At 72.1% G+C, this 178,042-nt stretch carries 169 protein-coding genes, 2 tRNA genes, 1 other RNA gene and 1 pseudogene; 60 read left to right on the forward strand and 113 right to left on the reverse strand.

What is annotated here, in order from left to right:
- Nucleotides 1-63: 63 nt before the first annotated feature.
- From ABD285_RS00645 to ABD285_RS00670, 6 genes are read right to left on the reverse strand one after another with little or no spacing between them, the layout of a single operon-like run.
- Nucleotides 64-546 (reverse strand): nucleotidyltransferase domain-containing protein, encoded by a 483-nt coding sequence (locus tag ABD285_RS00645; protein ID WP_284253340.1) that lies wholly within the window; start codon nucleotides 544-546, stop codon nucleotides 64-66.
- Nucleotides 543-1,145, reverse strand: a complete 603-nt coding sequence (recR, locus tag ABD285_RS00650) for a recombination mediator RecR (RefSeq protein ID WP_284253341.1) — start codon at nucleotides 1,143-1,145, stop codon at nucleotides 543-545. The genes ABD285_RS00645 and recR overlap by 4 nt, the downstream gene beginning before the upstream one ends.
- Entirely contained in the window at nucleotides 1,145-3,292 is a 2,148-nt protein-coding gene (locus ABD285_RS00655) for a DNA polymerase III subunit gamma and tau (protein ID WP_344199430.1), read from the reverse strand. The genes recR and ABD285_RS00655 overlap by 1 nt, the downstream gene beginning before the upstream one ends.
- Before the next feature lie 9 nt (nucleotides 3,293-3,301).
- A complete protein-coding gene (locus ABD285_RS00660) occupies nucleotides 3,302-4,369 on the reverse strand; it encodes an HTTM domain-containing protein (protein ID WP_284253342.1) in 1,068 nt (355 codons plus the stop codon).
- On the reverse strand, nucleotides 4,359-5,129 hold the full coding sequence (locus ABD285_RS00665; RefSeq protein WP_284253343.1) for a DUF5819 family protein: 771 nt from the start codon (nucleotides 5,127-5,129) through the stop codon (nucleotides 4,359-4,361). Before ABD285_RS00665 ends, ABD285_RS00660 begins: the two co-directional genes overlap by 11 nt.
- A complete protein-coding gene (locus ABD285_RS00670; protein ID WP_284253344.1) occupies nucleotides 5,129-6,853 on the reverse strand; it encodes a choice-of-anchor G family protein in 1,725 nt (574 codons plus the stop codon). The genes ABD285_RS00665 and ABD285_RS00670 overlap by 1 nt, the downstream gene beginning before the upstream one ends.
- A 197-nt stretch (nucleotides 6,854-7,050) precedes the next feature.
- Between ABD285_RS00670 and ffs the strand changes: the two genes are divergently transcribed.
- The 3 genes from ffs (at nucleotide 7,051) to ABD285_RS00685 (ending at nucleotide 8,048) form a co-directional block, all read left to right on the forward strand.
- Nucleotides 7,051-7,147: signal recognition particle sRNA small type (ffs, locus tag ABD285_RS00675), an RNA gene on the forward strand.
- An 18-nt stretch (nucleotides 7,148-7,165) separates the two neighbouring features.
- Nucleotides 7,166-7,250: transfer RNA gene (locus ABD285_RS00680), tRNA-Ser, on the forward strand.
- A 168-nt stretch (nucleotides 7,251-7,418) separates the two neighbouring features.
- Nucleotides 7,419-8,048 (forward strand): hypothetical protein, encoded by a 630-nt coding sequence (locus tag ABD285_RS00685; protein WP_284253345.1) that lies wholly within the window; start codon nucleotides 7,419-7,421, stop codon nucleotides 8,046-8,048.
- Nucleotides 8,049-8,052: 4 nt separating this feature from the next.
- Here ABD285_RS00685 and ABD285_RS00690 read toward each other — a convergent pair whose 3' ends face one another.
- The 12 genes from ABD285_RS00690 to ABD285_RS00745 form a co-directional block, all read right to left on the reverse strand.
- Nucleotides 8,053-9,312 carry a multidrug effflux MFS transporter gene (locus tag ABD285_RS00690; protein WP_284253346.1) on the reverse strand — a complete coding sequence of 420 codons (1,260 nt, stop codon included), beginning with the start codon at nucleotides 9,310-9,312 and terminating at the stop codon, nucleotides 8,053-8,055.
- 55 nt (nucleotides 9,313-9,367) lie between these two features.
- Complete coding sequence (locus tag ABD285_RS00695; protein ID WP_344199437.1) at nucleotides 9,368-10,636, reverse strand: saccharopine dehydrogenase family protein; 1,269 nt, start codon at nucleotides 10,634-10,636, stop codon at nucleotides 9,368-9,370.
- A gap of 10 nt (nucleotides 10,637-10,646) precedes the next feature.
- Entirely contained in the window at nucleotides 10,647-11,621 is a 975-nt protein-coding gene (locus ABD285_RS00700; RefSeq protein ID WP_284253347.1) for a 3-hydroxyacyl-CoA dehydrogenase family protein, read from the reverse strand.
- Nucleotides 11,622-11,644: 23 nt separating this feature from the next.
- Nucleotides 11,645-12,592 (reverse strand): sugar phosphate isomerase/epimerase family protein, encoded by a 948-nt coding sequence (locus tag ABD285_RS00705; protein WP_284253348.1) that lies wholly within the window; start codon nucleotides 12,590-12,592, stop codon nucleotides 11,645-11,647.
- A gap of 120 nt (nucleotides 12,593-12,712) precedes the next feature.
- Nucleotides 12,713-14,230, reverse strand: a complete 1,518-nt coding sequence (gene arfA / locus ABD285_RS00710) for an arabinosylfuranosidase ArfA (RefSeq protein WP_284253349.1) — start codon at nucleotides 14,228-14,230, stop codon at nucleotides 12,713-12,715.
- Nucleotides 14,231-14,285: 55 nt separating this feature from the next.
- The gene (locus tag ABD285_RS00715) at nucleotides 14,286-15,212 is read right to left on the reverse strand and encodes a carbohydrate ABC transporter permease (RefSeq protein WP_344199442.1); all 927 of its coding nucleotides are present in this window, start codon (nucleotides 15,210-15,212) and stop codon (nucleotides 14,286-14,288) included.
- Nucleotides 15,209-16,114, reverse strand: coding sequence for a carbohydrate ABC transporter permease (locus tag ABD285_RS00720; RefSeq protein WP_284253351.1), 906 nt, complete (start codon nucleotides 16,112-16,114; stop codon nucleotides 15,209-15,211). Before ABD285_RS00720 ends, ABD285_RS00715 begins: the two co-directional genes overlap by 4 nt.
- Nucleotides 16,115-16,241: 127 nt before the next feature.
- Nucleotides 16,242-17,597, reverse strand: coding sequence for an ABC transporter substrate-binding protein (locus ABD285_RS00725; protein WP_284253353.1), 1,356 nt, complete (start codon nucleotides 17,595-17,597; stop codon nucleotides 16,242-16,244).
- Nucleotides 17,598-17,819: 222 nt separating this feature from the next.
- On the reverse strand, nucleotides 17,820-18,833 hold the full coding sequence (locus tag ABD285_RS00730) for a LacI family DNA-binding transcriptional regulator (protein ID WP_284253354.1): 1,014 nt from the start codon (nucleotides 18,831-18,833) through the stop codon (nucleotides 17,820-17,822).
- A 35-nt stretch (nucleotides 18,834-18,868) separates the two neighbouring features.
- Nucleotides 18,869-20,287, reverse strand: coding sequence for a GH1 family beta-glucosidase (locus tag ABD285_RS00735; RefSeq protein WP_344199445.1), 1,419 nt, complete (start codon nucleotides 20,285-20,287; stop codon nucleotides 18,869-18,871).
- Nucleotides 20,284-21,447 (reverse strand): ROK family protein, encoded by a 1,164-nt coding sequence (locus ABD285_RS00740; RefSeq protein WP_344199447.1) that lies wholly within the window; start codon nucleotides 21,445-21,447, stop codon nucleotides 20,284-20,286. Before ABD285_RS00740 ends, ABD285_RS00735 begins: the two co-directional genes overlap by 4 nt.
- Nucleotides 21,447-22,478 (reverse strand): LacI family DNA-binding transcriptional regulator, encoded by a 1,032-nt coding sequence (locus tag ABD285_RS00745; protein WP_344199449.1) that lies wholly within the window; start codon nucleotides 22,476-22,478, stop codon nucleotides 21,447-21,449. Before ABD285_RS00745 ends, ABD285_RS00740 begins: the two co-directional genes overlap by 1 nt.
- Nucleotides 22,479-22,588: 110 nt before the next feature.
- Between ABD285_RS00745 and xylA the strand changes: the two genes are divergently transcribed.
- Both xylA and xylB read left to right on the forward strand, forming a co-directional pair.
- Nucleotides 22,589-23,779, forward strand: coding sequence for a xylose isomerase (xylA, locus tag ABD285_RS00750; RefSeq protein ID WP_284253356.1), 1,191 nt, complete (start codon nucleotides 22,589-22,591; stop codon nucleotides 23,777-23,779).
- Nucleotides 23,780-23,870: 91 nt separating this feature from the next.
- Complete coding sequence (xylB, locus tag ABD285_RS00755; protein WP_344199451.1) at nucleotides 23,871-25,286, forward strand: xylulokinase; 1,416 nt, start codon at nucleotides 23,871-23,873, stop codon at nucleotides 25,284-25,286.
- Between the two features lie 22 nt (nucleotides 25,287-25,308).
- Here xylB and ABD285_RS00760 read toward each other — a convergent pair whose 3' ends face one another.
- From ABD285_RS00760 to ABD285_RS00780, 5 genes are read right to left on the reverse strand one after another with little or no spacing between them, the layout of a single operon-like run.
- Nucleotides 25,309-26,325, reverse strand: coding sequence for a LacI family DNA-binding transcriptional regulator (locus ABD285_RS00760; RefSeq protein WP_284253357.1), 1,017 nt, complete (start codon nucleotides 26,323-26,325; stop codon nucleotides 25,309-25,311).
- 53 nt (nucleotides 26,326-26,378) lie between these two features.
- On the reverse strand, nucleotides 26,379-27,659 hold the full coding sequence (locus tag ABD285_RS00765; RefSeq protein ID WP_344199454.1) for an APC family permease: 1,281 nt from the start codon (nucleotides 27,657-27,659) through the stop codon (nucleotides 26,379-26,381).
- A gap of 31 nt (nucleotides 27,660-27,690) precedes the next feature.
- Nucleotides 27,691-28,866 carry a cystathionine gamma-synthase gene (locus ABD285_RS00770; protein ID WP_284253359.1) on the reverse strand — a complete coding sequence of 392 codons (1,176 nt, stop codon included), beginning with the start codon at nucleotides 28,864-28,866 and terminating at the stop codon, nucleotides 27,691-27,693.
- Between the two features lie 31 nt (nucleotides 28,867-28,897).
- Nucleotides 28,898-30,259, reverse strand: a complete 1,362-nt coding sequence (locus tag ABD285_RS00775) for a cystathionine beta-synthase (RefSeq protein WP_284253360.1) — start codon at nucleotides 30,257-30,259, stop codon at nucleotides 28,898-28,900.
- Nucleotides 30,260-30,299: 40 nt separating this feature from the next.
- Nucleotides 30,300-32,195 (reverse strand): ABC transporter ATP-binding protein, encoded by a 1,896-nt coding sequence (locus ABD285_RS00780; RefSeq protein ID WP_284255615.1) that lies wholly within the window; start codon nucleotides 32,193-32,195, stop codon nucleotides 30,300-30,302.
- 154 nt (nucleotides 32,196-32,349) lie between these two features.
- On the opposite strand from ABD285_RS00780, the gene ABD285_RS00785 reads away from it, so the two are divergent.
- Nucleotides 32,350-33,981, forward strand: a complete 1,632-nt coding sequence (locus tag ABD285_RS00785) for a helix-turn-helix transcriptional regulator (protein ID WP_284253361.1) — start codon at nucleotides 32,350-32,352, stop codon at nucleotides 33,979-33,981.
- Between the two features lie 382 nt (nucleotides 33,982-34,363).
- Here ABD285_RS00785 and rplL read toward each other — a convergent pair whose 3' ends face one another.
- From rplL to ABD285_RS00815, 6 genes are all read right to left on the reverse strand, one after another.
- Nucleotides 34,364-34,756 carry a 50S ribosomal protein L7/L12 gene (gene rplL / locus ABD285_RS00790; protein WP_284253362.1) on the reverse strand — a complete coding sequence of 131 codons (393 nt, stop codon included), beginning with the start codon at nucleotides 34,754-34,756 and terminating at the stop codon, nucleotides 34,364-34,366.
- 38 nt (nucleotides 34,757-34,794) lie between these two features.
- Nucleotides 34,795-35,310: a 50S ribosomal protein L10 gene (gene rplJ / locus ABD285_RS00795; RefSeq protein WP_344199458.1), complete on the reverse strand. Its 516-nt coding sequence runs from the start codon at nucleotides 35,308-35,310 to the stop codon at nucleotides 34,795-34,797.
- A 213-nt stretch (nucleotides 35,311-35,523) separates the two neighbouring features.
- On the reverse strand, nucleotides 35,524-36,558 hold the full coding sequence (locus ABD285_RS00800) for a hypothetical protein (RefSeq protein WP_344199460.1): 1,035 nt from the start codon (nucleotides 36,556-36,558) through the stop codon (nucleotides 35,524-35,526).
- A 44-nt stretch (nucleotides 36,559-36,602) separates the two neighbouring features.
- Nucleotides 36,603-38,063, reverse strand: coding sequence for a sensor histidine kinase (locus tag ABD285_RS00805; RefSeq protein ID WP_344199462.1), 1,461 nt, complete (start codon nucleotides 38,061-38,063; stop codon nucleotides 36,603-36,605).
- A gap of 55 nt (nucleotides 38,064-38,118) precedes the next feature.
- A complete protein-coding gene (locus ABD285_RS00810; RefSeq protein WP_284253366.1) occupies nucleotides 38,119-38,982 on the reverse strand; it encodes an NAD-dependent epimerase/dehydratase family protein in 864 nt (287 codons plus the stop codon).
- A gap of 50 nt (nucleotides 38,983-39,032) precedes the next feature.
- Nucleotides 39,033-39,773 (reverse strand): response regulator transcription factor, encoded by a 741-nt coding sequence (locus ABD285_RS00815; protein ID WP_344199464.1) that lies wholly within the window; start codon nucleotides 39,771-39,773, stop codon nucleotides 39,033-39,035.
- A gap of 104 nt (nucleotides 39,774-39,877) precedes the next feature.
- Here ABD285_RS00815 and ABD285_RS00820 point away from each other — a divergent pair, with 104 nt between their 5' ends.
- Complete coding sequence (locus tag ABD285_RS00820) at nucleotides 39,878-40,492, forward strand: YqaJ viral recombinase family protein (protein WP_284253367.1); 615 nt, start codon at nucleotides 39,878-39,880, stop codon at nucleotides 40,490-40,492.
- Nucleotides 40,493-40,582: 90 nt separating this feature from the next.
- On the opposite strand, the pseudogene ABD285_RS00825 reads toward ABD285_RS00820, so the two are convergent.
- From ABD285_RS00825 to ABD285_RS00870, 10 genes and pseudogenes are all read right to left on the reverse strand, one after another.
- Nucleotides 40,583-41,128, reverse strand: a pseudogene (locus tag ABD285_RS00825) (DUF998 domain-containing protein); the annotation flags it as partial.
- Nucleotides 41,125-41,814: a Pr6Pr family membrane protein gene (locus tag ABD285_RS00830; RefSeq protein ID WP_284253368.1), complete on the reverse strand. Its 690-nt coding sequence runs from the start codon at nucleotides 41,812-41,814 to the stop codon at nucleotides 41,125-41,127. The pseudogene ABD285_RS00825 and the gene ABD285_RS00830, both read right to left, overlap by 4 nt.
- A 35-nt stretch (nucleotides 41,815-41,849) precedes the next feature.
- A complete protein-coding gene (locus ABD285_RS00835) occupies nucleotides 41,850-42,386 on the reverse strand; it encodes a GNAT family N-acetyltransferase (RefSeq protein ID WP_344199469.1) in 537 nt (178 codons plus the stop codon).
- 211 nt (nucleotides 42,387-42,597) lie between these two features.
- Entirely contained in the window at nucleotides 42,598-43,287 is a 690-nt protein-coding gene (gene rplA, locus ABD285_RS00840; RefSeq protein ID WP_284253369.1) for a 50S ribosomal protein L1, read from the reverse strand.
- Between the two features lie 2 nt (nucleotides 43,288-43,289).
- Complete coding sequence (gene rplK, locus ABD285_RS00845; RefSeq protein WP_284255617.1) at nucleotides 43,290-43,721, reverse strand: 50S ribosomal protein L11; 432 nt, start codon at nucleotides 43,719-43,721, stop codon at nucleotides 43,290-43,292.
- A gap of 146 nt (nucleotides 43,722-43,867) precedes the next feature.
- Nucleotides 43,868-44,671 (reverse strand): ABC transporter permease, encoded by an 804-nt coding sequence (locus ABD285_RS00850; RefSeq protein WP_344199475.1) that lies wholly within the window; start codon nucleotides 44,669-44,671, stop codon nucleotides 43,868-43,870.
- A complete protein-coding gene (locus ABD285_RS00855; RefSeq protein WP_344199478.1) occupies nucleotides 44,668-45,678 on the reverse strand; it encodes an ATP-binding cassette domain-containing protein in 1,011 nt (336 codons plus the stop codon). The genes ABD285_RS00850 and ABD285_RS00855 overlap by 4 nt, the downstream gene beginning before the upstream one ends.
- 156 nt (nucleotides 45,679-45,834) lie before the next feature.
- On the reverse strand, nucleotides 45,835-46,797 hold the full coding sequence (locus ABD285_RS00860) for a permease prefix domain 1-containing protein (protein WP_344199481.1): 963 nt from the start codon (nucleotides 46,795-46,797) through the stop codon (nucleotides 45,835-45,837).
- Entirely contained in the window at nucleotides 46,794-47,183 is a 390-nt protein-coding gene (locus tag ABD285_RS00865) for a PadR family transcriptional regulator (protein ID WP_284253373.1), read from the reverse strand. The genes ABD285_RS00860 and ABD285_RS00865 overlap by 4 nt, the downstream gene beginning before the upstream one ends.
- 86 nt (nucleotides 47,184-47,269) lie before the next feature.
- Nucleotides 47,270-48,244: an NADP-dependent oxidoreductase gene (locus tag ABD285_RS00870; RefSeq protein ID WP_284253374.1), complete on the reverse strand. Its 975-nt coding sequence runs from the start codon at nucleotides 48,242-48,244 to the stop codon at nucleotides 47,270-47,272.
- An 82-nt stretch (nucleotides 48,245-48,326) separates the two neighbouring features.
- Here ABD285_RS00870 and ABD285_RS00875 point away from each other — a divergent pair, with 82 nt between their 5' ends.
- Nucleotides 48,327-48,878: a TetR/AcrR family transcriptional regulator gene (locus ABD285_RS00875; protein WP_284253375.1), complete on the forward strand. Its 552-nt coding sequence runs from the start codon at nucleotides 48,327-48,329 to the stop codon at nucleotides 48,876-48,878.
- 3 nt (nucleotides 48,879-48,881) lie between these two features.
- On the opposite strand, the gene nusG is transcribed toward ABD285_RS00875, so the two are convergent.
- The 3 genes from nusG to ABD285_RS00890 all read right to left on the reverse strand — a co-directional run bounded on the left by nusG (nucleotide 48,882) and on the right by ABD285_RS00890 (nucleotide 50,281).
- Entirely contained in the window at nucleotides 48,882-49,841 is a 960-nt protein-coding gene (gene nusG / locus ABD285_RS00880) for a transcription termination/antitermination protein NusG (protein ID WP_284253376.1), read from the reverse strand.
- A gap of 28 nt (nucleotides 49,842-49,869) precedes the next feature.
- Complete coding sequence (gene secE / locus ABD285_RS00885) at nucleotides 49,870-50,154, reverse strand: preprotein translocase subunit SecE (protein ID WP_284253377.1); 285 nt, start codon at nucleotides 50,152-50,154, stop codon at nucleotides 49,870-49,872.
- Nucleotides 50,155-50,208: 54 nt separating this feature from the next.
- A tRNA-Trp gene (locus tag ABD285_RS00890) sits at nucleotides 50,209-50,281 on the reverse strand.
- 326 nt (nucleotides 50,282-50,607) lie between these two features.
- Here ABD285_RS00890 and ABD285_RS00895 point away from each other — a divergent pair.
- A complete protein-coding gene (locus ABD285_RS00895; RefSeq protein ID WP_344199488.1) occupies nucleotides 50,608-52,617 on the forward strand; it encodes a choice-of-anchor G family protein in 2,010 nt (669 codons plus the stop codon).
- A 93-nt stretch (nucleotides 52,618-52,710) separates the two neighbouring features.
- Here the strand turns inward: ABD285_RS00895 and ABD285_RS00900 are convergent, their stop codons facing one another.
- The 7 genes from ABD285_RS00900 to ABD285_RS00930 are packed head-to-tail and all read right to left on the reverse strand — an operon-like array spanning nucleotide 52,711 to nucleotide 58,070.
- Nucleotides 52,711-53,607 carry a ribokinase gene (locus tag ABD285_RS00900; RefSeq protein WP_344199491.1) on the reverse strand — a complete coding sequence of 299 codons (897 nt, stop codon included), beginning with the start codon at nucleotides 53,605-53,607 and terminating at the stop codon, nucleotides 52,711-52,713.
- 21 nt (nucleotides 53,608-53,628) lie between these two features.
- Nucleotides 53,629-54,438, reverse strand: a complete 810-nt coding sequence (locus ABD285_RS00905; RefSeq protein ID WP_284253382.1) for an ABC transporter permease — start codon at nucleotides 54,436-54,438, stop codon at nucleotides 53,629-53,631.
- Nucleotides 54,438-55,406 (reverse strand): ATP-binding cassette domain-containing protein, encoded by a 969-nt coding sequence (locus ABD285_RS00910; RefSeq protein ID WP_344199495.1) that lies wholly within the window; start codon nucleotides 55,404-55,406, stop codon nucleotides 54,438-54,440. The genes ABD285_RS00905 and ABD285_RS00910 overlap by 1 nt, the downstream gene beginning before the upstream one ends.
- 54 nt (nucleotides 55,407-55,460) lie before the next feature.
- Nucleotides 55,461-56,132 carry a PadR family transcriptional regulator gene (locus ABD285_RS00915; RefSeq protein ID WP_284253383.1) on the reverse strand — a complete coding sequence of 224 codons (672 nt, stop codon included), beginning with the start codon at nucleotides 56,130-56,132 and terminating at the stop codon, nucleotides 55,461-55,463.
- Between the two features lie 17 nt (nucleotides 56,133-56,149).
- Nucleotides 56,150-57,229: a UDP-N-acetylmuramate dehydrogenase gene (locus ABD285_RS00920; protein ID WP_344199498.1), complete on the reverse strand. Its 1,080-nt coding sequence runs from the start codon at nucleotides 57,227-57,229 to the stop codon at nucleotides 56,150-56,152.
- Nucleotides 57,226-57,633, reverse strand: coding sequence for a MaoC/PaaZ C-terminal domain-containing protein (locus ABD285_RS00925; protein ID WP_284253384.1), 408 nt, complete (start codon nucleotides 57,631-57,633; stop codon nucleotides 57,226-57,228). Before ABD285_RS00925 ends, ABD285_RS00920 begins: the two co-directional genes overlap by 4 nt.
- Nucleotides 57,630-58,070, reverse strand: a complete 441-nt coding sequence (locus ABD285_RS00930; RefSeq protein WP_284255620.1) for an FAS1-like dehydratase domain-containing protein — start codon at nucleotides 58,068-58,070, stop codon at nucleotides 57,630-57,632. The genes ABD285_RS00925 and ABD285_RS00930 overlap by 4 nt, the downstream gene beginning before the upstream one ends.
- Nucleotides 58,071-58,466: 396 nt before the next feature.
- Here ABD285_RS00930 and ABD285_RS00935 point away from each other — a divergent pair, with 396 nt between their 5' ends.
- On the forward strand, nucleotides 58,467-59,609 hold the full coding sequence (locus ABD285_RS00935; RefSeq protein ID WP_284253385.1) for a phosphotransferase: 1,143 nt from the start codon (nucleotides 58,467-58,469) through the stop codon (nucleotides 59,607-59,609).
- Between the two features lie 106 nt (nucleotides 59,610-59,715).
- Nucleotides 59,716-60,234, forward strand: coding sequence for a YbhB/YbcL family Raf kinase inhibitor-like protein (locus tag ABD285_RS00940; protein WP_284253386.1), 519 nt, complete (start codon nucleotides 59,716-59,718; stop codon nucleotides 60,232-60,234).
- On the opposite strand, the gene ABD285_RS00945 is transcribed toward ABD285_RS00940, so the two are convergent.
- From ABD285_RS00945 to ABD285_RS00965, 5 genes are read right to left on the reverse strand one after another with little or no spacing between them, the layout of a single operon-like run.
- Entirely contained in the window at nucleotides 60,235-60,837 is a 603-nt protein-coding gene (locus ABD285_RS00945; protein WP_344199505.1) for an HD domain-containing protein, read from the reverse strand.
- Between the two features lies 1 nt (nucleotide 60,838).
- Nucleotides 60,839-62,059, reverse strand: a complete 1,221-nt coding sequence (rlmN, locus tag ABD285_RS00950; protein WP_344199507.1) for a dual-specificity RNA methyltransferase RlmN — start codon at nucleotides 62,057-62,059, stop codon at nucleotides 60,839-60,841.
- On the reverse strand, nucleotides 62,056-62,766 hold the full coding sequence (locus tag ABD285_RS00955; protein ID WP_344201242.1) for an NAD-dependent epimerase/dehydratase family protein: 711 nt from the start codon (nucleotides 62,764-62,766) through the stop codon (nucleotides 62,056-62,058). Before ABD285_RS00955 ends, rlmN begins: the two co-directional genes overlap by 4 nt.
- 5 nt (nucleotides 62,767-62,771) lie before the next feature.
- A complete protein-coding gene (locus tag ABD285_RS00960; protein ID WP_344199509.1) occupies nucleotides 62,772-63,527 on the reverse strand; it encodes an SDR family oxidoreductase in 756 nt (251 codons plus the stop codon).
- Between the two features lie 8 nt (nucleotides 63,528-63,535).
- Entirely contained in the window at nucleotides 63,536-63,982 is a 447-nt protein-coding gene (locus tag ABD285_RS00965) for a hypothetical protein (protein WP_344199512.1), read from the reverse strand.
- Between the two features lie 38 nt (nucleotides 63,983-64,020).
- Between ABD285_RS00965 and sigJ the strand changes: the two genes are divergently transcribed.
- The gene (gene sigJ, locus ABD285_RS00970; protein WP_284253392.1) at nucleotides 64,021-64,938 is read left to right on the forward strand and encodes an RNA polymerase sigma factor SigJ; all 918 of its coding nucleotides are present in this window, start codon (nucleotides 64,021-64,023) and stop codon (nucleotides 64,936-64,938) included.
- Nucleotides 64,939-65,173: 235 nt separating this feature from the next.
- Here sigJ and ABD285_RS00975 read toward each other — a convergent pair whose 3' ends face one another.
- From ABD285_RS00975 to ABD285_RS01010, 8 genes are all read right to left on the reverse strand, one after another.
- A complete protein-coding gene (locus ABD285_RS00975) occupies nucleotides 65,174-66,103 on the reverse strand; it encodes a cytochrome b/b6 domain-containing protein (protein ID WP_284253393.1) in 930 nt (309 codons plus the stop codon).
- A complete protein-coding gene (locus ABD285_RS00980) occupies nucleotides 66,100-66,876 on the reverse strand; it encodes an enoyl-CoA hydratase-related protein (protein ID WP_284253394.1) in 777 nt (258 codons plus the stop codon). The genes ABD285_RS00975 and ABD285_RS00980 overlap by 4 nt, the downstream gene beginning before the upstream one ends.
- A 4-nt stretch (nucleotides 66,877-66,880) precedes the next feature.
- Nucleotides 66,881-67,969: an enoyl-CoA hydratase/isomerase family protein gene (locus tag ABD285_RS00985; RefSeq protein WP_344199516.1), complete on the reverse strand. Its 1,089-nt coding sequence runs from the start codon at nucleotides 67,967-67,969 to the stop codon at nucleotides 66,881-66,883.
- Nucleotides 67,966-69,156: a thiolase family protein gene (locus tag ABD285_RS00990; RefSeq protein WP_284253396.1), complete on the reverse strand. Its 1,191-nt coding sequence runs from the start codon at nucleotides 69,154-69,156 to the stop codon at nucleotides 67,966-67,968. The genes ABD285_RS00985 and ABD285_RS00990 overlap by 4 nt, the downstream gene beginning before the upstream one ends.
- A 64-nt stretch (nucleotides 69,157-69,220) precedes the next feature.
- Complete coding sequence (locus tag ABD285_RS00995) at nucleotides 69,221-70,237, reverse strand: TIGR03842 family LLM class F420-dependent oxidoreductase (RefSeq protein ID WP_284255622.1); 1,017 nt, start codon at nucleotides 70,235-70,237, stop codon at nucleotides 69,221-69,223.
- Between the two features lie 26 nt (nucleotides 70,238-70,263).
- Nucleotides 70,264-71,700: a dihydropyrimidinase gene (hydA, locus tag ABD285_RS01000; protein ID WP_284253397.1), complete on the reverse strand. Its 1,437-nt coding sequence runs from the start codon at nucleotides 71,698-71,700 to the stop codon at nucleotides 70,264-70,266.
- On the reverse strand, nucleotides 71,700-72,539 hold the full coding sequence (locus tag ABD285_RS01005) for a nitrilase-related carbon-nitrogen hydrolase (RefSeq protein ID WP_284253398.1): 840 nt from the start codon (nucleotides 72,537-72,539) through the stop codon (nucleotides 71,700-71,702). Before ABD285_RS01005 ends, hydA begins: the two co-directional genes overlap by 1 nt.
- A 31-nt stretch (nucleotides 72,540-72,570) precedes the next feature.
- Nucleotides 72,571-73,176, reverse strand: a complete 606-nt coding sequence (locus ABD285_RS01010; RefSeq protein ID WP_284253399.1) for a uracil-DNA glycosylase family protein — start codon at nucleotides 73,174-73,176, stop codon at nucleotides 72,571-72,573.
- Nucleotides 73,177-73,199: 23 nt separating this feature from the next.
- On the opposite strand from ABD285_RS01010, the gene ABD285_RS01015 reads away from it, so the two are divergent.
- The 5 genes from ABD285_RS01015 to ABD285_RS01035 are packed head-to-tail and all read left to right on the forward strand — an operon-like array spanning nucleotide 73,200 to nucleotide 77,583.
- Complete coding sequence (locus ABD285_RS01015) at nucleotides 73,200-73,721, forward strand: GNAT family N-acetyltransferase (protein ID WP_284253400.1); 522 nt, start codon at nucleotides 73,200-73,202, stop codon at nucleotides 73,719-73,721.
- Between the two features lie 22 nt (nucleotides 73,722-73,743).
- Nucleotides 73,744-75,468 carry a dihydroxyacetone kinase family protein gene (locus ABD285_RS01020; protein WP_284253401.1) on the forward strand — a complete coding sequence of 575 codons (1,725 nt, stop codon included), beginning with the start codon at nucleotides 73,744-73,746 and terminating at the stop codon, nucleotides 75,466-75,468.
- A complete protein-coding gene (locus ABD285_RS01025) occupies nucleotides 75,468-75,941 on the forward strand; it encodes a ribose-5-phosphate isomerase (RefSeq protein ID WP_284253402.1) in 474 nt (157 codons plus the stop codon). The genes ABD285_RS01020 and ABD285_RS01025 overlap by 1 nt, the downstream gene beginning before the upstream one ends.
- An 18-nt stretch (nucleotides 75,942-75,959) precedes the next feature.
- A complete protein-coding gene (locus tag ABD285_RS01030) occupies nucleotides 75,960-76,679 on the forward strand; it encodes a triose-phosphate isomerase family protein (RefSeq protein ID WP_344199524.1) in 720 nt (239 codons plus the stop codon).
- A gap of 7 nt (nucleotides 76,680-76,686) precedes the next feature.
- Nucleotides 76,687-77,583 carry an SMP-30/gluconolactonase/LRE family protein gene (locus tag ABD285_RS01035; protein ID WP_344199527.1) on the forward strand — a complete coding sequence of 299 codons (897 nt, stop codon included), beginning with the start codon at nucleotides 76,687-76,689 and terminating at the stop codon, nucleotides 77,581-77,583.
- Nucleotides 77,584-77,587: 4 nt separating this feature from the next.
- Here ABD285_RS01035 and ABD285_RS01040 read toward each other — a convergent pair whose 3' ends face one another.
- Nucleotides 77,588-78,433 carry a DeoR/GlpR family DNA-binding transcription regulator gene (locus ABD285_RS01040; protein WP_284253406.1) on the reverse strand — a complete coding sequence of 282 codons (846 nt, stop codon included), beginning with the start codon at nucleotides 78,431-78,433 and terminating at the stop codon, nucleotides 77,588-77,590.
- Nucleotides 78,434-78,514: 81 nt separating this feature from the next.
- Between ABD285_RS01040 and melA the strand changes: the two genes are divergently transcribed.
- Both melA and ABD285_RS01050 read left to right on the forward strand, forming a co-directional pair.
- Nucleotides 78,515-79,831 (forward strand): alpha-galactosidase, encoded by a 1,317-nt coding sequence (gene melA, locus ABD285_RS01045; RefSeq protein ID WP_284253407.1) that lies wholly within the window; start codon nucleotides 78,515-78,517, stop codon nucleotides 79,829-79,831.
- On the forward strand, nucleotides 79,828-80,673 hold the full coding sequence (locus ABD285_RS01050) for a class II fructose-bisphosphate aldolase (protein ID WP_284253408.1): 846 nt from the start codon (nucleotides 79,828-79,830) through the stop codon (nucleotides 80,671-80,673). The genes melA and ABD285_RS01050 overlap by 4 nt, the downstream gene beginning before the upstream one ends.
- A 9-nt stretch (nucleotides 80,674-80,682) precedes the next feature.
- Here ABD285_RS01050 and ABD285_RS01055 read toward each other — a convergent pair whose 3' ends face one another.
- Nucleotides 80,683-81,759 (reverse strand): amidohydrolase family protein, encoded by a 1,077-nt coding sequence (locus ABD285_RS01055; protein WP_284253409.1) that lies wholly within the window; start codon nucleotides 81,757-81,759, stop codon nucleotides 80,683-80,685.
- A gap of 129 nt (nucleotides 81,760-81,888) precedes the next feature.
- On the opposite strand from ABD285_RS01055, the gene ABD285_RS01060 reads away from it, so the two are divergent.
- Genes ABD285_RS01060 through ABD285_RS01070 form a run of 3 tightly spaced genes read left to right on the forward strand, consistent with a single transcriptional unit; the run spans nucleotide 81,889 to nucleotide 84,637 of the window.
- Nucleotides 81,889-82,767, forward strand: coding sequence for an SIS domain-containing protein (locus ABD285_RS01060; protein ID WP_284253410.1), 879 nt, complete (start codon nucleotides 81,889-81,891; stop codon nucleotides 82,765-82,767).
- Between the two features lie 5 nt (nucleotides 82,768-82,772).
- Complete coding sequence (locus tag ABD285_RS01065) at nucleotides 82,773-83,723, forward strand: carbohydrate kinase family protein (protein WP_284253411.1); 951 nt, start codon at nucleotides 82,773-82,775, stop codon at nucleotides 83,721-83,723.
- Nucleotides 83,720-84,637: a 1-phosphofructokinase family hexose kinase gene (locus tag ABD285_RS01070; RefSeq protein WP_344199536.1), complete on the forward strand. Its 918-nt coding sequence runs from the start codon at nucleotides 83,720-83,722 to the stop codon at nucleotides 84,635-84,637. The genes ABD285_RS01065 and ABD285_RS01070 overlap by 4 nt, the downstream gene beginning before the upstream one ends.
- A gap of 6 nt (nucleotides 84,638-84,643) precedes the next feature.
- Here ABD285_RS01070 and ABD285_RS01075 read toward each other — a convergent pair whose 3' ends face one another.
- Genes ABD285_RS01075 through ABD285_RS01090 form a run of 4 tightly spaced genes read right to left on the reverse strand, consistent with a single transcriptional unit; the run spans nucleotide 84,644 to nucleotide 88,854 of the window.
- The gene (locus ABD285_RS01075) at nucleotides 84,644-85,531 is read right to left on the reverse strand and encodes a carbohydrate ABC transporter permease (protein ID WP_284253414.1); all 888 of its coding nucleotides are present in this window, start codon (nucleotides 85,529-85,531) and stop codon (nucleotides 84,644-84,646) included.
- Complete coding sequence (locus ABD285_RS01080; RefSeq protein WP_344199540.1) at nucleotides 85,524-86,474, reverse strand: carbohydrate ABC transporter permease; 951 nt, start codon at nucleotides 86,472-86,474, stop codon at nucleotides 85,524-85,526. Before ABD285_RS01080 ends, ABD285_RS01075 begins: the two co-directional genes overlap by 8 nt.
- Nucleotides 86,475-86,493: 19 nt before the next feature.
- On the reverse strand, nucleotides 86,494-87,777 hold the full coding sequence (locus ABD285_RS01085; protein WP_344199543.1) for an ABC transporter substrate-binding protein: 1,284 nt from the start codon (nucleotides 87,775-87,777) through the stop codon (nucleotides 86,494-86,496).
- A gap of 9 nt (nucleotides 87,778-87,786) precedes the next feature.
- Entirely contained in the window at nucleotides 87,787-88,854 is a 1,068-nt protein-coding gene (locus ABD285_RS01090) for an amidohydrolase family protein (protein ID WP_284253415.1), read from the reverse strand.
- A 234-nt stretch (nucleotides 88,855-89,088) separates the two neighbouring features.
- Between ABD285_RS01090 and ABD285_RS01095 the strand changes: the two genes are divergently transcribed.
- The 7 genes from ABD285_RS01095 to ABD285_RS01125 all read left to right on the forward strand — a co-directional run bounded on the left by ABD285_RS01095 (nucleotide 89,089) and on the right by ABD285_RS01125 (nucleotide 97,872).
- Complete coding sequence (locus tag ABD285_RS01095; RefSeq protein ID WP_284253416.1) at nucleotides 89,089-90,417, forward strand: ABC transporter substrate-binding protein; 1,329 nt, start codon at nucleotides 89,089-89,091, stop codon at nucleotides 90,415-90,417.
- Nucleotides 90,414-91,355: a carbohydrate ABC transporter permease gene (locus tag ABD285_RS01100; RefSeq protein WP_344199547.1), complete on the forward strand. Its 942-nt coding sequence runs from the start codon at nucleotides 90,414-90,416 to the stop codon at nucleotides 91,353-91,355. The genes ABD285_RS01095 and ABD285_RS01100 overlap by 4 nt, the downstream gene beginning before the upstream one ends.
- Nucleotides 91,355-92,188, forward strand: coding sequence for a carbohydrate ABC transporter permease (locus tag ABD285_RS01105; RefSeq protein WP_284253418.1), 834 nt, complete (start codon nucleotides 91,355-91,357; stop codon nucleotides 92,186-92,188). The genes ABD285_RS01100 and ABD285_RS01105 overlap by 1 nt, the downstream gene beginning before the upstream one ends.
- Before the next feature lie 426 nt (nucleotides 92,189-92,614).
- The gene (locus ABD285_RS01110) at nucleotides 92,615-95,563 is read left to right on the forward strand and encodes an alpha-mannosidase (protein ID WP_344199552.1); all 2,949 of its coding nucleotides are present in this window, start codon (nucleotides 92,615-92,617) and stop codon (nucleotides 95,561-95,563) included.
- On the forward strand, nucleotides 95,560-96,909 hold the full coding sequence (locus tag ABD285_RS01115) for an MFS transporter (RefSeq protein WP_344199555.1): 1,350 nt from the start codon (nucleotides 95,560-95,562) through the stop codon (nucleotides 96,907-96,909). The genes ABD285_RS01110 and ABD285_RS01115 overlap by 4 nt, the downstream gene beginning before the upstream one ends.
- A gap of 138 nt (nucleotides 96,910-97,047) precedes the next feature.
- Nucleotides 97,048-97,194 (forward strand): hypothetical protein, encoded by a 147-nt coding sequence (locus ABD285_RS01120; protein ID WP_284253421.1) that lies wholly within the window; start codon nucleotides 97,048-97,050, stop codon nucleotides 97,192-97,194.
- A gap of 36 nt (nucleotides 97,195-97,230) precedes the next feature.
- Nucleotides 97,231-97,872, forward strand: a complete 642-nt coding sequence (locus ABD285_RS01125) for a GAF and ANTAR domain-containing protein (RefSeq protein ID WP_284253422.1) — start codon at nucleotides 97,231-97,233, stop codon at nucleotides 97,870-97,872.
- On the opposite strand, the gene ABD285_RS01130 is transcribed toward ABD285_RS01125, so the two are convergent.
- The 5 genes from ABD285_RS01130 to ABD285_RS01150 form a co-directional block, all read right to left on the reverse strand.
- A complete protein-coding gene (locus ABD285_RS01130) occupies nucleotides 97,852-98,181 on the reverse strand; it encodes a DUF7882 family protein (RefSeq protein ID WP_284255626.1) in 330 nt (109 codons plus the stop codon). The two genes, ABD285_RS01125 and ABD285_RS01130, sit on opposite strands and share 21 nt — an antisense overlap.
- Before the next feature lie 88 nt (nucleotides 98,182-98,269).
- Nucleotides 98,270-99,619, reverse strand: a complete 1,350-nt coding sequence (locus ABD285_RS01135) for a diguanylate cyclase (RefSeq protein ID WP_344199560.1) — start codon at nucleotides 99,617-99,619, stop codon at nucleotides 98,270-98,272.
- Nucleotides 99,620-99,753: 134 nt separating this feature from the next.
- Nucleotides 99,754-100,650 carry an SDR family oxidoreductase gene (locus tag ABD285_RS01140; protein WP_344199563.1) on the reverse strand — a complete coding sequence of 299 codons (897 nt, stop codon included), beginning with the start codon at nucleotides 100,648-100,650 and terminating at the stop codon, nucleotides 99,754-99,756.
- A gap of 52 nt (nucleotides 100,651-100,702) precedes the next feature.
- Complete coding sequence (locus tag ABD285_RS01145; RefSeq protein ID WP_344199566.1) at nucleotides 100,703-101,503, reverse strand: SDR family oxidoreductase; 801 nt, start codon at nucleotides 101,501-101,503, stop codon at nucleotides 100,703-100,705.
- Between the two features lie 71 nt (nucleotides 101,504-101,574).
- Nucleotides 101,575-102,171, reverse strand: coding sequence for a hypothetical protein (locus ABD285_RS01150; RefSeq protein ID WP_284253423.1), 597 nt, complete (start codon nucleotides 102,169-102,171; stop codon nucleotides 101,575-101,577).
- Between the two features lie 135 nt (nucleotides 102,172-102,306).
- Here ABD285_RS01150 and ABD285_RS01155 point away from each other — a divergent pair, with 135 nt between their 5' ends.
- Nucleotides 102,307-102,513 carry a hypothetical protein gene (locus ABD285_RS01155; RefSeq protein ID WP_344199568.1) on the forward strand — a complete coding sequence of 69 codons (207 nt, stop codon included), beginning with the start codon at nucleotides 102,307-102,309 and terminating at the stop codon, nucleotides 102,511-102,513.
- A gap of 71 nt (nucleotides 102,514-102,584) precedes the next feature.
- On the forward strand, nucleotides 102,585-104,348 hold the full coding sequence (locus ABD285_RS01160) for an ABC transporter ATP-binding protein (RefSeq protein WP_425564954.1): 1,764 nt from the start codon (nucleotides 102,585-102,587) through the stop codon (nucleotides 104,346-104,348).
- On the opposite strand, the gene ABD285_RS01165 is transcribed toward ABD285_RS01160, so the two are convergent.
- Nucleotides 104,326-105,114, reverse strand: coding sequence for a DeoR/GlpR family DNA-binding transcription regulator (locus ABD285_RS01165; protein ID WP_284253424.1), 789 nt, complete (start codon nucleotides 105,112-105,114; stop codon nucleotides 104,326-104,328). The genes ABD285_RS01160 and ABD285_RS01165 overlap by 23 nt on opposite strands.
- A gap of 86 nt (nucleotides 105,115-105,200) precedes the next feature.
- Here ABD285_RS01165 and ABD285_RS01170 point away from each other — a divergent pair, with 86 nt between their 5' ends.
- The 8 genes from ABD285_RS01170 to ABD285_RS01205 all read left to right on the forward strand — a co-directional run bounded on the left by ABD285_RS01170 (nucleotide 105,201) and on the right by ABD285_RS01205 (nucleotide 116,981).
- Nucleotides 105,201-106,616, forward strand: coding sequence for an FGGY family carbohydrate kinase (locus tag ABD285_RS01170; RefSeq protein WP_344199574.1), 1,416 nt, complete (start codon nucleotides 105,201-105,203; stop codon nucleotides 106,614-106,616).
- Nucleotides 106,613-107,518 (forward strand): hypothetical protein, encoded by a 906-nt coding sequence (locus ABD285_RS01175; RefSeq protein ID WP_284253428.1) that lies wholly within the window; start codon nucleotides 106,613-106,615, stop codon nucleotides 107,516-107,518. The genes ABD285_RS01170 and ABD285_RS01175 overlap by 4 nt, the downstream gene beginning before the upstream one ends.
- Nucleotides 107,515-109,005 (forward strand): sucrose phosphorylase, encoded by a 1,491-nt coding sequence (gene gtfA, locus ABD285_RS01180; protein WP_284253429.1) that lies wholly within the window; start codon nucleotides 107,515-107,517, stop codon nucleotides 109,003-109,005. The genes ABD285_RS01175 and gtfA overlap by 4 nt, the downstream gene beginning before the upstream one ends.
- Complete coding sequence (locus ABD285_RS01185) at nucleotides 109,002-110,849, forward strand: alpha-amylase family protein (protein WP_344199578.1); 1,848 nt, start codon at nucleotides 109,002-109,004, stop codon at nucleotides 110,847-110,849. Before gtfA ends, ABD285_RS01185 begins: the two co-directional genes overlap by 4 nt.
- Nucleotides 110,846-112,699 carry an MBL fold metallo-hydrolase gene (locus tag ABD285_RS01190; RefSeq protein WP_344199581.1) on the forward strand — a complete coding sequence of 618 codons (1,854 nt, stop codon included), beginning with the start codon at nucleotides 110,846-110,848 and terminating at the stop codon, nucleotides 112,697-112,699. Before ABD285_RS01185 ends, ABD285_RS01190 begins: the two co-directional genes overlap by 4 nt.
- Before the next feature lie 82 nt (nucleotides 112,700-112,781).
- Nucleotides 112,782-113,765 carry an ROK family protein gene (locus tag ABD285_RS01195; protein ID WP_344199584.1) on the forward strand — a complete coding sequence of 328 codons (984 nt, stop codon included), beginning with the start codon at nucleotides 112,782-112,784 and terminating at the stop codon, nucleotides 113,763-113,765.
- Complete coding sequence (locus tag ABD285_RS01200) at nucleotides 113,758-114,363, forward strand: D-sedoheptulose-7-phosphate isomerase (RefSeq protein ID WP_344199587.1); 606 nt, start codon at nucleotides 113,758-113,760, stop codon at nucleotides 114,361-114,363. Before ABD285_RS01195 ends, ABD285_RS01200 begins: the two co-directional genes overlap by 8 nt.
- Nucleotides 114,360-116,981 carry an alpha-mannosidase gene (locus ABD285_RS01205; protein WP_284253436.1) on the forward strand — a complete coding sequence of 874 codons (2,622 nt, stop codon included), beginning with the start codon at nucleotides 114,360-114,362 and terminating at the stop codon, nucleotides 116,979-116,981. Before ABD285_RS01200 ends, ABD285_RS01205 begins: the two co-directional genes overlap by 4 nt.
- Before the next feature lie 78 nt (nucleotides 116,982-117,059).
- Here ABD285_RS01205 and ABD285_RS01210 read toward each other — a convergent pair whose 3' ends face one another.
- The 4 genes from ABD285_RS01210 to ABD285_RS01225 form a co-directional block, all read right to left on the reverse strand.
- Entirely contained in the window at nucleotides 117,060-119,354 is a 2,295-nt protein-coding gene (locus tag ABD285_RS01210) for a glycoside hydrolase family 38 N-terminal domain-containing protein (protein WP_344199590.1), read from the reverse strand.
- Between the two features lie 57 nt (nucleotides 119,355-119,411).
- Entirely contained in the window at nucleotides 119,412-120,785 is a 1,374-nt protein-coding gene (locus tag ABD285_RS01215) for an extracellular solute-binding protein (RefSeq protein WP_344199593.1), read from the reverse strand.
- A gap of 249 nt (nucleotides 120,786-121,034) precedes the next feature.
- Nucleotides 121,035-121,970 carry a carbohydrate ABC transporter permease gene (locus tag ABD285_RS01220; RefSeq protein WP_284253441.1) on the reverse strand — a complete coding sequence of 312 codons (936 nt, stop codon included), beginning with the start codon at nucleotides 121,968-121,970 and terminating at the stop codon, nucleotides 121,035-121,037.
- Nucleotides 121,970-122,941, reverse strand: a complete 972-nt coding sequence (locus tag ABD285_RS01225; RefSeq protein WP_284253442.1) for a carbohydrate ABC transporter permease — start codon at nucleotides 122,939-122,941, stop codon at nucleotides 121,970-121,972. Before ABD285_RS01225 ends, ABD285_RS01220 begins: the two co-directional genes overlap by 1 nt.
- A gap of 192 nt (nucleotides 122,942-123,133) precedes the next feature.
- Here ABD285_RS01225 and ABD285_RS01230 point away from each other — a divergent pair, with 192 nt between their 5' ends.
- Genes ABD285_RS01230 through ABD285_RS01245 form a run of 4 tightly spaced genes read left to right on the forward strand, consistent with a single transcriptional unit; the run spans nucleotide 123,134 to nucleotide 127,793 of the window.
- Nucleotides 123,134-124,168: a LacI family DNA-binding transcriptional regulator gene (locus ABD285_RS01230; protein ID WP_344199598.1), complete on the forward strand. Its 1,035-nt coding sequence runs from the start codon at nucleotides 123,134-123,136 to the stop codon at nucleotides 124,166-124,168.
- Between the two features lie 16 nt (nucleotides 124,169-124,184).
- Nucleotides 124,185-125,186, forward strand: coding sequence for a Gfo/Idh/MocA family protein (locus ABD285_RS01235; protein ID WP_344199601.1), 1,002 nt, complete (start codon nucleotides 124,185-124,187; stop codon nucleotides 125,184-125,186).
- Nucleotides 125,187-125,211: 25 nt separating this feature from the next.
- Complete coding sequence (locus tag ABD285_RS01240) at nucleotides 125,212-126,240, forward strand: Gfo/Idh/MocA family protein (RefSeq protein ID WP_344199604.1); 1,029 nt, start codon at nucleotides 125,212-125,214, stop codon at nucleotides 126,238-126,240.
- Nucleotides 126,241-126,251: 11 nt separating this feature from the next.
- The gene (locus tag ABD285_RS01245) at nucleotides 126,252-127,793 is read left to right on the forward strand and encodes an FAD-dependent oxidoreductase (RefSeq protein ID WP_284253446.1); all 1,542 of its coding nucleotides are present in this window, start codon (nucleotides 126,252-126,254) and stop codon (nucleotides 127,791-127,793) included.
- 22 nt (nucleotides 127,794-127,815) lie between these two features.
- On the opposite strand, the gene ABD285_RS01250 is transcribed toward ABD285_RS01245, so the two are convergent.
- Complete coding sequence (locus ABD285_RS01250) at nucleotides 127,816-129,048, reverse strand: MFS transporter (RefSeq protein WP_344199609.1); 1,233 nt, start codon at nucleotides 129,046-129,048, stop codon at nucleotides 127,816-127,818.
- Between the two features lie 133 nt (nucleotides 129,049-129,181).
- Here ABD285_RS01250 and ABD285_RS01255 point away from each other — a divergent pair, with 133 nt between their 5' ends.
- The 3 genes from ABD285_RS01255 (at nucleotide 129,182) to ABD285_RS01265 (ending at nucleotide 131,089) form a co-directional block, all read left to right on the forward strand.
- On the forward strand, nucleotides 129,182-129,322 hold the full coding sequence (locus tag ABD285_RS01255; RefSeq protein WP_284253449.1) for a hypothetical protein: 141 nt from the start codon (nucleotides 129,182-129,184) through the stop codon (nucleotides 129,320-129,322).
- Nucleotides 129,319-129,576, forward strand: coding sequence for a hypothetical protein (locus ABD285_RS01260; RefSeq protein ID WP_284253450.1), 258 nt, complete (start codon nucleotides 129,319-129,321; stop codon nucleotides 129,574-129,576). Before ABD285_RS01255 ends, ABD285_RS01260 begins: the two co-directional genes overlap by 4 nt.
- A 127-nt stretch (nucleotides 129,577-129,703) precedes the next feature.
- A complete protein-coding gene (locus tag ABD285_RS01265) occupies nucleotides 129,704-131,089 on the forward strand; it encodes an HNH endonuclease signature motif containing protein (RefSeq protein WP_344199613.1) in 1,386 nt (461 codons plus the stop codon).
- 341 nt (nucleotides 131,090-131,430) lie between these two features.
- Here the strand turns inward: ABD285_RS01265 and ABD285_RS01270 are convergent, their stop codons facing one another.
- Complete coding sequence (locus ABD285_RS01270; RefSeq protein WP_284253453.1) at nucleotides 131,431-132,507, reverse strand: enolase C-terminal domain-like protein; 1,077 nt, start codon at nucleotides 132,505-132,507, stop codon at nucleotides 131,431-131,433.
- Between the two features lie 4 nt (nucleotides 132,508-132,511).
- Nucleotides 132,512-134,272: a thiamine pyrophosphate-dependent enzyme gene (locus tag ABD285_RS01275; protein WP_344199615.1), complete on the reverse strand. Its 1,761-nt coding sequence runs from the start codon at nucleotides 134,270-134,272 to the stop codon at nucleotides 132,512-132,514.
- A 124-nt stretch (nucleotides 134,273-134,396) separates the two neighbouring features.
- Between ABD285_RS01275 and ABD285_RS01280 the strand changes: the two genes are divergently transcribed.
- From ABD285_RS01280 to ABD285_RS01290, 3 genes are read left to right on the forward strand one after another with little or no spacing between them, the layout of a single operon-like run.
- Complete coding sequence (locus ABD285_RS01280; RefSeq protein ID WP_284253455.1) at nucleotides 134,397-134,855, forward strand: hypothetical protein; 459 nt, start codon at nucleotides 134,397-134,399, stop codon at nucleotides 134,853-134,855.
- Nucleotides 134,852-135,484, forward strand: a complete 633-nt coding sequence (locus tag ABD285_RS01285) for a gluconate 2-dehydrogenase subunit 3 family protein (protein ID WP_284253456.1) — start codon at nucleotides 134,852-134,854, stop codon at nucleotides 135,482-135,484. Before ABD285_RS01280 ends, ABD285_RS01285 begins: the two co-directional genes overlap by 4 nt.
- A complete protein-coding gene (locus ABD285_RS01290; protein WP_344199619.1) occupies nucleotides 135,481-137,118 on the forward strand; it encodes a GMC family oxidoreductase in 1,638 nt (545 codons plus the stop codon). The genes ABD285_RS01285 and ABD285_RS01290 overlap by 4 nt, the downstream gene beginning before the upstream one ends.
- Nucleotides 137,119-137,124: 6 nt before the next feature.
- Here ABD285_RS01290 and ABD285_RS01295 read toward each other — a convergent pair whose 3' ends face one another.
- Nucleotides 137,125-137,871: an alpha/beta fold hydrolase gene (locus tag ABD285_RS01295; RefSeq protein ID WP_284253459.1), complete on the reverse strand. Its 747-nt coding sequence runs from the start codon at nucleotides 137,869-137,871 to the stop codon at nucleotides 137,125-137,127.
- A 154-nt stretch (nucleotides 137,872-138,025) separates the two neighbouring features.
- On the opposite strand from ABD285_RS01295, the gene ABD285_RS01300 reads away from it, so the two are divergent.
- The 4 genes from ABD285_RS01300 (at nucleotide 138,026) to ABD285_RS01315 (ending at nucleotide 140,416) form a co-directional block, all read left to right on the forward strand.
- Complete coding sequence (locus tag ABD285_RS01300) at nucleotides 138,026-138,349, forward strand: DUF7882 family protein (RefSeq protein WP_344199623.1); 324 nt, start codon at nucleotides 138,026-138,028, stop codon at nucleotides 138,347-138,349.
- A complete protein-coding gene (locus tag ABD285_RS01305) occupies nucleotides 138,346-138,570 on the forward strand; it encodes a hypothetical protein (RefSeq protein ID WP_284253460.1) in 225 nt (74 codons plus the stop codon). The genes ABD285_RS01300 and ABD285_RS01305 overlap by 4 nt, the downstream gene beginning before the upstream one ends.
- A gap of 51 nt (nucleotides 138,571-138,621) precedes the next feature.
- Nucleotides 138,622-139,173 (forward strand): GNAT family N-acetyltransferase, encoded by a 552-nt coding sequence (locus ABD285_RS01310; RefSeq protein ID WP_284253462.1) that lies wholly within the window; start codon nucleotides 138,622-138,624, stop codon nucleotides 139,171-139,173.
- A gap of 67 nt (nucleotides 139,174-139,240) precedes the next feature.
- Nucleotides 139,241-140,416 carry an alcohol dehydrogenase catalytic domain-containing protein gene (locus tag ABD285_RS01315; RefSeq protein WP_344199626.1) on the forward strand — a complete coding sequence of 392 codons (1,176 nt, stop codon included), beginning with the start codon at nucleotides 139,241-139,243 and terminating at the stop codon, nucleotides 140,414-140,416.
- 39 nt (nucleotides 140,417-140,455) lie between these two features.
- On the opposite strand, the gene ABD285_RS01320 is transcribed toward ABD285_RS01315, so the two are convergent.
- From ABD285_RS01320 to ABD285_RS01330, 3 genes are read right to left on the reverse strand one after another with little or no spacing between them, the layout of a single operon-like run.
- Nucleotides 140,456-141,604, reverse strand: coding sequence for an acetyl-CoA C-acyltransferase (locus tag ABD285_RS01320; protein ID WP_344199629.1), 1,149 nt, complete (start codon nucleotides 141,602-141,604; stop codon nucleotides 140,456-140,458).
- Nucleotides 141,601-142,218: a 3-oxoacid CoA-transferase subunit B gene (locus ABD285_RS01325; protein WP_284255627.1), complete on the reverse strand. Its 618-nt coding sequence runs from the start codon at nucleotides 142,216-142,218 to the stop codon at nucleotides 141,601-141,603. The genes ABD285_RS01320 and ABD285_RS01325 overlap by 4 nt, the downstream gene beginning before the upstream one ends.
- 4 nt (nucleotides 142,219-142,222) lie before the next feature.
- Entirely contained in the window at nucleotides 142,223-142,927 is a 705-nt protein-coding gene (locus ABD285_RS01330; RefSeq protein WP_344199632.1) for a CoA transferase subunit A, read from the reverse strand.
- A 106-nt stretch (nucleotides 142,928-143,033) separates the two neighbouring features.
- Between ABD285_RS01330 and ABD285_RS01335 the strand changes: the two genes are divergently transcribed.
- Nucleotides 143,034-143,807 carry an IclR family transcriptional regulator gene (locus ABD285_RS01335; protein WP_284253464.1) on the forward strand — a complete coding sequence of 258 codons (774 nt, stop codon included), beginning with the start codon at nucleotides 143,034-143,036 and terminating at the stop codon, nucleotides 143,805-143,807.
- 14 nt (nucleotides 143,808-143,821) lie between these two features.
- Here ABD285_RS01335 and ABD285_RS01340 read toward each other — a convergent pair whose 3' ends face one another.
- The 6 genes from ABD285_RS01340 to ABD285_RS01365 form a co-directional block, all read right to left on the reverse strand.
- Nucleotides 143,822-144,421 (reverse strand): methyltransferase family protein, encoded by a 600-nt coding sequence (locus ABD285_RS01340; RefSeq protein WP_284253465.1) that lies wholly within the window; start codon nucleotides 144,419-144,421, stop codon nucleotides 143,822-143,824.
- A 41-nt stretch (nucleotides 144,422-144,462) separates the two neighbouring features.
- Nucleotides 144,463-144,756: a ScoMcrA-related endonuclease gene (locus ABD285_RS01345; protein WP_284253466.1), complete on the reverse strand. Its 294-nt coding sequence runs from the start codon at nucleotides 144,754-144,756 to the stop codon at nucleotides 144,463-144,465.
- A gap of 5 nt (nucleotides 144,757-144,761) precedes the next feature.
- Nucleotides 144,762-145,763, reverse strand: coding sequence for an SDR family oxidoreductase (locus ABD285_RS01350; protein WP_344199635.1), 1,002 nt, complete (start codon nucleotides 145,761-145,763; stop codon nucleotides 144,762-144,764).
- Nucleotides 145,764-145,905: 142 nt separating this feature from the next.
- Nucleotides 145,906-146,868 (reverse strand): ice-binding family protein, encoded by a 963-nt coding sequence (locus ABD285_RS01355; protein WP_284253469.1) that lies wholly within the window; start codon nucleotides 146,866-146,868, stop codon nucleotides 145,906-145,908.
- A 153-nt stretch (nucleotides 146,869-147,021) separates the two neighbouring features.
- Nucleotides 147,022-147,192, reverse strand: a complete 171-nt coding sequence (locus ABD285_RS01360; protein WP_284253470.1) for a hypothetical protein — start codon at nucleotides 147,190-147,192, stop codon at nucleotides 147,022-147,024.
- A gap of 73 nt (nucleotides 147,193-147,265) precedes the next feature.
- Nucleotides 147,266-148,783: a PucR family transcriptional regulator gene (locus ABD285_RS01365; RefSeq protein ID WP_344199640.1), complete on the reverse strand. Its 1,518-nt coding sequence runs from the start codon at nucleotides 148,781-148,783 to the stop codon at nucleotides 147,266-147,268.
- 124 nt (nucleotides 148,784-148,907) lie between these two features.
- Between ABD285_RS01365 and ABD285_RS01370 the strand changes: the two genes are divergently transcribed.
- Both ABD285_RS01370 and ABD285_RS01375 read left to right on the forward strand, forming a co-directional pair.
- The gene (locus ABD285_RS01370; protein ID WP_425564955.1) at nucleotides 148,908-150,215 is read left to right on the forward strand and encodes an aspartate aminotransferase family protein; all 1,308 of its coding nucleotides are present in this window, start codon (nucleotides 148,908-148,910) and stop codon (nucleotides 150,213-150,215) included.
- Nucleotides 150,216-150,232: 17 nt separating this feature from the next.
- The gene (locus ABD285_RS01375) at nucleotides 150,233-151,750 is read left to right on the forward strand and encodes a CoA-acylating methylmalonate-semialdehyde dehydrogenase (protein WP_344199643.1); all 1,518 of its coding nucleotides are present in this window, start codon (nucleotides 150,233-150,235) and stop codon (nucleotides 151,748-151,750) included.
- A 15-nt stretch (nucleotides 151,751-151,765) separates the two neighbouring features.
- On the opposite strand, the gene ABD285_RS01380 is transcribed toward ABD285_RS01375, so the two are convergent.
- From ABD285_RS01380 to qcrB, 5 genes are all read right to left on the reverse strand, one after another.
- Complete coding sequence (locus tag ABD285_RS01380; protein ID WP_344199646.1) at nucleotides 151,766-153,520, reverse strand: gamma-glutamyltransferase family protein; 1,755 nt, start codon at nucleotides 153,518-153,520, stop codon at nucleotides 151,766-151,768.
- Nucleotides 153,517-154,290, reverse strand: coding sequence for a COG4705 family protein (locus ABD285_RS01385; RefSeq protein ID WP_284253474.1), 774 nt, complete (start codon nucleotides 154,288-154,290; stop codon nucleotides 153,517-153,519). The genes ABD285_RS01380 and ABD285_RS01385 overlap by 4 nt, the downstream gene beginning before the upstream one ends.
- Nucleotides 154,291-154,367: 77 nt before the next feature.
- A complete protein-coding gene (locus ABD285_RS01390; RefSeq protein ID WP_284253475.1) occupies nucleotides 154,368-154,952 on the reverse strand; it encodes an anthranilate synthase component II in 585 nt (194 codons plus the stop codon).
- A complete protein-coding gene (locus ABD285_RS01395) occupies nucleotides 154,949-156,439 on the reverse strand; it encodes an anthranilate synthase component I family protein (RefSeq protein WP_284253476.1) in 1,491 nt (496 codons plus the stop codon). Before ABD285_RS01395 ends, ABD285_RS01390 begins: the two co-directional genes overlap by 4 nt.
- A gap of 81 nt (nucleotides 156,440-156,520) precedes the next feature.
- Nucleotides 156,521-158,125: a cytochrome bc1 complex cytochrome b subunit gene (qcrB, locus tag ABD285_RS01400; RefSeq protein WP_284253477.1), complete on the reverse strand. Its 1,605-nt coding sequence runs from the start codon at nucleotides 158,123-158,125 to the stop codon at nucleotides 156,521-156,523.
- A gap of 100 nt (nucleotides 158,126-158,225) precedes the next feature.
- On the opposite strand from qcrB, the gene ABD285_RS01405 reads away from it, so the two are divergent.
- Entirely contained in the window at nucleotides 158,226-158,468 is a 243-nt protein-coding gene (locus ABD285_RS01405) for a hypothetical protein (protein WP_284253478.1), read from the forward strand.
- A gap of 112 nt (nucleotides 158,469-158,580) precedes the next feature.
- Here ABD285_RS01405 and ABD285_RS01410 read toward each other — a convergent pair whose 3' ends face one another.
- The 5 genes from ABD285_RS01410 to ABD285_RS01430 form a co-directional block, all read right to left on the reverse strand.
- Entirely contained in the window at nucleotides 158,581-158,706 is a 126-nt protein-coding gene (locus tag ABD285_RS01410) for a hypothetical protein (RefSeq protein ID WP_284253479.1), read from the reverse strand.
- Between the two features lie 195 nt (nucleotides 158,707-158,901).
- Complete coding sequence (locus ABD285_RS01415; protein WP_284253480.1) at nucleotides 158,902-159,675, reverse strand: ABC transporter permease; 774 nt, start codon at nucleotides 159,673-159,675, stop codon at nucleotides 158,902-158,904.
- A complete protein-coding gene (locus ABD285_RS01420; RefSeq protein WP_284253481.1) occupies nucleotides 159,672-160,445 on the reverse strand; it encodes an ABC transporter ATP-binding protein in 774 nt (257 codons plus the stop codon). Before ABD285_RS01420 ends, ABD285_RS01415 begins: the two co-directional genes overlap by 4 nt.
- Nucleotides 160,442-160,810, reverse strand: coding sequence for a DUF1048 domain-containing protein (locus ABD285_RS01425; protein WP_284253482.1), 369 nt, complete (start codon nucleotides 160,808-160,810; stop codon nucleotides 160,442-160,444). The genes ABD285_RS01420 and ABD285_RS01425 overlap by 4 nt, the downstream gene beginning before the upstream one ends.
- A gap of 2 nt (nucleotides 160,811-160,812) precedes the next feature.
- Nucleotides 160,813-161,154 carry a PadR family transcriptional regulator gene (locus ABD285_RS01430; protein WP_284253483.1) on the reverse strand — a complete coding sequence of 114 codons (342 nt, stop codon included), beginning with the start codon at nucleotides 161,152-161,154 and terminating at the stop codon, nucleotides 160,813-160,815.
- A gap of 188 nt (nucleotides 161,155-161,342) precedes the next feature.
- Between ABD285_RS01430 and ABD285_RS01435 the strand changes: the two genes are divergently transcribed.
- Entirely contained in the window at nucleotides 161,343-161,663 is a 321-nt protein-coding gene (locus ABD285_RS01435) for a hypothetical protein (protein WP_284253484.1), read from the forward strand.
- A 37-nt stretch (nucleotides 161,664-161,700) separates the two neighbouring features.
- Here the strand turns inward: ABD285_RS01435 and ABD285_RS01440 are convergent, their stop codons facing one another.
- The 5 genes from ABD285_RS01440 to ABD285_RS01460 all read right to left on the reverse strand — a co-directional run bounded on the left by ABD285_RS01440 (nucleotide 161,701) and on the right by ABD285_RS01460 (nucleotide 170,039).
- Nucleotides 161,701-162,036 carry a DUF7882 family protein gene (locus ABD285_RS01440; protein ID WP_284253486.1) on the reverse strand — a complete coding sequence of 112 codons (336 nt, stop codon included), beginning with the start codon at nucleotides 162,034-162,036 and terminating at the stop codon, nucleotides 161,701-161,703.
- A gap of 99 nt (nucleotides 162,037-162,135) precedes the next feature.
- Nucleotides 162,136-162,501 (reverse strand): YciI family protein, encoded by a 366-nt coding sequence (locus ABD285_RS01445; RefSeq protein ID WP_284253487.1) that lies wholly within the window; start codon nucleotides 162,499-162,501, stop codon nucleotides 162,136-162,138.
- 42 nt (nucleotides 162,502-162,543) lie between these two features.
- Nucleotides 162,544-162,948 carry a hypothetical protein gene (locus tag ABD285_RS01450; protein ID WP_284253488.1) on the reverse strand — a complete coding sequence of 135 codons (405 nt, stop codon included), beginning with the start codon at nucleotides 162,946-162,948 and terminating at the stop codon, nucleotides 162,544-162,546.
- 13 nt (nucleotides 162,949-162,961) lie between these two features.
- Nucleotides 162,962-167,353 (reverse strand): beta strand repeat-containing protein, encoded by a 4,392-nt coding sequence (locus ABD285_RS01455; protein WP_344199661.1) that lies wholly within the window; start codon nucleotides 167,351-167,353, stop codon nucleotides 162,962-162,964.
- Nucleotides 167,354-167,462: 109 nt separating this feature from the next.
- Nucleotides 167,463-170,039 carry a winged helix-turn-helix domain-containing protein gene (locus tag ABD285_RS01460; protein ID WP_344199664.1) on the reverse strand — a complete coding sequence of 859 codons (2,577 nt, stop codon included), beginning with the start codon at nucleotides 170,037-170,039 and terminating at the stop codon, nucleotides 167,463-167,465.
- Nucleotides 170,040-170,178: 139 nt separating this feature from the next.
- Between ABD285_RS01460 and ABD285_RS01465 the strand changes: the two genes are divergently transcribed.
- On the forward strand, nucleotides 170,179-171,414 hold the full coding sequence (locus ABD285_RS01465; RefSeq protein WP_344199667.1) for an MFS transporter: 1,236 nt from the start codon (nucleotides 170,179-170,181) through the stop codon (nucleotides 171,412-171,414).
- 34 nt (nucleotides 171,415-171,448) lie between these two features.
- Here ABD285_RS01465 and ABD285_RS01470 read toward each other — a convergent pair whose 3' ends face one another.
- The 3 genes from ABD285_RS01470 to pdhA are packed head-to-tail and all read right to left on the reverse strand — an operon-like array spanning nucleotide 171,449 to nucleotide 174,962.
- Nucleotides 171,449-172,798: a dihydrolipoamide acetyltransferase family protein gene (locus ABD285_RS01470; protein WP_344199670.1), complete on the reverse strand. Its 1,350-nt coding sequence runs from the start codon at nucleotides 172,796-172,798 to the stop codon at nucleotides 171,449-171,451.
- The gene (locus ABD285_RS01475; RefSeq protein WP_284253495.1) at nucleotides 172,795-173,814 is read right to left on the reverse strand and encodes an alpha-ketoacid dehydrogenase subunit beta; all 1,020 of its coding nucleotides are present in this window, start codon (nucleotides 173,812-173,814) and stop codon (nucleotides 172,795-172,797) included. Before ABD285_RS01475 ends, ABD285_RS01470 begins: the two co-directional genes overlap by 4 nt.
- The gene (gene pdhA / locus ABD285_RS01480; RefSeq protein ID WP_284253496.1) at nucleotides 173,811-174,962 is read right to left on the reverse strand and encodes a pyruvate dehydrogenase (acetyl-transferring) E1 component subunit alpha; all 1,152 of its coding nucleotides are present in this window, start codon (nucleotides 174,960-174,962) and stop codon (nucleotides 173,811-173,813) included. Before pdhA ends, ABD285_RS01475 begins: the two co-directional genes overlap by 4 nt.
- Before the next feature lie 138 nt (nucleotides 174,963-175,100).
- On the opposite strand from pdhA, the gene ABD285_RS01485 reads away from it, so the two are divergent.
- Nucleotides 175,101-175,559 carry an Lrp/AsnC family transcriptional regulator gene (locus tag ABD285_RS01485; protein WP_284253498.1) on the forward strand — a complete coding sequence of 153 codons (459 nt, stop codon included), beginning with the start codon at nucleotides 175,101-175,103 and terminating at the stop codon, nucleotides 175,557-175,559.
- Here ABD285_RS01485 and ABD285_RS01490 read toward each other — a convergent pair.
- From ABD285_RS01490 to ABD285_RS01505, 4 genes are all read right to left on the reverse strand, one after another.
- Nucleotides 175,546-176,316 carry an enoyl-CoA hydratase/isomerase family protein gene (locus ABD285_RS01490; protein WP_344199677.1) on the reverse strand — a complete coding sequence of 257 codons (771 nt, stop codon included), beginning with the start codon at nucleotides 176,314-176,316 and terminating at the stop codon, nucleotides 175,546-175,548. The two genes, ABD285_RS01485 and ABD285_RS01490, sit on opposite strands and share 14 nt — an antisense overlap.
- Nucleotides 176,317-176,327: 11 nt before the next feature.
- A complete protein-coding gene (paaE, locus tag ABD285_RS01495; protein WP_284253499.1) occupies nucleotides 176,328-177,452 on the reverse strand; it encodes a 1,2-phenylacetyl-CoA epoxidase subunit PaaE in 1,125 nt (374 codons plus the stop codon).
- A gap of 2 nt (nucleotides 177,453-177,454) precedes the next feature.
- Nucleotides 177,455-177,952, reverse strand: a complete 498-nt coding sequence (gene paaD / locus ABD285_RS01500) for a 1,2-phenylacetyl-CoA epoxidase subunit PaaD (protein WP_284255629.1) — start codon at nucleotides 177,950-177,952, stop codon at nucleotides 177,455-177,457.
- A gap of 5 nt (nucleotides 177,953-177,957) precedes the next feature.
- Nucleotides 177,958-178,042 (reverse strand): hypothetical protein (locus ABD285_RS01505; protein ID WP_344201247.1); only part of this gene is annotated, 85 nt, incomplete at its 5' end.

Raw genomic sequence — 178,042 nt, forward strand, 5'->3', positions numbered from 1 at the left:
ACTCAGCCCTCAACGGCCAACCCCCGATCAGCCGACTGACACCAAAGTGCTGACCCGGTACATCTAGAGCTCCCGCTGCTCCGGCAGGAGGTCGAGCCCGAACGCCTCCGCGACCGCACGGACGTCGGCGAGGTCGTCGGCGTCGAGCGGATACCCGGAATGGAACGGGATCACCCACTCGGCCGCGATGCAGTCGACCTCGACGCCGCCGATGCGGCCGCGCCCGGTCAGGCTGGCGCGCGGATAGGCGATGCCGATCAACGCCTCCGGCTCATCGCCGGCGAACTCGTACAGGTGCACGTCGACGGCTCCGTCGGGCGACGCGAAGACGGGATTGTGCTCCGGGTGACCCGGTTGCGCACGGTAGCCCAGCGCCACCAGGGCCGACTCCATCCGCTCCTCGCTCGCGATCGGGACCGCGAGGTCGAGGTCGCCGTGCTGCCGCGTCTGGCGGCCGAGGAGCGCGTCGACGCCCCAGCCGCCGTCGACGTGCACGCCGAGCCCGTCGAGGGCGGCGAGCACCCGCAGCACCTCGGCCTCGGTCACGCCTCGACGACGCGACGGCCCTCGAAGGCGCGCCCGAGCGTCACCTCGTCCGCATACTCGAGGTCTCCGCCGACCGGGAGGCCGGACGCGAGGCGCGTGACCGTCAGCCCCGGCTGCACGAGCAGACGCGACAGGTAGGTCGCGGTCGCCTCGCCCTCGAGGTTGGGGTCGGTCGCGATGATGACCTCGTCGACGCTGCCGTCGGCCAGCCGCTTCATCAGCTGCGCGAACCGGAGGTCGTTCGGGCCGATCCCGTCGATCGGGCTGAGCGCGCCGCCGAGCACGTGATAGAGCCCGCGGAACTCGCGCGTACGCTCGATGGCGGCCACGTCCTTCGCCTCCTCCACGACGCAGATGACGTTCTGCGCGCGTCGCGGGTCGCGGCAGATCGAGCAGGTCTCCTGCTCGGCGACGTTGCCGCAGATCGCGCAGAAGTGCACCTTGTCGCGCACCTCCATGAGGATCTGCGCGAGCCGCGTCGTGTCGAAGCTCTCGGTCTGCAGGATGTGGAACGCGATGCGCTGCGCCGACTTGGGTCCGATGCCGGGCAGGCGGCCGAGCTCGTCGATCAGCTCCTGGACGATGCCCTCGTACGCCACTAGCGGTCTTCCTCGGCGACCGGCGGCACGTCGTCGGGCGCGACGTCGAACGTGACCGGCGCGTCGCGCGGTGCGAGCTGCTGCTCCTCGATGAACTCCGCCTTGAGGAGCTCACGGACCACGGCCTCGCCGTAGCGGTTGCCGGACGTGGCCGGGCGGGATCCGGTGCGGCGCGCGCCCGCGTCGGCGGCAGCGGGCTCGGCGGAACGGGATGCCGTCGTCGACGCCGGGGCGGGACGCGGTGCGGCGGAGGGACCCGCCGGGGGCGCGGCCGCCGGCTCGTCGTCGTAGGACGCCGGGATCGACACGACCGCCCAGCCGTCGGCGTCGATCTGAGCCTTCGGGGGCGCGGACGCCTCGGGCTCCTGCACCTCCGGCTCCTGCACCTCAGGCTCCCGCACGTCCGTCTCCGAAGCGGCCTCCCGCGGCGTCGCGGTCTCGGGGGCGTCGGCCTCCCGGGCGTCGCCTTCCGGGACGTCGGGCGCCGTCGGCTCGGCAGCACGTGCCGAAGCCGCGTCGGCACCGTCCTCGACCCGCGGGAGGAACTTCACCCGGAGGCCGAGCACGTCGGCGATCGCGGAGCGCAAGTGCTCGCTGACGCTCTCGGTCGCGCCGGGGCGCGGTCGGAATCCCGCGACGTCGTTCTGACTGCGGAAGCCGAGCGTCAGGACGTCGTCGTCGAGCGCGCGCGGCGTCGCGGTGTAGACGACGAGCCAGGAACCGCGGCTCGCCCTCTGCACCACCTCGAGGATCTCGGGCCAGGCGTCGCGGAGCTGCTGCAGGGTCACCGGCGGCGGCTCCGCTTCGGAGACGACGCCCCGGGGCGCCTGCGCCGTGGAACCGGAGTCGGCGACCGCCTCCACGGGATCGCCATCGGGACGAGGGCTCTCGGCGGGATTCCGGGACGCGTCCGGCCGCGCCGGGCGCTCCTCGACCCGCGGTCGCTCACCTCCCGGCCGCTCGGCGCGCGGCTGCTCCGCGCCCTCGATGCCCACGCGGCGCTCGAGACGCTCCAGACGGGCGAGTGCGCCACGGTCCGTGTCATCGGCGGCCGGGACGAGCAGCCGCGCGATCATGAGCTCCAGATGCAGTCGCGGCGAGGTGGCGCCCGTCATCTCGGTCAGGGCCGTATTGGCGACGTCGGCGGCGCGCGACAACTCGGCGCCGCCGAACGCGGTGGCCTGCACGCCCATCCGGTCGATCTCGTCCTGCGGTACGCCGCGCAGCACCGCCCCCGCACCGTCGCGGGTCGCCGCCACGACGATGAGGTCGCGCAGGCGCTCGAGCAGGTCCTCGACGAACCGACGCGGATCCTGGCCCGTCTGGATGACGCGGTCGATCGCGCCGAACGCGGCGGGGGCGTCGGCGGCGCCGATGGCGTCGACCACCTCGTCGAGCAGCGCGGCGTGCGTGTAGCCGAGCAACCCGACGGCGCGCTCGTACTCGACGGTGCTGCCCTCGGAGCCGGCGATGAGCTGGTCGAGCAGCGAGAGCGTGTCGCGCACCGACCCTCCCCCGGCGCGCACCACGAGCGGGAGCACGCCGGGCTGCACCTCGACGCTCTCCGACTCGCAGAGCCGCTGCAGGTATTCGAGCATCTGGGCCGGCGGCACGAGCCGGAACGGGTAGTGGTGCGTGCGCGAGCGGATGGTGCCGATGACCTTCTCGGGCTCGGTCGTCGCGAAGATGAACTTCACGTGCTCCGGCGGTTCTTCGACGATCTTCAGCAGTGCATTGAAGCCCTGCGGCGTCACCATGTGCGCCTCGTCGAGGATGAAGATCTTGTACCGGTCGCGCGCGGGCGCGAACACCGCCCTTTCGCGGAGGTCGCGGGCGTCGTCGACGCCGTTGTGCGACGCCGCGTCGATCTCCACGACATCCAGCGACCCGCCGCCGTCGCGCCCGAGCTCGACACACGAGGCGCAGACGCCGCACGGGGTGTCGGTCGGCCCCTGGGCGCAGTTGAGGCAGCGCGCGAGGATGCGTGCCGACGTCGTCTTGCCGCAGCCGCGCGGACCGGAGAACAGATAGGCGTGATTGACCCGGTCGGTGCGCAGCGCGGTGCGCAGCGGCTCGGTCACCTGGCTCTGCCCGATCAGCTCCGCGAACGTCTCCGGTCGGTAGCGACGGTAGAGGGCGGTGACCACCCCCTCAGGCTAGTCGGGCGCGCCGACGGCGGCCGGGCGGGATCCCACGGGCAGCCGGCTCCGCAGACGCGCGAGATACGGACGCACGAGCCCGATGAACCAGCGCCAGGTCTCGTCGCGCACGAACAGGAAGTCGACGGCGATCATCGCGAGCGAGAAGGGCCACAGCCCGAGGAACAGGCCGATGCCCAGATGGACGCCGGTGACACCGATGAGCGCGACGATCCTCGTCGGGCGCCAGACCAGGAACACCGGGAACAGCAGCTGCAGGCCCATGGTGGCGTAGGTGAGGAGGTGGACCGGCACATCCCAGGCGGTCACGAGCTGGCTGAGCCACGGGTACGGGCGGAACACGTCGAGCACCAACGAGTAGTAGGTCGCGGTGCCGTTCTTCCACTCCAATCCCTGGAACTTCAGGAGCGCCGAGGTCGCGTACACGAGGAGGATCTGCCACAGACACAGCACCAGCGCCGTGTTGTGCAGCAGATTGCCGGCCCACGCCGGCGCCCAGGACGACGCGACCGCGGCCCTGCGCGGCCGCCGGCGCCTCAGCCAGGAGTCCAGCGACCAGTGCTGCGTCATGTCGGCGAACAGGGCGAACAGGAGGGTCACCCGCATGATCGTGTCGCCGCCGTTCGTCAGCAGGGTGCTGTTGACCTCGAGGCCGATCCAGAACAGCAGGAGGAAGGGTGCGACCCAGCGCGTCCTCCACCCGATGACGAAGAGCACGGCCAGCGCCGCCAGCAGGTAGTAGGCCACATCGAACACGACGACGTTGCTCTTGATGAAGATCGCCTCGAAGAACCACGGATACCCGCGGTTGTCGGCGACCGGGTCGATGAAGCGGGACCCCACGCCCCACAGGTACTGGCGATCGGCCCAGGAGCCGGCGAGAACGATGAGCACGATGACGCCGTAGGTGATGCGGAACATCGCCCAGCTGTACGACGCATGCTTGCTGCCCAGCACCCACGACAGCGTCGTGTCGAGTGTGCGGCCGATGAAACCCCGGGGCTCGCGCTCCGACGGTGTCGCCTCATCCCCGGCCGGCTGGTCGGTGTCCACCTCAGTGCTCATGGCGGCCTCCCGATCGCGCGACGAAGTCGCGGAAGGCGGCGAGCGAGTCGGCGTCGAGCTTCTGGTCGGCCTCCCGCCAGCCGAAGGCCCGCGTCTCCGCCGGGAACTGCCGGGCCGAGGAGGCGCGGTGCGCGAAATCGTTGGGCCGGTGGTAGACGATGCGCCAGCGCACGCGCTCCGCCTTCCGGCCGAAGTACGCGGTCGCGAGCAGGGTCGAGTACTGCACCATCACGTCGTCGTATTGCAGAAGGGATCGCACCGCAGCCGGGTTGTGCCCCAGCGAGTTCAGCTGCGCCGTGAGCTGCGGGTCCGTCCGCTCCGTGTACTGGTCGTCGCCGACGCGGCGGATGAAGGTGTTCAGCACCACCTCCTGCTGATCGCGATCGAGGGCGAGGAAGCGCGTGTTGTAGGCCCGGATGAGGTTCCAGGACTGCTTGACCGCCCGTGACGGCGACGGCTGACCGGCCACATCCGCCAGCTCGAGCTTCGTGGCCGAGAACCACCCGCTCTTCACGAGCCGGCCGGACCCGTCACGCCATTGCGCAGCGATCTCGAGCTCGATGTTGGTCTTCAGGATGTTCGGCGCGAAGACGTTCCAGCTCTGCGTGAAGTAGGGGCTGGCGGTCGACCGCAGCCCGGTGGTAACCCGCTTGAACGGGTCAGCCCCCGGATCGGAGAAGGACAGGCTCGTTGCGACGTAGACGCCGACGAGCACAACCGCGGCGCCCGCCGCGAAGCGGGCGCCGCGAGTGTGTGTCATCAGTGCTGCGAGGCCTTCCGGCGGGCCAGCACGGCGACGCCGGCACCAGCGAGAAGCATCAGCAGCGCCAGGCCGCCGAGCCACGTCACGTCGTCCGACCCGGTGACGGCGAGGCTGCCATCGGGGTCACCCGCCGTGTCGGCAGCGGTGTCCGCCGCCGTGTCGGCTGCCGTGTCGGCTGCGGTGTCCGCGTCCGTCGCGTCCGCGTCGACGTCGGTGTCACTCGGGGCATCCGCGTCGGTGTCAGCAGCGTCCGCGTCGGCGGCGGTCGCGTCGGTATCGGCATCCGCCGCCGCCGCGTCGGTGCCCAGCACCGAAGCGGAGGCCAGGTTGATCGTGCCGAGGGCCGTGCCCGGAAGCAGACCGATCGAGAGCGCGCGCACCGTGAACGAGCCCGCACCCAGATCGCCGACGGCCGGCTGGACGTTGACGGTCAGGCCGACGACCTCGTTCACCGCGGCGACGACCGGGCCCAACAGCCCATTGAGCGAACTCAGGATGGGACCGGTCGCCGTGTTGACCGTGCCGGAGAGCGTCCCCAGGAGGGTGTCGCCCGCCGTGCCGAGAGCGCTGGTCAGCAGACCCACGACCGTGTCGAGCAAGGGGTTCCCGGTCGTCACCGTCGGGTCGGCAACGGTTCCGCCGACCGTGAGGCCACCGCTGATGACGCCGCCGAGGAGAGTGGCGGTCAGGTTGCCGGAGATCGGGAGCGAGGCACTCGTGAGGTTCGTCACGAACTGCTGGACCACCGCCTGCGCGGCGGCGACGATGCCCGCGGTGATCTGCGGGGTGTAGTCGGCCAGGTTCGTGTTCGCCGGCAGGTTGTTGATGTCGATCCCCTGCGACTGCAGCAGCGCCTCGAGGTCCACGGCGATGGTGCCGTTGGCGAGGTCGATCGTCACGCCGTTGGTCGGGACCGTGGTGACCAGGTCGCTGACCGTGGGAAGCGTGACCGACACGGAGCCCGAGAGACTCGCCAGCCCCAGGGCGTCGAGATCCAGGCTGTTGTTCAGAGCGGTGTTGATCGTGGTCTGGAGATCCGAGAGGACCCCGTCGAGCTGATCCGACAGCGCACCCACGGCCGGCGACCCGAGCGAGAACCCGAGGTCACTGATCAGGTAGTGGCTGTCCGGCACTCCGCCGCCGACCTGCGATGCGGTCGCCGCGAGGTGTCCGGTGTTCAGCGAGAGGTCGCTGAGCACGTCGCTCGCCCCGTTGACCTGACCGATCAGGCCGTCGAGCGAGAGCGTCGCGTCGGCGAAGTCGGAGTCGGTGTTCGGGTCGATGGCAATGGCACCCTCGTCCGTCACGGCACCCGAGCCGGCCGTCGCCGTGCCGTCGTCCTGAGCGGTCGCCCGCTGCGCCACGGCGCCGAGCGTCAGGATCCCGTTGTCGCCGCCCAGGTTGCCGAGGTCGGTGCCGCCCAGCTGAAGTGGGACGTTGATGCTGTTCAGCAGCGTCGCCGAGATCGGCTGGTTCGCGTCCGGGTGGACGCCGTTCGGGTTATCCGCGCTCGCCGGCGTGATCTCGACGATGTTGGCCAGATCGGTGCCCGCGACCGTGCCGCTGAGGAACTGGCCGAGGCCTTGCGACACGGAAGGCGTGGCTGCGTTGGCGGCCAGGCCGCTCGCCCCCGCGATTCCGAGCGCCACGACGCCGACTCCGGCGAGCGCGGCTCGCCACTTCTTGCGCTCGGGCTTGCCGAGCAGGACTGAATTCGTCACCGATTTCCCCCAAGTGATTCGGATACACACGTGTCGCGCACCCCCCAGACACGGCGCCAGACAATTCCTCACGCTAGGTGATACGTCGCCGAGAGTCCAGATGTTTTAAAGTATTCTTCAATAGTTAACTAAACTAACGATCGCTCGCATCCGATCGCACCATCAACCGAACACCGCGCCGGGTGGGCTAACCTTGAGCCGGCTCCCCGCGTGGCGCCATCCAGGCCAACTCCCCCAGGGCGGAGACGCAGCAAGGGTAACCGGGCTCTGGCGGGTGCGCGGGGGGTCCTCTCTTCCGGGGGAGACCAACCAGGAGGATTCGCCTAGTGGCCTATGGCGCACGCTTGGAAAGCGTGTTGGGTGCAAGCCCTCGGGGGTTCGAATCCCCCATCCTCCGCTCACGTCACCACGTGTCGGGTGCTCGCACAGCGCCCGCACCGGGGTTCGAATCCCCCATCCTCCGCTCACGTCACCACGTGTCGGGTGCTCGCACAGCGCCCGCACCGGGGTTCGAATCCCCCATCCTCCGCTCACGACGAAACGGGCCGATGACGTGGGGCCGTCGATGACGGAGCCCTCGGACGCCCCCGTCGTGCGGGTGCGCCCACGGACGGGGCTGCTCTGGACGGCGGTCCTGACCCTGCTTCTCGTGACCTCTCCCCTGTACGGGGCCCTCTACTGGTTCGCGATCCCGCACGGGCAGCTGCTCCCGACGCTGTCGGGGCACATCGTGATCGTGCTCGTCGGCATCGCGATCGGGATGCGGCAGCTCGCGGTGTTCGCCGAGGTCCGCGGCGGCCTGCTGCGGGGTAACGGCATCTTCAGTCCGCTGATCGAGGTCGAGGTGTCGCGCATCGCCTCCGTCGACCTGGTGGCCACCTATGTCGGGCTCCGGCCGAACCCGGTGCAGCAACTGCTGGTGCGCGATGCGTCCGGCCGTCGCCTGTTCCGGATGCGCGGCAACTTCTGGCCCGCCAGCGACCTCGTGCGGCTGGCGGCCGCCCTGCCCGTGCCGACCACCGTGACGGCGGAGCCGATCGACGTGAAGGACTTCTTCCGCCGGTATCCGGGCAGCGCGTACTGGTTCGAGAACCGGCCGGCCGTCACCGCGGTCGGGATCGTGCTCGGGCTCGCCGCCGTCGCCGCGGTCGCGGCGGGCGCGATCGCGCTGGCCGGCGAGCCGTTCGCGATCTGAGCGGTCAGACCGCGCCCGGCACCTCGACCGATCCGGTGTCGTCGCTGACGACACCGTGCCGCAGCGGCCGCACCAGTATCCAGAGCGAGGCGAGGGCGACCACCGACGTCGCCGCGATGACGATCCCGGTGTTCGCGGGCGTCACCCCGATCAGTCCGACCACGGGCGAGACCGCGCCGGCCAGGCCGAAGTTCGCCGCCCCCAGCAGCGAGGCCGCCGTCCCCGCTTCGCGTCCATGCCCGGCGAGGGCGAGCACCTGCACCGTGGGGAACGTGAGTCCTGCAGAGGTGACGAGCACGAAGAACGGGATCGCGACCGCCAGAAGCGGAGGATCGCCGAGCCCGTCGAGCACGAGCGCGCCCGCCGCCAGCAGGATCAGCGGCAGGCTGACGACCAGGATGCGTGACGGTGCCACCCGCCGCATGATGCGCGACGCCGACTGCGACGCCACGACGAGCCCGACGGAGTTGATCCCGAACACGAGCCCGAACTCCTGGGCGCTCAGGTGGTATCCGTCCTGGAAGATGAACGGCGATGCCGAGAGATAGGTGAAGACACCCGAGAAGGTCATGCCGCCGATGAACGCGACCCCGATGAAGACCCGATCATGGAAGAGGGCGGCATACCGCTGACGCGTCGTCGCGTGACCCGACATGTGACGCAACTCGGCGGGCAGCGTCTCGCGCACCAGGACGATCGCGGTCAGCAGGATCACGGCGCCGTACCCGGCGAGGCACCAGAACACGCCGCGCCAGTCGAGCACGGCCAGCAGCTGCGATCCGATGACGGGCGCCAGGATCGGCGCGAGCCCGCTCACGAGCGCGAGGCGGGACAGCATCCGGATCAGCGGCTGGCCCCCGAACAGATCGCGCACCATCGCCATCGCGACGACGCCGCCGCCCGCCGCGCCGACGCCCTGCACGACGCGGAGCGCGATGAGCAGCGGCACGCTCGGGGCGAGCGCGACCGCGACGCTCGCGACGACGTGCAACGCCGTCGCGAGCAGGAGCGGCACGCGGCGCCCGACCCGGTCGCTCAGCGGGCCGACGAGCAGCTGCCCGAGGCCGAAGCCGACGGTCGTCGCCGTGAGCGTGAGCTGGATCTGACTGTCGGGCGCGTGGAATTCCGCGGCGACCCGTGGAAACGAGGGCAGGTACAGGTCGATGGTGAAGGGCCCGAGGGCGACGAGTGCTCCGAGCGCGACGACGTAGAGGATCCGTCGGCCGCGCGAGAGCGCGTCGCCCGGGTGGGAGACCGTGGTCACGTGGTCCTTGCCGAGCGGAGAGGATGGCGATGGAGCCGTGCGGCTCGCGCCTACGCTACCGCTCCTGCAGGCCCCATTTCTGGCCGTAGCCGCCGTCGCTCTCGGGCGCGGACATCAGGTCGAGGAACGGCCGCGCATCGAACGCCTCCGGGCCGAGCACACCGACGCCCGACCAGACGCCGGTCGAGAGGAGCTCGAGTGCGATGACCGGGTTGAGCGCGGTCTGCCAGACGACGCACTGGCTCTCGTACTCGCGCATCGTCCACTCGTTGTCGGCGACGTGATAGAGGTACACCTCCCGCGGCGCGCCGTCGCGTCCGGTTCCCGTCACCCACACGCCCGCGCAGGTCTTGCCCGTCATGCGGGGGCCGATGGCGGCCGGATCCGGCAGCGCGGCCGCCACGACGTCGCGGGGGGCGACCTCGACGGGCCCGTTCGCGCTGCGGACGCGCAGCGGGGCGACCGAGTCGAGGTGCAGGGTGTGCAGGGTCTTGAGCACGCCGATGAACTCGTCACCGAGCCCGTACTTGAAGGTCACGCGCTTCGCGTCGAGCCAGCGCGGCATGAGCAGCACCTCCTCGTGCTCGACGTTGACGCACTCCACCGCACCGATGCCCTCGGGGAAGTCGAAGATCTCGGGCTCCGAGAACGGTTCCGTCGTGTACCAGCCGGCCTCCTTCGTCCACACCACCGGTGGGTTCAGGCACTCCTCGATCGTGGTCCAGATCGAGAACGACGGCGCGAAGATCTCGTTGCCGGCCTCGTCGCGCACGACGAGATTCGCCCCGTCGCGCGTGCCGAGCTCGTCGATGCTCTCGAACAGGTGGTCCGCGGCGTAGCGGGCGAAGACATCCGAGAGCCCCGGCTCGACGCCCATGCCCACGAGGGCGAGGCAGCCCGCCTGCTCCCAGTCGGGCGCCTGCTCGAACTGGTCGTCGCCGAGCTTGACGCCGGTCTGCGCGTACGGGCTCTCCGGATGCGGCTCCGAGAGGCTCATCGCCATGTCGAGATAGTCGGCGCCGGCGGCGAGCGCCCCCGCGAACACCGTCGGCACGAACTTGGGCTCGACCGCGTTCATGACGTGGGTCGCCCGATGCTCCCGCGCCAGCGCGGCGACGCTCTCGGGGTCGGAGGCGTCGACCCTCGCGGCGACCAGCCGGGCCGCGGTCTCGGGGCCGTGCTTCGCCGCGATCCAGTCGATCGTGCGCTGCGAGCGGGCCGGGTCGTAGTCGCTCACGACGAGCAGCTCGAAGAAGTCGCGTCGTGCGGCGATCTTGGCGATCGCGTCGCCGACGCCGCCGGCGCCGACCAGGAGGATCCGCATGGGGGAGACGCTATCGGGCTGTGCCCTCCGCGTACACGGTCGGGGCGGGGCCCAGCTCCTCGAGCAGGCGCGACATCGCGACGTACGCACGGTTGCGGTAGGCGACGAGCTCCGCGGCGCCCCCGGCGGGCGGCTCCAGGAAGCCGGACCCGGTCTTCGAGACGCCGTAGTGTCCCGCGTCGATGACCTCCTGGAGCATGGCGGGGGTCGGGAAACGGTCCGGGTACGCGGCGCGCAGCTGCTGGAAGACCATGCCGTAGGTGTCGAGGCCGGCCATGTCGGCGATCGCGAACGGGCCGAAGAAGGGCAGCCGGAAGCCGAGGGTGCCGCGGATGATGGCATCCACGTCCTCGACCGACGCGACGCCTTCCTCGACGACGCGCGCGGCCTCGTTCAGGAGCGCGAACTGCAGCCGGTTCAGCACGAACCCGGTCTTGTCGGCGACGAGCGCCGACACCTTGCCGACCGAGTCGACGACGCCGCGCGCGAAGGCGACGGCCTCGGGCGAGGTCGTCGCGTGCGGGATGATCTCGACCGCGGGGATGAACGGCGAGGGGTTGCTGAAGTGCACCCCCAGGAAGCGCTCCGGTCCGCTCACGGCCTCCGCCATGGTGCCGATCGGGATGCTCGACGTGTTGCTGCCGATCACCGCATCCACCGGCGCGGCGGCGGAGACCCGGCGCAGCGTGTCGAGCTTGATGTCGAGCCGCTCGGGCACCGCCTCCTCGATGAAACGCACCCCCGCGACCGCGTCCTCGAGCTCGTGCGCGCTCAAGCGCTCCGCCATGACGTCCGCCGCGTCGGCGGGGAACAGGCCATCGGCCGCGAAGGCGCGGGCCTCGCCGATGAGGCGCTCCCGGTTGGATCGCGCGACCTCGAGCGTGACGTCCGAGATCCGGACCGGATGGCCGGCGAGCGCGACCACCTGGGCGATGCCGCCTCCCATGTAGCCGGAGCCGACAACGGCGTATGCCTCTTCGGGCATGTTCTTCTCCTTGAGCGATTCGATCAGAAGACGGGCTGCGCGACCCGGCTCGTTCCGGCGGCGTAGTCACCGGTCTCGGGCAGGATGCGACGGAGGTACTCGCGATTGGCGGCGCAGACGCTCAGCCCGTCGCCACCGTAGTGCTCGAGCCCGAAGCTGCCCTGGAACCCCGCGCCGATCGCCATCGCGACGACCTCGCGGTGGTTGACGATGCCGCTCTCCAGCGGCGCGGGGATCGCGAACACCGCCCCGGTGGACGGGTCCTCGTCGCGCTGGTAGCTCTTGGCCTGCCAGTAGTTGGCGTACGGGAGGGTGGCGGCGTACAGGTCGCGCCAGTGCTCCACCGGCCGGTGCAGGCGGATGAGGTTGCCGACGTCCGGGCACAGGCCGACCTCCGGCATCCCGATCTCCTCGACGAGCCGCACCGCCGACGCGGCCGTGCCGAGGTAGGTGTCCTCGTAGAGCTCGAGCGAGATCAGCAGGCCCACCTCGGCCGCGTGCCGCCCGAGTTCCTGAAGCCGGGCCACCGCGAGCGAGCGCACCTCCGGGTCGTCGGAGTCCTTCGGACCGTCGACGGTCCAGAACCACTGGGCCTTCTGCTGCGCGGCCGTCAGCGGCCGGTGCAGACCGAGGCAGACGACCTTCGCGCCGAGCCCCGCCGCTGCGTCGATCGTGCGGTGGTCGTACGCGAGGTTGGCCTCGCCGCTGTCCGGGTCGATCACGCTCTTGCGGGCGACCGGGATCACCGGCACGGTGAGCCCCTGCTCGCGCAGCACCTGCAGCAGCTCGTCGCGACGGGCCTCGGTCAGATCGCCCGGGCGTACCCAGCTGTCGATGAGGTCGACCCGGTCGAACCCCGCGCGGCGGGCCTGGCCGAGCACATCGGCCCACACCGTCGCATCGGCGTCGTGGGCGTTCGGGAACTGCAGCAGCACTGCCGAGAGGGGCCAGTCGGCGGCGTTCAGCGGCATCGTCACGTCCTTCGCACGGGTGTCCGGATTCGGGATCCACGCTACCGCGGCCCGGAGGCGCGGCCCGCCGGATGCCGGAGGGGCCTCCGCATTCGGCAGACCGCGCGGTCCGATCGCGGCCTACGCGCGACCGAGTTCGATCGCGGTCCAGGACACCGCGGGCACGGTGATCGTCAGGGTGTCGCCGTCCACCACGGCCGACCCGTTGCCGTGGGGCGCGACCCGCTCGGGCTGCTCGAGCGTGTTGCGGGCGTTGACGTCGTCGTCCGAGATCGTCTGCGCCGAGAGCACGTTCACCCCACCGAGCCCGCCGACGTCGATGCTCACGGTGGCGGAGTCGGTCTGCGATCGGTTGACCAGGAACACGGCGGTGCGCCCGGTCGCGTCGTCGTGCGTGGCGACCGCGTCGAGCTGCGGGACCTCGCCGTACAGGGCGGTCTCGTACGTCGGCGACTCGAGCTTGACCTCGAGCGCGCGCCCGCCCGCGAGCCTCGACGTGATCGCGAACGGGAAGAACGTCGTCTGACGCCAGGCCGGTCCGCCCGGCTCGGTCATGATCGGTGCGATGACGTTGACGAGCTGGGCCAGCGAGGCCGCGGTCACGCGATCGGCATGCTTGAGCAGCGAGATGAGCAGCCCGCCCACGACGACCGCGTCGGCGACCGAATAGACGTCCTCGAGGAGGCGGGGAGCCTTCGGCCAGGACTCGATGCCCTCGATCCGATCCACGTCGCGGTATCGGTCCTGGTACCAGACGTTCCACTCGTCGAACGAGATGTCGATCGTCTTCGTGCTGCGCTTGACCGCCTTGACGTGATCGGCCGTGTCGATCACCGTCTCGATGAAGCGGTCCATGTCGACGGGCGACGCGAGGAAGCTCCCGAGGTCGCCATCGCGCTCCTGGTAATAGGCATGGCACGAGATGAAGTCGACGTCGTCGTAGGCCTCCATCAGCACCTCCCGCTCCCAGGACCCGAAGGTCGGCATGTGCGCGTTCGAGGAGCCGCACACGACGAGCTCGACGCGCTCGTCCAGCTGGCGCAGGGCCTTGGAGACCTGGGAGGCGAGCTTGCCGTAGTCGGTGCCGGAGCGATGGCCGAGCTGCCACGGGCCGTCCATCTCGTTGCCGAGGCACCACATCCTGACATCGAACGGCTCGGTGCGGCCGTTCGCGATCCGACGATCGGACAGCGTCGATCCGGATGCCACGTTCGCGTATTCGAGCAGATCGAGGGCTTCCAGCGTGCCGCGGGTGCCCAGGTTCAGGGCGAGCATCAGCTCGCCGCCGACCTTGTCGAGCCACGCGCCGAACTCATGCAGTCCCACCTCGTTCGTCTCGGTGGAGTGCCAGGCGAGGTCGAGCCGCGTGGGGCGCTCCTCGCGCGGTCCCACGCTGTCCTCCCAGCGGAAGCCGGAGACGAAGTTGCCGCCGGGGTAGCGCACGGTCGAGACGCCGAGCTCGCGCACGAGGTCGATGACGTCCTGCCGGAAGCCGTCGGCATCCGCGCTCGGATGACCGGGCTCATAGAGCCCGTCGTAGACGCACCGGCCGAGGTGCTCGACGAAGGAGCCGAACAGGCGCCGGTTGATGGGACCGACCTCGAAATGGGGGTCGATGGTGAGACGGGCGGAGATCATCGCTGGCTTTCTGCTACGGACGGATGCGGGAGAGGGTCGGTCGGCTGGTGCGCGACTACTTGAGGCTGCCGATCGAGAGCCCGCCCCGCCAGTAGCGCTGGAGAGTCAGGAACGCGATCACGAGCGGGACCACCGAGATGAGCGAGCCCATCACGATGAGGCTCCAGAGGGAGTGCCCGCCGCCGTTGTTGCCCGAGGCAAGACCCTGCCAGACGCCGATCCCCACGGTGACCGGGTACAGGGTCTTGTCGCTGAGCATCACGAGCGGCAGGAAGTAGTTGTTCCACGTCGCGACCATCGACAGCAACAGGACCGTGACGATCGCGGGCCGCATGAGCGGCAGAGCCACCTGCAGGAAGGTGCGCAGCTCGCCCGCCCCGTCGACGCGGGCGGCATCGAGCAGCTCGTCGGGCACGGCGTCGCCGATGTAGACGCGCATCAGATAGACGCCGAACGGATTCAGCAGCGAGGGCAGGATGACCGCCCAGATCGTGTTGGTCAGTCCCGCGTCCGAGGCGAGGATGAACGTCGGGATCACCAGTGCCGTGAGCGGCACCATGACGGCTCCGAGGAGGAGCGAGAACATCAGGTTGCGACCGCGGAAGGCGAACTTCGCGAAGCCGTAGCCCGCGAGGATGGAGACGATCGTCGACCCGACGCCGCCGGCCACCGCGTACAGCGCGGAATTGCCGATCCAGTGCAGGTAGATGCTGCCGTCGTACGTGAAGAGGTCCTGCAGGTTCGCGAGGTAGCCGACGTTCTTGTCGAACCACATCGACCCCCCGGTGCCTCCGAACAGCCCGGCCGCGTCCTTCGAGCTGTTGACGACCATCCAGTACACCGGGATGAGGAAGTAGACGACGAGGATCCCGAGGAAGATGTGCGCCGGCACGATCCCCCGCCGGCGGCGGCCGCCGAGTCGGCGCCCGGATGCGGCGCCGCGTTCGAAGGCCCGTGTCGAGTCCAGGGCAGTGACCGTCATGAGAGGAAGCTCCCGCGCTTGCGAGTGAGGAACAGGAAGATGTACACGCAGACGAAGACGACGACGCCCAGGGCGAATGAGAGCGCCGAGGCGTAGTTGAACTGGGCGTACGAGAAGGCCGTGAAGTAGGCGTAGAGGTTCGGCGTGAAGTCCTGCGTGATGCCGCCGTTCGAGATCGTGCGCAGCACGCTCGGCTCGGTGAAGAACTGCAGGGTGCCGATGAGGGCGAAGACCAGGATCAGCAGCAGCGCGTTCGTGACGAGCGGCAGCTTGATCCGCAGGGCGATCTGGCGGGCGTTGGCACCGTCGATCCGCGCGGCCTCGTACAAGGTGGGGTCGATGCCCTGCAGCGCCGCGTAGATGATGATCATGTAGTAGCCGGCCCACTGCCACGTGACGATGTTCATGAGGCCGCCGAACACGTGCGAGGCGTCGAGCAGGAACGGTGCCTTCAGCCCGACCAGTCCGAACAGCTGCCCGAGCGGGCCGAACGTCGGGCTGTACAGGAAGCCCCACATGATGGCGCCGATGACGGCCGGGATGGCGTACGGCAGGAAGATCATCAACCGCGCGAATCGCGCGAAGCGGGTCGTGACCGCGTCGAGCACGAGCGCGATCGCGAGCGAGATGATCATCTGCACCGGGATCAGCACGAGCGAGAAGCCGACGACGAACGCGACACCGCCGAGGAACGACGGATCGGTGAACGCCTTGATGTAGTTGTCGAGCGGCGCGAACACCGTCCCGGTCGCCAGCCCCTTGGTGAACAGGCTGTTGTAGAACGCGTACAGCAGCGGGGCGACGAGGAAGACGAGGAAGACGAGGGTGAACGGCAGGATGAACATCCAGCCGGTGAGGGTGCGGCGCCGATTGGCCGCGCGCTGCGCGGGCGAGGTCGGCACCTGGGGAACTCGAGCGCGTCGCGTCGGCGCGAGCGCGGAGGCAGAGGTCATTCGGGAGGCCCTTCGAATGAGTGGATGCGGAAATCGGGTGGCCGGACCGGCCTGAACCGGCCCGGCCACCCCGGTCTCACTTGACCGTGAAGCCCTGCTGCTTGGCGTACTTGACCACGGCGTCCTGCACGGCCGCGGCGGCGCCCGCGCCGTCGATCTTGCCGCCGTTGATCGCCGTCAGCTGCTTCTGCAGCTGCGCGTAGTAGTACACCTGGAACGGGCTGTAGGTGAATCCCTTGTACCCGTTCTCGGCCGGGATGTAGACCTCGCCGTAGGCCTTCTGACCGCCGAAGAAGTCGAGCGGGTAGTCCGCGATCTCCTTCGACTTCAGCACGGTCTGGTTGAGCGGGAAGATCACGAGGTTCTTCCACCCGTTCTCGAGCGAGGCGGGATCGGCGTCCAGCCCGAGAGCGACCTCTGCGGCGAGCTTCTTGTCCTTCGCCTGGGTCGTCACGGCGAACGCCGAGCCGCCCCAGTTGACCGAGACCGGGTTGCTGGGATCCCACTGCGGCAGTGGCGCCACGGCGAACTGCCCCTTGTCGTTGCCCTTGCCGACGCCGGCGCCGGTCAGATAGCCCGGTGCCCACGCCGCGGAGACGTAGGTGGCGTACTTGCCGCCCACGACGCCCGAGATGTACTCGGCCGTGAACTGGTCAGCCGTTCCGACGAGGCCCTTCTTGACCAGGCCGGCCCAGTAGTCGAGCACCTGCTTGGATGCCGGGTCGTCGAGCTTGACGCCGACCTCCTTGGGCTTGGTCGGGTCGTACTGGAACGGATGGGCGCCCTTCTGGATCTGCAGCGCCATCATGACCGCGGGCACGTTGCCGCCGAGGTCGCCGAACAGCGGACCGCCGGCGTCCTTGACCTTCTGCGCGTCCGCGGCGTACTCGTCCCAGGTGGCCGGGGGCTTCGTGATGCCGTACTTCGCGAAGATGTCCTTGCGGTAGATGAGGCCCATCGGGCCGCCGTCGATGGGCGCCGCGTAGACCGCGTCGCCGACCGAGACGTCCTTCCAGGCGCCCGCGCTGAAGTTCTTCTTCACCTTGTTCGCGCCGTACTTGCTGATGTCGACGAGCGCGCCCTGGATGACGTAGTTGGCCAGGTGGTCGGCCTCGAGCATCACCACGTCGGGAGCGCCCTTCTTGGCCGAGACGGCGGTCTGGAACTTGTCGTACTCGTCGCCGCCCTGGCCGACGTTGTTCCAGCAGACCTGCACGTCGGTGTGGCTCTTGTTGAAGTTGTCGACGACCAGCTGCGTGTTGGGGTACCAGGCCCAGGCGGTCACCTTGGGCGCGTCCTTGTGGATGATCTTGTTGGTGCACTTCGCGTTCGCGTTCGCGTCGGCGCCGCCTCCGCCGCCTCCACTGCACGCCGCGAGCCCGGCGGCCATGACCAGAGCGGTCAGGCCGGCGATGAGAGCTCTCTTCTTCACTGTGATCGATTCCCTTCGAGGTGCGATGGACTTCGTTGTCGGACTGCACGGCCGCACGCGCGCCGGGCACCCCGTCGACGAGGGGGCGGCGCCAGGGGCACCGGATCCTCATCGACCCGTACAGCTCGACTGCCGAGCCGCTCTACAACGTTGTACGGTAAACGTTGTAGAAGCATCTTTGGACATCTCCGGCGCCCGTGTCAAGACACCGGCGACCGACCGTCAGATCGCGGGCGTCGATTCCCGATGGACGATGCGGAAGGCCGCCATGATCTCCCGCCGTTCCTGGTCGAGCCGTCCGGCGATCCGGTCGACGAGCAGCTCGATCGAGGTCTCGACGATCTCGGGCAACCCCGGATCGATCGTGGAGAGGCTCGGAATCGAGTACGCGGCGTCGTCGAGGTTGTCGAACCCGAGAACCGCGACGTCATCCGGAATGACGATGTGCGCCTCCTGCAGCGCACGCATCGCACCGAAGGCCAGGTTGTCGTTGAACGCGAAGAGCGCGTCGAAACGCGCGCCCGACGCGATCAGACGCCGCGTCACCTCGGCGCCATCGCGTCGGTGCCAGGGCAGCGCATAGCCGACCAGCTCCTCGCGGAACGGCTCCCCGGCCGCGTCCAGGGCCTCCCGGTATCCCCGCAGCCGGAGTCCGGCGGATCCGATCACCTCGCCCTCGTGGGCTCCGACGACCGCGATCCGGCGGCGGCCGAGACCGAGGAGGAACTCGGTGCCCGCTCGCGCCGCCTCCACGTTGTGCATCGTGACGTGGTCGGTCGGGCCGCCGAAGATGCGCTCCCCGAGCAGCACGAGCGGGTACGGCCGGCGCAGCAGCTCGGCGTCCTCCTGCTGCAGGCCGAGCGCGCTGAAGAGCAGGCCGTCCGTCATCTTGCGGCGGGCACCACTGAGCACGTCGAGCTCGCGCTGGCGGTCGCCGCCGGTCTGCTCGATCAAGACCGTGAGCCCGCGCTGCTCGGCGGCCGCGATCATCCGGTCGGCGAGCTCCGCGAAGTAGCTGCTGAGACTGAGCTCGGGCACGGCGAGGCCGATGAGGCCCGTGCGCCCCGAGCGCAGACTGCGCGCCGACGGGTTGGGCTGATAGGAGAGCTCGGCGATCGCCGCCTCGACCTTGGCCCGCGTCTCCGCCCGGATGTGCGGGTAGTCGTTGATGACGTTCGAGACCGTCTTGATCGAGACCCCGGCGAGCTGCGCCACATCGTGGAGCGTGGAGGCCATCGCCGCTCCTCACCGCGCGCGGGGTGCGCGTCGGCTCACTCTACAACGTTGTACTCACCCACCCGCCCCGTACGCGCGAGTTCCGAGAACCAACGTCCGCTGTCCTTCACGAGCCGGTTCTGGGTGTCGTAGTCGACGCGCACGATGCCGAAGCGCTTGGTGAATCCGAACGACCACTCGAAATTGTCCAGGAGCGACCAGACGAAGAATCCACGCAGATCCGCGCCGCGCTCCATGGCCCGATGCGCCGCGACGAAATGACGGTGCAGATAGGCGACGCGGGCGTCGTCGTGCACGGCGCCGTCCTCCACCCGATCGGGGAACGCGGCGCCGTTCTCGGTCACGGCGAGCGGGAGGCCGAACTCCTCGTGCGAGCGCACCAGCAGCTCCTCGAGGCCCGACGGGTCGATGTTCCACCCCATGGCGGTGAGCGGACCGGTCTCCGGCAGCCACTCGATCCCCTGCGTCGAGGGGAACACCGGTGAGCCGGGGGCGCCGTCGGCGAGCCGTACCCGGCTCGTCGAGTAGTAGTTGATGCCGAGCAGATCGATCGGCTGGTGGATGAGCTCGAGATCGCCCGGGCGCACGAATCCGAAGTCGCTCACCGCGCGCTGATCGGCGAGCAGGTCCTCCGGATAGCGCCCGTGCAGCATCGGGTCGAGGAAGATCCGGTTGCCGACGGCATCCACCCGGCGCACCGCCTCGTCGCCGCCCTGCCCGCCGGGCTCGCCGTCGGCGGCGCGCACGACGTGCAGGTTGAGCGTCACGGCGACCGTCGGGTCGTTGGTGGCGGCGCGGCGGATCTCGGGCACCGCGAGCCCGTGCGCGAGATTGAGGTGATGGGCCGCCGCCAGCGAGGCCGCGGGGTCGGTGCGACCCGGAGCGTGGATGCCGGCCGCATATCCGAGGAACGCCGAGCACCACGGCTCGTTGAGCGTGATCCACCCCGCGACGCGATCGCCGAGCGCCTCGACCGTGCGCGCGCTGTACTCGGCGAAGCGCGCGGCGGTGTCGCGGTTCGTCCAGCCGCCGAGGTCCTCGAGCTCCTGCGGCAGGTCCCAGTGGTAGAGCGTCGCCCACGGCTGGATGCCGCGCGCCAGCAACCCGTCGACGAGCCGCGAGTAGAACGAGAGCCCCGCCTCGTTGACCCGGCCCGACCCGCCCGGCTGCACCCGCGGCCACGCGATCGAGAAGCGATAGGCGCCGGCGCCGAGCTCCGCCATGAGGTCGAGGTCGGCCTCCCAGCGGTGATAGTGGTCGTCGGCGACGTCGCCCGTGCGACCATCCTCGATGCGGCCAGGGGCGTGGCTGAAGGTGTCCCAGATCGACGGCGTGCGCCCGTCCTCCCGGACCGCTCCCTCGATCTGGTACGACGCGGTCGCCGTGCCGAACAGGAACCCGTCCGGGAATTCGGTGCCGGGCCGGTGGTAGCGGTCGTCGCCGGGGTCGCTCACGCGCCCCACTCTACGGAGGTGGGATCGGCGAGCACGGCACCGAGGGCGTGCTCCGCAGCGCCGACCAGCAGCCGGTCATCGCCGAGCCCGGCGGCCGCGAGCCGCACCCCGCCGGCCGCGACCGGCACGGCGAGCTCCTCGACGTGCCGGCGCAGGCCGTCGGGATCCGACTCGAGCAGGGTCGCCAGATACCCCCCGAGCACGATGAGCTCCGGATCGAGCACGTTGACCGCGGTCGCCAGCGACGCGGCGAGCACCCGGCGCTGGCGGGCGAGCTCGTCGCGGATATCGGCGCGGTCGGTCGCGAGCAGGGCCGCCGCGAGCTCCGGCTCGGTGGCCGACGGCAGCCCGAGCGCGGCGAGCAGCCCGTCGCGCCCGACCTCCTCCTCGAGCACGCCCCGCGCGGAGGTGCGGTCGGCGGGATCGACGAAGCCGGCGGGGCTCTGCCCGAGTTCGCCCGCGAAGCCGCCGTGGCCGCCGAGCGGAGCGCCCCCGACGATGATGCCGCCGCCGATGCCGCTCGCGCCGCCGTTGAGATAGAGGAGGTCGTCGACGCCCCGACCGGCGCCGAAGAGGTGCTCGGCGAGCGCGCCGAGAGTCGCGTCGTTGCCGACCGCCACCGGCCGGGCGGTCGCGCGCTCGACGAGGTCGCGCAGCGGCGCGTCGGTCCAGCCCAGGTGCGGCGCCCAGCGCACGACGCCGTCGGCCTCGCTCACCAGCCCGGGGACCGCGAGGCCCACCCCCGCCACCCGGCGCCCGGGAATCCCCGCCACGACCCGTGCGGCGAGCGCCGCGGTCTCCTCCGGCGTCGGCACGTGCCCCAGCTCGTGGCGCTCGTGCGCCTCGACCCGCGCGCCGAGGCCGACGACCGCCGTGGTGATGGCATCGACCTCGGGGTTCACCGCGACCACGACGAGACGCGGGTCCGCCGCGACGACCGGCGACGGGCGGCCCACCCGGTTGGTGGCCTCCGGGGCGGCCTCCCGCACGAGGCCCCGCGCGGCGAGGTCGGAGACCAGCCCGCCGACCGTCGAGCGGTTCAGGCCGGTCTGGGCGGTGATCCACGCGCGGGGCACCGGACCCTCCCGATGCACCAGCCGGAGCACCGCGGCGAGGTTGCCCCGGCGGACGTCGTCGAGGCCGCTCGCACCGCTCGCCATCAGGTGAGCCGGCGGGTGCTGTCGCGCACGACGAGGCGCGACTCCAGGTCGACGTGGAGGTGATCCGGCTGGTCGCCGTCGCGCAGTCGGACCACGAGGCGCACCGCCTCGGCCGCCATCTCGGCGAGCGGCTGGCGCACGGTCGTGAGCGGCGGTCCGGCCCAGCGCGCGACGTTGACGTCGTCGTAGCCGACGACCGAGAGATCGTCCGGGATCCGGATGCCGCGCCGCCGCGCCGCCTCGTACACCCCGAGAGCCTGGGTGTCGCTGCTCGCGAAGATCGCCGTCGGCCGCCGCGGCAGGTCGAGCAGCTGCTCGCCGGCGCGCAGCCCCTCGTCGAAGTGGAAGCGATCCGTGCCGACGATGAAGTCCGCGCGCACGTCGAGTCCCGCCCCCTCGAGCGCGGCCCGGTATCCCGACAGCCGCGCGGTCGAGCACATCATGTCCTCCGGGCCGCCGACGATCGCGATGTCGCGGTGACCGAGGTCGACGAGGTGCCGGGTCGCGCCGTACCCGCCGGACCAGTTGGCGGTGCCGATCGACGGCACGTCCGCCGCGGGGGCCCCCGAGGGGTCGACGACGACGAACGGGATGTTGCGCGCGCGCAGCTGATGGCGGTGATCCGGCGACAGGTCGGAGAAGACCAGGATGACGCCCATCGGCCGGCGGCGCATCGCCCCCTCGATCCAGTCGGGGCTCGGCTTGTGCCGGTCGCCGCTGACCGTGATGAGCATGCTCAGGTCGAGATCGCGCGCCGTGCGCTCGACGCCCGCGATGATCTCGATCGCCCAGGCGCTGTCGATCTCGGAGAACACGACCTCGACCAGCGGCGCGACCGTGAGGGGCGTGTTGCGGCGGTTGTAGCCGTGGTCGCGCAGGAGCTCCTCGACCCGGCGCCGAGTGGCCTCCGAGACGCCGGCGCGGCCGTTCAGCACCTTGGAGACCGTCGAGATCGAGACGTCGGCGTCGTCCGCCACGCGCGAGAGGGTCGCCCGCGTCATCGCGGGACGTTCGACAGTATCGCCCGACATGGCGCAACTCTACTCAGGGGCCTGGTCACGCCCGGGGAGCGGTGATATGTTGCCGGAAACGACTTATCCACCACCTGTTTCATCCACGACGCTGTGATTCGGAGAATCCCATGGCCGACAAGCCCACCCCCGCCGACAAGTTCACCTTCGGTCTCTGGACCGTCGGATACAACGGCACCGATCCGTTCGGCGGGCCGACCCGGCCCCCGCTCGACACCGTGCACGCGGTCGAGAGGCTCGCCGAGCTCGGCGCGTACGGCCTGACCTTCCACGACGACGACCTGTTCGCCTTCGGCTCGACCGAGGACGCCCGCCGCACCGAGATCGACCGCCTCAAGGCCGCGCTGGCTGCCACGGGCCTCAAGGTGCCGATGATCACCACGAACCTGTTCTCGGCACCCGTGTTCAAGGACGGCGGATTCACCTCCAACGACCGCCAGGTGCGCCGGTACGCGCTGCGCAAGGTGCTGCGCAACCTCGACCTCGCCGCGGAGCTCGGCGCCGAGACCTTCGTCATGTGGGGCGGCCGCGAGGGCGCCGAGTACGACGCGGCCAAGGACGTGCGGTCGGCCCTCTCGCGGTACAAGGAGGCCGTCGACCTGCTGTCGGAGTACGTGCTCGACAAGAAGTACGGCATCCGGTTCGCGATCGAGCCGAAGCCCAACGAGCCCCGGGGCGACATCCTGCTGCCGACCGTCGGGCACGCGCTCGCGTTCATCAACTCGCTCGAGCACCCCGAGCTCGTCGGCCTCAACCCCGAGGTCGGGCACGAGCAGATGGCGGGCCTGAACTTCCAGGCCGGCATCGCTCAGGCGCTGTACCACGGCAAGCTCTTCCACATCGACCTGAACGGGCAGCGCTCGATCAAGTACGACCAGGACCTGGTATTCGGCCACGGCGATCTGCACAACGCGTTCGCGCTGGTCGACCTGCTCGAGAACGGCGGGGTGCTCGGCGAGCGCGCCTACGACGGGCCCCGGCACTTCGACTACAAGCCGAGCCGCACCGAGGACGAGACCGGCGTCTGGGACTCGGCCGCCGCGAACATGCGCATCTACCTCCTGCTCAAGGAGCGAGCGGCGGCGTTCCGCGCCGACCCCGAGGTGCAGGCCGCGCTCGAGGCGGCGAAGGTCGCCGAGCTCGCCAGCCCGACGCTGAACGCGGGCGAGAGCTACGACGACCTGCTCGCGGACCGATCGGCGTGGGAGGACTTCCAGCCGGACGCGTACTTCGGCGCCAAGGGCTTCGGCTTCGTGCGCCTGCAGCAGCTCGCGACCGAGCACCTGCTCGGCGCGCGCTGACTCGCGGCCGCACTCTTCCTAGCGCCCAATTGGGGGCTGCGATTCGTTCGCGGCCCCCAATTGGGCACAATCATTGAGGGACGGTGGACGCATGACGTACGTGGCGGGAGTCGACTCGTCGACGCAGAGCTGCAAGGTCGTGGTGCGGGATGCCGCGACCGGCGCGATCGTGCGCACCGGTCGCGCGACGCATCCGGAGGGCACCGAGGTCGACCCGGCCGCCTGGTGGGACGCCCTGCGGGCGGCGATCGCCGACGCGGGCGGCCTCGACGACGTCGCGGCGATCTCGATCGGCGGGCAGCAGCACGGCATGGTGGTGCTGGATGCCGAGGGCCGCGTCATCCGGAACGCCCTGCTCTGGAACGACACCCGCTCCGCCCCCGCCGCGCGCGACCTGATCGCGGAGTTCGGCGCGGCCGAGCTCGCCCGGCGCACCGGGAGCGTGCCGGTCGCGTCGTTCACGGCGACCAAGCTGCGCTGGCTGCGGGATGCCGAGCCCGAGAACGCGGCGCGGGTCGCCGCGGTCGCACTCCCCCACGACTGGCTCACCTGGCGCCTGCTCGGGTACGGACCCGAAGGCGAGGCACCGCTCGGGCCGCGCCTCGACGCGCTCGTCACCGACCGCTCCGACGCGAGCGGCACGAGCTACTGGTCGCCGTCCGGTGACTACGACCGCGAACTGCTCATCGCGGCGCTCGGCCACGATGCGATCCTGCCGCGCGTGCTCGGGCCCGCGGAGCGGGCGGGCGAGACCGTCGCGACGGATGCCGCCCCGGCCGGGCTCGTCGTCGGCCCCGGTGCGGGCGACAACGCCGGCGCCGGGCTCGGGCTCGGCGCGAAGCCCGGCGACGTCGTCGTCTCGATCGGCACGAGCGGCACGGTCTTCGCGGTGACGACCGACCCGATCGCGGACGAGACCGGCGCCGCCGCCGGCTTCGCCGACGCGAGCGGCAACTTCCTGCCGCTCATCGCGACCCTCAACGCCGCTCGCGTGCTGGACGCCGCCGCGCGGCTGCTCGGCGTCGACCACGCCGGCCTCGGCGACCTCGCGCTCGCGGCCGAGCCGGGATCCGCCGGCCTCGTGGTCCAGCCGTGGTTCGAGGGCGAGCGCACTCCCAACCTGCCCGACGCGACTGCGACGCTGTTCGGCATGACTCTCGCGTCCACCACCCGCGAGAACCTGGCGCGCGCGGCGATCGAGGGGATGCTGTGCGGCCTCGCCGACGGCCTCGATGCCGTGCGCGCCCAGGGGGTCGTCGCCGAGCGGCTGCTGCTGATCGGGGGCGCCGCGCAGAACGCGGCGGTGGCCGCGATCGCCGCGCAGGTGTTCGACGCACCGATCGAGGTGCCGGAGCCGGGCGAGTACGTCGCGCTGGGGGCGGCGGTGCAGGCGGCGTGGGCGCTCACCGGAACGCGGCCCGAGTGGGACGTGCCGATCGCGGCGCGGCCCGCACCGGACACGCGGCCGGTGATCCGCGAGCAGTACGCCGCGCGCCGGCCCGCGTAGCCGAGCGTTCGAGCTCGGCGACTCAGCCGGGCGGGGCCGTCGAGTCGCGCACCACGAGCCGAGGGCGGACCGGGTCGGCGGGTGGCGGGGGTGCCGCGCGCAGCTGCGCCAGCAGCATCCCGACCGCCCGCTGCCCTGCGACGGCGAAGTCCTGCCGGATGGTCGTCAGGGGCGGCCGATAATGGGCCGAGTCCGGCACGTCGTCGAACCCGATCACGCTCACGTCCTGCGGCACGCGCCGGCCGGACTCGTGCAGGGCGTGCAGCAGCCCGAGCGCCGTCTGGTCGTTCGAGCAGAAGACGGCCGTCACGTCGGTCGTGCCGAGGACCTCGCACGCCGCCCGGTATCCCGAGTCGGCGGTCCATTCGCAGCGGATCACCGGCCGCGGGGCGAGGCCGTGGTCGGCGAGCTCCGCCAGATATCCGCGCATGCGGGCGTCCGCCTCGACCCACCCGACGGGTCCGGCCAGGTGCAGGATGCGGGTGTGCCCCAGCTCGATCAGGTGCCGGGTCGCGATGCGGGCCCCCTCGACCTGATCGAACGAGACGCTCAGGTCGTCGTGGCGGTCCGAGGCGACCATGACGAAGGGGATCGCGAGCGGGTGCGCCGTGAGCCGGTTGAAGACGCCGGCCTGCGGGCCGACGACGACGAGGGCCTCGACGGCCTGCGCGACCAGTCGATCGACGGCGTCGCGCACGGAGACGTCGTCGCTCAGGCAGGTCGCGATGGCGACCCGGTAGCCGGCGTCGCCCGCCGCGTCCTCGATCTCGTAGACCATCTTCTGCACGCCGTACGCCGCGGCGCGGGTCGCGACGAGCACGCCGATGACCTGGGATCGGCTCGTGACGAGGGCGCGCGCGGCCTGATTGGGGCGGTACCCGAGCTCGGTGATCGCGTCGAGCACGCGCTGCCGGGTCTGCGGCCGGATGCCGGCGGAGTGGTTGAGCACCCGGGAGACGGTCTGGTACGAGACGCCCGCGCAGCGCGCGACGTCGCGGATGTTCGGCGCCCGCGCGGGACCGATCGGTTGTCTGGTCACTCCCGTTCCCGGCCTCGTCGTCGGATGTGGTCGGTGACAGTCTGGCGGACGCCTCAGCCGCCGCGGCGGTGCAACCGGATCCGACGCGCGATCGTGACCGCGGCCGCGACGAGCGCCAGCGCCGCGGGCGCCACGAGATGCCAGCCGGCGAGCACGGCCAGACCGGCGGTGAGCACGACTCCGGCGCACGCCATCCACCAGCCCGGCGTCCACCGCGGCAGCAGCCGGACCGCGGCGACCATCCCCGCGAGGTACACCGCGACGAGCGAGCTCGTCTGCACGAGGACGAGCACCTGGAGATCGATGCGCAGGAGGAAGTACGCGGCCGTGTAGCCGAGGCACACCACGGCGACCAGGGCGACGCCCCGGCGCGGCACCGCGCCCGCCTCGGCACCGCGCGCGAACCAGCGCGGCAGGTGCCCGTCGCGGCCGAGCGACGCGGCGAGGTTGGCCATCGCCGGGACGTAGGCGTTGAGAACGCCGAGCACGACGATGACCGCGATCGCGGCGACGATCGCCGGCCCCACCCCCGGCAGGGTGCGGGCGGTCAGATCCAGCAGCGGCACGGTGCTCGGCGCCGAACGCGCCGGCATCACGACGACGGTGGCCACCTGGAGCGCGAGATAGCTCACCCCGACCACGGCGACCGCGATGGCGGTGGCGAGGGGGATGACGCGGTGCGGCCGCCGGAACTCCGCAGCGAGGTGCGTCACGGCCTCCCATCCCGCGAACGCCCACACGAACAGGCTGATCACGACGCCGACGCCCGCCCACCCGTGCGGCAGGAGGGGAGTGAACGGGTGCGGGCGCGCGTGCGGGAGGGCGCTCGCGACGACGAGCACGACGACCGCGAGCAGCAGCGCGGTCAGCACGAGCTGCACCCGACCGCTGAACCGGAGACCGAAGACCGCGAGCACGATCGGCACGAGCAGGAAGGGCAGCCCGATCAGCGGAACCCACGCCGGGTCGATGCCGGTCACCGCCGTCAGATACGACCCGCCGAGCACGGCCACGACCGGCGCCCCCATGCCCGCCCCGAACAGGAACCAGTAGCCGGCCGCGCGCGCCGCGGTCGGCCCGAGGGCGAGCCGCACGAAGGTCGCGACCCCGCCGGCATCCGGATGCCGCGCCGCGAGCGCCGCGAACGCCCCGGCGAGCGGGATCGAGAGCACGAGCACGACGCCGACCCCGATGACGGAGCCCGGGCCGGCGGCCGCGGCGGCGAACCCGGGCAGCAGCAGGATGCCGGTGCCGAGCACCGCGGCGACGTACAGGGCGGACGCGGTCGGGAGCCCGAGCCGACCGGTGCCGGGATGCGCGGGGCGGTCGGTCACCCGTCCACTGTGCCGGGCGCCACCGACGCGCTCAGAGGCGGTCGAGCGCGCCGAGCACGTCGGCGAGCAGGTCGTCCTGCCCCTCGATGCCGACGGAGAGCCGGACGACGGAGTCGGGAACCTCCAGCGGGGTGCCCTTCACCGACGCGTGGGTCATCTCGGCCGGGTAGCAGACGAGCGACTCGACGCCGCCGAGCGATTCCGCGAGCTGGAACAGCGTCATCGTCTCGGCGAACCGGCGCGCGAGGGCCCCGTCGGCCAGCCGCACCGAGATCATCCCGCCGAAGTGGCGCATCTGCCGCGCCGCGAGCTCGTGGCCCGGGTGATCGGGCAGGCCCGGGTAGTAGACCTGCTCGAGCCGGGGGTGCCCGACGAGGTGCTCGGCCAGGTGCGCGGCGTTGGCCGAGTGCCGGTCCATGCGCACCGCGAGGGTCTTGATGCCGCGGACGGTGAGCCAGGCATCCATCGGCCCGGAGACCGCGCCCGCGCCGAACTGGACGAACCCGACCCGGTCGGCGATGCCCAGGCCGTCGAGCTGCGCTCCGGCCTTGACGATCACGGCGCCGCCCAGCACGTCGCTGTGACCGCCGAGGTATTTGGTGGTCGAGTGCACGACGATGTCCGCGCCGAGGGCGAGCGGCTGCTGCAGGTACGGGGTCGCGAACGTGTTGTCGACCACGACGATCGCGCCGGCCGCATGCGCGATCTCGGCCACCGCGGCGACATCTGTGATCTTCATCAGCGGATTGGACGGCGTCTCGACCCACACGACCTTCGTGGCGCCCGGGCGCAGGCCCGCCCGCACCTCGTCGAGGTCGCTCATCTCGACCGTGGACAGCTCCACGCCCCACGGCACGTGCACCCGGTCGACGAGGCGGTGCGTGCCGCCGTAGACGTCGTTGCCCATGAGCACGTGCGCACCGGGCAGCAGGATCGCGCGCAGCAGCGCGTCCTCGGCGGCGAGCCCCGACGAGAAGCTGAACGCGCGCTCGCCGCCCTCGAGCGCGGCGAGCAGGGACTGCAGCGAATCGCGCGTGGGGTTGGTGCCGCGCGTGTACTCGTAGCCGTCGCGGAATCCGCCGACGCCGTCCTGCACGTAGGTCGTCGAGAAGTAGATGGGCGGGATCACCGCGCCGGTCCTCGGGTCGAACTCCTGCCCGGCGTGGATGGCGGTGGTCGCGAAGTCGGACTGCTGCTGCTCGGGCACGGAAGGGTCTCTCTGCTGAAGGGGCGGCGGCTCAGTCGCTCAGGAACGCGAGCAGGTCGTGCCGCGTGATGACCCCGGCGGGCTTGCCCTCGCTCGTCACGAGCAGCGCGTCCGCCCGGGTGAGGGCGGCACGGGCCGCCTCCACCGAGTCGTTCATCCCGATCAAACCGAGCGCGGGGTTGACGAATTCCGCGAGCGCGTCGGTGAGCTGCGCGCGCCCGTCGAACACGGCCTCCACGAGGGAGCGCTCGTCGATGGATCCGACGACCTCGCCCATGACGACGGGCGGCTCCGCGGCCAGCACGGGCATCTGCGAGATGTTGTAGCGGCGCATCTTGTCGATCACGTGGCGCACCGTGTCGCTCGGGTGCACGTGCACGAGGCCCTCGTACTGCGCCTCCTTCGTGCCGATGACATCGGCGACCGTGCGACCCTCCTCGGGCGGCAGGAACCCGTAGGAGCGCATCCAGTGATCGTTGAAGACCTTGCCGAGGTAGCCGCGGCCGCCGTCCGGCAGCAGGATCACCATGACGTCGTCGGGCCCCAGGGCGCGGGCCGCCTTGAGTCCGGCCGACACGGCGAGTCCGCTCGAGCCGCCGACCAGCAGGCCCTCCTCGCGCGCGAGCCGGCGGGTCATGTCGAACGACTCCTGGTCGGAGCTCGCGATGATCTCGTCGACGACTCCAGGGTCGTAGGCCGCGGGCCAGAAGTCCTCGCCGACCCCCTCGACGAGATAGGGACGCCCGGTGCCGCCGGAATAGACGCTGCCCTCGGGGTCGGCCCCGATGATCCGGATCGCGGGGTTGCGCTCCTTGAGGAAGCGGCCGACCCCCGAGATCGTGCCGCCGGTGCCGACGCCGGCGACGAAGTGGGTGACGGTGCCGTCGGTGTCGCGCCAGATCTCCGGCGCAGTGGTCTCGTAGTGGCTGAGCGGCCCGTTCGGGTTGGAGTACTGGTCCGGCTTGAACGCACCGGGGATCTCGCGAACCAGCCGGTCGCTCACCGAGTAGTAGGAGTCGGGGCTGGAGGGCGCGACCGAGGTCGGGCAGACGACGATCTCGGCGCCGTAGGCGGTGAGCACGTTGCGCTTGTCCTCGCCGACCTTGTCGGGCAGCACGAAGATGCAGCGGTAGCCGCGCTGCTGCGCGACCAGCGCGAGGCCGATGCCGGTGTTGCCGGAGGTGGGCTCGACGATCGTGCCGCCGGGCCCGAGCAGACCCTTGGCCTCCGCGTCGTCGATGATGCGCGTCGCGATGCGGTCCTTGGACGAGCCGCCGGGGTTCAGGTACTCCACCTTCGCGAGCACGGTCGCCCGGATGCCCTCGGTCACCGAGTTGAGGCGCACGAGCGGCGTGTTGCCGACGAGGTCGAGCACGGTCTGGGCGTAATCCACCCGTCGAGCCTAATGACGGGGCGCTGAACGTTACGGGGGATCAGGCCCCTGCGGCGTCGCGGATCGGCACGGGGTCGGATGCGGTGAGCTGCTCCGCGAACAGGCGCGCATAGACGCCGTCGGCCGCGAGGAGCTCGCGGTGGGTGCCGCGTTCGACGATGCGGCCCCGGTCGACCACGAAGATGATGTCGGCGCCGACCACCGTCGAGAGCCGGTGGGCGATCGCGATCGTCGTGCGGCCGCGAGCCGCGGAGTCGAGCGCCGTCTGCACGATGCGCTCCGAGACCGTGTCGAGCGCGCTCGTCGCCTCGTCGAGGATCAGCACGGCCGGATCCTTGAGGAGCACGCGGGCGATCGCGACGCGCTGCTTCTCGCCGCCGGAGAGCCGGTAGCCGCGCTCGCCCACGACGGTGTCGTACCCGTCGGGGAACGAGACGATCGTGTCGTGGATGTTGGCGGCGCGCGCCGCGGCCTCCAGCTCCTCCTGGGTGGCGCCGGGCTTCGCGTACCGCAGGTTCTCGGCGATCGTCGCGTGGAACAGGTACGTCTCCTGGCTCACGATGCCCACCGACGAGATGAGCGACGCGTGCCGCAGCTCGCGCACGTCGTCGCCCGCGAACAGCACCCGGCCCTCCGACACGTCGTAGAGCCGCGGCGCCAGGTAGGACACGGTGGTCTTGCCCGCGCCGGACGGCCCGACGAACGCCGCGTACTGGCCCGGCTCGATGTGGAACGACACCCCGCGCAACGTCGCCGGACCGTCGACGGCGGCATCCGGATAGCGGAACACGACGTCCTGGAACTCGACGTTGCCCAGGCGGCCGGTCGCGACCTCACGTGCGCCCGGGGCATCCCGGATCGCCGGCACCAGGTCGAGGTACTCGAAGATGCGCGCGAACAGGGCCTGCGAGGTCTGCAGGTCCAGCGCCACCCGCAGCAGCCCCATGAGCGGGAACATGAGCCGCGCCTGGACGGTGGTGAAGGCGACGATCGTGCCCGCCGTGACCGGGACGTGCTGGAAGATCAGCCACGCCGCCACCAGGTAGATGACCGCCGGGATCACCGAGAGGAAGACGCTCACGAGCGCGAAGAACCACTGGCCGCTCATCGTCTGGCGCACCTGCAGCCGGATCTGATTGTCGTTCTCGTCGCTGTAGCGGCCGATCTCCGTCGGCTGCTGGTTGAAGCTCTTGGCGAGCAGGATGCCGGAGACGCTCAGCGTCTCCTGCGTGATCGCGGTCATCTGCGACAGCGACTCCTGGGTCTGCGTGGCGATGCGCGCGCGGATCTGCCCCACCCGGCGCTGCGCGATCACGAGGATCGGCAGCAGCACGACCGCGACGACGGTCATCTGCCAGCTGAGCACGAGCATGGCCACGAGCGCGGCGATCACCGTGACCGTATTGCCGATGACGCTCTGCACCGTGTTGCTGAGCACGCCCGCGACGCCGCCCACGTCGTTGGCGAGGCGGGACTGGATGACGCCCGTCTTCGTGCGGGTGAAGAAGCCCAGCTCCATCGCCTGCAGGTGCGAGAACAGCCGCACCCGCAAGGCGCCCATGACGCTGTTGCCGACCCGCGCCGTCAGGTAGGTCTGCCAGACGCCGAGCGCCGAGGAGGCGAGCCAGAGCAGGATCATCGCAGCGACGAGTGCGAGCAGCACCGGCACATCCGGTGCCCGGTCCCCGCCGTCGGGGAACAGCCCGAGGTCGAACGCCCGCTGCGTCAGCAGCGGCGGCGCGACGCTGAGGGCCGCCCCCACCAGCACGAGCACGACCATCGTCACGAGCCGCGCGCGGTACGGGCGGAACAGCTCCGCGATGCGCCGGAACAGGTGCGGGATCCGCGGGGCCCGGGCGTTCTCGGCCCGCTGCGACGCGGCATCCATACGCCCGAGAGCCCCGATGCGACCTCTGACGCCGCCGCCGCCTCGCATGCTCACCCGCTGAGAGTACGTCGGGCGATCATCCCCAGGCCCGGCGTTCGCCGAGGGCGTTCCCGACCCCGGCTATTAGAATCTCGAACCACCCGGGACGGACGCGCTGGGAACGGTCCGCCCCCCTGCAGCACTCGCCTGTTCAGGAGTCGTCGTGCCCCCGTTCCCAGACCCGAAGGCCATCGAGGCCGATGTGTCCGCGGAGCTCGACCGCGGCGATCCCCGGGCCGCTCTCGCGCTCCTGCGCCCCGTCGCGTTCGGGCTCGCGGCCGAGTCGGGCGGCGGCTTCCGTGCGCTCGTCGGGCGGCTGCCGGCCGAGGTCTGGGAGCACGACCCGCTCATCGCGGCCGCGCTCGGCCACAGCTACCGCTCCTCCGACGCTCCCCGCGGCGCCGCCGGGCTCGCGTACTTCGCCGCGGCCGAAGACGCGGCGGCGGCCGACCCGGCCACCCCGGCGCAGACCGTCGCCGCGGTGCTCGTGAGCCACGCCGGCGGACTGCGTGCCGCCGGTCGCCTCGGTCAGGCCCGGGCGAAGCTCCAGCAGGCGCAGGCGATCATCGACGCCGGCCTCGACGGCCCCGTGCCGGGCGCCATGGAGATCCGGGTGCGGCACGCGCTCGAGAGCGGCGTGCTCGACCTGCACGGCGGCCGGTACGCGAGCGCGCGCGGGCACCTGCTGACCGCGCACGGGCTCGCGACCTATCTCGGGCGCGCCGAATCCGTGGAGTGCGTCGGTGCCCTCGCGCTCCTCGACTTCGTGCTCGGCGACATCGTCGCCGCCGAACGCTCCGCGCGCGAGAGCCGGGAGCTCGCCGCGGGCTCGACACTCGGGCGCAGCGGCTACGCGGTGCCCGCGATGGCGACCCTGCTGCTCGTCGACCTCGACCGCGGACTCGACGGCGCCGCCGAGGACGAGGCCGCGCTGGCGGAGGCGGCCGCGCACACCGAGTGGGAGCCGTACGCGGCGCTCGTCGCCGGCACCCGGCAGGCGATGCTCGGCCGTGCCGCCGAGGCGCTCGCCCTCCTCGCCGACGCGCGCCGCGGGTTCCTCGAGTGGGAGGTCGCCGGCTTCGGGCGCGACGTCGCGGAGCTCGTGCGGGCGTCCCAGCTCGCGAGGGTCGGCCGCGGCGACGAGGCCTGGGAGATCCTGTCGCGCCTGCGTCCGGGCGAACTGCACGTCATGTGCCCGGGAGTGCACCTCGCGTCGCACCTGCTCGCCGGGGGCGATCTGCACGGAGCGGGCCGCGCGCTCGCGGCCTGCGAGGCGCTCGGCGAGGCGCACGCCGTGCGCGGACTGCTGGAGGCCCGGCTGCTCCGCGGCGCGGTGGCCGCCGGACTCGGCGACCACGCGACGGCCGACCTCAACGTCGATCTCGCATTCATCGGGATGGCGCGCACCGGCTCGCGGGCGCCGCTGCGGATGGTGCCCGCCGGCGTTCTCGTCTCCCTCGCCGAGCGGGCGCTCCAGCGCGAGCACTCGGAGGAGGTGCACCGGCTCATCGAGCAGACGCGCCGGGCGACGGACGGGGCGCCGTCGGCGATCGAGCCGCTCAGCGTCCGGGAGCGGCTCGTCCTCGCCGAGGCGCAACGCGGCGCGACCGTCTCCGCGATCGCCGCGGCCATGTACATCTCGCCGAACACCGTCAAGACCCACCTGCGGCGGGTGTACCGCAAGCTCGGCGTCACGACCCGGGAGGAGGCCATCCGGCGCGCACGCACCCTCGGCCTTCACGAGATCACCCGCGATTCACCCGTCCCCCGAAATGACGACACGCGGGGTACATGATTAGATTCCTCTCGTTGCATCCGTGAGGCCGTCCCTGATCCCGGCCCTCGAGTACGACACCGGGCGGGATCACACGGCTGGTTACCGCGGATCCCGCCCAGCTCTGTGCTTTTTGGCGCGCCGCCGCTTCTGCGGCGCGCGTCGCTCCGCGACCTCGGTGAGCGCGGTCGCCGAGGTCGCTATGGTGCGGACCGCGGGGCGGGCGCCGGGTCGAGGGGGTCGAGTAGCGCGGGACGCGCGTATCAAGACCCCTCGACGGCCGGATTCGCGGGGCGAGTAGCGCGGAACGCGCGTATCGAGACCTCCCCGCGCCGGACTGCCCCGACATGCGGAAGGCGCCGGCTCCCCGGAGGGAGTCGGCGCCTTCATGGTGCGGGTCGCGCTACTTGAGCGTGACGGTCGCGCCGGCCTCCTCGAGGACGGCCTTCGCCTTGTCCGCGGTCTCCTTGTTGGCGCCCTCGAGCACCGTCGACGGCGCGCCGTCGACGAGCGCCTTCGCCTCGCCGAGGCCGAGGCTCGTGAGGGTGCGCACCTCCTTGATGACCTGGATCTTCTTGTCGCCGGCGCTCTCGATGACGACGTCGAAGGAGTCCTTCTCCTCGACCTCCTCCGCGGCGCCACCGGCGCCACCGGCGGCCGGGGCCGCGGCGACCGCGACCGGGGCGGCGGCGGTGACCTCGAAGGTCTCCTCGAACTTCTTGACGAAGTCGCTGAGCTCGATGAGCGAGAGCTCCTTGAACGCGTCGAGCAGCTCGTCGGTGCTGAGCTTGGCCATGTCTGTCTCCTAGTTTCTCTGTGTCTACGCCGCGGCGATCAGGCCGCGGACTCCTGCTTGGCCCGCAGCGCGTCGACCGTGCGAACGGCCTGCGCGAGGGGGGCATTGAACATGTACGCGGCCTGGAACAGCGAGGCCTTCATCGCGCCGGCCAGCTTGGCCAGCAGCACCTCGCGGCTCTCCAGGTCGGCGAGCTTCTCCACCTCGGACGCGGTGAGCGGGGCGCCGTCGAAATAGCCGCCCTTCACCACGAGGAGGGGGTTCGCCTTGGCGAAGTCACGCAGCGCCTTCGCGACCGTGACGGTGTCACCGTGCACGAACGCGATGGCCGACGGGCCGGCGAGCTGGTCGTCGAAGACGGAGATGCCCGCCTCGTTGGCCGCGCGCTTGGTCAGCGTGTTCTTCACCACGGCGTAGCTCGCGTCCTCACGGAGAGTGCCGCGCAGCTCCTTGAGCTGCGCCACCGTGAGTCCGCGGTACTCGGTGAGCACGACCGCGTTCGAGTCGCGGAACTTGCCCGCGAGCTCGGCGACGGTGGCTTCCTTGGTCGCCATGGGACTCCTCTATCGTTGCTTGCGCCGACCGGAGTCCAACAAAAAAGCCCCGGCGCGCACGCGCACGAGGCTGATTCCCGAATGGGATGTCACTTCACGCACCTGCGCGGGCTCTCCTGAGAGACTTCGTCCGTCTCGCCCGTACGGGCACGACGGAGACCAGCGGTCTTCGGCCTCGACCACAGTAGACGAAGATCGCGCCGCCCGCAAAGCTCAGGCGGCCGGATGCCCGTCGTCCGGTGCCTTCGGCGGTCGCGGCTTGCGCACCGGCGGCTTCGATGCCGGGGGCTTGGAAGCGGGGGGCTTGGACACCGCGGGCTTCGTCGCCGCGGGCTTCGTGCCGCCGGGCTTCGACGCCGCCGGCTTCTGCGACACCGGAGTCCGCCCCGCTCCCGCCGCCTTCTTCGCCGGAGGTTTCGGCGCGGCCTGCGCCTCGACGGGTTCCGGTTCAGCGGGCTCGGGTGTCATCGCCGGCAGGTCCTCGGCCTGCGGAACGACCCCGGCCTCCGGAACGGCCTGCGGTCGGGCCGCTCTCCTGAGCCTGTCGGGCAGCACGAGCGCCACGACGATGACGATCACCAGCACCACCAGCAGTCCGACCGCGAGCCCGATCCCGGTGTTGGGATCGCCTCCCGGGGCCGGCGGCGCGCCCGGCTTCGCGAGCTTCAGGTCGGCCACCTGCGTCGGAGCCGTCACGCCGGAACGCCCCGCGACGAGCGGGTCGGCGGTCTTCCCCGCCACGGCGAACCATGCCGCAGCGGCCGAATCGTGCACGAGCGCGGCGTTCGCCGGCACCTTCGCGAGCGCGTCCGCGAGCGCGGACGACGCCGTGAACTGCGCCAGGTCGGGGCCGTCGGTCTTGGGGTTGATCCACACGGCGGCCACGCCGACCGGCTTCGCCGAGATCGTGATCGCCACGATCCAGTAGTTGGTGAGCTGGATCGGGTGCGTGCTCGCGGGGTGCGCGTAGCGATCAGCGGTCCACTCCCACACGCGGGTGATGTCGCCCGTCTTCGTCGTGGAGTCGAAGTCGACTCCGGCGCCCTTCGTACCGGGACCGTAGAGCTGCTGCAACCGCGCCTGCAGCGAGCCGTCGGCGACGTAGTCGCTCACGACGACCGGCACGGAGCCGAGGCTCGCCCGGGCGGGAGCCGCCGGTCCGGCGAGCAGGAGCGCGACGGCGACCGGCGCGGCGAGCGCGAGCAGTGCCGGGCCGGCGAGCAGGCGGGCGAATCGTGACGCGGGCATCGGGTGCGCCTTCGGGTGGGGGAACCGGAGCACGGCCCATCCTGTCACTGCCGCCGCAGCGGCAGGCGCACCGCGAACCGGGTGTCGCCCGGACGGCTCACGGCCTGCACCGTGCCGCCGTGACCGTCGACGACCGCCGCGACGATCGCGAGCCCGAGTCCCGTGCTCCCGGCCGAGCGCGATCGGGAGCCATCCCCGCGGGCGAAGCGCTCGAACAGCACGGGCTGGAGACCCTCCGGGATGCCGGGGCCGTCATCCGCCACGCTCAGCACGGCCTCGTCGCCCTCCACGGTCAGCCCGATCTCGACGACCGTTCCGGCGGGGGTGTGCGTTCGCGCGTTGGCGAGCAGATTCGCGACCACCTGATGGAGCCGACCCGCGTCGCCGCGCACGACGACCGGCTCGGCCGGCGGATCGAGCAGCCGCCACTCGTGGTCGCCGCCGGCGACGTGCGCGTCGCTCACGGCGTCGACCACGATCGGCACGAGGTCGACGTCGCCGAGCACGAGTTCGCGTCCGGCGTCGAGGCGCGCAAGCAGCAGCAGGTCCTCGACGAGCGCGGTCATCCGGATCGACTCCGACTCGATCCGGCCGATCGAGCGCACGACGTCGTCCGGCAGCTCGTGGCCGCCGCGGCGGGTCAGCTCGGAGTAGCCGCGGATCGACGCGAGCGGCGTGCGCAGCTCGTGGCTCGCGTCGGCGACGAACTGCCGCACCCTGTTCTCGCTCTGCTCGCGCGACACGAGCGCGTCCTCCACGTGTCCCAGCATCCGGTTGAAGGCCGAGCCGACCCGACCCACCTCGGTCCGCGGATCGGTGTCGCGATCGGGCACGCGGTCGGCGAGCGCCACCTCGCCCTTGTCGAGGGGGAGCTCCGCGACGCGCGTCGCGGTCTCGGCGACGCGTGCCAGCGGTCGCAACGCGGTACGGACGATGATCGCGGTCGCGGCCCCCGCCGCGAGCAGCGCGAGCACCGTCACGAGCAGGAAGATGAGCACGAGGTTCGCGGTCGTCGTGTCGACCTCGGACTGGCTCTGCCCGACGAGCAGCGTGCCGCGGAAGGGCTGCTGCGAGATCGTGCCGGCCACGGCGGTGTGAGCGACGCGGAAGGATCCCAGCGACCCGCCGAGATCGACCGTGACCGGGACGTCATCCGGCCCGGTGAGTGCGTCGAGCACCTTCTCCTGCGCGTCGCTGAGGGTGCTGAAGTCGCCGTTCTCGTCGGTGTACCTCGCGGTGATGACACCCTGCCCGTCCGCGACGAGGTAGTAGATGCTCCCGACCCGGCGACCGAGCCCCTCGCCGGCCCCCGAGGCGCCGATCGGACCGTTGGACGCGGCCCGCAACGAGATGCCCACCTGCTGGTCCAGACGCGTCAGCAGGTTCTGGTGCAGCGCGAGCACGCTCCCGACTCCCACCGCGGCGCTCACGAGGAGCAGCAGGCCCAGGATGCCCACCACGAGCCGTCGCTGCAGCGACCAGGGCGCGAGGCGGCGTACGGTCATCCTCCGAGTCTGCCGCCCCGGCTATGCAGACCCTGTGAGGCGGGCAAGACCGGGCTCAGACCTCCTGGCTGGGCGAGCGCCAGCTGAACTCCGGCTCGTACCCCAGCAGCCGCCGCGCCTTGTCGATCGAGAGCATCGTCTCGTGCTCGCCGAGCTCCTTGGTGACGGGCACGTCGGGGAACACCTCCGCCGCGAGGCTCGCGCTCGACCGGCTCATGACCGTGTCCGCGTTCGCGATGATGAACGTCTCGTAGCCCGGGGTGCGCACGTCGAGCGCCTTGCGGATCGCCTGGCCGGCATCCCGCGCGTCGATGTAGCCCCAGAGATTCCACTTGCGCTTCATCGCGTCGTCGTCGAACGACGGGAACGCCGCGTAGTCCTCCGGCAGCATGACGTTGGAGAACCGCATGCCGGTGACGCTGAGCTCCGGATCCCACCGGCAGAGCTCGATCGCCATCTTCTCCTCGAGGTGCTTGACCAGCGAGTACGTCGAGTTCGGCTGGGCGGGGTACTCCTCGTCCACCGGGATGTACGGCGGCGGCACGTCGAACGGCAGGCCGAGCACGGTCTCGCTCGAGGCGTGCACGATGCGCTTGATGCCGGCCTTGCGGGCGCCCTCGAAGACGTTGAAGCCGCTCAGGATGTTGTTGTGGAAGATCGCGGTGTTCGATCGCTGGCCGGGAGCCGGGATCGCGGCGAGGTGCACGACGGCGTCGAGCGACTCGTAGCGGTCGTCGACGCCCGAGAGCGCGTCGGCCACCTCGCCCGCGTTCGTCAGGTCGATCCGGATCACGTCGCCGGGGCCGCCGCCGGGCGGGGGCGCCTGGTCGAGGTTGAACACCTCGTTCCCCGCCTCCCGCAACACGCGCACGACCGTGCGTCCGAGCTTGCCGCTACCTCCGGTGACTGCGATCCGCATGGGGTCAGTCTGACAACCGAAAGGGCTTTCGGCGAATCGGTCGGGAGCCGCTAGGAATTCGCGGGCTTGATGAGGTAACCGACGCCGCGGACGGTGTGGATCATCGGCTGCCCGATCGAGTCGATCTTCTTGCGCAGGTAGGAGATGTAGATCTCGACGATGCTCGACCGACCGCCGAAGTCGTAGCTCCAGACCCGGTCGAGGATCTGCGCCTTGCTGAGGACACGGCGGGGATTGCGCATGAGGTAGCGCAGCAGCTCGAACTCGGTGGCCGTGAGCTCGATCGGGGTGTCGCCGCGCGAGACCTCGTAGCTCTCCTCGTTGAGGAGCAGGTCGCCGACGCGCAGCTCCGGGTCGACGGCGTCCGAGACGATGCGCGAGCTGCGCCGGATGAGCCCGCGCAGCCGCGCCACGACCTCCTCGAGGCTGAAGGGCTTCGTGACGTAGTCGTCTCCGCCGGCGGTGAGGCCGGCGATCCGGTCGTCGAGGGAGTCCTTCGCGGTCAGGAACAGCACCGGCACGTCGCCCTCGGACCGCAGCCGGTGCAGCACCTCCATGCCGTCCAGGTCGGGCATCATGACGTCGAGCACGACGACGTCCGGCTTGAACTGCCGTGCGATCGTGAGCGCCTGCTGGCCGCCGGTCGCCGTCTTGACGTCCCATCCCTCGTAGCGCAGCGCCATCTGCAGCAGGTCGCCGAGCGAGACCTCGTCGTCCACGACGAGGGCGCGCACCGGTGAGCCGTCGGCGCGGGTGAGGCGGGCGGGGGGCGCGGCCTGAGGGGATGTCACCCCCCTATCTCCTCTCCTGCTCCTATGAGCGCACTGAGAGTCCCCTTCGCGCACGCCGGGTGGCGGTGCGCGCGGACGACGGTCGTGAGGGTGAGACTGTGGGTATGTCGCTGCAGCAGCCCACGCTCTCGCTGTGGGACGAGCCGCCGCGGCACCACTCCGAGCGCGTCGTCGCCGACGCGAGGAATCGCGTCGCATGGCTCAAGGCGCGGGCGCACGGGGTGACGGCGACCGATGTCGCCCGGCTCACGGGCGACCACGCGGTGCGCGTTCTCGCGATCGAGAAGCTGCTGGGCACCGGCTTCTCGGGCAACGCGTACACGGCGCACGGACGACTGCGCGAGCCCGAGATCGGACACTGGGCGCGCCGGGTGTACGGCATGCAGCCCTCCACCGCGCTGTTCCACGCCGACGGGCAGCCGCTGCACCTCGCCACGCCCGACGGCCTGCGCGAGCAGGGCTCCCGGCTCGAGCTGTGCGAGATCAAGACCACGAACTCAGCGTGGCGCCGGATCCCCCGGCACTATCTGCGGCAGGTGTGGTGGCAGCAGTACGTGCTCGGTGCCGAACGCACGCTCGTCGTCTGGGAGCAGCACGACGCGTTCGTGCCGGTCGGCGCCGAGCCCGAGGTGCGGTGGGTCGATCGGGATGAGGACGAGATCCACCGGCTGGTCGTGCTGGCCGACCGACTGCTCGACGCGATGCAGCGTCGACGCTGAGCCCGCGCGCAGCCCGCCGACCGCGAGCGCGGCGCCGAACACGACCACCCATCCGAGCCCGATCGTCGTCGCCACGAGCTCGAGCCGACTGCCGAACCAGGAGTAGAAGTCGAACAGCGACATGAGCCCGCCGACCGCCGAGATGAGCCCGACGCCGATCGCGCAGATCAGCGAGAGGCGGCGGAGCGCCCGGTGGCCGTCGGCGAAGGCGCACTGCAGGATCGCGACGGCCGCGGCCGCGAACGCGAGCACCGCGACGCTCGTGTGCACGAAGTCCTGCCAGGTGAAGAACGGCCCGGGCACCGGCACCGGGCATCCGGCCGAGCAGGTCACCTGCGAGTCGATCAGGAAGAACCCGCACGCGATCCAGAGCGAGATGGCCGGCGCCCAGCGTCCGATGAGGCGCGCACGCGACCGGATGCTGCGGCCGGCCCACGCGACGAGCGAGCCGCCCGCCACGATGAGCAGCAGGAAGACCTCGAACGGCCGCGCCGTCGGCATGCCCGTCGCCCCCAGCTCGCTGACGTAGAGGTCGCGCGGCATCTGCAGCCGGATCACCCAGAGCAGCACGAGGGCCGCGGCGACGATCGCCGTGCCGGCGCCCGCGACGATCCGCTCGCGAGTTCCGAGCGTCATCCGGCGCTCGCGGGCAGCGGCCAGCGCTGCCGGCGACGCGAGACCCAGACGACGGCCGCGCCGACACCGCCGATGATCGCGGCGATCATGACGATGTAGAAGGCGACCGTCACGTATCCCTCCGGCGCGAGGCCGGGATCGAGGAACGGGTACGGGTACCAGGTGCGCTGCTGCGCGACGTCGTTGTAGGCGAGCGGGCCGCGGATCATCGTGTACAGCGCCCACACGATCGGGAACGAGACGACCCAGCCGATCGTCTTCCATTCCAGCCGCGGCCGGCCGGGCGCCAGCAGCCAGTCGGCGACGACCAGCAGCGGGCCGACGACGTGCAGGATCTCGTTCGACCAGGGCACCACCTGCCCCTCGGACACGTTCACCCCGCGCAGCAGCATGTTGTAGACGATCCCGGTGGTCGCCATGTACGCGGTCACGCACGCCCGCAGGATGCCGAACCACCGCGGGTCGTCGAGCCGGCGCAACAGGATGACCGCCCCGATGGCGAAGACCACGACGGTGCCGACGTTCGAGTCGATCGTGAAGTACGAGAAGAAGTTGACGAAGAGGTTCTCGATGTGCCGGATGCCGAGCCGGGTCCAGACCTCGTGACTGCGCATCAGCTGCGCCACGATCGCCGCGATGATCGCGAGCGCGCCGGCCAGGCGGACGACGATGAAGAGCGCTCGCATGGCTCGCATGCTATCGGGCGGCGACGGGCCGCGCGTCAGGGTCGGAGCACCAGCTCCCGCACGAAGTCGTCCTCGTACCGGTCGCCGACCAGGAACCGCTTGCTTCCGACGAGCGCGAACCCGCTCTTCTCGTAGAAGCGGTTCGCGCGCGCGTTCTCCTGGTTGACGCCGAGCCAGACCGCGGCGGCGCCCCGCTCGCGTGCGGCGTCGAGGCTCGCGGCCATCAGCGCGGAGGCGACACCGGAGCCGTGCGCGTCGGCGAGCACGTAGACCTTGCTGAGCTCGATCGTGGGGCGCGTCGTGATCGCGGCCGCGACATCCGGATCGGTGGGCTCGCCGTCGATGAGCATGGTGTAGCCGACCGCCCGGCCGTCGAGCTCCGCGACGAACAGGTCCCGCGCGGCGTCGTCGAGGTAGCCCCGGAACGAGGCCTCGCTCAGGTTCCGGGCGATGAAGTCGGCCTTGGCCTCCTCGGTCGTATGCGGCGGGCACGCGAGAGGGAACGTCGCGGCGGCGACCGCCGCGAGGTCTGCCGCGTCGGCGGCGTAGGCGGTGCGGATGACCAGACTCACGCCCTCCACGCTAGCGGCCGGCGTGCCGCCGTCGCCGCGCGTCGACCCGGTCGGCGGAGCACCCTCACGCGGTCGAGCGCCCACGTTCGCATCACGCCGGCACGTGCACCCGCGCCGTGTGATGCGAACGTCGCGCGCGGCGTGACGGCGCCGGATACGACACGAGGGGCCCCGCCTCGGCGGAGCCCCTCGTGTCGTGTTGCTGCGGCGTCTACAGGGCCGCGACGTCGAGCGGGATGCCGGGTCCGAAGGTGGTCGAGAGCGACCCCTTCTGGATGTAGCGGCCCTTCGAGGCGCTCGGCTTGGCACGCTGGATCTCGTCCAGCGCCACCCGGAGGTTGTCGCCGAGCTGCTCGGCGGTGAACCCGGCCTTGCCGATGACGAAGTGCACGTTGGCGTGCTTGTCGACGCGGAACTCGATCTTGCCGCCCTTGATCTCCTCGACGGCCTTGGCCGCGTTCGGGGTCACCGTGCCGGTCTTCGGGTTGGGCATGAGCCCGCGCGGGCCGAGCACCTTGCCGAGACGCCCGACCTGGCCCATGAGCTCCGGGGTCGACACGGCCGCGTCGAAGGCGGTGTAGCCGCCGGCGACCTTCTCGATGAGCTCGGCGCCGCCGACCTCATCGGCGCCCGCGGCGATGGCCGCCTCGGCCGCCGGGCCGGTCGCGAACACGATGACGCGGGCGGTCTTGCCCGTGCCGTGCGGCAGGATGACGGTGCCGCGGACCATCTGGTCGGCCTTGCGCGGGTCGACGCCCAGCTTGAGCGCGACCTCGACGGTCGAGTCGAACTTCTTCGAGCCCGTCTCCTTGATGAGCGACACGGCCTCGGCGGGCTCGTAGTACTTGCCGGCCTCGATCTTCTCGGCGGCGGCGCGGTATGCCTTGCTCTTGACGCCCATGGTTACGCCTCCACCGTGATCCCCATCGACCGGGCGGTGCCCGCGATGATCTTCTCCGCCGCCTCGATGTCGTTGGCGTTGAGGTCGACCTGCTTCTGCTCGGCGATGGCGCGCACCTGCTCCTTGGAGAGCTTGGCGACCTTCACCGTGTGCGGGGTCGACGACCCCTTCTGCACGCCGGCGGCCTTCTTAATGAGCTCCGCGGCGGGCGGGGTCTTGAGGACGAACGTGAACGAGCGGTCCTCGTAGACGGTGATCTCGACCGGGATGACGTTGCCGCGCTGGTTCTCGGTGGCCGCGTTGTAGGCCTTGCAGAACTCCATGATGTTCACGCCGTGCTGACCGAGAGCCGGTCCGATCGGCGGAGCGGGGTTGGCCTGACCGGCCTGGATCTGGAGCTTGATCAGCCCCGTCACCTTCTTCTTGGGCGCCATGAGGCTGCCTTTCTCGTCGTGCACCGTGACGGCGCGCTTCCACGAACCAGGCGGTTCCTGGCAGTGGTGGGGAGTCGCCGGCCTTGCGGCCAACCTGTCGATGATAGCCGACCGCGTCATCCGGTGCCGAGCGGGCCGGCCTCGCGCTAGACGGAGCGGCGGTAGACACGGAACGCCGAGGTGGCGAGCACGCCCATGATGATGCCGAGGCCGGCCAGCAGGCCGAGATGGCCCCACACCGACGCCCAGTCGGGCGAGGACTGCAGAGCCCCGCGCCCGGCGACCACGGCCCATTCGAACGGGTTGTAGCGCGCGATGTCGGCCACCCACGCCGGGGCGAGACGGGTGTCCATGATCGCCGAGCTCAGGAACATGAGCGGGAACGACAGGATCTGCGAGATGCCGATGAGGGCGGTCTGCTGCCGGGTGAGCAGCGCGACGGCGTCCGAGAGGGCGCCGAAGATCACCGTCAGGAGCACGGCGGCCAGTACGAGCACCAGGATGCCGGGCACGCCGCCATCGAACCGCGCGCCGGCCAGCCACGCGATCCCGAGCACGATGAGCGTCTGCACGACCGTGAGGAGCGCCTGGTACAGCAGCGTCGCGCCGATGAGCGCGCCGCGGCTGGTCGGCGAGGTGAGGAAGCGGTCCATGACCCCGCGATCCATGTCCTGGATGTAGGTCGTGCCGGTCCAGGCGCTGCCGAACAGCGCCATCATCATGACGATCCCGGGCGTGAGGAAGACGAGGTAGTCGCCTCCCCCGCTGAAGCCGGGGATCTGCACGACCGACCGGAACAGCTGGCCGAACAGGAGCAGCCAGATGATCGGCTGCACGAGGTTCATGACCAGATAGGCGGGCACGCGCGCGAACGCCCGGAGCTGGCGTCCGGTGAGCAGGACGGTGTGACTGAGGGATGCCGCCACGGCGGACGGGGCGAGTGCGCTCATGCGCGGACTCCTTCGGGGGTCGGGGTGGTGAGGCTGCGGCCGGTGTGCCGCAGGTAGACGTCGTCGAGGCTGGGCCGCGCGACGGTCGCCGAGGCGACCGCGATCCCCGCCTCCTCGAGGGCGGCGAGCACCCTCGGCAGGGCCGCGGCCCCGGACTCGGTCCGGCTGCGCAGCACGCGCCCGTCGGCGACGACCTCGGCGAGGCCGGGCAGCGCGGACACGAGCCGCACGGCGTCGTCGATGCCGCCCGCGTCGAGCTGGGGCGCCAGTTCGAGCACGACGGCGTCGCCGCGCAGGCCGTTCTTGAGCTCATCCGGCGTGCCCTCGGCCACGACCCGGCCGTGGTCGACGATCGCGAGCCGGGCGGCGAGCCGGTCGGCCTCCTCGAGGTAGTGGGTGGTCAGCAGCACGGTCATCTGCTCGACGCGGGCCATCGCCTCCAGCTCCGCCCACATGTCGGCCCGGGCCTCGGGGTCGAGCCCGGTGGTGGGCTCGTCGAGGAACAGCACCTGGGGGCGGTGCATGAGCCCGATCGCCACGTCGAGCTTGCGCGCCATGCCGCCGGAGTAGCTCTTCACGAGCCGGTCGGCGGCGGGGGCGAGCGAGAAGCGGTCGAGCAGCTCCGCCGCGCGCTCCCGGGCGGCCGGGCCGGGCATCCCCTGCAGGCGTCCGGCGAGCACGAGGTTCTCGCGCCCGGTGTCCATCGGGTCGGCGACCGGCTTCTGGGCGACGAAGCCCACGGCTCGCCGCACGCGCTCCGGATGCCGACGCACGTCGATCCCGGCGACCTCCGCGGTGCCGGCCTCGGCCTGCGACAGCGTGGTGAGGATCTTGACGGTCGTCGACTTGCCGGCGCCGTTCGGGCCGAGCAGGGCGAAGATCGTGCCGGCCTCGACCTCGAAGGTCAGGCCGTCGAGGGCGACGAGTCGCGGGGCACCGCGTCCCGCCGGGTAGGTCTTGCGCAGTCCGTCGGCCCGCAGGCCGATCCCGCGCGCGGGGTCCATCATGTCTCCGACTCCTCGGGGTTGGGAGTCGCGGTGCGGCGGTGATGCGCGGATACGATCGGGGTGGGCCTTGATCGTCGGTGCGCGCGTTGCGCTCGTGCCGGACTCAGGGTGTATCGGCGGCTCGGATGTTGCCGCATCCGGGCCGCCGCTTCTCGGTCAGGACGTGGGCCGCTCCGACCGGTTCGACCTGTCGCCCGCGGGGAAGTTCATCCGTGCGAGCAGCAGGAAGAAGACGAGGATCGTCGCCACGATCGCGAGCCACGACCAGGCGAAGCCGACCGTGAAGCTCAGCACGACGAAGAGCGCGAGCCCCGCGATCCAGACGACGACCGTGTAGATGCCGAAACGCGCGGCGGCCGCCGGGTCCCGGCTGAAGCGGTCCTCGACCGCCGCCTGGCGCCCCATCGCGAGCACCCACGGCTTGGTGCGGTTCGTCTGCGTGACCCCGCACCACACCAGACCGAGGATGCCGGCCAGGCCGAGCACGATCGACGCGATCAGGATGCCGAGGGCGCCCGGATGCACGATCGCGACGGCCGCCAGGCCGAGGCCGAGGCCGAGCGCGCCGCCCGACAGCCCCCACGCCGCCGCCCGGCCGGGCGGCAGGGCGAAATGCGCCGTGGTCTCCTGACGCAGGGCGTCGGTGACGATGACACCCGTCGCGATGGCGAACACGACCGCGATGGCGGCACCCGTGCCCCACGGGGCGTCGAGGACGCCGACCCCGCCGAACGTCAGCAGGACGACCGCGCCGGCCAGCACCAGGGCGAGGAGCACGGTGCGCACGACGAAGGCTGCCGACGGGCGCACGCGCTGCTGCCGCATGATGTCGGCGGCGCGCGCGAGGTCGGGGTGCGCGTGCGGTCCCATCGTCCCGTGGTCGGAGGCCGGGATCCGGTCCCCATCCGACACCGCCGCCACGAGATCGTCGATGTCGCCGATCTCGCGCATCGCGGTCGCGGCCGCCCGCGCCGGATCGACGCCGGCGTCCTGCAGTTCCTGGGCGCGCGCCGCGAGACTCGCCCGCAGCTCCTCCTTGAGGTCCTGCAGTTCGGGGGTCACGGCGACCCCCGCGAATGCCTCGTCCAGCAGTCGGTGGATCGAGCCGTCGGCGCTCATCGGGTGCTCCTTGCAGTGGGAAGGTCGAGAAGGGTGTTGATGATCTGGTGGGTCGCCTGCCAGGCGACGACGTTGCGCCGGTAGACCGCGCGGCCGGCATCGGTGATCCGGTAGTACTTGCGGCGCCCGCCCTGGGTCTCGTCGCCCCAGTACGCCTCCACGAGGCCGTCGCGCTCCAGCCGGCGGAAGGTGGCGTACAGGGTGGCCTCCTTGATCTCGTACCGGCCGTCGGTGGCGTCGCGGATCGTCTTGTAGATCTCGAAGCCGTAGCGATCCGCGCCGCGCAGGACGCCCAGGACGATCGTGTCGGTGTGCCCGCGCAGCAGGTCGGCGGCGAAAGCGTCGACGACGCCGTCGGGACCTGATGTCGTGCGGTTCTCTGTCACGACAAGAACTATATCAGATCAAGTACTCAATGCAAGAGGGCCCGGCCGCAGTGATCACGACCGGGCCGGCCCTCCGCACTGGAGGGTCACACGGCGGGTGCGTCCACCTGCGGCAGCAGAACGAGCTTGCCGCCCGGGTGTCCGCCCGTGCTGCGCTCCACGGCCTCGCGCCACGCGCCGAGCGGATAGGTCGCCGCGATCGGGATGCGGAACTCGCCCGCGGCCGCGAGCGCCGCGTACTCCCGGAGCACGCCGTCGTCGGGCAGCCCGCCGCCGGCTCGGAGCTCGTCGAGGTTGACGCGCGCGCCCAGCGCCCGAGCCTCGTCGTGGTTGCTGATCGTGACGACGCGGGCGGGGTCGCCGCCCGCGAGGGCGATGAGGACCGGCAGCGTGCCCGCGCCGGGACGCGGGGTGTCCAGCACGAGGTCGACGTCGCCGCCGGCCAGCGCCCGCACCCGGTCGGCCATGCCCTCCCCGTACGGCGTCACGAGCGCACCCCGGCGGGCCAGGTCGCCGGCGAAGGTCGGTCCGGCGGTGGCGAGCACCCGCGCGCCCGCACGCAGCGCGATCTGCACGGCGGCGTAGCCGACCATTCCGCCCGCGCCGTGCACGAGCAGCGTCGTACCGGGCCCGAGGCCCATGAGGTCGAGGGTCCACCTCGCGGTGAGCACGACCATCGGCAGCGCGGCTGCCTGCACCGAGTCCAGGCCGTCCGGCACCGGATGCCACGACCGCAGGATGGCGACGTCCGCGGCGCCGGCACTCGGCTGACGCACGACGTCGGAGCTGCCGAACACCCGATCGCCGACCGCGACGTCGTCGACTCCCGCGCCGACGGCGTCGACGGTGCCGGCCACATCGCACCCGATGCCTCGCGGCAGGGGCCCGGGCGCGAAGCCGCGGCACAGCTCCGCGTCGGCGGGGTTGAGCCCGGCGGCGGCGACGCGCACGCGCACCAGCCCGGCGCCGGGGTCGGGCACCTCGATGCGATCCTCTCGCAGGACGTCGGCGGGCTCGCCGAACTGGTGGAACCGGATGGCGCGGGACGGGACGGCGGTCATAGAACTCCTCGGACGTACTGTTGCGACAGTGACTGACGCTACCACGTAGTGACAGCCGCTGACGCCACGATAGAATCCGGGGATGCCGAGAAGCGGGGCCGAGGCGCGTGCCCGTCTGCGCGAGGCCGCCCTCGAGCTCTACCGCGAGCGGGGTTACGACGCGACGACCACGGCGCAGATCGCGCGTCGCGCGGGCGTCACGGAGCGCACCTACTTCCGGCACTTCGCCGACAAGCGCGAGGTGCTCTTCGACGGCGAGACCGAGCTGCGGGAGGTCCTGACCGGGGCGGTCGCCGGCGCGCCGGGCGACGCCTCACCGCTCGAGCTCGTCGTCGGCGCCTACGTCGCGGCGGTGCCGCTGTTCGTCGCCGGCCGCGAGATCGCCCTGCGCCGCGCAGAACTCATCGCGACCGCACCCGCCCTGCAGGAGCGCGCGCACGCGAAGAGCGCCGCCCTCGCCGACGCCGTCGTCGCGGCGCTCGTCGCGCGCGGCGTGCCGGAGGGGACGGCCCGGCTGGCGGCGCGGGTCGGCGCCGCCGCGTTCGAGCGCGCGAGCCGGGACTGGTATCCGCAGCCGGAGCGCGATCTGGCCGCGCTCATCCGGAGCGCGGCGGACGAGGTCCGCGCGCTCTGACCGTCAGAGCTTGGTGACCTGGTCGAACGAGAGCTCGACCGGCGTCTCACGCTCGAACAGCGAGACGAGCACGGTGAGCTTGCCGCTCGCGGCCTGGATCTCGCTGATCGTGCCGGGCAGACCCGCGAACGAGCCCTCCTTGATCGTGATCGTCTCGCCGACCTCGAAGTCGATCTCGGCCGGGATGACGCGGGGCGCGGCCTTGCCGCCGCCGCCCTTCGCCGCCGCGCCGGCCTTGGCCGGGGCCTCGACGACCTGCACGAGGCTCTTCAGCATGTTGAAGGCCTCCTCGAACCGCAGCGGAGTCGGGTTGTGCGAGTTGCCGACGAATCCGGTGACGCCCGGTGTGTGGCGCACGACCGACCAGCTGTCCTCGTTGAGGTCCATGCGCACCAGCACGTAGCCGGGGATGCGCACGCGGTTCACCAGCTTGCGCTGGCCGTTCTTGATCTCGACCACGTCCTCCATCGGGACCTGGACCTCGAACACGTAGTCCTCCATCGCCATCGACTGGCGGCGGGACTCGATGTTCTGCTTCACGCGCTTCTCGAAGCCCGCGTAGGAGTGGATGACGTACCACTTGCCCGGCTTGGCGCGCAGCTCGCTGCGGAAGTCCTCGTAGGGGTCGAGCGCGACCTCGTCCTCCTCCTCGGACTCCTGCTCGTCGAGGGTCGCCTCGAAGGCGGCCTCGCTGTCGTTGTCCTCCTGGTCGTCGAGGTCGAGCGCGGAGTCGACGATCGCGTCGGCCTCGGCGTCGGTCGACTCCTCGAGGGCGTCGAGGATGCTGTCGAGGTTCGCCTCGGTCTCCTCGCCGTCGTCGGTCACGTGCACGGCGCGGTTCTCGGCGTTCTCGCTGCCGAATTCGTCGCGGTCCAGCACGTCGTCCTGCAGGAGGTCGTCGGTCTCGGACGACTGCTCGGCGGCCGAGGCCAGGTCGATGTCGTCGCGGTGGTTGTCGGTCACAGGTAGTGGATTCCTCTTGTATTGCTGCTCAGATGCCGCTGGCGGAGCCGTTGCCGAACACCCATGACACGAGCCAGCCGAAGCCGAAGTCGAGCCCGTAGACGAACACCATCATGACGACGACGAACACCAGGACGACCGCGGTGAAGCCGAACAGCTCGCGCCGCGTGGGGGCGACGACCTTGCGGAGCTCGGTGAAGACCTGACGGATGAAGAGGGCGATGCGCGCGAACGGGTTGCGTTGTTCGGCGCGCTCGCGCCGGGCGGTCGCGACGAGGTCCTCACTGGGCTCGTCGATCACCTTGCGTGCCACTCTCGTTCCTTTCGGTCCGGACCGCTCCCGATCATGCTGATCGGAGGCGATTCGCAGGGCGGACAGGACTCGAACCTGCAACCTGCGGTTTTGGAGACCGCTGCTCTACCAATTGAGCCACCGCCCTACGGAACCGGGATCCCGACCGTCGTCATGAGAAAAACGGCATGGCGAAGTCTGGGGTTCCGGCAACCTCGTCAAGTGTAGGGCATGGCACCCGTGGCCCCCGGATGGGGTGCGCGGCTCCGGCGTGAAGCCGCGTCATAACCGTGCCTGCCGCCGGTCTCTTCTCGTGACGGGGGACATCACCAGCCCCCGGCCGAGAAGACGGCGACAGGGAAGTCCAGGGGTTCCTCGTCGCGCACCCGCGTCCGTGGCACACCCGTGCCGTCCTCGCGCGTGAGCGACCCGACTCCGCCTTCCTCTTCGTCGAGGATCAGGAAGGTAACAGTCGTGTCCACTCGCACACACACGACGACGGGTCGGAGGATCCATCGCAGCCGGTTGGTCCGTGCCGGCGCCGTCGCCGCCACGATCGCCGTGTCGGGCGCTCTCGCGCTCGCCGCACCGATGTCGGCATCCGCCGACGATCACGCCGAGTCGTACGCCAAGGGCCAGTTCCTGTCCGGCACGATCCTCGGGAGCGACCTCGCCGCGCTCGTCAAGGCCCAGTACGCCGAGGCGCACAACGACGGCACGCAGGGCGACCAGACCTCGAAGGACCCGCTCAAGGTCACCGCCCTCAACGCCGTCACCGTCGGCGACGGCCAGCAGGCGCAGCTCCCGCTCGGCGACTTCGTCCAGCTCGGCACCGTCTCGCAGTTCGCGCAGGCCAGGAACGACGGCGTCTCGCTCGGTGCCAGCGGCGCCGTGACCGACGACGGCGGGATCGCCGCCGGCTCCGGGGGCTCGACCCCGACGGGGAACGCGACCTTCGATCTCTCGAAGCTCCTCGACTCGCAGTTCGCCTCGACGATCACCGACCTCCAGCTCCAGCTGGGCCAGGTCGCCGCCCAGGCCAACGGCGACGTCGGTCAGGCCAGCGGCGACTACAACCTCTCCGACGCGAAGCTGACGTTCACGAGCCCGGCACTGGCGGGGCTCAACGACCGCATCGACACGGCCGTCGACCAGGCCGGCAGCAGTCTCGGAGCCCTCATGGGCCAGAGCGGCGACCTGGCCGGCGTGGTCGGCAACCTCCTGCAGGGGGTGGATCCGGTTCTGAACCTGCTGGGTGCGAACGCCACCGTCACGGCGACGGTCGACACCGGCAACCTCAAGGACGCCATCCAGCCGCTGCTCGAGAGCCAGTACGGAGACGGGTCGGTGACCATCGATCCCGCGACCGGTACGGTCACGATCGACCTGGCGAAGCTCCAGGGCGGCAACCTCAACGACCTGCCGCCGAACACCGAGCTGCTCACCGACCAGATCGTCAACGGCGTCCTCGACAGCATCACCTCGACCATCTCGACCCTCGCCGACCAGGTCGTCGACAAGGTCACCTCCAACCTGCACAGCGCGAAGGTGACCCTCGACGCGTCGACCACGGTCGACGTCGCGCAGGCGCCTCTCGTGCAGAACATCTGCAACGTGGTGCAGGTTCCCTCCGACGGCACGCTCGACAACGTCCTCGGCGGTGTGGGCGGCCTGCTGGGCGGCACGGGCATCCTCGGCGGCGTCACCGGGACGACGGGCGATCTGGTGAACCAGACGGTCTGCAACACGGTCTCCACGCTCACGGCGCCGTTGACCAGCTCTGCCCACGTGCACGTCGCGGGTTCGGTCGACCAGCTGATCAACGGGAGCGGGGCGGATGCGACCGTCGACGTCAGCCTCCTCGGACTCCCGAACACCAGCCTGTCGGCGGGCACCGTGGTCAGTGGCCTCGGCGACATCCTGAACGCCGACCTGTTCGGCCCCGACGGCACGGTCTCGAAGCTGACGACCGCGCTGAACGACACCGTCGTGCACCCGGCCGTGTCGGCCCTCGTCGGCCCCGGCACCGGCCCGGTGAGCGAGGCGCTGACCCAGCTGCTGTCGGTCAAGGTCAATGTGCAGGAGCTCAGCGACCCGAGCGCGAAGGGCATGGCGGCATCCGGCGGCAAGATGTTCACCGAGACCGCGGTGCGGGTCAGTGTGCGCGGCGGGCTGGATGGTCCGAACATCGCGACCGTGAACCTCGCATCGGCGACCGTCGGCCCGAACGTGACCGCGGTGGTGCCGCCGACCTGCACCAACGGCGATTGCACCCCGTGCACGGGCGCCGGCTGCGGCACCTGCACGACGAACTGCGGCCCGGGAGGACCGTCGGACAACCCGACCGCCTCCTCCATCGACCGCCTCGCGACGACCGGCCTGTCGATCGCCGCGCTCGTCGCCGCCATGCTCGCACTGCTGGCAGCGGGTGCCTACCTGGTGCGAGAGGGGTACAAGCGGCGTCAGCTGACTCCGGTCGGCTGACCCGGCCACTACCCCGGGCGAAGCCGGATCCGTCGGCCCCAAGAATTCAGACGGCTCCGGCTTCGCCGAGCAGGGCCGGGCGCTCGTCGTGGATCATTCCGCGGCGAGCGCCTGTTCCGTCTCCGCCCACGACGGCATCGAGCTCGAGGCCCCGGGTCGCGTGACCGCGATGGACGCCGCGACCGCCCCCGCGCGCGCGGCGGCGTTCAGCGCCTCACCTGCCGCGAGGCGGGCGACCATGACGCCCGCGAAGGTGTCGCCGGCCGCGGTGGTGTCGACGGCATCCACCCGGCGCGCCGGCACCGTGGCGATGATCGCGCCCTCGCGGGCGATGAGGGCGCCGTCAGCGCCGCGGGTCATGACCACCGTGCGCGCGCGCCGGCTGAGCACGACGGCCGCCTGCTCCGGATCGTCGACGCCCGCCAGCTCGCAGGCCTCGGCCGCGTTCGGCACCAGGATGTCGGTCAGCTCGAGGAGGTCGCCCGGGTCGACGACGGGCGCCGGCGTCAGCACCGTCGTCGCACCTCCGGCACGGGCGTGGGAGAACGCCTCCCGGATGAGCCCGCGGGGTCGCTCGAACTGGGCGACCACGAAGCGCGGATCGGCGAGCAGGGTGCGGTCGACGGCATCGAGGGCCGCGATCGCGGCGTTGGCGCCGGGCACGACGACGATGCTGTTCTCGCCCCCGTCGAGCACCGAGATGTGCGCCGTACCGGTGGGCACCCCCGCGAGCGTCCGGAGCGCCGTCACATCGATCCCATCGGCGAGCAGCCGCTCGCGCACGGCCGCGCCGAACGGGTCGTCGCCCACCGCACCGACGAAGGCGACGTCGCCTCCCGCGCGGGCAGCGGCGACGGCCTGATTGAGGCCCTTGCCGCCGGGCACCGTCGTGAAGCCGGAGCCGAACATCGTCTCGCCGGGACGCGGCAGCCGGGGCTGGCGTACCACCAGGTCCATGTTGGCGCTGCCGAGAACCGCGATCGTGCTCACTCGACGACGGTACTGGAGGCCCTAGGCGTTCTCCTTGCGGAAGGTGCGCGTGCCGACCCACATCAGGATCACGAAGATCACGACGCTCCAGATCGACCCCCAGAGCGTCTCGATGCCCCATCCGCCCGTGAACGCGCCGCGGATCGCGTCGACGATGTGCTTGGTCGGCATGACGTCGCCGACCACCTGCAGCCACGTGGGCCCGAGACTCAGGGGCAGCAGGATGCCGCTCAGCAGCAGCACGGGCAACGCGATCGAGTTGACCACCGGCGCCAGCACGTCCTCGCTCTTCGTGATGAGCCCGAGCGTGTTGGAGGCCGCGGCGCACGATGCTCCGAGCAGGAGGGTCAGGAGCAGGCCGAACAGCATCCCGCCGAGTGAGGCGCGCAGCCCGAAGGCCCAGCCCAGCCCGATGAGCACGAGGCCCTGCGCGAACAGCTGCAGGACATCCCGCAGGATGCGGCCGAACAGGAGCGCCGTGCGGCTCGCCGGGGTCACGCGCTCGGCCTCGATCACGCCGGCGCGCCACTCGGCGACCAGGCCGAAGCCGGCGAACAGCGCTCCGAAGATCCCGAGCTGCACCAGCAGGCCCGGCACGAAGATCGTGTACGCGTTCTCGACGCCGAAGCTCGCGCTGAGCGGCTGCAGCAGCGGGCCGAACAGCACGAGGTAGAGCACGGGCTGCACGAGCCCGATGATGACCCAGGCCGGATTGCGCAGCGCGATCCGCAGCTGGCGGCGGAACACGATGCCGGTCGCGCGCAGGAACGACGGCGCACTCGGCAGAACCGTCGCGGGCGCGGCGGGGGCGGTCGGGGCGGTGGTGGTCATCAGGCGGCGTCCTCTCGCAGCGAGCGGCCGGTCAGGGTGAGGAACACGTCGTCGAGCGTCGGCCGGCGAACGTCGACGGAGACCAGTGCGACACCGGCGTCGTCGAGCTCGCGCACGAGCCCGGCCAGGTGCGATCCGGCGCCCGGCACGCGCAGCGAGACGGTCGTGCCGTCGACGTGGGCGCTCTCTCCGGGCACGAGAGCGGAGAGCGCCGTCGCGGCCGGGACGACCTGCGCGCGGTCGCCGACCACGAGCTCCACGAGGTCGCCCGCGACTTGCCGCTTGAGCGCGTCGGGCGTGTCGGCGGCGACGATCGTGCCCCGGTCGATCACGAGCACCCGATCGCACAGCGCGTCGGCCTCGTCGAGGTAGTGCGTCGTGAGGAACACCGTCATGCCGCGCCCGTTGCGCAGCTGCGAGATGTGGCTCCAGAGATTGGCGCGTGCCTGCGGATCCAGGCCCGTGGTGGGTTCGTCGAGGAACACGAGCTGCGGGTCGTGCACGAGGCCCATCGCGATGTCGAGGCGACGGCGCTGCCCGCCGCTCATGGCCTTGGGGGCGCGCTTCCACATGCCGTCGAGCTCGAGCTGGGCGAACAGCTCCTGGCCGCGGGCGGTCGCCTGCGCCTTCGGGATGCCGTAGAGCTGCCCGTGGTCGACGACCTCCTCGCCGGCCCGGGCCTCGGGTTGCGTCGATCCGGACTGCGACACGTAGCCGATCGACTGGCGCACGAGCCCGGGCTGGCTGGCGACGTCGTACCCGGCCACCGTCGCCGTGCCGGAGGTCGGCGTCAGGAGCGTGGTCAGCATCCGGAGCGTCGTCGTCTTGCCGGCCCCGTTGGGGCCGAGGAATCCGACGATCTCGCCGGCCTCCACGTCGAGGTCGACGCCGGCCACGGCGCGCACCTCGGTCTTGTCCCGCCCGGCGCGGGTCGGAAAGCTGCGCGCGAGCCCTCGAGCATGGATCACGATCGATCCCCTTTCGTTGGTCAAACTTGAGTATTCAAATTTGACCATGAACGGTCAACCCCGCATCGCGTCGAGCCGCTCCTGATATCTCCGGCGCTCCGCCGCCATGCGCCAGCCGGGGTCGTCGTCGGGCGGCTGCCAGGCGGTCGCGGCGTCCTCACCGACGAAGTACAGGGCCCCCGCCTGCACCGAATCGATGATCTGCGCGAGCCACGCGATCTGGGCGTCGACGATCCGAGCCTCGAGCCCCAGCTCGAGCGCGACGTGCGGCGGCGCGGTGGCCGCGACCGTGAGTTCGTCGATCTTCTCGTCGAAGGTCGGGCGGGCCGCGACGAGGGTGGCGTGGCGCGCACGCGCGGCCCGCAGGAAGTCCTCCCGCGGCAGGAAGGTGGCGAAGTTGAAGGCGACCCGCAGCGGCAGCAGATCGCCCGAGTCGCCGACGTTCTCGAGCGACTCCGTGACCAGGCGGGCCAGCTCGCGATCGCCCTCGTCGGTGATGGTGAAGACGGTGGCGGCCCGGTCGTCGCCGGATGTCGGCAGCTCGTGCTTCGCGATCAGACCCGCCGTGGCGAGCGTGGTGAGCATCGAGTAGACCGATCCGGGGTTCAGCTGGGCCCAGCGCTCGACGTCCCAGCTCAGCAGCTCACGGCGCAGCTGGTAGCCGTTCGCCGGGCCTCCGACCTTGACGACGCCCAGCACGAGGATGCGGGTCGTCAGGGCCGACATGCCGTCAGCCTAAATGATCAAATTAGATCAGCACCGAAGCCGACGAGAGTCGGCTCGGGCTGCAGCACCACGCCGAACTCCGACAGCACCCGGGTCTGCACGAAGTCGGCGAGCTGCACCACGTCGGCCGCGGGGGCGCCGCCGCGGTTCACGATCGCGAGGGTGTGCTTGGCCGAGATGCCCGCGCGCGAGCCGGGCAGCGCGAAGCCGCGCGGGATGCCGGCGCGCTCGATGAGCCAGGCGGCGCTGAGCTTGACGTGGCGCTCCCCCGCCGGCGGCGGGGGCGGGATCGCGCTGCCGAGCGGCAGCACCCGCTCGGGGTCCTCCGGCTCCTGGGGCCAGCGCGGGGCGTCGGCCGGCAGACTGCGCGCGAACGACTCGGTGACGATCGGATTGGTGAAGAAGGAGCCCGCGCTCACCGAGTCGGGGTCCGCGGCATCCAGCACCATGCCCTTCGACCGGCGCAGCTCGAGCACCGCGGCGCGCACCCGCTCCAGCGGCGCCCGGTCGCCGATCCGCACCTGCAGGGCGCTCGCCAGCTGCGCATAGGCGATCGGGCGCGAGAGGCCCGGATCGCCCGTGTCCAGCGCGAGCTCGAGCGCGACCACGACACCGGGCCGGCCCTCCTTGAACACGCTCGTGCGGTAGCCGAATCCCAGCTCGTCCGGCCCGAGTCGCTCCACCTGCCCCGTGCCCGGCTCGGCGACCTCGACCGCGACGATGCTCGCGGCGATCTCCTGCCCGTAGGCGCCGATGTTCTGGATCGGCGCGGCACCCGCCGACCCGGGGATTCCGCTCAGCGCCTCCACGCCCGCGCCGCCCCGCGCGATGGCGGCCTGCACCACGCCGTCCCAGGGCTCGCCCGCCTCCACCCGCAGCACGCCCGGTCGCGGCTCGGAGACGCCCCGCGTCGCGACCCGCAGGACCGTGCCCGCGATGCCGTCATCCGCCACGACCAGATTCGAGCCGCCGCCGAGCACCAGGTCGCCCTCCTCGAGCTCGGCGATCGCGGCGAGGAGCTCGTCGCGCGTCGTCGCCTCCACGAATCGGCCCGCGGGGCCGCCGACCCGGAGCGTGGTGAGGTCGGCGAGGTTCACGGGGCGACGCGGACCTGGGCCTTGCCGAGCACGGCCGACTCGCCGACGGTGACCGTGAGGTCGATGCGCGTGCCGGCGGGATCGCCGACGGAGCCGACCACGGCCCGCACGTGCACGTGCGCACCGTCGACCTCGTCGACCGGAACCATGCGTGTGAAGCGCACCTGATAGTCCAGGATGCGGCGGGGATCGCCGCCCAGCCAGTCGAGCACCGGCTGGATCGCGAGGCCCATCGTCAGCATCCCGTGCGCGATCACCCCCGGCAGGCCCATGCGCGTGGCGACGTCGTCGCGCAGGTGGATCGGGTTCAGGTCGCCGGACGCCCGGGCGTAGCGGGCCAGGGCCTCGCGCGTCAGGTGGACGTCGCTCTCGGCGATCAGCTCGCCGACCTCGAGCGCGCTCACGCGTCGGCTCCGACCATCAGAAGGGAGGTCGCCGTGACGACGTGGGCGCCGTCCGCGTCGGAGACGACGGTCTCGGCGGTGACCATCGTGTTGCCGCCGACCGAGCGGATGCCCGTGACGGTGAGCGCGGCGGTGAGCTCGTCGCCCGCGACGATCGGCCGGGTCTGCGTGAAGCGCTGCTCGCCATGCAGCACGCGCGAGAGCTCGATCCCGGCGTCCTCGTCGCCCATGAGCTGATCCCACGCCCCCTGCTGCACCACGACCGCGAAGGTGGGCGGAGCGACGAGATCGGTGTAGCCGGCGGCGCGCGCGGCCTCCACGTCGTGACTCAGCGGGCTGGTCGAGAAGACCGCGTCGGCGAACTGCCGCACCCGCTCCCGTTCGACGCGGTAGGGCGGGGCGGGTGGATAGCCGCGCCCCGCCAGGTCCGGATTCACAGGCACGGATCGAGCCTAGTTACCCCCGTGTCGCGGCATGGAAAAGGCCCGGTGACGTCTCCGTCACCGGGCCTTCTTCGTGGTCTCGGGGCCGCCTACTGGCAGCTGTCGCACTGGAGGTCGTCCATCGGATCGACCGGCACGCTGTACCCGCCCACGGTGTCGAGCTCGTTCATCTCGACCTCCCCTCTGTCTGCGGTCCGCGAGGCTGCTGCCTTGCGGGGTCTTCACTATATAACGGGAATTCCACGGATGTCATTCCACTAGATGTAGTGATCTCGGCGTGTCGCGCTGATTCCTCCATGATCGTCGGGGCCACCGACATCGGCCGCCCGGATCCCGGATGCTCGCTGGGCGTCGATTGCCGCACGGGGCCGCGCGCCCGATGCTGGAGCCATGGCAGCGCGACCCCGAGACGCACGCTCGCTCCGGGTCGTGGCCGAGGTGCCGCTCGGCGACGGGTATGCGCTGCGACTGGGGGTCGACGAGGAGGACCCGCGGCATCCGGTGCACCAGGTCGCCCGGCGTGACGGCGCCGAGGGCGAGCCGCTCGACGAGCCCGCGTTCATCGCCGCGCTGTTCGGCGCGATGGGCGTGCCGGGCGACGTCGCCAGCGCCTCCGTGCTGAGCGGCGAGCAGACCAACACCTCCATCGTGGTCGGCCTCGCGGACGGCTCCGAGCTCGTGGTCAAGCTGTTCCGCACCGTGCAGCACGGCGAGAACCCCGACGTCGAGCTGCAGTGCGTGCTGAGCGAGGCGGGCGCCGAGTTCGTGCCGCGGTTCGCGGGCGCACTCGTCGCCGAATGGCCGGATGCCGCGGGCGAGGTCGGGCGCGGACACCTCGCCATCGCGCAGGAGTTCGTGCGCGGCGCCACCGACGGCTGGGTGCTCGCGACACGGGCTGCCGCCGCGGCGGTCGACTTCGCCGATCAGGCTCGTGCCCTCGGGGCCACGACCGCCCGCATGCACGAGGTGCTCGCGGCGCGGCTGCCGACGGTGGGCGCGACTCCCGTCGAGGTCGCGACCCAGGCGGCGCTGTGGCGCACGCGGTTCGACGACGCGGCCGCGGCCGTCCCCGGGCTCGTCGCGGCGCAGGATGCGATCGAGTCCGCCTACGAGGCGGCCGCCGAGGTCCCCTGGCCGGCTCTGCAGCGCATCCACGGCGACCTGCATCTCGGCCAGCTGCTGCACCGCGACGAGCGCTGGATCGTGCTCGACTTCGAGGGCGAGCCGCTGCGCGGCCTCGCCGAGCGCACCGCTCCGGAGCCCGCATTGCGCGACGTCGCCGGCATGCTGCGCTCGTTCGACTACGCGGCGGCCGCCGACGGCGGGCACGCCGCCGGGTGGGGCGCGGCCGCCCGCGCCGCCTACCTCGACGGCTACCGGGATGCCGCAGGCGCCGCCGCGCTCGAGCCGGCGGCTCTGTTGCGGGCTTTCGAACTCGACAAGGCCGTGTACGAGGCGCTCTACGAGGCGCGGCACCGGCCGGACTGGCTCGGCATCCCGGTCGCGGCGATCGAGCGCCTCGTCGCGGGCTGACGCCGGCATCCCGAGCGCCCGCGTTCGCATCAAGCCGGCACGGGTGAAGGTGCCCGCGTGATGCGGACGTCGGCGCTCGGCGTCGCGTTCGACGTAGATTGCCGACATGGCACAGAACGATCCCTTCTCCCGGCTCCCGCAGGTCCCCGGCTTCGAGCTGACCAGCACCGACGTCACGGACGGGCAGCCCATGCCCGCCCCGCAGACCTCCGGCATGCTGGGCGTTCCGGGCGGCGAGGACCGCTCGCCGCAGCTGAGCTGGTCGGGCTTCCCCGCGGGCACCCGCAGCTTCGTCGTGCAGATGTACGACCCCGACGCGCCGACCATGTCGGGCTTCTGGCACTGGACGGTGGCCGACATCCCGGCGTCGGTCACGTCGCTCGAGACGGGAGCGCCGCTGCCCGAGGGCGCCGTCGCGCACCGCAACGACACCGGGCAGCCGGGGTACGTGGGCGCCGCGCCGCCGGCCGGACATGGGCCGCACCGCTACTTCCTCGTGGTGAGCGCGCTCGACACCGAGACGCTCGGCGTCCCGGCGGACGCGTCGCCCGCGTACGTCGGCTTCACCGTCCACGCGCACGTGCTCGCGCGTGCGGTGCTCGTGCCGACGTTCGAGGTGCGGTAGCTACTCGAGACGCTCGAGGGGGTTCGCGGTGAGCTTCGCGGCCACGCCGCCGCGCACGATGCGCGCCGCCTGCGACGCGGGCTTGCGCTCGGCCTGATCGGCGGCGAGCCGCGCGAACTCGTGCGCGAGGTCGAGACGCGGGTACGCGGCGAGCACGGCGACGCGGTAGTCGAGCGGCAGGGCGTCGGGCCGCGCCCCGGCGATGTCGAGGCTCGTGGCCACGTCGAGCAGGCGCCCCTCGACCCCGCCGGCGGGCACCGGATCCGGGCTCATGTGGGCGACGATCGCGGCGGCGAGGTGGGCGCGACGGCCCCCATCCCATCCGGCCCCCGCCGCGAGCACGCTCGCGACCGCGCCCCCCGCGTGCTCGAACGGCGTGCGGTGCGCGTCGAACGGCTCGAGCAGGGAGATGTCGTGCAGCACGGCCCCGACGTACAGCAGCTCCTCGTCGATCGGCCCGACCGCGTCGAGCTCGGCGAATCCGAGCGCCCAGCGCCACGACCGGATGCTGTGGTTCAGCAGCGACGGCGTGAGGTACGCGACCGCGACCGCGAGCGCCGCACGCGCCGCGGGGGTGTCGGGAGGGTCCGTCTCGGCATCCATGTCAGGCCTCGACCGCGGCGAGCTGGCCGCAGGCGCCGTCGATCTCCTTGCCGCGGGTGTCGCGCAGTGTGGTGGGGATGCCCGCCGCCTCGAGGTGCTCGATGAAGGCGACGGTGGTGCGGCGATCGGAGGCGGTCCAGATCGACCCGGGCGTCGGGTTCAGCGGGATCGGGTTGACGTGCACCCAGCCGCGCCCGCGCGCATTCAGCTTCTGGGCGAGCAGGTCGGCGCGCCAGGCGTGGTCGTTCATGTCCTTGATGAGCGCGTACTCGATGGAGACCCGGCGGCCGGTCGTCTCGAAGTACGCGCGCGCCGCGTCGAGCGCCTCATCGACCTTCCAGCGCGAGTTGACCGGGATGAGCTCGTCGCGAAGCTCGTCGTCCGGCGCGTGCAGCGAGAGCGCGAACGTGAGCGGCAGATCCTCGGCGGCGAGCTTCTTGATCGCCGGGACGAGGCCGACGGTCGAGACGGTGATGTGGCGGGCCGACATCCCGAGCCCCTCGGGCGCCGGGGCGACCATGCGCCGCACGGCCTTCATGAGCCGCGCGTAGTTGGCCAGCGGCTCCCCCATGCCCATGAAGACGATGTTCGTGACGCGCGGGGCGTCGTGGCCGCCGTCGGTGCGCAGCCCCCCGAGCTCGCCCTCCTGGATCGCGCGGTTGGCCGCGACGACCTGGTCGACGATCTCGGCGGCGGAGAGGTTGCGGGTCAGCCCCGCCTGGCCGGTGGCGCAGAACGGGCAGTTCATGCCGCATCCGGCCTGGCTCGAGACGCACAGGGTGACGCGGCCCGGATAGCGCATGAGCACCGACTCGACGAGGGCCCCGTCGAACAGCTTCCAGAGGAACTTGATCGTCTCGCCACCGTCGGTGCGCAGGCGCCGCACCTCGGTCAGCAGCGGTGGCAGCATGGCGGCGACGAGCTCCTCGCGACCCTCGGCCGGCAGGTCGGTCATGAGCGCGGGGTCGGTCGTCGAGCGGGTGAAGTAGTGGGTCGAGAGCTGCGTCGCCCGGAACGCCGGCACCCCGAGCTCCTGCGCCCGCGCCTTGCGCCCGGCGAGGTCGAGGTCGGCGAGATGGGTCTCGGGCTGCGTGCGCCGGGGCGAGGCGAACTGCAGGAGCGGGCGCCCCTCGGTGTCGCGCGCCTGCGTCCAGCCCTCGGTCGCCGGCCGGATCTGGGGAGCACGCTCCGGCGCTGCGGCGGGACGGCTCGGCTCGGTCATCCCCCCATTGTGTCGTGCCGACCCGGATGCCGCGGCCTCCACCCGGCCGCCCGCGCCCTGGCGTTCGACACGGCTCGCCCCGCGGGGTCGGGCTCGTCGTCGACGATGTTGTACGTGCCGTCGGGCCAGCCGAGCGCCTGGACGGTCGCACTCACGACGTCGTCGACGTGCACCCAGCAGCCCACCCCCGGCAGCGAGCGCGCGCTCGCGGCGTCGGGGTACCACGTGCTCGGACCCCAGAGCATGCCGTAGCGCAGCACGGTCGCGTGCGGCAGGCGGGCGACCGCGCGCTCCATGTCGGCGACGACACCCGGGGTGATCGGCTCATCCTCGGTGGCCGCCGCCGCGCCGGGCTGCACGAGCCAGGCGATGCTCTGCACGAGCATCCGGTCGACGCCGGCCGCCTCCGCCGCCGCGACCAGGTTCGCCGTGCCCTCACGGCGCAGCCGGGCGTTCGCGTCGCGGTCGCCGGCGCCGAGGTCGGTGAGCTCGTGCAGGATCGCGTCGGGAGCGACCTCGGCGACCACCGCCGTCACCCGATCGGCGTCGAACGCGTCCATCACGACGCCGCGCGCGCCCCGGTCGTCCAGCAGCGCCAGGCTCTCCGGGCGGCGGGTGGTCGCGACGACCTCGTGGCCGGCCGCCACCAGGGCCGGAATGAGAGGACGCCCGATGACGCCGGTGCCGCCGGCGAGGAGGAGCCGCATCCCGCTCACGCCGCCGTCGTCCCCTGCGCCTGCGCCTGTGCGACCAGCCACTCCTCGAATGTCACCGTGCCGAGCCGCGCGCCGGGCTTCGGCAGGATCGTGCCGTCGCGCAGCGCGCGTCCGAACCCTCCCGGCAGCGGCACGGCGAGCACCGGCGTGCCCCGGCCGATGGCACGCAGGTAGCGGCGCACCATGTCGGGCATCGACTCGATCCGCGGACCGGCGAGCTCGCGGTCCAGACCCCGCGGGGCGCCCTCGGCGATCTCGACGATGACGGTGGCGACTTCGGCGGCCGCGATCGGCTGAGCACGCATCGACGGGCACACGACGAACGGCCCGACCTGCATGCGCTGGGCCATCTGCACGGCGAACTCGTGGAACTGGGCGGCCCGCAGCAGCGACCATCCGCCGCCCGAGGCCATCACGAGCTCCTCCTGCCGCGCCTTGCCCGCGTAGTAGCCGTGCGGCGCCTCCGGGACACCGATGATCGACAGCGCCACATGATGACGGACGCCGCGCTCGCGCTCGGCCGCGAGCAGCCGCGTCGTCGTCGCCTCGAAGAACGCGATCGCGGGCTTCGCGGCGCTCGTCGCGGTCGAGGCGACGTCGATGACGGCATCCACGCCCTCCAGTGCGGCGGCGAGACCCGTGCCCGCCATCAGGTCGACCCCGGTCGAACGGGCGAGCACCACCGGCTCGTGACCTCGCTCCCGCACGACGCGCGTCACGTGCGCGCCGACCATGCCGGTCCCCCCGGCCACCGCGATCCTCATCGGCCGGCCTCCGTCACGCTCGCGTCCATGACCCGATCCTCCCCCCGGCGCCGGCTCGGCGGCAGCAGGAGCAGCCCGAGCACGAGCGACAGGCCGAGGCTGACGACGTTGCCGATCCGGTCGAGCGCCGACCCCTGGAGGTGCAGCACGTGGTAGCCGAAGTGCAGCACGCCGAAGACGCTCCAGGCCAGTCCCACCACGCGACCCGGCGCCGCGGTGCGCGCGACGATCGCCGCGAGGCTCGCCGCGGCGAGGGCCAGGTAGAGCGATCCGACGTCGCGGATCAGGTGCTCGTCGTAGGCGCCCGCGGCATCCACCCAGTGCAGGCCGAATCCGGGGAAGGAGTCGTAGAAGGCGCGGGGCGCGATCTCGGCCCACAACCCGACGAAGAGCCCGAGCGCTACCGTGACCGCCAGCACGATGCGGCGGAATGATGTGTTCATGCCCATCACGACGACGCAGCACCCCGGAGTGTGAGGCCATGAGCGGGAACGCCGAGATCGACGGCGAGGTCCTCGGCGAGCGGCGGCATCTGCTGTCGCTGGCGTTCCGGATGCTCGGCACGATCGCCGAGGCCGAGGACGCGGTGCAGGAGACCTACGCACGGTGGTACCGGATGTCGCCCGCCGAGCGCGACGCCATCGAATCCCCCGTGGGCTGGCTCACCCGCGTCGCGAGCCGGGTCTGCCTCGACGTGCTCGGTTCGGCGCGCGCCCGTCGCGAGCGTTACGTCGGTCCCTGGCTGCCCGAGCCCGTGCCTCCGGGGACGTTCACGGAGTCGCTCGGCACCGCGTCGGCGGTCGTCGACCCGCTCGACCGGGTGAGCCTCGACGAGTCGGTCAGCACGGCGCTGCTCATCGTGCTCGAGACGATGACGCCCGCCGAGCGGGTGGCGTTCGTGCTGCACGACGTGTTCGCCATGCCGTTCGACGAGATCGCCGAGGTCGTCGGCCGGTCTCCAGCGGCGTGCCGGCAGCTGGCGGCGACCGCCCGCCGCCGGGTGAGCGACCATCGCCGTCAGCAGGTGCCGCGGGCGGAGCACGACCGGGTCGTGCGGGCGTTCGCGGCCGCGACGCAGCGCGGCGACCTCGCCGGCCTCGTGGCCGTGCTCGACCCGGATGCCGTGCTGCGCGCCGACGGCGGGGGCGTGGTGAGCGCCGCTCGCAATCCGGTGCTCGGGGCGGAGCGCGTCGCACGGTTCCTGCTCGGGCTCGGCGAGAAGTTCCCGCAGATCGAGGTGCTGCCGCAGGACACCCCCGACGGCCTCGGCTTCGTGATGTGGGACGAGGGCCGGATCGTCGCGGTCGTCACGGCCGCGGTCGCCGGCGGGCGCATCGCGGAGCTGCGCATGATGCGCAATCCCGAGAAGCTGACGCTCTGGAACGAGCTGCCGGCCTGAACCGCGCGCTCCCGCGCCTCCCGCCGGGAGGGATGGAGGAACGCCGCGGGAAAGAAACCGGGCGTCCCTCCCGCGGTCGGCGACCCCCCGGTCGCGCCCCGCGGAGCCGTGACCCCAGACAGGGTCCCCCTGATTCCGGCTCACCCACGTGCTTACCGTCCGGCGTGCCCGCGCGCAACCTTTCGCGATGGAAAGTTCGCGAACATACAGGCCGTTCGCCGCCGCACCGAGCCGCTCAGCGCCGGCGGATGGTGCCCGTCGTGCCCGCCAGCGCGCGCAGCACCGCCGGGCGCAGCACGAACCACGCGGCCACCATGACCGCGACGGTGGCGGCGAACACGATCGCGCCGGCCCAGCTCGCGTCGTCGCGCACCGCGTACACGTGGTTGAGGTTGCGCAGCGCCCCCGTGGCGAGCACGAGGAACACGTGCACGACGATGAACGCCAGGAACAGCACCATGACGGCGACGTGGATGCGCCGCGCCACGCGGATCGGGAAGACGCGGTCGAGCGGGCGCAGGCGCACCGTGAATCCGGGTGTGAGCCGGATGCCGGTGAGGATCGCCGCCGGGGCGAGCACGAAGATCACCACCCCGTAGCTGATCAGCTGCAGGGCGTTGTAGTTGGTCCAGCCGTCGTCGGCCGGCCAGTGCAGCGACGCGTACTGCAGGAGAGCCGAGACGGCATTGGGCACGGCATCCCAGTGCACCGGGATCACGCGCACCCATTGGCCGGTCACGAACAGCAGCACGTAGAAGATCGCACCGTTCAGGATCAGCAGCGCGTCGAGGGCGAGGTGGAACCACACCTGCAGGCCGATCCGCACGGGCTGGCCCGCGGTGCGGATGCGACCGTCGTTGCGCCGGACCCAGAACGTGTCGGGGCGACCGGCGTACCGGATGCTCCAGCCGCTGCGCACGATGAACAGCAGCAGGAACGCGGTCAGGCCGTGCTGCCACGCCAGCCAGGCGGGGAAGCCGACCGGCGTCCAGTCCGGCAGCGCGGAGGTGCCCGGGAACGCCGTGAGGAAGGCATGACCGGCGTCCGAGTCGCGGATCGCCTGCGCCGCGACCACGACGAGCACCGCGGCGACCGCGGCGGCGGGCACGATCCAGAGCAGATGGAGCAGACGGCGCCGGGCGGGCGCCGCACCGGATGCGCTCACCGGTGCTCGATGTCCGGCGGTCGCTTCTGCAGGAAGGCCGCCATGCCCTCCTTCTGGTCGTGCAGCGCGAACATCGCGCCGAACGCGCGGCGCTCGAAGCGCAGGCCCTCGGCGAGGGTCGTCTCCTGCGCGACGTTGACGGCCTCTTTGGCGGCGTAGACGACCGGGAGCGAGCGGGAGGCGATCGCCTGCGCCACCTCGAGCGCGGTGGCGAGCAGCTGATCGGCGGGCACGACCCGGGCGACGAGGCCGGCGGCGAGCGCCTCGGCGGCGTCGATGCGGCGCCCGGTGAGCACCATGTCCATCGCGAGCGCCTTGCCGACGGCGCGCGTGAGACGCTGCGTGCCGCCGAGGCCCGGGATGACGCCGAGCGCGAGCTCCGGCTGGCCGAACTGGGCGGTGTCGGCCGCGATGATGAGGTCGCAGAGCATGGCGAGCTCGCAGCCGCCGCCGAGCGCGTAACCGGCGACCGCGGCGATGAGCGGCGTGCGCAGCGCCGGCACGCGCTGCCACTCGGCGAACTGGCCGTGCACGGCGAAGTGCGCGTAGTCGAGCGAGGCCATCTCGGCGATGTCGGCGCCGGCGGCGAACGCGCGATCCGACCCGGTGAGCACGATCGCGCCGATGCCGTCGTCGGCATCGAGTGTCTCGAGCTCGTCGACCAGGGCGGTGATGAGCCCGCTGTCGAGAGCGTTGAGCACCTCGGGCCGGTCGAGGGTGAGGAGCGCCACACGGCCGCGCCGCTCGACGCGGACGGGGGTCTCGCCGGGCATGCCGTCAGCCTACCGGCGAGCCGTCGCCCGTCCCGAGGTCCTGACCGAGGTCGAGCTCCGGGTCGACGGGCGCGAACGCAGCGGTCACGACGGCCGAGTCGACCTCGGCGAGCGAGGCGGGGTTCCAGCGCGGCGAGCGGTCCTTGTCGATGACCTGCGCCCGGATGCCTTCCGCGAAATCGGGCCAGCGCAGCGCATGCAGGCCCACGCGGTAGTCGCGCCGCAGCGCGTCGTCGAGCGTCGGCTCGGTGGCGGCGATCCGGAGCGCGCGCAGGGTCACGGCGAGCGCGGTGGGTGAGCGGGTCTCGATCACCGCCGCGGCGGTTCGGGCGGGCTCGTCGCCGGAACGCAGCCGCTCGAGGATCGCGGCGACGTCGTCGCCCGCATAGGCCTCGTCGATCCAGTCGCGCTGCGCGAGCAGCTCGGAGGCGGGCGGCGCCTCGGCGACGGCGGCGATCGCGGCATCCGCGTCCGTCGCCTCGAGGGCGGCGGCCACCTCGGCCAGGCGCACGGACGGCACGAACGCGTCCGCCATCCCGAGCGCGATCGCGTCGGCGCCCGAGAACATGCCGCCGGTGAGGGCGGCGTGGGTGCCGAGCTCCCCCGGCGCGCGCGCGAGCAGCCGCGTGCCCCCGACATCCGGGACGAAGCCGATCCCGGTCTCGGGCATCCCGATGCGGGTGCGCTCGGTGACGACCCGGTGCGAGCCGTGGGCCGAGATGCCGACGCCGCCGCCCAGCACGATGCCGTCCATGAACGCGACGTAGGGCTTCGGATAGTGCGCGATGGCCGCGTTCATGCGGTACTCGGCGCGCCAGAACGCGGCCGCCGCGTCGGTGCCGTCGACGGCGGAGCGGTACATGCCGACGATGTCGCCGCCCGCGCAGAGGCCGCGCTCGCCCGCACCGCTCACGAGCACGGTCGCGACCGCGTCGTCGTCCGCCCAGTCGGCCAGGGTCGCCGACACCGCGTCGACCATCCCCCGGTCGAGCGCGTTGATGACGCGCGGGCGATTGAGCGTGATGACGCCGAGCCGGCCGCGGCGCTCGACGAGCACCGTGGGGTCGGGCTCCGTGGCGTCGGAATCGCTCACGCGACGCGCTCCACGATGGTGGCGTTCGCCATCCCGCCGCCCTCGCACATGGTCTGCAGGCCGAAGCGCGCGCCGCGCTCGTCGAGCACGTCGAGCAGCGTGCCGAGCAGCTTGGTGCCGGAGGCGCCGAGCGGATGCCCGTTCGCGATCGCGCCGCCGTGCACGTTGACGCGCTCGGGGTCGGCGCCCGTCTCGCGCTGCCACGCCAGCACCACCGACGCGAACGCCTCGTTGACCTCGAACACGTCGATGTCGCCCAGCGCGATGCCCGCACCCTCGAGCACCTTGCGCGTCGCCGGGATGACGCCGGTGAGCATCAGCAGCGGATCGTCGCCCACCACCGAGAACGCGCGCACGACCGCACGCGGACGCATCCCGAGCCGCTCGGCCAGCCCGCGCTCCATGACGAGCGCGGCGGACGCGCCGTCGGAGATCTGGGAGGCGTTGCCGGCCGTGACGACCCAGCCGAGCTCCGGATGCCGAGCCGCGAGCTCCTCGGTGCGGAACGCGGGCGCGAGGCCGGCCAGCGACTCCACGGAGCTGCCCGGCCGGATGCCCTCGTCGCGCGTCGCGAGCTCGGCGGTGCGTCCGTCGCCGCGATCGACCGACGTCGGCACGATACCCGTCGGGGATGCCGCGACCGCCCGCGCGTGCGACCCGGCAGCATAGGCGTCGAGCTCCGTGCGCGTCAGCCGCCACCGCGCGGCGATCAGCTCGGCCGAGATCCCCTGGGGAACCAGGCCGCCGGCGTCGGCGAACCGTCTCGCGACGTCGGGACCTGTCGCGTCGGCGCCCTGCACCGCCGAGAACATCGGCACCCGTGACATCGACTCGACGCCCGCGGCGACCGCGACGTCGTACGCGCCGGCCATGACGCCCTGCGCCGCGAAGTGCAGCGCCTGCTGCGACGAGCCGCACTGCCGGTCGATGCTGACCGCCGGAACGGCCACCGGCCACCCGGCGGCGAGTACGGCGTTGCGCGCGACGTTCATCGACTGCTCGCCGGCCTGCGTGACGCAGCCGACGATGACGTCGTCGATCGTCGCCGGGTCGACGCCGGTCCGCTCCGCGAGCGCCCGCAGCACGTGCGCGAGCAGGTCGACCGGATGCCAGCCCGACAGCATCCCGCCCGCCTTGCCCTTGCCGATCGGCGTGCGGACGACGTCGACGATGACCGCTTCGCGCATGCCCCCATCCTCGTCCCCGCACCCGAGCGGGTCGAGGAGCGGCTGCCGAACTCGGGCGGGGGCTTCAGGACTTCGCCGCGAGGTGCTCCCGCATCGCCGGGATCACGGTCTCGCCGTAGACGCGCAGCGTCTCCTCCTTGGAGTCGTGCTGCAGGTACCCCGCGAAGTGGTCGACGCCGATCGCCTGCAGCTGCTTCAGCTTGGCGATGTGCTCGTCGGCCGTGCCGAGCAGGCAGAACCGGTCGACGATCTCGTCGGGCACGAAGTCGACATGGTCGTTCTCGGCCTTGCCGTGCGAGTTGTAGTCGTAGCCCGTGCGGCCTTTGATGTAGTCCACGAGCACCTCGGGAAAGTCGGCGTGCTCCCCGTACCGCATCACGACGTCGTGCACGTGGTTGCCGACCATGCCGCCGAACCAGCGGGTCTGGTCGCGCATGTGATCCCGGTCGTCGCCGATGTAGAACGGCGCGGCGACGCAGAACTTCACCGCATCCGGATCGCGCCCCGCGGCCTCGGCGGCCTCGCGCACCTTGCCGATCATCCATTTCGCCACGTCGATGTCAGCCAGCTGCAGGATGTAGCCGTCGCCGACCTCACCCGCGAGCTTGAGCGCCTGCGGCCCGTAGGCGGCGACCCACACCTCGACCTCGCTGCCGGTCGACCACGGGAAGCGCAGCGTCGCGTCGTGGTACTCGACGGCGCGGCTGTTGGCGAGCTCCCGGATGACGTGGATCGCCTCCCGCAGCTCGGCCAGCGTCGTCGGGTGGCCGTTCGTGACGCGCACGGCGGAGTCACCGCGCCCGATCCCGATCACGGTGCGGTTGCCGTACATCTCGTTGAGCGTCGCGAACACCGATGCCGTGACGGTCCAGTCGCGCGTCGCCGGGTTGGTGACGAACGGGCCCACCTTGATGCGCTGGGTCTCGGCGAGGATCCGGCTGTAGATGACGTACGGCTCCTGCCAGAGCAGGTGCGAGTCGAAGGTCCAGACGTTGCTGAACCCGTGCTGCTCCGCCAGCTTCGCGAGCGCGACGGCGCGCGAGGCGGGCGGGTCGGTCTGCAGGACGGCGCCGAACGTCATCGAGGAGCTGGCCATGGTCCCGTCCCTCAGATCAGGTACTGCGACAGGCCGCGCTTGATGTACCGGCCGTCGCCCTTGGAGCCGACGTAGCCGGTCTCGTCGACGATCACCTTGCCGCGCGAGAGCACGGTGTCGACGTGGCCGTCGATCTCGAAGCCCTCCCAGGCCGAGTAGTCCATGTTCATGTGGTGCGTGGCATCCACCCCGATCGTCGTGTGCCCGTTCGGGTCGTAGACGACGAGGTCGGCGTCGGCGCCGGGCTGGATGACGCCCTTGCGCCCGTACATGCCGAACATGCGCGCGGGGGTCGTCGACGTGATCTCGACGAAGCGCTCGAGCGTCAACCGGCCGTCGACGACGCCCTGGTAGAGCAGGTCCATGCGGTGCTCGACCGAGCCGATGCCGTTCGGGATCTTGGAGAAGTCGCCCAGCCCCATGTCCTTCTGCCCCTTCATGCAGAACGGGCAGTGGTCGGTCGAGACCATCTGGATGTCGTTGGTGCGCAGCGCCTGCCACATGTGGTCCTGGTGCCCGTCGGCCCGCGCGCGCAGCGGCGTCGAGCAGACCCATTTGGCCCCCTCGAAGTCGCCCCACTCGTCGCTCCGCGCGCCGAGCTGCTCCTCGAGCGAGAGGTAGAGGTACTGCGGGCAGGTCTCGCCGAACACGTTGAGACCGAAGTCGCGGGCGGCCGCGATCTGCGCGACCGCCTGCTTGGCGCTGACGTGCACGACGTAGAGCGGGACGCCGGTGAGGTGGGCGATCATGATCGCGCGGTGGGTGGCCTCCTCCTCCGCCTGCCACGGACGCGTGGTGCCGTGGAAGAACGGGGTCGTCTCGCCGCGGGCGAGGGCCTGCTGCACGAGCACGTCGATGATCCCGCCGTTCTCGGCGTGCATCATCATCATCGCGCCGTTCGACGCGCCCTTTTGGAACGCCCGCAGGATCTGGCCGTCGTCGCTCAGGAACACGCCCTTGTACGCCATGAAGAGCTTGAAGCTCGTGACGCCCTCGTCGATGAGCTCGTCCATCGCGGTGAGGCTGGCATCCTGCACGTCGCTCAGGATCTGGTGGAACCCGTAGTCGATCGCGCAGTTGCCGGCGGCCTTCTCGTGCCAGAGCCGGTACTGGTCGAGGACGTTCTGGTCGGGGTACTGCACGACGAAGTCGACGATCGTCGTCGTGCCGCCCCACGCCGCCGCGCGTGTTCCGGTCTCGAACGTGTCGGAGGCGTTGGTGCCGCCGAACGGCATCTCCATGTGCGTGTGCGCGTCGATGCCGCCCGGGAACACGTATTTTCCGGTCGCGTCGACCACCCGGTCGACGCTCGCGCGCAGGTCGCTGCCGAGCAGGCTCGAGCCGGGCTGCAGCACCGCCGCGATCTGCTCGCCGTCGACGAGCACGTCGGCCGCCCCGCGCCCGGTCGAGGAGACGACCGTGCCGCCGGCGATGAGGGTCGTGGCCATCAGGGCATCACCGTCCTCGTGTAGGACTCGGGCCGGCGGTCGCGGTAGAACTGCCAGTCGTCGCGCATCTGCCGCACCAGGTCGAGGTCGAGGTCGCGGATCAGCAGCTCCTCGTCGGTTCCGGAGCCGCGCTCGCCCACGAAGTTGCCGCGCGGGTCGATGACCTGGCTCGTGCCGTAGAAGTCGACGGCGAGCTCGCCGTACTCGTTGTCCTCCCGGCCGACGCGGTTCGGCTGCAGCACGAAGTAGCCGTTCGCGACCGCCGCGGCCGGGCCCTCCACCTCCCACAGCCGGTTGCTGAGCCCCGGCTTGGTCGCGTTCGGGTTGAACACCATGTGCGCCCCGCCGAGGCCGAGCTCGCGCCAGCCCTCCGGGAAGTGCCGGTCGTAGCAGATGTAGAGGCCGACCTTGCCGACGGCGGTGTCGAACACGGGGTAGCCGAGGTTGCCGGGGCGGAAGTAGAACTTCTCCCAGAACCGGTCGAGATGCGGGATGTGGTGCTTGCGGTACTTGCCGAGCACGCGTCCGTCGGCATCCACGATCACCGCCGTGTTGTAGTACACGCCGGTCATCTCCTCCTCGTATATCGGGAGGATCATGACCATGCCGAGCTCCTTCGCGAGCGCGGCGAAGCGCTGCACGATCGGACCGTCGGCGGGCTCGGCGTACGCGTAGTACTTCTTGTCCTCGGTGATGCCGAAGTACGGACCGTAGAACAGCTCCTGGAAGCAGATGACCTCCGCGCCCTGCGCCTTCGCATCGCGCGCGAACTGCTCGTGCTTGTCGAGCATCGAGGCCTTGTCGCCGGTCCAGGTGGTCTGCGTGATGGCGGCTCTCATGGAAGGACGATAGTCCGGCGGGGTCCGCGGGTCACGTGAGCGCGCGCGTGACCTCCGAGCGCAGCGCCGGCAGCACATCCTCCCGGAACCACGGGTTGCGCCCCTGCCAGCGGAAGTTCAGCGGCGACGGGTGCACGAGCGGCAGCTGGTCGGGCAGGTAGTCGCGGAACGCCCGCACCGTCTCGGTGAGGTTCGCCTTGCGGCGTGCGCCGAGATAGTGCTGCTGCGCCGTCGTGCCGATGAGCAGGGTCAGCCGCACGTCGGACAGCTGCGCCAGCAGCGCCGGATGCCAGCGGTCGGCGAACCCGCGCCGCGGCGGCAGATCGCCGCTCGCCCCGCGCCCGGGGTAGTAGAAGTCCATGGGCAGGATGGCGATGCGCCCCGGATCGCGGAAGGTCGCCTCGTCCACGCCGAGCCACTCGACGAGGTTCACGCCGCTCGCGTCGTCGAACAGGATGCCGCTGGCCTGCGCTCGCGCGCCCGGGGCCTGACCGACGATGACGATCCGCGCCCCCGGTGCCGCCGCGAACAGCGGCCGCCAGCCCTGCGCGGTGAAGACGGCGTTCTCGGGATCGGCGATGACCGCCTCACGGACGGCGTCGATCGCCGCCTGGCCGGCTGCGGCATCCGTGCCCATACCGCGACGATAGCCTCGGAGGAGTGAGCACGCCCGTCTTGCGCCCGATCGAAGCGGGCGACATCGCGGCCCTCGTCGCGCTCAACACCGACGCGGCTCCGGCCGTCAACGTGGTCTCAGTCGACGAGTTCACCCGGCTCGCGGACGACAGCACGCTGGCGCTCGCGGTCGACGACGGCGAGCCGGCCGGTCTGCTGCTCGCCCTGCCGCCGGGGCTCGACTACGCGAGCGAGAACTACCGCTGGTTCTCGGAGCGCGCGAGCGCGGCCGGCACCGACTTCCTCTACGTCGACCGGATCGTGGTGGCGCCGCGCCTGCGCGGCACCGGCGTCGGTCGCCGGCTCTACGAGACGGTGTTCGCCACGGCGGCGGTGCGCGGCGTCGCCGAGGTGCTGTGCGAGGTCAACCTGCAGCCGCCGAACCCCGGTTCGATGCGCTTCCACCTCGGGCTCGGCTTCGCCGAGGTCGGCCGCCAGCACACGAAGGGCGGCGCCGTGGAGGTCGCGCTGCTCGCGCGCGCGACGGCGGCGGCGACATCGGCGTGAGCGACGCGGCAAGATCGAGGGCATGACCCGTCTCTTCAACGACCCCGCCGCGTTCGCCGACGAGCTGCGCGAGGGGTTCATCGATGCCAACGGCGACCTGGTGCGCGGCGTGACCGGCGGCGTGGTCCGCTCGACCGTGTCGCGGCCGGGCAGTTCGGCCGTCGTCATCGGGGGCGGCTCCGGTCATTACCCGGCGTTCGCGGGCCTGGTCGGCCCGGGGCTGGCCAGCGGCGCCGCGATGGGCAACCTGTTCGCCTCGCCCAGCGCCCACCAGGTGGAGTCGGTGGGCCGCGCGGCCGACCACGGCGGTGGCGTGCTGCTGACCTGCGGCAACTACGCGGGCGACGTGCTCAACTTCACGGCGGCGGCGGAGGCGATGCGCGCCGACGGGATCGACGTCCGGACCCTCTGGGTGACCGACGACATCTCGAGCGCCCCGGCATCCGAGCGCTCGAAGCGCCGCGGCATCGCGGGCGGCCTCGTCGTCTACAAGGTCGCCGGTGCGCTCGCCGAGGAGGGCGCGGCGCTCGCCGACGTCGTCGCGGCCGCGAGCCACGCCAACGACCGCACGCGCACGCTCGGGGTCGCGTTCTCGGGGTGCACCTTCCCGGGGGCGAGCGAGCCGCTGTTCACGGTGCCGGAGGGGCGCATGGCGGTCGGGATGGGCATCCACGGCGAGCCCGGCATCAGCGAGACCGACGTGCCGACCGCCGACGGGCTGGCCCGGATGCTCGTCGAGGCGCTGCTCGGCGAGCTGCCGGATGACGTGCCCGAGGCCCGGGGGCAGCGTGCGCTCGTGATCCTCAACGGCCTCGGCACCGTCAAGTACGAGGAGATGTTCGTCGTCTACCGCTCGGTCGCGCGGCTGCTCGCCGAGGCCGGCGTCGAGGTCGCGTTCTCGGAGGTCGGCGAGTTCTGCACGAGCTTCGACATGGCCGGCCTGTCGCTCACCATCACCTGGCTCGACGAGGGGCTCGAGCGGCTCTGGGCGGCGCCCGCGGTGACGCCCTCGTTCCGCACGGGGAGCCTCGAGGTGGAGCCGCTGAGCGATGAGGAGCTGGCGCAGGCCGACGAGGCGGCCACGGCGATCCCGCCCGCGAGCGCCGAGTCGCGGGATGCCGCCGCGACGGTGCTGGCGAGCCTGCGGGCCGCGAAGGACGTCATCGACGCGAACGCCGACGAGCTCGGCCGCATGGACGCGGTGGCCGGCGACGGCGACCACGGCATCGGCATGCAGCGCGGCGTGCACGCCGCCGTCGACGCCGCCGAGGATGCGGTGGCGCGCGGCGCGGGCGCGGGCACGACGCTCGGCATGGCGGCCGACGCCTGGTCGGACCGCGCCGGCGGCACCTCGGGCGTGCTCTGGGGACTCCTGCTCCGCACGCTCGCGCAGACCGTCGGCGACGAGGAGCGACCCGACACGACGACCGTCGTGAGCGGGGTCGCCGCCGCCGAGCAGCGGCTGCGGGAGACCGGCGGCGCGTCGGTCGGCGACAAGACGATGGTCGACGCGATCGTGCCGTTCGCCGGAGTCCTCGACCAGCGCCAGGGCGACGGTCTCGCCGTCGCGTGGGCCGCGGCCGCGGACGCGGCCACCGAGGCGGCCGCGGCGACCGCCGACCTCGTGCCCCACCTCGGGCGTTCCCGTGCGCATGGCGAGAAGTCGCTCGGCACGGCCGATCCCGGCGCACACTCGTTCGCATTGATCGTGACCGCGGTCGCCGCGGTTCTGGAGGAAGGCAACTGATGACGCAGCAGAAATGGCGGATCGTGGTCGGCAGCGACGACGCCGGCTTCGACTACAAGGAGATCCTCAAGAAGGATCTCGAGGGCAGCGACCTCGTCGAATCAGTCGTCGATGTGGGCGTGGACGCCGATGGGCACACCCCGTACCCGAAGGTCGCGGTCGAGGCGGCGGAGATGGTCGCGCGCGGCGAGGCCGATCGCGCGCTGCTGATCTGCGGCACCGGACTCGGGGTCGCGATCTCCGCGAACAAGGTCCCGGGCATCCGGGCGGTCACGGCGCACGACGGGTACTCCGTCGAGCGCGGCGTGCTGAGCAACAACGCGCAGGTGCTGTGCATGGGCCAGCGCGTCGTCGGCATCGAGCTCGCGCGCAAGCTCGCCCGCGAGTGGCTGACGTACCGCTTCGACGAGTCCAGCGCGAGCGCCGCGAAGGTCGCCGTCATCACCGAGTACGAGACCACCGGCCAGTGCTGACGGTCGAGCGCTGAGCCGATGACGCGGCCGATCGTCGGGGTGAGCCTCAAGGCCTACTTCTCGCTCGCCGACGCGCGTGCCTGGCTGATCGAGGCGGCCGGGGTCGTCCCGGGTTCCGTCGAGTTCTTCGTCGCGCCGAGCTACCTCGCGATCCCCGACGGGCTCGAGGCGTTCCCGGACGGCACGGCGGCCCAGGACGTCTCGGCTGAGGAACCCGGCCCCTTCACCGGCGAGGTGACCGCCGCCGAGCTCGAGGAGGCCGGCGTGCGGTACGCCGTGATCGGTCACGCCGAGCGGCGGCGGCTCTACGGCGACACCGACGAGGTGGTCGCGGCGAAGACGGCGGCCGCCCTGCGGCACGGCCTGGTGCCGGTGCTGTGCGTCGGCGAGACCGAGGACGGTCCGGATGCCGCGGCCGTCTCCGTCGCCCAGGTGCGCTCGGCGCTCGCCGGCGCGCCCCCGGGGCGCGTGATCGTCGCGTACGAACCCGTGTGGGCGATCAGCGCGATGGATCCCGCGCCGGACGAGCACATCCGCGCGGTCGCGGCCGCCCTGCGTGCCGCTTCGCGCGACCCCGGCGACGCGGTGATCTACGGCGGCAGCGCCGGTCCCGGCCTGCTCGCCCGGCTCGGCGACGCCGTCGACGGCGTCTTCCTCGGTCGCCGCGCCCATGAGGTGCGCGCGCTGAAGACGGTGATCGAGGAGGCGGTCGCGCGCACCGGCTCCGCACCGGCATGATCGGAGGGTGAACGCCCCCCGCAGCACCGACCTCATCGCCGGAGAGCCCGAGCGGCTCTGGACCGGCTCGCGCTGGGGCGAGGGGCCCGTCTGGCTGCCGGGGCTCGACGCCCTGCGCTGGAGCGACATCCCGAACAACCGCATCATGCAGTGGCATCGCGAGACGGGCGAGACGATCGTCTACGACGACGCCCCCGAGTTCACCAACGGCCGCACCCTCGACCTCGCCGGTCAGGTGGTGCAGTGCTCGCACGGCCGACGCCGGGTGGAGCGCGACGTCGACGGCGTGGTGACCTCGATCGTCGACGCCTTCGACGGGCGTCGCCTCAACTCGCCGAACGACGTCGTGGTCGCCTCGGACGGCGCGATCTGGTTCACGGACCCGCCCTACGGGATCCAGCCCGACGAGATCGAGGGCCACGCGGGAGTGCAGGAGTACGGCGGCTGCTTCGTCTTCCGCTTCGTCGAGGCGACCGGGGAGCTGACGCCCGTCATCACCGACATGGTGCGCCCGAACGGCCTCGCGTTCTCCCCCGACGAGTCGGTGCTCTACGTCGCCAACACGGGTGACGGTCAGGGCGATCGGGACTACGTGCGGGCGTTCGACGTCGTGGGCGCGGGGGTCGCGAACCCGCGCGAGCTCGGCGATCCGAGCGCGGCCGACGGCTTCCGGGTCGACGTCGAGGGTCGCATCTGGACGTCGTGGTCGCGGGGGCCGAGCGGCGGCGTCGCCGTGTGGGCGCCCGACGGCACCGAGCTCGCCCGGGTCGACGTCGGCGAGCGCACGGCGAACGTCGCGTTCGGCGGCCCCGACGGCGACGAGCTGTACATCACCGCGTCGACCAGCCTGTACCGGCTGCGCACGACCACGACGGCCGCCCCGCGGCCCGAACCCCTCGGCTGAGGGCTCAGTCGCGGGTCGTGCGGCTCCGGCTGTCCGCCTCGTCGGCGATGTGCACGCGGATGCCGCTCGCGCCGATCCGCTCGAGCTCCTGGGCGTCGGCGGAGGAGTCGGTCACGAGGTCGGTGATCGCCTCGACGCTCGCGACCGGGGCGAGCGTGACCCGGCCGATCTTCGACCCGTCGGCCACGACGATGACCCGCTCGGCCTGGGTCACCATCGCGAGGTTGGTGCGGGCCTCGGTCTCGTCGTAGGTCGTCGCACCTCCTGCCGCGCTCATCCCGTCGGTGCCGAGCACCGCGGTGCCGATGTTGATGGCGCTGAAGCTGCGCTCGGCGAGCACCCCGACGAGCTCGAACGAGTGCGGTCGCACGACCCCGCCGGTCATGATCAGCTGCAGCGTCTGGCGCGAGGCGACCTGGGTCGCGATCGTGAGCGAGTTCGTGACGATCGTGAAGTCGTGCCGGGTCGAGAGCACGCGAGCGACCTCGGCGGTGGTCGTGCCGCCGCTGAACGCGACCACGTGCCGGCCGGTGGGGATCAGCTGGGCCGCCTTGCGGGCGATCAGCCGCTTGGCCTCCCGGAACTGGGTGTCCTTGAGCCGCACCGGCAGCTCGACCTCGGTCTCGATGATCCGGGCGCCGCCGTGGGTCCGGCGCAGCAGCATCTGGTCCTCGAGCTCGGCCAGGTCGCGACGGATGGTGGCCGGCGAGACCTGCAGCGACTCCGAGAGCGCGGCGAGCGGCAGCGATCCGGAGGAGGTCAGCATGTCGAGGATCGACAGCATCCGCTCGGAGCGCTTCATCGATGTCGCGTACGGGCGGGGTTCCCGCTGCTGTCCCGCCATGGTCATGCGCTCAGTGTAAATGATCGCTTTTTAGCACGAGTGCTCATTCTGTTGCAGAAATCGATCAGGCGTCAGGAGGATGGCCCCATGACTCGTGTGGTGTTCATCGGAGCCGGCAGCGTCGTCTTCACCCGGCAGCTCGTGACCGACCTGGTCGGCTACCCGGATCTCGACGGCCTCGAACTGGTGCTGCACGACATCGACCCCGACCGCCTGGCGGTCGCCGAGGGCACCGCGCGGCAGGTGAACGACCGCGCCGGCACGCACCTCGTGGTCCGGCCGGAGGCCGATCGTCGCCGCGCGCTCGAGGGCGCGGACTTCGTGGTGAACATGGTGCAGGTCGGCGGGATCGACGGCACCAGGAAGGACCTCGAGATCCCCGCCCGGTACGGCCTGAAGCAGACGATCGGCGACACGACCGGGGTCGGCGGCGTGTTCCGCGCCCTGCGCACGTTCCCCTTCCTCTCGGGCCTCGCCGCCGACATGCGCGAGGTGTGCCCGGAGGCGATGCTCCTGAACTACACCAACCCGATGGCCATGAACATCTGGTGGCTGTCGGTGGCGGCACCCGAGCTGCGGGCGATCGGGCTCTGCCACAGCGTGTACTGGACCGCGCACGGCCTGAGCGCCCTCGTCGGCGCCCCGTTCGAGCGCGTGCGCTACCGCGCCGCCGGCGTCAACCATCAGGCCTGGCTGCTCGAGTGGACACTCGACGGCGAGGACCTCTACCCCCGGCTCCGCGAGCGGATCCTGGGCGATCCCGAGCTGCAGCGCCGGGTGCGGGTGGAGATGCTCGAACGGTTCGGCTACTACCCGACCGAGACGAGCGAGCACTCGTCGGAGTACCTGTCGTGGTTCCTGCGCTCGCCCGAGCAGATCGCGAAGTACCGCATCGAGCCGCTGCAGTACCTCGGCATCAGCGAGGGCAACGTGCAGGAGTTCGAGGACGCGAAGGCGTCGCTCGCGAAGGGCGAGGAGCTCGAGCTCGAGCACGGCGAGGGCGAGTACGCTCCCAAGATCATCAACGCGATCACCACCGGCACGAGCGTCGAGATCCACGGCAACCTCCCGAACCGCGGGCTCATCGACAACCTGCCCGGCGACGCCGTCGTCGAGGTGCCGGTCGTCGTCGACGGCCAGGGGCTGCACCCCCAGAACATGGGTTCGCTGCCCTGGGGGCCGGCCAGCCAGAACCTGAACTACATCTCGGTCGGACGCCTGGCCGTCGAGGCCGCCCGCATGGGCGATCCGCTGCTCGTGCGCCAGGCCGTGCTCGTCGACCCGAACGCGAGCTCGTCGGTCACGCCGGAGCAGATCTGGGCGATGTGCAACGACCTCGTCGCCGCCCACGGCGACCTGCTGCCGGAGCCGCTCCGGGTGAGCCTGCCCGCCACCTGGGCATGACCCTCGCCCGCACCGCCGACCTCGTCGCGGATGCCGTGGCACGCGGCGTCGCGGTGCCGAGCTTCAACGTCATCACCCTCGAGCACGCCGAGGCGATCGTCGCCGGCGCGCGGGCGGCGGGCGTTGACGTGCTGCTGCAGCTCAGTCAGAACGCGGTGCGGTACCACGGCTCGCTCGCGCCGATCGCGAGCGCCTGCCGGGCGCTCGCCGAGAACGCGGGGGTGCGGGTGGCGATCCATCTCGACCACATCGACGACGTCGCGCTCGCCGAGCAGGTCATCGCCGACGGGCCGCGCCTCGGCATCTCGTCGATCATGGTCGACGCCTCGACGCTGCCCTACGCCGACAACGTCGCGCTCACCCGCGACCTCGGTGCCCGCGCCGGCGCCGCCGGACTGTGGGTCGAGGCCGAGCTCGGCGAGGTGGGCGGCAAGGACGGGGCCCATGCGCCCGGCGTGCGCACCGACCCGGCCGAAGCGGCGGCGTTCGCGGCCGCGACCGGCATCGACGGCCTCGCGGTCGCGGTCGGCAGCTCGCACGCGATGACGGCCCGCACCGCCGACCTCGACCTCGACCTCGTCGGCCGGCTGGCGGGCGCGGTCGCCGCACCGCTCGTGCTGCACGGATCGTCGGGGGTGCCGGATGCGACGATCGCCGCGGCGGTCGGGGCCGGCATCCGGAAGGTCAACATCGGCACGGCGCTCAACGTGGCGTTCACGGGCGCGGTGCGCGAGACCCTCGCCGCGGATGCCGCGCTGACCGATCCCCGGAAGTACCTGCGCCCCGCCCGCGACGCGATGACCGACGCGGTCGCCGACCTCTGCCGCGTCGTCGGCGGCTGACCGCCCGGCTCAGAGGCCGAGCACGCGCGCCGCGTTGTCGTGGTAGACCGCGCGCAGCGTCGCGTCGTCCAGGTGCAGCGCCGAGACGTCCCAGCGGCCCTGCGGCGGGATCGGCGACTCCGGCGAGTACGGGAAGGACTCGTCGTCGGTCTCGAAGAACCGGAACGCGTGCCGGTAGGCGTCGGCCGAGATCGGGTAGACGTCGGTGCCGAAGAGCACCCGGTCCGGATGCCGCTCCAGCAGCCGCGCGACGCGTCGCGGCTGGCGGCCGAGCTCGGCCATCCGCCCGCCGGTGTCGACCGTGAAGTTCGGCGCGCGGTCCATGAGCCCCTCGACCCAGTCGAGGTCCTCGGCGGCGCAGCCGACGTGCGCGCCGATGTAGCGCGTGCCGGGCGTCGCGGTCACGAGGTTCGCGAGCCCCTCGACGATCCGCTCGAAGCCGGGGTAGACCTCCCGGTCGCCGAACCACCAGTCGCGCTCGTGCATGAGCTCGTCGAGCCGCTCGTTGTGCGCGTCGAGCGGGTCGAAGAACGCCTTCGGGTCGGCGACGTGGATGAGCACCGGCAGGCCCAGCTCCCCGGCTCGGCCGAGGATGGAGGCGACGCGCGGGTCGTCGGGCAGGACCTTGGAGCCGTCGGCGTCCGTCACCCACAGACCGAGGTTCTTCCACACCTTGACGCCGCGGGCACCGGCGGCCGCGCTCTGCTCGAGCTGGCGCAGCAGCGCGCGCTCGCCGTCGGGGTCGGCCAGGCGGTCCCAGTCGATCTGGCAGAAGGTCAGGAACCGGCCGGGGTGCGCGCGGTCGTAGCGGTCGAGGTTGGCGGTGAGCTCCGCATCCCACCGTCCGTCGAGGTTGACGATCGTCTGCACCTGGACGGCGTCCATCGCGGCGAGGAGGCCGGGCACGTCCTTCACCACCCAGTCGCCGTCGTGGCTCAGCCAGGTTCCGAGGTGGTTGTGCACGTCGATCGCCGGGTGGGCGGCGCGCTCCACGTGCGTCTGCGGAACCGTGAGCCGGCTCTTCGGAGTCCAGGACCGCAGGGGCAGTTCGGCCAGGGAACGCCACTCGGCATCGGTCAGCGACACGGGTCCGCACCTTTCGAAACACACTCATGCGCATTGAGCGGTTTGACCATTTTCTTGTCATCTGCGCAGTTACCCTGCACTATTTCACACACGCGGACCGCGTCGAACCCGTCCGAGGGAAATGAGCACATGAGTATCACCACTTCCGAGATCGCCAGCCAGCCGGCCCTCTGGGAGCGCGCGATCGCCGAGGCGGACGGCGCTCGCGAGCTGCTCGGTGCCCCCGGTGAGCGCGTGCTCTATCTCGGGTGCGGCACCTCGGCGTACATCGCCGAATCGCTCGCGATCCTCCGCGAGCAGGCCGGCGTCGGATACAGCGACGCCGCCTACGGGTCGGAATGGCGGCCAGGGCGCGAGTACGACCGCGTCGTCGTCGTCACCCGCTCGGGCACGACGAGCGAGATCCTCGACGCCCTCGCGCTCGTGCCGGCGGGCGTGCATCGCACCGCGATCACGGGAGTCGCCGACGCCCCGGTGCACGCGCTCGTCGACGACGCCCTCGTGCTCGACTACGCCGACGAGAAGTCCGTCGTGCAGACCCGGTTCCCCACCACGACCCTCATCGCGGCGCGCACCGTGTTCGGCGAGGACGTGTCGGCGCTGCCGGATGCGGCCCGGCGGGAGCTCGACCGCCTGCAGGACCTCGACGTCGCGGCGCTCGATCACTTCGTGTACCTCGGCTCCGGATGGGCGTACGGGCTCGCGCAGGAGGCCGCGCTCAAGATCCGCGAGGCCGCCCAGGCCTGGTCGGAGTCCTATCCCACCCTCGACTACCGGCACGGCCCGATCGCGGTGGCGCATCCGGGCTCGGTGGTCGCGATGTTCGGCACGCCGGTGCCCGACCTCGTGCAGGACGTCGAGGCGACCGGCGCGGTCGTGCGCACGAGCGCCGCGGATCCGCTGGTCCAGCTCGTCGCGGCGCACCGGCTCGCGGTCGATGTGGCCGCCTCGCGCGGGCTCGACCCCGACGAGCCGCGCGCGCTCACCCGGTCCGTCATCCTGCGGTAGCCGGCATGACCTCCGGTCCGCCGCGGGTGCTCGTCGCGGGAGATGCGAACGTCGACCTCGTGCTCCGCGGCGATGTCCGTCCCCGCTTCGGCCAGGTCGAGCAGCTCCTCGACGACGGCGCCCTCGTGCTCGGCAGCTCCGCGGGGATCGCGGCCTGCGGTCTCGCGCGGCTCGGCATCCCGACCGACCTGGTCGCCGTCATGGGCGATGATGCGTTCGGCCGGTTCGCCCGCGAGGAGCTCACGACCCGCGGCGTGGGCACGGAGGCCGTCCGCGTGCACGCCGAACTGGCCACCGGCCTGTCGGTGATCCTCTCCGCCCCCGAGGACCGCGCGATCCTCACGGCGATCGGCGCGCTCGGCGAGCTGACCGCCGACGACCTGCTGGCCGCCGCCGAGGGCCACGATCACGTGCACGTGGCCTCGTTCTATCTGCTGCCCCGGCTCATGCCCGGGCTCGGCGAGGTCTTCGCCGAGCTGCATCGTCGCGGCCTCACGACGAGCATCGACACCAACTGGGACCCCGCCGAGACCTGGGCGCACGTCGCCGAGGTGCTGCCGCACGCCGACATCCTGCTGCCCAACGCGCAGGAGCTGCGCGGCATCGCGGGGGCGCTCGGGGTCCGCGACGACGACGACCACGACCTCGGCCGCGCCGTGGCGGCGCTGGGGCCGGAGGTCGTGGTCAAGGACGGCGCCCGCGGCGGGTGGTCGGTCGGAGCCGGCGGGCAGGTCACGGCGGTGGCGGCGCGCCCGGTGAAGGTGGTCGACACGACGGGCGCGGGCGACAGCTTCGACGCGGGCTACCTGGCCGCGCGGCTGAGCGGCGTCTCCGATCCGCGCGAGCGGCTGCGCTGGGCCGTCGCCGCGGGGTCGCTGTCGACGCGCGGAGCGGGCGGCACGGGGGCGCAGGCGACCCGCGCCGAGGTGCTGCAGGCGTTGCGGGCGCTGCCGTGATCCTCGCGATCGCCCCGAGCCCGTCCCTCGACGTCACGTACGTGGTCGAGGAGCTCGTCGAGGGCGGCCACGTGCGTCCGCTCGAGGTGCACCGGGTGGCCGGCGGCAAGGCGATCAACGCGGCCCGAGCCGCCCGGGCGCTCGGCGCCGAGGTGCGCGTCGTCGCGCCGCTCGGCGGCACGTCGGGCGCGTTCATCGCCGAGGAGCTCGCGCACGCCGGCATCGCGCTGCACGCCGTTCCGACCGGGCCGACCCGCACGTGCGTCTCGGTCTTCGCGCGGGTGGACGGCACGATGACCGAGATCTACGAGCAGGCCCCGCCGATCGCCGACGCGTGGGCCGGGATGCTCACCGCGATCGGGGCGGAGCTCGCCACCGCCGGCCCCGTCCACGTGCTCCTGAGCGGCAGCGTGCCGCCGACCGGCGCTCCCGACCCGCTCGGGGACGTCGCGCGGCTGGTCGCGCAGGCCGGGGCGCGCTGGGCGGTCGACACCCACGGCGAGGCGCTGCGGCGCGCGATGGAGCTCGCCCCGGAGATCGTGAAGGTCAACAAGGCGGAGGCGGCGGAGGCGCTCGGAGCCGACGGCGACGCGCGTGCGCTCGCCCTGGCCCTGCACGAGCGCACCCGGGGGGTCGCGATCGTGACCGACGGTCCGGCGGGCGTCGTCGCGGTCGACGGCGAGCACGCCATCCGGGCACTGCTGCCGGGTGTGCGCGGCGGCTTCCCCGTCGGCAGCGGAGACACGATGCTCGGAACCCTCGTCGCCTCCCTCGACGCGGGCGAGCCGCTCGAGGGTGCTCTCGCGGTCGCCACGGCCGCCGCCACCGCGAACGCGCTCGTGCCGGGCGCCGCCGTCTACCGCGAGGACGACCTGCGCCGGCTGCGCGCCCTCGTCGAGCTCAGCCCCGCCTGAGCCGCGTCAGCCCTTGACGGCCCCCGAGGCGATGCCCTCGAGCATGTTCCGCTGGAACACGACGAACAGCACGATCATCGGGATGCTCGCGAGGAACGACCCCGCCATGAGCACCGGGTAGTCGGTCAGGAACTGCCCCTGCAGCGTCGCGAGCCCCGCCGAGAGCGTCATCTGCTCCGGATCGTTGTTGACCACGAGCGGCCAGAGGAGGTCGTTCCACGACCAGATCGCGGTCAGGATACCGAGCGCCAGCATGCCGTTCTTGGCCAGCGGCAGCATGACGCGCCACCACACCTGGAACGGGTTGCAGCCGTCGAGCCGCGCCGCGTCATCCAGCTCTTCCGGCAGGGTGAGGAAGAACTGCCGCATCAGGAACGTGCCGAACGCGCTGAACATGCCGGGCAGCGCGAGCGCGATCACCGTGTTGAGCAGCCCGAGGTGCTGCATGATCTCGAACTGCGACAGCAGGAAGAGCTGCGACGGGATCATGAGCACCGACAGGAACAGCACGAAGATGACGTTGCGCCCCGGGAACTGCAGTCGCGCGAAGGCGTACCCGGCGGCCGCGCAGAACAGCACCTGGGACACCGTGCGCAGCACCGTCATGACCACCGTGTTCGTGAACTGCGCGGCGAACGGCAGGGTGCCGAACACGTCGCTGAAGTTGCTCCAGATCGGTGTCGCCGGCAGGGCGGTCGGTGGGACCGACGACGACTCGGCGTAGGTCTTCAGCGAGGTCGAGATCTCCCAGAAGAAGGGCACGACCATGAGGAGCGCGCCGGCGATCAGGATGACGTGCACGACCAGGTGCGACGGCCTGCGGCGCCGCTTCTTCGCGACCCTCTCGCCGGACGCCGCGAGGGCGCCCGTCCGCGGGACGACGGCTTCAGACATAGTGGACCCACCTCCGCTGCATCCGGAACTGGAAGAGCGTGATCACGAGGATCAGCGCGAGCAGCACGAACGCGATCGCGGACGCGTAGCCGCCCTGGCCCTGCAGGATCCCCTTCGAGTAGAAGAGATAGACCACGGTCTCCGATGCCGGGATCGCCGGGCTGTCCTTGCCGACCATCAGGTAGATGAGGTCGAACGCCTGCAGCGAGTTGATGATCGTGATGACCGTCACGAAGAACGTGGTCGGGGTCAGCAACGGCACGGTGATGCGCAGGAACTGCCGGATGCGCCCGGCCCCGTCGATGGCCGCCGCCTCGTAGTACTCCCCCGGGATCGACTGCATGCCCGCCAGGAACAGCACCATGTTGTACCCGATGGAGCTCCAGATCGACACGACGCCGACCGCGTAGATCGCCGTCGACGAGTCGGAGAGCCAGTGCCCGCCGTCGATGCCGACCAGCCCGAGCCCCCAGTTCACCAGCCCGAAGTCGCCGTTGTACAGCAGCTTCCACACGAGGGCGACCGCGGCCGGGAGCGTCACGACGGGCAGGAAGTAGAGGGTGCGGTAGACGCTCACCCCGCGAAGGCCGCTGCTGCTGAGCAGGGCCGCCACGACCATCGAGATCGGGATGCCGATGAGGGTCATGACCGTGAAGATCAGCGTGTTGAGCAGCGACCGCAGCAACTCGGGATCCTGCACCACCTGGGTGTAGTTCTCGAGCCCGCTCCAGTCGTGTCCGCCGAACGTGCCCCACGTCGTGAACGAGAAGAAGAACGTCTGGATCGCCGGCCAGAGCGAGAAGACGCCGAGGCCGATCGCCGTCGGCGCTATGAGCAGATAGCCCCAGAGCGCGTCGCCGCGGTGCAGGGGCGAGCGATGGGCGCCCCGACGGGGCGGGGATGGTGTTCCCCGCCCCGTCGGGGTCGCGAGCTGAGCGGTCATCGGTGTGCGACGCGTCGCATCACTTCTCCGCCGCCAGCGCCTTGTCCATCTGCGCCGCGACCTTCTTGGCCGCCGCGGCGACGGTCTCGTCGCCGGTCCAGGCCTTGTTGAACTCCGCCGTCGCCGCGTCCTGCCAGATCGCCGAGTTCAGCGACGACGGGTACTGCGACGAGTTCTTCAGCGCGTCGACGAACACCTGCAGGTGGTAGTTCGGGAACGAGTCGACCCAACCGCCGGCCGCGCCCTTGTACGCGGGGATCACGATCCCGGCGGCCGCCTGCGCGGTCTCGGCCTTCTTGCTCCCGAGGAACTCGAGGAACTTGAACGCCTGGTCGGGATGCGCCGTCTTCGCCGCCATGACGTTCGCGAGGCCGTTGCTGACGCCGCCCGGCTTGTCGAGCTTCGGCATCGGCGCGACGTCGGCGTTCGCCTTGGCGTACGGCACGTCGGCGAACTCCGCCGCCGCCCAGGAGCCCTCGTAGATCATCGCGACCTTGCCGGAGGTGAACATCGAGTCGGGATCGGTGTCGGTCATCTGCTGGAGCGTGGGCGACACGTGGTACTTGTTGATCAGGTCGACCCAGACCTGCACGCCCTTGATCGCCTCGGGGGTGTCGTAGCCCGACTTCTTCTTGTCGGCCGAGATCACCGTGCCGCCGGTCTGCGGGATCGTGGAGTAGTAGCTCTGCTGCGCTGCCGGCTGTGCAGCGATGCCGTAGACCCCCTTCGCCGGATCGGTCAGCTTCTGCGCGGCGGCCACCATGTCATCCCAGGTCCAGTCGGCGGTGGGTGCTGCGACGCCGGCCTGCTGGAAGAGGGTCTTGTTGTACCAGAGCCCGATGGCGTCGATGTCCTTCGGGATGCCGTAGACGTCGCCCTTCCAGGTGTACGCCTTCGTCTGGATGTCGATGTAGTCGCTCATCGTGAGGCTCGAGCCCTTGAGCTTGTCCGACAGGTCCGCGATGACGCCGCCGTTGGCGTAGGTCGCGAAGTTGGACTCGTTCATCCAGAAGACGTCGGGCGCCGCTCCCCCCGTCGCGGCGGTCTTGAGCTTGGTCCAGTACTGCTCCCACGGGGTCAGCTGCACCTTGACCGTGATGTCGGGATTCTGCTGGTGGAACTCGTCGGCCAGCGTGCGCATGACCTTGGCCTGGGTGTCGTCCCAGACGGCGTAGCTGATCGTGACGGGTCCGGAGCCCGAGCCGCCACCGGAGCAGCCGGCGAGCACGAGGCCCGCCGCGACGGCGGCGGCGGCCGCCGAGAGCAGCCGCACCGAGCGGCGGGACGGTTTCTGGATGCGCATGCGTGTCTCCTAGGTGTCGCGGTGGTGCAGGGCGGGGATGAGGGCGCGGGCGTTGTCGCCGGCGACGCCGGCTGCGAGCTCCGGCGACAGGTCGAGAGCCGAGATGCGCCACCTGCCGTTGCCCGGCGGATCCTCGGCGTCGTACGGGAAGTACTCGTCGGCGGTCTCGAGGAAGCGGAAGTAGATCGCGTAGTCCTCGGCCGTCGGCGGGGAGACGTCGGTGCCGAGGACCACGCGACCGGGGTGATCCTCGATGAGCCTCCTGGTCCGACGCGGCTGACGTCCGAGCTCGGCGATGCGCGCGGCGGTGTCGACGGCGAAGTTCGGATAGGCGGTCAGCATCCGGTCGACCCAGTCGAGGTCCTCGGCGATGCAGCCGACGTGCGCGCCGACGATCGTGACGCCGGGGTTCGCGGCCACGGCGCCCTCCAGGGCATCGAGCAGGCGCGCCAGCGGCGGGAACCCGGGGCCCATGAACCGCCAGTCCGGATGCCGCAGCAGCTCCTCGAGGCGCTCGTTGCGCTCGTCGAGCGGCTCGAAGAACGCCGCCGGGTCGGCCGTGTGCACGGTCACCGGCAGGCCGGCCTCGGCGATCGCCGCCCACATCGGCTCGAGCCGCGGATCGTCGAGGAAGAACAGCTCGCCGCGCTCGTCGCGCAATCTCAGCCCGATGTCCTTCCAGAGCTTGACGCCCGTGGCACCACGGGCGGCGGAGTCGGCGAGCGATGCGGCGATGCGATCCGGCCAGCCCGGCGTCGTCGTCTCACGCCAGTCGACCCGCGCGTAGCTCACGAACCGGCCGGGGAACGCGCGGTCGTAGCGGTCGAGGTTGGCCTCGAGCTCGTCGACCCAGCACCCGTCGAGGTTCACGATCGTCGCGACGTTGGCGGCATCCATCAGATCGACGAGCGCCGGCACGTCCGCGACCCGCCACCGGCCGTCGTGCCAGCGGCCGAGATGGTTGTGCGCGTCGACCGCCGGGGTGCTCGAGCGGGGCACCTCGTGCTCGGCGAGTCGCACCGTCGGCCGCGGTCGGAAATCCCGCAGGCGCAGCTCGCCCAGCCCCTCGACGTCCACGATCCGCTCCCCTCGCCGGCGACCCCCGCCGTTGGTGTCGGACGGTAGATCACCCATTCGGACGGAGACAAGCAAATGCGCAGACGCTTTGCGCGGTTGGCGGTTTCCGCCGCTCATGTTTCCGTCATGTTGCGATCCGTGCAGATCGATTGAGCGTTTGAGCGCCAGGAGTGCGCATTCGCCCAACCTGTCGTGACAATGAGGAATCCCACCTCACAGGAGAGGCGATCACACATGAACTCGAGGACGAGAGCCCTGCGGATCGGTGCAGGCGTCACAGCGCTGGTGGCCGCGGGAGCGGCACTCACCGGATGCTCGTCGACCGCGTCGGGCGGCGGCGATGCGGACAAGACCACGGGAGTGACGATCAGCGTCGTGCTGGCCGTCGATCCGCCGCCGAAGGCCACGCTCGACCAGTTCACCAAGGACACCGGCATCACGGTCAAGTGGTCCAACGTCGACTGGGACAGCCTGCAGACGAAGATCGCCGCGGCCGCCACGGCGAAGACCTACTTCGCCGACGCGACCGACGTCGACTGGTCGCGCGTGGGCCAGCTGGCGAAGCTCAAGTGGTTCCACCCGATGCAGGACTACCTGAACGTGTCGAAGCTCAAGGGCGACATGCCCCAGCTCGCATCGTTCACCGACGACGGGCAGACGGTCGGCATCCCCTTCGACGCGTCCTACATGGTCACCACCGTCAACAAGAAGATGTTCGCCGACGCCGGCATCACGACCATGCCGACGACGATCGACGAGTACACGGCCGACCTCAAGAAGGTGCAGGCGGGCGGCGTGCAGTACCCGCTGAACATCCCCTTCGCGGCGTCCGAGGGACTGTCGACCTACTGGTACGAGACCACCGGCGCGTTCGGCGGCAAGGTCCTCGACGGGGCGGGCAAGCCGCAATTCACCTCGAAGAGCTCGCCGGGCTACAAGGCCGCCGAGTGGATGATCGGGGCGCTCAAGGACGGCCTGGTCGCCCCCGCCAACATCAACGTGAGCGACAGCCAGGGCATGCAGACGCTCATGGCCAAGGGCGCCGCCGCATCGATCTTCTCGGACTACTCCGGCAACGTCGGCTCGCTCTACAACGTGCCGTCGTCGTCGACGGTCACGGGCCAGGTCGAGTACATCCCGACGCCGGGCGTCGACGGCGTCGGCCCCAACCTGACGAACGCGGACGGCATCGGCATCCCGATGACCGCCAAGTACCCGAAGGCCGCCGCCACGTTCATCAAGTGGTTCACCTCGACGGATGCGCAGGCGGGCTTCGCCGGAGCCGACGGCCCGAGCAAGGTGCTGCCCAGCTACGCGCTCCCGTCGCGGCTCAGTGCGGTCGACGTGCTCAACAAGAAGGGCTCGCTCGACGGCGGCGACGTGCTCGCGACGCTCCTGAAGGACTCGAAGCCGGTGTTCCCCGACGGAGCTCCGTCGTGGTACCCCGAGTTCTCGCGCGCGGTGTACACCAACCTGCACGCCGCCGCGGCGGGCACCATGACCGTCGACCAGGCGATCAAGAAGATCGCCGACACCGCGAACCAGCTGGCCTCCGGTTCGTGAGCATCGGGCTCCACGCGGACGGCCGTTCCCTTCGCCCGGGGGACGGCCGCCCCGCGGCGCTTCGCCGGAAGCGGCGGCCCGACCTCCTGCCGTACTTCCTCGTCTCGCCGCTCGCGCTGTTCATCGTCGCCCTGGCGCTGATCCCGGCGGCGTTCACGATCGGGGCGGCGTTCTTCCGGGTCGACGAGCTCGACCCGCCGACCCGATTCATCGGCCTCGGCAACTTCGTGCGGCTGTTCGGCGACGATGCGATCACCTCCAGCATCGGCAACACCCTGCTCTACGTGCTGATCGGCGTCGCGCTCTCGACCGTGCTCGGGATCGCGTTCGCCGTCGCGCTGCAGCGCCCGTTCCGCGGGCGCTCGGCCGTCGTGGCGATCCTGGTCCTGCCCTGGGCGCTTCCCGGCGTCGTCGAGGGCATCATCTGGGTGAGCATCTGGGACGGCAACACCGGTCTGCTCAACAGCGTGCTGACGTCGGCGCACCTCATCGACCACTACCAGGTGTTCCTCGGCCACAACCAGCTCCTCACGGTGTTCCTCACCGAGATCGTGCAGGTCTGGCAGATCACGCCGCTCTCCACGCTGCTGATCCTCGCCGGGCTGCAGAACATCCCGGCCGAGATCTACGAGTCGGCCTCCATCGACGGGGCGGGCCCCTGGGGCTCCTTCACGCGCCTGACGCTGCCGCTGGTGCGGCCGGGGATCACCGTGGCGATGGTGCAGGCGGTCATCGCCACGCTCAACGTCTTCGACCAGCCCTACGTGCTGAACGGGGCGGCCGCGACCGGATCGTCGGTCACGATGCAGACCTACTTCGTGACCTTCCAGAACCTCGACTTCGGCGAGGGCTACGCGCTCTCGCTGCTCATCACGATCGCGACGCTCGTCATCTCGTTCATCGTGCTCAAGCTCGTCTATCGACCGGTGGAGTTCTGATGCGCCGCACGCACTGGGGACGCTGGATCGGCGTCGCGTTCATCCTGCTGTGGACGCTCATCCCGATCTACTGGACTATCAACACGAGCCTGCAGACCGACGCGCAGGTCACGTCGCGCCCGGCCAACTACCTGCCGCCGACACCGACCCTGCAGAACTACGCCGCCCTGCTCACGGCCGACACCGACACGGCGCAGGCCATGCGCGCCTCGATCATGAACATCGTCATCGAGTGCCTCGCCGCCACGATCGTGACCGTGCTGCTGTCGACGCTCGCCGCCTACGCGTTCGCCCGTATGCGGTTCCGCGGACGGCAGGTGCTGTTCTACGCCGTGCTGGCGACCATGGCGTTCCCGGCGTATACGACGCTCATCCCGATCTACAAGATCATGAGCTGGCTCGGTCTCGTCAACACCTACACGGGCATCGTGCTGGTGTACGTATCCGGATTCCTGCCGCTGGCGACGTGGATCCTCTACAACTACATGTCGAGCCTGCCTCGGTCCATCGAGGAGGCGGCCACCGTCGACGGGGCGAGCCGGCTCAAGGTGCTCTGGCATGTGGTCGTGCCGCTCGCCCGGCCCGGCATCGTCTCCACCGCGATCATCACGTTCCTGTTCGCGTGGGGGCAGTTCCTGTTCCCGCTCGTGCTCTCCAGCGACCTGTCGACCGAGCCGCTCACCGTCGCGATCGCGGCGCTGCAGGGCCGGCATACGGTGCCGTTCTCGCTCATGAGCGCGGCGGGCGTGCTGGCCATCGCGATCCCGGCGGTCATCGCCCTGCTGCTGAACCGCTACATCGTGAGCGGTCTGCTCGCCGGCAGCGTGAAGTAGCCCCGCGGTCACCCGTTCCCGACCCCCGTCTCCCGGCCCGACCCCGTCTCCCACCCGGGGCCGCGACGCCGCGAGCGCGCGAGGCCGCGAGGCCGCGAGGCCGCGAGCGTCAAAAGTGCAGGAGCATCGCGGCGATCCGGTCCCGTACCGGGACGACACGTCGTCCGTCTCCTGCACTTTTGACGCGGGGACGGCGGCGGAAGGACGCGGACGGACGCGGCTGGACGCGGTAGGGCACGGCGGCGAAGGGGCGCACGTCCAGCGGCGAAGGGGCGCACGTCCAGCGGCGAAGGGACGCACGTCCAGCGGGCGCGCGTTGGGCGCGCGGGCGCGGCGCGGGATGCTCGCACGCGCGGGCGGGGCGCCCCGTAGGCTGGCCTCCGGGCGGGCCACGCCGACGTGGACGGATCGCGGAAGGGCGGGTCGATGCGCGAGTTCGCGATCTGGGCCGCCGGCCGCCTGCGGGAGCGCCCGCGCCGCATCCCCCGGCTCGAGAGCATCGCCCGCACGATCTACCGCCCGGTCGTCGAGCTGAAGGCCGAGGTCGTGCGCTCGGCCGAGCCGATCCCGTTCGCCGATCTCGACCGCGACGCATTCCGGCCGATCCGTCCGGGGCAGGGCTTCGGCCGCACGCTGGAGTGCGCGTGGCTGCGGATCAAGGGCGAGGCGCCCGCCGACGCACCGCCCGGCGCGGTGCTGCTGCTCGGCATCCGGGGCGAGGGTCTCGTGCTCGACGCCGGCGGCGAGGTGCTCGACGGCGTCTCGACGGTCTGGCAGCAGGGCGACCTGCCCCACGGCGGCGGCCGGTTCCGGCCGGTGCGCGGCGCCCCCACGAGCGGGCCCATCGAGCTGTACGCGGACATCGCCTACAACGGGTGGCTGCTCTACCCCTATGGCCGCGGCGTCTACGACGGGGCCCGGATCGCCGTGCGCGACGACACGGCGTTCGGCCTGTACTACGACTATCTGACGCTGCTCGTGCTGGCCGAGTCGACGCCGGATGCCGTGCTGGCCCGATCGCTGCGCGCGGCCCTCGACGCGGCGTGGTCGCGATTGCGCACCGGTGACGCCGCGGCGGCGCGCGGCGAGCTGGCCGGGCCGCTCGCGCAGGCCTCCGAGTCGGACTTCACCTACTCGGCCATCGGGCACGGCCACCTCGACCAGGCGTGGCTGTGGCCGATCCGCGAGACGAAGCGCAAGGCCGCGCGCACGTACGCGCGGCAGCTGAACAACGTCGCCGAGCATCCGGGGTACGTCTACGGCACGAGCCAGCCGCAGCAGCTGGCCTGGATGAAGGCCGAGCAGCCCGCGATCTACGCGCGACTGCAGCGCGCGGTCGCCGAGCGGCGGATCGAGCTGCAGGGCTCGTTCTGGGTCGAGACCGACACGAACCTGCCCGGGGGCGAGTCGCTCGTGCGGCAGGCGATCGTCGGCCGGCGCTTCCTGCAGGAGGAGTTCGGGCTCGGCGACGACGACCTGCGCCTGTGCTGGCTGCCCGACACGTTCGGGTATTCGGGGGCGCTGCCGCAGATCCTGAAGAAGAGCGGCATGGACTGGTTCCAGACCATCAAGCTCGCCTGGAACCGGGTCAACGACTTCCCCCATCGCACCTTCCAGTGGAGGGGCATCGACGGCACCGGCGTGCTCGTGCACATGCCGCCGGAGGGCGACTACAACTCCCGTGGGGCGGCCGACGGACTGCTGAGGGGGCTGCGGCGCTACCCGGAGCGCGCGCTCGACACGGCTCTGCTCGTCTTCGGCTCCGGCGACGGCGGCGGCGGGCCCGGCGAGGTGCATCTCGAGGTGACCGGCCGCGAGCACAGCCTGCGCGGGCTGCCGAAGGTCGCGTACTCGAGTGCGGGCGACTTCTTCCGCGCCCTGGAGGAGAAGGACGTCGTCCCCTCCCACCAGGGCGAGCTCTACCTCGAGGCGCATCAGGGCACCTATACGACCCAGCGCCGCACGAAGCAGCACAACCGGCGCGTGGAGCGCATGCTGCACGAGGTGGAGGCGCTCGCCGCGATCGTGGGCGAGCCGACGCGCGAGGAGCTCGAACCGCACTGGCGCGACGTGCTCCTGCACCAGTTCCACGACATCCTGCCGGGGTCGGCGATCGAGCGGGTCAATCGCGAGGCGCGGGAGACCTACGCGCGGATCGAGGGCGAGCTCGACGGGATCGCGGAGCGACTCGTCGAGCGGCTGCCCGGCTCGGACGTCGGCTCGGACGCCGTCCCGACCGCCGTCAACCTCACGTCGTTCCCGCGGGTCGAGCACGTGCGCCAGGACGGCGTCTGGATGCGCGCCGAGGTCGCGCCGTACGCGGCCGCACCGCTGCTGCCCGCGCCTTCCGCTTCTCCGGAGCTCCGCACCACGGCCGACACGATCTCCAACGGACGGGTGACCCTCCGGTTCGGGAGCTCCGGGGACGTGACGTCGATGATCGACGCCGACGGCGGCGAGCACGCAGGACGGGGCCTCAACCGGCTGGTGCTGCACCGCGACCCGTACCAGTTCCCCTGGGACGCGTGGGACATCGGCCCCGGCTACCTGCGCCGCACGCCCGACGTGCTCGTGCCGCGCACCATCGAGTCGGGCGTCGACGGACCGACCGTGTGGCGCCGCCAGGTGTTCCGCTGGGGCCGCGGCGAGGTCGAGCAGCGCATCGTGCTCGAGGCGGGCGACGACCTCGTGCGGGTCGAGACCCGCGTCGACTGGCGCGAGAGCCACCGGATGCTGCGGGCCGAGTTCCGGCCGGCGCACTACGGCGACCAGGCGCGCTGCGAGATCCAGTTCGGGCATCTGCTGCGCCCGACGACCGAACGCGACGAGGTCGAGCGCGCGCAGTTCGAGATCTGCGCGCACAAGTGGCTCGCGGTGCAGGATGCCGAGGCCGGGTTCGCGGTGCTCAACGACGGCACCTATGGTCACCGCGCCAAGGCCGGGCTGCTGAGCCTGAACCTGCTGCGCGCCCCCACCTTCCCCGATCCCACCGCCGATCGCGGCGAGCACCGGTTCACGTACGCCTTCCGTGCATTCGCGCCCGGCGACACCGGCCTCACCGGTGTCATCGCCGACGGCTATCGCCTGAACAACCCGCTGCGGATCGCCGAGGGCGTCGCGTTCGACAGCGCGGTCGCGAGCTCCGATCCCGGCGTCGTCGTCGAGACGGTCAAGCCCGCCGAGTCGGGCGAGGGCGTCGTCGTGCGGCTGTACGAGGGACTCGGGCAGGCGAGAACCACGGCGCTCTCGGTCGGCATCCCGCACTCCCGCGCGACGTTCACCGACCTGCTCGAACGCCCGCTCGGCCCCGCCGACCTGCGACACCTCGAACTGGGCCCGTTCGAGATCGTGACCATCCACCTGGAGTGTTCATGAGCGCTGAGACCGCCGCCGTGCCCACCGACCGTCCCGCCGGCCCGTCGACGCGCACGCAGCACGTGGCGATCGTGATCGCGGGCTTCGGGCAGAACGTCATCCTCACCACGGTGACGACGTTCGTGCTGCTCTATCTCAGCCAGTACGCGGGCATCTCGACCGCCGGTCTCGCGGTGGTCACGACCATCATCACCGCGGCCAAGATCCTCGACGCGGTGAGCGATCCCGTCATGGGCAGCATCATCGACATGACGCGCACGCGGCTGGGCAAGCTGCGACCGTACATCCTGTTCTCGGCCCTGCCGGTCGCCGTGCTGTCGGGCCTGCTGTTCTCGGTTCCGGACCTCCCCGAGGCCGGGCAGCTCCTGTACTTCGCGATCGTCTACCTCGTCTGGGGTGTGCTCTACACGGTGTGCGACGTGCCGCTGTGGGGCCTCATCGGCTCGGCGTTCGAGGAGCCGGCGCAGCGCACCCGGGTGATCGCCAACGTGCGCGTGTTCGGCTCCATCTCCCTCGGCCTCGCCACGCTCGGGATGCCGTGGCTCGCCCATGCGCTCTCCTTCGGCCCGAAGACCACCGGCGCCGGATGGTCGATCGCGGTCTTCTCGACCTCGATCGTCGGCATGGTCCTCTACGTGCTCGCCGGCGTCTTCGGCCGCGAACGCCGGACGACCGCCCAGACGCGCCTCACGTTCACCGGCCTGTTCCGTGCGCTGTTCCGCAACCGGCCGCTGCTCATGGTGCTGCTCGGCTCGGTGCTCGGGTTCGGCCGTTACATCGTGCAGGCCGGCGGCGCGCTGTTCGTCGTGATCGCCTACAACAGCGAGGGCCTGTTCACGATCGTCGGAGCCGCGATCATCGCGGGCCTGGTCATCGCGTCCTTCGCGACGCCCTTCCTGCTGCGGCTGATGAAGCCGCGCACGCTCGTGGTCGGCAGCTCGCTCGTGGGCACGGCCCTCTACATCGCGATGTGGTTCGTCGGCTACCGCAGCATCCCGGTGCTGATCGTCTTCATCTTCCTGACCGGTCTCACCCTCGGGGTGTTCGGCGTCGTGCAGACCACGATGATCGCGGATGCCGTCGACGACGCCGAGCGTCGCACGGGCATGCGCAACGACGGCATCTCGTTCGCGACGCTGACCTTCTCGGCCAAGATCATGAACGCGCTCTCGGTGCTCGTCTTCGGGCTGTTCATCGTGCTCGCGGGCTACGAGAAGGGGGTGCACGTCACCGCGACGATGCAGAGCATCGTCTACGCGGGCATCACCCTCGTGCCGGCCGTGAGCTGCGTGCTGTCGGCGATCCCGTTCCTCTTCTACCGGCTCGGATCGACGCGGCCGTCCTGACGCGAGCCTGAACGTCGCGTGCGGGGCCGGGTGCGCGGCACGGGATGCGGCGCAGGCTGGCCTCATGGTGGGGCGCGCGGCGTGCATCCGGGGACATCGCGCTCGCACGCCCTGCGCTGAGGAGAAGGGAGAACCGGCATGTCCGACCCGAGAGACGACGACACGGGCGACGAGCCCGACGACATGCAGGAGAGGGAGGCCGTCGAGGAGACGGAGCAGACCGGCGAGGTGAATCCGTCCGGCCTCTGGCCGGAGGGCGATGAGGAGACCCGATCCCCGCTGTGAACCAGCTGAGCGCCACTCGGGGATAATCTTGCTGGCGTGATCGCCGGCGCCGACCTCCTTCGGGCGGTCGTCACGGTGGCTGGGGAGCTCATCCCGTCGACCACCACCGGCGTCCTGCTCGCGGATGCCGGCGACCGGCTCGAGATCGCGGCCACGAGCGACGACACCGCGACGGTGCTCGAGCTGCTCCAGGCCGGAGTGGGCGAGGGGCCGTGCGTCGACAGCTACCGGCGCGGTGACGTCGTGAGCGTGGACGACATCCGCGACGAGGCGGAGTGGCCGGTGTTCCGCGATGCCGCGCTCGCGCAGGGCGTGCTCGCCGTGCACTCCGTGCCGTTGCGGCTGCGGGAGGCGACGGTCGGATCGATGAACCTCTTCCGCAGCACCGCGGGCGCGTGGACGGATGCCGACACCTCAGCGGCACAGGCCCTCGCCGATCTGGCGACCATCGGCATCCTGCAGTCGCGCGAGGTCGACCGCGCCCACGAGCGCAGTGAGCAGCTGCAGCACGCCCTCGACAGCCGGGTGCTGATCGAGCAGGCCAAGGGTTTCGTCGCGGTCCGGCGCGACATGTCGCCCGCCGAGGCGTTCGACGTCATCCGCGCGCACGCGCGGCAGAGCCGGCAACCGCTCGGCGAGGTCGCCGAGCAGATCGTGTCACGGCGTCTCGAGCTCTGATCCCTTGGCATCGCCGTTCGGCTCGGGGACCACCTGCAGGCCGGTCGTCGAGTTCGCTGACATCATGAGCTGCTCGATCCAGCGCCGGTTGAGCGCCGGTGACCGGTTGCCGAAGTACTTGAACGAGATCGACGACGTCGGATTCAGCCACACGGCCGTGTGACCGCTGCCCAGGGCCACGTCGTCGGTCCAGGTGAACATGAACGACTCGCCCCGCCGCAGCTTGGCGCCGATGACCGCCTGCAGGTGCGCGAGGACCCGGTCGTCGAAGTCGACGGAGAGCGTCGCGTCGTAGGTGAATCTGCCCATCGCGGGCGCCTCCACGGACCACACCGGACAGCGACCGGGTCGGGGTCCAGGATCCGGTCGGCGACGCACCACGCGTCTGATTCCAGAATTACTGCAGAGCGGGTCCGCTCGCCAAATCGCCGAGGGTGCTTCGGACGGTCGGAGCGATCGCGGCCGACACCCGGTCGCCTCCCGCGTCCTTCGCCGCGTACATCGCCTGGTCGGCGAGCCGGATGAGCTGGTCGGTGCCGATCGGGGTCGAGGCGTCAGCGAGGGCGACCCCGATGCTCGCCGAGAGGGGGAGGTGCGCCGGAATCGACTCGTAGCGCTCGGCGAGGCGGATGCGGATGCGCTCGGCGATCTCGGCCGCGGCATCCGGATCGGGCACCTCGGCGACCACCACGAACTCGTCGCCCCCGTAGCGGGCGACGACATGGTCACCGCGGACGATGGAGCGCAGTCGCGCGCCGACCTCGCGCAGCAGCCGGTCGCCCACCGCGTGCCCGTGACCGTCGTTCACGTGCTTGAAGCCGTCGAGGTCGACGAAGAAGATCGCGGTCAGACCGTCGACGCGCTCATGCAGCTGCAGCTGCTCCTCGAGGAAGCGCCGGTTCGGCAGGCTCGTCGTCTCGTCGTGGGTCGCGGCGTGCTCGAGAGCCCGCTGCAGTCGCAGGCTCGTGATGACCTGACCGGCCTGGCCGGAGAGCGCGCTGGCCAGTGGGGACGCCTGCTCGTCGAAACCACGGGGGTGCAGGAAGAAGCAGACGAAGACGCCGAGGACGTCGTCCTCGTGCCAGATGGGCGAGGCGATGATCGAGTGCACGCCGGCGGAGACGAAAGCCCGGCCGAGCGGCGCCGCGACGGCATAGGCCTCCTCGGCGCCCGCGATCTTGACGACCTCGCCGCGACGCAGGGCGGGGATCGAGAGCAGCTCGCCGACGTCCAGCTCGGCGAACGGATAGGTGCCCGCGACCTGGCGGAGCCGGCCGTCGTCGGAGAGGAACACCATCGATTCCTCGGCCGCGTAGGCGCGGGCCGCGGTCTCGGCGAGCAGCTGGCCGAGCTCCTCCTCGGTTGTCGCCGCCGAGAAGGCGATCGAGGCGTCGATGACGAGCTGGAGCCGGTTCTGGGTGCGGCGGACGAGGGCGTGCGTCTGCAGCAGGCCGTCCTCGACCGCCTGCCGGTGCGTCGCGTCGAACACGACGGCGATCCCTGCGCCGAGCGGGCCCTCGACGAGGACCGGGCGGCGCATCCCGTCGTCGTTCTTGAGGAAGACGATGTCGCCGGCCGCGAGGCCGCGCTGCGGATCGATCGAGTCGATGAAGTCGGTGAGCAGGCGGCCGGCGACCGAGACCGTGCCGGTCCACGCGCGGAAGACCTCGTTCGCGCCGACGATCGCGCCCTGGTCGTCGAGCTCGACGAGCCCGCACGGGACGGCATCCGGAACCACATCGCGCACGACGGAGCCGCCCTTCTCCCGATCGAATCGCCGACCACGATTTTAGGCGCGAGGGCGCGATTTCGAACCCATCGGTCCGGGGGGATTGCTCACCGGCGGCGGATGGACTATGCGGCGCGCGGCGCTCGCCCGGGTCAGTGCACGGGCGTGCCCCCGGTGACGGCGACGACCTCCCCGCTCGTGTAGCTCGCGTCCTGCGAGGCAAGATACACGTACGTCGAGGCGATCTCGACGGGCTGGCCCGGACGCCCGTACGGGGCCCCCTCGCCGAAGTGCTCGAGCTTCTCCGGCGGGTCGGACACCGGCTGCAGCGGCGTCCAGAACGGTCCGGGCGCGACGCCGTTGACCCGGATGCCGCGCTCGGCGAGCTGCTGCGCCATGCCCCGCACCCAGTTCGCGATGCCGGCCTTGGTCACCGCGTACTCGATGAGCGACGGCGAGGGCGTGAAGGCCTGCTCCGACGAGGTCGCGATGACCGACGCGCCGGGACCGAAATGCGGCACCGCCGCCTTGGTCAGCCAGAACAGTGAACTCAGGTTGGTGTCGACGAGCCGTCTCCAGACCGCGGTGTCGAAGTCCTCGATGCCGTCGACGGTGGGCATCTGCCCGGCGACCATCACCAGCAGGTCGAGCCCGCCGAGCGCCGCCGCGCCGTCCTCGACGAGGCGACGGCAGTACTCCTCGTCGGCCAGGTCGCCCGGCAGGCACTGCGCAGTGCGACCCTCGGCCCGCACGAGCTCGGCGACCTGCTGCGCGTCCTCCTCCTCGTCGGGCAGATAGCTCAGCACGACGTCCGCACCCTCCCGGCCGTAGGCGATCGCGACGGCCCGCCCGATGCCGGAGTCGGCTCCGGTGACGATCGCGCGGCGGCCGGTCAGCCTGCCGGTTCCGCGGTAGCTCTGCTCGCCGTGGTCGGGTGCCGGGTCCATCTCGGCGACCGAGCCCGGTCCGCTCTGCTTCGCCGCGGGGAAGGGCGGTGCGGGGTACTTCGTGGCGACATTGGTCGGGGCGTAGAGGTCGGTGGAGCTCATGTCGCGACGGTAGGTCGATCGGCGAGAGGCGGCACTGGTGTTCAGCCGATGATCAGGGCTCGCGCCAGTCGTGCGCGGTGAGGTGCGAGCCGGCCTGCGGGCCCATCTGCAGCATCCCGCCGTCGACCGCCCAGGATGCCCCGGTCACGTACGACGCCGCCGGCGAGGCGAGGAAGGCGACGACGGCCGCGATCTCGTCGACGTGCCCCGGTCGCCCGAGCGGCACGCCGGGGCGTTCGGTGCGGTACGGATCCTGCCCGCCGGACTGGCTCATCTCGGTGGCGATCTCGCCGGGGGCGACCGCGTTCGCGGTGATCCCCTCCCGGCCGAGCTCGAGGGCGAGCGTTTTCATGAGGCCGCCGAGCCCGTGCTTGGCGGCGTCGTAGGCAGCGGAGCCGACGCGGGGCTGGTGCTCGTGCACGCTCGTGATCGCGATGAGCCGGCCGCCGTTACCGGCATCCACCATCCGCCGCGCCGCCCGCTGCAGCACGACGAAGGCCCCGTCGAGGTCGGTCGCGATCGTGGTGCGCCACTCGTCCCAGGTCAGGTCGAAGAACGGCGTGCCGCCACCGGTTCCGGCGTTGTTCACGAAGACGTCGACGCCGCCGAGCTCGTCGATCAGACCGTCGATCACGTCGCCGCAGGCGGGAGCGTCGGCGACGTCGAGCCGGGTCACGACCGCACGGACGCCGCGGGCGCGCACCGCCTCGGCCGTCCCCTCGGCGCCGTCGCGGTCGCTGTGCCAGGTGATGCCGACATCGAGCCCGGCGTCGGCCAGGGCGATCGCGCTCGCCCGGCCGATGCCGGAGTCCGAAGCGGTGACGATGGCATGGTGCGGTGCGAAGTCGGCCATGCGGCACGGTAGGCATGCCGGTGCGGGCCGAGCCCGCGCGTTCAGGCGATGCGGAGCCGCACGCGGCCCGGTCAGCCCACGGCGTAGGTGCGGGTCTCGTCCAGCGGCTCGCCGGGGAGCGCGCCGGCCCGCAGGTGGCCCGGCACGCCGTGCGCGGAGGTGTGCGGCTCGGGGTCGGGACTGAGGCGCCCGCAGATCCGGCAGACCCAGCCTGGATCCTCCAGCTCCTCGACGACCTCGTACACGGGGTCGATGTCGCCGTCGCCGCGGCGCATGAGCATCCGGCGGGCGCGCCCGATGGGGCCCGACGGGATGGTGAGCTCGCGGTGCATCCCGCCCTCGGCGTCCCGCGGGATCAGCACCGTGACGTCGCCCGATCCGAACAGTCGCCCGGCGTCGCCGAGCCGGGCGACCCCGTGCGTGTGCTCGGTGATCTCGAGCGTGCCGCTCAGGCCCTGATCCCAGACCTCGCGCTGGCGGTACGGCTCGACCACCCCGTGCGCCAGCGGTCCGTGGCGCATGCGGACGAACGAGAGGCGGTGGCCGCGGAGGGCGACGACGACCCCGTCCGGCGCTCGGGTATCGCCGAGCAGCACGGCGAGCTCCGGGGCGGAATCCGCGGGCATGAGCAGCGCGACCCCGGTCGCGACGAAGCACGCATCGGTCATCAACGGTCCCCTTCCCAGCGACGGGTCGTCCGGTATCCACGGTAGGCAGGGGCGCGGATTCGGCGAGGGGCTTGCGCATCGCGACGCCGCGCGCTACCCCCTTGCGGGGGACACGCGGCGGCGCACCATGGACGCATGACCCGCCGCCGATCCCCCGTCCGGCCCGCCGGCCCATCCGCCGCCTGGTCCGCCGTCGCCCTCGCCGTCGCGGTGGGCGCGAGCACGGCGCTCACGGCGCGCGAACTCGTCGAACGCGGCCGTCGTCGTCGCCCCGATCCGCTCCCGACGCCCGCCCGCCGTGCCCCGGCGCCACCCGGAGCGCGCCGCCCCGGCGACGGGTGACACGCCCGCGATTGTGGCATCGTTCCCACAATCGCGGCAGGATGGACGTCGTGTCGGTACCCACGACGACGATGTCGATCCCGATCATCCCGCCCGGTCGCGTCGACGGCCGTCATCCGTTCCGTTCGCTGCTGCGGCTGCTCGCGATGCACCGGCGCCGGTTCGCGATCATCGTCGTCGCCTACGCCATCAAGGACTCGCCGAACTGGGTGCTGCCGGTGCTCACGGCGGCGATCATCGACACCGTCGTGCAGCACGGCGCGTTCCTGCGGCTCTCCGGCCTCTCGGTGCTCGCCGCGCTCGTCCTCCTGCAGAACTACCCGGTCGGCATCTTCTACAACGACCAGTGGAGTCGGGTCTACCGCCGGATCGGCGCCGACCTGCGCAACGCACTCGTCAACCGGCTGCAGAACCTCTCGATCGGATTCCACTCCCGGGCGAGCGCCTCGGTCATCCAGACCAAGGTCGTGCGCGACGTCGAGACGATCGAGCAGATGCTGCAGTCGTCGTTCCCGCCGGTCATGTCGGCGACCTTCGTGCTCATCGGCGCGATCACGATGACGGCCCTGCAGGTGCCCGCCTTCATCCTGGTGTTCGCCGTCACCGTGCCACTCGGCGGTGCGCTCGTCTGGTTCGTGCGCCGGCGGTCGAACCAGCGCAATGAGACCTTCCGGCGCACGGTCGAGCAGTTCTCCTCCCGAGTCGGCGAGATGGCGACGCTCATGCCCATCACCCGCGCGCACGGACTCGAGCGGCACGCGGCCCGCCGGGTCGCGGAGAGCGCCGAGGGGCTCCGTTCCGCCGGCTTCTCCCTCGACCAGATCGCCGGCCGCTTCGGGGCGGTGTCGTGGCTCTCGTTCCAGCTGCTCGCCGTGTTCTGCCTGTTCGCGGCCGCGGCCTCCGCCCTCACCGGATTCCTCTCCATCACCCCCGGCCAGGTCGTGCTGCTCAGCAGCTACTTCACCCTGCTGACCCAGGCGGTCGTCTCGCTGCTCAACCTCATGCCGGTGCTGGCGCGGGGCCGCGAGTCGGTGCGGTCGATCTCGGAGGTGCTCGAGGATCCCGACGTCGAGCAGAACAGCGGCAAAGCGACCGTCGAGGCGGTGCAGGGCCGGCTGACGTTCGACCACCTGGGGTATCGCTACCCGTCCGACGGCCGCGCGGCGCTCGACGACATCCACCTCGACATCGCGCCGGGCGAGACGGTGGCGTTCGTCGGGCCGAGCGGCTCCGGCAAGTCGACCCTGCTGAACGCGGTGCTGGGATTCCTGCGACCGACGGCCGGCCGGATGCTGCTCGACGGGGTCGACATGCAGACGCTCGACCTGCGCACCTTCCGCGCGTTCGTCTCGGTCGTGCCGCAGGAACCGGTGCTGTTCGAGGGCACGATCCGCGAGAACGTCGTCTACGGCCTCGGTGATGTCGACGACGAGGCCGTGCTCGCCGCGCTGCGGGATGCCAACGCGCTCGAGATCGTGCAGGCGCTGCCCGAGGGCTGGGACGCCCGCATCGGCGAGCGCGGTGCGCGGCTCTCGGGCGGGCAGCGGCAGCGCTTCGCGATCGCCCGGGCGCTCGTGCGCGACCCGCGTGTGCTGCTGCTCGACGAGGCCACCTCGGCACTCGACTCGGAGTCGGAGTCGCTCGTCAAGGAGGCTCTGGATCGGCTCTTGGCCGGCCGCACGACCCTCATCGTCGCGCACCGGCTCTCGACCGTGCGCAGCGCCGATCGCATCGTCGTGCTCGACCGCGGCCGGGTCGCCGAGATCGGCACGCACGAGGAGCTCGTCGCGGCGGGAGGGATCTATGCGCGGCTCAGCCGGGCGCAGAAGCTGTAGCGGCGTCGCGCGCGACGACCACCACGTCGACGCCCGCGTCGCGCAGCGGCGCGAGCTCGGCCTCGGTCGCGTCGTCGTCGGTCACGAACTGGTCGAGCAGGTCGAGGCGGGCGAAGCGCAGGTGGGCCCGCGCGCGCAGCTTGGACGACTCGGCGACGAGCACCCTGCGGTGCGCGATGCGCGCCAGCACCGGCTTCAGCTCGGCGTCGCGCGATGTCGCGCAGAGCAGGCCGTCGCGGTCGATCGCCACGGCGCTCAGCACCGCGACGTCGACCGACAGGCGCTCGAGCGCCGCGACCGCGAGCGGACCGGTGAAGCTGCGGGTGCCGCGGTCGTAGTCGCCGCCGATGGCGACCAGATCGACGTCGTCACGCGCCGCCGTCGCCGCGACGACCGGCTCGGAGTGCGACACGATCGTCGTTCCGGCCGGCAGCATCCGGGCCAGCGGGGCGATGGTCGTTCCCGCATCGAGCGCGACGGTCGACGACGCCTCGACGTACGCGAGGACCGCCGCCGCGAGCCGGCCCTTGACCGCGCCGCCGCGACGGTCGCGCTCGGCGAACGGCAGCACGCGGCCGGCGGGCGCCGCGGCGCCGCCCGGCACGCGCCGGGCGAGGCCGTCGGCCTCGAGCTGGCGGAGGTCGCGGCGCAGCGTCATCTCCGAGACACCGAGCTCGTCGGCCACCTCGGCGATCGAGAGGTAACCGTCGTTCTGCAACCGCCGCAACAGCTCGTCGCGGCGGGCGGGGGCGTCCGTGTACCGCACGCGCTTATCCCACCAGGCCGCGCGACGAACTGTCAAGAATCGAACACACTTGACCTGTTTGTGGAGAAACGAACAAAATTGAGGACGTGCTCCCCGTGACCCGCGCCCTGGGCGTCGACGTCGGGACGACCAACACCAAGGTCGCCGTCGTCGAGATCGCGGGCTCGGAGGTGCGGGAGCTGCGCGTGCTGCGGCGACCGACCGCCGGCGACGGCGACGGGATCCGAACGGCGGTCCGCGGCCTGGTGCGCGATGCGGTCGAGACGCTCGGCGGCGCTCCCGTCGCGGCGATCGGCATCGCCTCGATGGCCGAGACGGGCGCCCTGCTCGACGCGGACGGGCGATCGATCGGCGCACTGCTGCGCTGGGATGCCGCGCGGCCCGGCGGAACCGTCGAGCCCGGCCTGAGCGAGCGCACCGGCGTGCCGCGCCCCGAGAAGTCGACCCGTGCGCTCGTGGCGGCGGCGCTGCCCGGCCGCCGCGGGGCCGTCTCGTGGGCCGGCGGCGCCGAGCTGGCCGCCCTCGCGCTGATCGGGCGGGCGGTGACCGACCCGACGCTCGCCCTGCGGACGATGCTCGCGACGCTGCCGAGACTCGGGGAGCCGGTGGCGTGGGACGCCGAGCTGCTCGCCGCGACGGGCCTGCCCGGCGAGGCGCTGCCGCGGATCCTGGTCGCGGGCGAGACCGTCGCGCTGGATCACGCCGCTGCACGCTCGCTCGGCCTGCCCGCCGGCATCCCCGTCGCGATCGCGGGCCACGACCATGCGGTGGCGACGTGGGCGGCGGGCATGCGCGAGCCCGGCGAGACGGGCGACTCCATCGGCACGGCGGAGGCCCTCGTGCGCATTGCCGCCGGCGAGATCGACCGCACCGCCGCGATCGCGGAGGGCATGAGCGTCGGACGCACGGTCGACGGCCGGTACGAGACGCTCGTCGGCGGCATCCCGGCGGCATCCCGGCTGCTCGCCGAGCTCGCCGGCCGCGTCGGCGGCGACGAGCCCGCCGACTCGTTCGCCGGTCCGATCATGCTGCCGACGCCGGCGGGCCGGCAGGCGCCGCGACCCGATGGCGCGGCCGTGCTGCGTGCGATCACCCCCGACGGCGCCGACGCCTCGATCCCCACGGACCCGGCGGTGGCCGCGCGCGCCGTGAGCGCCGGACTCGCCCTGCAGGCGCGCTGGATCGCCGCCGCACAGGACCGGGTGCTCGGCTCGCCCGCGACGCGCACCGTCGTGACCGGTGCCGCCCACGCCGTCGCCGGACCGTGGTGGGCGGCGAAGCGCCGGCTCTCCCCCGCGCTCCTCGCGCGCACCACGGGGATCGCGGAGCCGGTCGCTGCGGGCGCCGCGCTGCTCGCGGCGGTGCGCGCCGGGCTGGGCGAGTCGGGCATCCGGCTGCCCGTCGACGTCGCCCCGCTCGACCTCGACCCCGGCGCCGACGACCTGCTCGCCGCGTTCGTCGCCGCCTCCCTCGACCACCACCTCACCCCGGAGACCTCATGACCCCCGCCCCCACGGCCGCCCCGACCCTCGAGGCGATCGCCCGCGCCAGCGGCACCTTCGCGATGACCGCGATGGACCAGCGCGAGAGCCTCGTCGCGATGTTCGACGCCGCCGGCCGCGGCCGGCCCGGCCACGATGCGATCGTCGCGTTCAAGCTCGAGGTGGCACGGGTGCTCGGGCCGCTGGCATCCGGGTTCCTCATCGACCGCGACTTCGGCTTCGACCGGGTGCGCGACGAGGCGCTGCTGCCCGCCTCGAGCGGACTCATCCTCGCCGCCGACGCCCTCACCCAGGACGTCGGCGGTCCGGTCGAGGAGACCGAGCTCGACGAGGTCGTGGCCGCGCCCGGATTCGACCTGCACGGCGTCGCCGCGCTCAAGCTGCTCGTGATCTGGCGCCGCGACGAGTGCCGGGTGCACCGGCACGAGGTCGTGGAGCGCTTCGTCGCCCTCTGCCGCGAGCGCGGGGTGCTCTCCGTGCTCGAACCGGTGGTGCGCGCGACCCCCGAGGAGACCGCCGCGGGCACCTGGGATCAGGAGGAGGCGATCCGCGAGGCGGCGCGCGAGCTCTCACCGCTCGGCCAGAGCCTGTACAAGGTGCAGGTGCCGCTCGGCGGCCGCGGCACCGCCGAGGAGCAGCTCGCCGCGAGCCGGCGGCTCGACGAGGCGATCACCGGGCCGTGGGTCGTGCTGTCGCAGGGCGTCACCCCCGGCGACTTCTCCGACGCCGTGCTGGCCGCGTGCCGCGCCGGGGCCAGCGGCTTCCTCGCCGGGCGGGCGCTGTGGAGCGACGTGCTCGGCGCCGACGACGTGCCCGGCGCGCTGCGCGCGATCTCCGCACCGCGGCTCGCGGCGCTCGGCGAGCTCGTCGACCGCGAGGGCCGCCCCTGGGATCAGGCATGAGCTCGCGCGGCGTCGACCTGCTCGCCTACGCCGACCGGCTCGGCGGCGACCTCGCCGGGCTGCGTGCCCTGCTCGACGGGCCGCTGGCCGAGTTCGCCGGGGTGCACATCCTGCCCTTCTTCACGCCCTTCGACGGCGCCGATGCCGGATTCGACCCCGTCGACCACGCGGCCGTCGACCTCCGGCTCGGCGGCTGGGACGACGTGCGCGCCATCGCCGAGCGCCGCGGCGTCACGGCCGACCTCATCGTGAACCACGTGTCGAGCGCGTCCGCGGAGTTCGCCGACTGGCTGCGGCACGGCGCCGACAGCGCCGCCGACGGGATGTTCCTGACCTACGACCGCGTCTTCCCCGACGGCGGCACCGAGGAAGAGATCACCGCGTTCTACCGCCCGCGCCCGGGCCTGCCGTTCACCGCGTACCGCGCCGCCGACGGGCGGCGCCGCCTGGTCTGGACCACCTTCCTGCCGAGCCAGATCGATCTCGACGTCGCGCATCCGGCGGCACGGGCCTACCTGCGCCGGGTGCTCGACGCGCTGCGGGAGGGCGGGGTGACGACGGTGCGCCTGGATGCCGTCGGCTACGCCGTCAAGACGCCCGGCACGGATTCGTTCATGACGCCGGCGACGCTCGAGTTCGTGCGGGAGATCGCGGCGATGGTGCGCGCGGCCGGCATGCGCGTGCTCGTGGAGGTGCACGCCCACTACACGCAGCAGCAGGCGATCGCGCCGCTCGTCGACCTCGTCTACGACTTCGCGCTGCCCGCCCTGCTGCTGCACTCGCTCGGCACCGGAACGGTCGACCGGATCGCCGACTGGCTCGCGATCCGCCCCGACAATGCGGTCACGGTGCTCGACACCCACGACGGCATCGGCGTCGTCGACGCGGGTCCCGGGGCCGGCCGGCCGGGGCTGCTCTCGACCGACGAGATGGCCGCCGTCTTCGCGCGCGCCGCCGAGGCCACGGACGGCCACTCGAGCGTCGCGTCGGTCGTGCCCGAGTGGGCCGCCATGCCGCACCAGATCAACGCGACGTTCCTCAGCGCGCTCGGCGGCGACGGGACCGCGTACCTGCTGTGCCGCGCGGTGCAGCTGTGGGTGCCGGGCGAACCGCAGCTCTACTACGTCGGCCTGCTCGGCGGACTCGACGACGCGGCCCTGTTCGAGCGGACGGGCAACGGGCGCGACGTGAACCGGCACGTGTACCCGGCCGACGAGATCGAGGCGGCACTGCAGACGCCCGTGACGCGCGCCCTCCTCGAGCTGGTGCGGATCCGGACGCGGCACGCCGCCTTCGACGGCGCGTTCGGCTACCGTGTGCGGGGCGACGGGCGGCTCGAGCTGACCCGCACGTCCGGCGGCGCGATGGCGCGGCTCACCGTGGCGACGCGCGAGCCGGCGTTCGAGATCGAGCTGCGCGACGCATCGGGCAGCCGCGTGATCAGCGGGATCGACGACCTGGCGGCGGAGGGGATGACGGCCGGATGACCGACCTCGTGCGCATCGAACGCGACGCCGCCGCGGTGCGCGTCGTCGCGCCCGCCTACACCCTCCGGCTGCGGCCGGGGCGCGCGCAGCTGCGCCTCGCCTCGCCCGACGGCCGCATCTGGTCTGACCTGTCCCTGCTCGCCTCGGTGGACCGCTCCGACGCGGTCGACGAGGCGTGGGAGATCCCGGATGCCGAGCTCGTCGAGACCGCGGACGGCGCGCGCGTGCGGTTCGCCGCGCGCAGCACGGCCTGGGCATCCCGCGTCGTCGAGATCGACTGCCTGCCCGGCGAGCTGCGCCTGCGCGTGCACGTCGAGGGCGACGGCCGCCTCGACGACGTGACGCTGCTCGGCGGCCGCGCCGTGCTGGCGAACGGCGCCGGGGGCGTCTTCCGGTCGAGCATCGAGGCGGGTGCGCTCTTCGTGCCGACGCCGACCGAGCCGGTGCAGGGCATCCGGAGCTCGGTATCCGGGGCGCGCATCGGCGTCGTCGGCGACGCCGAGCGGGGACGCCTGCACGCCGTCTTCTCGCCCGCGCCGCTGTGCCTCGCGCTCGGCCGCGACATCGCGCCGCAGGCGACCGCCCTGCCGGCGGGCGACTGGCTGGCGCTGTCGGTCGTCGCGCCGATCGAGCGGATGGGCTTCACCGCGCTCGGCTACGAGCCGCTCGACGGCGGGTTCCTGCTGCGGCTGTCGTACGAGGGGCGCACGGTCGTGCGCGGCGCCTGGACCAGCCCCGACCTGGTGCTGCGCCCCGCGGGCTCGCCGGTGGCGGCGTTGACCGACTATCGCGACGACGTCGCGGCGCACGGCTTCGCGGGCGACGCGCCGGCCGGTGCCGCCTGGCATCTCGAGCCCCTGTTCTGCGGCTGGGGTGCCCAGTGCGCGTACGCCGTCGATCTCGCGGCACACGGCATCGTGCCCGCCGAGGCGCCGCCGGGGTTCGTGCTGCCCGAGGGAGCGGGCGCCGCCCCCGATCTCGCGCGCCAGGACCTGTACGACGGCTGGCTCGCGACGCTGGCCCGGCACGGCATCGACCCCGGCACGGTCGTGATCGACGACCGCTGGCAGGCCGCCTACGGCACGAACGAGCCGGACACGGCGAAGTGGCCCGACCTGCGCGCCTGGATCCGCGCGCAGCACGACGCCGGACGCCGCGTGCTGCTGTGGTTCAAGGCGTGGGATCCCGACGGCCTCGACCCCGAGCTCACGCTGCGCGATCCGTCGGGCCGGCCCGTGGCGACCGACCCCGGCAATCCCGCCTACCTCGCCGAGCTGCGCCGGCAGGTGCACCGGATGCTCGCGCCGGACGGTCTGGACGCCGACGGCTTCAAGGTCGACTTCACGCAGCGCGCGCCGTCGGGCCGGATGCTCGCGGCATCCCCCGGCAGCGGCGCCGACGACGGCGTGTGGGGGCTCGCCGCCCTGCACCGCCTGGTGGGCGCGCTGCACGCCGCCGCGCACGAGGCGAAGCCCGACGCGCTCGTCGTGACGCACACCATGCACCCGTCGTTCGCGCCGGTCACCGACATGATCCGGCTCAACGACGTGCTCGAGCGCGACGTCGCGGGCGCCCTCGTGCCGGTGCAGGATCAGCTGCGCTTCCGGCACGCCGTCGCACACGCCGTGCTGCCCGACCATCCGATCGACACCGACCAGTGGCCGATGCCGGACCGGGCGAGCTGGCTCGCCTACGCCGAGGCGCAGCCGGAGCTCGGCGTGCCCGCTCTGTACTACGTCGACTCGATCGACGGCAGCGGCGAGCGCGTGCAGCCGCGAGACCTCGACCGGATCGCGCGCAGCTGGCGCGCCTACCGCACCGGCCTTCGACGGAGGCGCGCATGACCGCCGTGGAGCTGGTCGCCCCCGGCGTGCATCGGGTGCGCGACAGTTGCGAGGTCTATGTCGTGCAGCGCGACGGCCACGCCATCGCGATCGACTTCGGCACCGGCGCCGTGCTCGACGCCCTGCCGGAACTCGGCATCGAGCGCCTCGACGCCGTGCTCATGACCCACCACCACCGGGACCAGGGGCAGGGGCTGCCGCGGGCGGTCGAGGCCGGCATCCCGATCATCGTGCCGCCGACCGAGCAGGACCTCTTCGGACGGGTCGACGAGATGTGGGCGACCCGCACCCTCGCCAACGACTACAACCTGCGGCAGGACCGGTTCTCGATCCTCGCGCCGGTGCCGGTCGCGGGCACCGCGGCGGTGTACCGCACGGTCGAGTACGGCGGGATCGCCGTGCGCGCGATCCCGACGCCCGGGCACACGATGGGCTCGGTCACCTACCTCGTCGAGCCGCAGGACGACCCGGGCGCCGGCCCGATCGCGTTCAGCGGCGACCTGATCGCCGCGCCGGGCCGCGTGTGGTCGCTCGCCGCGACGCAGTGGTCGTACACCGAGAACGAGGGTCCGGCGATGCTCGTGCTGAGCTCGATGCTGCTCGCCCGCGAGGCGCCGTCGCTCGTGCTGCCCTCGCACGGCGAGCCGATCGCGGACCCGGTGCCGGCGCTCGAGCTGCTGACCGAGCGCGCCCAGGCCTACGTCGACTCGCGCCGCCTGCAGCCGTGGGCCCTGCGCGACTGGCTCGACCACCCGTTCGTGCGCATCACCCAGCACCTGCTCGTCAACCGCGCGGCGAACTCGTGCAGCTACGTGCTGCTCGACGACGCCGGCGGGGCGCTGCTCATCGACTACGGCTACGACGTGTCGACCGGATGGCCGGCCGGCACCGACCGCGCCGCGCGGCTGCCGTGGCTCGCCTCGCTCCCCGCCCTGCGCCGGGACTTCGGTGTGGAGCGCGTCGAGGTCGCGCTCGCGACGCACTACCACGACGATCACGTCGCCGGGCTCAACCTGCTGCGCGAGGTGGAGGGCACCCAGGTCTGGCTGCCGGAGCACGTGGCGCCGATCCTGGCCGACCCGATGCGCACCGACCTGCCGTGCCAGTGGTTCGACCCGATCCCGGCCGATCGGGTGCTCGAGCTCGGCGGCACGGTCGAGTGGTCGGGATACCGGATCACGACCCACGATCTGCCCGGCCACACGCTGTACCAGGCCGCGTTCGAGTTCGAGGTCGACGGCGTGCGGGTGCTCGCGACCGGCGACCAGCAGACCGCGCTCGAGGGCCCGCTGGCGGCCCGCGAGATCCTGAACTACCAGTACCGCAACCGCTTCCGCACGACCGACTACGTCGACAGCGCCGCGCTGTACCGGCGGGTCGCGCCCGGTCTTCTCGTCACCGGCCACTGGCGCGGACGCTGGGTCGACGAGGGCTACCTCGATCAGCTCGCGGCCCAGGGCGCCGAGACCGCGGCGGTGCACGCCGAGCTGCTCGCCGACGAGGCGCCGCCGGCCGACGGCAACCTCGTGCTCCTGGAGCCGTTCCACCGGCAGTGGGTCACGGGCGACACCGTCGAATACGTGGCGATCGTGCACAATGCACGGGACAGCGAGGTGGCGGCCTCGGTGCAGCTCGCGCTCCCCGCGGGCTGGGAGGTGGTATCCCCTCCCGACGCGATGGCGATCCCGCCTCACCGTGAGGCGCGGTTCACGTTCTCGGTGCGGGTGGGCGACCCCGGGCGCCGGCAGCGGCTCGCGGCCGACGTCACCTTCGACGGCCGTCGCCTGGGCCAGCTGGCGGACGCGGTCGCCGACGTCGCTCCCCCCCTCCGTCTGAGGGCATCATGTTGACCCGTCCCGAATCGAATGGATAGTGTGGGATCGTTTCCACACTCGGGCGCCGCCGCCCGCCACCACCACCAGGAGCCGCTCCGTGTCCTCCGCCGCACCGCCCGTCCTCGGCCTGGACATCGGGGGCACGAAGCTCGCGGTCGCCGTGCTGACCGAGGACGGCACGACGTCCGCGTTCACGGTCGAGCCGACCGACAAGGATCGCGGCCCCGCCGACGTGATCGACCGCCTGTTCGCGATGGGTCATCGCGCGGTCGAGCAGGCCGGCCTCGGCCCGATCGGCGCGGTCGGCATCTCCTGCGGGGGTCCGCTCGACGCGAGCACCGGGGTGCTCACCGGCCCGCTGCACCTGCCCGGCTGGGTCGACATCCCGATCGTCCGGATGGCCGAGCAGGCGTTCGGCGTGCCGGCCGCCCTCGAGAACGATGCGACCCTGGGCGCCCTCGCCGAGCACCGCTACGGCGCCGCCGTCGGCGCCCGCACGATGATCTACCTGACCGTCTCGACCGGCATCGGGGGCGGCGCCGTCGTCGAGGGCCGCCTGCACCGCGGGGCCGCGGGCAACGGCGGCGAGTTCGGCCACGTTCTCGTGCGCAGCGGCGGTCGGGTCTGCCTGTGCGGACGGCGCGGCTGCCTCGAGGCCTACGCCTCGGGATCGTCGATCGCCGTACGCGCCGCCGAGGCCGTCGCGGATCGCGGCGCGGGCTCCTCACTCGCCCGGATCGCCGAGCCCCGTGCCGAGGACGTCATCGCCGCCGCACAGGCCGGCGACCGGCTGGCCGGCGAGCTCTGGGCCGAGACCATCGACGTGCTGGCATCGGCGCTCACCGACCTCGTCAATGTCTTCGAGCCCGAGGTCGTCGTGCTCGGCGGCGGCGTCACCCGCTCCGGCGACGCCCTGCTGCTGCCGATCCGGGCCCGGGTCGCGCGCGACGCGATGCCGCCGGCCGCCGCGGCGGCCCGCATCGAGCTCGCCGGCCTCGGCGACGAGGTGTGCGCCGTCGGCGCGGGGGCGATCGCCCTCGACCTGCTCGACGCCCGCAGCAAGGAGACCGCACATGCCTGACACGCCTGCCCCCGCGAGCCGCGACTGGATGGCGGACCAGCTCGCCGACCACATCGCCACCGCCGAGGCGGCCGGCCCGCTGCTGCCGCAGGTGCGCGCGGTCGCCGACCTGCTGTGCGCGTCGTTCGCGAACCGCGGCATCCTGTACACCTTCGGCAACGGCGGCAGCGCCGCCGACGCCCAGCACCTGACCGGCGAGATCATCGGACACTACAAGCGCGACCGACGCCCGCTCGGCGCCGTCACCCTGAGCACCGATCCCACGACCATGACCTGCATCGCCAACGACTACTCCTACGACGACGTGTTCTCGCGCCAGGTGACCGGCCTCGCCCGCGCCGGCGACGTCGTCGCCGCCTTCACCACGAGCGGCCGCTCGGCGAACGTGCTCGGGGGACTCCGCGCCGCCCGCGAGGCCGGCGCGACGACCGTGCTGTTCTCGGGCGGCGACGGCGGACCGGCACGCGAGCTCGCCGACCACGCCCTGATCGCCCCCTCGACGACGACCCCGCGCATCCAGGAGCTGCACACGTTCTGGCTGCACGTGATCTCCGAGCGGGTCGACGCGTGGGCGGCCGGCGATGAGGCCTTCGCATGAGCCGCGCCGCGGGCGGGACCACGCCCGACCGTGCCCCGGTCTCCAATGCGCCGGCCGGTCGCCAGCCGCGCGACCTGCCGGCGGCTCCCCGCCCGCATGCGACGCCGCAGCGTGTGCTGCACATGATCGGCAACGCGCACCTCGACCCGGTCTGGCTCTGGCCGTGGCAGGAGGGCTACGCGGAGGCCCGCGCCACGTTCCGCTCGGTGCTCGACCGCATGAACGAGTACCCGGACTTCGTCTTCACCTGCGACCAGATCGTGCTGCTCAGCTGGGTGGAGGAGCAGGACCCGGAGCTGTTCGAGGAGATCCGGGCCCGCGTCGCCGAGGGCCGCTGGGTCAACGCCGGCGGCTGGTGGGTGGAGCCGGATTGCAACATGCCGATGGGCGAGAGCTTCGTGCGGCAGGGGCTGTACGGCCAGCGCTACCTGATCTCGCGGTTCGGCATCCCGTCGACCGTCGGCATGAACGTCGACCCGTTCGGGCACAACGCGATGCTGCCGCAGATCCTGCGGGGCCAGGGCATGGACTCGTACACGTTCCTGCGCCCGGGGCCGCACGAGTCCGACCTGGCGCCGTCGCTGTTCTGGTGGCGGGCTCCGGACGGCAGCCGCGTGCTCGGCTACCGCATCCCCTTCGAGTACGGCAGCCCGCCCGGCTCGGTCGACGGGCAGACCGAGAAGGCGCTGCAGGCCCTCGACCGCCGGGTCGGCGACATGATGGTCTACTACGGCGTCGGCAATCACGGCGGCGGGCCGACCAGGGCCAACATCGAGTCGATCCATCGCTACGACCGGATGGGCTCGTTCGGAAGGATGACGATGTCCTCTCCCCGCAGGTACTTCGACGAGGTGCTCGCCCGCGGCGAGGCCTTCCTCGCCGAGCTGCCGGAGCGCGCCGACGACCTGCAGCACCACGCCCCGGGCTGCTACTCGGCGCACTCGGGCATCAAGGCCTGGCAGCGCCGGGCGCAGCACGCGGTGCTCACGGCCGAGCGCTGGGCGGCGATCACGGCGGTGACCGACGGGATCGCCTACCCGCGGGACGACCTCGAGCACGCCTGGAAGCAGATCCTGTTCAACCAGTTCCACGACGTGCTGCCGGGATCGGCGATCGAGTCGGCCTACGACGACGCGCGCGACCAGCTCGGCGAGGCGGTCGCGATCGCCAAGCGCATCACCGTGCTGGCGCACAACGTGATCGGCCGGCAGGTCGACGTGGCGTTCGTCGAGGGCACCCAGCCCGTGCTGGTGTTCAACCCGCACCCGTGGCCGGTGTCGACCGACGTGCCCATGAACTACGGCCCGCTCAAATGGGGCGCGCACGTCGTCGACGCCGACGACCGACCGGTCGCCAACCAGCGCACCCAGTCGGTCTCGACGACGGATGACGGCGCCCGCGGCGCGCTCGTCTTCCGCGCCGACGTGCCCGCCCTCGGGTACCGGCTCTACCGGCTGCGTCCCGGCGACGCGCCGACGGCGGTCGATGCGGCGGCTCCGGATGGCGGCCTCACCGTGAGCGAGACGGTGCTCGAGAACGCGCACGTGCGCATCGAGCTCGACCCCGCATCCGGCTCCATCCGCTCGTACCGCGACAAGGCCACCGGGCTCGACCTCATGACCGACGACGGCACGCACACCCAGGTGTGCGAGGACCCGACCGACACCTGGGGTCACCGCGTCGTCTCCTACGCCTGGCCGGGAGCGCCGATGGAGCTGCGGCGCATCATCGTGCGCGAGACCGGGCCGCTGCGCGCGCGCGTGCGCGTCGAGCGCCGCTGGCACGACTCGACGCTCGTCGAGGAGCTGGTGCTGTATGCGGATTCCCCGGTGCTGCGCGTCGACGTCACGCTCGACTGGCGCGAGCAGGCGCACCTGCTGAAGCTGCGCTTCCCGACCCGGCTCGACGACGCCCAGGCGCACTACGAGATCCCGTTCGGCGAGATCGAGCGACCGGTCGACGGCGCCGAGGAGCCCGCGCAGTCGTGGGTCGACCTGACCGGAACGATCGACGGCGCCCCCGCGGGCCTGACCGTGATCACGACGAACAAGCACGCCTATGACGTCTCCCCTGCTTCCCCCGCCTCCGGGCCCGGCTCCGAGACCGCGGGGCCGAGCATCGGCGTCACCGCGGTGCGCAGCCCCGTCTACTCCTGGCACGACCCGCGCCTGCTCGACCCGGAGGGCGTGTACACGTTCCAGGATCAGGGCGTGCAGCGCTTCAGCTACGAGCTCGTGCCGCACGCGGGCGACCGCCGCGCCGGGGAGCCGACCCGGCGGGCGGCACTGCTCGGGCAGCCCGTGCGCGCCATGCAGGAGTCGTCGCACCCGGGCACGCTGCCGGCCGAGCACTCGTTCGCGAGCGACGGAGCGGGCGCGGTCATGGTGACGGCGGTGAAGGGATCCGAGGATCCGGCGGCCGACGGTGGCACGGACGTCATCGTGCGAGCGGTGGAGACCCGCGGGACGACGGCGCTGTCGCACATCGAGCTGCCGTTCCTCGGCCGGGCGATTCAGGAGGAGTTCGGGCCGTACCGGCTGCGCACCTTCCGCGTGCCGCGCGACCCCGCGGCCCCGATCGTCGAGGTCGACCTCGTGGAGCGCCCCCTGGCCGAGTGAGCGCGTCGAGGAGCGCCCCCCGGGGCGCGTATCGAGACCTCACGCCCGATGCACCGGGTCTCGATGCGCCGACGGCGGCTACTCGACCCGCTCGGCGCCGAGAGTGACCGCACGCGCCTGCAGCGGCAGCGCGAGATCCTCGCCGAACGCCCGCACGGCATCCCGCAGCCCACCGGGCGCGATCGGCCGGAAGCGGTAGCGCAGCGTTCCGTGGAACTCCTGCCGTGCCGCGAAGTTCGTGAAGTGCAGGTTGTTCATGACCCAGCTGTTGATGTGCCCCGCCGGCGCATCGAGGCGCCGGGCCCACCGACCCGTCTGGAAGCCGCCGAGCTGCACGAGCGGCGCATCGACCGAGCCCCAGAGCACCGCCGCGCCCCCGCCCCGCACGCCGACGGCGTGCTGGAGGGAGTACCAGTCCCGGCTCGTGTCGGGCAGCTGCTCGGTGTCCGCCGCGAACACGGCCCCCGCGGTCTCGACGAGGAACTCGGGGCCCGCGATCGCCCACGGGAACGCGACGAAGATGCTCTCCGGCTCGAGCCGCGCGGGCTTGTCGATGCGCACCGCCAGGTCGATGAGCGGACTGTCGCGATGCAGCGTCACGGTGTGCTCGGCCTCGAGCACACCCCCGATCCGCGACGACCAGCGCAGCCGGGCCAGGTCGCCGGTCTCCACGATCTCCGCGTCGCCCGCGGTGCCGTGCACGCGCTCGAACCGCGGCCCCGGGTGAGCGGGGTGGAAGTCGCGTGGATCACGGAACATCGGATGCGCGCGTTCGGCATCCGGCACCACCTCGATCACGATCGCGCCGAGCCCGTGCGGCGCGGCGGCGTCGACGAGCTCGCGTCCGTCGGCGCGGTCGACGAGCGACGCGATCCCGCCGCGCACCGGATCCACCTCGACCCGGTACCGCCCGGTCTCCAGCAGCAGGCCGGGCGACGCGGCGGGTTCCGGCGCCGGGATCGGCAGCACCCGGACGCTCGATGCGGGCACGTCCGCGACGAGGGTCACGCGTCGGCGGCCGTCGACCTCCGCCTCGACGGGCTCCCGCCGATCGTGCGCGGTCGCGTTGACGACCAGGATCGCGTCGTGCGCCGGCAGGATGCCCTCCCCGGTGCCGATCGGCACGCCGTCGCCGGATGCCGCCACGCGGTGCATCGCCTCGATCGCGAGATCGCGCGCGAGGTCGTAGGCGCCGAACGCGAACGCGTCCTTGGCATTGCGATGGGAGAGCGTGAACGTCGAGAACGGCGCCCGGTAGGTCTCCCACGAGCCCCAGGTGTGCTCGCCGTAGAGGAGCAGCTGCTCGTCGACGCGCGCCGAGTCGGTCGCCAGCTCGGCGGCGTCGCGCACCCGCACCGGACCGCGCCGGTAGCCGAGCACCGTCGCCCGGCGGTCGGGGTGCTCGCCGCGGGAGGCCGCGAGCTCGAACGATGCCGCCGCCGCCCGGGCGAAGCGCCGCGCCTCGCGGTAGACCGCGACCTCGCGGGCCGTCGAGCCATGCCCGTGCGCCCACCAGTCGGCCCACTCGCCGCGCAGCACCGGCAGGTCCGCCGGCGCCTCCGAGAGGAGCGCGTCGAGCGCCTGATCGATCGTGGCCGTCGCCATCGGAAGCTCCGGATGCCGGGCGTTCCAGTGCCGCACGACGTCGAGGAACGCGATCCCGGGCCAGCGGTTGTCGTTGGCCGCATGCACCACCGCGGTGCCGAACGGGTAGTCGTCGCGCCCGGTGAGCCGGTCGACGAAGCCCCGGATGGCCGCCTCCGACCGCGCGAGGTCGCCGTCGACCACGCCCCACTCCTCGCCCACTCCGTAGTGGGTCGAGAGGAACACGGTCAGCAGCCGGCCCGACGGCGTCTCCCAGCGGAACAGGCTCGGCTGCTCGAGCGGTGCGCGTCCGTGGTCGGGGTTGAGCGCCATGACGAGGCGGTCGATGCCGGCGTCGAGCATCTGGTCGGCGGCGCCCCACGCGATCCCGTTGACGTCGCCGTGCTGCTCGGTGCGCACCGGGATGCCGACCCGCCGGAACGCGTCGAGCGCGCGGTAGGCGGCGGCGAACTCCGCGCCGTCCGGCAGCTGCGTCATGTTGAGGTAGCCCCCGGTCACCGCGACGTCGCCCGCGGCGACCCGCGCCCGGAGGCGCTCGACGTCGGGATCGCTCGCGGCGGCGAGGAAGTTCAGCACCGGCCGGGCGACCTCGAAGGTCCAGCGGAACCGGTCCGGGGCATCCGGTCCGGCGCCCGGGTGCGCGTCGGCGAGATCCAGGACCTCGCCGACGATCCGGGCGTGCGCGCCGTCGATGAGGCGGGGGCTGTTGGTGTAGCCGACGTCGTGGTGCGTGTGGCCCACGAGCAGGATGCGGGAGAGAGCGCTCATGCGAACAGCGAGCGGGCCGAGCGACGCCACCGGCGCCGCCCAGCCCGCTCACGGGTCCTACTTGTTGTTCTTCACCTGGTCGTAGGCGACCATCGCGGCCTTCTGCGCATCGGCGAGCGCCTGCTTCGGCGTCTTGTTGCCCAGCAGCACGCTCTGCACCGCGTTGTTCACCTCGGTCTGGATCTGCTGACCGGCCGGCGACGCCCCGAAGGAGTGGCCGTTGCCCACGATGTCGTAGTAGGTCGAGATCGCCTTGGCGAAGCCGGGGTTGTCCGGCGCCGGCGTGAACTCCTCGTGGAGCTTCTTGTCGGCGACGGGCGAGCCCGTGAACAGGCCGGTGTTGATCGCGCCCGGCTTCTTGGCGAGCGTGGCCTTGCGCGCCTCGCCGGCGGCCTGCCATCCGGCCATGCTCGTCAGGTCGAGCGCCCACGCGCACGCGGCGTCCTTGTTCTTGGCGTTGGCCGGGATCACGAAGGCGGTGCCGCTGGATGCCGTGAACGGCTTGCCGTCGGGGCCCTTGAACGGCACGGCGCCGATGTCGACCTTGTCGACGTAGGGCGTCAGCACGTTGACGTACCACTGGGCGTTGACCTGCGCGCCGACCTGGTCCTTCACGAACTGGTTGTTGTCGCCGAAGGTGTCGAAGGTGTCGCTGAAGCTCTTCACCTTGGCGTAGCCGCCCTGGGCGTCGGTGATCTGCTTGAGCACCTCGAGGCCCTTCTCGTTGCGCGGGTCGTCGAGGGTGGGCTTGCCGTTGCCGTCGGCCAGCTGTCCGCCCTCACCGAGCACCCACAGCAGCGCCTGGCCGCCCGCGACCGGGTCGAAGCCCAGCCGGGTCGGCTTGCCGCCCGACTCGGTGTACATCTTCTTGATCGCGGCGAGCAGCTTGTCGGGGTTCGAGGTGTCGATGTCGGCGTCGGTGACTCCCGCCGCCTTCATGACCCGCTCGTTCGTGATGATGGCCGGCGGCTGGTAGAACTGCGGCACCGCGTAGATCGCGCCCTTGTACGTGACGTAGTCCATGACCGACTTGTAGTAGTACGACGTCGGGTTCACGTTGTGTGCCGAGAAGCACTTGTCCAGCGGCTGGATGAGCCCCTGCGCGGCGTACGTGGCGACGAAGTTCTGGTCCATCTGCACGACGTCGGGCACGTTGCCGCCCGCGACGCGGGTGGTGAACTTCTGGGCGTCGAAGGCGGTCTCGTCGATCTTGATGGTGACGCCCTTGAGCTGCTTCTTGGCGTAGTCGAGCCGCGACTGACCGACGTCGTCGGGGTTGTTGAAGCCCCACGCGTTGAGCGTGCCGCTGGGCTTGGTGCTGAACGAGCCCTTGTCACCGCCGGAGCCGGAGCCTCCGCCCGAGCAGCCGACCAGCAGCGTCGCCGACGTGGCGAGCGCCGCGGCGACCAGAACCGCCTGCCTCTTCTTCATCGAATGTCCCTTTCAGGTGGATGAGTGCGGCAGGACGGGACCGACCGCACTGTCGGGGGATCCGGATGTGGAATCCTTCCCACATCGGAAGGTAGCGGAGGTCAGCCCGCCGCACAAGCGTTTGACGGGCCTCCAACCGAGTGCCCAGCCGCGCGCACGCCCGCGGCGGCGGCGCGGGCGCGCGCGCGGGTCCGGCATCGATATGGAATCGATACCAGCACGCGCGCCCCGCGATGCCGCCGGAGCCCGTCAGCCCTTACGGCCCTGGGTCGCGACGCCCTCGATGAAGTACCGCTGACCGAACGCGAACAGCGCGAGCATCGGCAGCGTCACGAGCAGACTCGCCACCATCACGTACTGGTAATCGCCGTGGCCGCCGTTGGTGGGCGAGAACTTCGTCATGGCGTAGGCGATGCCGAGCGGAACCGTGAACTGGTCGGGCGTCCCGCCGTTCAGGTAGATGAGGCTCGCCTGCAGGTTGTTCCAGGCCGCCTGGAACTCGAACAGGAACACGATGACGAACGACGGCACCGCCAGCGGCATCGCGATCCGCCAGAACATCCGCCAGTAGCTCGCTCCGTCGAGCCGCGCCGCCTCGAAGAGCTCACGCGGCAGCCCGAGGAAGAACTGGCGCTGCAGGAAGATGTAGAACGCCGATCCGAAGAGGTTCATGCCGAACAGCGGCACCCACGTGCCGACCAGCCCAAGACCCTTCCAGATCAGGTACTGCGGCACCATCGTGACGGCGCCCGGCAGCATCATCGTGGCGAGCACGAGCCCGAACAGCAGGGTGCGCCCCGGGAACTTGAAGTACGCGAAGCCGAACGCCACGACCGAGCTCGACACCGCCACGAGCGTGGCAGCGATGAGCGCGATCAGGATGCTGTTGACCGCCCAGTTGATGAGCGGCAGCTGATTCCAGACCTCGACGTAGTTCTGCGGCACCCACGTCTTCGGGATGAGCGCGTTGTCGAAGACCTCGCCGCGCGGCTTGAAGCTCGCGGCGAGCAGCCAGACGAACGGATAGAGGAACAGGCACATGAAGCCGAGCAGGACGATCCAGAGGATCACCTTGCCGATCACCGTGCGCGGCCGGTACCACCGACTCGGCCGCAGGGTGCTGGATCGACGGGTGCCGCCCTCGAGGGCGGTGACGGCCGGAACGCGGGTCGTGGTGACGGACATCAGTTCTCGCTCTCGTAGTAGACCAGCCGGTTGCTCACCTTCACCTGGATCAGGCTGATGATCATGATGATCACGAAGAGCAGCCAGGCCATGGCGGCGGCGAATCCGAAGTTGAACTGCTGGAACGCCTGCTGGAACAGGTAGACGCCGTAGAACAGCGACGAGTCGGGCGAGTAGTTCGTCTGATCGCGCCAGAACAGCAGATAGGCCTGGTCGAAGACCTGCAATGCGGCGATCGTCAGGACGATGACGTTGAAGAACACCGCCGGCGAGATCATCGGCAGGGTGATGTTGAAGAACTGCCGGACCGGACCGGCTCCGTCGATCGAGGAGACCTCGTAGAGATCCTGCGGCACGTTCTTCAGCGCGGCCAGGAAGATGACCATGGTGCCGCTGACGCCCCAGAGCGTCATGATCACGATCGAGGGCTTCACCCAGTTCGGGTCGATGAGCCACTGCGGGCCCTCGATGCCGATGAGCGCGAGCGCCTTGTTGATGGCGCCCGTGTTGCCATTGAGCAGCAGCAGGAAGACCGAGGCCGTCGCCACCGCCGGCGTCATCTTGGGAAGGTAGTAGATCGTGCGGAAGATGCCCGCGCCGCGACCGACCCGGTTGAGCAGCATGGCCAGGAACAGGGCGAAGACGATCTCGGCCGGCACCGCCATGACGGCGTAGAACAGCGTGTTCGACAGCGAGGTCGCGACCTTGGGGTCGTTCAGCAGCTGCGTGTAGTTGTCGAAGCCGGCCGGATTGGCGACGCCGGTCGCGAGGTTGTAGTGCGTGAACGAGATCACGAGGCTGTAGATCATCGCCCCGAGGGTGAACACGAGGAACCCGACGATCCAGGGCGAGATGAAGAGGTAGCCCGCGATCGCCTCGCGCCGGTCGTACTTGCGGTGCCGGTAGCGACGCGGCTCGGCATCCGGGTCCGCGGTCGGCGCGGAGGTGGTATCCGCGGTGGTGGCGCTCATGGCGCACCCCCTCACATCGGTGTGTGGCTCGAAGTGTGGCAACGTTGCCACATGGCGGGAGCCTAAGCGGCCGACCGGCGGGGACGCAAGACGCTTGCGCTCCCGGGCGGTTTGCGGCAAGCGCCTGCATCCCGGCGCTAGGGTGAGCGAGGCCCGCCCCGAGCGGGCGCCGGAGTGACTCGAGGAGACGAGATGTCGTCGACCGTCGGCGATCAGCCGCCGCGCCGCGCGACGCTCCGTGACGTCGCACAGCTCGCCGGGGTGTCGCAGTCGACGACCTCCCGCGCGCTGAGCGGTGAGGGCTATGCGGGCGCCGACGTGCGCGAGCGGGTGCTCGCCGCAGCCGAGACGCTGGGCTACGTTCCGCACGCCATGGCCCGCAGCCTGCGCAAGCAGGACAGCCAGACGATCGGCGTGCTGGTCTCCGACCTGCAGAACCCGTTCTACGCCGACCTGGCCGCGGGGATCGCCGACGCGGCGCGGCGGGCCGGCTACACCATGATGCTCACCGACGACCAGGGCTCGGCGGAGGCGGAGATGCACGCCGCGCAGGCCTTCGTCGCGACGCGGGTCGCGGGCGTCATCCTCACGGCGCTCTCCGGAGACGTCGTCGAGTACCTGCTGCGCCAGCACGTTGCGGTCGTGGAGGCGGATCGGCAGTTCGCGGCGGGACGCTGCGACGCGGTCGTCATCGACAACGCGGGAGCCGCGCGGCGCATGACGGAGCATCTGCTCGAGCTCGGGCACCGCCGCATCGCGCTCTTCGTCGACGAGACCGCCTGGACCACCGGCAACGCGCGGTCCGAGGGATTCCGCGAGGCCCTCACCCACGGCGGCGTCGCCTGGGACGACGCGTTCGTCGTGCAGGCCGGGTGGGATGCTGCGCTGGCACGGACGGCGGCGATCGACGTGCTCGCGCGCCGCGACCATCCGACCGCGATCTTCGCCGTGAACAACCTGCTCGCGGAGGGCGTCTGGCGCGCCGCGAGCGACCTCGGGCTGCGGATCCCGGAGGACCTGAGCCTGGTGTCGTTCGACGACTCGCGCTGGATGAGCATGGTCACTCCCGGCATCACGGCGGTCGCGCAGGATGCCGTTGCGGTGGGCCGTGCGGCGGTGGGCCGGCTGCTCGAGCGGCTCGGCGACCGGGGGCTGCCGCCGCAGACCGAGGTGGTCGACGCCCAGGTGATGGCACGAGGCTCGATGGCGGCGCCGCGCCGCAGCTGAGCTAGGCTGCCGCACGATGGCTGGCAACGATCCCACATCGGCGTCGGACGGCCCCCTCGGGGTCGCGATCCTCGGCTTCTGGCATGTGCACGCCGACGGGTACGCCCAGGAGGCGGCCGAACACCCCGGCACTCGCCTGGTCGCGGCCTGGGACCCCGACCCGGAGCGCGGGCGGGAGGGCGCCGCCCGCCTCGGCGTGCCCTACGAGCCCGAGCTCGCCGCGGTGCTCGCGCGCGACGACGTCGACGGCGTGAGCGTGACGACGGCGACGAGCGAGCATCCGGAGGTCATCGCAGCGGCCCTGGACGCCGGCGTCCACGTCTTCACCGAGAAGCTCCTCGCCGGAACCGAGCAGGAGGCCGCGGACCTTCTCAAGCGTGCCGCTGCACAGGGGGCGGCGCTCGTGGTGTCGCTCCCCCGGCTCGCCGAGCCGACCACGCTCGCCGCCGCGCGGCTCCTCGACGAGGGCGCGCTGGGGCGCCTGACCTACGCCCGGTTCCGGATGGCGCACGACGGCTGGATCGGCGGCTGGCTCCCCGAGCGGTTCGGCGATCCGGCGACCGCGATCGGCGGCGCGCTCGCCGACCTCGGCTGCCACCCGGTCTATCTCGTGCAGCGGTTCCTCGGCGCCGAGCCCGAGCGCGTCGACGCCAGCTACGCCCGCGTGACCGGGCGCGGGGTGGAGGACAACGCGGTCGTGACGATGCGCTACCCGGACGGCGCGATCGGCGTCGCCGAGGCGAGCTTCGTGACGACCCCCGGCGCGGCGACGTTCGAGCTGCGCGGCACCGAGGGAAGTCTCCTCTCGGGGTTCGGCAGCGAGGTGCTCCTCGGCAAGGGTCCGCGGCTGGGTGGCGACGCGTGGACGGCGGTGGCGCTGCCCGAGCCGGGCGAGGCGCCGTTCGCTCTGTGGGTGCGCGCGATGCGCGGCGCCGCGGCCGCCGAGGTCGAGGCCAATCAGCGCGCCGCGCTCGAGCTCACCCGCGTGGTCGTCCGCGCCAACACCGCCGCCCTCTGACCGGAATCGCCCCGAAGGGAACCCCATGACCCCGACCGCCCCCGTCCGCATCGGCCTCATCGGAGCGGGCGGCATCGCCGGCGCGCACGTCGCCGGCTACCTGCGCAATCCGGACTCCGTGGTGTTCGCCGCGGTGGCCGACCCGGTGCGCGAGAACGCGGAGCGACGCCGTGGCGACACCGAAGCGGAGATCTACGCCGACTACCGCGAGATGCTCGCCCGCGCGCCGATCGACGCCGTCGACATCTGCCTGCCCCACCACCTGCACCGCGACGCCATCGTGGCCGCCGCCGAGGCGGGCAAGCACGTGCTCTGCGAGAAGCCGCTGTGCCTGACCCCCGAGGAGGCCGGCGACATCGCGGCGGCCGTGCAGGCCAACGGCGTCACCGTCATGTGCGCGCACAATCAGCTCTTCCTTCCCGCGGTCGCCGAGGCGCGGCGCCTGCTCGACGAGGGGCTGTTCGGCACCGTGTACGAGGTGCGCACGACCGACAGCTTCGTCAACGAGTTCACGCCCGAGAGCATGGGATGGCGCGCACACGCCGCGACGAGCGGCGGCGGCGAGCTCATCGACACCGGTTACCACCCGACGTACCTGCTGCTGCACCTGGCCGGCGGTTCGCCCGTCGACGTGGCGGCCGTGCTGAGCCGGCACCGGCTCGACTTCATGGAGGGCGAGGACTCGGCGCAGCTCCTCGTGCGCTTCGACAACGGCGTCGTCGGCAGCCTCGCGACGAGCTGGGCCTACCAGCCCAGCGGCAACACGGAGAAGTTCTCGGTCGTCGCCGAGAAGGGCTCGCTGTGGAGCGACGGCACCGTGCTCGAGTACCGGCTGCGGGGGGAGGACCCGGTACGCATCGAATTCGAGCCCGTGCACGAGTTCGCGGCGGAGATCGCGCACTTCGCCCACAGCATCCGGACCGGATCGCGTCCCCTGCACACCCACGTCGAGGGCACCGAGGTGCTCGGCATCATCCTCGCCGCCTACGCGTCGGCGCGGGAGCGGGTCGTCGCGCCGGTGGAACACCTCGGAGCGGCAGCGGTCGCGCGGTAGCGGGGGCCCGGATGACGCGCGTGCGGCAGGCGGAGGTGGCCGTCTTCGGCGCCACGGCGGGCGGAGTCTGCGCCGCGGTCGCCGCGGCGGAGCACGGCGCACGCGTGCTGCTGCTCGAGCCCGGCGCCCACGTCGGCGGCATGACGAGCGGCGGCCTCGGCTACACCGACGTCGGGGATCTGCGGGTGCTCGGCGGCGCGGCCGCACGGTTCCGGAACGCGGTCGCCGAGCACTACGGCGTCGCTCCGGGCCGCTACGCGGGCCCCGAGCCGCAGGTCGCCGAGGCGATCCTGCTCGCGTGGCTCGACGCCGCAGGGGTGGAGCTGGTCACCGGCGCGCTCCTCACGGGTGTCGCGATGCGCGGCGACGCGATCGCCTCGGCGTCGTTCCGCGACCTGACGGTCGAGGCGGGTGTCTGGATCGACGCCGGCTACGAGGGCGATCTGCTCGCGGCGGCCGGCGTGCCGTACCGGGTCGGCCGCGAGGACCGCGCGCTGCACGGTGAGCGCTTCGCCGGCCGGCGCGAGGTCGTGCCCGGCATGCATTCGATGCCCGACGGCGTCTCCCCGTTCCGCGACGACGCCGCCGGGCTCGAGCCCGGCGTGCTGCTGCCGCAGGTGCGCGCCGAACCGATGGCCGACGTGGGCGCGGGCGACGGCGGCGTGATGTCGTACGGGTACCGGCTGTGCCTGTCGACGGCATCCGACCGCATCCCGTTCGACGAGCCGGCCGGTTATGACCCGGCGCGCTGGGAGCTCGGCCGCCGCATCCTCGCCGCCGAGCGGGCGCGCGGCGTCGAGCGCCCGGCCGGCCGGATGGTCGGTCTCGAGCCGAACCTGCCCGGTGGCAAGGCGGACGGCAACTCGCTCGGACCGTTCTCGCTCAGCGTGCTCGACGGCAGCGCGTGGCGGTATCCGGATGCCGACCAGCCCGAGCGGGACGGCATCCGGGAGCACCATCGCCGGCACGCCCTCGGCCTGCTGCACTTCCTGCGCACCGACCCCGCGGTGCCGCCGGACGTGCGCAGCGAGATCGACCGCTGGGGCCTCGCCGCCGACGAGTTCGCCGACACCGGCCACCTGCCGCACCAGCTCTACGTGCGCGAGGCGCGGCGGATGCAGGGGCGTCGCATCCTGACCGAGCACGATCTGCTCGGCGGCACGGTCTCCGACGACACGATCGCGCTCGGCTCGTACCACCTCGATGTGCGCGAGGTGCAGCGCGCGTGGCGCTGGGTGTACGAGCACCCGCGCCCGATCGCGCAGGTGGTGAGCGAGGGGTACTACTCCGTGCCGGTGCCGGTCTACGGCATCCCGTACGCGGCGCTGCTGCCGCCCGACGGGGTCGCGACCAACCTCCTCGTGTCCACCTGCGTCTCGGCGTCGCACGTCGCGTTCTCGTCGATCCGCATGGAGGTGCAGTACCAGATGCTCGGTCAGGCGGCGGGCACGGCGGCGGCGCTCGCGATCGCCGCGGACGTCGCACCCGACCGGATCGACGTGGGCACCCTGCGCGAGACGCTCGCGGCCGACGGCGCGGTGCTCGCCCTCTAGAGCGGGTCGGCGCCGCGCGCCGCTACTCGACCCGCTCGGGGGTGCGGGGCAGCCCCACGACCAGCAGCACCGGCGCGATGAGCACCACCGCCCCCGCGACGAGCAGCGTCCCGCGGGCGCCGATCGCCTCGCCGAGCACCCCGCCCAGCAGGGCGCCCAGCGGGAACAGCCCCATGATCGCGACCCGCATGGTCGCGTTGACGCGGGACAGGATCCGGTCGGGGCAGATGCGCTGGCGCAGGCTCACGCTCGTGATCGCGTAGACGATCTGGCCGAGTTCGCCCGCCGCCATGCCGGCGACGGCGAACGCGAGCCCCCAGCCCGGGGTCGCGAGCACGATCAGGAGCGCGAGCGGTCCGGTCACCGCGAGCGAGACCCAGATCACGCGGACCGGGCCGAGGGTGCGGCTCGCCCGGGGGGTGAGCGCCGCCCCCGCCATCGCCGCGAGTGCGCCGCCCGCCACCACGAGGCCGACGACCCAGGCCGGCTGATGCAGGTCGCGCACGAGGAAGACGACGGTCACGGCCGACGCGATCGCGAACGACAGGTTGCTCGCGGCGCTCGCGAGCGCGAGGGCGCGGAGGGTGCGGTCGCGGGCGACGTAGCGGACGCCCTCGGCGATCCGGTGGCCCAGGTGCCGCGGGGCCTCGGGCTCCGGCGCGGGCTCGTGCACCCGGATGCCGAGCAGGGTGGCCGCCGACACCGCGAAGGTGATCGCCTGCGCGAGCACCACCGACGCCGCTCCGATCAGTGTCACGAGGAGGCCGCCGAGCCCGGGGCCGGCGACCTGGCCGCTCGAGCGGAGGAACTCCATCGCCGAGTTGCCGGCGAGCACCCGGTCGCGGCCGACGACCACCGGCACGTAGCTCTGGTATCCCACGTCGAAGAAGACCCGCGCCAGGCCGACCAGGAGCGAGACCACGACGAGCTGCGCGATGGTCAGGATGCCGAGCCACGATGCGACCGGGATCGTCGCGTAGAGCACGGCGCGCGCGAGGTCGCTCGCCACGAGCACCGGACGGCGGCGGGCGCGGTCGAGCCACGCGCCGGCGGGCAGGCCGATGAGGGCGAACGCGATCGTCGAGGCGGCCGCGATCAGGCCGACCTCGAAGGCGGTCGCGTGCAGCGACACGACCGCGAGCAGCGGGATCGCCACCCCGCCGATCTGGCTGCCGAACTGACTCGTGGTCTGGCCGGCGAGCAGCAGCCGGAAGTCGCGCGAGGCGCGCAGGGAGGGCGCGGACGGGAGGGACATGACGTGCCTTTCGTGGAGAGGGATCCCCTCCACCGGCGCGGAAATCGTCGCTCGGGGGGTTCGACGTTACGGGCGCCTGTGCATCGTGTCAAACTCCGGCGACGTCGCGGCGCGCGCGCTCGATGATGGCGACATGAGCGACAGCACGGACTGGCCGACAGAACGCAGCGCCGAGAACACCCCGCAGGACGAGGCGCGATCGGAGGAGCAGCACCACGATGCCGACACCGAGGAGGACACGGTCTCCGGCGGCGCTGCGGAGGAGCCCGAGTGAGCGACCGCGCGGTGGGCGACACGGGTGACGCACCGCTGGATGACGACGACCAGCTGTTGAAGGATCGCAGCTACTCCCCGGCGAGCGGTCGGGAGACCGAGGAGCTGCAGCGCGATCCTGCCGACAGCCCGGCGACCGACGACGTCGATCCGGATGCGGTGCAGACGCTTCCCGGCACCGGCGGTCCCGACGACGGGGGCGCGGTCGAGGCGCCGCCCGACACCACGATCCCCCGCGACACCGGGGCGCACTGAGCGCGCGGGAGCCGGACGCCGCCCTGAGTCTCTCCTCCACAGGGCGGCATCCGGCGATTGATCCACAGCCGAAAGCTCTCCTGACCAGGCAATTCGGGATGTCGGTGGCCCCTGCCATAGTCGAAGCATGGAGGCAGAGGCGGCGATCTCGGAGGCGATCCGGGTGCTCGCGGGAACAGCGGCGGAGCCGCTCGCGGTGCTCCCCGACGAGGGGGTCTACCGCCGTGCGTCCGACGTCGAACGGCTCGGCAGGCTGGTGGATGCGCTCCGGCTGCAGGCCGCTGCCGAGCTCGCGGTGCGCGCCGACCATGTCTCCGACGGCTCCGCGACGCCGCGACTGACTCGACGGCTGGGGGTGGTGAGCGCGGCGCAGGTGCTGGAACGCGCGGCGCGAGTCTCTCAGCGGGAGGCGACGCGGCGCATCCGGCTGGGCACGCTCGTCTCACCTCGTATCACCCCGTTCAGCGCGGTCATCGAGCCGCCATTCCCCGCCGTAGCCGAAGCGCTGCGGGCGGGCGAGATCGGCGTGGATGCTGTGGCCGCCATTGTGCGCCCGCTCGCCGGGGCGGCGGACCGTATCGCACCCGAGATGCTGGCCGAGGCGGAGCGCCATCTGGTCTCCGAGGCGCGCACCGGCTTGCCCGATCTCGTCGCCGTCCAGGCGCAGATCATGGGGCAGGCCCTCGACGCCGATGGCGCCGAACCGCGCGAGGCCGAGCTGCGACGACGTCGGACATTCCGCATCGGGCGGGAGGTCGACGGCATGACTCCGTTCCACGGGCTCGCTGATCCGGTGGGCGCGGCCCTGCTGCGCGCCGCCATTGCCGAGCGGACGGCGCCGTCGCGCACGCCGCGGTTCGTGGCCGACGACGAACCCGCTGTCGAACGCGGCGCCGACCCGCTCCCGATCCGGGACGAACGCTCCCGGGAGCAGCGCGCCTACGACGTGCTGATGGGCCTGCTCACCGCGGGCGTGCGTGTCGACCGGGATGTCGCGACCAGCCTCCACGGGGTGGCGACCGTGCAGGTGGTCGTCACGGAGGCCGACCTCGAGGGCGGATCGGGTCTCGCCTGGCTCGACGATGTCACCGAGCCCGTGTCGGCACGCACCGCCGCGGAGATCGGCTGCGACGGGGGCATCGCGGTGACGGTCGTCGACGACCACGGACGCCCGCTGCGCCAGGGACGACGACAGCGATACTTCACCGCCGCCCAGCGAAGGGCACTGGCGGTGCGCGACGGCGGATGCGCCATGCCGCAGTGCACCGCTCCCCCGTCCTGGACTCACGCACATCACGTCGTGGAGTGGCAGCACGGGGGTGCGACGGACGTCGACAACGGCGTCCTTCTCTGCGCGTACCACCACCATCTCGTGCACGAGGGCGACTTCCGCCTGCGCATGCTCGAGGGACTGCCGCAACTGCTGGCACCGCCTTGGGTCGACCCGGAACAGCAGTGGAGACGCATCGGGCGCGCCCGATGGAAAGGGGGCGCGACGGCGCGGGCCGCCTGAGCGTGCCGCCGCGCGCCTCGGTGCCGCGCGCTCGCGCCGCGCCCCGTCGCCGCGCCCCGGTCGTCGGCCGTGGTCGCGTGCGAGCGTTGCAGGTACTGCTCGGGTGTCAGCCCGCCGCGGCCGCCGAGTGGGAACACGTGCCGCTCCCCACCCGGGTCACCGGCCAGTCGGAGGCGTCGTCCACCACGAACACCGGGGCGCCCGGGGGCGAGCCGCTCGGCGATGAAGCGGCGGTACGCGTCGGTCGGCCGCGACGTGCGGCATCACCCGTTCCAGCGGCAGCCGCAGAGCCGGCCGGATGCCGAGGCCGATCCAGGCCCGGCACGATCACGACGCGCGGGTCACGCGACACGGAACCGGCTCCCGCGCGTGCTGAGCGTCATCCCGTGCCCCGGTGCGTCGCCCGGTCGCACCGCCCCGTCGCGTACGGGCAGGGTGCCGTCGAAGAGCGCCGCCTCGACCCGCTCGTGATCACTGAACCACTCGAGGTGGCGGAGCCCCGGTGTGACGGCACCGACGTGCACCGACAGCTGCGGGGCGCAGTGCGCGGAGACGTCGACGCCGGCATCCGCGGCGAACGCGGCGAGCTCGCGCCAGGCGGTCGGGCCGCCGCAACGCGTCACATCCAGCTGGAGGCAGTCGACGGCGCCGGCGTCGAGCAGCGCCTCGGCGTCGCACCGGCGCCACACGTACTCCCCCGCCGCGACGTCGATCGGGGTCGCCGCACGCACCCGCGCGAGTCCGGCCGGGTCGTCGGAGCTCACGGGCTCCTCGAACCAGGCGACCCCGCGCGCCGCGAGCGCGCCGGCCACCTCGATCGCCTGGTCGACGTCGTAGCCGCCGTTGGCATCCACGAACACCGCCGCCCGGTCACCCACGCGGGCGACGACCTGATCGACCCGGGCGAGGTCGCGCTCGACCCGGGTGCCGCGATCCTGCCCGATCTTGATCTTGACGGCGCGCATGCCCCGCGCCATCCAGTCGTCGAGCTGCGCGTCGAGCTCGGACTCGTCGAACGTCGTGAACCCGCCGCTGCCGTACACCGGCACCGCGTCGCGCACCGGTCCGCCGAGTGCGGCGACGAGCGGGATGCCGTCACGTCGCGCCGCGAGATCCCATAGGGCGAGGTCGACCGCGGAGAGGGCGGTCGCGCCCACGCCCGGCCGCCCGACATTGCGCAGCGCCCGCCCCATCGCCTCGGCGGCCGCCACCGGGTCGGGATCGTCGAGCACGGGCGCGAGCACCTCCTCGATGAGCGCGCCGGCCGCCGCGGCACCGTACGTCCAGCCGGTGCCGACCATCCCCTCGCTCTCGCACTGCACCACGACGACCGTGGTCGAATCCCAGGCGAAGGTGCCATCGGCCTCCGGCCGCTCGGTGGGCACCCGGAAGACGCGGGTCAGCACAGAGACCGTCATCGGCTCAGCCGAGCTGCGAGATCTTGTCCTTGAACAGCGTCGTCGCGATCGCCACCTTGTGCGGCTGCCCGCGCAGGAACGCCGTCGCGAACTTCTTGGCCTGCTCGTACGCGATCGTGCCGGGCAGCGGCGGCTCGTTCGGATCGACGTCGACGTCGACGAGCGCGGGACCGTCGAAGGCCAGCGCGCCCCGGATCGCCGCCTCCAGTTCGCCCGCGTCGGTCACCTTCCGGCCGAACCCGCCGCACGCCTCCGCCCAGGCCGCGAAGTTCCCCTCCGGCTTCTCGAACCGCACCCCGTGCTCGGGATAGCCGAGCACCATCTGCTCCCAGAGGATCTGCCCGAGCGAGTTGTTGTTGTTGACGACGACGGTGATCGGCCAGCCGTGTTGGGCGGCGGTGAGGAACTCGGCCATGAGCATCGCGAACCCGCCGTCGCCGACGAACGCGATCACCTGCCGCTTCGGGAAGGCGTGCTGGACGGCGTTGGCGTAGGGCAGCCCCGGCGCCATCGTCGCGAGGTTGCCGGAGAGGTAGAACTCGCGCCCGCCGCGGATCGTCCAGTGCCGCGCGGCCCAGGTGGCGATCGTGCCGGAGTCGCAGGTCAGCACCGCGTCGTCCGTGGCAGCGTCGTCGATGACACCCATGAGGTACTGCGGCGCGATCGGGGAGCGGTCCTTGTTCTCCAGCGCCTCCATGTTGGAGCGCCAGTCGCCCATCGCCTTCTGGTACTTCTCCAGGTGCGCGCGGTCGTCCCGCCGGGTCAGCATCGGAGCGAGCGCGGCCAGGGTCTCCTTCGCGTCGCCGACGAGGCCGGCCTTGATCGGGAGGCGCGCGCCGATCCGCGCGGGATCGGCATCCACCTGCACGACCTTGACCGCGTCGGGCGCGGGCAGGTGCTTGGTGTACGGGAAGTTCGTGCCGACCATGAACAGCACGTCGCAGTCGTCCATGAGCTCGGCGCCCGGCTTCGTGCCGAGCAGCCCGATGCCGCCGACCGCGAACTCGCTGTCGTCGGGGATCGCCGCCTTGCCCGGCAGCGTCTTGACGATCGGGGCGCCCAGCAGGTCGGCGACGGCGAGCAGCTCCTCTCGCGCGTGCAGAGATCCGGCGCCCGCGAGGATCGCGGGCCGCTCCGCGGCGGAGAGCACCTCGGCCGCCGCGCGGAGATCCTGCTCGCGCGGGATGCCGATCGGATACGCGCGTGTGGCCGACGTGGCCGGCGGCGTCGCGGGGGCGACGTGCTGATACGGGTCGGCATCCGCATCGGCGACCTGCACGTCGTTCGGCACCGTCAGGTGCGCGACACCGCGGCGGGCGTACGCCGTGCGGATGGCGATGTCGACGACGCCCGGCAGCTGCGCGGGGTTGTCGACGACGAGGTTGTACTCGGCGACGTCCTCGTAGAGGTGCTCGAGGCCGACCTCCTGCTGATAGCCGGTGCCGAGCACGCTGGTCTCCTGCGAGCCGGTGATCGCGAGCACGGGCTGGTGGTCGAGCTTCGCGTCGTACAGGCCGTTCAACAGGTGGATGCCGCCCGGCCCCGACGTCGCCAGGCACACGCCGATCCGCCCCGTCGCCTTCGCGTGCGCCGCGGCCATGAAGGCCGCGGCCTCCTCGTGGTGCACGAGCACGAACCGGATCGTCTTCGACCTCCGCAGCCCCTCCATGATCCCGTTGATGCCGTCGCCGGGAAGGCCGAACACGGTGTCGACCCCCCACTCGGACAGGCGCTCGATGAGGACTTCGGATGCGATGCGTGCCATTTCCCCAGCCTGCGCCCGTCTCGTGCCCATCGAGCGGGGTCGCGGAAAACCTTCAGCCACGAAACGACCTGGGAACTCGCCCGATGCCGTCGCGGCCGTCGAACGGCCTTCCTAACGTGGGAGCGTGCGGAGAAGATCGTGGTCCCGGAGCGGCACGCGCGAGGCCGTCCGTCTCGTCGAGGATGTCCGGCACGGCCGGTTCGAGCGCTCGCTCGCCGCGCTGACCGCCGCCGGCGCGCTCGTCACGGCGGGCGAGATCTACTTCGAGCACGACAAGGCGAGCTTCGGCAACCCGTGGATGTGGGTGCCGGTCGCGCTCGGACCCGTCGGCGCCGTCGCGGGCGTCGCCGGGGTCGCGAGCCGGCGGGCCGCCAAGATCGCGCTGCCGATCGCGGGGGCGGCGATCGTGGCGAACGGGCTGCAGGGCGTCTACCTGCACGCGCGCGGCATCCACCAGAAGCCCGGCGGGTTCCACAACCTCCGGTACAACCTCGAGATGGGGCCGCCCCTGCTCGCCCCGCTGCTGGTCACCATGGTGGGCGGGATGGCGATCCTGGCCGCCGTGCTGCGGCGCGAGAAGTGAGCGCGCTGCCCCTTCCGGAGCAGGACGGCGGCGGCCGCTACCCCGGGTTCCGCACCCTCGATCAGGGGCCGCACTGGGATGCCGTGACGCGCCGGACCGTGCAGCGCCGGCTCGATCCGCCCCGGCGCGTAGGCTTCTTCGACGACCACGAGCTCGCGACGTGCCGCGCCCTGGTCGACCGGCTGCTCGCGCAGGACGGCGAGCCGCGCATCCAGGTCGAGGTCATGATCGGCCAGCGGCTGGCCGCGGAGGAGACCGACGGCTGGCACTACGACGACATGCCGATCGACGCCGAGGCGTGGCGCCGGTCGATGGCCGGTCTCGACGACGACGCCCGGCTCATCGCCAACGCGGACTTCGCCGAGGCCACGGTGGCACAGCAGCGCGCCGTGCTCGGCGCCGTGCAGGACCTCCGGATGAGCCCGTGGCACGCGATGCCCGCGACGCACATCTGGGGCCTCTGGACCCGGTACGCCGCCACCGCCTTCTACGCGCATCCGTGGGCGTGGGACGAGATCGGCTTCTCGGGGCCCGCCTACCCGCGCGGCTACAAGAACATCGGCATCGGCAAACGGGAGCCCTTCGAGGTCGCCGACACGCGCGCCGACGAGGACCCGGTGGGCGCATGACCACCTGGACCGCGGAGGCCGCCGTGCGCGAGCGCAACGATTCCGCCTGGTTGCTCGACGAGCGCGGCGCCCTGCCGCACGGGCTGCGCCGCGACATGCGGCGGTTCGACGACGCCGACGAGGTCGACATCGCGATCGTCGGCGCCGGCGCGGGCGGCTCGACCCTGCTGCAGCGACTCGCCCGTGCCGGATGGCGGGGGGTCGCCTTCGACGCCGGGCCGTTCTGGGATCCGGACGCCGACTGGGTGAGCGACGAGGCGGGATCGCACACGCTGTACTGGACCGACCCGCGCGTCATCAGCGGCTCGAGCCCCGTGCCGCTCGGCTCCAACAACTCGGGGCGCGGTGTCGGCGGATCGATGGTGCACTTCGCGGGCTACGCGCCGCGGTTCCACCCGAGCGACTTCCGCACCGCGTCGGTCGACGGGGTGGGAGCCGACTGGCCGCTCGACTACGCCGAGCTGCGCCCCTACTACGAGCGGATCGAGGCCGAGCTGCCGGTCGCGGGTGAGCACTGGCCGTGGGGCGATCCGCACGGCTATCCGCACCGACCGCATCCGGTCGGCGGCAACGGCGAGGTCATGCAGCGCGGCGGTCTCGCGGCCGGAATCGACGTGCGGGTCGGACCCGTGGCGATCCCGAACGGCCGCTTCGGCCACCGGCCGCACTGCATCTACCGCGGCTTCTGCCTGCAGGGCTGCAAGGTCAACGCGAAGGCGTCGCCGCTCATCACGCACCTGCCCGACGCCCTCGCGCACGGCGCCGAGGTGCGCGCCGACTCGATGGTGACGCGGATCGGCTACGACGAGCGCACCGGCCTCGCGACGGGCGTGCACTACGTGCGCGACGGGGTGGAGCGGTTCCAGCGCGCGGCGCTGGTGGCGATCGCCGGCTACTCGATCGAGACGCCGCGCCTGCTGCTGAACTCGACCTCGCCGCGGTTCCCCGATGGGCTCCTCAACGACCACGACCTCGTCGGGCGGTACGTCATGGTGCAGGGCGCCCCGCAGACCGCCGGCCGGTTCTCCGAGGAGATCCGCATGTGGAAGGCGCCGCCTCCCGAGGTCAGCACCGAGCAGTTCTACGAGACCGATCCGTCGAAGCCGTACCAGCGCGGCTTCTCGGTGCAGACCGTCTCGCCGCTGCCGATCACCTGGGCCGAGCACGTGGCGGCGCAGGGCCATTGGGGCGCCGACCTGCGGCGCTACATGAGCGACTACCCGCACTGGGCGGTGCTGGGGTCGCTGTGCGAGTTCCTCCCGCTGCCCGGCAACCGCGTGACCCTGGCGTCGATGACCGACCGGTTCGGGATGCCCGTGGCCGACTTCCACTACGACCAGTGCGACAACGACCGGCAGCTGCTGGCGGCCGCGCAGGAGGTCATGGAGCGGATCCTCGAGGGGGCCGGCGCGACCGAGACGATGACCATCCAGCGCTTCGCGCACCTGGTCGGCGGCGCGCGCATGGGCGCCACCGAGCGCGACGGCGTCGTCGATCGCGACGGCCGCAGCTTCGCGGTGCGCAACCTCATGATCAGCGACGGCAGCATCCTGCCGACCCAGGGCAGCGCCAACCCGGCTCTCACGATCATGGCGCTCGCGGCCCGGCAGGCCGAACGCCTGCTTCACCCCTGATCCGGGTCAGGCGGCTCCGCCGAGCACGGTGAGAGCCGTGCCCCACCCGAAGCCGAGACCCGGGAGGCCGCCCTCCGGCAGGTCGATCGTCCTCGGGTGGTGCAGGTGGCGGCTCCACCACGCCGTTCCCGCATCGTCGGGCACGCCGATCACGGTGGAGTCCACATGCACGTCGCGCACCCGGCGCGTCCAGCCCAGGTCGGCGAGGAGCAGGTGGTCGGCGGCGGCGCCGTAGGAATCCGCTGCATCGAGGGCGGGCCTCTGGCGGTCGACCGCACCGGACATCGGGTCGACGCCCTCGGCATCCCACTGCGACGGGTCGTCGAGCGCCTCGCTGCGGAACAGGGGCGCCGAGGGCTCCAGCAGCACGAGGCGCGGGCAGTCCGCAACGGTCGCGGCGAGCGCCGCCGCGTAGAAGGCGCCGTAGCCGATGCCGATCACGCCGGCGAACTCGATGTCGAGCCCCGACGCCTCCCGCGAGGTGGGATCCAGGCGGCTCAGGTAGTCGCGCACGTCGGCGAGCCAGACGTCGAGATCCGGTTCGCCCTCGTAGCGATCGCTCGCGCCGTAGCCGGGCCGGTCGATGCCGATGATGCGCAACCCGCTGCGGTTGCTCGCGAGTGGATCCGGATCGATCGCGCCGGTGCCGGGAGCCGCATGGCACAGCACCGCGACTTTGGTCGACGCGGGCTCGCCCAGGCCGCTGATGCCGAGCCGGTGGCCGGACGCCACCTCGAACGTCATATGGGTCATGCCTCCACGGTGCGCGCATCCGGGCCGGGAGGACGCGTCCTTGCGCTGACACGCAGCTTCGCGAAGATGCGCGATTGCTGGGCGTCGTTCCGGCCGGGTTGCCGCACGGCGAGGGAACGAGGATCGTTGCGCCGGTCGCCGAAGGAGGTCCGCCATGGGCAGGTTGACCTACGACGGCACCATCGCCGTCGATTTCGACGATCGGGTCCTCGCCCACCTCCAGCTGGTCATCGGCAACAAGATGCGCCGGGGGGAGTCGTTCCACTTCAGCTGGCGCGATGAGGCGTCCATCGGCGACGGCCGCACGATCATCTGGATCCACCCCCGCGTCTCGATGGTCTACAAGTTCTTCGGAGGACGGAGCCCGGCGATCAACCGGGCGTGGGTCGACGACCTGATGGCCACCGCGAACTCGGCAGCCGGGCTGCACCTCGTGCCCGAACCGCCGCACCGCCCCGACTCCGACGAGGTGACGTGAAGCGCATCGACATCTATTACGGCGGCCGCCACTACAGCGTCGGCGGGCGTGCGCTCGCCGACCTGCGCGCCGAGATCGATCAGATCCTGAGCCGCGGCAGCGGATGGATCGAGGTCAACTACGGCGAGGGCTCGATGGCGCCGGCGCAGCTCCTGATCGCGCCCGGCGTCGGCATCGCGCTGCTCCCGGTCGCCGGTGACGAGTCCGACGGCGAGGCGTAGACGCCGAGGTGTCGAGCGGGAGCGTCCGGTGCGCTTGCTAGCCTGCGGGCGATGGACACCGATCGAGCGCCCGGTGACGGTCTGCTCGTGAGAACGGAGCGCCTGCTTCTGCGGAGGTGGCGGGTGGGCGACGCGCCCGTGGAGCACGAGCTCTGGGGAGAGCGCGATCCCCGTGTTCCCGCTCACCGGCGGATCACCTCGGATGGTCACCCGACCCAGGAAGAACTCGAGGAGCGGACCCGGCGCGACCAGCCGCCGCCGTCGCTCGGCATACTGGCGGTGGAACGCAGAGGCCTCCAGGGCGCGATCGGATACTGCGGCCTCATCGCCAACGCGTACGGGCAGGATGACGAGCCGGAGCTGGCGTACGAGCTCTTGCGGCGGGCATGGGGCCATGGATATGCGACGGAGGCCGCCCGCGGCGTGATCGGCTGGGCACAGGCATCCGGGCACCGGCGGCTGTGGGCCACGGTCCGCGAGTGGAACACCGCGTCGCGCCGCGTCCTCGCGAAGCTCGGCTTCGTCGAGTCGGGTCGTGTCGAGCCCGACGAGCTGCACGGCGACTCGATCTTCACGACGAGGGCGATCGCCCCGCCGGACTGACCCCCGGCAGGCTGGGCGCCTCCGGGGAACCCGCGAGCGGTCGCCGGCGCTGCGGTGCACTGGGCTCATGAAGGCGCTCACCTGGCAGGCCCCCCGCTCCGTCCGCACGATCGACGTTCCGGACCCCGAGATCCTGGAGCCGACCGACGCGATCGTCCGGATCACGTCGACGGCGATCTGCGGCTCCGATCTGCATCTGCTCGATGTGCTCGGACCGTTCCTCCACAAGGGCGACGTGCTCGGGCACGAGCCCATGGGCGTCGTGGTCGAGACCGGCAGCGCGGTGTCGAAGATCTCCATCGGCGACCGGGTCGTCATCCCGTTCGTGATCGCCTGCGGGGAGTGCTACCAGTGCCGGCGCGGCTTCACGACCCAGTGCGAGAGGACCCGCACGCCGGGTCAGGACACCGGCGCATCGCTGTACGGCTACACGGAGCTGTACGGCAGCGTGCCGGGCGGGCAGGCGGAGTACCTGCGGGTGCGGCTCGCCGACGCGAACGCGATGCGGATCACGACCGACCTCCCCGACGAGCGCTACCTGTTCCTGAGCGACATCCTGCCCACCGCGTGGCAGGGGGTGCAGTACGCGAACGTTCCGGAGGGCGGCTCGCTCGCCGTGCTCGGCCTCGGCCCCGTCGGGCAGCTGGTCTCCCGCGTCGGCCGCCACCTCGGCTACGACGTGATCGCGGTGGACCCGGTGCCGGAGCGACGGGCCATGGCCGAGCGGCACGGCGTCGCGACCCTCGACCTCGGCGACCGGCTGCGCGACGAGATCCTGGATCGCACCGACGGCCGCGGACCGCACGGCGTCGTCGACGCGGTCGGCATGGAGGCGCACGGCAACCTGGTCGCCGCGTTCAGCCAGCACGCCGCCGGCATGCTGCCGGATGCCATGGCCAAGAAGCTCATGAAGACGGTCGGCGCCGATCGGCTGGCCGCGATGATGACCGCGTTCGACATCGTGCAACGCGGCGGCACGGTGTCCATCAGCGGCGTGTACGGCGGTGTCGGCGACCCGCTGCCGATGCTCAACCTGTTCGACAAGCAGATCTCGATCCACATGGGCCAGTGCAACGTGCAGCGCTGGATCCCGCAGCTGTGGCCGCTCGTCGAGGACCCGGCCGACCCTCTCGGCGTCACGGACCTCGTGACCCATCACGGCTCGCTCGACGAGGCGCCGGAGCTCTACCTCACCTTCCGCGACAAGGAGGACGGCTGCGTCAAGGTCGTGCTGCACCCCTAGGGCGGTGGCCGGTCGGGCCGGCTTCGGCTCCTGATCGGCTCAGACCGCCTCGAGGATCAGTGCCGAGCCCTGCCCGCCGCCGCCGCAGAGAGCCGCCGCGCCGATGCCGGAGGCCCCCGGCTCGTGCAGCTGGCGCGCCAGGGTGCCCGCGAGCCGCGCTCCGGACGCCCCGATCGGATGCCCCAGCGCGATCGCGCCGCCGTGCACGTTGACGATGTCGGGATCGATCGCGAGCGCATCCACGGAGGCCAGTGCGACCGACGCGAACGCCTCGTTGATCTCCACACGGCCGAGCTCCGAGGCGTCGGCGCCGAGCTTCGTCAGCGCGGCCACGATCGCGTTCGAGGGCTGGTGATGCAGCTGGATGTCGGGCCCCGCCACGAGCGCGGAGCCCAGCACGCGCGCGATCGGCGTGGCGCCCGCCGCCGCCGCGGCATCCTCGCTCATGAGCACGAGCGCCGCAGCGCCGTCGGTCACCTGCGACGCGTTGCCCGCCGTGATCGTGCCCTCGGGGCGGAACGCGGGGCGGAGCCGGGCGAGCGTCTCGGGGGTGGTGTCGGGGCGCACGCCGTCGTCCTCGGCGAGGTTGGACCACGGCTCGATCTCGCCGGCGAGGAACTCGCGGGAGGCGGTGGCCCGCTGGTGCGAGCGGGCGGCCCAGGCATCCTGGGCGGCGCGGTCGAGGTGCAACCTGTCGTTGCCGGCCTCGGTCGACGCGCCCATCGAGACCTTCTCGAACGCGTCGGTGAGCCCGTCGTGGTGGAGCGTGTCGACGAGCTCGATGGCGCCGTAGCGGGTGCCGGCCCGGCCCGGGAAGGCGTGCGGGGCCAGCGACATCGACTCCATGCCGAGGGCGACCACGACGTCGGCGTCGCCGCGCTCGATGAGGTGCGCGGCCGCGATGACGGCCTCCAGCCCCGAGAGGCAGACGACGTTGAGCGTCATGGCAGGCACGTCGAACGGCACGCCGGCGCCGACGCCGGCCTGGCGCGCGGGGTTCTGGCCGGCGAGGCCCTGCAGCACCTGGCCGCCGATGACGCGCTGCACGGCATCCGGAGCCACTCCGGACCGCGCCAGCGCCGCCTTCACGGCGTGCGCGCCGAGCTCGGTCGCGGGCACCTTGGCGAACGCGCCCGTGTACTTCGCGAACGGGGTGCGGGCGTACCCGGTGATGACGGCGGCGGTCATGCGAGGTCCTCCTGGAAGGGTGCGCCGGTGAGCGTGCGGAGCTCGGCGGCGGTCTGATCGGGGGCGAGTCGGCGGAGCACGAGGCCGCCGGGGGCGACGTCGAAGACGGCGCGATCGGTGATGATCCGGTTCACGACGCCGACGCCGGTCAGGGGCAGGGTGCAGGTCTCGACGATCTTCGGCGTGCCGTCCTTGGCGACGTGCTCCGTGATGACGACGACGCGCGGGGTGCCGGCGACCAGGTCCATCGCGCCGCCCATGCCCTTCACGAGCTTGCCGGGGATCTGCCAGTTGGCGAGGTCGCCGTTGGCCGCCACCTGCAGCGCGCCGAGGATCGCGATCTGCACGTGCCCGCCGCGGATCATGCCGAACGACGTCGCCGAGTCGAAGATCGAGGCGCCCGGCAGCAGCGTGACGGTCTGCTTGCCCGCGTTGATGAGGTCGGGATCCTCGTCGCCCTCGACCGGGAACGGTCCGGTGCCGAGGATCCCGTTCTCGCTCTGCAGCGTGACCCGCACCCCCGGCGGCAGGTGGTTCGCCACCAGGGTCGGGATGCCGATCCCGAGGTTCACGTACTGGCCGTCCGCGAGCTCCTGGGCGGCGATCGCCGCCATCTCGTCACGACTCCACACGAAGGGTCCTCTGCTCGATCTGCTTGTCGGCGGGATCGGCCGCGACGATGTGCTGCACGTAGATGCCGGGGGTGTGGATGTCGTCCGGCCCCAGGTACTCCCCCTCCGGCAGCACCTCGTCGGCCTCCGCGACCGTCACCCGCCCGGCGGTCGCGACGAGCGGGTTGAAGTTGCGCGCCGTGAGCCGGTAGCGGAGGTTCCCCTCGAGGTCGGCGCGATGCGCCCGCACGAGCGCGAGGTCGGCGACGATCCCGCGCTCGAGGATCGCCCGCACCCCGTCGAACTCGGCCTCCGGCTTGCCCTGCGCGATCGGCGTGCCCACCCCGGTCGGCGTGTAGAACGCCGGGATGCCCGCGCCCCCCGCCCGCAGCCGCTCGGCGAGCGTGCCCTGCGGCACGAACTCGACCTCGAGCTCGCCGTCGAGGTACTGCTGCGCGAACAGCCGGTTCTCGCCGACGTACGACGAGAGCACCTTGGCGACCTGCTTGTTCTCCAGCAGCAGGCCGAGCCCCTTGCCGTCGACGCCCATGTTGTTGCTCACCACGGTCAGGTCGCGCACGCCCGTCTCGACGAGCGCCCGGATCAGCGTGCTCGGGTTGCCCGAGAGGCCGAAACCGCCGACCGCGACCGTCATGCCGTCGCGCGCGATCGCCTGGATGGCGTCCGCGGCGCGGGGGACCAGCTTCGTCATCGCACTCCTTCGGGCCGACGACTCGACGCTAACCCCGCCGGCCGCACCCGGCTCCGGTTCGCCCGCGCGATGGCGCGACTGGGCAGTGTGTGCTCACAATATGAGCATGGCGGGGACCCAGCTCATCGGCCGCACGACCGCGATCCTGCGGCAGGTCGGAGCGAGCGCGTCCGCCGGCGTGAGCACGTCGGAGGTCGCGGCCGCGACCGGGCTTCCGCGCTCGACGGCGCAGCGCGTGCTCGCGGCCCTGGCCGCTGACGGGTTCGTCGACCGCGACACGGCGCGCGGCCGCTGGTACCTCGGCCCGGAGATGTTCCTGCTCGGCGCGGTCGCCGCCGAGCGCTACGACGTCACCGCCACCGCGCGCCCCGTCGTGCGGGCCCTGTCCGAGCGCACCGGCGAGAGCGCCTTCCTCTCCGCCCGGCGCGGCGACGAGACGGTCTGCCTGATCGCCCAGGAGGGCAGCTTCCCGCTGCGCTCGCACGTGCTGCACGAGGGCATCCGGTTCCCCCTCGGGGTGGCCTCCGCCGGCCTCGCGATCCTCGCCCACCTGCCGCCGGCCGAGTCGGACGCGTACACCCGCCGCGAGGGGCCGCGGCTCGAAGCGTCCTACGGGGCCGCGCACGCGATCCGGCCCCTGCTGGCGCGCATCGCCCAGACCCGGCGACTGGGCTACGCGGTCAATCCGGGCCTCATCGTCGCGGGCAGCTGGGGCCTCGGCGCCGCCGTCTTCGACCACGACGGCGCGCCCGCGTGGGCGATCAGCCTCAACGGCGTGGAGTCACGGCTCGCGGGCGAGCGCACCGCGCAGCTGGGCGTGCTGCTGCTCGAGGCGGCGCACACCCTCTCGAGACGCCTCGGCGACGCCCGACACGCCTAGCCTGCTCCACGCCCTCACCAGACGAACGGCACCAGGCGGTACCGGATTCTCGCGAGGTAGCGCCGGTACGGCTCGCCGATGCCGTCGGCCAGCATCCGCTCCTCCACGCGGATGCGGTTGACGAGTCCGGCGAGCGGGATCCCGACCGCGAGCGCGAGGGCGAGACCGTTGCCCAGCATCAGGCCGAACCCGACGAAGACGAGCGCCAGCCCCGTGTAGGACGGATGCCGCACGACCGCATAGGGCCCGCGATCCACGACCTGCTGCTCGTCGCGCACGCGCACCTCGACGGTGAACGACCGGCCGAGCACAACCACCGACCACCAGCGCAGGGCGAGTCCCGCCGCCATGAGGGCGGCGCCGATCACGAACAGCGGCAGCTGCCCGGGCAGGGTGAGCGTGGTGACGCGACCGGCGACGACGGCTCCCCCGCCGAGGCCGAGCACCAGCGCGACGACGAGCAGGATCAGGCTGCCGCGCTCGGGTCGCGTGCCCGACCCGGCGGAGTTGATCGACGAGCGGATCCGGATGACGACCTCGCCCAGCGCGAGCAACCCGACCAGCACATCGAAGACGATCCGAGGCGCGAGCTGGCTGTAGGCGATCGGGACCACGCGACGACGCTACGCCGCGGGAGCGCACGCGTCATCCGGGGTCAGTGTGCCCGTTCGCGCACGTCGAAGCCGAGCGCCGTCAGGACGCGCACGGCACCCGAGCGGCCGCCCTCGAAGTCGCCGGGCTCCAGGCGGGTGCCGGTGGCGTCCGCGTAGGCGGCCCCCAGGATCGCCTTGGGCGGGTAGGTGCGGTCGTCGACGACGAGGTCGTAGGTCGTGGTCGGCCCGAAGCCGGCCGTGCGCAGGAACTCCTCCGCGCCGAGGCGGTCGTAGTCGGCGAGCGCGGTGCGGACGTGGTCCGGCGTGACGGGCGTCCAGTCGATCGAGTGTGTCATCGCCTCTAGCGTCGCGCGGCGCGCATGCCGGACGCAAGGGCGGTGGCGGCGACCACGGCCCCCGCGGCGCCGATCGCGGCGGCGAGCCCGCGGTGCTGCTGCGCCCAGGTCTGCGGGGTGAGGGCCTTGGCCCGATCGTCGAAGGCGCCGTGCGCGCCGTGGTCGCCGGGCACCGGCTCCCACAGATTCGGCGGCAGCATCGGCTCGTGCAGCGACGGGTCCTCCTGCGCGAACCCGGACTTCAGCGCGAGCCGGTCGGCGAGCCGCGCCGAGAGGCGCGTGCCGAGGATCGTCGCGACCGTCGCCTCGCCCACCCAGGTGCGCCGGCGCGGTCGGTCGGCGACGTCGGCGAGGATCGCGGCGCACACCTCCGGCTGCAGGATCGGCGGCACCGGCTGCGGGTGGTGCCGCAGCAGGTTCTTCACCCAGTTGAACTGCACGGTGTTCATCGCGGGCATGTCGACCTGCGAGATCCGCACGTCGGACCCCCGGTGCTCCAGCTCGACCATCACCGACTCGCTGAGGCTCTTGATCGCGTGCTTCGACGCGCAGTACGCCGACTGCAGCGGGATGCCGCGGTGCGCCAGCGCCGACCCCACCTGGATCACGTGTCCGCTCCCCCGCGGCTCCATGCGCCGCACGGCCGCGCGCGTGCCGTTCGCGAACCCGAGGAACACCACCCGGATGACCCGCTCGAAGTCGGCCGGCTCGATCTGGTCGAACGGGCCGAAGACCGACACCATCGCGTCGTTGACCCAGAGCTCGATCGGGCCGAGTTCGGCCTCGACGCGGTCGGCGGCCGCCTCCACGGCATCCGTGTCGGCGACATCGACGGTGACGCCGATCGCCCGCACGCCGCGTTCGCGCGCCTCGGAGGCCGCGGCCTCGACGCCGTCCGCTCCGCGGGCGAGCACCGCGACATCCCAGCCCCGGCCCGCGAGCTCCCGCACGATCGCCCGCCCGAGTCCCGCGCTGCCGCCCGTCACCACCGCCACACCTCTGCCCATGCTCCGAGCATTCGCCCGCGGGTGCGCTGCCGGGTCACCATCGCAGCCGCCTCTCAGCGGCGTCGGCGGCGGCCTGGCGACCGGCCGACGCACATCGCGGGGCGCTCCGCACGCCCCCGAAGGCCATCCCGCCCGACGAACCTCAGTGGCGCGCCTGGAGAATGCGTCGACGCAGGACGGTGAGCACGATGCCGCTCGCGAGCAGGCCGAGCGCAAGACCCGCCGGCACCGTGCTCACTCCCGTCGCTGCGAGCGTCCCGGTCTGAGTGGGCGACGACGATGGGCCGCCTGTCGTCGACGATCCGCCCGTCGCCGAACCGCCGGTGCCTCCGCTCCCGCCCGTGCCGTCGGTACCGCCACCGTCGCTCGAGGATCCTCCCGTGGTGTTCGTGCATCCGGCCGGACGGGTGACGAGGTTGGAGTGAAGATTCACCGCGCCGGTGCTGGCCAGCAGGCGTCCGGCGATGGTGGCGTCGGTGTCGGCGGTGATCGTGGCCCCGGCGAGGATCGTTCCGACGAAGGTCGAATCGCTGCCGAGCGTCGCTGAGCTCGGCACCACCCACCACACATTGCACGAGGTGGCACCACCGATCATCGAGACGACGCTGCTGCTGCCGGTGATCAGCGTGCTCGCGGCTCGGAGGATGAAGACGGAGTCGGCGTCGCCGTTCAACACCAGCGTGCCGGACAGGGAGAGCGCGGCGCCGTCGTAGACGCCCGGCACGAGCGTCAGCCCGGCGAGATCCACCGGCACGTTGCCGGTGGAGGCGCGGCTGGACGCGTCGCCGGTGGCGGTGGTCAGATCTGCCTGAGCCTGGACCGCGACGGGATCCGCGACGTGCGTCGTGCCCGCCGTGACGGTGCCGGGTCCGAAGCCCGTGACCGATGAGCCGGGGCTGAGATCGAGATCACCCGAGACGATCGTGGGCCCCGTGTTGGTGACGGTGGAGCCCGCCAGCACGGCAACCTGCTCGTTCGTCAGCATCCCGACGGGAGCCTCGGCCGCCATGGCCGAGCCGACCCCGGTGACCAACGCCAGGGCCGCGGCGAGCGGCACCGCCAGCGCGGCGATACGGAGTATGGACGTGGAGTTTCCTGCGGCCATGACGGCCTCATCTCGCATGGGCTGCGACGAACTCCAGCGCGAAAGGGTAGAACCCCCGTTCTACCTTCCCTTATTCCGAGGTATACACGCCAAGCGGCCGATTCCCTAGCGATCTCCCCGAACGGGGGGCGCCGTTCGCCGGTATCTCTGCGGTTACACCTTGCTGCGCCGACGCGTGACCGCTCGCCGGAGCAGGCCGATGACGAGGGTGGCGACGAACAGGATGATGCCGATGATGGCCAGCCAGACGAGGCCCTTGATCGCGAACCCGACCACAGACAGGATCGCCCAGAGCACCAGCAGCACAATGACCAGGATCAGCATTCCTGCACGGTAGCCACGGCACCGGCGAGCACGCGTCATCCCACAGTCAACGCTCGGGCGAGGCGAGACTCGGTCACGAGAGCTGCAACGCCGCCCACAGCTCGGCCCGCCCCGCGAAATCGTCGAGGTCGAGTCCGATCGCCGACCCCAGCCCGGCCATGCGCGCCCGCAGGGTGTGCCGGTGGATGCCGAGCTCCTTCGCCGCCGGATCCCACGCCCCGTTGTGGCCCAGCCACACGCGCGCAGCGCCCAGCAGCTCGTCGACGTCGCCCGCCGGCCGATCGCGCAGCGGTTCGAGCAGCCGCCGGGAGGCCTCGCGGCCGCCCGAGCGGGCGAGCAGTCCGATCATCCCGTCGGCGGCCAGCTGGTCGAAGCGCTGGAGCGCGCCGGACCCCCCATCGGCGACCGCGGCGGCCGCGCGCTCGGCCTCGGCCAGCGCCGCTCGCAGCTCGCCCCATCCCGCCGGACCGGACGCGCCTGCGATGGTGCGGTGCCGGCGCAGGACGGCGGCCAGGGCATCGAGCCGCGCGTCGGGGACGAGCAGCACGAGCCGATCCCCGTCGAGCGCGAAGAACGGGCCTCGCCCGCGTTCGGCGTCGAGTTCGAGCTCCTCCACGAGCAGCCGCCGTGCGGCGCCGGCAGGGGCGACGACGACCCGCACCGGCTCGGCGGGCAGAGGGCTGCCGAGCAGCTGGGCGCTGCGCGCCGCGACGTCGACGCTTCCCGCGAGCAGCAGGTCGAGCACGCCCGCGCGCAGGCTGCGGCGCGCGTCCTCGAGGGCGCGGCTCTGCTCGAGCGCGATCGAGGCGAGCGCGATGACGCTCGCGACGAGGTCGGCGCCGGCCTCGTCGAGCGGCGCGGGGTTGCCGATCGCGAGCACGCCGCGCAACCGGTCGCGACGGCCGAGGGTCTGCAGCGTGACCTCCCCGCCGGCCGTCGAGATCCGCCCGCCGCGCCGGGTTCCGGTGCTGAGCGCCCGCCGCACCGCGTGCTCCACGGCACCGCCCAGCTCCTCCGGGATGCGCCGCTCGGTCGGGATCGCGACCCGCTCCCCCGCGGCGTCGAACAGCGCCACCCACCCGTCGAGGCGATCCTCGAGCTCGTGCAGGATCGCGCTCAGCCCGTCGACGCGCAGCGCGGCCCGCGCGATCGCCCGTTGCGCGTCGAGCAGCCAGTCGAGCCGCTCACGCTGGTCGGCGGCGATCGTGTCGGCGACATGCCGGATGATCGCCATGAACGGCGTGCGATCGGCGACCTCGATCAGCGGGAAGTCCCGTCGGCGCGCCGCGTCGACGAGCGCCGGCGGCACCTCGTCGTGGATGACGGAGGTCGCGAACCCCAGCGCGCGCACCGACGCGCCGGCGAGGCGCTCGACGTAGGCGTCGGCGGCATCCCGCCCCGGATGCCGCCGGAAGTATCCGCCGTCGGTCAGCAGCAGCTGGCCGGGCTCGAGCCACGGGGTGGGGTCGGGCAGGTCGGAGCTGTGGGCCCAGGCCAGCGGCTCGTCGAGCACGGCGGCATCGATCGGCGGCACGATGAGCCGCAGGTGGAAGCGCGCGGTGTCCAGCAGCGTGCGCAGCGTCGCGGCCATGGGCACCCCTTTGCCAGTTCGTCGAGGATTATGCCCACGTTAGCCAGATCGGCATACCGGCGCAGCCGACCGGCGGAGGATGATCGAAGCGCGACGACGCCCCGAGGAGGCACCCGTGACCGACGTGATCCGCGACGTGAGCACCAACGCCGAGGTGAAGGCGCTCGACCGCGCGCACGTCTTCCACTCGTGGTCGGCGCAGGGCGCGCTCGACCCGATGGTCATCGCAGGCGGCCGCGGCTGCGAGGTCTGGGACTTCGACGGCAACCGCTGGCTCGACTTCTCCAGCCAGCTCGTCAACGTCAATATCGGGTACCAGCATCCGGCGGTGGTGGCGGGCATCAAGGAGCAGGCCGACCTCCTGACCACGATCGGCCCGTCGACCGCCAACGCGACCCGCTCGGAGGCGGCCCGCCGCATCCTGCAGCACGCGCCCGCCGGCTTCTCGAAGATCTTCTTCACCAACGGCGGCGCCGACGCCAACGAGAACGCGATGCGCATGGCGCGGCTGTTCACCGGCCGCGACAAGATCGTGTCGCACTACCGCAGCTACCACGGCAACACGGGCGCCGCGATCGTCGCGACCGGCGACTGGCGCCGGATGCCGAACGAGTACGCGCGCGGCCACGTGCACGTCTTCGGGCCCTACCTCTACCGCTCCGAGTTCTGGGCGACGACGCCCCAGGAGGAGTCGGCGCGCGCGCTGCACCATCTCGAGCGGGTCATCCAGGCGGAGGGCGCCGACACCATCGCCGGCATCCTGCTCGAGACCGTGCCCGGCACCGCGGGCATCCTGGTGCCGCCGCCCGGCTACCTCGCGGGCGTGCGCGAGCTGGCCGACCGGTACGGGATCGTGCTGATCCTCGACGAGGTCATGGCGGGCTTCGGCCGCACCGGGCACTGGCTCGCGCTCGACCACGACGGCGTGGTGCCCGACCTCATCACCTTCGCCAAGGGCGTCAACTCGGGGTACGTGCCGGTCGGCGGCGTCATGATCTCCGACCCGATCGCGCACCACTTCGACGAGCGCGTGTTCCCGGGCGGGCTCACCTACTCGGGGCATCCGCTCGCGGCCGCCAGCATCCTCGCCACGCTCGACGCGATGGAGGACGAGGGGATCGTCGACCACGCCGCGCAGATCGGGCGCGATCATCTCGGCCCGGGTCTCGCGACGTTGCAGCGCACGCACGACGTGATCGGCGAGGTCCGCGGCCTCGGCGCGTTCTGGGCGGTCGAGCTCGTCGCCGACCGCGCGACGCGGGCGCCGCTGCCGGCACCCGATATGGGGCGCCTCAAGAAGGCGCTGCTCGACGGCGGGCTCCTGCCGTTCGTCCAGGACAACCGGCTGCACATCGTGCCGCCGCTCGTCATCACTCCCGCCGAGGTCGACCGCGGCCTCGGCATCATCGACACCGCGCTCGGCGCGCTCTGACCGCTCCGGAGGAGACCATGACCGACACCCTTTCCCGCACGAGCACGGCATCCGTCGACCACTGGATCGACGGGGCCCCGCACCCCTCGACCTCGGGTCGCACCGCCCCCGTCTACGACCCCGCGCTCGGCGCCGTGACCAAGCAGGTCGCGCTCGCCTCCGAGGAGGAGGTCGACGCGGCCGTGCTCTCGGCCGCCGCGGCGTTCCCGGGATGGCGCGACACGTCGATCGCGAAGCGGCAGGCCGTCATCTTCCGCTTCCGCGAGCTGCTCAACGAGCGCCGGGACGAGCTGGCCGAGATCATCACCTCGGAGCACGGCAAGGTGCTCTCCGACGCGGCCGGCGAGATCGCCCGCGGGCTCGAGATCGTCGAGCTGGCCTGCGGGTTCCCGCAGTTCCTCAAGGGCGAGCACTCCGAGAACGTGTCGACCAACGTCGACGTGTACTCGATCAAGCAGCCGCTCGGCGTCGTGGGCATCATCTCGCCCTTCAACTTCCCCGCGATGGTGCCGATGTGGTTCTTCCCCGTCGCGATCGCGGCCGGCAACACGGTCGTGCTGAAGCCCAGCGAGAAGGATCCGTCGGCGGCCAACTGGATCGCGGCGCTCTGGACCGAGGCCGGCCTGCCCGACGGCGTCTTCAACGTCGTGCACGGCGACAAGGTCGCGGTCGACGCGCTGCTGAACCATCCGGAGGTGCGTTCGATCTCGTTCGTGGGGTCGACGCCGATCGCGCAGTACATCTACGAGACCGCGGCGAAGACCGGCAAGCGCGTGCAGGCCCTCGGCGGCGCCAAGAACCACATGCTGGTGCTGCCGGATGCCGACCTCGACCTGGTCGCGGACTCCGCGGTCAACGCGGGCTTCGGCTCCGCGGGCGAGCGGTGCATGGCGGTGTCGGTCGTCGTCGCCGTCGACCCCGTCGCCGACGCCCTCATCGCGAAGGTCAGGGAGCGGATGGCGGGGCTGCGCGTCGGCGACGGTCGCAGGAACCCCGACATGGGGCCGCTCGTCACGGGCGAGCACCGCGACAAGGTCGCCGGCTACATCGACCTCGCGCTCGAGGACGGCGCCGACGTCGTCGTCGACGGCCGGGGCGTGGAGGCCGACGGCGCGCAGGACGGGTTCTGGCTCGGCCCCACGCTCATCGACAACGTGCCCACCTCATCCCGGGTCTACAGCGACGAGATCTTCGGACCGGTGCTGTCGGTCGTGCGCGTCGCCACCTTCGAGGAGGGCGTGGAGCTCATCAACACCGGTCGGTTCGGCAACGGCACCGCGATCTTCACGAACGACGGCGGCGCCGCGAGGCGCTTCCAGAACGAGATCCAGGTCGGCATGATCGGCATCAACGTGCCGATCCCCGTGCCGGTCGGCTACTTCAGCTTCGGCGGATGGAAGCAGTCGCTGTTCGGCGCGAGCAAGGCATACGGCCCGGCCGGCTTCGACTTCTTCACCCAGGAGAAGGCGATCACCCAACGCTGGCTCGACCCCTCCCACGGCGGCATCAACCTCGGCTTCCCCCAGAACGGATAGCGGGCGCGAGACGGCTCAGCGGCCGGCCGCGTAGCCCTGCGACCCACGGGGGTTCGCCGCGGCGAAGTACCCGCCCTCGGGGTGCGCGCCCACGGCCGACATGCGCCCGAGCGACCAGTCGCCCTCGCGCGTGACCACGTGGCCGCGGGCCTCGAGGTCGGCGATGACGTCGTCGCCGAGGCGATCCTCCACGGCGAGCCCGGCCGGGGTCCAGGTGCGCGGCTCGAACGAGCCGACGTGCGCGGTCGAGTGCGCACCGGGACCGTCGATCGCGGCCTGCGCGGGCCAGCCGCCGACGAGCCGGCGCAGCAGGTAGGTGAGCTGCCACTCGTCCTGCTGGTCGCCCCCCGGCGTGCCGAGCGCCTCCACCGCGCGGCTCTCGCGCAGCAGGAGCGTGGGGCTCAGCGTCGTGCGGGGACGCATCCCCGGTCGCAGCGCCGTCGGCGACGCCGGGTCGAGCCAGGCCATCTGCAACCGGGTGCCGAGTGCGAAGCCGATTTCCGGCACCGTCGGCGACGACTGCAGCCAGCCGCCCGACGGCGTGACCGACACGATGTTGCCCCAGCGGTCGATCACGTCGAGGTGGCAGGTGTCGCCGCGCGGGGCGCCCTTGGACCGCAGGTCGACCGTGGGTTCCCCGGTGCCCGGCGGCCTGCCCGCGAGCTCGCCCTCCGTGCTGAGCGGCGGCATCCACGGGGTGCGCCCTTGCGGGCTGCCCGGCCGGTAGTCGCGTGCGGCCCGCTCGCCGATGAGCGCTCGGCGCTCGGCGAGGTAGCCGGGATCGAACAGGCCCCGGATGTCGCACCCGTCGCCGAACCACGCGTCGCGGTCCGCCATCGCGAGGGCCTCGACCTCGGCGATCGTGTGCACCCCGAGCGCCGTCGACGGGTCGAGCCGCTCATCGGGCAGGCCGTCGAGCATCGCGAGCATGAGCAGCTGCACGGGGCCCTGCGACCACGGGCCGGCCTTCGCGACCGTCGTGCCGCGGAACTGGTACGTCATCGCGGTGCCGGCGACCTCGGGCAGGAACGCGCGCAGGTCGTCGGCGGTGAGCACGCCGCGGTGCTCCCGGCCGTCGACCGGATGCCACGTCGGCTCGCCCGCGAATGCCCCGATCGCGTCGGCCACCTCGCCGTGCCAGTAGCCGAGCCCGTCGGCGGCGAGGCCCTCGAGCACGCGCGCGTACTCGGGATTGCGGGCGATCGAGTCCGGGGCCGGCGGCGCGCCCTCGACCAGCCAGCGCCGCGCCGACGTGGGCCAGTGCTCGACGAAGACCTCGCGCATCCGGCCGATCGTGGCCGCCACCCGGCCGAGCACCGGATGGCCGTCGCGGGCGTACCCGAGCGCGAAGGCGAGCAGGTCGCCCAGCTCCCAGGTGCCGTGCCGCTCGTGCAGGGCCAGCCAGGCGGCCACCGCACCGGGCACGGCGGGCGCGAGCACGCCCGCCCCGGGGACGCCGCCGAGTCCCTCGGCGCGGTAGTGCTCGATCGTCGCGGCGGCGGGCGCGGGGCCCTGCCCCTCGAGCACGCGCGGGGTCGGGTCGCCGGCCGTCGCGTAGAGGCCGACCAGGTCACCGCCCGCGCCGTTCAGGTGCGGCTCGACGACGTGCAGCACGAACCCGGCCGCGATCGCCGCGTCGAACGCCGTGCCGCCGCGCTCCAGCACGGCCTGCGCGCTGGCCGTCGCGAGCCAGTGCGTCGTCGCGGCCATGCCGAACGTGCCGTGCAGCTCGGGCCGGGTGGTGAACGGGGAAGGCGGCGTGAACGTCATCCCTCGCCACGATACGGCGCGGCGGGCACCGGCATCGCGCGCCCCCGGCGCTGGAGAAGGGCCACCCCGGCGACGATCAGCGCCGCGCCCACGGCGCCGACCGGCAGCGGACCGAACCCGAGGCCGGCGGCATCCGGCGGCATGCCGAGCCAGTCGGCGAACGAGGCGCCGAGCGGCCGGGTGAGCACGTACGCCCACCAGAACGCGAGGGTGGCCGGAGCGCGCAGGAGGAAGGCGATCCCGGGCATCGCGAACAGAGCCACGAACAGCACGCCCGATCCGAGCCAGCCCAGCCCGAAGCTCGTCGCGGTGAGGTCGCCGAGCGCCGTGCCGAGCGCGAAGGTGACGAGCACGGTGACCCAGTAGAAGAGCTCGCGCCGGCCCGTCGTGATCGAGTGGATCGACACGGTACCCTCGGCGAGCCGCCACGCGATCAGCACGACCGCGAGCGCGATGGCGAACGCGCCCGTCGAGATCGGGTAGGGCACCCCGACGACGATGTGCGTCGCATCGGCCACCATCGTGCCGAACACCGCGACGAGGCTCACGAAGAGCCAGTACCGCCACGGCACGTACCGCCGGGCGGTGATCTGGATCGCGAAGCAGGCCGCGAAGACCACGCCCGCGATCAGCACCACCGGCACGGGGTCGAACGTCTTCACGAAGAAATCGGAGATCGCCTCCCCCGCCCCGGTGCTCAGGAGCTTGATGACCCAGAACAGGACGGTCGGCTGCGGCACGCGGACGGCGTCGTCGTTCGTTCGCGGCACTGACCCATGCTCCCGGGCGATCCGGGGAGTCCGCCCCGGCCGACCGGGGATCTGCGCGGCGCCGGCTGAAGAGGTTCTCAGTCGACCGGCGCGGGCACCGTGGCGATGAAGGAGCGGAACAGCGCGAGGCCCGCCTCGGTCAGCACCGACTCCGGGTGGAACTGCACGCCCTCGATCGGCAGCGACGTGTGCCGCAGCCCCATGACGGCGCCGTCGTTGGCGGCGCGGGCCGAGACCTCGAGCTCGCTCGGCAGCGACCCCTCCACGACGGCGAGCGAGTGATAGCGGGTGGCCGGGAACGACGCGACGCGACCGGTGAACACGCCGCGGGCGTCGTGCTCGATCGCGCTGGTCTTGCCGTGCATCGGGCGGGCCGCACGATCCACGATGCCGCCGAACGCGACGGCGATGGCCTGATGGCCGAGGCAGACGCCGAGCACGGGCTTCACCCCCGCGAGCGCCTGGACGAGCTCGACGTGGCCGGAGTCCTCCGGGGTTCCGGGCCCCGGCCCCAGCAGCACGAAGTCGTGCGCGCCGTCGCGCACCTGCTCGGGTGTCAGCTCGCCGCTGCGCACGACCTCCGTCTCGACGCCGGCGACCTCGAGGTACTGGTAGATGATGTGCGCGAAGCTGTCGAACGCGTCGACGAGCAGAGCCCTCACAGCAGGTCCCTCCCGGTCGTCGCGCGCGCCGGGGCGCCCATCTTGGCGAGGGTCTCGTTCCACTCCGACTGCGGCGACGAGTCGATCACGACACCCGCCGAGGCGCGCAGCGAGTACCCGTCGGGACCGGCGACGACCGTGCGGATGCTGAGGGCGAGATTGGCGAACCCGCCGACGCCGACGAGGCCGAAGACCCCCGCATAGAACCCGCGACGCGAGTTCTCGAGCTCCTCGATGATCTGGATCGCGCGGATCTTGGGCGCGCCCGTCATCGTGCCGGCGGGGAACGTCGCGCACACGACGTCCCAGACGTCGCGCCCGGACCGCAGCGTCGCCGACACCGTGCTCACGAGATGGAAGACGTGCGAGTAGGTCTCGACCGTCATCAGCTGGTCGACGGTCACCGATCCGGTCACCGCGACGCGGCCGAGATCGTTGCGGCACAGGTCGACGAGCATGACGTGCTCGGCGGCCTCCTTGTCGTCGGCGAGCAGCCACTCGCGGTTGCGCGCGTTCTGCTCCTCGTCGGCGCCGCGGCGCGCCGTGCCGGCGATCGGGCGCATGAGCAGCTCGTCACCGGAGACGCGCACGTGCAGCTCCGGACTGGCGCTCAGCACCGCGTATTCCCCGACCGGAATGAAGGCCATGTACGGCGAGGGGTTGTCGCGCCGCATCCGGGCGTAGACCGCCAGGTCGTCGCGCGCGCCGCGCACCCGGATCTCGTGACCGAGCTGCACCTGGTAGATGTCGCCGGCACGGATGTGCTCGAGCGCGACCTCGGCCATCTCGAGGTACTCGGCTTCACCGAGCGAGTCGGAGACGTCGGTGCCGGGCGCCGCGGGATCGGCGGGCAGCACGACCGGCGCAGCCGCCGCATCGCGCAGCGCGTCGGCGACCTCGTCGTAGCGCGAGCCCCAGAGCGGGGACTCGGTCGCGATGACCGTCGCCGTCGCGTGGACGAGGTCGAACGAGACGGTGCTCGCGTAGGCGGTGAGCACGACGTCGGGCAGATCGTCACTGCCCGGATGCTCGAACCGGAGGTTCTCGATCTCCGCGGCGACCTCGTAGCCGAGCACGACGCTGAAGCCGAAGTCGAAACGATCGGAGGCGGCGTCCTCGAGCGCGAAGGCGGCCTCGCAGGTGCGGGCGACATCCCACACCGTGACCCCGGCGCCGATCGGCAGCGCGTCGCCCTCCTCGCCGACCAGCCCGGCCGCGACGAGCCGCTCGCGCACGTGGGCGGAGATCGCGGCGTCGCCGTCGAGCTCCACGCGACGATCCCGCACCGAGATCTCGACGAGGCGCCCGACCTGGATGAGCGCGGCCCGGTTGTCGATGTCCGGCCCGCCGAGCGACTCGAACAGTGCGACCTCGCGCTCGCCGAAGCGCGAACGCAACGCGACGAAGGTGGCGAACGGATCGTCGACGGCGATCCGCTCCTCGCGCAGCCCCACCCGGACCGGCAGCGCGGTCGAGGTCCCGGACATGCCCGCCTCCCGTCGGCTCGCGCGTGGTCGCTGGTTCGTCTTCCAGCGTAGGGGGTCGGCGGCGCGCGGTTTCGCGCCCGGTCAGGCGGCCGAGAGCTCCTCCACGCGTTCGTCCTGCTCGATCGCTGCGAGCTCGTCGCGGGTCGGCGGCGCGAGGCGGTCCTGGAAGAGCACGTGCACGAGCGCCGCGCGCAGCCGGAGCGACGGATGCAGCCGGCCGCGCCGATCCGGACGCACCGGCACGTCGGGCGCCGGCTCGACCGCGAGGAGCCGGAAGCGCTCGTAGCGATCGACGCTGCGGTGCAGCTCGACGTAGCGGCCGCCCGGCATCCGCACGATCCGTCCCGTCTCGAAGCCGTGCAGCGCGACCTCGCGGTCGCGCTTCTGCAGGGCGATGCAGATCCGCTCCGCCAGCACGAAGCCGACCACCGGTCCCGCCAGGAGAAGCACCTGGAAGAGATGCACCACGGTCTCGAGACTCATGCCGAACCGCACGGCGACGATGTCGGCGCTCGCCGCGCCCCACAGGGCGCCGTAGAAGGCCATGCCGGCGACGCCGATCCCGGTGCGGACGGGCGTGCTGCGCGGCCGCTCCAGCAGGCGGTGCTCGCGGCGATCGCCCACCGCCCACAGCTCGAGGAACGGGTACACGGCGAGCAGCAGCAGGAACAGCCCGACCACCGCGAGCGGCACGAGCACGGCGAGACTGACGGTGTAGCCGCCGACCTCGAACTCCCACCCGGGCGGCACCAGCCGCAGGGCACCGTCGAGGAAGCCGGTGTACCAGTCCGGCTGGCTGCCGGCCGAGGCGTCGCTCGGCGACGACGGGCCGTAGACCCAGATCGGCGCGATCGTGAACGTGGCGCCGACCAGCACGAGCACGGCCGCGACCGCCGCGCCGAGAGCCGCCGCGCGAGCCGCCCCCGTCGGCAGGATCGGCACGCCCACCACGACGTCGTCGCTGCGGCCCGGGCCGGCGAACTGCGTCGGACCGTGCCGCCACGCCATCCGGGCCCGCACGACGACCAGCGCGAGCAGCGCCGCCGAGGCGACGAGGTGGATCGGGTAGAGGTGCTCGATGATCGTGCCCGGGAATCCGCCGCCGAACAGCACCGACGAGGCCCAGGCGCCGAGCACCGGGATCGCGACGACGATCCCCTGCACGATGCGCAGGCCGGTGCCGGCCAGCAGGTCGTCGGGCAGCCCGTACCCCGACCATCCGGCCGCAAGCGTCACGACGAAGACCAGGACGAGCACCAGCCATGCCCACTGCCGCGGACGGCGGAACCCGCCCGTGAAGAACGTCGCGAGCAGCTGGGCGGTGACGGCGACGGGCAGCAGCAGGGCCGACCAGTGATGCACTTGCCGCAGCAGCAGCCCGCCCGGCGTGCCGAGCGACAGGTCGAGCACCGAGCGGTACGCGGTGGACATCGTGGCGCCGTCGAGCGGGGCGTATGCCCCGTGATACGTCACGAGCTGCGAACTCGGCACGTAGAAGAACATGAGCACGATGCCGCTGATGAACACGGTCGCGAGACTCGCCCCGGTGACCACGCCGAACAGGCTGGACCAGTGCGTCGGCACGACCCGTTCCTTCAGTTCGCTCACGACGTCCGCGGCGCGGCGTCCCGCCCGGGTGCGGCCGATCGCGGTCTCGAGCCGCCCGGTGATCGAAATCCCTCTCACACCAAGGAAGACGACGCAGCCCGGCGGAATGTGACATCCGGCACCTGCTGATCCGCCGTGACCCATGGGCGCGGGCCCCGGCAGGCCCTAACGTTCGCCCATGAGCGATGAGATCTTCACCGTGACGGCGACGATCACCGTCCGGGTCGGCGACGCCCAGGCCGTGCACGACCTCGCCGCCGCCGCGGGTGTGCGCGAGGGCGACGAGCGGGCGGAGTTGGAGGGCGCCGTCGCGGCGGGCCTCGCCGAGCTGCCGGCGCTCGTCACCCAGTACGGGTTCGAGGTGCTCGGCAGCGAGGCGCACGTCACGCAGACGGCGGCGCCGGTGGCCGAGGTGCCCTAGGAGCCCAGCAGGAAGCGGAGCCCGAGCAGGGCGACGCCGATCGCGAGGAGCGCGAAGACCGAGGTCACGACGATCAGGATCACGTCGCCACCCGCACCGCGCGTGGTCCTCCTCATCTCGCCAGCACCGTGCTCGCGACCGCTGCGGCCGCCGCCAGGTACCCGATGGTGATGATCGCGACCTCGCGGCGCCGGCTCAGCGGTACGTCGCGCCGGGTGCGTTGCGGGTCGGTGCTCACCTCTGTCGCCCCTTGTTCATGACGGATCCTCCTTGGCTGTCCCCCGTCACGTCGACGTTATGTCGGCACGATGAGGCGGGCCTCATCCACCGGGGATGAGGGCCGCTTCGGGTGCGGCAGGGGGCCGGTACCGGCCCTCCCCGCCCCGTGATCCCGGCAAGCTGGACGTCGCCTGCGGGTTGGAGAGTCCCGGGCTCAGGAGATCCTGCGGCGGTAGACCACCATCGCGATCGCGTAGGCCGCCACCAGCACGCCGACCGTCCACGCCATGGCGACCCCGATGTCCGGACCCACCGGCGCGCCGGCGAACAGGGCCCGGATGGTGTTCACGATCGAGGTGACTGGCTGGTACTCGGCGAACACCCGCACCGGCCCCGGCATCGACGACGTCGGCACGAACGCCGAGCTGATGAACGGCAGGAAGATCAGCGGGTAGGAGAACGCGCTCGCGCCGTCGACCGACTTCGCCGTGAGACCCGGGATGACGGCGAGCCAGGTCAGCGCGAGCGTGAACAGCACGACGATGCCCAGCACGGCGAGCCACTCGAGCACGCCGGCGCCCGAGCGGAACCCCATCAGGAGCGCAACCCCGACCACCAGGACGAGCGAGACCAGGATCGACACGACCGAGGTGACGACGTGCGCCCAGAGCACCGAGGACCGCGCGATCGGCATCGACTGGAACCGTTCGAAGATGCCGCCCTGCAGGTCGAGGAACAGCCGGTAGGCCGTGTACGAGATCCCCGATGCGATCGTGATGAGCAGGATGCCCGGCAGCAGGTAGGTGACGTAGCTGCCCTGCCCGACGCCGGACCCGGTGTCGATCGCCCCGCCGAACACGTAGACGAACAGCAGCAGGAACGCGATCGGCATGATCGCCGTCGTGATGATGGTGTCCGGGCTGCGCAGGATGTGCGTGAGCGACCGGCCGGTGAGCGTCGCGGTGTCCCGCAGGAAGCGCGTGGTCATGTCTCCTGTCCTTCCTTCTCGTGCTTCTCCCCCGTGAGGGCGAAGAAGACCTCCTCGAGGGTGGGCTGCTTCTCGACGTACTCCTTCGTCGCCGCGGGCAGCAGGGCGCGCAGCTCGGCGAGGGTGCCGTTCACGATGGTCCGGCCGTGGTGCAGGATCGCGACCCGGTCGGCGAGCTGCTCGGCCTCGTCGAGGTACTGGGTGGTGAGCAGCACGGTCGTGCCGTGCTCGGCGAGCTTCTCGATCGTGGCCCAGACCTCGTTGCGCGCCTCGGGGTCGAGGCCCGTGGTCGGCTCGTCGAGGAAGATCACCGACGGGGCGCCGATGAGGCTCATCGCGATGTCGAGCCGGCGGCGCATGCCACCCGAGTAGGTCACCACCCTGCGCGAGGCCGCCTCGGTGAGCGCGAAGCGCTCGAGCAGCTCGTCGGCGATGCGGCCGGCTTCCGGCTGATGCCGCAGGCGCGCCACCAGCACGAGGTTCTCGCGCCCCGTCAGCTTGTCGTCGACGGCCGCGAACTGCCCGGTGAGGCTGATCGCGGCCCGCACCTGGTCGGGGTGGATCGCGACATCGTGACCGTCGACGACGGCGGAGCCCGCGTCGGCGCGCAGCAGGGTGGAGAGGATCCGGATCGCCGTCGTCTTGCCCGCGCCGTTCGAGCCGAGCAGAGCGAAGATGCTGCCCCGTTCGACCTCGAAGTCGACGCCGCGCAGAACGTGCAGGTCCTTGAACGACTTCTCGAGCCCGCGCACCTGGATGGCGGCGCTCATCCGTCCTGCTCCCCCGCGGCCTTGTCGATCGCCTCGTTCAGCTTCTGCTGGTGCTTGGCCAGCCAGCCGCCGTCGGAGTAGTTCGCGACGAATGCGTCGACGAACTCGACGGGATCGCTCCCGACGATGCTCCGGATGGGCGTGCCGTCCGCCGCCGCCCGCTCGAACAGGTCGGCGAGGTCGTTCACCATCGCGACGATCTGCGGTCCGCTCGTGATGCCGCCCGAGTACATGAGGTACTTCTCGATGCCCTCGACCGCGGTGCGGTAGCCGCCGGGCAGGGCCTTGACGCGCGCCTTGTACTCGCGCCACTTCTTCTTGTCGGACAAATCGCCGACGACGAGCTCGATGATGTTCCTGGTCATGGTCATTCCCCTTCGGTGATGGTGGTCGTGCGGAGCTGTTCGAGCCGCTCGGCGAGGAAGCTCCAGGTCCTCCAGAAGTCGCCGAGGTACGCGCGACCGGCGGCGTTGAGTGAGTACACCTTGCGCGGCGGGCCCTTCTCGGACGGCACCTTCTGCACGTCGACGAGGTCGCGCTGCTCGAGCCGCACGAGGAGCGCGTAGATCGTGCCCTCCGCGATGTCGGCGAACCCCTGCTCGCGCAGCCACGCCGTGATCTCGTACCCGTAGGCGGCACGACTGGCGAGGATGGCGAGCACGATCCCCTCGAGCGTGCCCTTGAGCATCTCGGTCTCCTGCTTGCCCATGGACCCTCTCTCTCCACTGCGGAACCTCGCTGCTACTCAGCAGCGCTGGTATTCAGCGACGCTGAGTACCAGTACATAGTAGCGCTGAATAGCGCGCCCGCAAGAGGGTCCGCGGCGCGGCGCTGCCCGAACCCTCATTCCTCCTGGGAGAGCACGGCCTCGGGCGCAGAATCCCCCATCGTGGAGCGATGCGGCGAGTGCGATACGCGGGTGGGACGTTCGTGACGGGAGATCGCGAGGCCGGGGCGCTGATGCGCTACGCGGCCGCACTGGCCAACGTCGACCGCGCGGCGGGCCTGCGGGTTCCGGGGCTCGACGACGAGGGCCGCGTCGACGACTACGAACTGCTGGTGGGACCGGCCAGCCAGCTCCTCGTCGAGCCGGCGGACCACCTCGGCGAGCTTCCCGACCCGACCGAGCTGCTCGCCGAGATCGAGCGGCGCATCGACGGACTGCAGTGGCGACCGCCGGCCGAGAGCGACCTGCTCGACCTCGACCTCGACCTCTGATATCGGGTCGGACGGCGCGAGGTCGGCCGACGCCGGATCAGCTGACCGGGGTCACCTTGGCGGCCGGCTTCGGATTGTGGGCATGGTCGGCGAGGTTCATCCCCGCGGTCGAGTTGGCGCGCTGGGTCATCTGCTCGAGCAGCTCGCGGTCGAGTTCGACCTGCCGCGACCCGTTGAACTCGAACGCCAGCTCGAGCGACTCGTTGATCCAGATCGAGCGACGCCCGCTCCCCTCGCGCACCGGCTCCAGCCAGGTGATCGGGAACGGCTCCCGGCGGCGCAGCTTGGCGAACACCACCGCCTGCACGTGGGCGAGGAGCCGATCCTCGATCTCGATGTGCATCCCGCGTGCCCCGTAGATAAGACGTCCCATGGCACTGAGCGTGCCCTGCCGAGCGGCGCGCATCAAGAGCACGCCGCGAATGCGCTCTCGTGCCCGGCTCGAATGCTGACGGGACCCGCCCCCTCCCCGTCAGCGCTCGACGACGCCGCCGCTGTGGATGGGGCGCACCTCGACCCCGCCGACGCCGCGGATCGCGGGATTGGTCGCGGCGATCTCCAGCGCCGCATCGAGGTCCGGCGCCTCGATCACGTACACGCCGACGACGATCGCCGGCGCATCGATGAAGGGACCCGGGGTGACGCCGCCCTCGCGGATGGAGACCGCGAGTTCGCGGGGCGTGAACGCGTACGCCGCGGTCATGGCGCCGGCGGCTTTGAGCTCGTCGGCGTGGCCGTTCGGCTCGGCGAGCTCGGCGGGGGTGGCATCCAGCGCGTGAGCCGAGTCATGGGCGTAGATGAGGACCGCAAAGAGCCGAAGGTCGTCTGCCATCGTCATGTCCCGAGCGTCGCACACGATGTGGACGCTGTCCACATTGTCTCAGTGGTCGGCGACGCCGGAGAGCACGCAGAGCGTCGGCGACGCCGCCACGAAGGACGACCGGATGCGCCAGTTCCGCTGCGCTCCCGCCTTCACCGGGACGGTGGTGGCCCCGACGCCGATCACCGTGGCGTTCTTCGACGTGAACAGAACCGTGATCCGGTAGTCGTGGCGCTCACCGGAGGTGTTGGCGATCCGTCCGGCCGCGGCCCACCCGCCCTCGACGGCCGCGCACGACCGCATCCGGACATCCGCGCGCAGTGCCGGGTCGTTCGGGATCGAGCTCGGCACCGCCGCGGATGTCGGCGTGGGGGATGGCGAGCGGGTGGCCGCGGGGCCGCCCGTGCAGCCGACCAGCGCGACCGCCAGGGCGATCGCGACCAGCCCGCTGCCGAGCAGCCTCATGCGGCGCACGCCGTCAGGCACTCCGCCGTCGACGGAGGATCAGCAGCACCAGGCCGAGACCCAGCAGACCGAGCCCCGACGCGATCCCGTACGCCGCGTCGGCGACCAGGCCGGTGGCGGCGAGGGCCGACGCGACCGGCGGGATGACCGGCGGGTCGACGATCACCTGGGTGGTCGAGGTCGCCGGGGCCACCGATCCGCCCGCCGTCACACCGGTCGCCGAGGCCGGGTTGTCGATCCGCGCCAGCTTCAGGTCGGCGGTCTGGACCGTGTAGCTCGCGGTGCAGTCCGTCGAGTCACCCGGTGCGAGCGCGGTCGTCGGGCAGGTCACGGTCGGTGCACCGCCCGTGCCGGTGAAGCCGGTCTCCTGCACGGTCAGCCCGGTGATCGACACGTTGCCGGTGTTCTCCACATGGAACGTGTAGTGCAGCACCTGTCCCGCGGCGGTCGCCTTCGGCGCATCGACGGTCTCCGTGAGCGTCAGCGCCGCGGTCTGCACGACGCTGACCGCTGCGCTCGACGTCGGCGGGGCGGTCAGCGTCGCGCCGCTCGGGTCGGTGCCATCCACGGTCGCGGTGTTGGTGATCGAGCCGGCGTCGAGATCCGCCTGGGTCACGAGGTAGCTCGCGGTGCAGTCCTCGGCGTCACCGGGCGCGAGCGTGATCGGGCCCGCCGGGCAGTCCACCGTGGGAGCCGTGCCGCTGCCGCTGAAGGCGGACTCCGTGACCGTGACGGCGCTCATCGTCACGTTGCCGTCGTTCACCACGTGGAAGGCGTAGCCCACGGAGTCGCCCACGGCTCCGACCGAGATGGGCGTGGCGGTCTTGGTGAGCGTCAGGCTGGGATTCTGCGTCACGGCCACCGTGAAGCTCGACGTGTCGCCCACCGCCCCGTTGGCGGGGTCGAGGGCACCGGCGGTCGCGGAGTTGTCGATCGAGCCCGCATCGAGGTCCGCCTGCGTCGGCGTGTAGGTGCCCGTACAGGTCTCGGAGGCACCCGCCGCGATGGTGGCGCTCGGGCAGGTCACCGCCGCACCCAGCATCGGGTCGGTGACCGTCACCCCGTGCAGGGCCTGATTGCCGTTGTTCTCGAGCAGGAACGAGTAGGTGATCGGCGTCGACGTGTCGCTGACGACCGTGGGTGTCGCGATCTTCTGCAGCGTGAAGTCGTGCACGGCCGCGGCGCTCACCGTGACCGCGTTCGAGGTGTTGCTGATGGTGCCGCCGCCCGCCGTGGTACCCGTGGCCGTGGCGACATCGATGAGGGATCCGTGGTCGAGGTCGGCCTGGGTCACGACGTAGGTCGCGACGAAGTGCGCGGTCTCGCCCGAGGGGATCGCGGCGGTCGTCGCGCCGGTGCACGACCCCTCACCCGAGACCGAGTCGCACGTGACGGTCGGGGGTGTGGCACCAGCGGGCGCGTCGGTGAACGCGTCGGCGACCGTCACGCTCGGCAGGTCCGCTCCGGCGTTGTTGGTCACGTCGAAGGTGTATTGCACCTGATCGCCCACCTGGGTGAACGTCGGCGTCGAGGTCGCCTTGACGATCTGCGGAACGTCGTTCGACACCGTCAGGCCGGTGCGCGGCGATTCGGCCGCGGCCATCAGGTCGTCCGTGGCGGTCGCGGGACCGGTGTCGCCCTTGTGCACGCTGGTTCCGACGGAGTTCCAGGCGATGGCCCCGTTGGTCGCGGCGGTCGTGGTGACCGAGTACGACACCGAGAAGCTCGTCGGGTACACGGTGGATCCGGGGACTCCGACGGTGCCGTCGTAGAAGAACCGGAGGGCGGTGACGTCCGACAGCTGGGCCGGGGGTGTCGCCGACCAGGTGTCCGTGCAACCGGGGTTCGACGCGTCGGGGAGCACCTCGGGGCGGCACGGGTTGGACGAGGTCGAGTACTGCACCGTCATGCCGGCGGGGATGGCGAGCGGTCCCGTGGTGATCACGCCCGCGAACACTACCGGGAACTGCGAACCGCGGGTCGTGGTCGTCGTCGCCTCGGTGTCATCGCTCGCGGTCGGCAGGATGTCGTACATCACCGGATCGTGCAGGTTGGCCTGGCCGTTGTTGCGGAAGGTGACCGTATAGGTCGCGCTGCCGTTGCTGGGGCTCACTTTCCCGATGCCACCGACCGGTGCGGCGTCCAGGTCGCCCTGCACCGTCTTGTTGACGGTATAGCCCGGGAGGATCGGGGCGATCGAGAGAGGCGCGTTGTACGCGCAGTAGTTGGCGGGCGCACTGAGGTTGCCCAGCGTCGTGTCGCCGGTCGGCGGCTGCATGGGCGCCCGCTGGTACAGCGCGCTCACGTAGTTGTCCCAGAGGCATTCCGTGAGGGGCGCCCCGTAGCCGATCGACAGGTTGTTCTGGTACGCGCCGGCGCAACCGAGCGGGAGGGCCACGCTGAACGTGTTGGCGGACGGCCGGATCGAGTACTTCCCCGGGGTCGTGACGACACCGGCCGGGATCGTCCACTCCAGCAGGGTGCGACCGCTGCCGTTGTAGTCGGCCGTGGCCGCCGGCACGATGCTCGGCGACGTGAACGAATGCCCACCGGGACCGTTGAATGTGAAGGTCGTCGTCGTCCCGGTGATGTCGGCCGCGGTGACGCCCGAGGGCGCCAGGTAGTCGAAGTACACCGGTGCAGACTGCGCCTGGGCGAACTCCATCTGATTGGACAGGGTGCCGTTCGTGGTGCTGTTGAACGAGACGTTCTCGCTGCAGGTCGTGCCGGCCTGCTGCGCGGTGAGGCTGGGGTAGGCGACCGTGCCGCTCGTGGGCACCCCGCCGACGGTCTGCGCCGGGTCCGCCACGAGGATGTTGGCGCTGTGAATCTGCGCCGTCTTCACCTGATTCGTGGTGCCGGAGAAGTAGGCGGACGTCGTGGCGGTGTTGGTCAGGACGTGACCGGGGGTGATCGATGCCGGCACGAAGCCCGCCATCGTGAAGCTCATGGTCGCCGCGGAGTTCGTGCCCTCCTGCGGGAAGGCCGGGAAGTCGACCTCCGAGACCGCCAGGGGCGATGCCGGCATCGTCCAGCCCGTCCCCGCCACGTAGCCGACCGTGGTGGTCGTGCCGTTCGAGTAGCGCAGGGTGATCGTCGCCCCGGCGGCCGGCGTGAACCCGCTCGCCGTGATCACCTTCGGGGCGAAGGCCGGTGTGGCGCAGGTCGCTCCGGGGGCCTTGCTCACGTAATAGGCGTTCGAGGCGCCGCTGGCCGTGTCGGCGCACGGCAGCGGGTCCTGGATCGCGTAGCTGAGACCTGCGTTGCTGACGGCCGGCCTGGACGAGAATGCGATGGTGAACGTCGTGTCACCGCCCGTGGCGTCCCAGTCGCCCGGGAACGTGTACCGCGACTGGGCGGAGCCGTCGAGCGCGAGATACTGCGGGCCGCCGTTGAAATAGGTGCCGGCTGCTGTGCCCTTGTTGCCGGTGAAGTCGATGTCGACCACGGTGGCGCACGGAGTGACCGACGGCACCGCCCCGCTGACCGCGAAGCCGTCGACGTAGGTGAAGTCGGCGGTGATGCCGCTGTTGCAGATCTGCGGGCCGCCGACGGCATCCGGTGTCCCGTTGGTCGACGCGGTGCCGCTGACGGTGAACATGATGCGGTTGTTGGCGGGGTTGTCGCAGTCCGATCCGTCGCCGGTGTAGGTGATGGTGCCGCCGGAGGACCCCACGGCGGGCGTCGTGATCGTGCCCTGGAGGTTCGTGGCGAGCGGCGAGGTGGTCAGGCCGCTGAAGGTGAAGTTGGCGGGCAGGTGATCGGAGATGTTCAGGTTCGGCGACAGGCCGAGGTCGCCGCTGCCGGTGCCGCAGTTGAAGACGAACGCGAATGTCATCGGGGCGCCGGAGAAGACGTTGGCGACAGGGTTGCCGTTCACGCTCGCCCCCAGCGAGTCGTTGTGGCCCGAGCTCGCGCTCGCCAGCGTGAGGACCGCCGGCGTCGCGGCGGGCGTCGACCCGCCGGCGGTGTTGATCGTCGGCGTGATCGTCGCCACCGCGCCGTTGCGTGTCGTCTTGTTCGGGGCGCGCAGGCTGAAGGTGCAGCTGGCGCTGCCGTTGCCCAGGGTCGGGAAGGCGAACGTCATGAGCCCGCCGGTGTTGCTCGCGAGCGAGCACGTGCGCGGCGTCGTGAGCCAGGTGCCGAAGTCGGTGGTCGTCCCGTCGTTCGTGACGGTGCCGGTCGGGATCGTGACCGTCGTGGCGGCGTCGCACGTCGTGCTGCAGGTGGCCGCGAGCGTGTAGGTCACGAGCGTGTTGCTCGGCGTGGTCTTCGACGTCGGGGTGATCGTCACCGAGTCGCCCGCGGCGTACGCGGGCCCCGACAGGACGACGCCCGACACGGCGAGTCCCAGTACGGCCGCGGTGGCGACCACGATCCGGGCGATGCGCAAGCGCAGGTTCATGGCGAGTCCCCCTGGCGACGACGCCCCCCTGGACGCACGTGCCGGAGTCAGGCTTTCAGGGGGCCGGATGCGAGCCGGGGGCGGCATCCGGATTTCACCCCCGGTTTCATCACCCCTCGTTCGGGGGGCGTCGGCCCGGGTCGTCGTGCCGCGGCGCGGGGCCCTCGAGCAGCCCCTGCAGATACGCCGCCCGGAGCGCCTCGTCACGCTGCGATGCCCCGAGCTTGCGATAGAGGCTGCGCACCTGCGACTTCACGGTGTTGGTCGACACGCTCAGCGCCCGCGCGATGTCGGCCTGGCTCGCGTTCGTGCTCAACTTCTCCAGCACCTCCGTCTCGCGCCTGGTCAGGGCCACGCGCGTGCCCGTCGCCCGGAACGGCGCCGGCAGGTCACGGAGCCGGGCGAGCGTCGCGGCGTCCGCACCGACCCGCTCGGCGATCACGAGGAGCGCCGCGCGGTGCTCCTCGGGGATCAGCACGAACGGGCTCACGACGTCGTGCACCGCGACCAGCGCGACGAACCGGCGCATCGCCGTCTCCGTCACGCCGTCATCGCCGGCGACCTGCGCGGCGCACGCCACGAGCAGGTCGGCGGCCGCCTGCAGCCGGGAACCGGGCAGGTCGCGGATGCGGCCCAGGCGCTCGACCACGAGGTCCGGGCGCTGCTCGAGCAGCAGCACGCTCGCCTCCAGCACACCGGCGACCGGATCGTTGCGCTCGAACGCGCGCAGGGCGCCGCGCGCCGCGCCGTACTCGCCGAGCGCCGAGTGCAGCAGCATGCGACCGGCGGCCAGCGCCCGGCGATCCTCCTGCGACGTCCGGTCCCGAGGGCGGTCGACCGCCTCCCGCTCGTCCAGCAGCTGCAGACCGATCTGGGGCCGCCCGCGCCACAGCCACGCGAGCGCGCCGAGCACGGTGAAGAGCATGCCGTGCTCGATGTTGTCGTGATCGCGCAGCAGCCCGACGGCGCGCTCGGCGGCGTCGGGGTCGTTGCGCTCCAGCGCCAGGATTCCGCGCGCGAGGTGGCTGAGCGATCCCACGTAGCCGTCGCGCAGCGTGTCCGGGTAGTCGCTCGCATCGATCCGGGCGAGCGTCTTGTCGGCATCGCGGCATTCGCCGAGGATCGCCTGAACGGCCCCGACCACCGACGCGGCCCCCAGCGCCTCGGGCCGGCCCGAACTCAACGCGAAGGCGGAGGACCCGGCACGCTCGGCCGCGACGCGGGCCGCGGAGAGCGCCCCACCGCGGAAGAGGCTGAGCGCGCCCTGCAGCCGGTAGCCGTCGATCTGGTCGGCGATCTCCTCGAGGTCGGCGGGCGGCGCCTCATCGAGCAGCGTGCTCATCCGTCGCGCGGCCACGACGGAGTCCGCAGCGCGCCCGGTGATGCGCAGCACCACGCTCTCGATGAGGGCGAGCCCGGCCCGCTCGGCGACCCGCTGACGGCCGCGCGACGCCCGGCTCGCTCCGAGAGCGAGCGTCATGAGCTCGAGCGCCTTCCATCGCTCGCCTCGCGCGTTCGCGGTGAGCGCGAGCACGATGGCGATGAACGGCAGCCGGGCGACGTAGCGCAGCGGAACCCGCTGCAGGATCGCGCCGGCTCCCGTCGCACGCAGCAGGGTGAGCCCCCCGTGCAGGCAGATGTCGGAGGCACGGGCGTAGTCCTCGGCGTCGACGGCGTGCCGCAGCGCCGGAAGATACCGCCCCTGTGCCTCCGCGGCCGCACTCGCCACGAGGCTCAGGCGTCGATACCGCTCCGGATACCGGCGACGCAGGTCGTCGCGCAGCTCGTCGCGCACGAGAGGGTGCAGCCGGTACCTCGGACCCTCCGGGTCCTGGCGGCCCACGAGCAGGCCGCCCGATTCGAGGGCGGCGAGCATCGCCGACGCCTCCTGCGCATCGGCGCCGCTGAGCTGCTCGGCGAGGGCCGCGTCGACGTCGTCGGGGATCGCCACCGACGAGGCGAACGCCGCGAGTTCCGGCGCCTGCCGATCCAGCGTCGCGGTGAGCAGGTCACGGACGACGGCGCTCGCCGACCTCTGCGCGCCCGACGCCAGGATCGCGCGCAGGAGCAGGGCGTTGCCGCCGGATGCCTCCAGAAGCTCGGTCGCCCGTTCGGCACCGCCACCGGCCAGCTGCTCGATGTCCCCCGCCGAGAAGGTCAGGTCGTCGGGCGCGATCACCGCGATATCGAGGGTGAGGGCCCGGCTCGGTGCTTCGAGCGCGCTCTGCGTCCGGGTGCCGACGGCCACCACGACCTCCGGGCACGCGTGCAGGATCTCGAGGAGGTCTTCGAGCACGAGCGGGCCGCGCAGCTCGTGGGCGTCGTCGACGACGAGGGCGAACCGACCCGCATGGTCGCGGAAGGCCCGTACGAGGGCCGACCGGATCGCCCCGGGGTCGGCTCGCGCGGCGGGCGGTGGCGGCATCCGGAGCTCCAGTCCCGCGTGCGCGCCGGCCTCGGCGACCGCACTCCAGAACGCGAGCCGGTCGCTTCGGTCGGGCTCCACCGTGACCCAGACTCCGGGCGCGGTGCCGGCCGCCCACTGGGAGAGAAGCACCGTCTTGCCGCTGCCGCCGGGGCCGCGGACCACCGTCAGCGGCGTGCGGCCGACCCCATCGCGCAGCGCCGGACGCGTCAGCATGCCGTCGGGGATTCGCGGCACACCGAACAGGGCTCGCTCGCTCATCTCCACCTCGCGGTGGTCACAGGGACGGACGGGTCGCCTTTCTCCCCAGCACGACGACTCCCCACCGACTTTATAGCTGGCGTCCAGGAACGGGCGTGCCGCACCTCGGCGCGCCGAGCGCACCTGGCAGGCTCGACCGGTGAGCGCCGAGACCTTCCCGGACCGCTCGCGCCGGGTCCGGGTGCTCGGCGGCCAGATCGCGGTCGACGTCGCGCTGTTCGCGACGTTCGCCGCCGCGGTCTCGGTGCTCCTGCCGGCGCGGATCGCGGAGCTCGACCCGCACGGCAAGGTCGGGTATCTCGCGGCGATCCTCTCGATCTCGTTCGTGGTCTCCGCGGTCGCTCTGCCGATCGTGGGGGCGTTGAGCGACCGCACGCGCACCCGGTTCGGACGCCGGCTGCCGTGGGCGGCTGCGGGCGCGCTGGTCGGGGGTCTCGCGATCGGGCTGGTCGGCGGGGCGCCGTCGGTGATCCTGATCGGGATCCTGTGGGTGATCGCGCAGTCGGCTCTGCACGGGGTTCAGGTGGCCGTCGACGCCTATCTGGTCGATGTGTTCCCGGAGGACCGCCGCGGACGCGCGGCGGGGATCGCGGGCATCGCGGTCGTCGTGGGCGCGGGCGTCGGCGCCGTCTTCTCGGGGTCGCTGGCCGGCTCCCCCTCGGTCGTGTCGTGGACGCTCGCGGCGCTGGTGGCGGTCTCCGTCATCGCGTTCGCATCGCTCGTCCACGACCGGGCGACCCCGGTCCTGCGACGACCCCGCCGGCCTCCGGGTGCGCGAGCGCGCGCGGTCGTCGCCGCCGTCTCGGCCCACCCGGACTTCGTGAAACTCCTGCTGTGGCGGGTCGCGTTCTCGATCGCCTACGGCGCGGTCTTCGGCTACCTGCTGTACCTCATCACCGACCTCGTCGGGGTGCCGACGGGCGACGCGGGCCGGCTGATCGGGCTGGCGACGGTGCTCGGCGGCGCCGCCGCCCTGGTCGGCGTGCTGCTCGGCGGCTGGCTGAGCGACCGGCTGCGCCGGCGACGGCTCTTCCTGCTGATCGGCAGCGCGGCGCTGCTGCTCGGCGATCTGCTCCTGCTCGCCTCCCCCTCCGTGCCGTCGGTTCTCGCCACGGCGGCCGTCTTCGGCGTCGGGCTGGGCCTCTCGATCTCCTGCGGCCGGGCCCTCGGCTCGCAGGTGCTGCCGAACCAGGTCGAGGGTGCCGCCACCGGGCTCGGCGTCATCACCGTCGCGACGAGCATCGGGCAGGCCGTGGCGCCGGCCGTCGGGGCGCTCGCGATCGGCTGGGGCGGGTATCCGGCGCTGCTGGTCACGAGCCTCGTGTTCGCGACGGCGGCGGTCGTGCCGGTGGTCCTCATCCGGTCGGTGCGCTGAACGTCCGGCCCGAACGCGGCAAACTGCGACTCGCCTAGAGCCGCGCCAGCAGCGCCACCGGCTTCTCGATCGCGTCGACGACCGCCCGGAGGAATCCCGCGGCGTACCCGCCGTCGCACACGCGGTGGTCGAAGACGAGGGAGAGCTGCAGGATGCGGCGCGGCACGATCGCGCCGTCGACCACCCACGGGCGCTCGAGCGCGCGTCCGACGCCGAGCAGCGCGACCTCCGGGTGGTTGATGATCGCGGCAGAGCCGTCGACGCCGAGCGAGCCGTAGTTGTTCAGGGTGAACGTCGACCCGGTCAGCTCGTGCGGGGAGGCCGTGCCCTCGCGGGCGGTCGCGCTCACGCGGCGCACCTCGGCATCCAGCCCCGCGACGTCGAGCCGGTGGGCGTCGCGCACGACCGGCACCAGCAGCCCGCGCGGCGTGTTCACGGCGACCCCGAGGTGGACGCCGTCGAACTCGATCAGCTCGGTGCCGTCGTCGCTCAGCCGGCCGGCGAGTGCCGGCCGCTCGTCGAGCGCCAGGATCGCGAAGCGGGCGAGGAAGGCGGTGAGCGACGGCGCCGGGACCGCGGGGGTGGACATCGCGCGGCGGACGTCCCACAGCTCGGTCGCATCGGCATCGACCCACACCGTGGCCTCGGGGATCTCGGCGCGGCTGCGCGTCATCCGGGCGGCGACCGTGCGGCGCAGCATCCCCAGCGGCTCGCGGCGGCGCACGCGGAGGCCGGATGCCGCGTCGACCTCGCCCGTCGGCGGCAGGACGGAGGCGGCGCGCAGCACGTCGCCGCGGGTGACCGCTCCGTCGACGCCGCTGGCCGGGATGCTGCGCAGATCGACACCGCTCTCGCGTGCGATCCGGCGCACGATCGGGGAGCGCACGGCGACCGGACCGGGCGCGACGACCGTGTCGGCGGGGGCGGACGTCGTGGCGGCGGCACGCGGCCGGCGCCGGCGACCGGCGGACCGGTGCCCGCTCGTTCCGTAGCCGACGAGAACGTTGCCGGAGGCCCCGCCCGCGTGCTCCTCGGCGCGATAGGCGGCGTGGGCATCCGGCGCCTCGGCGGACCGCGCCTCGGCCGGCTCAGACGCGACCGGCTCGCGCGCCACCGGCTCGGACCGCACCGGCTCGGGGTCGACCGCGGCAGTCTCCACGATCAGCAGCGGCGCCCCGACCGGGAGAACGTCGCCCTCCGCGCCCCGGATCTCCGCCACCGTGCCCGCGAACGGCGAGGGCACCTCGACCACGCTCTTCGCGGTCTCCACCTCGACGACCGGCTGATCGATCCGGATCTCGTCGCCCGGCGCGACGAGCCAGCGCACGATCGCCGCCTCGGTGAGGCCCTCGCCGAGGTCGGGCAGCGTGAACGCGCGGCTCACCGGTCGTCCCAGTTGAGCGAGTCGACGGCGTCGAGGATCCGGTCGACGTCGGGCAGGTAGTAGCGCTCGAGCTTCGGCGGCGCGAACGGCACGTCGAATCCGGTCACCCGCCGCACCGGCGCCTCGAGGTACTCGAAGCAGCGCTCGCCGATCCGCGCCGCGAGCTCCGCCGCGACGCTCACCGAGCCGGGCGCCTCGGCGATCACGACCGCGCGCCCGGTCGAGCGGACCGCGGCCTCGATCGTCGCGTCGTCGAGCGGCGCGAGCGACCGGATGTCGACCACCTGCAGGCTGCGTCCCTCCGCGGCGGCGACCTCCGCGGCCTCCAACGCGGTCAGCACCGACGCGCCGTAGGCCACGAGCGTCGCGTCGGTCCCCTCCCGGGCGACCACGGCCCGCCCGAGCCCGACGCGCCGCACGGAGTCGACGGGGCCCTTCGCCCAGTACAGCTTCTTGTGCTCGAGGAACACGACCGGATCGGGCGACTCGATCGCGGCGCGCAGCATCGAGTACGCGTCCTGCGGGGTCGAGGGCGCGATCACCGTCAGGCCGGGGGTGTGCGCGTAGTACGCCTCGGACGAGTCGCAGTGGTGCTCGACCCCGCCGATCCCGCCGCCGTACGGGATGCGGATCACCATCGACATGCGCAGGGCGCCGCGCGTGCGGTTGCCCATCTTGGCGACGTGGCTCACGACCTGCTCGAAGGCGGGGTAGGCGAAGGCGTCGAACTGCAGCTCGACGACCGGCCGCATCCCGTTCATCGCCATGCCGACCGCGGCGCCGACGATGCCCGACTCGGCCAGTGGCGTGTCGAACACCCGCGCCTCGCCGAACCGGGCCGCCAGCCCGTCGGTCACGCGGAACACGCCGCCCAGCACGCCGACGTCCTCGCCGAAGACGACGACCGAGGGGTCGGCCGCGAGGGCGTCGGCGAGGGCGTGGTTGACGGCGCCGGCCAGGGTGAGGGACTCGACCGTCGCCGCGGTCGTCGCGGGCGCCTCGTGGGTGAGCGTCATCGGGCCTCCTCGTGCTCGGCGTGCTCGGACTCGGCATGCTCGGACTCGGCGTCGCGGGCGAGCTCGTCCGCGAGCATCGCCCACTGCTCCTCGAGCCGCGGCGTGCGTTCGGCGTACACGTGCCGGAACAGGTCCTCCGGGTCGGGCACGTGCTCGGCCTGCAACGCGTCGCGCAGCTCGGCCGCGACCGCCTCGGCCTCCGCCGTGATCTCGTCCTCCGCCGCCGCGCTCAGGGCGTCGCAGACGCGCAGGTAGGACCGCAGCCGGATGAGCGGATCGCGGGCCACCCACTCCTGCACCTCGGCGCGATCGCGGTAGCGGGTGTCGTCGTCCGCGTTGGTGTGCGCCTGGATGCGGTAGGTGTGGGCCTCGACGAGGGTCGGGCCGCCTCCCGCGCGCGCCCGGTCGACGGCGGCGTGCATGACGGCCAGGAGCGCCGCGGCGTCGTTGCCGTCGACGCGCACGCCCGGCATCCCGTAGCCGATGGCCTTGTGCGCGAGGGATGCCGCCGCCGTCTGCCGCGACAGCGGCACCGAGATCGCGAAGCCGTTGTTCTGCACGAGGAAGACCACCGCGAGCCCGAACACCGCGGCGAGGTTCAGCGCCTCGTGGAAGTCGCCCTCGCTGGTCGCGCCGTCGCCGCACATGGCGACGACCACGGTGTCCTCGCCGCGCAGCTTCGCCGCGTGCGCGAAACCCGCCGCGTGCAGCAGCTGGGTGGCGAGCGGGGTCGCCTGCGGGGCGACGCCGTGCTCCCGCGGGTCGTACCCGCTGTGCCAGTCGCCCTGCAGCAGCACCATCGCCTCGGCGGGCGGAACGCCGCGCCCGATCACGGCGACCGCGTCGCGGTAGGTGGGGAACAGCCAATCCCGCTCCGCCAGCGGGAGGGCCGCGGCGACCTCGCACGCCTCCTGGCCGTGCGAGGAGGGGTACACGGCGAGCCGGCCCTGCCGCACGAGCGCGGAGCACTGCTCGTTGATCCGCCGCGCGACCACGAGCGCCCGGTAGGCGGCCTGCAGCTCGCTCAGCGGCGGCATCGGGTACCGCGTCTCGTCCAGCGCGCGGCCGTCCTGGTCGAGGAAGCGCACGGGCGTCTCGCCCGGCAGCAGCTCGGAGTCCTCGTGGGCCACGGTGCCCCCTTCCGGCATCTTCGCCTGGACGGTCTGTATACAAATCCTCGGCCGAGGTGACGCCGTGTGCCAGGGATTCCGATGGATCGTGGATTTCCGTCCACGTCGGCGCCCCGTTGGGTACGATCTGTCCAGCGGCGCAAGACGGGACGTGCGATGCAGCTCGACGAGACCGACCGGCAGATCATGGCCGAGCTGCGCCGCGACGGCCGCGCGGCGATGAGCGTCGTCGCCCAGGCCGTGCACATCTCGCGCGCGAACGCCTACGCGCGCGTCAACCGGATGATCGAGGCGGGGGTCATCACCGGCTTCGGCGTGCGCATCGACCCCGTGCGCGCCGGGCAGCACTCCTCGGCCTACGTCGAGCTGTCGATCCGGCAGGAGTCGTGGCAGCAGGTGCGCGAGCAGCTGCTGCGGATCGACGCCGTCGCCCACATCGCGCTCATCGGCGGCGAGTTCGACGTGATCCTGCTCGTGCGGGCGCGCGACAACCGCGAGCTGCGCCGGGTCGTGCTCGAGGAGCTGCAGGCCATCCCCGAGGTGCGCACGACCCGCACCTCGCTCATCTTCGAAGACCTCGAGCCGCTCGACGAGGCGGCGGTCAGCGCCCGGTGAAGTCCGGCGTCCGCTTCTGCTGGAACGCCGCGAACCCCTCGCGGTAATCGGCGGTCGCGCACAGCTCGGCCTGCGCCGCGTTCTCCTCGGTCATGCTCGCCCAGAGCCCGAGCCGCTCGTCGCGCAGCCGGGCGACGAGCCGCTTGCTGGCCAGGAACGCGCGGGTGGCCCCGGATGCCGCGCGCCGGGCCGCCGCGAACGTCGCCTGCTCGAGGTCGGCATCCGGCACGACCTGGCTGAACAGGCCCGCCCGCACCGCCTCGTCGCCCGTCATGAGCCGCCCGCTGTAGACCAGGTCGAGCGTCTTGTGCGCGCCGAGCCGCTCGACGAACAGCGCATGCCCGCCCGAGTCGAGGGTCGCGCCGAGGTTCGCGAACGGCGAGCCGATCCGGGCCGACTCGGCGACGTAGACCACGTCGGTCGCGATGAGCAGCCCGAGCCCGACGCCGAGCGCCGCGCCCTGCGCCGCGGCGAACGTCGGCGCGGGGAACGCGCTCATCCGCTGCAGCAGCGGCTGCACGAGCCCGCCGAGGTACCCGAGCACGTCGTCGTCGGCCGGATCGACGCCCTGGATGTCGCGGCCGGCGCAGAACGCGCGCCCCTCCCCGCGCAGCACGAGCGCACGCACGCCCGCCGCCTCGGCCCCCCGGTATGCGTCGTCGAGATCGGCGATCGCGCCCTCGTCGAGGGCGTTGAGCTTCTCGGGGCGGTCGAGGGTGATGATGGCGACGCCGTCGTCGAGGTCGAGGTGCGGCATGGTCGTGCCCTTCAGGCGTCGTAGTCGACGACGATCGCCGGCGAGGTCGGATGCGACTGGCAGGTGAGCACGTAGCCCGCCTCCAGCTCGTCGGGTTCGAGCGCGAAGTTCTCCGCCATCCGCACCGACCCCTCGCGCAGCCGCGCGCGGCAGGTGCCGCAGACGCCGCCCGTGCAGGCGAACGGCACGTCGGCGCGCACCCGCAGCGCCGCGTTGAGCACGCTCTCGACCGCGGGCTGCGGCATGACGACGGTGGAGGTGCGGCCGTCGAGGGTGAACCGCACCGTCGCCGCGTCGACGCCGACGGCCGGGTCCGGCGCACGTCCGGCGACGGCCGGCATCGGATGCTCGGGCCGCCCCGTCGTGAACAGCTCGAAACGGATGGCCTCCCGCGCCACGCCGGCCCCGGTCAGACGCGCGCGGCACAGCTCCACGAGGTCCAGCGGCCCGCACAGGAACCACTCGTCGACATCCGCGGGGCGCACGAGCGCGGCCAGGATGCCGTCGAGCCGCTCCGCGTCGATGCGGCCGGAGAGCAGCCGTGACGTGCGCTCCTCGCGGGTGAGCACGTGGTGCAGGGCCAACCGCTGCCGGTACCGGTCCTTGAGGTCCGCGAGCTCCTCGAGGAACATCACCTCGAGCGAGGTGCGATTCGTGTAGACGAGGCTGAACCGCGCACGCTCGGTGCCGCCCAGCACGGCGCGCACGAGCGCCATCACCGGGGTCACGCCGGAGCCGGCCGCGATCGCGGCGAAGTGCCGGCCCTCCGCCGCCGCGAGGTCGGTCGTGAAGGTGCCCTGCGGGCTCATGACGTCGAGCGTCATGCCGGGCGCGAGCTGCTCGAGCGCCCAGGTCGAGAACCGGCCGCCGACGTCGCGCTTGATCGCGATGCGCAGCTCGCCGGGCTCCGGCGGCTGGCAGATGGAGTAGCTGCGGCGCAGTTCGAGCCCGTCCGGGCTCGCGAGCCGGGTGCGCAGCGCGACGTACTGCCCCGGGGCGTAGTCGTAGTCGCCGTGCAGCCCGGGCGGCACCGCGAACGCCACCTCGATGCTGTCCGGGGTGAGCGGGCGCACCTCGCGCACCGCGAGCGGGTGGAACCGTGCGCGGCGCCGGGTCGCGAGGTTCTGCGCGGCCACGCTCAGAGCACCCTGAAGTAGTCGAACGGCTCGAGGCACGAGCGGCACTCGTAGAGCGCCTTGCACGAGGTCGAGCCGAACCGCGAGACCTCGACGGTGTCGGCGGAGCCGCACCGCGGGCAGCGGGTGGCGAGGGTCAGCCGCACGGGACCGCCCGCGTGCCCGGCGCGACCGGAGGGCGGCGCGATGCCGAACTCGGCGAGCTTGCGGCGGCCGGCCTCGCTCATCCAGTCGGTGGTCCAGGCCGGGTGCAGGACCGTGCGCACCTCGACGCGCCCAGCGCCGAACGCATGATGGAATGCACGGCCCAGGTCGTCGCGGATCGCGTCCATCGCCGGGCACCCCGAGTAGGTCGGCGTGATCGTGACCCGTGCGACGCCGTCGGCGACCTCGACCGCGCGCAGGATGCCGAGGTCCTCGATCGTGAGCACCGGGATCTCGGGGTCGACGACCGTCGCGGCCAGGCGCCAGGCCGCCTCCCGGTCGAGCGTCGCGGTCACGGCGCTCACCAGGTCGCTCCCGGATGCGCACGGGCGAGCACCTGCAGCTCGGCCAGCAGCAGGCCGAGGTGCTCGGTGTGGATGCCGTGC

Origin of the sequence: Pseudolysinimonas kribbensis (genome assembly GCF_039531715.1) — a bacterium.
GTDB classification, from domain to species: domain Bacteria; phylum Actinomycetota; class Actinomycetes; order Actinomycetales; family Microbacteriaceae; genus Pseudolysinimonas; species Pseudolysinimonas kribbensis.

Bases quoted from the DNA above. Each gene is read 5' to 3' on its own strand.
- ABD285_RS00870 (WP_284253374.1), bottom strand. From the start codon at position 48,244: ATGACCGCCGTCCCGTCCCGCGCCATCCGGTTCCACCAGTTCGGCGAG.
- ABD285_RS01160 (WP_425564954.1), top strand. From the start codon at position 102,585: ATGTCGATCCCGATCATCCCGCCCGGTCGCGTCGACGGCCGTCATCCG.
- ABD285_RS01430 (WP_284253483.1), bottom strand. From the start codon at position 161,154: ATGGGCAAGCAGGAGACCGAGATGCTCAAGGGCACGCTCGAGGGGATC.
- ABD285_RS01360 (WP_284253470.1), bottom strand. From the start codon at position 147,192: ATGCTGATCCTGGTCATTGTGCTGCTGGTGCTCTGGGCGATCCTGTCT.
- ABD285_RS01380 (WP_344199646.1), bottom strand. From the start codon at position 153,520: ATGACGTTCACGCCGCCTTCCCCGTTCACCACCCGGCCCGAGCTGCAC.
- ABD285_RS00745 (WP_344199449.1), bottom strand. From the start codon at position 22,478: ATGTCGGGCGATACTGTCGAACGTCCCGCGATGACGCGGGCGACCCTC.
- ABD285_RS01220 (WP_284253441.1), bottom strand. From the start codon at position 121,970: ATGTCCGTCACCACGACCCGCGTTCCGGCCGTCACCGCCCTCGAGGGC.
- arfA (WP_284253349.1), bottom strand. From the start codon at position 14,230: ATGATCTCCGCCCGTCTCACCATCGACCCCCATTTCGAGGTCGGTCCC.
- rlmN (WP_344199507.1), bottom strand. From the start codon at position 62,059: ATGACCGAGCCGAGCCGTCCCGCCGCAGCGCCGGAGCGTGCTCCCCAG.
- ABD285_RS01140 (WP_344199563.1), bottom strand. From the start codon at position 100,650: ATGAGCTCCACCGACCTCTACGCCCCGACCAATGTCGCCACGAAGTAC.
- ABD285_RS01455 (WP_344199661.1), bottom strand. From the start codon at position 167,353: ATGAACCTGCGCTTGCGCATCGCCCGGATCGTGGTCGCCACCGCGGCC.
- ABD285_RS01315 (WP_344199626.1), top strand. From the start codon at position 139,241: ATGAAGGCGCTCACCTGGCAGGCCCCCCGCTCCGTCCGCACGATCGAC.
- ABD285_RS01200 (WP_344199587.1), top strand. From the start codon at position 113,758: ATGCCTGACACGCCTGCCCCCGCGAGCCGCGACTGGATGGCGGACCAG.
- ABD285_RS01150 (WP_284253423.1), bottom strand. From the start codon at position 102,171: ATGACCGATGCGTGCTTCGTCGCGACCGGGGTCGCGCTGCTCATGCCC.
- ABD285_RS00915 (WP_284253383.1), bottom strand. From the start codon at position 56,132: ATGTCGGCCCTGACGACCCGCATCCTCGTGCTGGGCGTCGTCAAGGTC.
- ABD285_RS01440 (WP_284253486.1), bottom strand. From the start codon at position 162,036: ATGGGACGTCTTATCTACGGGGCACGCGGGATGCACATCGAGATCGAG.
- ABD285_RS01010 (WP_284253399.1), bottom strand. From the start codon at position 73,176: ATGGGCACGGATGCCGCAGCCGGCCAGGCGGCGATCGACGCCGTCCGT.
- ABD285_RS01050 (WP_284253408.1), top strand. From the start codon at position 79,828: ATGACCCTCGCCCGCACCGCCGACCTCGTCGCGGATGCCGTGGCACGC.
- ABD285_RS00980 (WP_284253394.1), bottom strand. From the start codon at position 66,876: ATGCCCGGCGAGACCCCCGTCCGCGTCGAGCGGCGCGGCCGTGTGGCG.
- ABD285_RS01270 (WP_284253453.1), bottom strand. From the start codon at position 132,507: ATGACGGTCTCTGTGCTGACCCGCGTCTTCCGGGTGCCCACCGAGCGG.
- ABD285_RS01085 (WP_344199543.1), bottom strand. From the start codon at position 87,777: ATGCGCATCCAGAAACCGTCCCGCCGCTCGGTGCGGCTGCTCTCGGCG.
- rplA (WP_284253369.1), bottom strand. From the start codon at position 43,287: ATGGGCGTCAAGAGCAAGGCATACCGCGCCGCCGCCGAGAAGATCGAG.
- sigJ (WP_284253392.1), top strand. From the start codon at position 64,021: ATGAGCGGGAACGCCGAGATCGACGGCGAGGTCCTCGGCGAGCGGCGG.
- ABD285_RS00820 (WP_284253367.1), top strand. From the start codon at position 39,878: ATGTCGCTGCAGCAGCCCACGCTCTCGCTGTGGGACGAGCCGCCGCGG.
- ABD285_RS01215 (WP_344199593.1), bottom strand. From the start codon at position 120,785: ATGAAGAAGAGGCAGGCGGTTCTGGTCGCCGCGGCGCTCGCCACGTCG.
- ABD285_RS01235 (WP_344199601.1), top strand. From the start codon at position 124,185: ATGGCTGGCAACGATCCCACATCGGCGTCGGACGGCCCCCTCGGGGTC.
- ABD285_RS01120 (WP_284253421.1), top strand. From the start codon at position 97,048: ATGTCCGACCCGAGAGACGACGACACGGGCGACGAGCCCGACGACATG.
- ABD285_RS01355 (WP_284253469.1), bottom strand. From the start codon at position 146,868: ATGGCCGCAGGAAACTCCACGTCCATACTCCGTATCGCCGCGCTGGCG.
- ABD285_RS01350 (WP_344199635.1), bottom strand. From the start codon at position 145,763: ATGGGCAGAGGTGTGGCGGTGGTGACGGGCGGCAGCGCGGGACTCGGG.
- ABD285_RS01425 (WP_284253482.1), bottom strand. From the start codon at position 160,810: ATGACCAGGAACATCATCGAGCTCGTCGTCGGCGATTTGTCCGACAAG.
- ABD285_RS01210 (WP_344199590.1), bottom strand. From the start codon at position 119,354: ATGAGCGCTCTCTCCCGCATCCTGCTCGTGGGCCACACGCACCACGAC.
- ABD285_RS01295 (WP_284253459.1), bottom strand. From the start codon at position 137,871: ATGACCCATATGACGTTCGAGGTGGCGTCCGGCCACCGGCTCGGCATC.
- ABD285_RS01025 (WP_284253402.1), top strand. From the start codon at position 75,468: ATGACGCAGCAGAAATGGCGGATCGTGGTCGGCAGCGACGACGCCGGC.
- ABD285_RS01105 (WP_284253418.1), top strand. From the start codon at position 91,355: ATGCGCCGCACGCACTGGGGACGCTGGATCGGCGTCGCGTTCATCCTG.
- ABD285_RS00695 (WP_344199437.1), bottom strand. From the start codon at position 10,636: ATGCGGATCCTCCTGGTCGGCGCCGGCGGCGTCGGCGACGCGATCGCC.
- ABD285_RS01450 (WP_284253488.1), bottom strand. From the start codon at position 162,948: ATGAGGCTGCTCGGCAGCGGGCTGGTCGCGATCGCCCTGGCGGTCGCG.
- ABD285_RS01040 (WP_284253406.1), bottom strand. From the start codon at position 78,433: ATGACCATGGCGGGACAGCAGCGGGAACCCCGCCCGTACGCGACATCG.
- ABD285_RS00660 (WP_284253342.1), bottom strand. From the start codon at position 4,369: ATGAGCACTGAGGTGGACACCGACCAGCCGGCCGGGGATGAGGCGACA.
- ABD285_RS01415 (WP_284253480.1), bottom strand. From the start codon at position 159,675: ATGACCACGCGCTTCCTGCGGGACACCGCGACGCTCACCGGCCGGTCG.
- ABD285_RS01320 (WP_344199629.1), bottom strand. From the start codon at position 141,604: ATGACCGCCGCCGTCATCACCGGGTACGCCCGCACCCCGTTCGCGAAG.
- ABD285_RS01365 (WP_344199640.1), bottom strand. From the start codon at position 148,783: ATGGCCGCGACGCTGCGCACGCTGCTGGACACCGCGCGCTTCCACCTG.
- rplL (WP_284253362.1), bottom strand. From the start codon at position 34,756: ATGGCCAAGCTCAGCACCGACGAGCTGCTCGACGCGTTCAAGGAGCTC.
- ABD285_RS00940 (WP_284253386.1), top strand. From the start codon at position 59,716: ATGGCACAGAACGATCCCTTCTCCCGGCTCCCGCAGGTCCCCGGCTTC.
- ABD285_RS00805 (WP_344199462.1), bottom strand. From the start codon at position 38,063: ATGACCGTACGCCGCCTCGCGCCCTGGTCGCTGCAGCGACGGCTCGTG.
- ABD285_RS01080 (WP_344199540.1), bottom strand. From the start codon at position 86,474: ATGACCGCTCAGCTCGCGACCCCGACGGGGCGGGGAACACCATCCCCG.
- ABD285_RS01475 (WP_284253495.1), bottom strand. From the start codon at position 173,814: ATGACGCTCACCCACGAGGCGCCCGCGACGACCGCGGCGACGGTCGAG.
- ABD285_RS00705 (WP_284253348.1), bottom strand. From the start codon at position 12,592: ATGCCGCTGAACGCCGCCGACTGGCCCCTCTCGGCAGTGCTGCTGCAG.
- ABD285_RS00700 (WP_284253347.1), bottom strand. From the start codon at position 11,621: ATGCCCGAAGAGGCATACGCCGTTGTCGGCTCCGGCTACATGGGAGGC.
- rplJ (WP_344199458.1), bottom strand. From the start codon at position 35,310: ATGGCGACCAAGGAAGCCACCGTCGCCGAGCTCGCGGGCAAGTTCCGC.
- ABD285_RS00730 (WP_284253354.1), bottom strand. From the start codon at position 18,833: ATGGCCTCCACGCTCCACGATGTGGCGCAGCTCGCCGGGGTCTCGATC.
- ABD285_RS00830 (WP_284253368.1), bottom strand. From the start codon at position 41,814: ATGCGAGCGCTCTTCATCGTCGTCCGCCTGGCCGGCGCGCTCGCGATC.
- ABD285_RS01005 (WP_284253398.1), bottom strand. From the start codon at position 72,539: ATGAGAGCCGCCATCACGCAGACCACCTGGACCGGCGACAAGGCCTCG.
- ABD285_RS01155 (WP_344199568.1), top strand. From the start codon at position 102,307: ATGACCCGCCGCCGATCCCCCGTCCGGCCCGCCGGCCCATCCGCCGCC.
- ABD285_RS00810 (WP_284253366.1), bottom strand. From the start codon at position 38,982: ATGCGGATCGCAGTCACCGGAGGTAGCGGCAAGCTCGGACGCACGGTC.
- ABD285_RS01250 (WP_344199609.1), bottom strand. From the start codon at position 129,048: ATGTCCCTCCCGTCCGCGCCCTCCCTGCGCGCCTCGCGCGACTTCCGG.
- ABD285_RS00850 (WP_344199475.1), bottom strand. From the start codon at position 44,671: ATGAGCGCACTCGCCCCGTCCGCCGTGGCGGCATCCCTCAGTCACACC.
- ABD285_RS00665 (WP_284253343.1), bottom strand. From the start codon at position 5,129: ATGACACACACTCGCGGCGCCCGCTTCGCGGCGGGCGCCGCGGTTGTG.
- ABD285_RS01300 (WP_344199623.1), top strand. From the start codon at position 138,026: ATGGGCAGGTTGACCTACGACGGCACCATCGCCGTCGATTTCGACGAT.
- ABD285_RS01395 (WP_284253476.1), bottom strand. From the start codon at position 156,439: ATGTCCGGGACCTCGACCGCGCTGCCGGTCCGGGTGGGGCTGCGCGAG.
- ABD285_RS01225 (WP_284253442.1), bottom strand. From the start codon at position 122,941: ATGAGCGCCACCACCGCGGATACCACCTCCGCGCCGACCGCGGACCCG.
- ABD285_RS01240 (WP_344199604.1), top strand. From the start codon at position 125,212: ATGACCCCGACCGCCCCCGTCCGCATCGGCCTCATCGGAGCGGGCGGC.
- ABD285_RS01060 (WP_284253410.1), top strand. From the start codon at position 81,889: ATGAGTATCACCACTTCCGAGATCGCCAGCCAGCCGGCCCTCTGGGAG.
- ABD285_RS01175 (WP_284253428.1), top strand. From the start codon at position 106,613: ATGACCCCCGCCCCCACGGCCGCCCCGACCCTCGAGGCGATCGCCCGC.
- ABD285_RS01075 (WP_284253414.1), bottom strand. From the start codon at position 85,531: ATGTCTGAAGCCGTCGTCCCGCGGACGGGCGCCCTCGCGGCGTCCGGC.
- ABD285_RS01330 (WP_344199632.1), bottom strand. From the start codon at position 142,927: ATGACGAAGCTGGTCCCCCGCGCCGCGGACGCCATCCAGGCGATCGCG.
- ABD285_RS00685 (WP_284253345.1), top strand. From the start codon at position 7,419: ATGACGGAGCCCTCGGACGCCCCCGTCGTGCGGGTGCGCCCACGGACG.
- ABD285_RS00955 (WP_344201242.1), bottom strand. From the start codon at position 62,766: ATGCGGCTCCTCCTCGCCGGCGGCACCGGCGTCATCGGGCGTCCTCTC.
- ABD285_RS01275 (WP_344199615.1), bottom strand. From the start codon at position 134,272: ATGGCACGCATCGCATCCGAAGTCCTCATCGAGCGCCTGTCCGAGTGG.
- ABD285_RS01145 (WP_344199566.1), bottom strand. From the start codon at position 101,503: ATGGCCGACTTCGCACCGCACCATGCCATCGTCACCGCTTCGGACTCC.
- ABD285_RS01485 (WP_284253498.1), top strand. From the start codon at position 175,101: ATGCAGCTCGACGAGACCGACCGGCAGATCATGGCCGAGCTGCGCCGC.
- ABD285_RS01375 (WP_344199643.1), top strand. From the start codon at position 150,233: ATGACCGACACCCTTTCCCGCACGAGCACGGCATCCGTCGACCACTGG.
- xylB (WP_344199451.1), top strand. From the start codon at position 23,871: ATGACGTACGTGGCGGGAGTCGACTCGTCGACGCAGAGCTGCAAGGTC.
- ABD285_RS00990 (WP_284253396.1), bottom strand. From the start codon at position 69,156: ATGCGCGAAGCGGTCATCGTCGACGTCGTCCGCACGCCGATCGGCAAG.
- ABD285_RS00800 (WP_344199460.1), bottom strand. From the start codon at position 36,558: ATGCCCGCGTCACGATTCGCCCGCCTGCTCGCCGGCCCGGCACTGCTC.
- ABD285_RS01095 (WP_284253416.1), top strand. From the start codon at position 89,089: ATGAACTCGAGGACGAGAGCCCTGCGGATCGGTGCAGGCGTCACAGCG.
- pdhA (WP_284253496.1), bottom strand. From the start codon at position 174,962: ATGCCGGAAGGGGGCACCGTGGCCCACGAGGACTCCGAGCTGCTGCCG.
- ABD285_RS01310 (WP_284253462.1), top strand. From the start codon at position 138,622: ATGGACACCGATCGAGCGCCCGGTGACGGTCTGCTCGTGAGAACGGAG.
- ABD285_RS01490 (WP_344199677.1), bottom strand. From the start codon at position 176,316: ATGCCGCACCTCGACCTCGACGACGGCGTCGCCATCATCACCCTCGAC.
- ABD285_RS01130 (WP_284255626.1), bottom strand. From the start codon at position 98,181: ATGGGCAGATTCACCTACGACGCGACGCTCTCCGTCGACTTCGACGAC.
- rplK (WP_284255617.1), bottom strand. From the start codon at position 43,721: ATGGCGCCCAAGAAGAAGGTGACGGGGCTGATCAAGCTCCAGATCCAG.
- ABD285_RS01230 (WP_344199598.1), top strand. From the start codon at position 123,134: ATGTCGTCGACCGTCGGCGATCAGCCGCCGCGCCGCGCGACGCTCCGT.
- ABD285_RS01020 (WP_284253401.1), top strand. From the start codon at position 73,744: ATGACCCGTCTCTTCAACGACCCCGCCGCGTTCGCCGACGAGCTGCGC.
- ABD285_RS01205 (WP_284253436.1), top strand. From the start codon at position 114,360: ATGAGCCGCGCCGCGGGCGGGACCACGCCCGACCGTGCCCCGGTCTCC.
- ABD285_RS01030 (WP_344199524.1), top strand. From the start codon at position 75,960: ATGACGCGGCCGATCGTCGGGGTGAGCCTCAAGGCCTACTTCTCGCTC.
- ABD285_RS01345 (WP_284253466.1), bottom strand. From the start codon at position 144,756: ATGACACACTCGATCGACTGGACGCCCGTCACGCCGGACCACGTCCGC.
- ABD285_RS00945 (WP_344199505.1), bottom strand. From the start codon at position 60,837: ATGGATGCCGAGACGGACCCTCCCGACACCCCCGCGGCGCGTGCGGCG.
- ABD285_RS01335 (WP_284253464.1), top strand. From the start codon at position 143,034: ATGGCGGGGACCCAGCTCATCGGCCGCACGACCGCGATCCTGCGGCAG.
- ABD285_RS00855 (WP_344199478.1), bottom strand. From the start codon at position 45,678: ATGATGGACCCCGCGCGCGGGATCGGCCTGCGGGCCGACGGACTGCGC.
- ABD285_RS01290 (WP_344199619.1), top strand. From the start codon at position 135,481: ATGACCACCTGGACCGCGGAGGCCGCCGTGCGCGAGCGCAACGATTCC.
- ABD285_RS01460 (WP_344199664.1), bottom strand. From the start codon at position 170,039: ATGAGCGAGCGAGCCCTGTTCGGTGTGCCGCGAATCCCCGACGGCATG.
- ABD285_RS01115 (WP_344199555.1), top strand. From the start codon at position 95,560: ATGAGCGCTGAGACCGCCGCCGTGCCCACCGACCGTCCCGCCGGCCCG.
- ABD285_RS01405 (WP_284253478.1), top strand. From the start codon at position 158,226: ATGAGCGATGAGATCTTCACCGTGACGGCGACGATCACCGTCCGGGTC.
- ABD285_RS01065 (WP_284253411.1), top strand. From the start codon at position 82,773: ATGACCTCCGGTCCGCCGCGGGTGCTCGTCGCGGGAGATGCGAACGTC.
- ABD285_RS01265 (WP_344199613.1), top strand. From the start codon at position 129,704: ATGGAGGCAGAGGCGGCGATCTCGGAGGCGATCCGGGTGCTCGCGGGA.
- ABD285_RS01325 (WP_284255627.1), bottom strand. From the start codon at position 142,218: ATGGCGGCGATCGCCGCCCAGGAGCTCGCGGACGGCCAGTACGTGAAC.
- ABD285_RS00935 (WP_284253385.1), top strand. From the start codon at position 58,467: ATGGCAGCGCGACCCCGAGACGCACGCTCGCTCCGGGTCGTGGCCGAG.
- ABD285_RS01185 (WP_344199578.1), top strand. From the start codon at position 109,002: ATGACCGACCTCGTGCGCATCGAACGCGACGCCGCCGCGGTGCGCGTC.
- ABD285_RS01190 (WP_344199581.1), top strand. From the start codon at position 110,846: ATGACCGCCGTGGAGCTGGTCGCCCCCGGCGTGCATCGGGTGCGCGAC.
- ABD285_RS00740 (WP_344199447.1), bottom strand. From the start codon at position 21,447: ATGGCGAGCGGTGCGAGCGGCCTCGACGACGTCCGCCGGGGCAACCTC.
- ABD285_RS00965 (WP_344199512.1), bottom strand. From the start codon at position 63,982: ATGAACACATCATTCCGCCGCATCGTGCTGGCGGTCACGGTAGCGCTC.
- ABD285_RS00715 (WP_344199442.1), bottom strand. From the start codon at position 15,212: ATGACGGTCACTGCCCTGGACTCGACACGGGCCTTCGAACGCGGCGCC.
- ABD285_RS00905 (WP_284253382.1), bottom strand. From the start codon at position 54,438: ATGACCACCACCGCCCCGACCGCCCCCGCCGCGCCCGCGACGGTTCTG.
- hydA (WP_284253397.1), bottom strand. From the start codon at position 71,700: ATGGCCACGACCCTCATCGCCGGCGGCACGGTCGTCTCCTCGACCGGG.
- ABD285_RS01110 (WP_344199552.1), top strand. From the start codon at position 92,615: ATGCGCGAGTTCGCGATCTGGGCCGCCGGCCGCCTGCGGGAGCGCCCG.
- ABD285_RS00780 (WP_284255615.1), bottom strand. From the start codon at position 32,195: ATGCGAGGCGGCGGCGGCGTCAGAGGTCGCATCGGGGCTCTCGGGCGT.
- ABD285_RS01435 (WP_284253484.1), top strand. From the start codon at position 161,343: ATGCGGCGAGTGCGATACGCGGGTGGGACGTTCGTGACGGGAGATCGC.
- xylA (WP_284253356.1), top strand. From the start codon at position 22,589: ATGGCCGACAAGCCCACCCCCGCCGACAAGTTCACCTTCGGTCTCTGG.
- melA (WP_284253407.1), top strand. From the start codon at position 78,515: ATGACTCGTGTGGTGTTCATCGGAGCCGGCAGCGTCGTCTTCACCCGG.
- ABD285_RS01255 (WP_284253449.1), top strand. From the start codon at position 129,182: ATGAGCGACAGCACGGACTGGCCGACAGAACGCAGCGCCGAGAACACC.
- ABD285_RS00875 (WP_284253375.1), top strand. From the start codon at position 48,327: ATGCCGAGAAGCGGGGCCGAGGCGCGTGCCCGTCTGCGCGAGGCCGCC.
- ABD285_RS01245 (WP_284253446.1), top strand. From the start codon at position 126,252: ATGACGCGCGTGCGGCAGGCGGAGGTGGCCGTCTTCGGCGCCACGGCG.
- ABD285_RS01420 (WP_284253481.1), bottom strand. From the start codon at position 160,445: ATGAGCGCCGCCATCCAGGTGCGCGGGCTCGAGAAGTCGTTCAAGGAC.
- ABD285_RS01445 (WP_284253487.1), bottom strand. From the start codon at position 162,501: ATGACGATGGCAGACGACCTTCGGCTCTTTGCGGTCCTCATCTACGCC.
- gtfA (WP_284253429.1), top strand. From the start codon at position 107,515: ATGAGCTCGCGCGGCGTCGACCTGCTCGCCTACGCCGACCGGCTCGGC.
- ABD285_RS00860 (WP_344199481.1), bottom strand. From the start codon at position 46,797: ATGAGCGCCGACGGCTCGATCCACCGACTGCTGGACGAGGCATTCGCG.
- ABD285_RS00995 (WP_284255622.1), bottom strand. From the start codon at position 70,237: ATGACGTTCGGCGCCGTCCTGCAGACCGACCCGCCCGCCTCGCGCGCC.